209 protein-coding genes, 2 tRNA genes and 1 pseudogene (2 of these 212 running past the window's edge) are annotated in these 226,375 nt (G+C 74.4%); 64 read left to right on the forward strand and 148 right to left on the reverse strand.

Going from position 1 to position 226,375, the window contains the following annotated elements; all coding sequences use genetic code 11:
• The 4 genes from ABDB74_RS16790 to ABDB74_RS16805 form a co-directional block, all read right to left on the reverse strand.
• Positions 1-1,934, reverse strand: partial view of an FAD-linked oxidase C-terminal domain-containing protein gene (locus ABDB74_RS16790; RefSeq protein ID WP_346619903.1) — the 5' portion only. Its footprint begins 1,174 nt before the window's first position; the window shows 1,934 of its 3,108 coding nt (coding positions 1-1,934); the start codon lies at positions 1,932-1,934; its stop codon lies off the left edge, out of view.
• A gap of 3 nt (positions 1,935-1,937) precedes the next feature.
• On the reverse strand, positions 1,938-3,725 hold the full coding sequence (locus tag ABDB74_RS16795) for a thiamine pyrophosphate-requiring protein (protein WP_346619904.1): 1,788 nt from the start codon (positions 3,723-3,725) through the stop codon (positions 1,938-1,940).
• 185 nt (positions 3,726-3,910) lie between these two features.
• Positions 3,911-3,984 (reverse strand) — tRNA-Met (locus tag ABDB74_RS16800).
• Positions 3,985-4,067: 83 nt separating this feature from the next.
• Positions 4,068-5,657 carry a BCCT family transporter gene (locus tag ABDB74_RS16805; protein ID WP_346619905.1) on the reverse strand — a complete coding sequence of 530 codons (1,590 nt, stop codon included), beginning with the start codon at positions 5,655-5,657 and terminating at the stop codon, positions 4,068-4,070.
• A gap of 290 nt (positions 5,658-5,947) precedes the next feature.
• Here ABDB74_RS16805 and ABDB74_RS16810 point away from each other — a divergent pair, with 290 nt between their 5' ends.
• Positions 5,948-6,484, forward strand: coding sequence for a hypothetical protein (locus ABDB74_RS16810; RefSeq protein ID WP_346619906.1), 537 nt, complete (start codon positions 5,948-5,950; stop codon positions 6,482-6,484).
• 68 nt (positions 6,485-6,552) lie between these two features.
• On the opposite strand, the gene ABDB74_RS16815 is transcribed toward ABDB74_RS16810, so the two are convergent.
• The 3 genes from ABDB74_RS16815 to ABDB74_RS16825 all read right to left on the reverse strand — a co-directional run bounded on the left by ABDB74_RS16815 (position 6,553) and on the right by ABDB74_RS16825 (position 10,838).
• Positions 6,553-6,629, reverse strand: a tRNA-Met gene (locus ABDB74_RS16815).
• A gap of 65 nt (positions 6,630-6,694) precedes the next feature.
• Positions 6,695-9,646 (reverse strand): UPF0182 family protein, encoded by a 2,952-nt coding sequence (locus ABDB74_RS16820; protein WP_346623906.1) that lies wholly within the window; start codon positions 9,644-9,646, stop codon positions 6,695-6,697.
• A gap of 172 nt (positions 9,647-9,818) precedes the next feature.
• The gene (locus ABDB74_RS16825) at positions 9,819-10,838 is read right to left on the reverse strand and encodes a PDZ domain-containing protein (RefSeq protein ID WP_346619907.1); all 1,020 of its coding nucleotides are present in this window, start codon (positions 10,836-10,838) and stop codon (positions 9,819-9,821) included.
• 109 nt (positions 10,839-10,947) lie between these two features.
• Between ABDB74_RS16825 and ABDB74_RS16830 the strand changes: the two genes are divergently transcribed.
• On the forward strand, positions 10,948-12,348 hold the full coding sequence (locus ABDB74_RS16830) for a zinc-dependent metalloprotease (protein ID WP_346619908.1): 1,401 nt from the start codon (positions 10,948-10,950) through the stop codon (positions 12,346-12,348).
• A 7-nt stretch (positions 12,349-12,355) separates the two neighbouring features.
• Here ABDB74_RS16830 and ABDB74_RS16835 read toward each other — a convergent pair whose 3' ends face one another.
• Positions 12,356-12,946 (reverse strand): M48 family metallopeptidase, encoded by a 591-nt coding sequence (locus ABDB74_RS16835; protein ID WP_346619909.1) that lies wholly within the window; start codon positions 12,944-12,946, stop codon positions 12,356-12,358.
• 413 nt (positions 12,947-13,359) lie between these two features.
• Between ABDB74_RS16835 and ABDB74_RS16840 the strand changes: the two genes are divergently transcribed.
• The 3 genes from ABDB74_RS16840 to ABDB74_RS16850 all read left to right on the forward strand — a co-directional run bounded on the left by ABDB74_RS16840 (position 13,360) and on the right by ABDB74_RS16850 (position 16,142).
• Positions 13,360-13,512: a DUF5679 domain-containing protein gene (locus ABDB74_RS16840; RefSeq protein WP_012950213.1), complete on the forward strand. Its 153-nt coding sequence runs from the start codon at positions 13,360-13,362 to the stop codon at positions 13,510-13,512.
• A gap of 126 nt (positions 13,513-13,638) precedes the next feature.
• A complete protein-coding gene (locus ABDB74_RS16845) occupies positions 13,639-14,823 on the forward strand; it encodes a ThiF family adenylyltransferase (protein ID WP_346619910.1) in 1,185 nt (394 codons plus the stop codon).
• The gene (locus ABDB74_RS16850) at positions 14,820-16,142 is read left to right on the forward strand and encodes an AarF/ABC1/UbiB kinase family protein (protein ID WP_346619911.1); all 1,323 of its coding nucleotides are present in this window, start codon (positions 14,820-14,822) and stop codon (positions 16,140-16,142) included. The genes ABDB74_RS16845 and ABDB74_RS16850 overlap by 4 nt, the downstream gene beginning before the upstream one ends.
• A 61-nt stretch (positions 16,143-16,203) precedes the next feature.
• On the opposite strand, the gene ABDB74_RS16855 is transcribed toward ABDB74_RS16850, so the two are convergent.
• From ABDB74_RS16855 to ABDB74_RS16870, 4 genes are all read right to left on the reverse strand, one after another.
• Positions 16,204-16,368, reverse strand: coding sequence for a hypothetical protein (locus ABDB74_RS16855; RefSeq protein ID WP_346619912.1), 165 nt, complete (start codon positions 16,366-16,368; stop codon positions 16,204-16,206).
• Positions 16,369-16,448: 80 nt separating this feature from the next.
• Positions 16,449-16,664 (reverse strand): WhiB family transcriptional regulator, encoded by a 216-nt coding sequence (locus tag ABDB74_RS20750; protein WP_407062134.1) that lies wholly within the window; start codon positions 16,662-16,664, stop codon positions 16,449-16,451.
• 282 nt (positions 16,665-16,946) lie between these two features.
• Complete coding sequence (locus ABDB74_RS16865; protein WP_346619914.1) at positions 16,947-17,273, reverse strand: hypothetical protein; 327 nt, start codon at positions 17,271-17,273, stop codon at positions 16,947-16,949.
• 200 nt (positions 17,274-17,473) lie between these two features.
• Positions 17,474-19,468: an ATP-dependent DNA helicase UvrD2 gene (locus ABDB74_RS16870; RefSeq protein ID WP_346619915.1), complete on the reverse strand. Its 1,995-nt coding sequence runs from the start codon at positions 19,466-19,468 to the stop codon at positions 17,474-17,476.
• Positions 19,469-19,653: 185 nt separating this feature from the next.
• Between ABDB74_RS16870 and ABDB74_RS16875 the strand changes: the two genes are divergently transcribed.
• The 3 genes from ABDB74_RS16875 (at position 19,654) to ABDB74_RS16885 (ending at position 21,230) form a co-directional block, all read left to right on the forward strand.
• Positions 19,654-19,917: a mycoredoxin gene (locus tag ABDB74_RS16875; protein WP_346619916.1), complete on the forward strand. Its 264-nt coding sequence runs from the start codon at positions 19,654-19,656 to the stop codon at positions 19,915-19,917.
• A gap of 6 nt (positions 19,918-19,923) precedes the next feature.
• On the forward strand, positions 19,924-20,574 hold the full coding sequence (locus tag ABDB74_RS16880) for an ANTAR domain-containing protein (RefSeq protein WP_346619917.1): 651 nt from the start codon (positions 19,924-19,926) through the stop codon (positions 20,572-20,574).
• Positions 20,575-20,669: 95 nt separating this feature from the next.
• Entirely contained in the window at positions 20,670-21,230 is a 561-nt protein-coding gene (locus ABDB74_RS16885; protein ID WP_346619918.1) for a uridine kinase, read from the forward strand.
• A 63-nt stretch (positions 21,231-21,293) separates the two neighbouring features.
• On the opposite strand, the gene nudC is transcribed toward ABDB74_RS16885, so the two are convergent.
• From nudC to ABDB74_RS16905, 4 genes are all read right to left on the reverse strand, one after another.
• Complete coding sequence (gene nudC / locus ABDB74_RS16890) at positions 21,294-22,193, reverse strand: NAD(+) diphosphatase (protein ID WP_346619919.1); 900 nt, start codon at positions 22,191-22,193, stop codon at positions 21,294-21,296.
• Positions 22,190-23,554, reverse strand: coding sequence for a pitrilysin family protein (locus ABDB74_RS16895; RefSeq protein ID WP_346619920.1), 1,365 nt, complete (start codon positions 23,552-23,554; stop codon positions 22,190-22,192). The genes nudC and ABDB74_RS16895 overlap by 4 nt, the downstream gene beginning before the upstream one ends.
• On the reverse strand, positions 23,551-24,861 hold the full coding sequence (locus ABDB74_RS16900) for a pitrilysin family protein (protein WP_346619921.1): 1,311 nt from the start codon (positions 24,859-24,861) through the stop codon (positions 23,551-23,553). The genes ABDB74_RS16895 and ABDB74_RS16900 overlap by 4 nt, the downstream gene beginning before the upstream one ends.
• Positions 24,862-24,956: 95 nt before the next feature.
• Positions 24,957-25,835: a DUF2510 domain-containing protein gene (locus ABDB74_RS16905; RefSeq protein ID WP_346619922.1), complete on the reverse strand. Its 879-nt coding sequence runs from the start codon at positions 25,833-25,835 to the stop codon at positions 24,957-24,959.
• 64 nt (positions 25,836-25,899) lie between these two features.
• On the opposite strand from ABDB74_RS16905, the gene ABDB74_RS16910 reads away from it, so the two are divergent.
• Complete coding sequence (locus ABDB74_RS16910) at positions 25,900-26,667, forward strand: putative protein N(5)-glutamine methyltransferase (protein WP_346619923.1); 768 nt, start codon at positions 25,900-25,902, stop codon at positions 26,665-26,667.
• On the opposite strand, the gene ABDB74_RS16915 is transcribed toward ABDB74_RS16910, so the two are convergent.
• Genes ABDB74_RS16915 through ABDB74_RS16925 form a run of 3 tightly spaced genes read right to left on the reverse strand, consistent with a single transcriptional unit; the run spans position 26,664 to position 29,561 of the window.
• Positions 26,664-28,076, reverse strand: a complete 1,413-nt coding sequence (locus ABDB74_RS16915; RefSeq protein WP_346619924.1) for a dipeptidase — start codon at positions 28,074-28,076, stop codon at positions 26,664-26,666. The two genes, ABDB74_RS16910 and ABDB74_RS16915, sit on opposite strands and share 4 nt — an antisense overlap.
• Complete coding sequence (locus ABDB74_RS16920) at positions 28,057-28,599, reverse strand: hypothetical protein (protein ID WP_346619925.1); 543 nt, start codon at positions 28,597-28,599, stop codon at positions 28,057-28,059. The genes ABDB74_RS16915 and ABDB74_RS16920 overlap by 20 nt, the downstream gene beginning before the upstream one ends.
• Complete coding sequence (locus tag ABDB74_RS16925) at positions 28,596-29,561, reverse strand: metallophosphoesterase (RefSeq protein WP_346619926.1); 966 nt, start codon at positions 29,559-29,561, stop codon at positions 28,596-28,598. The genes ABDB74_RS16920 and ABDB74_RS16925 overlap by 4 nt, the downstream gene beginning before the upstream one ends.
• Positions 29,562-29,639: 78 nt before the next feature.
• Here ABDB74_RS16925 and ABDB74_RS16930 point away from each other — a divergent pair, with 78 nt between their 5' ends.
• Positions 29,640-30,491 (forward strand): alpha/beta hydrolase, encoded by an 852-nt coding sequence (locus tag ABDB74_RS16930; protein ID WP_346619927.1) that lies wholly within the window; start codon positions 29,640-29,642, stop codon positions 30,489-30,491.
• 285 nt (positions 30,492-30,776) lie between these two features.
• Here the strand turns inward: ABDB74_RS16930 and ABDB74_RS16935 are convergent, their stop codons facing one another.
• From ABDB74_RS16935 to ABDB74_RS16985, 11 genes are all read right to left on the reverse strand, one after another.
• Complete coding sequence (locus ABDB74_RS16935; RefSeq protein ID WP_346619928.1) at positions 30,777-31,196, reverse strand: hypothetical protein; 420 nt, start codon at positions 31,194-31,196, stop codon at positions 30,777-30,779.
• Positions 31,197-31,321: 125 nt separating this feature from the next.
• Positions 31,322-34,654 carry an ATP-dependent DNA helicase gene (locus ABDB74_RS16940; protein ID WP_346619929.1) on the reverse strand — a complete coding sequence of 1,111 codons (3,333 nt, stop codon included), beginning with the start codon at positions 34,652-34,654 and terminating at the stop codon, positions 31,322-31,324.
• Positions 34,651-37,833, reverse strand: coding sequence for an ATP-dependent DNA helicase (locus ABDB74_RS16945; protein ID WP_346619930.1), 3,183 nt, complete (start codon positions 37,831-37,833; stop codon positions 34,651-34,653). Before ABDB74_RS16945 ends, ABDB74_RS16940 begins: the two co-directional genes overlap by 4 nt.
• A 66-nt stretch (positions 37,834-37,899) precedes the next feature.
• Positions 37,900-38,052: a hypothetical protein gene (locus ABDB74_RS16950; RefSeq protein ID WP_346619931.1), complete on the reverse strand. Its 153-nt coding sequence runs from the start codon at positions 38,050-38,052 to the stop codon at positions 37,900-37,902.
• Positions 38,053-38,117: 65 nt separating this feature from the next.
• Positions 38,118-38,864 (reverse strand): biosynthetic peptidoglycan transglycosylase, encoded by a 747-nt coding sequence (locus ABDB74_RS16955; RefSeq protein WP_346619932.1) that lies wholly within the window; start codon positions 38,862-38,864, stop codon positions 38,118-38,120.
• A 21-nt stretch (positions 38,865-38,885) separates the two neighbouring features.
• Complete coding sequence (locus tag ABDB74_RS16960) at positions 38,886-39,329, reverse strand: MGMT family protein (RefSeq protein ID WP_346619933.1); 444 nt, start codon at positions 39,327-39,329, stop codon at positions 38,886-38,888.
• Positions 39,330-39,419: 90 nt separating this feature from the next.
• Complete coding sequence (locus ABDB74_RS16965) at positions 39,420-40,001, reverse strand: TIGR03086 family metal-binding protein (RefSeq protein WP_346619934.1); 582 nt, start codon at positions 39,999-40,001, stop codon at positions 39,420-39,422.
• A gap of 90 nt (positions 40,002-40,091) precedes the next feature.
• Positions 40,092-41,252: an adenylyltransferase/sulfurtransferase MoeZ gene (gene moeZ, locus ABDB74_RS16970; RefSeq protein WP_346619935.1), complete on the reverse strand. Its 1,161-nt coding sequence runs from the start codon at positions 41,250-41,252 to the stop codon at positions 40,092-40,094.
• Complete coding sequence (locus ABDB74_RS16975) at positions 41,249-42,853, reverse strand: hypothetical protein (RefSeq protein WP_346619936.1); 1,605 nt, start codon at positions 42,851-42,853, stop codon at positions 41,249-41,251. Before ABDB74_RS16975 ends, moeZ begins: the two co-directional genes overlap by 4 nt.
• A 43-nt stretch (positions 42,854-42,896) precedes the next feature.
• Positions 42,897-43,745 carry a DUF3152 domain-containing protein gene (locus tag ABDB74_RS16980; protein ID WP_346619937.1) on the reverse strand — a complete coding sequence of 283 codons (849 nt, stop codon included), beginning with the start codon at positions 43,743-43,745 and terminating at the stop codon, positions 42,897-42,899.
• Positions 43,746-43,835: 90 nt separating this feature from the next.
• Positions 43,836-44,891 carry an alpha/beta hydrolase gene (locus ABDB74_RS16985; RefSeq protein ID WP_346619938.1) on the reverse strand — a complete coding sequence of 352 codons (1,056 nt, stop codon included), beginning with the start codon at positions 44,889-44,891 and terminating at the stop codon, positions 43,836-43,838.
• Positions 44,892-44,962: 71 nt separating this feature from the next.
• Between ABDB74_RS16985 and ABDB74_RS16990 the strand changes: the two genes are divergently transcribed.
• Both ABDB74_RS16990 and ABDB74_RS16995 read left to right on the forward strand, forming a co-directional pair.
• On the forward strand, positions 44,963-45,607 hold the full coding sequence (locus ABDB74_RS16990) for a TetR/AcrR family transcriptional regulator (protein ID WP_346619939.1): 645 nt from the start codon (positions 44,963-44,965) through the stop codon (positions 45,605-45,607).
• A gap of 99 nt (positions 45,608-45,706) precedes the next feature.
• Positions 45,707-45,949: a DUF3107 domain-containing protein gene (locus ABDB74_RS16995; protein WP_346619940.1), complete on the forward strand. Its 243-nt coding sequence runs from the start codon at positions 45,707-45,709 to the stop codon at positions 45,947-45,949.
• Between the two features lie 253 nt (positions 45,950-46,202).
• Here ABDB74_RS16995 and ABDB74_RS17000 read toward each other — a convergent pair whose 3' ends face one another.
• A complete protein-coding gene (locus ABDB74_RS17000; protein WP_346619941.1) occupies positions 46,203-46,853 on the reverse strand; it encodes a ferritin-like fold-containing protein in 651 nt (216 codons plus the stop codon).
• Between the two features lie 206 nt (positions 46,854-47,059).
• Here ABDB74_RS17000 and ABDB74_RS17005 point away from each other — a divergent pair, with 206 nt between their 5' ends.
• The 4 genes from ABDB74_RS17005 (at position 47,060) to ABDB74_RS17020 (ending at position 51,885) form a co-directional block, all read left to right on the forward strand.
• Complete coding sequence (locus tag ABDB74_RS17005; RefSeq protein WP_346619942.1) at positions 47,060-48,889, forward strand: DEAD/DEAH box helicase; 1,830 nt, start codon at positions 47,060-47,062, stop codon at positions 48,887-48,889.
• An 8-nt stretch (positions 48,890-48,897) separates the two neighbouring features.
• On the forward strand, positions 48,898-50,040 hold the full coding sequence (locus ABDB74_RS17010) for a PQQ-binding-like beta-propeller repeat protein (protein WP_346619943.1): 1,143 nt from the start codon (positions 48,898-48,900) through the stop codon (positions 50,038-50,040).
• A gap of 85 nt (positions 50,041-50,125) precedes the next feature.
• Positions 50,126-51,013 (forward strand): alpha/beta hydrolase, encoded by an 888-nt coding sequence (locus ABDB74_RS17015; protein WP_346619944.1) that lies wholly within the window; start codon positions 50,126-50,128, stop codon positions 51,011-51,013.
• Positions 51,010-51,885 (forward strand): oxygenase MpaB family protein, encoded by an 876-nt coding sequence (locus ABDB74_RS17020; RefSeq protein ID WP_346619945.1) that lies wholly within the window; start codon positions 51,010-51,012, stop codon positions 51,883-51,885. The genes ABDB74_RS17015 and ABDB74_RS17020 overlap by 4 nt, the downstream gene beginning before the upstream one ends.
• Before the next feature lie 6 nt (positions 51,886-51,891).
• Here the strand turns inward: ABDB74_RS17020 and ABDB74_RS17025 are convergent, their stop codons facing one another.
• From ABDB74_RS17025 to ABDB74_RS17045, 5 genes are all read right to left on the reverse strand, one after another.
• Positions 51,892-52,734, reverse strand: coding sequence for a PD-(D/E)XK nuclease family protein (locus tag ABDB74_RS17025; RefSeq protein WP_346619946.1), 843 nt, complete (start codon positions 52,732-52,734; stop codon positions 51,892-51,894).
• A gap of 58 nt (positions 52,735-52,792) precedes the next feature.
• Positions 52,793-53,650 (reverse strand): PHP domain-containing protein, encoded by an 858-nt coding sequence (locus ABDB74_RS17030; protein ID WP_346619947.1) that lies wholly within the window; start codon positions 53,648-53,650, stop codon positions 52,793-52,795.
• 53 nt (positions 53,651-53,703) lie between these two features.
• Entirely contained in the window at positions 53,704-54,336 is a 633-nt protein-coding gene (locus tag ABDB74_RS17035; protein WP_346619948.1) for a PH domain-containing protein, read from the reverse strand.
• A gap of 6 nt (positions 54,337-54,342) precedes the next feature.
• Positions 54,343-54,501: a hypothetical protein gene (locus ABDB74_RS17040; RefSeq protein ID WP_346619949.1), complete on the reverse strand. Its 159-nt coding sequence runs from the start codon at positions 54,499-54,501 to the stop codon at positions 54,343-54,345.
• 171 nt (positions 54,502-54,672) lie between these two features.
• Positions 54,673-55,296 (reverse strand): DUF6758 family protein, encoded by a 624-nt coding sequence (locus tag ABDB74_RS17045; protein ID WP_346619950.1) that lies wholly within the window; start codon positions 55,294-55,296, stop codon positions 54,673-54,675.
• A 77-nt stretch (positions 55,297-55,373) separates the two neighbouring features.
• Between ABDB74_RS17045 and ABDB74_RS17050 the strand changes: the two genes are divergently transcribed.
• The gene (locus tag ABDB74_RS17050; RefSeq protein ID WP_346619951.1) at positions 55,374-55,802 is read left to right on the forward strand and encodes an NUDIX domain-containing protein; all 429 of its coding nucleotides are present in this window, start codon (positions 55,374-55,376) and stop codon (positions 55,800-55,802) included.
• A 26-nt stretch (positions 55,803-55,828) separates the two neighbouring features.
• Here the strand turns inward: ABDB74_RS17050 and ABDB74_RS17055 are convergent, their stop codons facing one another.
• The 5 genes from ABDB74_RS17055 to ABDB74_RS17075 all read right to left on the reverse strand — a co-directional run bounded on the left by ABDB74_RS17055 (position 55,829) and on the right by ABDB74_RS17075 (position 60,462).
• Entirely contained in the window at positions 55,829-56,338 is a 510-nt protein-coding gene (locus tag ABDB74_RS17055) for a MaoC family dehydratase (RefSeq protein WP_104524625.1), read from the reverse strand.
• 91 nt (positions 56,339-56,429) lie between these two features.
• Positions 56,430-56,942: a DUF6912 family protein gene (locus ABDB74_RS17060; protein WP_346619952.1), complete on the reverse strand. Its 513-nt coding sequence runs from the start codon at positions 56,940-56,942 to the stop codon at positions 56,430-56,432.
• A 62-nt stretch (positions 56,943-57,004) separates the two neighbouring features.
• Positions 57,005-58,384: a wax ester/triacylglycerol synthase family O-acyltransferase gene (locus ABDB74_RS17065; RefSeq protein WP_346619953.1), complete on the reverse strand. Its 1,380-nt coding sequence runs from the start codon at positions 58,382-58,384 to the stop codon at positions 57,005-57,007.
• Positions 58,385-58,447: 63 nt separating this feature from the next.
• Positions 58,448-59,743, reverse strand: coding sequence for a chromosome partitioning protein (locus ABDB74_RS17070; protein ID WP_346619954.1), 1,296 nt, complete (start codon positions 59,741-59,743; stop codon positions 58,448-58,450).
• Positions 59,743-60,462: an SAF domain-containing protein gene (locus ABDB74_RS17075; RefSeq protein WP_346619955.1), complete on the reverse strand. Its 720-nt coding sequence runs from the start codon at positions 60,460-60,462 to the stop codon at positions 59,743-59,745. The genes ABDB74_RS17070 and ABDB74_RS17075 overlap by 1 nt, the downstream gene beginning before the upstream one ends.
• 274 nt (positions 60,463-60,736) lie before the next feature.
• Between ABDB74_RS17075 and ABDB74_RS17080 the strand changes: the two genes are divergently transcribed.
• Positions 60,737-60,994 carry a helix-turn-helix domain-containing protein gene (locus ABDB74_RS17080; protein ID WP_346619956.1) on the forward strand — a complete coding sequence of 86 codons (258 nt, stop codon included), beginning with the start codon at positions 60,737-60,739 and terminating at the stop codon, positions 60,992-60,994.
• A gap of 3 nt (positions 60,995-60,997) precedes the next feature.
• Here ABDB74_RS17080 and ABDB74_RS17085 read toward each other — a convergent pair whose 3' ends face one another.
• Positions 60,998-61,567, reverse strand: coding sequence for a hypothetical protein (locus ABDB74_RS17085; RefSeq protein WP_346619957.1), 570 nt, complete (start codon positions 61,565-61,567; stop codon positions 60,998-61,000).
• A gap of 94 nt (positions 61,568-61,661) precedes the next feature.
• On the opposite strand from ABDB74_RS17085, the gene ABDB74_RS17090 reads away from it, so the two are divergent.
• Both ABDB74_RS17090 and ABDB74_RS17095 read left to right on the forward strand, forming a co-directional pair.
• The gene (locus tag ABDB74_RS17090) at positions 61,662-62,417 is read left to right on the forward strand and encodes a LysM domain-containing protein (protein WP_346619958.1); all 756 of its coding nucleotides are present in this window, start codon (positions 61,662-61,664) and stop codon (positions 62,415-62,417) included.
• A gap of 37 nt (positions 62,418-62,454) precedes the next feature.
• Positions 62,455-62,994: an Rv3235 family protein gene (locus tag ABDB74_RS17095; RefSeq protein ID WP_346619959.1), complete on the forward strand. Its 540-nt coding sequence runs from the start codon at positions 62,455-62,457 to the stop codon at positions 62,992-62,994.
• A 77-nt stretch (positions 62,995-63,071) separates the two neighbouring features.
• On the opposite strand, the gene secA is transcribed toward ABDB74_RS17095, so the two are convergent.
• A complete protein-coding gene (gene secA / locus ABDB74_RS17100) occupies positions 63,072-66,104 on the reverse strand; it encodes a preprotein translocase subunit SecA (RefSeq protein WP_346619960.1) in 3,033 nt (1,010 codons plus the stop codon).
• Between the two features lie 96 nt (positions 66,105-66,200).
• On the opposite strand from secA, the gene ABDB74_RS17105 reads away from it, so the two are divergent.
• Entirely contained in the window at positions 66,201-66,593 is a 393-nt protein-coding gene (locus tag ABDB74_RS17105) for a TIGR03618 family F420-dependent PPOX class oxidoreductase (RefSeq protein WP_346619961.1), read from the forward strand.
• Positions 66,594-66,603: 10 nt separating this feature from the next.
• Entirely contained in the window at positions 66,604-67,155 is a 552-nt protein-coding gene (locus ABDB74_RS17110) for a GNAT family N-acetyltransferase (RefSeq protein ID WP_346619962.1), read from the forward strand.
• A gap of 46 nt (positions 67,156-67,201) precedes the next feature.
• On the opposite strand, the gene hpf is transcribed toward ABDB74_RS17110, so the two are convergent.
• The 14 genes from hpf to ABDB74_RS17180 form a co-directional block, all read right to left on the reverse strand.
• Entirely contained in the window at positions 67,202-67,888 is a 687-nt protein-coding gene (hpf, locus tag ABDB74_RS17115) for a ribosome hibernation-promoting factor, HPF/YfiA family (protein ID WP_346619963.1), read from the reverse strand.
• 39 nt (positions 67,889-67,927) lie between these two features.
• Complete coding sequence (locus tag ABDB74_RS17120; RefSeq protein ID WP_346619964.1) at positions 67,928-68,656, reverse strand: ComF family protein; 729 nt, start codon at positions 68,654-68,656, stop codon at positions 67,928-67,930.
• A gap of 74 nt (positions 68,657-68,730) precedes the next feature.
• Positions 68,731-70,458: an LpqB family beta-propeller domain-containing protein gene (locus tag ABDB74_RS17125; RefSeq protein ID WP_346619965.1), complete on the reverse strand. Its 1,728-nt coding sequence runs from the start codon at positions 70,456-70,458 to the stop codon at positions 68,731-68,733.
• Positions 70,455-72,200, reverse strand: coding sequence for an MtrAB system histidine kinase MtrB (gene mtrB / locus ABDB74_RS17130; protein ID WP_346619966.1), 1,746 nt, complete (start codon positions 72,198-72,200; stop codon positions 70,455-70,457). The genes ABDB74_RS17125 and mtrB overlap by 4 nt, the downstream gene beginning before the upstream one ends.
• A gap of 165 nt (positions 72,201-72,365) precedes the next feature.
• The gene (gene mtrA, locus ABDB74_RS17135) at positions 72,366-73,082 is read right to left on the reverse strand and encodes an MtrAB system response regulator MtrA (protein WP_346619967.1); all 717 of its coding nucleotides are present in this window, start codon (positions 73,080-73,082) and stop codon (positions 72,366-72,368) included.
• A 72-nt stretch (positions 73,083-73,154) separates the two neighbouring features.
• Complete coding sequence (gene ahcY / locus ABDB74_RS17140; RefSeq protein ID WP_346619968.1) at positions 73,155-74,642, reverse strand: adenosylhomocysteinase; 1,488 nt, start codon at positions 74,640-74,642, stop codon at positions 73,155-73,157.
• 171 nt (positions 74,643-74,813) lie between these two features.
• Entirely contained in the window at positions 74,814-75,713 is a 900-nt protein-coding gene (locus ABDB74_RS17145) for a DUF1524 domain-containing protein (protein WP_346619969.1), read from the reverse strand.
• A gap of 91 nt (positions 75,714-75,804) precedes the next feature.
• Positions 75,805-76,980, reverse strand: coding sequence for a mannose-6-phosphate isomerase, class I (manA, locus tag ABDB74_RS17150; protein WP_346619970.1), 1,176 nt, complete (start codon positions 76,978-76,980; stop codon positions 75,805-75,807).
• A gap of 104 nt (positions 76,981-77,084) precedes the next feature.
• Complete coding sequence (locus tag ABDB74_RS17155; RefSeq protein ID WP_346619971.1) at positions 77,085-78,833, reverse strand: glycerol-3-phosphate dehydrogenase/oxidase; 1,749 nt, start codon at positions 78,831-78,833, stop codon at positions 77,085-77,087.
• Between the two features lie 26 nt (positions 78,834-78,859).
• Positions 78,860-79,804: a DUF808 domain-containing protein gene (locus ABDB74_RS17160; protein WP_346619972.1), complete on the reverse strand. Its 945-nt coding sequence runs from the start codon at positions 79,802-79,804 to the stop codon at positions 78,860-78,862.
• A gap of 94 nt (positions 79,805-79,898) precedes the next feature.
• Positions 79,899-81,041, reverse strand: a complete 1,143-nt coding sequence (locus tag ABDB74_RS17165) for an SIS domain-containing protein (protein ID WP_346619973.1) — start codon at positions 81,039-81,041, stop codon at positions 79,899-79,901.
• Positions 81,042-81,054: 13 nt separating this feature from the next.
• A complete protein-coding gene (locus ABDB74_RS17170; protein WP_407062135.1) occupies positions 81,055-81,264 on the reverse strand; it encodes a Trm112 family protein in 210 nt (69 codons plus the stop codon).
• On the reverse strand, positions 81,261-82,640 hold the full coding sequence (locus tag ABDB74_RS17175) for a phosphomannomutase/phosphoglucomutase (RefSeq protein ID WP_346619974.1): 1,380 nt from the start codon (positions 82,638-82,640) through the stop codon (positions 81,261-81,263). Before ABDB74_RS17175 ends, ABDB74_RS17170 begins: the two co-directional genes overlap by 4 nt.
• A gap of 96 nt (positions 82,641-82,736) precedes the next feature.
• Positions 82,737-83,087, reverse strand: coding sequence for a DUF3499 domain-containing protein (locus ABDB74_RS17180; protein WP_346619975.1), 351 nt, complete (start codon positions 83,085-83,087; stop codon positions 82,737-82,739).
• Positions 83,088-83,307: 220 nt separating this feature from the next.
• On the opposite strand from ABDB74_RS17180, the gene ABDB74_RS17185 reads away from it, so the two are divergent.
• Entirely contained in the window at positions 83,308-83,775 is a 468-nt protein-coding gene (locus tag ABDB74_RS17185; protein WP_346619976.1) for a metallopeptidase family protein, read from the forward strand.
• Between the two features lie 13 nt (positions 83,776-83,788).
• A complete protein-coding gene (locus ABDB74_RS17190) occupies positions 83,789-84,676 on the forward strand; it encodes a hypothetical protein (protein WP_346619977.1) in 888 nt (295 codons plus the stop codon).
• Between the two features lie 5 nt (positions 84,677-84,681).
• Here ABDB74_RS17190 and ABDB74_RS17195 read toward each other — a convergent pair whose 3' ends face one another.
• The gene (locus ABDB74_RS17195) at positions 84,682-85,494 is read right to left on the reverse strand and encodes a hypothetical protein (protein WP_346619978.1); all 813 of its coding nucleotides are present in this window, start codon (positions 85,492-85,494) and stop codon (positions 84,682-84,684) included.
• Positions 85,495-85,591: 97 nt separating this feature from the next.
• Positions 85,592-85,801: pseudogene (locus ABDB74_RS17200) on the reverse strand (WhiB family transcriptional regulator); the annotation flags it as partial.
• Positions 85,802-86,195: 394 nt separating this feature from the next.
• Between ABDB74_RS17200 and cofD the strand changes: the two are divergent.
• Genes cofD through rfbA form a run of 3 tightly spaced genes read left to right on the forward strand, consistent with a single transcriptional unit; the run spans position 86,196 to position 89,101 of the window.
• On the forward strand, positions 86,196-87,152 hold the full coding sequence (gene cofD / locus ABDB74_RS17205; protein ID WP_346619979.1) for a 2-phospho-L-lactate transferase: 957 nt from the start codon (positions 86,196-86,198) through the stop codon (positions 87,150-87,152).
• Positions 87,145-88,206 carry a coenzyme F420-0:L-glutamate ligase gene (locus tag ABDB74_RS17210; RefSeq protein ID WP_346619980.1) on the forward strand — a complete coding sequence of 354 codons (1,062 nt, stop codon included), beginning with the start codon at positions 87,145-87,147 and terminating at the stop codon, positions 88,204-88,206. Before cofD ends, ABDB74_RS17210 begins: the two co-directional genes overlap by 8 nt.
• Before the next feature lie 28 nt (positions 88,207-88,234).
• A complete protein-coding gene (gene rfbA / locus ABDB74_RS17215; RefSeq protein WP_346619981.1) occupies positions 88,235-89,101 on the forward strand; it encodes a glucose-1-phosphate thymidylyltransferase RfbA in 867 nt (288 codons plus the stop codon).
• 7 nt (positions 89,102-89,108) lie between these two features.
• Here the strand turns inward: rfbA and ABDB74_RS17220 are convergent, their stop codons facing one another.
• The 4 genes from ABDB74_RS17220 to ABDB74_RS17235 all read right to left on the reverse strand — a co-directional run bounded on the left by ABDB74_RS17220 (position 89,109) and on the right by ABDB74_RS17235 (position 92,909).
• Positions 89,109-89,999, reverse strand: a complete 891-nt coding sequence (locus ABDB74_RS17220) for a DNA-3-methyladenine glycosylase 2 family protein (protein ID WP_346619982.1) — start codon at positions 89,997-89,999, stop codon at positions 89,109-89,111.
• A 76-nt stretch (positions 90,000-90,075) separates the two neighbouring features.
• Positions 90,076-90,846, reverse strand: coding sequence for an SDR family NAD(P)-dependent oxidoreductase (locus ABDB74_RS17225; protein ID WP_346619983.1), 771 nt, complete (start codon positions 90,844-90,846; stop codon positions 90,076-90,078).
• A 22-nt stretch (positions 90,847-90,868) separates the two neighbouring features.
• Entirely contained in the window at positions 90,869-91,966 is a 1,098-nt protein-coding gene (locus tag ABDB74_RS17230) for a mannose-1-phosphate guanylyltransferase (protein ID WP_346619984.1), read from the reverse strand.
• Between the two features lies 1 nt (position 91,967).
• Positions 91,968-92,909 carry a glycosyltransferase family 2 protein gene (locus tag ABDB74_RS17235; RefSeq protein ID WP_346619985.1) on the reverse strand — a complete coding sequence of 314 codons (942 nt, stop codon included), beginning with the start codon at positions 92,907-92,909 and terminating at the stop codon, positions 91,968-91,970.
• A 126-nt stretch (positions 92,910-93,035) separates the two neighbouring features.
• Between ABDB74_RS17235 and glf the strand changes: the two genes are divergently transcribed.
• Positions 93,036-94,229 carry a UDP-galactopyranose mutase gene (glf, locus tag ABDB74_RS17240; protein WP_346619986.1) on the forward strand — a complete coding sequence of 398 codons (1,194 nt, stop codon included), beginning with the start codon at positions 93,036-93,038 and terminating at the stop codon, positions 94,227-94,229.
• Between the two features lie 22 nt (positions 94,230-94,251).
• On the forward strand, positions 94,252-96,198 hold the full coding sequence (locus ABDB74_RS17245) for a glycosyltransferase (RefSeq protein WP_346619987.1): 1,947 nt from the start codon (positions 94,252-94,254) through the stop codon (positions 96,196-96,198).
• 12 nt (positions 96,199-96,210) lie between these two features.
• Here the strand turns inward: ABDB74_RS17245 and ABDB74_RS17250 are convergent, their stop codons facing one another.
• The 6 genes from ABDB74_RS17250 to ABDB74_RS17275 all read right to left on the reverse strand — a co-directional run bounded on the left by ABDB74_RS17250 (position 96,211) and on the right by ABDB74_RS17275 (position 104,900).
• A complete protein-coding gene (locus ABDB74_RS17250; protein ID WP_346619988.1) occupies positions 96,211-97,113 on the reverse strand; it encodes a glycosyltransferase family 2 protein in 903 nt (300 codons plus the stop codon).
• Positions 97,110-97,874, reverse strand: coding sequence for an ABC transporter ATP-binding protein (locus tag ABDB74_RS17255; protein WP_346619989.1), 765 nt, complete (start codon positions 97,872-97,874; stop codon positions 97,110-97,112). The genes ABDB74_RS17250 and ABDB74_RS17255 overlap by 4 nt, the downstream gene beginning before the upstream one ends.
• A 2-nt stretch (positions 97,875-97,876) precedes the next feature.
• Entirely contained in the window at positions 97,877-98,710 is an 834-nt protein-coding gene (locus ABDB74_RS17260) for an ABC transporter permease (RefSeq protein WP_346619990.1), read from the reverse strand.
• 100 nt (positions 98,711-98,810) lie between these two features.
• Complete coding sequence (locus ABDB74_RS17265; protein ID WP_346619991.1) at positions 98,811-101,534, reverse strand: hypothetical protein; 2,724 nt, start codon at positions 101,532-101,534, stop codon at positions 98,811-98,813.
• Positions 101,531-102,106 (reverse strand): hypothetical protein, encoded by a 576-nt coding sequence (locus ABDB74_RS17270; protein WP_346619992.1) that lies wholly within the window; start codon positions 102,104-102,106, stop codon positions 101,531-101,533. The genes ABDB74_RS17265 and ABDB74_RS17270 overlap by 4 nt, the downstream gene beginning before the upstream one ends.
• 157 nt (positions 102,107-102,263) lie before the next feature.
• Positions 102,264-104,900: an N-acetylmuramoyl-L-alanine amidase gene (locus ABDB74_RS17275; RefSeq protein WP_346619993.1), complete on the reverse strand. Its 2,637-nt coding sequence runs from the start codon at positions 104,898-104,900 to the stop codon at positions 102,264-102,266.
• 346 nt (positions 104,901-105,246) lie between these two features.
• On the opposite strand from ABDB74_RS17275, the gene ABDB74_RS17280 reads away from it, so the two are divergent.
• Both ABDB74_RS17280 and ABDB74_RS17285 read left to right on the forward strand, forming a co-directional pair.
• Complete coding sequence (locus ABDB74_RS17280; protein WP_346619994.1) at positions 105,247-106,803, forward strand: LCP family protein; 1,557 nt, start codon at positions 105,247-105,249, stop codon at positions 106,801-106,803.
• Between the two features lie 65 nt (positions 106,804-106,868).
• The gene (locus ABDB74_RS17285) at positions 106,869-107,663 is read left to right on the forward strand and encodes a TIGR03089 family protein (protein ID WP_346619995.1); all 795 of its coding nucleotides are present in this window, start codon (positions 106,869-106,871) and stop codon (positions 107,661-107,663) included.
• Positions 107,664-107,733: 70 nt separating this feature from the next.
• On the opposite strand, the gene ABDB74_RS17290 is transcribed toward ABDB74_RS17285, so the two are convergent.
• The 4 genes from ABDB74_RS17290 to ABDB74_RS17305 all read right to left on the reverse strand — a co-directional run bounded on the left by ABDB74_RS17290 (position 107,734) and on the right by ABDB74_RS17305 (position 113,639).
• Entirely contained in the window at positions 107,734-108,999 is a 1,266-nt protein-coding gene (locus tag ABDB74_RS17290; RefSeq protein ID WP_346619996.1) for an NAD(P)/FAD-dependent oxidoreductase, read from the reverse strand.
• Positions 108,996-109,415, reverse strand: coding sequence for a GtrA family protein (locus ABDB74_RS17295; RefSeq protein ID WP_346619997.1), 420 nt, complete (start codon positions 109,413-109,415; stop codon positions 108,996-108,998). The genes ABDB74_RS17290 and ABDB74_RS17295 overlap by 4 nt, the downstream gene beginning before the upstream one ends.
• Positions 109,375-110,409: a glycosyltransferase family 2 protein gene (locus ABDB74_RS17300; protein ID WP_346619998.1), complete on the reverse strand. Its 1,035-nt coding sequence runs from the start codon at positions 110,407-110,409 to the stop codon at positions 109,375-109,377. Before ABDB74_RS17300 ends, ABDB74_RS17295 begins: the two co-directional genes overlap by 41 nt.
• 131 nt (positions 110,410-110,540) lie before the next feature.
• Positions 110,541-113,639, reverse strand: coding sequence for an arabinosyltransferase domain-containing protein (locus ABDB74_RS17305; protein WP_346619999.1), 3,099 nt, complete (start codon positions 113,637-113,639; stop codon positions 110,541-110,543).
• A 417-nt stretch (positions 113,640-114,056) separates the two neighbouring features.
• Between ABDB74_RS17305 and ABDB74_RS17310 the strand changes: the two genes are divergently transcribed.
• Entirely contained in the window at positions 114,057-114,878 is an 822-nt protein-coding gene (locus ABDB74_RS17310; RefSeq protein WP_346620000.1) for a DUF1028 domain-containing protein, read from the forward strand.
• A gap of 10 nt (positions 114,879-114,888) precedes the next feature.
• Here the strand turns inward: ABDB74_RS17310 and ABDB74_RS17315 are convergent, their stop codons facing one another.
• On the reverse strand, positions 114,889-115,242 hold the full coding sequence (locus tag ABDB74_RS17315) for a DUF6752 domain-containing protein (protein WP_346620001.1): 354 nt from the start codon (positions 115,240-115,242) through the stop codon (positions 114,889-114,891).
• Positions 115,239-116,876: a class I SAM-dependent methyltransferase gene (locus ABDB74_RS17320; RefSeq protein WP_346620002.1), complete on the reverse strand. Its 1,638-nt coding sequence runs from the start codon at positions 116,874-116,876 to the stop codon at positions 115,239-115,241. The genes ABDB74_RS17315 and ABDB74_RS17320 overlap by 4 nt, the downstream gene beginning before the upstream one ends.
• 195 nt (positions 116,877-117,071) lie before the next feature.
• Between ABDB74_RS17320 and ABDB74_RS17325 the strand changes: the two genes are divergently transcribed.
• Positions 117,072-117,800, forward strand: coding sequence for an SCO family protein (locus ABDB74_RS17325; protein WP_346620003.1), 729 nt, complete (start codon positions 117,072-117,074; stop codon positions 117,798-117,800).
• 32 nt (positions 117,801-117,832) lie between these two features.
• Here ABDB74_RS17325 and ABDB74_RS17330 read toward each other — a convergent pair whose 3' ends face one another.
• From ABDB74_RS17330 to ABDB74_RS17350, 5 genes are all read right to left on the reverse strand, one after another.
• The gene (locus ABDB74_RS17330; RefSeq protein WP_346620004.1) at positions 117,833-118,078 is read right to left on the reverse strand and encodes a hypothetical protein; all 246 of its coding nucleotides are present in this window, start codon (positions 118,076-118,078) and stop codon (positions 117,833-117,835) included.
• A 134-nt stretch (positions 118,079-118,212) separates the two neighbouring features.
• Positions 118,213-118,584, reverse strand: coding sequence for a TlpA disulfide reductase family protein (locus tag ABDB74_RS17335; RefSeq protein WP_346620005.1), 372 nt, complete (start codon positions 118,582-118,584; stop codon positions 118,213-118,215).
• 216 nt (positions 118,585-118,800) lie between these two features.
• Positions 118,801-119,703 (reverse strand): F510_1955 family glycosylhydrolase, encoded by a 903-nt coding sequence (locus ABDB74_RS17340; protein ID WP_346620006.1) that lies wholly within the window; start codon positions 119,701-119,703, stop codon positions 118,801-118,803.
• Positions 119,704-119,817: 114 nt separating this feature from the next.
• Positions 119,818-120,777: a M56 family metallopeptidase gene (locus ABDB74_RS17345; RefSeq protein WP_346620007.1), complete on the reverse strand. Its 960-nt coding sequence runs from the start codon at positions 120,775-120,777 to the stop codon at positions 119,818-119,820.
• A complete protein-coding gene (locus ABDB74_RS17350; RefSeq protein ID WP_346620008.1) occupies positions 120,774-121,142 on the reverse strand; it encodes a BlaI/MecI/CopY family transcriptional regulator in 369 nt (122 codons plus the stop codon). Before ABDB74_RS17350 ends, ABDB74_RS17345 begins: the two co-directional genes overlap by 4 nt.
• A 182-nt stretch (positions 121,143-121,324) precedes the next feature.
• Here ABDB74_RS17350 and ABDB74_RS17355 point away from each other — a divergent pair, with 182 nt between their 5' ends.
• Both ABDB74_RS17355 and ABDB74_RS17360 read left to right on the forward strand, forming a co-directional pair.
• Positions 121,325-121,918 carry a TlpA disulfide reductase family protein gene (locus tag ABDB74_RS17355; RefSeq protein WP_346620009.1) on the forward strand — a complete coding sequence of 198 codons (594 nt, stop codon included), beginning with the start codon at positions 121,325-121,327 and terminating at the stop codon, positions 121,916-121,918.
• Positions 121,915-122,790: a cytochrome c biogenesis protein CcdA gene (locus ABDB74_RS17360; RefSeq protein WP_346620010.1), complete on the forward strand. Its 876-nt coding sequence runs from the start codon at positions 121,915-121,917 to the stop codon at positions 122,788-122,790. The genes ABDB74_RS17355 and ABDB74_RS17360 overlap by 4 nt, the downstream gene beginning before the upstream one ends.
• 38 nt (positions 122,791-122,828) lie before the next feature.
• Here the strand turns inward: ABDB74_RS17360 and ABDB74_RS17365 are convergent, their stop codons facing one another.
• The 8 genes from ABDB74_RS17365 to ABDB74_RS17400 all read right to left on the reverse strand — a co-directional run bounded on the left by ABDB74_RS17365 (position 122,829) and on the right by ABDB74_RS17400 (position 132,289).
• Complete coding sequence (locus tag ABDB74_RS17365) at positions 122,829-123,983, reverse strand: acyl-CoA dehydrogenase family protein (protein WP_346620011.1); 1,155 nt, start codon at positions 123,981-123,983, stop codon at positions 122,829-122,831.
• 23 nt (positions 123,984-124,006) lie between these two features.
• Positions 124,007-124,522, reverse strand: coding sequence for a 5-(carboxyamino)imidazole ribonucleotide mutase (gene purE, locus ABDB74_RS17370; protein ID WP_346620012.1), 516 nt, complete (start codon positions 124,520-124,522; stop codon positions 124,007-124,009).
• 10 nt (positions 124,523-124,532) lie between these two features.
• Positions 124,533-125,738, reverse strand: coding sequence for a 5-(carboxyamino)imidazole ribonucleotide synthase (locus tag ABDB74_RS17375; RefSeq protein WP_346620013.1), 1,206 nt, complete (start codon positions 125,736-125,738; stop codon positions 124,533-124,535).
• Between the two features lie 70 nt (positions 125,739-125,808).
• Positions 125,809-126,444, reverse strand: coding sequence for a class I SAM-dependent methyltransferase (locus ABDB74_RS17380; protein ID WP_346620014.1), 636 nt, complete (start codon positions 126,442-126,444; stop codon positions 125,809-125,811).
• Between the two features lie 211 nt (positions 126,445-126,655).
• Positions 126,656-129,616, reverse strand: coding sequence for an SMC family ATPase (locus ABDB74_RS17385; RefSeq protein ID WP_346620015.1), 2,961 nt, complete (start codon positions 129,614-129,616; stop codon positions 126,656-126,658).
• Positions 129,613-130,761, reverse strand: coding sequence for an exonuclease SbcCD subunit D C-terminal domain-containing protein (locus ABDB74_RS17390; protein ID WP_346620016.1), 1,149 nt, complete (start codon positions 130,759-130,761; stop codon positions 129,613-129,615). Before ABDB74_RS17390 ends, ABDB74_RS17385 begins: the two co-directional genes overlap by 4 nt.
• Before the next feature lie 81 nt (positions 130,762-130,842).
• Positions 130,843-131,415 (reverse strand): PH domain-containing protein, encoded by a 573-nt coding sequence (locus ABDB74_RS17395; protein ID WP_346620017.1) that lies wholly within the window; start codon positions 131,413-131,415, stop codon positions 130,843-130,845.
• A gap of 31 nt (positions 131,416-131,446) precedes the next feature.
• The gene (locus ABDB74_RS17400) at positions 131,447-132,289 is read right to left on the reverse strand and encodes a biotin--[acetyl-CoA-carboxylase] ligase (protein ID WP_346620018.1); all 843 of its coding nucleotides are present in this window, start codon (positions 132,287-132,289) and stop codon (positions 131,447-131,449) included.
• Positions 132,290-132,389: 100 nt separating this feature from the next.
• Between ABDB74_RS17400 and ABDB74_RS17405 the strand changes: the two genes are divergently transcribed.
• The 5 genes from ABDB74_RS17405 to ABDB74_RS17425 all read left to right on the forward strand — a co-directional run bounded on the left by ABDB74_RS17405 (position 132,390) and on the right by ABDB74_RS17425 (position 138,071).
• Positions 132,390-134,018, forward strand: coding sequence for an acyl-CoA carboxylase subunit beta (locus tag ABDB74_RS17405; protein ID WP_346620019.1), 1,629 nt, complete (start codon positions 132,390-132,392; stop codon positions 134,016-134,018).
• Positions 134,015-134,230 carry an acyl-CoA carboxylase subunit epsilon gene (locus ABDB74_RS17410; protein ID WP_346620020.1) on the forward strand — a complete coding sequence of 72 codons (216 nt, stop codon included), beginning with the start codon at positions 134,015-134,017 and terminating at the stop codon, positions 134,228-134,230. Before ABDB74_RS17405 ends, ABDB74_RS17410 begins: the two co-directional genes overlap by 4 nt.
• Positions 134,227-134,835: a nucleoside triphosphate pyrophosphatase gene (locus tag ABDB74_RS17415; RefSeq protein ID WP_346620021.1), complete on the forward strand. Its 609-nt coding sequence runs from the start codon at positions 134,227-134,229 to the stop codon at positions 134,833-134,835. The genes ABDB74_RS17410 and ABDB74_RS17415 overlap by 4 nt, the downstream gene beginning before the upstream one ends.
• 82 nt (positions 134,836-134,917) lie before the next feature.
• Entirely contained in the window at positions 134,918-136,216 is a 1,299-nt protein-coding gene (locus ABDB74_RS17420) for a hypothetical protein (protein ID WP_346620022.1), read from the forward strand.
• A gap of 94 nt (positions 136,217-136,310) precedes the next feature.
• Positions 136,311-138,071 (forward strand): biotin carboxylase N-terminal domain-containing protein, encoded by a 1,761-nt coding sequence (locus ABDB74_RS17425; RefSeq protein ID WP_346620023.1) that lies wholly within the window; start codon positions 136,311-136,313, stop codon positions 138,069-138,071.
• A gap of 60 nt (positions 138,072-138,131) precedes the next feature.
• Here the strand turns inward: ABDB74_RS17425 and ABDB74_RS17430 are convergent, their stop codons facing one another.
• The 3 genes from ABDB74_RS17430 to ABDB74_RS17440 all read right to left on the reverse strand — a co-directional run bounded on the left by ABDB74_RS17430 (position 138,132) and on the right by ABDB74_RS17440 (position 144,161).
• Complete coding sequence (locus tag ABDB74_RS17430; RefSeq protein ID WP_346620024.1) at positions 138,132-140,654, reverse strand: reprolysin-like metallopeptidase; 2,523 nt, start codon at positions 140,652-140,654, stop codon at positions 138,132-138,134.
• A 168-nt stretch (positions 140,655-140,822) separates the two neighbouring features.
• Entirely contained in the window at positions 140,823-142,529 is a 1,707-nt protein-coding gene (locus ABDB74_RS17435) for a reprolysin-like metallopeptidase (RefSeq protein ID WP_346620025.1), read from the reverse strand.
• A gap of 225 nt (positions 142,530-142,754) precedes the next feature.
• Positions 142,755-144,161, reverse strand: coding sequence for an NAD(P)H-quinone dehydrogenase (locus ABDB74_RS17440; RefSeq protein WP_346620026.1), 1,407 nt, complete (start codon positions 144,159-144,161; stop codon positions 142,755-142,757).
• A 115-nt stretch (positions 144,162-144,276) separates the two neighbouring features.
• Here ABDB74_RS17440 and ABDB74_RS17445 point away from each other — a divergent pair, with 115 nt between their 5' ends.
• Positions 144,277-144,732 carry a gamma-glutamylcyclotransferase family protein gene (locus ABDB74_RS17445; RefSeq protein ID WP_346620027.1) on the forward strand — a complete coding sequence of 152 codons (456 nt, stop codon included), beginning with the start codon at positions 144,277-144,279 and terminating at the stop codon, positions 144,730-144,732.
• Here the strand turns inward: ABDB74_RS17445 and ABDB74_RS17450 are convergent.
• The 6 genes from ABDB74_RS17450 to ABDB74_RS17475 form a co-directional block, all read right to left on the reverse strand.
• Positions 144,622-145,968, reverse strand: a complete 1,347-nt coding sequence (locus tag ABDB74_RS17450) for an acyltransferase (RefSeq protein ID WP_346620028.1) — start codon at positions 145,966-145,968, stop codon at positions 144,622-144,624. The genes ABDB74_RS17445 and ABDB74_RS17450 overlap by 111 nt on opposite strands.
• Positions 145,969-146,110: 142 nt before the next feature.
• On the reverse strand, positions 146,111-147,115 hold the full coding sequence (gene meaB, locus ABDB74_RS17455) for a methylmalonyl Co-A mutase-associated GTPase MeaB (RefSeq protein ID WP_346620029.1): 1,005 nt from the start codon (positions 147,113-147,115) through the stop codon (positions 146,111-146,113).
• A 4-nt stretch (positions 147,116-147,119) separates the two neighbouring features.
• A complete protein-coding gene (gene scpA, locus ABDB74_RS17460; protein WP_346620030.1) occupies positions 147,120-149,327 on the reverse strand; it encodes a methylmalonyl-CoA mutase in 2,208 nt (735 codons plus the stop codon).
• On the reverse strand, positions 149,324-151,267 hold the full coding sequence (locus tag ABDB74_RS17465; RefSeq protein WP_346620031.1) for a methylmalonyl-CoA mutase subunit beta: 1,944 nt from the start codon (positions 151,265-151,267) through the stop codon (positions 149,324-149,326). The genes scpA and ABDB74_RS17465 overlap by 4 nt, the downstream gene beginning before the upstream one ends.
• Complete coding sequence (locus ABDB74_RS17470) at positions 151,230-152,558, reverse strand: amidohydrolase (RefSeq protein ID WP_346620032.1); 1,329 nt, start codon at positions 152,556-152,558, stop codon at positions 151,230-151,232. Before ABDB74_RS17470 ends, ABDB74_RS17465 begins: the two co-directional genes overlap by 38 nt.
• Complete coding sequence (locus ABDB74_RS17475) at positions 152,555-153,760, reverse strand: glutamate--cysteine ligase (RefSeq protein WP_346620033.1); 1,206 nt, start codon at positions 153,758-153,760, stop codon at positions 152,555-152,557. Before ABDB74_RS17475 ends, ABDB74_RS17470 begins: the two co-directional genes overlap by 4 nt.
• A gap of 136 nt (positions 153,761-153,896) precedes the next feature.
• On the opposite strand from ABDB74_RS17475, the gene ABDB74_RS17480 reads away from it, so the two are divergent.
• Entirely contained in the window at positions 153,897-154,706 is an 810-nt protein-coding gene (locus ABDB74_RS17480; protein WP_346620034.1) for a purine-nucleoside phosphorylase, read from the forward strand.
• 17 nt (positions 154,707-154,723) lie between these two features.
• Positions 154,724-156,364 carry a phospho-sugar mutase gene (locus ABDB74_RS17485; protein ID WP_346620035.1) on the forward strand — a complete coding sequence of 547 codons (1,641 nt, stop codon included), beginning with the start codon at positions 154,724-154,726 and terminating at the stop codon, positions 156,362-156,364.
• A gap of 23 nt (positions 156,365-156,387) precedes the next feature.
• On the opposite strand, the gene ABDB74_RS17490 is transcribed toward ABDB74_RS17485, so the two are convergent.
• The 5 genes from ABDB74_RS17490 to ABDB74_RS17510 all read right to left on the reverse strand — a co-directional run bounded on the left by ABDB74_RS17490 (position 156,388) and on the right by ABDB74_RS17510 (position 159,910).
• On the reverse strand, positions 156,388-156,813 hold the full coding sequence (locus ABDB74_RS17490) for a DUF805 domain-containing protein (protein WP_346620036.1): 426 nt from the start codon (positions 156,811-156,813) through the stop codon (positions 156,388-156,390).
• The gene (locus ABDB74_RS17495) at positions 156,810-157,700 is read right to left on the reverse strand and encodes a Gfo/Idh/MocA family oxidoreductase (RefSeq protein WP_346620037.1); all 891 of its coding nucleotides are present in this window, start codon (positions 157,698-157,700) and stop codon (positions 156,810-156,812) included. The genes ABDB74_RS17490 and ABDB74_RS17495 overlap by 4 nt, the downstream gene beginning before the upstream one ends.
• A 2-nt stretch (positions 157,701-157,702) precedes the next feature.
• Positions 157,703-158,326, reverse strand: coding sequence for a uracil phosphoribosyltransferase (gene upp / locus ABDB74_RS17500; RefSeq protein ID WP_346620038.1), 624 nt, complete (start codon positions 158,324-158,326; stop codon positions 157,703-157,705).
• Positions 158,327-158,390: 64 nt separating this feature from the next.
• Positions 158,391-158,915, reverse strand: coding sequence for an HNH endonuclease signature motif containing protein (locus ABDB74_RS17505; RefSeq protein WP_407062178.1), 525 nt, complete (start codon positions 158,913-158,915; stop codon positions 158,391-158,393).
• Complete coding sequence (locus tag ABDB74_RS17510) at positions 158,804-159,910, reverse strand: DUF222 domain-containing protein (protein WP_346620040.1); 1,107 nt, start codon at positions 159,908-159,910, stop codon at positions 158,804-158,806. The genes ABDB74_RS17505 and ABDB74_RS17510 overlap by 112 nt, the downstream gene beginning before the upstream one ends.
• 246 nt (positions 159,911-160,156) lie before the next feature.
• Here ABDB74_RS17510 and deoC point away from each other — a divergent pair, with 246 nt between their 5' ends.
• The 4 genes from deoC to ABDB74_RS17530 all read left to right on the forward strand — a co-directional run bounded on the left by deoC (position 160,157) and on the right by ABDB74_RS17530 (position 164,895).
• A complete protein-coding gene (deoC, locus tag ABDB74_RS17515) occupies positions 160,157-161,152 on the forward strand; it encodes a deoxyribose-phosphate aldolase (RefSeq protein ID WP_346620041.1) in 996 nt (331 codons plus the stop codon).
• Positions 161,153-161,157: 5 nt separating this feature from the next.
• Positions 161,158-162,603, forward strand: coding sequence for an aldehyde dehydrogenase family protein (locus ABDB74_RS17520; RefSeq protein ID WP_346620042.1), 1,446 nt, complete (start codon positions 161,158-161,160; stop codon positions 162,601-162,603).
• Positions 162,600-163,472 carry an aldehyde dehydrogenase family protein gene (locus tag ABDB74_RS17525; protein ID WP_346620043.1) on the forward strand — a complete coding sequence of 291 codons (873 nt, stop codon included), beginning with the start codon at positions 162,600-162,602 and terminating at the stop codon, positions 163,470-163,472. Before ABDB74_RS17520 ends, ABDB74_RS17525 begins: the two co-directional genes overlap by 4 nt.
• A gap of 67 nt (positions 163,473-163,539) precedes the next feature.
• Complete coding sequence (locus ABDB74_RS17530) at positions 163,540-164,895, forward strand: hypothetical protein (RefSeq protein ID WP_346620044.1); 1,356 nt, start codon at positions 163,540-163,542, stop codon at positions 164,893-164,895.
• A 71-nt stretch (positions 164,896-164,966) separates the two neighbouring features.
• Here ABDB74_RS17530 and ABDB74_RS17535 read toward each other — a convergent pair whose 3' ends face one another.
• The 11 genes from ABDB74_RS17535 to ABDB74_RS17585 all read right to left on the reverse strand — a co-directional run bounded on the left by ABDB74_RS17535 (position 164,967) and on the right by ABDB74_RS17585 (position 177,364).
• Complete coding sequence (locus ABDB74_RS17535; RefSeq protein WP_346620045.1) at positions 164,967-166,439, reverse strand: DEAD/DEAH box helicase; 1,473 nt, start codon at positions 166,437-166,439, stop codon at positions 164,967-164,969.
• A gap of 245 nt (positions 166,440-166,684) precedes the next feature.
• Positions 166,685-167,383 carry an MgtC/SapB family protein gene (locus ABDB74_RS17540; RefSeq protein ID WP_346620046.1) on the reverse strand — a complete coding sequence of 233 codons (699 nt, stop codon included), beginning with the start codon at positions 167,381-167,383 and terminating at the stop codon, positions 166,685-166,687.
• A 3-nt stretch (positions 167,384-167,386) separates the two neighbouring features.
• Positions 167,387-168,460 (reverse strand): adenosine deaminase, encoded by a 1,074-nt coding sequence (locus tag ABDB74_RS17545; protein WP_346620047.1) that lies wholly within the window; start codon positions 168,458-168,460, stop codon positions 167,387-167,389.
• A gap of 13 nt (positions 168,461-168,473) precedes the next feature.
• Positions 168,474-169,295 (reverse strand): ABC transporter permease, encoded by an 822-nt coding sequence (locus tag ABDB74_RS17550; protein WP_346620048.1) that lies wholly within the window; start codon positions 169,293-169,295, stop codon positions 168,474-168,476.
• A complete protein-coding gene (locus ABDB74_RS17555) occupies positions 169,292-170,191 on the reverse strand; it encodes an ABC transporter ATP-binding protein (RefSeq protein WP_346620049.1) in 900 nt (299 codons plus the stop codon). The genes ABDB74_RS17550 and ABDB74_RS17555 overlap by 4 nt, the downstream gene beginning before the upstream one ends.
• A 127-nt stretch (positions 170,192-170,318) precedes the next feature.
• Positions 170,319-171,596, reverse strand: coding sequence for a thymidine phosphorylase (locus ABDB74_RS17560; protein WP_346620050.1), 1,278 nt, complete (start codon positions 171,594-171,596; stop codon positions 170,319-170,321).
• Complete coding sequence (locus ABDB74_RS17565; RefSeq protein WP_407062179.1) at positions 171,596-172,012, reverse strand: cytidine deaminase; 417 nt, start codon at positions 172,010-172,012, stop codon at positions 171,596-171,598. Before ABDB74_RS17565 ends, ABDB74_RS17560 begins: the two co-directional genes overlap by 1 nt.
• A gap of 8 nt (positions 172,013-172,020) precedes the next feature.
• Positions 172,021-173,292 (reverse strand): ABC transporter permease, encoded by a 1,272-nt coding sequence (locus ABDB74_RS17570; protein WP_346620052.1) that lies wholly within the window; start codon positions 173,290-173,292, stop codon positions 172,021-172,023.
• A complete protein-coding gene (locus ABDB74_RS17575; RefSeq protein WP_346620053.1) occupies positions 173,289-174,512 on the reverse strand; it encodes an ABC transporter permease in 1,224 nt (407 codons plus the stop codon). The genes ABDB74_RS17570 and ABDB74_RS17575 overlap by 4 nt, the downstream gene beginning before the upstream one ends.
• Positions 174,509-176,092: an ABC transporter ATP-binding protein gene (locus ABDB74_RS17580; protein ID WP_346620054.1), complete on the reverse strand. Its 1,584-nt coding sequence runs from the start codon at positions 176,090-176,092 to the stop codon at positions 174,509-174,511. Before ABDB74_RS17580 ends, ABDB74_RS17575 begins: the two co-directional genes overlap by 4 nt.
• A gap of 234 nt (positions 176,093-176,326) precedes the next feature.
• A complete protein-coding gene (locus tag ABDB74_RS17585; protein WP_346620055.1) occupies positions 176,327-177,364 on the reverse strand; it encodes a BMP family ABC transporter substrate-binding protein in 1,038 nt (345 codons plus the stop codon).
• A 263-nt stretch (positions 177,365-177,627) separates the two neighbouring features.
• Between ABDB74_RS17585 and ABDB74_RS17590 the strand changes: the two genes are divergently transcribed.
• Positions 177,628-178,941 carry a serine hydrolase gene (locus tag ABDB74_RS17590; RefSeq protein WP_346620056.1) on the forward strand — a complete coding sequence of 438 codons (1,314 nt, stop codon included), beginning with the start codon at positions 177,628-177,630 and terminating at the stop codon, positions 178,939-178,941.
• Here ABDB74_RS17590 and ABDB74_RS17595 read toward each other — a convergent pair.
• The 4 genes from ABDB74_RS17595 to hisC all read right to left on the reverse strand — a co-directional run bounded on the left by ABDB74_RS17595 (position 178,832) and on the right by hisC (position 182,661).
• Positions 178,832-179,824 (reverse strand): YihY/virulence factor BrkB family protein, encoded by a 993-nt coding sequence (locus tag ABDB74_RS17595; protein ID WP_346620057.1) that lies wholly within the window; start codon positions 179,822-179,824, stop codon positions 178,832-178,834. The genes ABDB74_RS17590 and ABDB74_RS17595 overlap by 110 nt on opposite strands.
• Before the next feature lie 52 nt (positions 179,825-179,876).
• Positions 179,877-180,443, reverse strand: coding sequence for a 2'-5' RNA ligase family protein (locus ABDB74_RS17600; RefSeq protein ID WP_346620058.1), 567 nt, complete (start codon positions 180,441-180,443; stop codon positions 179,877-179,879).
• The gene (gene trpS / locus ABDB74_RS17605; RefSeq protein WP_346620059.1) at positions 180,440-181,468 is read right to left on the reverse strand and encodes a tryptophan--tRNA ligase; all 1,029 of its coding nucleotides are present in this window, start codon (positions 181,466-181,468) and stop codon (positions 180,440-180,442) included. The genes ABDB74_RS17600 and trpS overlap by 4 nt, the downstream gene beginning before the upstream one ends.
• An 83-nt stretch (positions 181,469-181,551) precedes the next feature.
• Positions 181,552-182,661 (reverse strand): histidinol-phosphate transaminase, encoded by a 1,110-nt coding sequence (gene hisC / locus ABDB74_RS17610; RefSeq protein ID WP_346620060.1) that lies wholly within the window; start codon positions 182,659-182,661, stop codon positions 181,552-181,554.
• Between the two features lie 42 nt (positions 182,662-182,703).
• Here hisC and galE point away from each other — a divergent pair, with 42 nt between their 5' ends.
• Entirely contained in the window at positions 182,704-183,657 is a 954-nt protein-coding gene (gene galE / locus ABDB74_RS17615; protein WP_346620061.1) for a UDP-glucose 4-epimerase GalE, read from the forward strand.
• A gap of 13 nt (positions 183,658-183,670) precedes the next feature.
• Here the strand turns inward: galE and ABDB74_RS17620 are convergent, their stop codons facing one another.
• Positions 183,671-185,002: a hemolysin family protein gene (locus tag ABDB74_RS17620; protein WP_346620062.1), complete on the reverse strand. Its 1,332-nt coding sequence runs from the start codon at positions 185,000-185,002 to the stop codon at positions 183,671-183,673.
• A 164-nt stretch (positions 185,003-185,166) separates the two neighbouring features.
• Positions 185,167-185,874, reverse strand: coding sequence for a hypothetical protein (locus ABDB74_RS17625; protein WP_346620063.1), 708 nt, complete (start codon positions 185,872-185,874; stop codon positions 185,167-185,169).
• On the opposite strand from ABDB74_RS17625, the gene ABDB74_RS17630 reads away from it, so the two are divergent.
• On the forward strand, positions 185,858-186,208 hold the full coding sequence (locus ABDB74_RS17630) for a CAP domain-containing protein (protein ID WP_346620064.1): 351 nt from the start codon (positions 185,858-185,860) through the stop codon (positions 186,206-186,208). The genes ABDB74_RS17625 and ABDB74_RS17630 overlap by 17 nt on opposite strands.
• A 102-nt stretch (positions 186,209-186,310) precedes the next feature.
• Here ABDB74_RS17630 and ABDB74_RS17635 read toward each other — a convergent pair whose 3' ends face one another.
• From ABDB74_RS17635 to ABDB74_RS17650, 4 genes are read right to left on the reverse strand one after another with little or no spacing between them, the layout of a single operon-like run.
• Positions 186,311-187,525, reverse strand: a complete 1,215-nt coding sequence (locus ABDB74_RS17635) for an NADP-dependent isocitrate dehydrogenase (protein ID WP_346620065.1) — start codon at positions 187,523-187,525, stop codon at positions 186,311-186,313.
• A gap of 38 nt (positions 187,526-187,563) precedes the next feature.
• Positions 187,564-188,517: a malate dehydrogenase gene (gene mdh, locus ABDB74_RS17640; protein ID WP_346620066.1), complete on the reverse strand. Its 954-nt coding sequence runs from the start codon at positions 188,515-188,517 to the stop codon at positions 187,564-187,566.
• Between the two features lie 45 nt (positions 188,518-188,562).
• Entirely contained in the window at positions 188,563-188,862 is a 300-nt protein-coding gene (locus tag ABDB74_RS17645; protein WP_346620067.1) for a DUF3017 domain-containing protein, read from the reverse strand.
• A 2-nt stretch (positions 188,863-188,864) separates the two neighbouring features.
• Positions 188,865-189,734, reverse strand: coding sequence for a bifunctional methylenetetrahydrofolate dehydrogenase/methenyltetrahydrofolate cyclohydrolase (locus tag ABDB74_RS17650; protein WP_346620068.1), 870 nt, complete (start codon positions 189,732-189,734; stop codon positions 188,865-188,867).
• A gap of 95 nt (positions 189,735-189,829) precedes the next feature.
• Between ABDB74_RS17650 and ABDB74_RS17655 the strand changes: the two genes are divergently transcribed.
• Positions 189,830-190,324 carry a hypothetical protein gene (locus tag ABDB74_RS17655; RefSeq protein WP_346620069.1) on the forward strand — a complete coding sequence of 165 codons (495 nt, stop codon included), beginning with the start codon at positions 189,830-189,832 and terminating at the stop codon, positions 190,322-190,324.
• A gap of 278 nt (positions 190,325-190,602) precedes the next feature.
• On the opposite strand, the gene ABDB74_RS17660 is transcribed toward ABDB74_RS17655, so the two are convergent.
• The 9 genes from ABDB74_RS17660 to ABDB74_RS17700 all read right to left on the reverse strand — a co-directional run bounded on the left by ABDB74_RS17660 (position 190,603) and on the right by ABDB74_RS17700 (position 199,777).
• Complete coding sequence (locus ABDB74_RS17660) at positions 190,603-191,232, reverse strand: pentapeptide repeat-containing protein (protein ID WP_346620070.1); 630 nt, start codon at positions 191,230-191,232, stop codon at positions 190,603-190,605.
• Between the two features lie 7 nt (positions 191,233-191,239).
• Complete coding sequence (gene purH, locus ABDB74_RS17665; RefSeq protein ID WP_346620071.1) at positions 191,240-192,790, reverse strand: bifunctional phosphoribosylaminoimidazolecarboxamide formyltransferase/IMP cyclohydrolase; 1,551 nt, start codon at positions 192,788-192,790, stop codon at positions 191,240-191,242.
• Positions 192,787-193,413, reverse strand: a complete 627-nt coding sequence (gene purN / locus ABDB74_RS17670) for a phosphoribosylglycinamide formyltransferase (RefSeq protein ID WP_346620072.1) — start codon at positions 193,411-193,413, stop codon at positions 192,787-192,789. The genes purH and purN overlap by 4 nt, the downstream gene beginning before the upstream one ends.
• Positions 193,414-193,463: 50 nt before the next feature.
• A complete protein-coding gene (locus tag ABDB74_RS17675; protein ID WP_346620073.1) occupies positions 193,464-194,660 on the reverse strand; it encodes a DUF6350 family protein in 1,197 nt (398 codons plus the stop codon).
• A gap of 86 nt (positions 194,661-194,746) precedes the next feature.
• Complete coding sequence (locus tag ABDB74_RS17680; protein WP_346620074.1) at positions 194,747-195,919, reverse strand: hypothetical protein; 1,173 nt, start codon at positions 195,917-195,919, stop codon at positions 194,747-194,749.
• 200 nt (positions 195,920-196,119) lie between these two features.
• Positions 196,120-196,998, reverse strand: coding sequence for a succinate--CoA ligase subunit alpha (gene sucD / locus ABDB74_RS17685; protein ID WP_346620075.1), 879 nt, complete (start codon positions 196,996-196,998; stop codon positions 196,120-196,122).
• Between the two features lie 31 nt (positions 196,999-197,029).
• On the reverse strand, positions 197,030-198,193 hold the full coding sequence (sucC, locus tag ABDB74_RS17690; protein WP_346620076.1) for an ADP-forming succinate--CoA ligase subunit beta: 1,164 nt from the start codon (positions 198,191-198,193) through the stop codon (positions 197,030-197,032).
• A gap of 87 nt (positions 198,194-198,280) precedes the next feature.
• On the reverse strand, positions 198,281-198,727 hold the full coding sequence (locus tag ABDB74_RS17695; RefSeq protein ID WP_346620077.1) for a cobalamin B12-binding domain-containing protein: 447 nt from the start codon (positions 198,725-198,727) through the stop codon (positions 198,281-198,283).
• Positions 198,728-198,769: 42 nt separating this feature from the next.
• Positions 198,770-199,777 (reverse strand): hypothetical protein, encoded by a 1,008-nt coding sequence (locus ABDB74_RS17700; protein ID WP_346620078.1) that lies wholly within the window; start codon positions 199,775-199,777, stop codon positions 198,770-198,772.
• 189 nt (positions 199,778-199,966) lie between these two features.
• Here ABDB74_RS17700 and ABDB74_RS17705 point away from each other — a divergent pair, with 189 nt between their 5' ends.
• The gene (locus tag ABDB74_RS17705) at positions 199,967-200,860 is read left to right on the forward strand and encodes an alpha/beta fold hydrolase (protein WP_346620079.1); all 894 of its coding nucleotides are present in this window, start codon (positions 199,967-199,969) and stop codon (positions 200,858-200,860) included.
• Positions 200,861-201,117: 257 nt separating this feature from the next.
• On the forward strand, positions 201,118-201,918 hold the full coding sequence (locus ABDB74_RS17710; protein ID WP_346620080.1) for a M23 family metallopeptidase: 801 nt from the start codon (positions 201,118-201,120) through the stop codon (positions 201,916-201,918).
• A gap of 52 nt (positions 201,919-201,970) precedes the next feature.
• Here ABDB74_RS17710 and pcrA read toward each other — a convergent pair whose 3' ends face one another.
• Positions 201,971-204,271 carry a DNA helicase PcrA gene (gene pcrA / locus ABDB74_RS17715; protein ID WP_346620081.1) on the reverse strand — a complete coding sequence of 767 codons (2,301 nt, stop codon included), beginning with the start codon at positions 204,269-204,271 and terminating at the stop codon, positions 201,971-201,973.
• Positions 204,272-204,540: 269 nt separating this feature from the next.
• Here pcrA and ABDB74_RS17720 point away from each other — a divergent pair, with 269 nt between their 5' ends.
• Positions 204,541-204,834: a chorismate mutase gene (locus ABDB74_RS17720; protein ID WP_346620082.1), complete on the forward strand. Its 294-nt coding sequence runs from the start codon at positions 204,541-204,543 to the stop codon at positions 204,832-204,834.
• Positions 204,835-204,840: 6 nt separating this feature from the next.
• Here ABDB74_RS17720 and ABDB74_RS17725 read toward each other — a convergent pair whose 3' ends face one another.
• Positions 204,841-205,134, reverse strand: coding sequence for a hypothetical protein (locus ABDB74_RS17725; RefSeq protein ID WP_346620083.1), 294 nt, complete (start codon positions 205,132-205,134; stop codon positions 204,841-204,843).
• Between the two features lie 41 nt (positions 205,135-205,175).
• On the opposite strand from ABDB74_RS17725, the gene ABDB74_RS17730 reads away from it, so the two are divergent.
• The 3 genes from ABDB74_RS17730 to ABDB74_RS17740 all read left to right on the forward strand — a co-directional run bounded on the left by ABDB74_RS17730 (position 205,176) and on the right by ABDB74_RS17740 (position 206,818).
• Positions 205,176-205,916 carry a PIG-L deacetylase family protein gene (locus tag ABDB74_RS17730; RefSeq protein ID WP_346620084.1) on the forward strand — a complete coding sequence of 247 codons (741 nt, stop codon included), beginning with the start codon at positions 205,176-205,178 and terminating at the stop codon, positions 205,914-205,916.
• 45 nt (positions 205,917-205,961) lie between these two features.
• Entirely contained in the window at positions 205,962-206,429 is a 468-nt protein-coding gene (locus tag ABDB74_RS17735; RefSeq protein WP_346620085.1) for a serine hydrolase, read from the forward strand.
• Between the two features lie 83 nt (positions 206,430-206,512).
• The gene (locus ABDB74_RS17740; RefSeq protein ID WP_346620086.1) at positions 206,513-206,818 is read left to right on the forward strand and encodes a TfoX/Sxy family protein; all 306 of its coding nucleotides are present in this window, start codon (positions 206,513-206,515) and stop codon (positions 206,816-206,818) included.
• 78 nt (positions 206,819-206,896) lie between these two features.
• Here the strand turns inward: ABDB74_RS17740 and ABDB74_RS17745 are convergent, their stop codons facing one another.
• Positions 206,897-207,793, reverse strand: a complete 897-nt coding sequence (locus ABDB74_RS17745; RefSeq protein WP_346620087.1) for an NADP-dependent oxidoreductase — start codon at positions 207,791-207,793, stop codon at positions 206,897-206,899.
• Positions 207,794-207,930: 137 nt separating this feature from the next.
• Here ABDB74_RS17745 and ABDB74_RS17750 point away from each other — a divergent pair, with 137 nt between their 5' ends.
• Positions 207,931-208,326 carry a helix-turn-helix domain-containing protein gene (locus ABDB74_RS17750; RefSeq protein WP_346620088.1) on the forward strand — a complete coding sequence of 132 codons (396 nt, stop codon included), beginning with the start codon at positions 207,931-207,933 and terminating at the stop codon, positions 208,324-208,326.
• A gap of 21 nt (positions 208,327-208,347) precedes the next feature.
• Here ABDB74_RS17750 and ABDB74_RS17755 read toward each other — a convergent pair whose 3' ends face one another.
• Together ABDB74_RS17755 and ABDB74_RS17760 are read right to left on the reverse strand one after the other, a co-directional pair.
• Positions 208,348-209,004: a response regulator transcription factor gene (locus ABDB74_RS17755; protein ID WP_346620089.1), complete on the reverse strand. Its 657-nt coding sequence runs from the start codon at positions 209,002-209,004 to the stop codon at positions 208,348-208,350.
• The gene (locus ABDB74_RS17760) at positions 209,001-210,350 is read right to left on the reverse strand and encodes a PspC domain-containing protein (protein WP_346620090.1); all 1,350 of its coding nucleotides are present in this window, start codon (positions 210,348-210,350) and stop codon (positions 209,001-209,003) included. Before ABDB74_RS17760 ends, ABDB74_RS17755 begins: the two co-directional genes overlap by 4 nt.
• A 124-nt stretch (positions 210,351-210,474) precedes the next feature.
• Between ABDB74_RS17760 and ABDB74_RS17765 the strand changes: the two genes are divergently transcribed.
• Both ABDB74_RS17765 and ABDB74_RS17770 read left to right on the forward strand, forming a co-directional pair.
• Complete coding sequence (locus ABDB74_RS17765; protein WP_346620091.1) at positions 210,475-211,398, forward strand: PspC domain-containing protein; 924 nt, start codon at positions 210,475-210,477, stop codon at positions 211,396-211,398.
• A complete protein-coding gene (locus ABDB74_RS17770) occupies positions 211,391-211,684 on the forward strand; it encodes a hypothetical protein (protein WP_346620092.1) in 294 nt (97 codons plus the stop codon). Before ABDB74_RS17765 ends, ABDB74_RS17770 begins: the two co-directional genes overlap by 8 nt.
• A 61-nt stretch (positions 211,685-211,745) precedes the next feature.
• Here ABDB74_RS17770 and ABDB74_RS17775 read toward each other — a convergent pair whose 3' ends face one another.
• Both ABDB74_RS17775 and ABDB74_RS17780 read right to left on the reverse strand, forming a co-directional pair.
• Positions 211,746-212,828: a sodium:calcium symporter gene (locus tag ABDB74_RS17775; RefSeq protein ID WP_346620093.1), complete on the reverse strand. Its 1,083-nt coding sequence runs from the start codon at positions 212,826-212,828 to the stop codon at positions 211,746-211,748.
• 81 nt (positions 212,829-212,909) lie between these two features.
• Positions 212,910-213,539: a dienelactone hydrolase family protein gene (locus tag ABDB74_RS17780; RefSeq protein ID WP_346620094.1), complete on the reverse strand. Its 630-nt coding sequence runs from the start codon at positions 213,537-213,539 to the stop codon at positions 212,910-212,912.
• Between the two features lie 63 nt (positions 213,540-213,602).
• On the opposite strand from ABDB74_RS17780, the gene ABDB74_RS17785 reads away from it, so the two are divergent.
• A complete protein-coding gene (locus ABDB74_RS17785; RefSeq protein ID WP_346620095.1) occupies positions 213,603-214,304 on the forward strand; it encodes a WYL domain-containing protein in 702 nt (233 codons plus the stop codon).
• Between the two features lie 23 nt (positions 214,305-214,327).
• On the opposite strand, the gene guaA is transcribed toward ABDB74_RS17785, so the two are convergent.
• From guaA to guaB, 3 genes are all read right to left on the reverse strand, one after another.
• Positions 214,328-215,890, reverse strand: coding sequence for a glutamine-hydrolyzing GMP synthase (gene guaA, locus ABDB74_RS17790; RefSeq protein ID WP_346620096.1), 1,563 nt, complete (start codon positions 215,888-215,890; stop codon positions 214,328-214,330).
• Between the two features lie 2 nt (positions 215,891-215,892).
• Positions 215,893-217,020: a GuaB3 family IMP dehydrogenase-related protein gene (locus tag ABDB74_RS17795; protein WP_346620097.1), complete on the reverse strand. Its 1,128-nt coding sequence runs from the start codon at positions 217,018-217,020 to the stop codon at positions 215,893-215,895.
• Between the two features lie 70 nt (positions 217,021-217,090).
• On the reverse strand, positions 217,091-218,605 hold the full coding sequence (gene guaB / locus ABDB74_RS17800; protein WP_346620098.1) for an IMP dehydrogenase: 1,515 nt from the start codon (positions 218,603-218,605) through the stop codon (positions 217,091-217,093).
• 135 nt (positions 218,606-218,740) lie between these two features.
• Between guaB and ABDB74_RS17805 the strand changes: the two genes are divergently transcribed.
• The gene (locus tag ABDB74_RS17805; RefSeq protein WP_346620099.1) at positions 218,741-219,139 is read left to right on the forward strand and encodes a DUF5319 family protein; all 399 of its coding nucleotides are present in this window, start codon (positions 218,741-218,743) and stop codon (positions 219,137-219,139) included.
• Between the two features lie 205 nt (positions 219,140-219,344).
• On the opposite strand, the gene ABDB74_RS17810 is transcribed toward ABDB74_RS17805, so the two are convergent.
• Positions 219,345-220,043: a response regulator transcription factor gene (locus ABDB74_RS17810; RefSeq protein ID WP_346623909.1), complete on the reverse strand. Its 699-nt coding sequence runs from the start codon at positions 220,041-220,043 to the stop codon at positions 219,345-219,347.
• A 384-nt stretch (positions 220,044-220,427) separates the two neighbouring features.
• Between ABDB74_RS17810 and ABDB74_RS17815 the strand changes: the two genes are divergently transcribed.
• A complete protein-coding gene (locus ABDB74_RS17815) occupies positions 220,428-220,727 on the forward strand; it encodes a WhiB family transcriptional regulator (protein ID WP_014377936.1) in 300 nt (99 codons plus the stop codon).
• A gap of 166 nt (positions 220,728-220,893) precedes the next feature.
• Here the strand turns inward: ABDB74_RS17815 and groL are convergent, their stop codons facing one another.
• Together groL and groES are read right to left on the reverse strand one after the other, a co-directional pair.
• Entirely contained in the window at positions 220,894-222,540 is a 1,647-nt protein-coding gene (gene groL, locus ABDB74_RS17820; RefSeq protein WP_346620100.1) for a chaperonin GroEL, read from the reverse strand.
• 132 nt (positions 222,541-222,672) lie between these two features.
• Positions 222,673-222,981, reverse strand: a complete 309-nt coding sequence (gene groES / locus ABDB74_RS17825; protein WP_346620101.1) for a co-chaperone GroES — start codon at positions 222,979-222,981, stop codon at positions 222,673-222,675.
• Positions 222,982-223,177: 196 nt separating this feature from the next.
• Here groES and ABDB74_RS17830 point away from each other — a divergent pair, with 196 nt between their 5' ends.
• Complete coding sequence (locus tag ABDB74_RS17830; RefSeq protein WP_346620102.1) at positions 223,178-224,413, forward strand: THUMP-like domain-containing protein; 1,236 nt, start codon at positions 223,178-223,180, stop codon at positions 224,411-224,413.
• Here ABDB74_RS17830 and tsaD read toward each other — a convergent pair.
• The 3 genes in view from tsaD to tsaB are tightly spaced (each overlapping or abutting the next) and all read right to left on the reverse strand, a layout consistent with a single transcriptional unit that may run on beyond the window.
• Positions 224,403-225,437, reverse strand: a complete 1,035-nt coding sequence (gene tsaD / locus ABDB74_RS17835) for a tRNA (adenosine(37)-N6)-threonylcarbamoyltransferase complex transferase subunit TsaD (protein ID WP_346623911.1) — start codon at positions 225,435-225,437, stop codon at positions 224,403-224,405. The two genes, ABDB74_RS17830 and tsaD, sit on opposite strands and share 11 nt — an antisense overlap.
• On the reverse strand, positions 225,437-225,916 hold the full coding sequence (rimI, locus tag ABDB74_RS17840) for a ribosomal protein S18-alanine N-acetyltransferase (RefSeq protein ID WP_346620103.1): 480 nt from the start codon (positions 225,914-225,916) through the stop codon (positions 225,437-225,439). The genes tsaD and rimI overlap by 1 nt, the downstream gene beginning before the upstream one ends.
• Positions 225,913-226,375, reverse strand: partial view of a tRNA (adenosine(37)-N6)-threonylcarbamoyltransferase complex dimerization subunit type 1 TsaB gene (tsaB, locus tag ABDB74_RS17845; RefSeq protein WP_346620104.1) — the 3' portion only. The gene runs 173 nt beyond the window's last position; the window shows 463 of its 636 coding nt (coding positions 174-636); the start codon falls outside the window, past its right edge; it ends in the stop codon at positions 225,913-225,915. The genes rimI and tsaB overlap by 4 nt, the downstream gene beginning before the upstream one ends.

Consider the following 226,375-nt stretch of genomic DNA (forward strand, 5'->3'; position numbering starts at 1 on the left):
CGGCAGCCCTTGCAGGCCAGGCACAGGTCGAGCGCGTCGCGGACGGCGGTCGAGCGCCAGCGGTCCCGGATGACGTCACCGCGCAGCATCTCGAACAGCAGGCGCGCGCGCCCGCGGGTGGAGTGCTTCTCGTCGCCCGTGGCCTGGTAGCTGGGGCACATCACCGCGCCGGGGGATGCCTCCAGCGACGCGCGGCACTTGCCGACGCCGACGCAGCGCGCCGCGGCGTGGGCGAAGGACCCCTCGTCCTCCGGGTAGGCGAAGGTGGCCTCGGGCTCCCACGCCGGGTAGTCCGCGGTGAGCCGGACGTGCTCGTCCAGCGCGTAGGGCGCGACGACCTTCCCCGGGTTCATCCGGTCCTCGGAGTCCAGCAGCGCCTTCATCCGGCCGAACGCCTCGATCAGCTCCGGCTCGAACATGCGCGGCAGCAGTTCGCCCCGCACCTGGCCGTCGCCGTGCTCGCCGGACATCGACCCGCCGTACCGCGTGACCAGTTCGGTGGCGTCCTCCAGGAACGACCGGTACGTCCCCTCTCCGCCGGGTGCGCCGAGCGGGAACGGGATGCGCAGGTGCACGCACCCGTGGCCGAAGTGGCCGTAGAGGGATGAGGGGGTGAGGCCGTGCCGGCCGAGCAGCTCCCGGAGGTCGGCGAGGTAGTCGCCCAGCTGCTCGGGCGCGACGGCGGAGTCCTCCCAGCCCGGCCAGGTGTCCGGGGCGTCGGGCGGGTGGGCGGTGGCGCCCAGTCCGGACTCGCGGAAGGACCACATGTCCGCCTGGTCGGTCGGATCGCTGAGCACCAGGACGTCGGGCGGCTCCGGCGCGGACCGGAGGTCCTCGACCAGCCGGTCCATCCGCTCGTCCAGCTCGTCCTCGTCCCCCGCCAGCTCGACCAGCAGCCAGCCGTGACCCTCCGGCAGCTTCTCCAGCGCCCGCGGGTTCATGCCGAGCTCGTCCTGGTTGCGGCGCAGCACCTCGTCGACGCCCTCGAGCCGGTGCGGCCGGTGCGGGAGCACCCGGGCGACCTCCCGGCCGGCGGCGACGACGTCGGGATAGCCGAGCACCGCCAGCCGCCGGGCCTGCGGCAGCTCGGAGAGCTGCAGCTCCGCACGCAGCACGGTCACCAGCGTGCCCTCGCTGCCCACCAGCGCGCGGGCCACGTCGAAGCCGTTCTCGGGCAGCAGCGCGTCGAGGTTGTAGCCGGACACGCGACGGGGGATCCGGGGGAAGCCGGTCCGGATGGCCCCCAGGTAGTGGTCCCGCAGCTCGCGCAGCCCGCGGTGGACCTCCGCCCGGCGGCCACCCGCCGTCACGATCCCGGCGTACTCCTCGTCGGTGGTCGGGCCGACCCACATCCGGGTGCCGTCGGCCAGCAGGACCTCCAGGCGGGACACCTTGTCCACCGCCTTGCCGTACACCTGCGCCGAGGAGCCGCACGCGTTGTTGCCGAGCATGCCTCCGACGGTGCAGGTCCAGTGGGTCGCCGGCTGCGGCCCCCAGGTGAGCCCGTGCTCGGCGAGCCGCGCGTCGAGGTGGTCGAGCACCATGCCCGGCTCCACGACGCAGGTCCGCCGGTCGGTGTCGACCGACACGAGGCGATTGCAGTACCGGCTCCAGTCGAGGACGACGGCGGCGTTGGTCGTCTGGCCGGCCAGGCTGGTGCCCCCGCCCCGCGACAGGAGCGGCACGCCGTGCTCGCGGCAGACCGCGGCCGCCTCAACGGCGGCCTCCACCGTGCGCGGCTCCACCACGCCCAGGGGCGGGATCCGGTAGTTCGACGCATCGGTGGAGTACGCGCCACGGGTGCCGGTGTCGAAGCGGACGCCGCCGTCGACCCGGCGGCGCAGGTCCGCCTCCAGGCCCGCGACGTCGACCCGGTCGGGCCCGGCCGGGTCCGGCGGCCTGCTGGTGGGCGGGGGGAGGTCGGTGACCGCCATCGGTCAGCTCCGACGCGGGAGGAACTCTTGGATCTTGGTCTTGGCCCCCGTCTTGACCACTCCCCAGGCGTCCTCGTCGCCCTTGAACAGCGACTTCGCGGTCTCGGTCATCTGCTCCAGGGTCGCGTGCGGCGGGATCGGCGGGACGTTCGCGTCGCAGTGCACGTCCAGGACCGCCGGCCGGCCCGCCGCCAGCGCCCGGTCCCACGCGGGACCGATCTGGTCGGGGTCGTCGACGGTGATCGCCTCGAACCCCAGCCCCGCCGCGAAGTTCGCGAAGGAGACGTCCGGCAGGGTCTGCGACTCGGCCAGCTTCGGGAAGCCGCCCATGGCCCGCATCTCCCAGGTGACCTGGTTGAGGTCGTTGTTGTGCAGGACGGCCACGACCAGCCGCGGATCGCTCCACTGCTGCCAGTAGCGGGAGACGGTGATGAGCTCCGCCATCCCGTTCATCTGCATCGCGCCGTCCCCGACGAAGGCGATGGCGGGCCGGTCCGGATGGGCGAACTTCGCCCCGATGGCATAGGGGACGCCCGGGCCCATGGTGGCCAGGGTGCCCGACAGCGAGCCGCGGTTGTCGGGGCCGAACCGCAGGTGCCGGGCGTACCAGTTGGCCGCCGACCCGGAGTCCGCGGTGATGATCGCGTTACCCGGCATCCGGTCGTTGAGCTCCCAGAACAGCCGCATCGGGTTGATCGGGTCCGCGTCGGTCATCGCGCGCATGTGGATGGTCTCCCACCAGCGCCGGACGCCGTCCTCGATGCCGTCGCGCCAGGAGCGGTCGGACTTGCGCTCCAGCAGGGGGATCAGCGCGCGGAGGGTGGTGGCGGCGTCGCCCACGAGGTTCAGCTCGTACGGGTACCGCATCCCGATGAACTTCGCGTCGTGGTCGATCTGGACGCCCCGGGCCTGGCCGTACTCGGGGAAGAACTCGCTGTAGGGCAGGTTCGATCCGACCGTCAGCAGCGTGTCGCAGTTCTCCATCATCTCCCAGGTCGGGCGGGTACCCAGCAGCCCGATCGACCCCGTCACGAACGGCAGGTCGTCGGGCAGCACGTCCTTCCCGAGCAGCGCCTTCGCGACGCCGGCACCGAGGAGGTCGGCGACCTCGATGACCTCGGCGCGGGCACCGCGCGCCCCCTGGCCCACCAGCATCGCGACCTTGCTCCCGCTGTTGAGCAGGTCGGCCGCCGCGCGGATCGACGGGTCGTCCGCGACGACCGTGGGAGTCGAGGTGTGCACGCTGCTGGAGGGCACCATCTTGTGCTCGTGCGTCGGCGGGCTGTACTCCAGCTCCTGCACGTCGGCCGGGATGATCACGGCGGTCGGCGCGTGCTCGGCGGCCGCGATCCGCATCGCGCGGTCGATCACGTTGGGGAGCTGCTCGGGGGTGTTCACCACGTGCACGTAGTGGTGCGCGACGTCCTTGAACAACGACAGCAGGTCGACCTCCTGCTGGTAGGAGCCGCCCATGGCGCTCCGATCGGTCTGCCCGACGATCGCGACCACGGGCACGTGGTCGAGCTTGGCGTCGTAGAGCCCGTTGAGCAGGTGGATCGCGCCCGGCCCGGACGTGGCCATGCAGACCCCCACCCGGCCGGTGAACTTCGCGTACCCCACCGCCTCGAACGCGGACATCTCCTCGTGGCGGGACTGGACGTACTGCAGGCCGTCCTGCTTCCCGAACGCTTCGAGGATGCCGTTGATCCCGTCGCCGGGATAGGAGAACACCTTCTCGACGTCCCACTCGCGGAGGCGGTCCAGCAGCACGTCGGCGACAGTCTGGCTCATGGGGAGACCCTCCCGTTGGTTGCACCGTCCCTCGTCGCGCTACCCCGTTCGACCTCGGGAAACCACGGGGCCGGGAAGAATCGGGCGGCACAGCCGTGCATGGCGGCCCACCGACGACAGAGGCCCCACCGGCCCGTTTCCGGGGCCGGTGAGGCCTCTGTGCTGCAGCGATGCGCTGCGGGTCGTAGCGGGGACAGGATTCGAACCTGCGACCTCTGGGTTATGAGCCCAGCGAGCTACCGAGCTGCTCCACCCCGCGTCGGTAGGCCCACGGTACCTCATCCGGGCGAGGGCCGCCGCCGCCCCGCGTGGCCGGCAGCGGCCACGCGGGACGGCCGTGGATCAGGACGGACTCGACGTGCCCGTCGTCGCGGGCGCCGCCACCGTGGACCCGGCGGCCGACCCGTCGCCCGACGGCGTCGCGACCGGCGCCGTCCCGACACCTCGGTCCGGGCGCGGAACCGTCGGCTCCTCGCGCAGGGCCTTGACCAGCGAGACCAGTACCAGCAGCAGCACGATCGCGAAGGGGAACGCGGCGACGATCGACGCGGTCTGGACCCCGCCCAGCCCACCGCTGACGAGCAGCACGGCGGCGGAGGCGGAGATGACCAGACCCCAGATCACGCTCACCACGCGCGCCGGGTCCTGCCCACCGCGGCTGCTGAGCGACCCGAGGACGAAGGTGGCGGAGTCGGCGCTGGTCACGAAGAAGGTGACGATGAGGATCATCGCCCCGATGCCGGCCACCAGCCCACCGGGCAGCGTGTCCAGCAGGGCGAACAGCTGCGACTCGGTCGGCTGGCCCGCGAGCTCCGCGCCGTCCTGCTCGGCGAGGATCCCGGCGCCACCGAACACGGAGAACCACAGGCCGCTCACCAGCGTGGGAACGGCCAGCACCCCGACCACGAACTCGCGGATGGTGCGCCCGCGGGAGATGCGGGCGATGAACGTCGCCACGAACGGCGACCAGGAGATCCACCACGCCCAGTAGAAGACGGTCCAGCCGTTGATCCACTCCGACCGCTGCACGTCGAACGGACCGGTCTGCAGGCTCATCGTGGGGAGCTCGGCGAGGTAGCTGCCGATGGTCGTGGTGAACGCGCCCACGAGCCGGCCGGACGACGCGGTGAACAGGACGAAGGCGAACAACGCCACGGCGAGGACGACGTTGGCGCTCGACAGCCACTTGATCCCACGGTTGATGCCGGAGAGCGCGGAGATCAGGAACAGGACCGTGACGACCGCGATGATCGTCAGCTGCACGGCGGGCCCGATGGCGATGCCGTCGTCGAGCGAGGTCAGGCCACCGTTGATCTGCGCGGCACCCAGGCCGAGCGACGTCGCGACACCGAACACGGTGGCGACCACGGCGATCGTGTCCACCGCGGCGCCCAGCGGCCCGTCGACGCGGTCGCCGAGGAGCGGCCGCAGCGCGCCGCTGATGGTCGCCTTCCAGCCGCGGCGGAACCGCGCGTAGGCGAGGGCCAGCGCCAGCACGGCGTAGATGCCCCAGGGGTGCAGTCCCCAGTGGAAGAAGGAGTACCGCAGCGCGTCCCGCGCCGCCTCCGTGGTCCCCGGCTCGGCCGTCGGCGGGGTGAGGAAGTGCGCCACCGGCTCCGCGACGCCCCAGAACACCAGCCCGATGCCCATCCCGGCGCTGAAGAGCATCGCGAACCAGGCCCGGGTGCTGTACTCGGGGCGGTCGTCGTCCCGGCCCAGCCGGACCCGCCCCCATCGGGAGGCCGCCACCACGATCACGGCGACGAGCACGATGGTCGCGGTCAGCAGGTAGAACCAGCCGAACCGGTCGACGACGAAGGCCCGTGCCGTCCCGGCCGCGGAGTCCAGCGCCTCCGGCGCGACCGCCCCCCACAGCACGACGGGCAGCACGACGGCCAGCGAGGCCCAGAAGACGACGGATGTTCTTCGCACGGGTGCGGATCCTCCTGCAGGGGCTGCCGGCGGTGGCCGGGCACACGAACGCCCGGGACGGACGGTCCCGGGCACGATCTACCAGCATGCAGGCTCACGCTCCGGCGTGCATGCCTCACGGCGTGAGAAGGCCCACGGCCCCCGACCGGCGCCGGCCCGGCATCGCGGGCCGACGGCGGATCCGGCCGGGGGCGGACGCCTGTGAACCGTGTGACGCACCGGTGCACCGGAGCCCCGTGCCGGAGCGCGCCTTCGCGGGCGGCTCCGGTCCCGCACCTAGAGTCCGGCTCGTGGCAGAGGACGTGGCGGCGAGCAGGTTCGTCGGCGACCCGCAGCCGGTGGAGATCCACCACCGCGGCATCTGGTACTCCGGCGAACTGCTGGGCTGGCGGCACACGACCGACGGCCGGGTGGCGGCCCGGGTGCGGTGCACCATCGACGGGCTGCGGCACTCGACGTGGAAGGACCTCGCGGAGCTCCGGCTCCCCGACCCGGCGCACCCGCCGCGCCGCGAGCCCTTCCCCGCGCCGCCGGCCCGGCCCCTCGCGGGCACACCCGGCGCCCCCGAGGAGGACCGGACGCGTCCGCACACCCTCCTCCCGGCGCTGACCAGCCGGCCGCGCGCGCCGGCGCACGCGCTCGCCCCGCCGCGGGCACGCACCGCCGCCGGCACGGCCGCGTCCGCGATGCCGCCGGCCCACCCGCTCGGCTCCGCGGCACCGACCCGCCCACGGCCGACGCCGTACCGGCGCACCGGGAGTGCCCGCCGGGCCGGCGACCGGGCCGACGCCCGCCCGGGCGTCGACGACCGGCTCAGCACGGTCTGACGCGGCGGCCGCCGGCCCGCACCCACCGACGACGAGAGCCCGGCCCCTGGGGGGCCGGGCTCTCGTGGTGGTAGCGGGGACAGGATTCGAACCTGCGACCTCTGGGTTATGAGCCCAGCGAGCTACCGAGCTGCTCCACCCCGCGTCGCAACTCCACGCTACCAGGCCGGTGGGGCCGGCGGTGGAACACCCACCGGCCCCACCGGGCGATCACTCCCCGGCAGCTGCCTGCTGCGCCGCCTGGTAGGCGTCCACCGCGGACTGGAGGTCCTCCAGGGCCTGGCCCTGGCCGGCGAAGTCGCCCGCGCGCTGCGCCTCGGCGAGCGCCGCCAGAGCCGCGTTGATGTCGCCCACGGCCTGTTCCATGTCGGGCGTGACCGGCAAGCCCTCCTCGCCATCCGGCGGGATCGGCACGTCGGTCGGATCCGCCGGCTGCTCCACGCCGGGGTTGTCCTCCCCCTCCTCCACCTCGGTCGGCACCCCGTCGGCGTCCGACGCGACCACCCCTGCGCCGTCGCCGAAGACCTGGTCCAGCGCCTCGGCGAGCGTGTTGGCGTAGCCGATCCGGTCACCGAAGTTGACCAGCACCCGCTGGAGCAGCGGGAAGCCGCTGTCCCCGGCGCCCTCCACGTAGAGCGGCTCGACGTACAGGAGCCCGGCGTCGCCGATCGGCAGGGTCAGCAGGTTGCCGAAGACCGCGTTCGAGTTCTCGCTCTCGAAGAGGGTGAGGTCGGGTCGCACCTGGTTGTTCGTCGTGAACGAGTTCTGCACCTGCTGCGGACCACGGAACGGCGTGTTGCCCGGTAGCTGCAGCACCTGGATCTCGCCGTAGGTGTCGGGCGCGCTGGACGCCGAGACGAACGCCGAGAGGTTGTCCCGCTGGAACGCGTTGAGCGCGCTGGTCAGCTGGAAGCTGGCCTCCTCGTCACCCGGCCGCTGCGCGAGGATGTAGTACGGCGGCTGGTCTTCCTCGATGTCCCGCGTCGGGTCGTCCGGGATCTGCCACCGATCGCTGCCCTCGTAGAACGTGATCGGGTCGTCGACGTGGTAGCGGGTGAGGATGTCCCGCTGCACCTTGAACAGGTCCTCCGGGTACCGGATGTGGCTGACCAGTTCCTCGCTCATCGCGCTGCGCGGCTCGACCACGCCGGGGAAGGCCTTCATGAACGTCTGGAGGACCGGATCCTCCTCGTCCCAGGCGTACAGCGTGATCGTGCCGTCGTAGGCGTCGACCGTGGCCTTCACCGAGTCGCGGATGTAGTTGAAGGTCTCGTTCGGCAGGGCGGTGGTGCCCGTCCCGGTCAGCGCGTCGGCCGCGGCCTCCCCCAGCTGCATCTGCTCGGCGTAGGGGTAGGAGTCCGACGTCGTGTAGCCGTCGAGGAGCCACAGGATCTGGCCGTCGACGACCGCGGGGTACGGGTCGCCGTCGATCTGGAGGAAAGGCGCCGCCTTCTCCACCCGGTCGCGCGGGTTGCGGACGTACAGCACCTTCGACTCGTCGTTGACGGCGCTGGACAGCAGGAAGTTCCGCTCCCGGTAGTAGATGGCGAACGTCAGCTGCCGGAAGAAGCTGCCGATCTCGACGCCGCCCTCGCCGTCGTAGGTGTTGTTGATCTGGCGGTCCTCGGAGCCGCCCTCGGGCAGGTCGAACTCCCGCGGCTCGGCTCCCTCGGGGGCGCCCACCACCGAGTAGTCCTCCATCAGCTCGCCGTAGTACACGCGCGGCTGCTCGACCTCGATGTCGCCGCGCACGGGCAGGTCCCGGGTGGTGAAGTTCGGCTCCCCACCCTCGGTTCCCGCGACCACCTCGTTGGCCGGCGCGGCCACGAAGCCGTTGCCGTGCGTGTACACGGTGTGCCGGTTGATCCAGCTGCTCTGGTTCTCCGACAGCCCGGCGCTGTTGAGCTCGCGGACGGCGACCACGTAGTCGCCGGTCTCGCCGTCGATCGTGTACCGGTCGATGTCCAGCTTCTCGGGGAAGCCGTACACGTTCCGGATCTGCTGGCGCGCGGTGAACGTGTCGGACAGGACGTTGGGGTCCAGCAGGCGGGCGTTGGGGATGGTCTCGGTGTCGTTGCGCAGCTCGGCCAGCGCGACCTCGGGGTCGACCTCGCTGCCGGTGGTCTCCTGCGCGTAGTCGACGTAGTCGACCTCGGAGAGCCCGTACGCATCGAGCGTGGAGTCGATGGCCCGCTCGATGTAGGGCGCCTCCCGCTCGTTGGCGCTCGGGTTGACGACGAACTGCTGGACGATGGCCGGGTAGGCCACGCCGATCACCAGGCTGGACACCAGGAGCAGCACCAGCGCCACGGCCGGGAGCAGGAAGTTGCGGAAGAAGACGTTGGCGAAGAAGGCCACCGCGCACACCGCGGCGATGAACACCAGGATCGTCTTCGGCACGAGCAGCGCGTTGACGTCGGTGTAGCTGGCGCCGGTGAACACCTCACCGCGGTTCGAGTAGACCAGCCCGTAGCGGTCCAGCCAGTAGGCCACCGCCTTGAGGGCCACGAACACTCCCAGCAGGACCGAGAGCTGCACCCGCGCCGCGGGGGTGAGCTTCTGGCCGGGGGTCTGCAGCCGGAGCCCGCCGAACACGTAGTGGGTGAGCAGCGACCCGATCAGCGCCAGGATGACGATCGCGAACCCGAACCCGAGGAGCAGCCGGTAGAAGGGGTACTCGAACACGAAGAACGACAGGTCGATGCCGAACTGCGGGTCGGTCCGGCCGAAGTCGGTGCTGTTGCGGAACGACAGCCAGGTCTCCCAGTTGGCCTGCGCGGTGAAACCCGCGAACAGGCCGAGCACCACGGCGACGCCGGTGAGCACCAGGCCGCGCCGCGGCTCCAGCGACTGCCGGTAGCGCTCGAGGTTCTGCTGCTCCAGCGACATGGGGCGGAACGTGGGCCGGAACCGGTAGGCCAGGTACATGGCCAGCGCGGTCAGGCCACCGGTCGCCACCCCGGCGACGGCGAACAGCAGGGCGCGGCTCTGCAGCTCGGTCCAGAAGACCTCGGTGTACCCGGTCTCCTCGAACCAGAGGAAGTCGACGTAGACGTTGGTGAGCGTCCCGACGACGGTGAACAGCACCAGCAGCACGGCGATGGCGCCGATGACCAGCTTCGCGCGCCGCGACAGGGTCGGTACCGGCACGGGGGGCCGCATGGCCACGAGCGGGCTCCTTCAGTTGCAGGTGTGGCCTTGCGGGCCACGGAACGATCGACCGCGGGGGCCGGGTGGTGCGCCACCGGATGTGTCCCGGCGTTCAGGACAACGCACCGGACGGCACGGGGTTCCCGACCGCCAGGTTCCGCCGGTCGGAGGGGTGTCGGTGGGGTCAGCAGCTCTCCGGGGTCCGACCGGCGCGCAGGTCGGCCAGCGCGTCCAGGGCGTCGTCGAGCGTCGCGACCCGCGCCGTCGGGACGCCGGTCCCGGCGGCCACGGCCTCGGCGCAGTTGGCGGCCGGGACGAGGAACAGCTCGGCGTCGATGTCGCGCGCGGACACCATCTTCAGGGCGATCCCGCCGATGGGCCCCACGTTCTCCTGGAGGTCGATCGTGCCGGTGCCCGCGACCACCGCGCCGCCGGTGAGGTCGTCGTCCCCCACCAGGTCGAGGATGCCGAGGGTCAGCATCAGGCCGGCCGAGGGCCCGCCCACGTCGGCCACGTTGATGTCCACGTCGAAGGGCGCCGCCGGCTGGTCCAGCACGGAGACGCCGAGGAGCGAGCCCTCGCGGTCCTCGGCGGCGCGGGTCGTGATCGTCGTGGTCCCCGGCTCCCCCAACCGCGTGTACCCGACGGTCACGGGGGTGCCGGGCGGGATGTCGGCCAGCACCTCGGCCAGCACGGCCGAGTCGGGCACCGGCTGCCCGTCGACCGTCTCGATCGCATCGCCCTCCTCGAGCTTCCCCTCCGACGGGGAGTCCTCGACCACGGCGCGCACGACCACCTTCTCGGGATAGCCCAGCTCCCCGAGCGCGACGCTCTCGGCGGCCTGCTCGGAGGTGACGAAGGCCTGCCGGTTGACCTCGCGGGTCTCCTCCTCGCTGCGGTCGGGCGGGTACACCGCCTCTTCGGGGACGACGCTCACCTCGTCGTCGAACCAGCCGCGCACCGCCTGCACCAGGCTCAGCCCGCGGCTGCTCACGCCGACCGTGGTCAGGGTGAGTTGGCCCTCGACGTCGTTCCGCTCCCGCCCCTGGAGCTCGATGATCGGCTCGCCGTCGACCTCGCCCAGGGTGTCGAAGGTCGGGCCGGGCACCTGCGCCACGTACGGCACGGGGACGCTCGTGCCGAGCACACCGAACACCAGCAGCAGCACGGCGCCCACGCTGAGGACGGCGATCCGACGGGTCACGAGGCGCGAGCTTAGGTCGCCGACCTGGGCGCCGCCGCACCGCGGCGGCGTCCGCTGTCGGCGCAGCGCCTGGCTCCCGGACCGAAGATCACGCGTCTACCGTGGACCCATGAGCGACGTCCCGTTCGGCTTCGGCCCTCCCGACCGTGACCCCGAGCGCCGTGAGCCCGGGCGCGCAGGCGACCAGGGAGGTGGCGACCCGTTCGGTCTCGGCGCGCTCTTCGGAGGGCTCGCCGGCGGCGGGTCGCCGGAGGACGTGCTCGGCAAGATGCCGCTGTTCGCCGAGCTGCAGAAGCTGATGAACTGGTCCGGTGGCCCGGTCAACTGGGACCTCGCCCGGCAGTCGGCGATCAGCCAGCTGGCCCCCGGGCACCAGCCGACGTCGGAGGCCGAGCGCACGGCGGCGGCCGAGGCGCTCCGGCTGGCCGATCTGTGGCTCGACCAGGTCACCGAAATGCCCTCGGGCATCGATCGGACCGCCGCGTGGTCGCGGGTGGAGTGGGTCGAGCAGACCCAGCCCGCCTGGGGCGCCCTGATCGATCCGCTGGCCGAGCGGGTGGTGGCGGCGATGACCAGCGCGCTCCCCCAGGAGGCGGCCATGTCGTTCGGGCCGGTCGCCGGGATCATGGGCCGCATGGGCGGGCTGATGTTCGGCGCCCAGGTCGGGCAGGCGCTGGGCAAGCTCGCCGAGGAGGTGCTCACCAGCACCGACGTCGGGCTGCCACTGGCCCCGGCCGGTACCGGCGTCCTCGTGCCCCAGAACCTGGCCGCGTTCGCCGAGGGGCTCGACCGCCCCGCCGACGAGGTGCGGTTGTTCGTGGCCCTGCGCGAGGCCGCCTCCCAGCGGCTGTTCGCGCACGTCCCCTGGCTGCGGCAGCAGCTGCAGGACGCCGTGCACGCCTACGCACGCGGCATCACCATCGACCGCGAGGCGATCGAGCGCGGCCTCACCGAGGCGATGTCCGGGATGGAGGGAGGCATCGACCCGAGCAACCCGGAGAGCATCCAGCAGCTCCTCGGCAGCGGCGTCCTGGAGCCGGAGGAGACCCCGGAGCAGCAGATGGCGCTGCGCCGGCTGGAGACGCTGCTGGCGCTGGTCGAGGGCTGGGTGGACACCGTCGTCGCTGCCGCGGCTGCCGACCGGCTGCCGGGCCACGCGGCGCTGGCCGAGACCATGCGCCGCCGACGCGCCTCGGGCGGCCCGGCGGAGCAGACCTTCGCCACGTTGGTGGGCCTCCAGCTGCGGCCCCGCCGGCTGCGTGACGCGGCCACCGTCTGGGGTGCCATGGGCCAGCAGCACGGCAGCACCGACCGCGACCGGCTGTGGTCGCACCCGGACCTGCTGCCGACGTCGGACGACCTGGACGAGCCGCTCGACTTCGTCGCCCGTCAAGGCATGGACCAGGAGTTGGCCGAGCTGAACGCCGACGACGCGGAGCCGTCGACGGGCGGGCAGGACTCCGACGGGTCCGACGGGCCCATCCGGCGCGAGGAGGGCGGGGAGGGCTGAGGGCCGCTCAGTCGTCGAGGTCGGACACCGGCTCCTCGCCGGCCGCGCCCGCGGTCGCGGCGAGCTCCACGCCCTCGAGGAAGCCCCGGGCCCGCTCGGCCCGGGGATAGCGCGCGACCAGCGCCCAGAACCGCTCGTCGTGCCCGGGCTCGAGCAGGTGCACCAGTTCGTGCACCAGCACGTAGTCCACGACGTACTCGGGCATCGACTGCAGCCGGCTCGACAGCCGGATGGTGCGGTCGGCCGGCGTGCACGAGCCCCAGCGCCGGTGCTGGTTGTCGACCCAGCGGACGCTCGCCGGCTCCGCCAGCCCGTCGAGGTGCGCCGCGGACAGGGCCCGCGCCCGTGCCATGAGCTCCGCGTCGCCACCGAGCGAGCGCTTGCGGCGTTCCTCGCGGATGCGCAGCTTGGCCACCATCTGGGCCACCCAGCGCTGCTCCTCGGCCGGGCTGAAGGCCGCCGGGATGAGCACCACCGTGCGCCCGGACTCCCGGTAGGCGGTCACGGTCCGTCGTCGGCGGGAGCTGCGCCGGACCTCCACGACGTCGCCGTCCCCCGGCTCAGGCAGGGCCGCTGCGTCGCGAGTCGTTCGGGGCACGGGGGAACCGTAGGACACGTTCCCGGCCTCGCGCCCGCGAGGAGGCACCCGCTCGGGTGGAGGTCGCACGGACGGTGGACATCGACGCCGCTCTCCCCGGTGACGAGAGCGTCGCGGGAGCCCGCCGTCCACACCCGGACGGAGGCATCCGCACTGCTCGGGGGCGCACCGGCGACCTCGTCGGGGGCCGCCGTCCCCGCTCCGTCCCCGGGTTCCGCACAGCGACACGCCTGGTCGTCCCCATCGCGTCCACAGGGTTGTCCACAGCTGTGGGGAACGCGGCGTCGCCACCCTGGCGCTGCGCGCACACGGGGGCCGCCTCGACGGGCGTCAGCAGCGCCCGGCACGGGTAGCGTTCTCGCGCAACGGCGCCCGGCGTGCGAGCCGCGGCGCCCCGGAGACGAGGAGAACCCGTGGCGGAGAGCTACAACGGCTACTGCGTGAAGTGCAAGGAGAAGCGCGACTTCGACGGCGAGGTCAAGGTCAGCGAGTCCGGCCGCCGGATGGCGCAGGGCACCTGCCCGGTCTGCGGCACCAAGATGAACCGGATCCTCGGCAAGGCCTGAACGAGCGCTCCGCCCTCCTCCCGAGGGCCGAGACGGCGGCGTCCCGCTGCGGGACGCCGCCGTTCGTCGTCGGGGAGCCTGTGGACGGCGGCCCGTGGGGCGCCGGGCGGGTGCCACCCTGCCGGGGTGAGCGACAGCGCCCATCCCCTGCTGCCCGCGGCGACGCCGCTGCTCGTCGCCGACGGCACCGTGCAGGTCGGTGGGGTCGACGGCACCGACGGGCTCCTCCTCCACCCGGGCGCGGCGCTGGCTCCGCTCCTGCGCGGGCTCGACGGCCGCCGGTCGCAGCGCGCCGTCCGGGCCGACGCCGCCCGGGAGGGCCTGGACCCCGGTCTCGTCGACGCGGCGCTCGACGCCCTGCGGACGGCCGGCCTGCTGACCGATCTGGCCGCCGCGGACCTGCTGGCCATCGGCACCGGTCCGGCGGCGGCCGCCCGGGCCGCGGTGGAGCTCCCGGCCGCCGCCCGGGCGCCGTCGCCCCCCCACGGCTCGGCCTGGCGGGCGCGCCGGCAGGCCACCGTGGTCGTCGAGGGGGCGACCCGGGTGGGCACCCCGCTGGCGGCGGTGCTGGCCGCCAGCGGGGTGGGCCGCGTGGTGGTGCGTGACTCCGGCGTGGTCACGGCCGCCGACGCGGTGGTGGGCGGGCTCACCGCTGCCGACGAGGGGCGCCCACGCGCATCGGCCGCGGCCGACGCGGTCCGCCGGGCGAGCCCCCTCACCGATCTCGGGCCGCTGCCCTCCGGGCTCGGGCCGGACCTCACGGTGCTCGCGCGGCCGTGGGCGGCGTCGGACCCGCTCGTCACGGGCACCGGTGGTGCGCACCTGGTGGCCACCGTGCGCGGCGAGACCGGCGTCGTGGGGCCACTGGTCGTGCCCGGGGCCACCGGCTGCCTGCACTGCGCGGACCTGCACCGCCGGGACGCGGACAGGCGCTGGCCCCGGCTCGCGGCCCAGCTGACGGCCACCGAGGCCCCGCCCAGCGGCGCGACGCTCACCTGCCTGCTGACCGCGCTGCTGGCCGCGGGCCAGGTGCTGGCGTACCTAGAGGACGGCGGCGCGCCCGTCACCCTCGAGGGCGCCGTGGAACTGCGCCCGCCGGACCTGCTCCCCAGCCTGCGCCGGTGGTCGGCCCACGCGGCCTGCGGGTGCGGGGTGGCGGCACGCGCCGCAGCGGGTCCGGACGGCCCCTTCCGGGCTTCTCCCGGCGCGACCCCCGCGGAGCAGGCCACAATGGCCGCTGAGCGAGCTCACGGGCTCACCGCACACGACACGGCGCGAGGATTCCCGGACGCCGGCGAGGAGGACGCGTGAGTGACGAGCGACCGGTGATGCCACGGGGGTCGGTCGCGCGGAGCGCGCGCCTGGCATCGCTGCCTCTGGGGGCCGCGGGCCGGGCCACCCTCGGTTTCGGCAAGCGGCTGTCGGGCCAGTCCGCGGACACGGTGAACGCCGAACTGCAGCAGCGCACCGCCGAGCAGCTGTTCGCCGTCCTCGGCCAGCTCAAGGGCGGCGCGATGAAGCTCGGGCAGACCCTGTCGGTGTTCGAGGCGGCGGTGCCCGAGGAGATGTCGGCTCCCTACCGCGAGGCGCTGACCAAGCTGCAGGCGGAGGCTCCACCGATGCCGGTGCGCACCGTGCACGGGGTGCTGGCCCAGCAGCTCGGCGGCACCTGGCGGCAGCGGTTCCGCGAGTTCGACGACGCGCCTGCGGCGGCGGCCAGCATCGGGCAGGTGCACCGGGCCACCTGGCGCGACGGCCGCGACGTCGCGGTGAAGATCCAGTACCCGGGCGCGGCGACGGCGCTGATGAGCGATCTCAACCAGCTGGCCGTGTTCGCCCGGTTGTTCACGTCGCTGTTCCCCGGGCTGGACATCAAGCCGCTGATCGCCGAGCTGAAGGCACGGGTCGTCGAGGAGCTCGACTACGGGCTGGAGGCCGACGCCCAGCGCGGGTTCGCCGCCGCCTACGCCGATGATCCGCAGATCGCCGTCCCGCGGGTGGTGGCGAGCGCACCGAAGGTCATCGTGTCGGAGTGGCAGGACGGCACGCCGCTCTCCCGCGTGATCGCCGACGGCAGCCGGGAGGACCGCGACCGCGCCGGCCGGCTGCTCGCGCTCCTGCACTTCTCCGCACCGCAGCGGGCGGGGCTGCTGCACGCCGATCCGCACCCCGGCAACTTCCGGCTGCTGCCCGACGGGCGGCTGGGTGTCATCGACTTCGGGGCCACCGCGCGACTGCCCGACGGGCATCCGGAGCCCATCGGCCGGCTGCTGCGCTGGGCGCTGGCCGGACGCGCGGCCGAGGTGCTGGAGGACCTGCGGGCGGAGGGTTTCGTCCGCCCCGGGATCGACGTCGACCCGGAGAGCGTCCTCGACTACCTGCGCCCGTTGCTGGAGCCGGTCGCCGTGGAGCGCTTCCGCTTCACCCGTGCCTGGATGCAGGAGCAGGCGGCCCGGATCGCCGATCCGCGCACCGACGCCAATCGGCTGGGGCGCCAGCTCAACCTGCCGCCGGCCTACCTGCTGATCCACCGGGTGACGATGGGCTCGATCGGCGTGCTGTGCCAGCTCGACGCGGCCGCCGACTGGCGGGCCGTCCTCGAGGAGTGGCTCCCCGGCTTCGCCGACTGAGCCGGGTCCTCCGGACCGCACCGCTCCGGGGGGCGGTGCGGTCCCGAGGACCGCGATGTGCTCAGTAGACGGCGGCGCTGGCGCGGGCGGCCCGCCGGACCGCGCGCTCGGCCCGGCGCGCGGCCCGTCGTGCCAGGTAGAGACGCCGGGCGCGGGACGCGGCCATCGCCTCGGTCTGCAGCTCGTGCAGGCGGCTGCTGGCCAGCTGGTGTTCGAGCATGTACATGACTGGTTCCCTCGATCGGTCGCCCGGCGGGAGCGCCGGGCTGCTGGATGCCTGACTACGTGCCGTCGATGGCCGCGGGCTCACGCGGCGACGACCTTGCGGGGACGGCCACGTGGCCGTTTGCGGGCGATGACGGCCCCCCGCTCGAAGATCTCCCCGCCCCAGACGCCCCACGGCTCGGCGCGGTCGATCGCCCCGGCCAGGCAGGACGTCCGGACCGGGCAGTCGGTGCAGAAGCTCTTGGCGAGCTCCAGCTGGGCCGGGCTCTCGGCGAACCACAGCTCGGGGTCCTCCACCCGGCAGGGCAGGGGGCGCCGGACCGGGGCCGGTGGCAGCGGGGTCCGCGGCCTCCGGGGGGTGCTGCTCCGCGGCGCGGCGCCGGTCCGGGGGAGCCCGGGTCGGCGATGGGACGTCGGGCGGTCGATCGTCTGCTGCACTGCCGCTCCTCCTCGTACTCGTCGGGTACGGCCGGCGGGGGTCCGCCGACCGAGGTCGGGGCCGGGTGCCGCGGAGGAAGAGAAAGAGGCCGCGGATCCCGGGATTCGGGTTCCGCGGCCTCGAGGAGGACCGGCGAGCAGCTAGCTCAGCGGTCTCCCCGGAGATCGGATCCCGAGGGTGGTGCCGTCGTTCTGGGGCAGGTAGGTGGGCGCGAGAAAGCGCTCGGCGATGCTCGGCGACTTCGGGCGCCGGTCGAGGGCGGAGGCGACGCGGGACGCGCCCGTGCCGACGGCTCCACCGACGACCCCGGTGGCCGAGCCGACGCCGGCGCACGCGGCGGTGGGCAGACCGGTGCCCTCGTGCTGAGCGGCGGGACCAGCCATGATCAGGCCACCCGTGCGCACGTCGACGCCGCCGGACACCAAGAGGTCGGTGGAGGCAGCAGAGGTCCAGGTCGTGCTGGTCATCGGGATGCCCCCTCCTTCCTGTCTCCGCGTCCCGGCCGGACGGCCGGGCTCGCGACGGGGTGCGTCGTTCGTGCGTCGGGACACTATGGCGACCGCCGAGAGCCGGTCAATCGAATTGATCGCGGTTCGTCCGCCCGGGGGTCCTGACCGGTCTCGCAACCGCCTGCCGTCGCCCTCGGCGACGGCCCGTTCACCGCCGATCAGCCGCTGACGGCGGCCAGGACGTCCGCGCCGTAGAGCTCCAGCTTCCGGGCACCGATCCCCGGCAGCCCGGAGAGCTCCCGCAGGCTGGCCGGCCGGCTCTCGGCGATGGCCTGCAACGTGGCGTCGGTGAAGACGACGTAGGCCGGCACCGACGCGGACTGGGCGGCCTGGCTCCGCCAGGCACGCAGCCGCTCGAACAACTCCCCCGCCTCGCCCTCGAGGACGACCTTGGGCCGCTTGGCCGGCCGACGCGCCGGTGGAGCCGTGGGACCGGAGTCCGGCGCCAGCCCCTCGAGGAACCGGCTGCGGGGCCGCGAGCGCCGGCCCCCCGGGCTGCGCGCCAGTGACCACGACAGCGTGAGCTGCTCGCGGGCCCGGGTGACCGCGACGTAGAGCAGGCGCCGCTCCTCGTCCACGGCGACCGGGCGGCTCAGCGACTGGGCGATCGGCAGCACGCCGTCGACCAGGCCGACGACGAACACGACGTCCCACTCCAGCCCCTTGGCGGCGTGCATCGACGCGAGGGTCACCCCCTGGACGGTCGGCGCGTGCTGGGCGTCGGCGCGCGCGGCGAGGTGGGTGACGAAGCCGGCGAGGTCCAGGGACGGGTCCTCCGCGACCAGGTCGACGGCGAGGTCGACCAGCGCGGCGAGCGACTGCCAGCGGTCCCGGGCCGCTCCCCCGGCCGGTGGCCGGTGCTCCACCCAGCCGGTGGACGCGAGCACGTCACGGACCGCCGGCACGAGCATCCCCGGCTCGTTGCCCCCGGCCGCCGCCCCGCGCAGCAGCAGCACGGCCTCGCGGACCTCGGGCCGCTCGAAGAACCGCTCACCGCCCTTGAGCACGTAGGGCACACCCACGTCGGCGAGCGCGGACTCGTAGACCTGCGACTGGGCGTTGATGCGGAACAGGACGGCGATCTCGGCGGCGGGCGTGCCGTCGTCGATCAGCGCCTTGCAACGGGCCGCGACCGCCGCGGCCTCGGCCGGCTCGTCGGGGTGCTCCACGAACGTCGGCTCGGGGCCCTGCGGCCGCTGGCCCAGCAGCCGCAGGCCCGACAACCCCTTGCGCGGCGGCGCCTGTCCGATCAGCCGGTTCGCCAGGCCCACGACCTGGGGCGTGGACCGGTAGTCGCGCTCGAGCTTCACGACGGCCGCGTCGGCGTAGCGGTCGGCGAACCCGAGCAGGTAGTCGGGGTCGGCACCGGTGAAGGAGTAGATCGTCTGGTTCGGGTCACCCACCACGCAGATCTCGGCGCGGCCGCCCAGCCACGCGTCGAGGAGCCGCTGCTGCAGCGGGTTGACGTCCTGGTACTCGTCGACGACGAAGTGCCGGTACTGCGCGCGCACCTGCCGGGCGACGTCCGGGTGCTCCTCGATCGCGTAGGCGGTGACCAGCAGCAGGTCCTCGAAGTCCAGCGCCCCGTCGCGCTGCTTGGCCGACTCGTAGCTGGCGTAGACGGCGGCGACCGCGGCCGGCTCGAACGGCACCTCCCGGCCGGCGGCCTTGGCGCGGGCCGGGTAGTCCTCCGGCGTGGCGAGGGTCGTCTTGGCCCACTCGATCTCGCTGGCGAGGTCGCGCAGGCTGGTGCGGTCGGTGGTCAGCCGGTTGCGCGTGGCCGCGGAGGACACCACGCGCAGCTTGTTCTCGATCAGCCCGGGCATCGGGCCGCCGAGGACCCGCGGCGCGAAGTAGCGCAGCTGCCGCATGGCCGCGGCGTGGAAGGTGCGCGCCTGCACCCCGCCGACGTCGAGCGCGGCCAGCCGGGTCCGCAGCTCACCGGCCGCGCGGGCGGTGAAGGTGACCGCCAGCACCTGCTCCGGGACGTAGGTGCCGGTGTGCACCCCGTAGGCGATGCGGTGGGTGATCGTGCGGGTCTTCCCGGTGCCGGCACCGGCGAGGATGCAGACCGGCCCGGCGACCGCCTGCGCCGCCGCGCGCTGCTCGTCGTCGAGGCCGCCGAGCACTGCCTCCGCGTCCGCGTGCCCCATCGCCGGCGTTCCTCCCCGTCGTCGGTCCTGCCGCTGGCCGAACCCTCGTGTCCGCGGCACGATCCTCCCAGCCGGGACCGACGGGCGCGGGAAGCATCCCCAGGAGACCGGTGTTGCGCACCACGCACCGTGCCACCCCGCCTCGGGACTGGACCCGCCCGGCACGAACAGGGAGACTGCCCGCGATGACCACCACCCCCGCCGCCGTCACCATGTACAGCACCACGTGGTGCGGCTACTGCCTCCGGCTGAAGAAGATGATGGAGCGCGAGGGCATCCCGTTCGCCGAGGTCGACATCGAGACCGACCCGCAGGCGGCCGACCTGGTCATGCAGGCCAACGGCGGCAACCGCACCGTGCCCACGCTGGTCTTCCCCGACGGCAGCGCGCTGACCAACCCGAGCATCGACCAGGTCAAGGCCCAGCTCGCACAGCTCCCGGAGGCGTGAGCACCCGTGGTCCCCGGTCCCCGGCCCTCCGACGAGGTCGACGGCTCCCTCTCCGCAGCCGCCGTCGTCCGGTCGGCCGGGCTCGGGGTGCCGGCCGCCGGACCGCGGCCGCAGATCGCCCTCACGCGCACGCCGCGCGGCTGGGTGGTCGTGCCGCTGCCGGGCGGGCCGGTCGACGGTGACTGCGTAGAGGGCCTCGTCGAGGGCATGACCCTGGCCGACCTGGTGGCCGACGAGGTCGGGTTGTCGCCTGAGCCCGACCGGAACGCCCGCCGGTCGGCGCGTGGCCGCTCCCCCGCGCCCGCCGACACCGACTGCGTCGACGCCCGCATCGCCGCGCTGCAGCACACCGTGGCCCAGCTCGAGCACGCGCTGGCGTCGCGGGTCTCCACGGAGCGGGCCATCGGCGTGCTCGCGGAGCGCCACGGTTCGAGCCTGCGCGCCGCCTTCGAGGGCCTGCGGCGGGACGCCCGCACGCAGGGGCGCGCTGTCGTCGACCTCGCGCGCGAGGTGCTCGCCGGGCTGGCGGGCGAGGCGGGCACGGCGCCCCTCCCCGATGCGTCACCCGCGGTGACGACCGGCGACGGCGCCGCACCGGCACCTCGCGCCCTGGCCCTGACCGAGGGCCTCGTCGCCAACGCGGACGGCCGGTCCTGACCCGTCCCGAACCGCTCTCCCCCGCCGCCCTCGCCGACCGCCTGGCCGCCCTGCTGGCGGTCACCGCCCCCGAACCCGGCGCCACGGCGCTGCGGGTGGCCGTGGACGGGCCGGAGCTCGCCGAACCGGAGCAGCTCGCCGCGGCCGTCGCGGAGCGGTTGCCGGCGCTGGGGCGGGGCACGGTCGTCGTCCCCGCCACGGGCTTCTACCGGCCGGCGTCGCTGCGGCTGGAGCACGGGCGCACCGATCCCGATGCCCGGTACACCGACTGGCTGGACGTCGGCGCGCTCAACCGCGAGGTCCTCGCGCCGGTCGGGCCGGGAGGCTCCGGGAAGTACCTCCCGTCGCTGTGGGACCTGGCGCGCGACCGGGCCACCCGCGCTGCCCCGCAGCCGGTGCCCGCCGGCGCGGTGCTCCTGGTCCCCGGGGCGCTCCTGCAGGGGGTGGGGCTGGCGCTGGACGTGGTGGTCCACCTGCGCGTGGCCCCTGCCGCGCGCCGCCGGAGGACGCCGCCGGAGGACGCCTGGGCGCTCCCGGCCTTCGACCGCTACGACGACGAGGTCGACCCGGTGGCGCTGGCCGACGCCGTCGTGCTGGCCGACCACCCGGACCGGCCGGCCCTGGTGCTGGGCGGGCGCCTGACGACAGCCCCGTGAGCATCGCAGCGAGGAACGAGTGAGGAGTGGAGCGGGGCGCGCAGTCAGGCCGAGGGCATGGCTTCAGCTGAGCTCGTCGTTCACCCAGCGGTCGAGGATGTGGCGGGCGATCGAGATCGACGGCGGCACCGCGAGCTGCCCGTCGGGGGTGCGCAGCTCCTCACGGGTGAACCAGCGCGCCTCCTCGATCTCGGTGGGATCGACCCGGATCTCCTGGTCGCCGTCGACCCGCGCGACGAACCCGAGCATCAGCGACTGCGGGAACGGCCAGGGCTGGCTGGCCACGTAGCGCACGTCGGTGACCCGCAGGCCAACCTCCTCCTCCACCTCGCGGGCGACGGCGGCCTCGGCCGACTCCCCCGGCTCCACGAAGCCGGCCAGGATGGAGAACCGCCCGGGCGGCCAGACCGCCTGCCGGCCGAGGACCACGCGATCGGCTCCGTCGTGGACCAGCATGATCACGGCGGGGTCGACACGCGGGAAGAACTCGGTGCCGGTCGTCGGATCGCGACGTGTCCACCCGGCGCGCTCGACCGTCGTGGCCGCACCGGTGAGCGGGCTGAAGCGGTGGCGCTCGTGCCACTCCAGGATGCCGATGGCCTCGGCCAGCAGCCCGGCGTCCAGGTCGTCCAGGTCCGCGCCGAGGTCGCGCAGCCCGGCCCACAGGTCCACGGCCCGGCCCGCGACGGTCAGCGACCGCTCCCCCCGCACCGTCGCGTACGGCACCCCGTCGGCCTCGCCCAGGAACACCGCCCCGGCCGGCAGGGCCGGTCGCTCTTCCCAGATCAGCCGCGGTCCGGACGGGCCCTCCTGCACCGGGACGGTCCCCGCGGCGTCGACCGTGAGCACCCGGACCGGTCGGCCTGCCGCTGGATCGGGCAGCAGGCGGGCGAGGTGGGCCCGGTCGTGGCCGGAGCGGGCGAGCAACGGCCGGTCGTCGTCGGCGCCGGGGAGGGCGGTCATCCCTGTCCGCCGCTCCCGGTGACCGTGACCGGGGCCAGCGTGGCGAGCTCCGCGGCGACCCGGCCGGCGTCCCCGACCACGACCGCGGTGAGCGCCTCGGGCGCCAGGTAGCGCGCGGCCGCGGCCTGCACCTGCTCGACCGTGACGGCGGTGAGGTCGCGCTGGTGGGTGGCCAGCCAGTCCGCAGGGAGCCCCGCGCCCAGGAGCGCCGTCAGCGTGCTGGCCAGTCCGGCGTGGGTGGACGTCGACAGCGCCATGCTGCCCAGGATGTAGCGGCGCGCGGCGTCCAGTTCCGCCTCGGTGACCGGGGTCAGCGCCATGCGGCCGAGCTCGTAGAGCGTCTCCAGCAGCGCGGGACCGGTGACCTCCGTGGCGACGTCGGCCTCCACGAGGAACGACGACGCGGCGCGCTGGTGGTCGATCGCGCTGCGGGGGCTGTAGCTGTAGCCCCGGCGTTCGCGGATGTTCTCGACGAGGCGGGAGGAGAAGTAGCCGCCGTAGACCATCGCGGCGAGCCGCACGGCCGGGATGTCCGCCTCGGTACGGCCGGGCGCCGGCCCACCCAGGCGCAGGTTGGACTGCACCGCACCCGGGCGGTCGACCAGCTCGATGCCGGCCGATCGCTGCTCGGTGACCGGCGGTGCCTCCACGGCCGTGCCGCTGCCGGTCCAGTCGTCCAGCGCGGCCGCCACGGTGTCGGCCGCGGCGCGCGGGTCGAGGTCGCCGACGAGCACGAGGGTGCTGCCGGCCGGCAGGATCCGCTCGCGGTGCAGCCGCCGCAGCGCGGGCGCCCGCACGGCCGCGACCAGCTCCGCGTCGGGCAGCTGGATGGCGTACGGGTGGCTGCCGTACCGGCGCGCGGCCAGCGCCGAGCGGGCGATCGTGCCGGGCTGGGAACGGGCGATCGCGATCCGCTCGGCCAGCCGGTCGCGCTCGCCGTCGACCTGGCGGGCCGGGTAGGCGGCCTCGGTGAGCAGCTCGGCCAGGAGCTCGAGCACGGGGCCGAGCCCGCCGGGGAGCAGCGTCGTGCCCACGAGCACCCGGTCGGCGTCGGTGCTCACCGCCAGCTCCGCGCCGTGGCTCTGCAGCAGTTGGGCGATCCCGGTCTGGTCGTGCCGGGCGGTGCCGAGCAGCATCGCCCCGGAGAGGACGGCGCCGCGCGCGGCGTGCACCCCGGCGTTGCGGGCGCTCGCGGCGGCGAACGGCACGCGCAGCCGCAGCTCCACCAGCGGCACACCCGGCCGCGGCACCACGACCACGCGCAGCCCGCTGGCCAGGGTGGTCTCCTCGACCACCGGGACCGGTTGCGGCCGCGGCTCACCCAGCGGCGGGATCAGGGGGCTCTCCTGCGTCGTGGTCATCGGGCACCTCCGGCCGGTCGCAGCTCGAGCACCGCGGCGGTACCCGGATCGAGCCCCCGGGCGGCTCCCCGGACGGCGTCCGGGGTCACCGCGGCGAGGCGGGCGGCCAGCTCGCCGGCCAGCTCCGCCCGTCCGTGGACCAGCTCGGCGGCGGCGAAGGCGAGGGTGCGGCCGAGCACGGAGTCCGCCTGCTGGAGCAGCTGGGCCTCCACGCGCGCCTGCACCCGGCGCAGCTCGTCGGCGTCGACGCCGTCCTCGGCGATGCGGCCGATCTCCTCGTGCACCGCGGCCATGACGCGCTCGGCCGGCACCGCGGCCGGGTGGTGCACCTGCGTGGTGAGCAGGGTGGCGTCGCGGACGTCGAACGGGTCGCCGAACAGGCCCACGTAGCTGCTCTGCGCGATCGCGATCCGGTCGTCGTGGACGAGCCGGCGTTCGAGCCGGGAGGCGTCGCCCTCGCTGAGCACCTCGGCGAGCAGGACGCTGCCCAGGTAGGTGTCGAAGTCGCCCACCGGGTCGGGCACCCGCCAGCCGATGGCCAGCGCCGGCGCGGGCGCCAGCGCGTCCTCCACGACGGCCGAGCGCACGGTCGTGGGCGAGGGCTCCCCCGTGTACGGCAGGGACGGGACCTCGCGGGCCGGGACCGGGCCGAACCAGCGGCGCACCAGCTTCTCGGTCTCGGCGACGTCGAGGTCGCCGCCGATGCAGAGGACGGCGTTGCCCGGGGCGTAGTACCGGGAGAAGAAGTCGGTGGCGTCGTCGACGGTCGAGGACTCCAGGTCGACGAACGAGCCGTAGCCGTCGTGGGTGTTGGCGAAGCTCTCGAACGCCACCTGCGGCAGCTGCAGCCAGGGGAAGGCGCCGTAGGGGCGGTTGAGCACGTTGACCCGGATCTCCTCCTTCACCACGTCGATCTGGTTGCGGAGGTTCTCCTCGGTGATCGCCGGCGCGGCCATCCGGTCGGCCTCGAGGAACAGCGCGCGCTCCAGCGCCTCGGCGGGCAGCGCCTCGAAGTAGTTCGTGTAGTCCTGGTGGGTCGAGCCGTTGAAGGTGCCACCCGCCGCCTGCACGAGCCGGGCGTGCTCCATCTTGGCGACGTTGGCCGACCCCTGGAACATCATGTGCTCGAAGAGGTGCGCGAAGCCGGTGCGCCCCTCGGGTTCGTTGCGCATCCCGACGTCGTAGTAGACGCTTACCGCCACCACCGGCACGCTCCGGTCGGGGGCGAGGACCACCCGCAGACCGTTGTCCAGCGTGAACCGTTCGATCGGGTGCCGCAGGATCAGGTCGGTGCCAGCTGCAGTCACGCACCCGACCCTACGACGACGTCACCGTCCGGGTGACACCGCGACCAGGTGCCGTCCCCACCCGTGGTGAGCCCTGCGACCGGAGTCCACCGGCGTCACAACACGTCGACGGAGTCGATGACCCGGTCGATGACCCCGTAGAGCTCGGCGTGGGTGTTCGGGATGGAGACGTAGAGCAGCGCCGGGGCCGGGCGGCCGACGTCGATCACCAGCAGCGCGGCGCGTTCCCCGGAGGCGTCGTAGCCCTCGACGTCCCAGGCCAACGTGAACTCGTAGAGGTGCGCGGCGTGCCCGTCGACGGTGCGGGGCTCGTCGCGCAGCACCTCCTGCTCGTTCGGCCCGGGGTAGTAGTTGGCCCGGACGCTGGTGGCCAGGGTGCGGGTGGTCGACGCCAGGGTCGAGGGGCCGGACCACCCGTACCCCGCGGCGACCGGGCCGGAGGTGCACTGGGAGATGAAGATCCCGCCGTCGGGAGTGGCCTCCTGGGTGGTGAAGTACTGGCCGGCGGTGGCAGTGGTCTCCAGTTGCAGCGGCAGGTCGAACTCCGACCAGCCCTCCCCCAGGTACGGATAGGAGATGCCGGCCGCGTCGTCGATGATCCGGACGGTGCCGGGCGGGAACGCCGGCCCGGCCGCCGGCGGCGCAGCGCCGGGTTCCAGCGCGACCGTGGTCCGGTCGGGACGTGCCTCCGGGCGCAGCGCGAGGACGGCGACGACGACGGCCACCACGAGCACGAGCACCGAGCCGACCGCGACCCACGGGCGGAACGACGACGCCCGCGGGGCGGGTCCGGACGGGGGTGCGGGCTCCGGCTCCGGCTGCGGCCGGAGCGGGGTGCTGCCCACGGCGACGCCGGGGCCGACGGGCATCATGACGTCGGACCAGCCTGCGCCGTCCCACCAGCGCACCATGCCCGGCATGCCGCTCGGGTCGGGATACCAGCCCGGCGCAGCGTTCTGCCCGGCTCCGGTCACGGGCCCCAGAGTAGGGCGTCATCGGCACCACCCCCTGTCCCCGTCGCCGTGTCCGGAGGTCGCCGTGCAGCCCGTCGACGCCGCCCTCGTGCTGCGCCTGCGGGCGGCGGGATGCGTGTTCGCCGAGGACGAGGCGCGGCTGCTCGCCGCGGCGGCCCGGGACGGCGCCGACCTGGCGGCACTGGTCGGCCGGCGGGTGGCGGGCGCGCCGCTGGAGCAGCTCCTGGGCTGGGCGGAGTTCTGCGGTCTGCGGATCGCCGTCGCGCCGGGCGTGTTCGTCCCGCGCCAGCGGACGGGGCTGATGGTCCGCGAGGCCGCCGCAGTGGCCCGTCCCGGAGCGGTCGTCGTCGACCTGTGCTGCGGCACCGGTGCGGTCGCCGCAGCGCTGGCCGCCGCCGTCCCGGGGATCGACCTGCACGCCGCCGACGTCGACCCGGCGGCGGTCCGCTGCGCCCGCCGCAACCTGCCCGGCCTCCCCGTGCACCAGGGGGATCTGTTCGCGGCGCTGCCGGGCGGGCTCGCCGGCCGGGTCGACGTCCTCACCGCGAACGTGCCGTACGTGCCCACCGCGGCGATCGCGCTGATGCCGCCGGAGGCGCGCGACCACGAACCACGCGTCGCCCTGGACGGCGGGGCCGACGGCCTCGCGCTGGTCCGCCGGGTGGCCGACGGCGCGTCCCGCTGGCTCGCGCCCGGCGGGTCCCTGCTCTTCGAGTGCGGCGAGGGTCAGGTGGCGACGGCGGTCGACGTCGTCACCGCCGGCGGCCTGGTGCCCCGGCTGGTGTCGGACGACGACCTCGGCGCGACCGTCGTCGTCGGGACGCGTCCCTAGCGCTGCCGCGCGGCGGCCAGCTCCCGCCACAGGTGCGCCGCGGCCTCCGCTCCGCGGTAGAGCATGGGCAGCAGCACCCGCTCGTTCGGGGAGTGGATGCGGTCGGTGGGCAGCCCGGCGCCGAGGAACAGCAGCGGGGCGCCGAGCGCCTCGACGATGGCCGCCTCGGGGCCGCTGCCGCCCTCCCGGGTGAACAGCACGTCCTCGGGTGCGGTGTCGAAGGCCTGGCCGATGGCCGACAGCAGCGCCGCCATCGCCGGGGAGTCCAGGTCGCTGGCGCAGGGCGAGACACCACCGGGCGGGGTGTGCACCTCGGCCTCGATGCCGGCCGGGACGTTCGCCGCCACCCAGTCGCGCAGCATCGGCCCGATGTCCTCCGGGCGCTGGTCGGCGACCAGCCGGAAGGTGATCTTGGCGTGCGCCTCGGCCGGGATGATCGTCTTGTGGCCGGGCCCGGTGTAGCCGCCCCACATGCCGTTGACCTCGGCGGTCGGGCGGGCGCCGGTCCGCTCCAGGGTGCTGAACCCGGCCTCGCCGTAGGTGGCCCGGGAGGCGGCGGGGCCGGCCAGCCAGGCCTCCTCGTCGAACGGCACCCGGCTCATCAGCTCGCGCTCGCGGTCGGACAGCGGCCGCACCCGGTCGTAGAAGCCGGGCAGGGTGACCCGGCCCTGGTCGTCGTGCAGCTTCGCGACCAGCTCGGCGAGGGCGTGCAGGGGGTTGGGGACGGCGCCGCCGAACGAACCGGAGTGGAGGTCGACGGCCGGGCCGCGCAGCGTGATCTCGGCGTCGGCCAGGCCGCGCATCGCGGTCACGGCGCTGGGCACGCCGGGCGCCGCCATGCCGGTGTCGCTGACCACGACGACGTCGCAGGCGAGCCGGTCCCGCTGCTCCGCCAGCAACGCGGGGAAGTGCGGCGACCCGGACTCCTCCTCGCCCTCGATCAGCAGCTTCACGGTGACGGCGGGGGTCTCGCGGCCGGTCGCGGCGAGGTGGGCGCGGATGCCGAGCAGGTGGAAGGCGACGTTGCCCTTGTCGTCGATCGCGCCGCGCGCGTGCAGCTCGGGGCCGTCGGGGCCCTCGACCCGGGTGGGCTCGAACGGCGGGTGCACCCAGAGCTCGAGCGGGTCGACCGGCTGGACGTCGTGGTGGCCGTAGACGAGCGCGACCGGGGCGCCGGGATCGGCCGACGGCCACTCGGCGAAGACGGCCGGCGCACCGGCGGTCGGCCAGATCTCCACGGTCGGGAAGCCGACCCGGCGCAGGGCGTCGGCCAGCCACGTGGCACTGGCGGCGACGTCGCGGGAGTGGGCGGGGTCCGCCGAGATCGACGGGATGCGCAGCCAGGCGTCGAGGTCGGCGTGCAGGTCGTCGAGGTGGTCGAGGACGAAGTCACGTTCGGCGCTGGTCACGGTCCCCGACCGTAGCCGCGGGAGCGGGCGGCCCGCTCGCCACTCCGGCAGCCGCCCGGCGCTCGGGCAGGGTCAGCCAGCGGAACACGCCCCGCTCGACCGCCTCGGCGACGAGGATCGCGACCAGCTGCAGCCCGCCCCACAGCAGCAGCAGGGTCCATTCCTGGCCGGCCAGGGGCGCCTGCAGCGACCCGAGCTCGTGCAGCACCACGGCGAGCAGCACGGAGGAGAGCAGCGCCAGGGCCACCAGCGCGTGAATGGCGGCGATCCAGGCGTTCGGCCGGGAGCGGGTCTCCGTCGACTGCCGGCGCAACCGGCGGTAGCAGACGGCCCCGTAGCCGATCCCGAGCACCGCGCTGACCGCGAGCAGGTCGAGCGCCTGCCAGGTCGGGGCCACCCCGCCGCCGGCGGCGGTCGAGTCGATGATCAGAGCGGGCGCGACGACGGCGGCGAGCGCGGCCAGCCCGTACACCACGGCCGCGCCCTCCCGTACCGCACGCGCGCCGCGGCGCCGGGTGCTCACCGGCCCTCGCGGGCGCGGAGGGTGAACCGGTCGGCGAAGGCGCCGTCGGGGCGGATGCACCGGCCGGTGAGCCGGTCGCCGTCGACCTCGACGTGCAGGTACTGCAGCACCGATGCCGCGGCCGCGGTGATGCGGCTCGGGCGCACCGGGGTGAGCTTGGCACCACCGCCGCTGACCACGTAGGTGATCCCGTTCAGCGGCACGGTGCGCTCGTAGTGGTGGTCGTGCCCGGTCAGCACCAGGTCCACGGCGTGCCGCTCGAGCACCGGCACGAGCAACTCCTCGGCGCCGGGGGTGGACCCGTGGCGGCCCGACGAGTACGGCGGGTGGTGCAGGCAGACGATCTTCCACTGGCTCGTGGAGGTGCTCAGCGCGTCGTCCAGCCAGTCGATCTGCTCGGTCGCCGTCGACCCGAACAGGCCGGGCCGGCTGGAGTCGAGGTAGAAGAAGTCGACCGGGCCGTGCGTGCTCCGGTAGTACCGCGCGGGCGTGCCGAGCAGCCGGAGCTCGGTCTCGATCTCCTCGAGCCGGGCGTCGCTGAAGTACACGTCCCCGTCGTGGTTGCCGATGGCCAGCTCGACGTCGACCCCGGCCTCGATGAGCGGCCCGTAGGGGCGGAGGAAGACGTCGTCGAACCGGTCCTCGATGCGGCCGTAGTAGCAGATGTCACCGAGGTGGGTGATCAGCCCGTAGGGGTTCTGCTCGTAGCCCTGCGCCATGCGGGTGGCGACGGCGATCGCCTGCCGGCCACCGGTGCCCGTGTCGCCGACGGCGGCGAAGGTGAGCCGGTCCGGGGTGGTGGTCCACGCCCGCGGGGGCAGGACGAGCTCGGGCGTCCGGCCGGGGACCAGGTCCTCCCTGCTCAGCAGCGGCCACACCTGGTCGGCGAGCACGCCGCCGGCGACCGCCGCCCCGCCGACGCCGGCCGCGGCCGCGAGGAACTGCCGTCGGGTCAGCGACATGTGGGGTCCAACGCCGCAGCGGCGCCCGGACGTTCCCGGGGGACGCGGTGCCCGCCCCGGACCGTTAGCGTGCGGGACATGCCCGGAGAGCTGCTGCGCACCGACGTCGGCGACCTGACCTTCGACGTGCGGGTCGACGGCCCCGAGGACGGACGGCCGGTGCTGCTGCTGCACGGCTTCCCGGAGACCTCGGCGTCCTGGGCGGCGGTGACGCCGCTGCTCACCCAGGCCGGGCTGCGCACCTACGCGCCCGACCAGCTGGGCTACTCCCCCGGCGCCCGCCCGGCGGAGGTCGAGGCCTACGCCATGCAGAACCTCGCCCAGGTGACGGCGGACCTCATGACGGCGCTGGAGATCCCGGTGGCCGACGTCGTGGGCCACGACTGGGGCGCGAACGTCGCCTGGACCCTGGCGGCCTGGCACGCCGACCGGGTGCGCTCGCTCACCGCCGTCTCGGTGCCCCACCCGGCCGCCTACACCGCGGCCTTCCGCATCGACCCGGAGCAGAAGGAACGCTCGGCCTACATCCGGCTGTTCTGGCAGCCGGGCAAGGCCGAGGAGGTGCTGCTGGCCGACGACGCGCGGCGGTTGCGCCGGATGCTGCTGGGCGCGGAGGGCGACACGGGGGTCTCCCCCGAGGCCGCCGACGAGTACGTCGCCGTGCTGTCGGCGCCCGGCGCGCTCACCGCGGCGCTGAACTGGTACCGGGCGATGAGCTCCGACATCCGGGTGGACAAGGTCGAGGTGCCGACGACGTACGTGTGGAGCGACGGTGACGTCGCGATCGGCCGGACAGCGGCGGAGGCGTGCGCGGAGTTCGTCACCGGCGACTACCGGTTCGTGGAGCTTCCCGGCGTCACGCACTGGATCCCCGAGCAGGCGCCCGAGCAGCTGGCCGCCGCGATCCTGGACCGAGTCTCCTCGACCTGACGCCCGGCCAGCTCTCAGCTGAGCCGTGGGGCGGTGCCGCAGCCCCTGGTCGCCGAGCAGGCCACGGCCCGGGTGCGCGCACCCTCAGCATGCCCGACTGCGATGACGCGATCCCGCGGGAACCCGCTCACGGCGGCCCGCTCGACGTTGCCGCGGGAACGTCTCGCGGCTCAAGGCGGACGCCATGAGAAGCGCGCACCTGTGCCGCTTCGTCACCCGGGGAACCCATCCCCGGCCCGGTGGCTGAACGGACCCGACGGGGTACCACTGCGGACCGCAGAACCGTCAGCGAGCGAGGAAGACGTCGTGCTCCGCACACCCGGCCGGGACGGTCACGCCCGCGACGTCGAAGGGGCCGGGCTCCACGTCCCGGGAGGAGTGTTCGAGGACGAAGCCGCCTGCGACCTCCACCTCGTCACCGAGGCCGTAGGTGCCCTGGCCGGGGATGTCGATCGTCAACGGGTCGTCGTTGACCACCTCGGTGCCGGAGGGCCAGACGATCACGTAGCCGCCGGCGCCGAGGCAGCCACCCACCACCTCCAGCCGACCACCACCGAGCGCATCCATGCCGGCGTCTGCCGGCTCGGAGACGAGAACGGTCACGTCGCCTGCCGAGACCGCCTCGCCACCACCGCACGCGACCAGGAGCGGCACGGCGCCCGATGCGACCAGGGTCCGCACGGTGCGATGCCGCGACAGGTCCATCGTGCCTCCCCGATTGCTCGTCCGGACGGTCCCGTTCCTCCCCCGCGTGACACCCGTATGGAAGCGCGGACGGGCCGCGCGCCGCAACGGCCGGGGGCCGAGATGCGAGCTCGTGCCTGGGCCGCTCAGCCCGACCCGGTGACCAGGGCGAGCAGGCCGGCCTCGTCGAGCAGGTCGACCGGGCGGATCGTCTCCTTGGCGGCCACGTGGTGGAAGCCGGCACTCACCCGCTCGACGGGCACCCCGGTGAGCCGTGACCAGCCCAGCCGGTAGGCGGCCAGCTGCACGCCCGCGGCGGCCAGCTCCCCGCCGGACGGCGGCGGTCCGGTCTTCCAGTCGATGACCTCGTAGCCCCCGTCCTCGCGCTGGAAGACGGCGTCGATCCGGCCGCGCAGGGTCAGCGGGCCGAGCGGGGTCTCGAACGGCACCTCGACCTCGACCGGCTGGCGGTCGGCCCACTCGCTGGCGAGGAAGGCCGCGCGCAGCTCCTCGAGCTGGTCGTCGGGGGCGGCGAACTCGTCGCCGGAGCCGGGCAGCTCGTCGAGGTCGACCAGCCGGGCCGCGCCGAACCGCTCCTCCAGCCAGGCGTGGAACGCCGTGCCGCGCCGCGCCTGCGGAGCGGGCGCCGCCGGCATCGGGCGGCGCAGCCGGCGGGCCAGCTCGGCCGGGTCGCGGCGCAGGGTGACCAGCGCCGACACCGACAGGTGCGAGGGCAGCGGCACGTCGACCGTGGGGCTGGCGGCGACGGCGCGCTCGCGCAGCAGCAGGTCGGCGTCGCGCACCCAGGCGGCGACGAGGTCGTCGGCCTCACCGAGCGAGATGTCGGGGCCCAGCGGGTGCGGCGCGGCGCCCTCGACCAGTTGGGCGGCGGCGGTGAGCGCGCGGCGCCGGCCGGCCGACAGCGGATCGGCCGGCCACACCCCCACCGGCCACTCCTCCAGCGCCGGGTTGCTCGCGCCGTCGTCGGGCTGCGGGGCCCAGTGGACGACGGTGCCGGCGCCGGCCTCCACCGCCTCCCGGGCGGTGAGCAGCAGGGAGGACGGCCCGCACGGCTTGACGCCGTCGCGCCACCAGCTGCCCGAGCACAGCAGCAGCCGCTTGGCCCGGGTGACGGCGACGTAGCCCAGCCGCACCTCCTCGTCGCGGCCGAAGTCCTTCCACTCCTCGACGTAGTCCTCGAGCGCGCCGCGGACGACCGCCTGGTCGCCGGAGCCGGGGACGGGCAGCCGCAGCCGGGGCAGCTCCTCGCGGTCGGTGAGCCGCAGGTCGACCGGGACGGCGCCAGGGTCCTTGATCCAGGAGTCGCTGGCGTTGGTGCGGGCGGGGAACTGGTCGGCGGTCATGCCGGGTACGGCGACCACGTCCCACTCCAGGCCCTTGGCGGAGTGCCCGGTGAGCAGCTGGACCGCCTCCGGGTTGACCGCCACCTCCCCCGGCTCGAGGCCGCGCTCGCGTTCCTCCGCGTCGCGCAGGTAGCCGAGGAACGCCGGCAGCGACGGCAGCTCGGCCAGCTCGGTGAACTCGGCGGCCACGCCGTGCAGGGCGTCGAGGTGGGCCCGCGCCCCGGCCGGCGTCACCCCCGGCGCGCTGGCCAGCTCCATCTCCAGCCCCAGGGCGCGCGCGACCTCGTCGACCAGGTCGGGCAGCGACTCCCCGATCCGGCCGCGCAGGTGCGCGAGCTCGCTCCCCAGCCGGCGCAGCCGGCGGTACCCGGCGGGCGAGTACTGCTCGGCGTCACCGAGGTCGTCCAGCGCCTCGACGATGCTCCCGCGCTCCTGCGGGGGCTCGGGTGCCGCGGGGTCGGCGCCCTCGCCGTCGGCCGGGCGCGCCGGCCGGCGGGAGTGCACGAGCGCCCGGGCCCGGGCCTCCAGCGCCGCGAGATCGCGGGGCCCGATCCGCCAGCGGGCGCCGGTGAGCAGCCGGCCGAGCGCGTCACCGGCGGTCGGGTCGACCAGCACGGTGAGCGTGGCGACGACGTCGGAGACCTCCGGCACCTCGAGCAACCCGCCGAGCCCGACCACCTCGACGGGCAGACCGCGTTCCCGGAGCGCGGCGGCGATGCCGGGCAGCTGCTTGCGGGTGCGCACGAGCACGGCCATCGAGGGGTGCTGGCCGCCGGGCAGCGGTGGCAGGCCGGCGTCCCGGCCCTCCCAGCAGGCCGCGAACCGGTCGGCCAGCGCCGCGGTCTCCTCGGCCACGGTCCCGTACAGCCCGACGGTGACCGAGCCGCGGCCCGCGGTGGGCGCGGGCGCGAGGTCGGGCAGCGGCTGCGCCGGCGCGGGCAGCATTCCCGAGACGGCGTTGGCGACGGCGAGCACGGCCTCGTCGTTGCGCCAGCTCGTGGCCAGGGTCAGCCGCTCGGCACGGCGTCCCGGCCGCCCGGGGAAGGTGCGGGCGAACCGCTCGATGGTGCCCGCCGACGCGCCGCGCCAGCCGTAGATGGACTGGCGCGGGTCGCCGACCGCGAGCACCGGGTGCCCGGTGTCGCCGCCGAAGAGCGCCTCGAGCATGCGCAGCTGCCCGACGCTGGTGTCCTGGTACTCGTCGAGCAGCACGATCTTCCACCGGCCCCGCTCCCGGCGGCCGACCTCGGCCGACGCGACGGCGATCCGGGCGGCGTAGGCGACCTGGTCGGCGTAGTCGATCGCCCCGGCCGCCCGCTTGCGGGCCTCGAAGGCCTCCACCAGCGGCAGCAGCGCCACCCGCGCCCGCTGCCGGGCCACCATCTCGGCGACCGCGGCGTACGGGCCCTTCTTGCGGGGCGCGTCGGGGTAGCCGGCGATCTGCGCCTCCAGCCGCGCGGTCCACGCGCGCAGCGCCGCCGGGGTGACGTCGTGCTCGCCCATCTCGGCGGCGAGCGCCAGCACGTCCTCGACCGTGGTGAGCAGGGTGAGCGGGACGTCGGACATGTCCCCGGTCCAGGCGGCCACCGCCGTCGCCGCCTGGCCCCAGCACATGGCCGGGCCCAGGACGCCGGCGCCGGGCTCGACGCCGATCCGCAGCCCGTGCTCGGCGACGAGGGCGGCGGCGTAGCCGTGGTAGGTCGACACGGTGGGCTGGGCGATCGCCAGCCGGTCCCGCAGGTCGCCGTCGGTCTGCGGGTGCCCGGCGAGCGCGCCGAGCCGCTTTCTGATCCGCTCGTTGAGCTCGCTGGCGGCCTTGCGGGTGAAGGTGAGACCGAGGATGGCCTCAGGCTCGACGATCCGGTTGGCCACCAGGTACGACACCCGGGCGGCCATCGTCTCGGTCTTGCCCGACCCCGCGCCGGCCACGACGACCAGCGGCCGGTCGGCCGGGGCGGAGACGACGCCGGCCTGCTCGCCCGACGGCGCGTAGGGCAGCCCGCACCGCGCGGCGACCTCGGCCGGGGTGAGCAGCCGGCGCGGTTCCGGCCGCGGCGCGGGGGCATCGGCGAGCAGGTCGTCGAAGGAGAGCTGGTCGTCGTGCATCCGGGTCATCCGGTCACCTGCCGTCCCCGCTCCTGGAGCGGGCAGCTGCGGCGGGCAGGACAGCGGGCGCAGTGGGTGCCGGTGCGCACCTCGAAGGTGCCCGCCCCCATCCCGTCGCCCACCTCGGCGACGAGCTCCCCGGCCCAGGTCTGCGCGAGCGGCACGTCGACGGGCAGCGGCTCCTGGTGCTGCTCCTTGGCCTTGGCCCCGGTGCCGATCTGCAGCAGCGCGGCACCGCCGGGCACCGTGCCGTGCTCGGCGAACCCGCCGGCCGCGATCGCGACCTGGTAGGCGGCCAGCTGCCCGTGCTCCTCGGTGTTCTTGGCGGTGGTCTTCCCGGTCTTGAGGTCGACCACGACCAGCCGGCCCTCGGTGTCCCGTTCCAGCCGGTCGACCTGCCCGCGGATGCGCGCCCGCCCGACCACCACGTCGACATTCCCCTCCGCCGTGAGGAGCTCGCGGCCGTTGGTGGCGTGCCACCGGAGGAAGCGGTCGAGCATCTCCTGGGCCTGGACGCGCTGCCGCTGGTCGGCCCAGCCGGGCCCGAGGTCCAGCTGGTCGAGCTCGACGTCGAGCGCCGCGCGCGCTTCGGCGTCCGACAGCCCCTCGGCCACCTGCTGGGCGACCTCGTGCACCGCCGTGCCGACGGTGCGGGTGGCATCGGGCGAGGCCTCGGCGCCGACCGCGCCGAGCACCCAGCGCAGCGGGCAGCGCTGGAAGGTCTCGATGGCCGAGGGCCGCACCCGCACGGGGTCCTCCTCGGGAACCAGGGGCGCGTCGTCGGACAGCGGCGCGAGCCCCCACCAGCGGGCCGGTGCCGCCCCGGGCACCCCCTCGTCGGCCAGCCGGCGCAGCACCGAGGCCGCCGCCGAGCGCCGGGCCGCCGGGGTGTGCGGATCGGTCAGGGCCCGCCGCAGCTCGGCGACCAGGGCGGGCAGGGTCAGGGCGCGCGGCAGCTCGGTGAGCGGCCGGCCGTCCTCCGGGGGTGGCTGCACCAGGTCGAGGAATCGTGACGCGGTCGCTCCGGCGTCGGCGCCGTCCAGCGCACCCTCGACGGCGGTGACCAGCAGCCGCCGCCGGGCGCGCGTGCAGGCGACGTAGAACAGCCGCCGCTCCTCGGCGAGGGCCAGCGTGCGCCGGTCGACCCGGGCGCCGTCGATGCCGGCGGCCTTCTCCACCAGCACCTCCGCACCGAGGAGGGAGGCCCGCTCGCGCAGGTCGGGCCACACCCCCTCCTGGACGCCGGAGACGCAGACGAGGTCCCACTCCAGGCCCTTGGCGGCGTGCGCGGTGAGCAGCCGGACCGTCTCGCCGGCGACCGCCCGCGCCGCCCCGGTGTCACCGGGCAGCTCCTGCGCGGACAGGTGGTCGACGAACGCCCGGACGTCGGCCGAGGGCAGCCGGTCGACGAAGCCGGCCGCGGCGTCGAAGAGCGCCACGACGGCGTCGAGATCGCGGTCGGCGACGGCACCGGACGGCCCGCCGGCGGCGCTGGTCCGCGCCCAGCGGCCGGCCAGCCCGCTGCGCTGCCACATCGCCCACAGCACGTCTTCGGCGGTGCCGTCGCCGGCCAGCGCCAGCCGCCCGGCAGCCAGGACGGCGGCGACCCGGGCCGCCGGCCGCACGACGTGCTCCGGCAGCGCCTCCAGCAGGGCGTCGTCGGCCAGGGCCAGCGCCAGCGGGGTGCCGCGCTCGGCGATGTCGACGCCCTGCCTGGCCAGGGCGACGCGGACGGCGCGGCGCAGCCGGCGCAGGTCGAGGACCGTCGCGCCGCCCAGCGGCGAGGCCAGCAACGCCTCGGCCGCCGGCTCGTCCAGCCCTGCGGGTGTGCCGTCGGGGCCGGGCAGCAACGCGGTGAGCGCGCTGAGGAACGGCGCGACGCCGGGCTGCGCGGCCAGCGGGAGGTCGTCGCTGGAGACGGCGACCGGCACGCCGGCCGACGCCAGGGCGCGCCGGAACGGGCCCAGCACCGCGGCGGTGCGCACGACGACGGCCATCTCGGACCACGGGACGCCCTCGAGCAGGTGGGCGCGGCGCAGCACGTCGGCGACGTACGCCGCCTCGACCGCGGCGGCGCCGAAGACGTGCACCTCCGCCTCCCCCGCCGACGTGCGCTCCCCCGCGGCCAGCCGGCGGTGCTCCCACGGGCCCGGCAGGCCCTCGGCGACCTTCCGGCTGACCCGCAGCAGCTCCTCGCCCGAGCGCCGGCAGACGCCGAGCGACACCCGGGCGGCCGGGCGCCCGCCGGTGTGCCGGAACCGCTCGGGGAACTCGACGATGCCGCGCGGCTCGGCCCCGCGGAAGGCGTAGATGGACTGGTCGGGGTCGCCGACGGCCACGAGGTTGCCCCCGCCCCCGGCGAGCAGTTCGAGCAGCTCGACCTGCGCGGGGTCGGTGTCCTGGTACTCGTCGACGAACAGCCAGCGGGCGCGCTCGCGCTCCTGGCGCAGCAGCTCGGGGTCGTCGGTCAGCTCGAGGATGGCCTGGCGGACCAGCTCCGCCGGGTCGTAGCCGGAGGAGTCGCCCCGCGCGGCCGTGTAGAAGGCGGTGACGCCCTCGTACTGCTCCTGGAACGCCGCGGCGTGCACCCAGTGCGCGTTGCCGGTCTCCCGCCCCCAGGCCGCCAGCGTGGCCGATCCGACGCCGCGCTCGGTGGCGCGCAGGAGCAGCTCGCGCAGCTCGGTGCGGAACCCGGCGGTGCCCAGCGCCGGGGCGAGGTCGTCCGGCCACCGGACGGCGCCCTCGCCCTCGACGTCGCCCTCCAGGAGCTGCGCCACCACGGCGTCCTGCTCGGCGGAGGTCAGCAGCCGCGGCGGCGCCTCGCCGCGCAGCACCGCGGCCCGACGGAGGACGCCGTAGGCGTAGGAGTGGAAGGTGCGGGCCAGGGGCTCGCGGATCGTGCGGGCCACGCGTGCGGTGATCCGGGTGCGCAGCTCCGCGGCCGCCTTGCGGCTGAAGGTGAGGACGAGCATCTGCTCGGGGTCGATCCCGGCGTCGATCCGGGTGGCGACCGCCTCGACGATCGTCGTCGTCTTGCCCGTGCCGGGGCCGGCGAGGACCAGCAGCGGCCCGCCGGGATGGTCGACCACGGCCTGCTGCGTCGGGTCCAGGACCGGTGCAGCGGTGCCCGGCTCCCGGCCGGGCAGCAGCCGGTAGACCGGCCCACCCTCACCCCCGCGCTGTGCCACCCCCCGATGGAAGCACGGGGGTACGACGATCCGGGGACGGGCGTGACGGGTGGGGAACCGACCGGGTCAGCGCAGCGAGTCGACCAGGGCGGCCTCGAGCATCAGGTCGGCCGCGGTGGTGAGCCAGCCCGCGACCAGGAGGAGGGGGAAGGCCCGCTCCTCGTCCAGCGACGCGGTGCCGGCGACCAGCCCCGCCTGGGCGACCGCCCTGCACGCCATGGTGTTCATGCCAGGGAGATCGGCACGACCGCGGAGGAACTGGAGCGGTTCGGCAGAGGCGCTCCTCACCCCGCCCCGACGAGGTCCCACGGCTGCGCCGCCACCTCGTCGGCCTCCGCCCGGTCCAGCGCACCCACCGCCACCAGCCGGTCGAGCACGTGCTCCTGCCGCGCCGCGGCCCGCTCCGGGTGCACCAGGGGGTCGTAGGCGCTCGGCGCCTGCACCAGCCCGACGAGCATCGTCGCCTGCGCCCAGGTCAGCTGCTCGGGAGCCCGCCCGAAGTAGCCCTCCGCGGCGGCGCGCACCCCGTAGAAGCCGTGCCCGAAGTAGGCGGTGTCGAGGTACATCCGCAGGATCTGCTCGTCGCTCCAGGCCCGGTCCAGCTTGACCGCCAGGACCACCGCCCGGGCCTTCGCGGCCGGATCGGTGGCGCCGTCCTCGTAGAGCGCCCGGGCCAGTTGCTGGTGCAGCGTCGAGCCGCCCTGGTCCACGCCGGTCACGAGCCCGAGCGGCGCGCGGAGCACGCCGCGCCAGTCGATGCCCGGGTGCGAGCGGAAGTGGCTGTCCTCGGTGGCCAGCAGCGCCGCGGCGATCCGTGGCGGCACGTCGGCGTCCAGCGGGGCACCGGCGTGCTCGGCCAGCCGGGCGGTCACCCGCTCCTCCGCGTCGGCGACTCCCGGCATCACCGCCCAGAGGACGGCGAAGGCGGCCGCCAGCAGGACCAGCACGCCGGCGAGCAGCTGCGCGACGCGGCGCGACCACCGGACGGCCCGCCGGCGTGGCGGGCGGGTGGATGCCGGGGCTGGGCGCACGCGATTCTCCGGGGCTCGGGATCAGGACGCCGTCAGTCCACCGCGCGACTGCGTCCGCCCGCATCGCCCCGGAGGACGATCGTGCTGGTCGCCGGCGTCACCCCCGGGTGGTACGCCGGGCCCCCGGACGTCCGGCCGGCGTGCCGGAGGTGGCCGGTCGGGCCAGCCGACGGCGGCGAGGTCCACCTTCCCGCCGCGCACGGGGACGCCCTCCGCGGCGAGCAGCTCGAGCTGGCGGGCCCGCACCGGCTCGGCAGCCGTGCCGTCGGCGCGCACGACGCGGTGCCAGGGCACCGCTCCCCCGCCCTGCGAGAGAGCCCGGGCGACGCGCCGCGGGCCGATCCCGACCAGCCGGCCGATGGCGCCGTACGTGCTCACCCGCCCCGGCGGGATCTCCTCGACGGCGTCGAACACGACCTCGTCGACGTCGAGCACGGCGTCGCTCGCGCGGGAAGGCCGGGGCACCCGCCGATCATGGCAAGCGATCGCGCTCCGGTGGGCCGCCCGGTCACCGCGATGTCCGGCGGCGACGGCGCCCGCACAGGCTGCTCGCGGTCAGACCGGCTTGCGGCCGAAGCGGGCGAGCAGCCGGAGCTGCGGCGGCGCGGCGGCGGAGACGTCCAGCGGCGGGTCGAACAGCCCGGGGACGCCGTCCTCGGGGAGCCGCTCGGCGTAGACCAGGGCCGCGGTCACCAGCTCGCCGTCGAGCTCGGTGTCCCCGCCGGTGGCGTGCGCGAGGTCCCAGGCGTGGACGGTGAGGTCCGTGGTCATCTCGACGATGTACTCGGCGCTGGGCGTGGGGCCCCGGGAGAGGTGCACCGTCCGGACCAGGCCCTCGTCCTCGGCGAACGCCGACAGCGCCGCATCGGCAGCCGACTCCCAGCCCAGCAGCGGGTCGGCACCGAGAAGGTCGGAGGTCCCGTCGGGGAAGCGACCTTCGGCGTACGGCTCGCCGGCCATCAGCGGTGGCACCCACAACTGCTCGCTCACCAGGTGCGCGACGAGATCGGACACCGTCCACCCGGGCAGCGCCTGGTCCTCCCAGCGGTCCGGTTCGACCGCGTCGACCCGGTCCGTGAACTGGTTCTGGGCGCGCTGGAAGAGCTCGAGGAGCTCGACGGGCGAGTAGTCGGACATGGGAGAAGTCAACATGCCGAGGGCCCGGCCCGCCTCTCCGGAGAGAGGCCGAACCGGGCCCTCGGGACGTCCGCGCAGGTCAGCTGCGGATCAGTAGGTCGGCAGCGCCTTGTCGATGCGCGTGGCCCACGCCGTGACGCCGCCCTGCACGTGCACGGCGTCCTTGAAGCCGGCGTTCTTGATCGCCGCCAGCGCCTCGGCGGAGCGCACCCCGGTCTTGCAGTGCAGGACGATCGGCTTGTCCTGCGGCAGCGAGGCCAGCGCCCGTCCGGAGAGGATCTCGTCCTTCGGGACGAGCTTCGCGCCCGGGATGGAGACGATCTCGTACTCGTTGGGCTCCCGGACGTCGATCAGCTCGAAGTCCTTGCCGGCGTCCATCATGTCCTTCAGCTCGTCGACGGTGATCGTCGCGCCTGCCGCCGCCTCGTGGGCCTCCTCGGACACGACGCCGCAGAAGGCCTCGTAGTCGATGAGCTCCGTGATCGGCTCGCCCTCCGGGTCCTTGCGGACCTTGATCTCCCGGAAGGTCATCTCCAGGGCGTCGTAGACCATCAGCCGGCCCAGCAGCGTCTCGCCGATGCCGGTGATGAGCTTGACCGCCTCGGTGGCCTGGATCGCCCCGATGGTGGCGCACAGGACGCCGAGCACGCCGCCCTCGGCGCACGAGGGCACCATGCCGGGCGGCGGCGGCACCGGGTAGAGGTCGCGGTAGTTCGGGCCGTGCTCGTTCCAGAAGACCGAGACCTGGCCGTCGAACCGGTAGATCGAGCCCCACACGTAGGGCTTGTCCAGCAGCACGCAGGCGTCGTTCACCAGGTAGCGCGTGGCGAAGTTGTCGGTGCCGTCGACGATGAGGTCGTACTCGCGGAAGATGTCGAGCACGTTCTCGCTGTCCAGCCGCGTCTCGTGCAGCCGGACGTCGATCAGCGGGTTGATCTCCTTGATGGAGTCCCGCGCGCTCTCGGCCTTCGACCGGCCGACGTCGGACTGCCCGTGGATGATCTGGCGCTGCAGGTTGGACTCGTCGACGGTGTCGAACTCGACGATGCCCAGCGTGCCGACTCCGGCCGCGGCCAGGTACATGAGCACGGGGGAACCGAGGCCGCCGGCGCCGACGGCGAGCACCTTGGCGTTCTTGAGCCGCTTCTGCCCGTCCATCCCGACGTCGGGGATGATCAGGTGGCGGCTGTACCGGCGGACCTCGTCGACGGACAGGTCGGCCGCGGGCTCCACCAGGGGTGGCAGGGTCACGCTTGCTCCTCTTGGTCGCGGACAGCGGCCCGCACCGGGGCCGACGTTCGTGGGCACAACAGCGTGCCAGGCCGCCCTGTTCCCGGCCGTCCCGGCCTTCCCGGCCGCAGGCCCCGCACCCGCCGCCGCACGCCGCCGGGCACCCGGCCGGCCAGCGCCCGGACGACGGCCCGCAGCGTCTCCCGCCAGGCCGGTGGGCGACCCGCCATCACCAGCAGGTCACCGTGCGTGCCGTAGCCGAAGACCTCCTCGTGCCAGGGCGTGCCGTCGAAGCTCACGAGCCACCACCGCCGACGGGGGCGACGCCCCGTGGCGAGGACCATGGGGTGCGGGATGTTGGAGCCGTAGGGCGCCCGCAACGCCCCCACGCGCCCCACCCCGAGGTCGTAGACCGGGTACTCGGCGGCGTCGCGGTCGCTGGCCAGCAGGTACCAGACCCGCCCGAACCGCTGCAGGATCGTGCCTTCCGCCTGCTGCAGCGCGGCGTCGGCTCCCACGCGCTCGAGCCCCGCGGTCGGTTCGGCACCGGCGGTCGTGGCCAGAGCCGGGTGGAAGACGTACCGCGGCGGACCGAACGACGTGCACTCGGTGAAGGCCAGGTACCAGCGGCCCCGCACCCGCGCGACCGACGGGTCCCAGGCGCTGGCGGTGGTCGGCAGCTCCAGCCGGTCGGTGCGCAGCACGTGCACACCGTTCAGCAGGTCGGTCCCGCGGACGGTCGCGTGCCGCACGTGCACTCCGCGCTCCTGGCTGTGGTCGCCCCAGGACGACACGAGGACGAGCCAGCGGTCGGCCTCCTCGTCGAGGACGAGGGCGCCCGCGTGGTCGCCCAGCAGCAGCCCGTCCCGCTCGCTGAACAGCGTGGCCACGTGCACCGGCCGGGCCGAGGGGTCGGCGACGTCGAGAGCCCACACCCCCCAGTGCGCCTGCTGGAAGAACCCGTGCCCGGCGTTCGTGGCGGTGACGAACAACCGCCCGTCCCGGAGCACCGGGCTGCCGTCCGGGCGCCGGACGACCTGGGGGTCGCGCAGACCGATCGCACCGGAGTACCCGGCCCGGACCCGGGAGATGACGGCTCCCGCGTCCACGCCGCCGCAGCCGTACTCCAGCGAGCCGAGCACCGCGGGGTCGCGCAGGTCGGTCAGGTCCGCGACCCGGTCGCGGACGGAGAGGTACGGGCGCCACCCCTCGCCGGCCCCCTCGGCCACCAGGACGCTCACCTGGTTCTCGTTGACCACGCAGGCCAGCCGGAACGGGGCTGCGACCTCGGCGGGCGCGGCCCCGACGACGACTGCGCCGGCGGGCCCGTCGACCTCCAGCGTGATCTCCTGGCGAGCCGCGCGGTACGTCGCGAGGACGCCCCCGGTCCCGGCCAGCCCGCAGCGCACGCCGCCGTCCCGGCCCACCTCGGCGACGTCGACGACGACCGCGCAGAACGGTGCCCTCGGCCCCGGGCCGAAGCGTGCGAGGGAACCGGGCGGGAGATCCAGGCCCTCGGTCCGGTCGTGCTGCACGAAGGGCGAGAGGAGGTCCACCGGCCGGTGGCGGGCGACCTCGTGGAAGGTGAGCCGGAAGGGGGCGCGCAGACGCCGGCTGGTCACCCGGCGAGGCTACCGAGGGCGACGCGGGTCACTGCGGCGACCGTCAGGGGTAGGGCCAGGCGTTCTTCGCGCAGCCCTGCAGCCCCAGCGTCTGCTGCTGCATCACCGGGGCGGGCTGGCCGGGGCCCGGGCACTGCAGGTGGCCGTTGCCGAGGACGTGCCCGACCTCGTGGTTGACCACGTAGTGCCGGTAGGTGGCGACGTCCCCCTCGTAGTGCGGGACGGCGGTGGCCCAGCGGGCGAGGTTGATGACCGCCCGCTCCCCGTAGCGGCAGGAGGTGTAGCCGCCGGTGCCGACGCCGGGGCAGTAGGTCTCCATGCTCCCGGGGCTGACCAGGCTCACCTTGAAGTCGTAGTCGGCTGCCGCGCCCACCCGCTGGAAGGACACCCGGCCGCCGTTCCCCCAGGACCGCGGATCGCCGAGGGTCGCCGTCACCGCATCGGCGAAGGCCGCGCCGTCGACGCCGATCCCGTCCTCCACCTCGACGACGAAGCGCTGGAGCGGACCGGTGCCCAGCACCTCGGAGCCGCCGTCGACGACCGACAGCGTGCCGGCGCCCTGCTCGACGTAGTCCTCGACCGTCGCCGGCGGTGCGGTGACCGTGGGGGCGGCGTCGATCTCCGCGGGAGCGGTCGGGGCGGCGACGGGCTCGGGCGGGACGGCCGACGGCGGCGACGCGACCGAGGTCGACGCCGCGGCATCCCCCGCGCCGGCGGGCGCGGAGCCGCGCGGGTTGAGCACCAGGTCGACGAGGACGGCGATCGTGGCGATGGCCAGCACGGGGATCGCGTACGCCCGCCAGCCGTGGCGGCGGGTGAACCGGCGCAGCCGGCCGCCGCCGGACCCGGGACGGCGGTCCACCGGGGCGACGCGCGGATCGGGTCGCGCCACGAGGGGGACCCGGCGTGACGCCGGGCGGCCGTCGGTCAGACGTCCTCCCACCGGCTCCCCTCCCGCGTCATCGCTCCTGCCCCAGGCGACTCAGCGTCTCACGCTGCGTGGCCTGGCGGCCACAGCCGCGGAGTTCGCCACGCTCGGTTCGGCGGGTCGGGTCTCGACCATCCCCAGGACCGCCCGGGCGGTCGGCTCGGGCGCCTCCAGCATGGCCACGTGGCCCACGCCGTCGAGCACGAGCAGCCGGCCGTCGGGCACGGTCGCCGCCAGGCGCGGTGCCAGGGCCGGGTCGACGAGGCGGTCGCGGCTGCCCCAGACGACGAGCGTGGGCATCCGCAGGCCCCGCGCGGCGCGCCAGGCGTTCGCCGGGCCCAGGCGCAGGTAGGAGCTGATCAGCCCGCGCATGCTCCGGGCCAGCGCCCGGTCGGCCCACGGCTGCTCGGCCCGCTCGCGCATCTCCCGGACCGCCTGCTCGATGCGCTCGGGCGGCACGGCCGACGGGTCGCCGAAGCACATCCGCACCATCGACCGGACGCTCTGCTCCGGGGAGACGCCGGCCAGCCGCCGCTCGGCGAGAGTGGGCACCCCCGGGACCAGGAGCAGCAGCATCGCCCGGCTGAACGCCGGCGGCACCCGGTACACCGGCATCGCCGGGGAGATCAGCGTCAGCGTGGCGACCAGGTCGGGCCGGAGGGCGGCCGCGAGGACGCTGACCAGCCCGCCGAGGGAGTTGCCGACCAGGTGCACCGGGCGGCCGCCGCCGTCGCCCGGCTGGGCGACGACGTGCTGGAGGACGTCGACGACGGCCCGCACGTGGCCGCGGATCGAGTAACGCGCGCGGGCGCTCGGCCGGGACCGGCCGAAGCCGGGCAGGTCCACCGACCAGCCGTCGAACCGGACCGCCAGCAGGGCGGCCAGATCGGTCCAGTTGGTCGACGCACCACCGAGGCCGTGGACGTAGAGGGCTCGTTCGCGCGGCGCGGAGCCGGGCGCATCGCCGTCCCCGGCGCCCAGCGGGCCGGTCCAGGGCGTGCGCCGGACGAACACCGTGCCGCCCCGGACGGGGATCTCGTCCCCCGGCCAGGGCGGGAGCGCCGCTCCGGGCGTCGGCAGCGGGGTCTCGGACAGCACGGCGTCGGACATCGCGCTCGACGGTAACGCTCCGTGGTGTGCGGCGTCAGCTGCGCGAACGCGCCGGTACGATCGCCCCTGCCATGCAGCCCTCACACCCCACCGCAGCCAACCGGCGGACCTCCCGACTGCCCCGGGGAGCGCGCCGCCTGCAGCTGCTGCGCGCGGCCCAGGACGTCTTCGTCGCGCACGGCTTCCACGCCGCGGCGATGGACGACATCGCCGACCGCGCCGGCGTCAGCAAGCCCGTGCTCTACCAGCACTTCCCGGGCAAGCGGGAGCTGTACCTCGCGCTGCTCGAGGAGCACGTCTCCGAGCTGGCCGACCGGGTGGGTGCGGCGATGGGCGGGACGGCCGACAACCGCGACCGCGTGAACGCCGCCGTCGGCGCCTACTTCGACTTCATCGACGCCGACGGCGAGGCGTTCCGGCTGGTCTTCGAGTCCGATCTGCGCAACGACGAGGACGTCCGGGCGATCGTCGACCGGGGCGCGGCGGTGTGCGTGGAGGCGATCGCCGGCGTCATCGCCGCCGACACCGGCGCCGATCCCGAGCGCGCGCTCCTCCTGGCCTCGGGCCTGGCCGGCCTCGCCGAGAGCAGCGCCCGGTGGTGGCTGCCGCGCAAGGGCACGGTCTCCCGCGACGAGGCGGTCGCGCTCATGGCGTCGCTGGCCTGGCGCGGCATCTCCGGCTTCCCACGCGTGGACGGCGAGCCGCTCCCCTCCTGAGGCCGGCGTTCGCTGACGGCGCACCCGCTCGACCGATCCCCGCACCGGCGGCTGGACTAGCGTGGGGACAGTCGCGCGAACCGAGGAGGCATCGCCTACGTGGAAGTCAAGATCGGCGTCCAGCACTCGCCCCGGGAGCTGGTCATCGACAGCCCCAAGACCCCTGACGAGATCGCGGCCGAGGTGGCCAAGGCCATGTCGGGCTCGACCAAGGACGGCCTGCTCACCCTGGTCGACGAGCGGGGCCGTCAGGTCCTCGTCCCCGTCGACCGCATCGCCTACGTGGAGATCGCGCAGGCCGACCAGCGCCGCGTCGGCTTCATCGCCGGCACCGGCAGCTGACCCCAGGCACGAAGCTCGATGAGAGGGGCGCTCCCGCACTGCGCGGGAGCGCCCCTCTCTGCATGGTCGCGCCGAGTGGGGCCCGGAGGGTCCCGCGCAGGCACGACGGACGCGCTCCAGCACCAGGGGGACGGCACCTGGCCGCGGTGTCGTGCCGAGTGGGCCCCGGAGGGGTCCGCGCAGGCACGACGGACGCGCTCCACCTGACAGGGGGACGACACCTGGCCGCGGTGTCGGCCGGAGGCCGACAGTGTTACGGATTCAGCCCGAGGGCCTTCATCCGCTCGGTGTGGGCCCGGGTGATCCGATCGATCAGCCGGCTGATGCCCGAGAGGTCCCCGGTGCCGGTCACGATGAGCTCGGCCAGCTGGTCGTGCTCGGCGATGACCGCCTGCGACCGGGTCATCGCCTCACCGACGAGCCGGCGCCCCCACAGCGCCAACCGGCCGGCCACCTTCCGGTCGGCGGCGATCGCCGCCCGCACCTCCCGGACGGCGAAGTCGGCGTGGCCGGTGTCGTCGAGCACCTCCAGCACGAGGCCCCGGTCGGGCTCGGGGAGGAAGCCGGCGATCTCGCGGTAGAAGTCGGTGGCCAGCCCGTCGCCCACGTAGGCCTTCACCAGGCCCTCCAGCCAGGTGGTGGGCCGGGTGCTCTCGTGGAAGGTGTCGAGCGCCCGGACGAACGGCGCCATGGCCCGGGCCGGGTCCACGCCCAGCTCCTCGAGCCGACCGGCGAGCCGGACGTGGTGGGCGATCTCGGCCGCGGCCATGCGGGCGAGCGCCGCTCGGCCGCTGAGCGTCGGGGCCATGCGGGCGTCCTCGGCGAGCCGGTCGAACGCGGTCAGCTCGGCGTAGGCGAGTGCACCCAGCAGGTCGGCGACGGCCGCGTTCTCGACCGGGGGCACGGCAGCTCCTGACGCTCGGCGGCGGGGTGGCGCGTGCCCCGGAGGAGTGATCGACCCGACACCGGGGAGCGCGGCGCGGGAAGGCTAACCGGTGATCGCGCTAGCATGGGAATCGGCGAGCCCTCGGGCACGCTCGTGTATCTGTGCGCTGACGACCGCTGGACGACGCCCCTGGGGCCGTCTCCCGGACGTGTTCACGCCCGGTCTTGCTGGCCGCGTCGGCGCTGGAACTCATCCCGCGACATCCGACCGCGGATGGGCACCAGGCGGCACAGCCGCCGGCCCCGTCCCCCAGCCGACCAGAGGCGAGACCACTGACCTCCACCGACACGAACACCACCACCGACACGACCCCGACCGCCGTCGATGCCCACGAGCTCGACCGGGCCGAGACCGGGGCGCCCGCGCCCGAGGAGCTCGAGCAGTCCGTCGAGGAGCTCGGCGGCGCCCCCGTCGCCCCCGACAGCCCGCTGTTCAGCGACTTCGACGTCCACCCCGACATCGTCGCCGCGCTGGCCGAGGTCGGCATCCACCGCACGTTCGCCATCCAGGAGCTCACCCTCCCGCTGGCGCTGGCCGGCAACGACCTCATCGGCCAGGCCCGCACCGGCACCGGCAAGACCCTCGGCTTCGGCGTCCCGCTGCTGCAGCGGGTCACCCCGCCGGCGGAGGGCGGCGACGGGGTGCCGCAGGCACTGGTCGTCGTCCCCACCCGTGAGCTGTGCGTGCAGGTCTCCCGGGACCTCGCCACCGCCGGCGCCAAGCGCGGCATCCGCGTGCAGGCCATCTACGGCGGCCGCGCCTTCGAGCCGCAGGTCTCCGCGCTGCAGGCCGGCGTCGAGGTCGTCGTCGGCACGCCCGGCCGGCTGCTCGACCTCGCCCAGCAGGGCCACCTGATCCTCGGCAAGGTCAGGGTCCTCGTCCTCGACGAGGCCGACGAGATGCTCGACCTCGGCTTCCTGCCCGACATCGAACGCATCCTGGCGATGGTCCCGGACAAGCGGCAGACGATGCTGTTCTCGGCCACGATGCCCGGCCCGATCGTGACGCTGTCGCGGTCGTTCATGACCCAGCCCACGCACATCCGCGCGCACGGCAACGACGAGGGCTCGACGGTCCCGCAGACCACGCAGTTCATCTACCGGGCGCACAACCTGGACAAGCCGGAGCTGCTCTCCCGCGTGCTGCAGAGCCGCGACCGCGGTCTGGTCATGGTCTTCTGCCGCACCAAGCGGACCGCGCAGAAGGTCGCCGACGAGCTCGTCGACCGCGGGTTCGCCGCGGCCGCCGTGCACGGTGACCTCGGTCAGGGGGCCCGCGAGCAGGCGCTGCGCGCGTTCCGCAGCGGAAAGGTCGACGTGCTGGTCGCCACCGACGTCGCCGCCCGCGGCATCGACGTGACCGGCGTCAGCCACGTCGTCAACTACCAGTGCCCCGAGGACGAGAAGACCTACGTGCACCGGATCGGCCGCACCGGCCGCGCCGGCAGCACCGGTGTCGCCGTCACGCTGGTCGACTGGGACGACATCCCCCGCTGGCAGCTGATCAACAAGGCGCTCGGCCTCGGCTTCGACGACCCGCCGGAGACCTACTCGACCTCCCCGTGGGTCTACAGCGATCTGGACGTCCCCGAGGGCGCCAAGGGCCGGCTGCCCCGCTCGCAGCGCACCCGCGAGGGCCTGGACGCCGAGACCCTCGAGGACCTCGGCGAGACCGGCAAGCGCAACCGCCCGGCCGGCCGCGGCGACTCGGGTGGGCGTGGCGACTCGGGTGGGCGCGGCGACTCGCGCGGCCCCGCCGACCGCCGGGAGGCTTCCGACGACGCGCCGGCCGGCGGCAGCAAGAGCCGTCCCCGGCGCCGCACCCGCAGCGGCTCCGGCTCAGCCGGGGCCGACGCACCGGCCGAGTCCTCGTCGGCCGACGCACCGGCGACCGCCGAGGGGTCGGCCGAGGGCGGCAGCGCCAAGCCCCGTCGCCGTCGTCGCCGCCGTGGTGGGGCGGGCCGCAGCGGCTCGGGCGCCGAGTCCGCTTCCTGACCCCGCCGGTGGCCGCGCTGCGCCCGGGGCGCCCGCCGTTGCGGGCCTGGATCTGGGCCGCGGCCACCGCCGTGCTCGCCGTCGTCGCCGTCCTGCTCTGGCGCGGCTCGGACGCGGCCGCCACCGACAGCACCACCGCACCACCGGCCGACGTCCCCCCGGGGACGCCGGCCGGTGCCGTCTCCGAGGTCTGGTCGGTTCCGGGCGACCCGCTGCCCGACGACGTGGTGGAGGACGGCCGGGTGCTGGTCGGGTCGGCGCACGGCGTCCGGGCGCTGGACCCGGTCACCGGCGAGCAGGCCTGGCACTACGTCCGCAGCAACGCCCGGCTGTGCGGGCTGACCGCCACCGACGGCATCGCGGTGGCGGTCTTCCGCACCGAGGACCGCTGCGACGAGGCGGTCGGCCTGGACGCCGGCACCGGGGTGCGTGCCTGGACCCGCAACGTGAACTTCCGGCCCGACGTGACGCTGCGCTCGACCGGGCGCGTCGTGCTGGCCCGGAGCCCGGGCGGGGTGGTGGCGCTCGACCCGACGGGCAACAACATCCGCTGGCGCTACCAGTCCCCGTCGGGATGCCGGCTGCTGGGCTCGGACGTGGGTGACGTCGGCGTCGTGGTGCTCGAGCGGTGCGACGCGGCGCCGGCCCGGGTCCGGGCGTTCGACGGCATCGCCGGCGACGTCCTCTGGACCCGCGACGTGCCGTCGTCCGAGGGCGGGCAGCCGCGGCTGCTGGGCGCCGATCTGCTCGTCGGGGTGCTCGCCGGCGACGACGTGCAGCTGCTGTCCGGCACGGACGGGGCCCTGCTGCGATCGATCCCCGCCGGCGAGGACCGGTCGGTGGCGCAGACGGCCGTCGACGGCGCGGTGCTGGTCCGGTCCGGCGACGTCCTCACCGCCTTCCACCCCACGTCGGCGCAGGAGCTGTGGGCGGCCCCGGCCACCGGCCTGCCCGGCGAACCGGTCGCGGGCAGCGACGGCCGGTCGGTGCTGACGGTGCCGGAGGCCGGCGGGTTCGTGCGCCGGGACGCCGGCACCGGGGAGGAGCTCGGCCGGTCGGAGGCGGCGGGCCTGCCCGCTGATGCCACCGCGACCGCCGTCGGCCCGGCCGTCGTGCTGCGCCTGGCCGACCGGGTCCTCGGTCACCGCTGAGCCCAGGACCCCGCTGCGGCACGGCCCGCCGCATCGAGGTTCACTGGGAACCATGGTCCTGCCCGGCGGCCGAGACGCCCCGTCCGTGAACCTCGCCATCGCGCCCGACGACCTGCGCCAGCTGGCCCACCACGACGCGGACGCGCGCACGTTCGCAGGCGGCGCCGGACCGCTGGCCGCCCTGGACACCGGCGGCGACGCCGTGGCCGGAACGGTCCTGATGGTCGCCGGCTACACCGGCAGCAAGGAGGACTTCGCACCCCTCCTGCGGCCGCTCTGCGAGCGGGGCTACCGCGTCGTGGCGCTGGACCAGCGCGGCCAGTACGAGTCGCCGGGGCCGGAGGACCCCGCGCAGTACTCGGTGGAGATCCTGGCCGGTGACGTCATCGCCGTCGCCCGGGCCCTGCACGAGGAGTCCGGCGAGCCGCTGCACCTGGTGGGCCACAGCTTCGGCGGGCTGGTGACCCGCGCCGCGGTGCTGGCCGAGCCCGCTCTCTTCCGGACGTTCACCCTGCTGGGGTCGGGCCCGTCCCGGCTCACCGGCCGCCGCGCCGAGCTGCTCGACCACCTGGGCCCGCTGCTGGATGCCGGTGGCGTCCCGCTCGTGCACGAGACCCTCGAGCAGGTGTCGATGACCGATCCGAAGGCGCAGGCCGTGCCCGCGCCGACCCGCGCCTTCTACACCCGCCGCTTCCTGCGGAACACCGACGCCGGCCTGCGCGGCATGGCCGAGGCCATGCTCACGGAACCCGACCGGGTGGCCGAGCTGAAGGCGACCGGGGTCCCCGTGCTCGTGGCGCACGGTGAGGCCGACGACGCCTGGCTGCCCCACGTGCAGGCGGACATGGCGCTGCGGCTGGGAGCCCGGCACCAGGTCATCAACAGCTCGATCCACTCCCCCGCCGTCGAGAACCCGCCACGCACCCTGGAGGTCCTCTGCGAGTTCTGGTCCGGCGCCTCGGTGCGGTCATGAGCCGCCTGGCGCCGCTGCCCGCGCCGGACGAGTGGACCGGCGACGAGGACCGGCTCGGGTTCTTCGGTCCCGGCAGCGTCACCTGGCGCATCCACACCGATCCCAGCTACGCGGTCGGCGGGTTGCGGGCGCTGATGCTCCAAGCGCTGCACCCGGTGGCGATGGACGGCGTCGCGCGCAACTCCGCCGGCTTCAAGGACGAGTGGTGGATGCGGATGACCCGCACCGGCCAGTACGTGGAGACGATCACTTTCGGCAGCCGCAGCGAGGCCCGGCGGATGGCGGCGCGGGTGCGCGGGTACCACCGCAAGCTCTCCGGCGTCGAGGAGACGACCGGCCGGGCCTACCGGGTCGACGACCCGGACCTGCTGCTGTGGGTGCACAACGGCGCGGTCGACTCGCTGCTGTCCACGGCCCGGCGCGCCGGGCTGCCGCTGTCCGACGCCGACGCCGACGCCTACGTGCTCGAGCAGACGGCGGCGGCCCGGCTGGTGGGGGTCCCCGAGGATCTCGTCCCGCGGACGGTGGCGGACCTGGCCGCGTACTTCGAGCGGATCCGGCCGGAGCTGGCCCTGACACCGGCCGCCTCGGAGGGCGTGCGCCGGCTGTTCGTGCCGCCGATGAAGGGCTGGGTGCAGGTGCTGACCCCGGCGCGGCCGGCGTGGGGCACGTTCGTGTCGCTGGGTTTCGCCACCATGCCCCCGTGGGCTCGGCAGCTGTACTCGATGCCGGGCCTCTCCCTCACCGACGCGGCGGCCACGGCTGCGTTGAGGGCGTTCCGGACGGCGCTGCTCGCGGTGCCCGAGCGGATGCGCTGGTCACCGATCGTGCGAGCGGGATTCGACCGGGTGGCCGGCGCGACGGCCGCCTGACGGTCGTCAGCCCTCGTCGTCGGCGAGGAAGCTCCACGGCTCCCGCGCGGGTGTCGCGGCCTGACCGGTCGGGCAGCTGGGCCGGAAGTCGCACCAGCCGCACTGCCTGCCGGGGACGGCGGGGAAGGCCTCGTCGGCACCCTGCCCGCCGGCCATCGCCTCGGTGGCCGCGGAGATGTCGACGGCGACGTCCTCGGCCCGGCGCACGTGGTTGGCCAGCGAGCGCTCGGTGTGCTCGAACGCCGCGACGGTGCCGCTGGGCAGGTGGTGCAGCTCGACCCGGCTGCACGGCCGCCGCAGCGTGCGCCGCACTCCCAGCACGTAGGCGGCCAGCGCCGGTGATCCGCGCGCCTCGTCATCGGTGCAGGCGGCCCGCCCGGTCTTGTAGTCGACGACCACCAGCTCGTCGCCGCGCTGGTCGATCCGGTCGATCCGGCCCGAGAGCGCCAGCCGGTCGGTGGTGGCCGCGACCGTGCGCTCGGTGCCCACCGGCTCGTCGGTGGGATCGAGTCCGGCGACGTACTCGGTGAGCCACGCGGCCGCGCGGGCGCGCCAGCGCGCGGCCTGCTCGTCGTCCCGGAACCCGGTCGGCGACCAGGCGCCGAACAGCAGCTGCCGGGCGGCAGCCGCGGTGCGCCGCGGTACCGGGAGCTCCCACCAGGAACGCAGCGCCGCGTGCACCGCCGACCCGACGGTGTTGTGCGCCCACGGCGGGCCCTTGGGCGGCTGCGGCCGGTCGACGTAGGCGAACCGGTAGCGCCGCGGGCAGTCGGCGAAGGTGGCCAGCTTCGTCGGCGTGGCCGGGAACAGCCGGCGGGGCATGCCCGGCATCTCGAGCTGGTCGCTCACCGCCGCGCCTCGCCGTCCACGACCGCCACGGTATCCGCCGGCACCGACGGTCCCGGGATCAGTCCCGCAGCGCGGCCGTGCCCGTCCCCGCCGCCAGCAGCCGCTCGAACTGCGCCGGATCGGTCGTGCAGGCGCCGATCGGCGTCCGCTTGTTGCTGCCGTGGTAGTCGCTGGACCCGGTGGTCAGGAGATCCAGGTCGGTGGCGAGCGAACGCAGGTGGGCGCGCTGCTCGTCGGTGTGGTCGGGGTGGTCGACCTCCAGCCCCAGCAACCCGGCGGCGGCCATCGCGGCGATCGCCTCGTCGCCGACCACCCGTCCCCGCGCGGTGGCGAGCCCGTGGGCGAACACCGGCACGCCGCCGGCGGCGCGGACCAGCGCGATGCCCTGGCGGACGTCGGTGTCGGCCTTCGCCACGTAGTACGGGCCGCGATGGTGCAGGAGGCTGCCGAACGCCTGCTCGACGGTGTCGACGACGCCGGCGCGGACGAGCGCCCCGGCCACGTGCGGCCGGCCGACCACCCCGCCCGCGGCGTGCGCGACGAGCTCCGCCCACATCACCGGGTAGCCGTCGGCGGCCAGCGCCTCGACCATCCGTTCCGCCCGGCTGAGCCGCTCCTCGCGGAGCCGGGCCCGCTCCGCGGCGAACACCGGGTGCAGCGGGTCGAACAGGTAGCCGAGCAGGTGCACGCTGATCGGCGACTGGTCGCCGGGGAACCAGCGGCAGGACAGCTCGATGCCGGGGACGACGGTCAGGCCGGGCGGGCGGGCGGCCTCCGCCGCGTCCCAGCCGGCGGTGGTGTCGTGGTCGGTGAGCGCGACGACGTCGAGCCCGGCCGCGCGCGCGGTGGCGAGCATCTCGGCGGGGCTGTCGGTGCCGTCGGACACCGCGGTGTGGGTGTGCAGGTCGATCCGCATCACCGGCCAGCCTGCCGCACGCCGTCGCCGCCCACCCGGTGACCCCGGCCCGGTCACTCCTGTCGCGGTGGGAGACCCGGGATCGGCTCGGTGTCGCGGCGTCCCCCGGTGGCGATCGGGCCCGCCGGTGGGGGCGCCTCCTGGTTGCCCTCGTCGTCGCCGGAGGAGGCACCCCAGTCGCTGGTGAACAGCAGGCCGCTCACCTGGCGGTACAGGGCGCCGGCGTGCGGCAGGAAGGTGATCTCCGACAGCCCCTGCTGCTGTCCCGCGGACTCGAAGCGGAACGTCCCGTAGCCCAGCAACTGGCCGAAGAACGTCTCCTTCCACGTCAGGTCGGTGATCCGCCGCAGCGGCAGCAGCGTGACGGTGCGGACGAACAGACCCGATGTGAGCAGCACCCGGCGCCGGCTGACGATGAAGTGCCGCATCCACCACTCGCCCACGCGCAGGCCGTAGGTCAGCAGCGCGGCGACCACCACCAGCAGCCCGACGGTGCTGGTGACCCGGTTGTCCGGATCGAGCACCAGCAGCCAGCCACCGGCGAGGAACACCGGCAGGAACTTGGCGGTCGGCACGACGAGCACCGCCCAGTGCCGGCGGGTGGCCACCACCGCGTCCTCGTCGTCGAGCAGGTACTTCTCGACGTCCTTCGCGGCGCGGGCCGGGATCCCGGCCGGGGCGGCCACGGCGGCTCAGACCAGCGAGCCGACGAACTCGGCCAGCGAGGACGCGGCCTCCCCGAGCGCCTCACCGGCGCCGCGCACGATGTCCGCCGAGGCGTTCGGCTCCTGGATGACGTAGAAGACGACGAAGGCGACGACCACCCAGGTGAGGACCTTCTTGAGGTTCACCGCCACCTCCGTGGTGTGAGAGCGAGGCAGTCCCCGGGTGCGGGGGCCTGCACGGACAGCCCACCACCGTGCGGCGGACGCGTTCGTCCCATGAGTAACACAGGCCCCACCGGCCACCCCGCCGACGCGCCGACCACGACGGGGCCCACCTCGTTCCGCCGGGCGCGGCGGTCACCGTCCCGGCAGGAGGTGCTCCCCGGGTGGGCCGAGCGGGAGATCGGGGTAGATGCGTTCACGCAGGTCCAGGAGCTCCAACTGCTCCACCAGCAGCCAGGCGGCGTTCATGGGCCACATGACCAGCCAGAGCCAGACGCCGTAGGCCTCCCCCACGAAGGCGGCGTGGTCGTCCGCCGTCGGGACCGCCCACAGGGGGGCGTGCTGCCCGGCGGCTTCGACCTCGACGGAGCTCGGCCCGGAGATCACGTCGCCCGGGTCCAGACCCGGCAGCCCGGCATACCCGCAGCCGACCCCCGTCCCCGGTTCCTCGGCGATCAGGACCAGCTCCGCCGACCCGCCCAGGGGCGCGGGACCGGCGCAGTCGACGACGATGGCCCGCGCGGCGGGCTCCCCGCCCCAGGCCAGCCCCGTGACCGCCCACCCGGGTGGCACCGGATCGGGCACCCAGGCCGGCACGCGGGCGTCGGCGGTGACGGCCGCGATCGCGTCGTGGGCCACCAGCGCGGTGTGGTGCAGCGGCGTGACCGCGCCGTGCAGGTAGCACCAGCCGTGCGCCTCCGACCCGTGGCGGACGGCCAGTGGCTCACCGCACCGGGGGCACACCGGCGACGCGCTCATCGGGACAACCGTCGCGGGAGTCGCCGCAATCGTCAAGCGCGGCGCATCCGGCCACCGCGCGTGCGTAGCCTCCGGACATGTCCACGGACCGGCGCGGGAGCGGGCGGCCGCTGGTCCCCTGCGTCGGCGCGATCGTGCACGACGCGCGGGGCCGGCTGCTGCTGGTGCGCCGGCGCAACGACCCCGGCCGGGGGCTGTGGTCGGTGCCCGGCGGGCGGGTCGAGGCCGGCGAGTCGGTCGCGGCCGCCGTCGAGCGGGAGGTGCTGGAGGAGACCGGACTGCGGGTGCGCTCCGGCGCCGTCGTCGGACGGCTGCGCATCGACGCCGGGGAGGTGGTCTACGCGGTGGAGGACCTCGCCTGCACCCTGCTCGACCCGGGCGCGCCACCGGTCGCCGGCGACGACGCCGACGACGTGACCTTCGCCGACGCCACCGCCCTCGCCGGTCTGTCGTGCACGCCGAGGCTGGTCGAGACGCTGCGCGGCTGGGGCGTGCTGCCGGGCTGACCGGTCAGCACGACCCACCGCCGGACTCAGCCGCGTGGGGTGGGCTCCGGACGGCCGGGCTGCTCCCCGCCGCGGGCCTCGCCGTAGGACCGCTTGGGCACCATGACCTTGCGGCGGAAGATGCAGACGATCGTGCCGTCCTGCTTGTAGCCGATGGTCTCCACGTACACGACGCCGCGGTCGTCCTTGGACTTCGAGGGCGTCTTGTCCAGCACGGTGGTCTCGCCGTAGATCGTGTCGCCGTGGAAGGTCGGCGCCACGTGCCGCAGCGACTCGATCTCCAGGTTCGCGATCGCCTTGCCGGAGACGTCCGGCACGCTCATCCCGAGCAGCAGCGAGTAGATGTAGTTGCCGACGACGACGTTCTTGCCGAAGTCGGTGGTCTTCTCCGCGTAGTTGACGTCCATGTGCAGCGGGTGGTGGTTCATCGTCAGCAGGCAGAACAGGTGGTCGTCGTACTCGGTGACGGTCTTCCCGGGCCAGTGCTTGTAGACGGCCCCGACCTCGAACTCCTCGTAGTACCGACCGAACTGCATGTGCTCGCTCCCGACGTCGACGCTGACAGACGGGTCGTGATCTTACGGATGCCGCGTGCTGCCGCATCCGCGGGCGGACCGCTCCCCGCCGTCAGAGCAGCTGGAGCGCCGGCCCGATCTCCTGGGTGGCGTACCAGCCCAGCTCGTGCCCCTCGGCCTGGTCCACGACGAACTGGGCGTCCTCGCTGCCGAGGTCGGCCTCGAGCACGACGGCGACCGCCGCGCGGACGTCCTCCTCCGCCTCGGCGTCGTCGACGTGGGCGCTCGCGACGTCCTCGAGCCCGATCTCGTGCTGCACCCGGGCCGCACCCCGTTCCACGTGCGGGTCGTCCATCGGGGTCACCGCGGCGTCGGGCACGTCGGCGGCGAGGACCACCCGCCGGCGGGCGGCGAACGGGTCGAGGTCGAGCAACCGCAGGCTCGCGCGGGCGGCGGCCAGCAGCGCGGCGTACTCGAGCTCCTCGGTGTCGGCCCCGGCGTCGCTGAGGGCGTAGAAGTCACGCAGCTGCGGGGTGACCGCGAAGACCGTCTGCGGTGCGGGCAGCCGCCCCCCGTCCACGAGCGTCCGCAGCACGGTCGTCGTCGCCGGCACGTACACGCGCACCCGGCTCACCCCCTTCGTCGATGGAAGGACGACCGTAGCCGCCCGCCCGGCGGCGGCAAGGCTCAGGCCGAGGCCTCGACCAGCTGCGCGACCTCCTGCTCGATGAGGTCGGCCAGCACATCGACGTCCGCGACGCTGTCCCGGTCGGCGTTCAGACCGAAGAACACCGTGCCGTCGTAGGAGGTCATCCCGATGGACAGGCCCTGACCGCGCGCCAGCGGCACGACCGGGAAGACCTGGAGCATGCGGCCACCGGCGGCGTACAGCGGCACCTGCGGCCCGGGCACGTTGGTGACCACCAGGTTGAACAGCCGCCGGGACAGCCCGCGGGCGGCACGGGCCCCCAGGGCGTGCAGCGTCGAGGGGGCGAACCCGCTCAGGGCGATGAGGCTGTCGGCGCCCACCGAGCGCCCGTGCTGGGTGATCCCGCGCATGGCGTAGGTGAGCCGGGCGAGCCGGACCCGCGGGTTGGGCTCGCCCACGGGGAGGTCGACCAGGTGGGAGGAGACCTCGCTGCCGGCCGAGCCCTCCTCGTGCTCCACCGAGACCGGTACCAGCGCACGCACCGACGTCCCGCCGACGACCGGCTCACCGCGCGAGAGCAGCCACTCCCGGAGCGCGCCGGTCACGACGGTCAGGAGCACGTCGTTGACCGTGCCGCCGTGCGCCTTGCGCACCCGCTTGAGGTCGTCGAGGTCGGCGCAGGCCACCGCCACCCGGCGCTGCCGCCCGATCGGGGCGTTGAGCGGGCTGTGCGGCGCGGGCACGATCGCCGAGCCGGCCGTCCGGAGCAGGCCGCCCGCCACCCCGCCGATCCGGACCGCCGTGGCCCGGGCGTCGGTCACCGCCGACCGGGCGATCCCCAGCAGCGACGAAGGCCGCTGCCGGTAGTCCTCGACGGCCGACCACACCAGCTCCGCCCCCGACGGCAGTGGACGCGGCCGCCACGCCACGGGCTCGGGCGCCGGGGCGTCGGGTGAGACGTCGAGCAGCACCTGCCCGAGGTCGACGGCGCCCAGGCCGTCGACGAGGGCCGGATGGGTCTTGGTCACCACGGCCACGCGGCCGCCGTGGAGGCCCTCGACGAGGTATGCCTCCCACAGCGGCCGGCGGCGGTCCAGCGGGCGGGAGGTCAACCGGGACACCAGGGACAGCAGCTGATCCTCGGTCCCCGGGCGGGGAAGCCCCGACCGCCGGAGGTGGTAGTCGATGTCGAACTCCGGGTCGTCCACCCACACCGGGTTGGCGAGGTGGCCCGGCACCTCGGCCACCCGCTGCCGGTACCGCGGGACCAGCGACAGCCGGGCCTCGATCAGGGCCGCCAGCGCATCGAGCCCGCCCGGGGGCTTCTCCAGGACGAGCACCCCGCCGACGTGCATGGGCGTGCCGGGTTCCTCGAGGTAGAGGAACGAGGCCTCCAGGGTGCTCAGCCGCGCGACCATCGTGCTCCTCCCGGGTGGAGCACCCACGCTAGACGGCCTCCCGGATCCCGGACAGTTCGGCGGTCACCCCGAACGGCGGGCGCGCAGCGCGCCCCGCCGGCCCGCCGCGGGCGGGCGCACCCCGGTCAGCTCGGCCGCCAGCGCCCGCAGCTCTCCCCGCAACGGCGAGCCGGCCGCCACCTCGGCCAGCGTGCGCCCCGCGGCCAGGGCGGCGTCGGTGGCCCGGCGGTCCGCCGGGAGGAAGCAGCGCGGCCGGCGCCCGGTGAAGCGCTCGAGGGCGTTCCCCACCTCCTGCCGGGGATCCCCTGGCACCGGGCCGCGGCGGACCTGGTTGACGACGACCACCGGCTCGACGGCGGGCAGCACCTCGCGCAGCTGGTCCAGCCCCCGCACGGAGCGCTGCAGGGCGACCGGGTCGGCCCCGGTCACGCACAGGACGGTGTCGGCCTCCTCCAGGACGGCGAGCGTGGCGCCGTTGCGGCGCGGCGCGGCGGTGTCGAAGGAGAGCTCCTCGTCGTCCTCGACGCTGAACCCGCAGTCCACGACGGTCAGGGCGGCCAGCCGGCGCGCCTCCTCCAGGACGGTGCCCACCGCGGACGGCCGCAGCTCGGGCCAGCGATCCGCCCGCGCCAGCCCGGTGAGCACACGCAGCTGCGGCCGCACCGACCACGCCAGCCCGACCAGGGCCTGGCCGTCCAGCGTGCCCGCACCGGCCTGCCGCGCCGCCCCGGCCAACCCGGGGGACTCGTCCAGCAGACCGAGCACCTGCGCCACCACCCCGCCGTAGACGTCGGCGTCCACGAGCAGGGTCTCCACCCCGAGCCGCGCCGCCTCGTCGGCCAGCCCGACCGCCACGGTCGTGCGCCCCGGGGCACCGGTCGGGCCCCACACCGCGACCACGCGACCGGCGCCTCCGGCAGGGGCCTCCGGCAGCTCCGGCCGGGCGGGGAGCGGCAGGGCCGCGCGCGGTTCGGCCACGTCGCGGCCGGCCACCGGCACCCCGGAGACGGCGTCCCGCAGCGCGCGGGCGATCTGCTCGGGATCGGCGTCGGCGGGCAGCACCTGGGACACACCCAGCTGGCGCAACCGCCGGGCCGCGTGCTCGTCACCGGGCTCGACCAGGCCGACCACCGCGACACCCGCGGCGTGCAGCCGGGCCACCGCGTCACCGTCCAGACGGCGCAGCTCCGCCGAGAGCAGGGCGGCCTGGCCGGTCCCTGTCGCCGCGGCCGCCAGCAGGTCGGAGACGTCCACGCAGCGTCGGACGACGGTCACCCCGTGGTCGGCGCGGTCCAGGGCGCCGACCAGGTCCGACTCCCACCCGGCGCCGGTGACGGCGGTGAAGACCTGCAGCGCCATCAGCCGGCGGGGGTCGGCGAGGGCGTCGGCGACGAGGGGGCCGACGACGAGGTCGCCGGACGCGCCGACGCGGTGGTGGCCCGACCCGGTGGCCGCTCCGCGACCGTGCTGCCCGCCGGGTGGGCGACCACCACGAGGGGACGCCCGGCGATGGCCGCCAGCACGTCGGCCGCCTCGTCCGCCGCCACGCCCACCACGACCTGCACGGTCGCCGACGGCGCCGAGAGGACGCCGTCGGCGCTCCCCGACAGGGCCTGGACGGGCGCCGCGCCGACGACGAGCGTGACGCTCCCGACCTCCGGGCCGGTGGCGCCCGCGGCCGGATCGGCGACCGCGTACACGTCGACGACCTGCCCCCGCTCCAGACCCGGGGGCACGAAGCCGGCCTGGACCGGCAGGGCCAGCTGCACGAGGTGGGCCGGCTCCTCCAGTGCCGCACGGGGCAGCAGCTCCCCCGCGCGCACGTCGCGGGCCAGCGTGCTGCCCTGCGGCCGGGTGCCCGCGGAGAGGTACGCCGTCGCGGCGTCGTCCAGCCGGACGTCCACCACCACGAGGTCCTCAGGGGTGAGCTCGGTACCGGCGGCCAGGTCCTGCGCGGCGCTCCAGACGGGCACGGTCGCGTCCGCGGCGCCGATCACGCGGGCTCCGAGCAGCACAGAGCCCAGCACGAGCAGCACCCCCAGCACCAGGCGGAGGTCCAGCCAGCCGGGGGCCTTCACTCGCCGGGGCGCCGGTCCGGCCGGCCTCTCGGCCGGTTCGGTAACGGAGCCCGGTGTGCGGACGGCGGTCACGCCACCTCATCTCGTCGGAGCACGACACGCGCCCGGCTGGACGCGGTGGCCCACCGTTGCGCGACGCCGACGGTGAACGGATGCAGATGATGCGGCACGAACGCGTTTCCCTGCACTGCCCATCCACACGTTCGTGTGTGGACGGTCGGCACGGACCACCGGCACGGCTGACAGACTGGACGGCGACCGGATGGAGACGCTGATGCCCACGCCCCGCTTCCTGACCCTCGACGACGTCGCCGAGACGCTCAACGTCTCGTGGTCGCAGGCCTATGCGCTGGTCCGCCGCAAGGAGCTGATCGCGATCCAGATCGGCGGCCGCGGCCAGTGGCGGGTCGAGGTCGACGAGCTCGAGCGGTTCATCCAGCAGAAGTACGCCGAGGCCCGCGCCGGCAGCGTTCCACCGGAGCCCGCCGCGGAGGCCGGCGCACCGGCGGAGGCCTCCGAGCAGCGCGCCTGATTCCTAGTCCCAGCCGGGCAGCAGCGTCCGGACGACGGCGATCCCGCCGATGACCACCGCGTGCACCTGCCGCACCGCGCCCGCGCGCCGGGGCAGGTCCGCGGCGTGCTCCGCCAGCTCGACGTAGTCGGCACCCACGCGGTCGACCGTCCCGGTCAGCACCGTCCCGTCGTCGAGCACGACCTGGACGGCGCTGCGGTCCCGCGCCAGCCCCCGCACAGCGTGACGTAGGTCGAGCCTGGCGCGCACGGGGCTGTCCTCCTGCGCCGGCGCGGTCCACCGCCCGAGTCCGGTGACCGCGCGCACGGCGGCGGCCGCGACCAGCTGGTCCCAGCCCCGCTCGTCGGCCAGGAGCAGCCAGTCGACCCCGACGTCGGCGAGCCTCCCCGTCACCCGCCCGGCACCCCGGCAGGTCACCGCGAGCTCCGAACCCACCGACCCGCCCAGTCGGTCGGCCAGCCGGACGGCCCCCATCTCCGCGCGGGCGCGCGAGGCCCACTCCGCCCGGGATCCGGCCTCCTCCGCGGCCTCGAACTGGGCCGTCAGATCGGCGAACAGCTGCTGCCAGCGCATGGCGCCACCTCCACGATCAGCGTAGTTGTACGCCGATACTTGCGTTTGCGCGCATTTGGTTGCTTTAGTGACGTTACGTCGACGAGGAGGAGCCATGTCAGGACGACGCCTGCTGGGCACGGCGCTCGGGATGGCGGCGATCGCCGTGGCCCTCACCGCGCTCGCTCCCCCCGTTCGCGAGACCGTCACCGCCCTGGCGGAACCGCAGGCGACCGCCGACTCGGCCGGGGCCGACGTCCTCGTCCTGCACGTCGCCGGCCTGCTCGCCCGGCTGGTCTGGGCCTGGGGATCGCTGGGGCTCGTGCTGACCGCGGCGACCGCGCTGCCGGGCCTCTCCGGCGCCGTCGCCCGCGGGATGCTGCACCGCGTCCTGCCGGCCGGGGCCCGTCGCGCCGCGGCGCTCACGCTGGGCATCGGCCTGTCGCTCGGCCCACCGGTGCTGGGCACCGCGGTCACCGTGGTCACGACGACGCCGGCCTCGGCGTCGACCGCCGCGGAGCCGGGACCACCGCTTGCCGGCACGGCGACGCCCGCGAGCACGGTCCCCGACTGGCCCGCACCGGCCACCCCTGCGGCGACCGGCCACGTGGCGGTCGGCGCCGGTCCGGAGCGTGCCGGACTCCCCGACTGGCCGCGGGCGCCTGCCGGCGGCGAACACGTCGTCGTCCGCGGCGACTGCCTCTGGGAGATCGCCGGACGCCGCCTGGCCGCCGGTACCGGGCGGCCGCCCACGCCTGCCGAGGTGGCCCGCGCGGTCGACGCCTGGTGGCGCGCCAACGCCGACGTCATCGGGCCCGATCCCGACCTTCTGCTGCCCGGTCAGGTCCTCCGCCCACCCACCGGCCCGTGACCCGTCCGCCACGTCCACCCCGCTCCCGGGAGTTCCGATGACCGCACCGTCCCGCCCCGCCCCACCCGCCGGCCGTTCCGCGCTGCGCCTGACGGTCGTGCCCACCCCGCAGCCGCCGCTCGACCCGAGGCCGGCCCTGCGGCTGGTGCAGCCGGGCCGGCCGGTGCCCCGTCCGGTCCCCCACCCGGGCCCCCGGCCGCGCACCTGGACCGGGCGTCCCGCCGACGAGTTCGGGCCGGTCCCCACCGGGCGGTCGGAGCTCCCGTCGGCCGGCGAGACCGGGCGGCGGCTGCTCACCACCGCGCTCGAGGCGCTGGCCGGACGGCGGCCGCTGGCCCAGGTGCGCCCCCTGACGTCCGCCGGCGTCTACGCCGCGCTGTCGGCCGGCCGCCGACCGGTCTGGTGCGCCGCGGGGCACGCGCCGGTCCTGCTCGGGCGGGTACGGGTGTGCGAACCGGTCGACGGGGTCGCGGAGATCAGCGCCGTCGCCTACCGCGACGGACGGGCGCACGCCGTGGCCGCCCGGCTGGAGGGCCTCGACGGCCGCTGGCGGTGCACCGCCCTCCAGATCGGCTGAGCCCGTTCCCACGGGCCCGCACAGCACGACGCCCCGCCGACCGGTCCGGTCGGCGGGGCGTCATCGCGTCCTGCGGGTCAGCTGCCGGCCGCCCCGTGGCACTGCTTGTACTTCCGGCCCGAGCCGCACGGGCAGGGCGCGTTGCGCGGGGTCTCCTTGGTGCCGGAGACCGTCGCGGTCTTGGCGGCCTTGGCCTTTCCGCCCTCGGCCGGGGAGGCGTCCAGGCTGGGCGCCGAGTAGGTGAGGTTCTCCGGCGCGCGGCGCGGCTCGTCGAGCCCCTTGACCGCCAGCACCGGCCCGGTGCCGGCGGTGGCCGCCTCCTCGGCCGGCTCGGCCGCCGGCGCGGGAGCTGCCGGAGCAGGAACCTCCGACGGAGGCGCCGGAGCAGGGGCATCCGCGACCGGGGCCGCCGGATCCGGGGCCTCCACCAGCGGGGCGTTCGGGGCCGCGGGAGCCGACGAGCGGCGGGCCGTCGCCGCCGCGGCGCCGCCGGAAGCCGCCTTCGCCGCCGCGGCCTGCCGGGCCAGCAGCTTCGCCGTGCCGGCCTGGGCGGCCGCCAGCGCCTTGGCCTCGGCCTCGGCCTGCTTGGCCCTGGCCTCGGCGTCCTGCTCCTCCTTGGTCTTGACCTCGAGGTTGAACAGGAACCCGACCGACTCCTCCTTGATGCCGTCGAGCATCGCGACGAACATGTCGTACCCCTCGCGCTGGTACTCCACGACCGGGTCGCGGTTGGCCATCGCGCGCAGGTGGATGCCGGCCCGCAGGTAGTCCATCTCGTACAGGTGCTCGCGCCACTTGCGGTCCAGCACCGAGAGCAGCACCCGCCGCTCGAGCTCGCGCATGACCTCCGAGCCCAGCGCCGTCTCGCGCTCCTCGTAGGCGCGGTGGACGTCGTCGAGCAGCGTGCGCTTGAGGTCGTCGGCGGAGAGGTCGGACTGCTCGCCGTCGGCCTCCCGGTCGATCAGCTCGTCGACGGTGACCCCGACCGGGTACAGCGCCTTCAGTCCGGTCCAGAGCTGGTCGAGGTCCCAGTCCTCGGCGTAGCCGGTCTCGGTGGCCCCGTCGACGTAGGCGCCGACCACGTCGTCGACCATGGTCCGCACCTGCTCGTGCAGATCGGCGCCCTCGAGCACCTTGCGCCGCTCGTCGTAGATGACGGTGCGCTGGCGGTTGAGGACCTCGTCGTACTTGAGGACGTTCTTGCGGACCTCGAAGTTCTGCTGCTCGACCTGCGTCTGCGCCGAGAGGATCGCCCGGCTGACCATCTTCGACTCGATCGGCTGGTCGTCGGGGACGCGCAGGGTGTTCATCATCGACTCGAGCATCGGGCCGTTGAACCGGCGCATCAGGTCGTCGCCGAGGGAGAGGTAGAACCGCGACTCCCCCGGGTCGCCCTGCCGGCCGGAGCGGCCGCGCAGCTGGTTGTCGATCCGGCGGCTCTCGTGCCGCTCGGTGCCCAGCACGTAGAGGCCGCCGGCCTCGGTGACCTCCTCGTGCTCGGCCTTCACCTGGGCCTTCGCGGCGTCCAGCGCCTCGTCCCACGCGGCCTCGTACTCGTCGGGGGTGTCGGTCGGGGTCAGCCCGCGGGCGCGCAGCGCCTCGTCAGCGATGAACTCGGCGTTGCCGCCGAGCTGGATGTCGGTGCCACGGCCGGCCATGTTGGTGGCCACGGTGACCGCTCCGGGCCGGCCGGCCTGGGCGATGATCGACGCCTCGCGCGCGTGGTTCTTGGCGTTGAGCACCTCGTGCCGGATGCCGCGCTTGAGCAGGTAGTTCGACAGCACCTCGGACTTCTCGACGCTGGCGGTGCCCACCAGCACCGGCTGACCGACCTCGTGCCGTTCGGCGATGTCCTCGACGACGGCGTCGAACTTGGCCTTCTCCGTCTTGTAGATGACGTCGGAGCGGTCCGCCCGCACCATCGGCCGGTTCGTGGGGATGGGGACGACGCCCAGCTTGTAGGTCTGGTTGAGCTCGGCGGCCTCGGTCTGGGCCGTACCGGTCATCCCGCTGAGCTTGTCGTAGAGCCGGAAGTAGTTCTGGAGGGTGATCGTGGCGAGCGTCTGGTTCTCGTCCTTGATCTTCACCCGCTCCTTGGCCTCGATGGCCTGGTGCATGCCCTCGTTGTAGCGGCGGCCCGCCAGCACGCGGCCGGTGAACTCGTCGACGATGAGCACCTCGCCGTTGCTGACGATGTACTGCTGGTCCTTCTTGAACAGCTCCTTGGCCTTGAGCGCGTTGTTCAGGTAGCCGATCAGCGGGGTGTTGACCGCCTCGTAGAGGTTGTCGATGCCGAGCTGATCCTCGACGTAGTCGACGCCCTCCTCGGTGACCGCGACGGTCCGCTTGTCCTCCTCCACCTCGTAGTGGAGGTCGCGCTTCATCTTCGGCACGATCCGGGCGAACTCGCCGTACCACTTGGCGCTGGACTCGGCCGGGCCACTGATGATCAGCGGCGTGCGGGCCTCGTCGATGAGGATCGAGTCCACCTCGTCGACGATCGCGTAGTGGTGCCCGCGCTGCACCAGATCGGCCTTGCTCCAGGCCATGTTGTCGCGCAGGTAGTCGAACCCGAACTCGTTGTTCGTGCCGTAGGTGATGTCGGCCGCGTACTGCTCGCGCCGCACCGTGGGTGGCTGCCCGGACACGATCGTCCCGACCGACAGGCCCAGGAACCGGTGCACCCGGCCCATCCACTCCGCGTCGCGCTTGGCGAGGTAGTCGTTGACCGTGATGACGTGGACGCCCTCGCCGGTCAGCGCGTTGAGGTAGGCCGGCAGGACGCCGGTCAGCGTCTTCCCCTCACCGGTGCGCATCTCGGCGATGTTGCCCAGGTGCAGGGCGGCGCCGCCCATGAGCTGCACGCGGAAGTGCCGCTGGCCCAGGGTGCGGGTCGCGGCCTCGCGGACCACCGCGAAGGCCTCCGGCAGGAGCGCGTCGAGGGACTCGCCGTCGGCGTGCCGCTCCTTGAACTCGTCGGTCTTCGCCCGGAGCTCCGCGTCGGTGAGGTCGGTGTAGTCGTCGGCGAGCGAGTCGACCGCGTCGGCGATCCTGCCCAGTCGTCGGACGAGCTTGCCCTCACCGGCACGGAGAATCTTCGAGAACACCACGACCCCAGCGTAGGCGGCGCCGCGGCAACTCCGGACCCCGCAGGCGCCACGACCGGTGACCGGAGGCCCCACCCGCACCATCCGTACGCTGCGGCGGTGGCACGCGACCTCTCCGACCCCGGGCAGAGCCTGCTCGAGTTCCTCACGGAGCGGCACCTGGCGACGCTCACCACGCTGCGCCGCAACGGCACCCCGCACGTCGTGCCGGTGGGCGTGACCTACGACGCCGGCACCCGCATCGCGCGGGTCATCACCTCCGGTGGCTCGGCCAAGGCCCGTCACGTGCGCGAGGGGCAGTCCCGCGTGGCCGTCTGCCAGGTGGACGGACGGCGGTGGCTCACCCTCGAGGGGGCCGCGGTGGTGCGCGAGGACGCCGTGTCCGTCGCCGACGCCGTCGCGCGCTACGCCCGGCGCTACCGGCAGCCGCGCGAGAACCCGGCGCGCGTGGTCCTCGAGATCTCGGTGGACCGGATCCTCGGCAACGCCTGAGGATCTGCCCGTGGATGTCACCGGCCTCGACCTGACCACCGAGACGCTGCACACCGATCGGCTGGTGCTGCGCCCGTACCGCTCCGACGACGTCGACGCGGTGCTGCGCGCCTCGCAGGACCCGGAGACCCAGCGCTGGATCTCGACCATCCCGGTGCCGTACACGCGCGCGGACGCCCGCCACTTCGTCGAGGAGGTGGCCATGCGCGAGCGCAGCGAGGGGACGGGCCTGCCGGTGGTCATCGAGGTCCGCGGCGGGCTGGCCGGGACGGGGGCGCTGCACTTCCGTCCCGGGCGGCTGGGGCCGGAGATCGGCTACGCGGTCGCCCCCTGGGCGCGCGGCCGGGGGTACGCCGCCGAGGCCGCGCACGCCCTGGCCGAGTGGGCGCTCGGGCTCGGCGCCCCCCGCGTGCACCTGTTCGTCGACGTCGGGAACCCGGCATCGCAGGCCGTGGCCCGACGGGCGGGCTTCCGTGAGGAGGGCGTCGTCCGGGCCTGCCTCGACCGGCGCGACGGCAGCCGGGCGGACGCGGTGCTCTTCGGGCGGGTCGCCGGCGACTGAGCCGGCGATCGGGCGGGGGCGCGGAATGCCGCGCCCCCGCCCGCGGTCAGGCCCCGGCCGGGGTGGCCACCGGCTGCCCGGCCGGTGTCGAGCCGTCCTGGGACACGGGCGCCAGCCGGATCAGCCCGTAGTCGTAGGCGTGCCGGCGGTAGACCACCGTCGGCTGACCGGTGTCCGCGCACTGGAAGAGGAAGAAGTCGTGGCCGACCAGCTCCATCTCGTGGAGCGCCTGGTCGACGGTCATGGGAGTGGCCGGATGGTGCTTCTCCCGCACGACCTGCCCGGGCAGGTGCTCGTCGAGATCGGTGACGTGCGGCCCGCTGGCCAGCTCCCGGTCCAGTTCGAGCTGGGCCTCGATCCCGAGCTCCGGGTGCCCGGCGTCCAGCGGGGCGCCGGAGAGCCGCACGCTGTCCGGGGTCCGGCGCCCGTGGTGCACGCGACGGCGGTCGGCGGCCCGGCGCAGCCGGTTGTCCAGCTTGCCGCTGGCCAGGTCGAGCGCGGCGTAGAAGTCGGGTCCGGCCGCTTCGGCGCGGACCACGGGGCCCTTGCCGCGGAGGGTGATCTCCACGCGCTGGCAGCTGGCCGACTGGCGGGGGTTCTTCTCGTGGAACAGCTCGACGTCGATGCGCGAGAGTTTCGCGTCGAACCGTTCGAGCTGACCGACCTTGTCCTCCACGTGTTGGCGGTAGTGCTCGGGGACCTCGACGTTGCGACCACGGACCACGATCTCCATGGGACCTCCCGGTTGGACGGGGCGTTGGTCGCTTCGACGCTAGTCGTTCCTCAGGGGCCGCGACAGTCGATCGAGGTCGTCGGGCGACCGGGGCGTGGCGGCAACGACGGCCGCGACGACCGGAGGTGCCGCCCGGCCCAGGCCGGCCGACAGCACCCCGGCCGCCTCGGTCAGCGTGGCGCCGGTGGTCACCACGTCGTCGACCAGCACCAGCAGGTCCGCGACCGGCAGGGGGCCGGCGACCGCGAAGGTGCCGGCCAGGTTGGCCCGTCGCTCCGCCGCCGTCAGGCCCGCCGAGTCACGGACCCGGCCACGCCGCCGCAGCAGCCGGCACTCCGCGGCGGTCACCCCGGCGGCCCGCAGCTCGGTCACGGCGCGGCCGGTGAGCTCCCGGACGTGGTCACGCCCGCGTGCACGCACCGCTGCCCGGGACGCCGGCATCGGCACGAGCAGCACCGCCCGCGGCGGTCCCGGCACCGCCAGCCGGACGGCGACGACGGCGAGGGCCAGCGCCGCGCCCAGCGGCCCGGCGAGCTCCGCGCGGCCCTGCTCCTTGAAGGCGTTGATCGCCGGCCGCACCGGGCCTGCGTAGGGCCCCGCGGCCACCGTCGGCGGGAAGCCGTCGGGGAAGCGACGGGGCTGCGCCGGCCGGGGCTCGGTCAGCAACCGGGCGCATCCCGGGCAGAGGACCCGGCCGGGCAGACCGCACCCGGCGCAGACCCGCGGGAGCACCAGGTCGGCCAGGGCAGGGAGCACCGGGACGGCCACCCGGCCAGCCTGCCCGGCCGGCCCACCGGACGGCGGCGGCCGTCCGGATCTGTGGACGGGCGGCGACGACCGGCTCAGAGCGGGTAGAAGGGCGCCGTTCCCGGGAGCGGCTCGGCGCCGCGGACGAGGGTCGCCCATGTGCCGCCGGCCAGTTGCCAGATGTAGCCACCGGCGCTCACCAGCGGCTGGCGCGTGGGGGCGACCGCCACCGCCGTCGGCTGGCTGGGCAGGCCCGACGTCGGCACCGGCGCCAGTCCGAAGCCGTCGACGCGCAGCGAGTACGGGACGATGCGGTCCTCCCCCTCGTCCCCGGCCAGCACCAGCAGGTTGCCGCTGTCCCGCCAGCCGACGTCGATGACCCCGGCGAGCGTGGGCGCGATGTTGCGCAGGTCGCGCAGCACCACCGCGCCGTCCTCCGAGCGGACCACCGTGCCCACGTAGAGGCGGCGACCGTCCGTCCCCTCGATCACCACGGCCGCCCGGACACCGTCCGGTGACAGCTGGAGCACGTCCGCCCGGCCCAGCCCGGCGAGGGTGGGGGCGGTGACCGCCTGCGGCGGGCCGCCGGCCGGTACCCGCACCACCTCGGTGCCGTCCCGCACCACCCACGCCTCCGTGCGCGTCGCCGCCACGGTGGGCGCGCTGAGGGTGCCCGCGGTCAGCGCCGGCGCCAGCTGCCCGCCGTAGTCACCGGCCAGCAACGTGTCCCCCGAGGGATCGCTGCGCACGCCGGTCAGGAACGACAGCCGGCCGCTGGCCGTGTCGGCCGCGACGGCCGCGCTGCCGAGCCCGTACTCACCGGTGCCGGCCGGGCCGGGCACCGGCTCACCTGCCGGGACGGTGCGCAGCGCCCCGCCCTCGAGGTAGTGGCCCACGCTGTCCACCGGCACGGCGTCGGGGGCGAACGAGGCCCAATCCTCGGTGGCCTGCCGGCGCGGCACCCCGTCCGGGGTCACCGGCTCCCCGTCGAGGAGCACGACGACGTTGCTGATCCGCGGCCGGCTCAGCTGCTGCAGGCTCCAGACGAGCTGCGCGCTGATCTCGTCCAGCAGCGCGGAGTCCGCCGGCAGGCCCGTCAGGTCGACCGTCGCCGTTTGCCCCTCGACGGTGACCGCCCGGGTCAGCTCCGCGCCGCCGAGCGGGTTCTGGACGCCGGCGGCCAGCGTGGTCGACGGCCCGGCGATCAGCCGCTCGACGAGCACGGTCGGCTGGGCCGCCCCGCTGATCAGGTAGCGCGGATCCGGGACCACCCGCTCCCCCGTCGGATCGAGGAAGTAGGCGTCGACCTGGTCGTAGAGCCGCCGGAAGTCCGGCTCCAGCATGATCAGCCCGTCGGGCGGGTCGATGATCCGCCACTGACCGTCGATCTGCTCCAGCCGGAAGGTGCGGGTGAACACGCCCCGGTCGGCCACGGTGAAGATCCCGCGCGGGTCGATCGTCCCGATCAGGTTCGCGGTCACCGTGACGACGCCGGGGGCGGTGGTCACCGCGGCGAAGTCCGTGCCGATCACGCTGATCCCGCTCGCGTCGTCCCAGGTCTCCGCCGCGGTCGGCGCCAGGTACTGCCGGGCCACCGGGTGGGTGCGGACCGTGCTCGCCGCCGCGTCGATGAAGTCGCGCACGATCTCCTCGGCGCTGGCCCCTGCTGCCGGCGGCAGCGGCTCGATGCCGACCGACTCCTGGGCCCGGGCCGGCGCCTGGGTGATCACCACCGCGGGCGAGGCGGTGGGGACCGTGGAGCAGGAGGCCAGGAACAGCGCGGCGACCAGGAGGGCGACCACCGACGTCCAGCGGCGGGTCATCGCGGCACCTCCGGACGGCGCAGGCGGACCGGCCGCAGCGGCAGCGGCGAGCTGGTGAGGTCGGTGCCGGCGACGAGCGGCAGGGTGAGCCGGAACTGCGCGCCGGCGCCGGGCTGCCCCCACACCTGGAGCCAGCCACCGTGCAGGCGGGCGTCCTCGATGCTGATGGACAGCCCGAGGCCGCTGCCGCCCACCGTGCGCACGCGCGAGGGATCGGCCCGCCAGAACCGGTCGAACACGTGCTGCGCCTCCCCGGCGCTCAACCCCACACCGTGGTCGCGCACGGTGATCGCGGCCGCCGACCGGTTGGCCGCGAGGGTGATCTCGACCGGGTGCCCCGACCCGTGCTCGACGGCGTTCCCGACGAGGTTGCGCAGGATCCGCTCGACCCGGCGGGCGTCCACCTCGGCCAGGACCCCGTCGGGCGGGGCGGCGAGCTGCAGCTCGCAGTCGTGCCGTTCGGCCAGCGACGCCATCCCGTCCACCACCCGCGTCACCAGCGCCCGCAGGTCGGTCGGCGCCGGGTCGAGCTCGGCCGCGCCGGCGTCGTAGCGGCTGATCTCCAGCAGGTCGCTCAGCAATGCCTCGAAGCGGTCCAGCTCCGCGCGCAGCAGCTCCGCGGACCGGGCGACGTGCGGCGGGAAGTCACTGCGCGTCTCGTAGAGGACGTCGGCGGCCATCTGGACGGTGGTCAGCGGCGTGCGCAGCTCGTGCGACACGTCGGAGGTGAACCGCTGCTGGAGCTGGGAGAGCCCCTCCAGCTGGGTGATCTGCCGCTGCAGGCTGTCGGCCATCGCGTTGAAGCTCGTGGCCAGCCGGGCGAGGTCGTCCTCGCCCCGGACGGCCATCCGTTCCTCGAGCTGCCCCTCCGCCAGCCGCTGGGCGGTACCGGCGGCCTGCCGCACCGGGTCGACGACCAGCCGGGTCACGAGCACGCCGATGCCCACCACCAGCAGGGTCAGCGCGACCCCGCTGATGACCACCGTGTTCCGGATCAGCGACAGGCTCTCCTGCTCCTGCTGCAGCGGGAAGGCGTAGTAGAGCTCGAGCCGGTCGGGGCCCTGGGCGTCACCGGTGACGGGCGCGCCCACGAGCAGGGTCGGCTGCAGCTCACCGGTCTCGTCGGGCACCGGGTGGTACTGGAACGCCTGGCTGCCGGAGTTGACGAGGGCACGCAGTTCCGGCGGGACGGCGTCGAGGGTGAACCGGCGGCTGGACGCCGGCGTCTCGCGCGTGCTGGCCGCCGGGGTCTCGCCCGCGCCGGTGCGGTACACCATGACGACCCCGAAGTCGCCGGCCGCGCCGCCCCGGTCGAGCAGCTGGTTCACGGTGCGCGCCAGGGTGGCCCGGATGCTGGCGGCGTCACCGGTCGCGATGCCGGCCGCCTCGCTCTGCGCGTAGACCACGCCGGCCTGGACCTGGTCGACGGCGGCCTGCCGCTTGACGTCGAGCAGCTGGTCGCGGATCTGCGAGAACAGCACCATGCTCACGATCACCACGACCGTGCCGGCCAGCAGCATGGTGATCGCGCCGATGCGCACCTGCAGCGAGGACCGCCAGGCCGACACGGCGCGCTCGGCCAGCCGGCGACCGTCCCGCCGCAGCCGGCGCCGGACCGCGCCGGCCCGGCGGCGCAGCCGGCGCCCGACGTCGCCCGGCCCGGATCCCGGCGTGCGGGCGCCCGGGGCCACCGGGGACTGCGCCGTCCCGGCCCCCGCCTCGGGAGTCCGGGTGGCGGTCACCGGCCCAGTGTCCCCGATCCGGGCGCCGAGCCGGGGACATCGAACCGTCCGGTCACGGTTCCGACTGGTCCGCTCACGGTGCACACTGGTTCGCTGCCGCGGCCCGCTCCGCTCCTCGCTCCCGTGTCCAGGCCGCCTCGCTGCGATGCTCACGGGCCTGTCCGCTCACGGGGGCCCGGCCTTGTAGCCCACCCCGCGCACCGTCAGCACGACCTCCGGCTTCTCCGGGTCGCGCTCGACCTTGGCCCGCAGCCGCTGGACGTGGACGTTGACCAGCCGGGTGTCGGCGGCGTGCCGGTAGCCCCAGACCTGCTCGAGCAGCAGCTCCCGGGTGAACACCTGGCGCGGCTTGCGGGCCAGCGCCACCAGCAGGTCGAACTCGAGCGGGGTGAGCGCGATGGGCACGCCGTCGCGGCTCACCTGGTGCGCCGGGACGTCGATCTGCACGTCGCCGATGCTGAGGTTCTCCGCCTGTCCCGTCTCGCCCCGGCGCAGCTGGGCCCGAACGCGGGCCACCAGCTCGACGGGCTTGAACGGCTTGGTGACGTAGTCGTCGGCGCCGGCCTCCAGTCCCTGGACGACGTCGATCGTGTCGCCCTTGGCGGTGAGCATGACGATCGGCACGGTCGACTGGGTGCGGATGTCCTGGCAGATCTGCAGGCCGTTGCGGCCGGGCAGCATCAGGTCGAGGAGCACCAGGTCGGGCCGGGTCTGCTGGAAGACGCCGACTGCGCGGTTCCCGTCGGAGACGAAGGCCGGCTCGTACCCCTCGCGCCGCAGCACGATGCCGAGCATCTCGGCGAGGGCGGCGTCGTCGTCGACGACGAGGACGCGGCCGCGACTGGGGCCGTTCTGGGGAGCGGTGGGTGCCACGACGACCATTCTGCGCTGGTCGGGGGCGAAGACGCCCGTCCCCCACCCGCCCGGGTGGGGCGGATGGGGGACGGGGCGCTCTCAGTAGCGGTAGTGGTCGCTCTTGAAGGGACCCTCGACCGGCACGCCGATGTAGTCGGCCTGCACCTTGGACAGCTCCGTGAGCTTCACCCCGAGGGCGTCGAGGTGCAGCCGCGCCACGTGCTCGTCGAGCTTCTTCGGCAGCACCGTGACGCCGGGGGTCTGCCCCTCGTAGGCGGCGCGGTTGGTCCACAGCTCGATCTGCGCCAGCACCTGGTTCGAGAACGACGCGCTCATCACGAAACTGGGGTGGCCGGTGGCGTTGCCCAGGTTCAGCAGCCGGCCCTCCGACAGCAGGATGATCGTGTGGCCGTCGGCGAACCGCCACTCGTCGACCTGCGGCTTGATCGTCGTCCGCTCGATGCCGGGGGTGCGGGCCAGGCCGGCCACGTCGATCTCGTTGTCGAAGTGCCCGATGTTGCCGATGATCGCCTGGTGCTTGGTCCGCCCGAGCTGCTCGGCGGAGATGATGTCCTTGTTGCCGGTCGCGGTGATGATGATGTCGGCCTTGCCGATGACCTCGTCGAGCGTGGTCACCTCGTAGCCGTGCATCGCCGCCTGCAGCGCGCAGATCGGGTCGATCTCGGTGACGATCACCCGGGCGCCCTGGCCGCGCAGCGAGTCCGCGCAGCCCTTGCCGACGTCGCCGTAGCCGCAGACCACGGCCACCTTGCCGCCGATCATCACGTCGGTGGCGCGGTTGATGCCGTCGATCAGCGAGTGCCGGCAGCCGTACAGGTTGTCGAACTTGCTCTTGGTCACCGAGTCGTTGACGTTGATCGCCGGGAACAGCAGCCGCCCCTCGCGGGCCAGCTCGTACAGGCGCATGACGCCGGTGGTGGTCTCCTCGGTGACGCCCTTGAGGCCCTGGCCGATGCGGGTCCAGTACTGCCCGTCCTGGGCCAGCGTGCCGCGCAGGACGTCGAGGATGACGCCGTACTCCTCCGAGTCGGCCCCGGTGGTGTCGGGCACGACGCCGTCGGCCTCCGAGCGGGTGCCCAGGTGCACCAGCAGGGTGGCGTCGCCGCCGTCGTCCAGCAGCATGTTCGGGCCGACGACGGCGCCGTCCTCGTCGCGGAACTCGAACAGGCGCTGGGTGCACCACCAGTACTCCTCCAGCGTCTCGCCCTTCCAGGCGAACACCGGGACGCCGGCGGGCTGCTCGGGGGTGCCGTCGCCGACGACGATCGCCGCGGCGGCGTGGTCCTGGGTGGAGAAGATGTTGCAGCTGACCCAGCGGACGTCGGCGCCGAGCGCGACCAGCGTCTCGATGAGGACGGCCGTCTGCACGGTCATGTGCAGGGAGCCGGCGATGCGGGCGCCGGCCAGCGGCTGGGCGTCGCCGTACTCGGCGCGCAGCGCCATGAGGCCGGGCATCTCGTGCTCGGCGAGGCGGATCTCCTTGCGGCCGAAGCCGTGCAGGGAGAGGTCGGCGACCTTGAAGTCGCCGTCGGTCAGGGTGGTGGGGGTGCCGGTGCTGGTGGTCATGAAAGCTCCAGGTGTGCCCGGCGCGGCGGCCGGGCGGTGCGGTCGGATGCAGGGTCGCTTCGATCCCCGGTACCGGGGAGAGCGAGCATGCCGAGGCTTCGGCGGGGCTCGTGCCGTTCTCCAGGATAGGCGGCGGCCGCAAGCCCGTCGCCCGTCGACCGGCCGAGCGGGTCAGCCCTCGCAGCCGATCCCGTCGCCGTCGCCGTCGAAGGACGGCCGCCAGCCGGGGTCGCCGACGTGGATCGGGGCGGCGCCGGCGGCCCGGACGGCGCCGCAGTCCGCGTAGGACGCCCCGTCCGAGGGAGCCGTCTCGGGCTGGTCGGCGACGGCGGTCGCCGCGGGCAGCGGCTCGTCCGGGCACCGTGCGAGGACGCCGGACATGGCGTCCCGCTCCGCCGGCGTCGCCCACAACCCGTAGGCGACCTTGACCGCGACCTGCCGCGCCACGTACGCACAGCGGTAGCCGGTGTCCGGCGGCAGCCAGGTGGCGGCGTCGCCGTCGCCCTTCTGCATGTTGAGCGGCCCGTCGACGGCCAGCAGGTTCAGCGGGTCGTTGGCGAAGGCGGTCCTGGTCGCGCCGTCCCATTGCTGGGCGCCCTTCTGCCAGGCGTCGGAGAGCGCGACGACGTGGTCGACCTGCACGTCGTCGCTGGTGTCCTGACCCCGCTGGAAGCTGATCGTCCGGCCCGAGTACGGATCGGCGAGCGTGCCGGTGAGCACCACGCAGTTCCGGGTGCCGGGCCGGAACGTCTCGCCGGTGAGGTCACGGGCCAGGACGTCGTTGCGGGTGTCGCAGCCGTTGCGGTCGGTGTCCACCCAGCCGGAGCCGAACAGGTCGCGGTCGTAACCGGTGCGCGGCGCGCGCCCCTTGACCTCGAGCTCGTCGAGCGCTTCCAGCGCGGAGCCGCGTCCCGCCTGGACACCGTCGGCCGGGACACCGCTGGTGGCCCCGGCGCGCCCGCCGCTCCCGGCCGGGTCGTCGTCGACGCAGCCGGCCAGCGTGGACGCCAGGCCGAACGCCAGGACGGCGGAGGCGAGCCGGCGCGGCCGGGATGCGGGTCGGACGTGCACGGGACTCCCCACCGGCCGGAACTGCTTGCCGCCCGACGCTAGGCCGGGTCAGAGCCCGTTCGACGGCGCAACGCCGGGCGCCCCGGAGGTCTCAGCTCAGGTTCGTCGTCGTCCGGTAGAGGACGGCGGGACCGCGGGCGCTGACCGGCGCGCCGGCCGGGACGAACGCCGACCGGCCCTTCTCCAGCGTCAGCTCACCGTCGGCGGAGGCGAGCACCGCGGTGCCCTCGGTGCACAGCAGCAGCTGCGGGCCCCGGGTGGTGAGCGTGCCCGACTGTTCGTCGAGCTGGCACCGGGTGAGGTCGAAGTCGGCGACCGGCACCGGGTAGCGCAGGCCGCCGGGGCCCAGCACCGGGTGCAGGACCGGCACCCGCCCGTCGCTGAAGTCGAGCACCTCGATCAGCGCCGCGAGGTCGACGTGCTTGGCGGTGAGGCCGCCGCGCAGGACGTTGTCCGAGCTCGCCATCACCTCCACGCCGGCACCGGAGAGGTAGGCGTGCAGGTTGCCCGCGGGCAGGAACACCGCCTCCCCGGGGGCGAGCTTCAGGTGGTTGCACATCAGCGAGATGACCACGCCCGGATCGCCGGGGTAGGTCTCCGCGAGCGTCGCCGCCCACCGGTAGGTGTTGATGAACTCCGGGTCGTGCGCGGCGACGAAGCGGGCCGCCGCGGTCGAGACGGCGGCCACCAGCTCGGTCCGCCGCTCCCCCGGGAGCGCCAGCAGCTGCGGGATCGCCGCCCGGAGCCCGCCCCGGGCCAGCGCGGCGATCGTCGGCTTGAGTTCGGGCACCTGCAGCTTGGCCAGGCAGTGCAGCGACTCCTCCACCGGACGGAACCCGCACAGCGCCTCGAAGGTGGTGAGCGCGAGCAGCAGCTCCGGCTTGTGGCACGGGTCCTTGAACGTGCGCGTCGGGTCATCGTGCGGGATCCCCGCGGCCTCCTCGGCGGCGAACCCGGCCTGCGCCTGCTCCGGAGTGGGGTGCGCCTGCAGCGAGAGCGGGGTGTCGGCGGCGAGCACCTTCATCAGGAAGGGCAACCGCGCCCCGAAGCGCTCGACGACGGCGGCGCCCAGCAGCGCCTCCGGGTCGCCGGCGATCGCCTTGTCCAGGGGGCGGCCGTCGGCAAGGACGCTCGGCTCGTCGGGATGCGCGCCCACCCACAGCTCGGCGTGCGGCCGGTCGGCGGGCACGGGTTCACCCAGGAGGTCGGGGATGACGGTCCGGCTGCCCCATGGATAGAACCGCACACCGTTGCTCAGCTGCCACATCGTCTGCGCAGGTTACGTCCCTCGCCCGCGCCCCGGAACGGACGTTCACCCCGTGGGGCTGGTCGGCTCCGCTCCGGGGGGCCCTCCTGCCCGGCGGAGCCCGGTCACACGGCGGCGCGCACGTCCGGCGCGCCGAGCCGGGCGGCGTCGGCGGTGTGGTCGTCGGGCATCCGCTGCGACTCCCGCTCGGCCTCGACCCGCGCGCCGTAGTGGGCGACCTCGCGGGCGGTGCGCTCCTCGTCCCAGCCGAGCACCTGCGCCATGCGGGCCGCCACCTCGGGCGCGGACTCCACACCCCGGTGCGGGGTCTCGATCGAGATCCGCGTGCGCCGGGTGAGCACGTCGTCGACGTGCAGGGCGCCCTCGGCCGTGACCGCGTGCACCACCTCCGCGGCCAGGTGGTGGGGAGCACCGGCCAGGGGGCGGCCCAGTGCGGGGTCCTGCCGCACCAGGTCCAGCACGGCGGTCACCTGGTCGCCGTGGCGCTCGAGCAACCGCGCCACGGCGTCCTCCGCGACCCCGTACTCGGCGGCCAGCCCGGCCGCACGGTCCCGGACGCCGGCCCAGCCGCGAGCGCCGACCAGCGGGAGCTCCGCGGTGCGCGACCGCGGCGCGCCCGGCAGCCCCTCGACAGCAGCGTCGACGGCGTCGGCGGCCATCACCCGGTAGGTCGTGTACTTGCCGCCGGCCACGAGCACCAGCCCCGGCACCGGCATGACGACGGCGTGCTCCCGGGAGAGCCGGCTGGTGTCGTCGGACTCCCCCGCCAGCAGCGGTCGCAGGCCGGCGTACACCCCGACGACGTCGTCGGCCGTGAGGGGACGGGCGAGGACCCGGTTCACCTGGTCGAGCAGGTAACCGATGTCGGCGCTGCTCGCGGCGGGGTGGTCGCGGTCCAGCCGCCAGGGGGTGTCGGTGGTGCCGACGATCCAGTGCTCGTGCCACGGGATCACGAACAGCACGCTGGTGGGAGTCCGCAGGATCAGCCCGCTCGGGTCGAGGTCGCCGCCGTCGATGGCCGCGCGCGGCACGACCAGGTGCACGCCCTTCGAGGCCCGGACCTTCAGGCTGGGGGCCGAGGTCCCGAGCATCTCCCCCACGTCGTCGCTCCACACCCCGGTGGCGGCGACGACGCTGCGGGCCCGGACGGTGAACGAGGAGCCGTCGGTGAGGTCGGCGACCCGCACCCCCACGACGGCGGCGTCCGGGCCGTCCCCGTCGCGCAGCAACCCGACCACGCGGGCGCTGGACAGCACGGCGGCGCCGTACCCGGCCGCGGTACGGACCACCGCGAGGGTGTGCCGGGCGTCGTCGACCTGGGCGTCCCAGTAGCGGATGGCCCCCCGGACGGCGTCGCGCCGCAACGCCGGGAAGGTCGCCAGCACGGCCCGCCGGGACAGGTGCCGGTGGCGTGGGATCACCCGGTCGCGGGTGAAGGCGGCGCCGAGCACGTCGTAGAGCGCGACACCCGCCCCGTAGTAGGCCCGCTGCCAGACCGGGGCGGTCAGCGGCAGCAGGAACGGCAGCGGCCGCACCAGGTGGGGCGCGATCGTGCCGACCAGCCGGGACCGCTCCTTGAGCGCCTCGCGCACCAGCGGGAAGGCCAACTGCTCGAGGTAGCGCAGGCCGCCGTGGATCAGCTTGCTCGACCGGCTCGACGTGCCGGCGGCCCAGTCACGGGCCTCCAGCAGCCCCACCGACAGCCCCCGGCTGGCGGCGTCCAGGGCGGCGCCCGCACCGGTGACCCCACCGCCGATCACGAGGACGTCGACGACGCCGTCGGCCAGCCGGGCGCGGTCGGCCCGCCGGCGCTCCGGTGACAGCAGCGTGCGGTCGGTCTCCCCCGGGTGCATGGCCCCCACTGTCCCCTATCGGGTGCTCAGTGCGACGCGGCACCGGCCTTGCGGCGGTGCACCGTCAGGTTCATCACCAGCACGATCAGCGCCCCGACGACGAGGCCCAGGATCGCGCTGGCCACCGTGTTGACCAGCCAGCCCACGACCCCGCCGAGCGCACCCGTGGCGTCGTGCGCGGCCTCCTCCAGGTGGTGCACGAACTCGTAGAGCGGGTGGAAGCCGAGCTCGTCGGTGCCCAGCAGGATGATGTGCCCGCCGACCCACAGCATCGCGGCCGTCCCGACCACGGTGAGGGCGGTGAGCAGGCGGGGCATTCCCTTCACCAGCGCGCGGCCGAACGAGGCCAGGCCCTGCCCGGGGCGCTGGGACAACCGCAGCCCGACGTCGTCCATCTTCACGATGACGCCGACGACGCCGTACACGAGGACGGTGATGCCCACGGCGACGACGACGAGGATGATCGCCCGGGTCCAGAACGCCTCCGCGGCGACCTCGTTCAGCGAGATCACCATGATCTCCGCCGACAGGATGAAGTCGGTGCGCACGGCTCCGGCCACGATCGTCTTCTCGTCCGGGAGCGCGTCCTCGACCGTCGCGTGGACCTCGTGGTGGCCACTGACCTTGTGCCACACCTTCTCGGCGCCCTCGTAGCAGAGGTACGCGCCGCCGATCATGAGGATCGGGGTGAGGAGGAACGGCAGGAACTGGCTGAGCAGCAGGATGGCGGGCAGGATGACCAGCAGCTTGTTGCGCAGCGAGCCGACGGCGATCTTCCGGATGATCGGCAGCTCGCGCTCGGCGTTCAGGCCGTGCACGTACTGCGGCGTGACGGCGGTGTCGTCCACCACGACGCCGGCCGCCTTCATGCTGGCCCGCCCAGCGGCGGCCCCGATGTCGTCGATCGACGCGGCGGCGGCCCGCGCGAGCACCGCGACGTCGTCGAACAGGGCTACGAGTCCACCCGCCACGGGAAGTCCTTCCGGTCGGTCGGCACCCGCTGTGCCGCCCCAGTGATGGTGAGGTGTCCGGTCGCTCCCCGCACGGGGGGGCGACCCGGAGGGGTCAGGAGCCCGCGGCCCGCTCGCGGTCGAGCGCCAGTGCCAGGTAGACCGCGCTGAAGTCGGCGACGGCGAGCTGACGGGCCAGCCGCGGCAGCCGCGGGTACCGATCGGGATCGCCGTGCTCGGCCAGCCCGCTGACCGGTACGCCGTGGGTGGCCGCGGTCCGCAGCACCTGCTGCATCGCCTCGGCCGCCGACCGGGGTTCGCGCTCCCCCGCGCCGTCGTGCCCACCGGCGTCGCTGTCCCGGATGGTGAGCAGCCGCATCCGCCGGCCGGCGTCGTCGGCCCGGTCCCGGAAGAAGTCGTCGCCGTCCTGCGGCGCCAGCGGCCCCCCGAGCACGGCGCAGGCCGCGACGCGCTGGTCGGGCAACCGGAAGCCGGTGACCGGCAGGCCGGCGAGCGTGGCCAGCTGATCGGCGATCCGGCCGGCGGCCGCGCCGGCGAGCGGGCCCTCGGCGGCGATCACCGGCAGGGCGTCGAGCAGCTCCAGGGCGAGGGTCTTCGCCGGGTTCACGAAGGACTCCCGCGTCGGACCGCACTCCTGGGCGATCTCGTCGAGAGCGGTGGCCACCGCCTCGGGATCGGCCACGCCGTCGGGCAGCAGCCGGAGGTCGGTGGCCAGCCGCAGCATGGGGGTGAGCAGCGACCACAGCGTGGTGTGCTGCACCCGGGAGCGGGGCAGCGCCACGTACGGCGCCCGTGCCGCGGAGCAGACCGAGCGCAACGGCGCGTCGTCGGCGCCGATGCCGACCAGCGACACGCCCCTCCGGGCGGCCTCGTAGGCCGGGCCCACCGCGTACGTGCCGGCCCCGGTGCGGGTCGCCATCACCGCGATGTCGCTCGGGCCCGCCCACACCGGCAGCGCCGGGCCGGGCACGACCTCCACCGTCACCGGGCTGGACGGCCCGAGCAGCGCCCGGAGCACGGACGCCGCGACGGCGCCCTCCCGCCGGGCGACGACGATCAGCCCGCGTGGGCGGCCGCCCCCGGTGACCCGGTCGAGCGCGGCCTCCTCGGTGAGCCGCGCCGTCTCGCGCACCTGCGCTCCGGCTCCGGCCACCGCCGGCAGCAGGCCCCGCGGATCGCGGGCGCGCAGCAGACCGAGGTCGTCGAGGACCTCCTCGGCGAGCTCGGGCGAGGTCATGGCGTGCCCGTCCTCACCCGCGCTGCCGCGCCTCGTCGAGGAGCAGCACGGGGATGCCGTCACGAACGGGGAACGCCCGGTGGCAGGTGCCGCAGACCAGCTCACCGGCCGCCTCGTCGACGGTCAGCGGCGTGTGGTGGCTGTCGGGGCAGGCCAGGATCGACAGCAGGTCCGGGTCCAGGCCCAACGGGCCGCCGGTCGGACTGCTCTGGGTTCCGCTCATCCCTGCTCCTGTCCCTCGCGCACCGTCGCCAGCACCTGGTCGCGCAGCTCGGTCATCCGCGCCACGTCCGGCGCCTCCACGTTCAGCCGCAGCAGCGGCTCGGTGTTGCTGGCCCGCAGGTTGAACCACGCACCGTCGGGCAGCTCGACGGTCAGCCCGTCGAGCTCGTCGACCGTGACGCCATCCTGCTCCTCGTAGACGGCGCGCACGGCGGCCGTCCGCTCCGCCGCGTCGGCCACCGTGGAGTTGATCTCCCCCGACGCCGCGTACCGCGAGTAGGCCGCGGTCAGCTCCGACAGCGACCGCCCCTGCTCCCCGAGCGCGGCGAGGACGTGCATGGCCGCGAGCATGCCGGTGTCGGCCCGCCAGAAGTCGCGGAAGTAGTAGTGCGCGGAGTGCTCGCCGCCGAAGACGGCGTCGGTGCGGGCCATCTCGGCCTTGATGAACGAGTGGCCCACGCGCGTGCGCACCGGCTCGCCGCCGTGCTCGCGCACGATCTCGGGGACCGCCTTCGAGGTGATCAGGTTGTGGATGATCGTCGTCCCGCGGCCCTTGGCCAACTCGCGGACCGCGACCAGCGCGGTGATCGCCGACGGGCTGACCGGCTCGCCCCGCTCGTCCACGACGAACACCCGGTCGGCGTCCCCGTCGAACGCCAGGCCGATGTCGGCCCCGTGCTCGACGACGGCCCGCTGCAGGTCGACCAGGTTCGCCGGGTCCAGCGGGTTCGCCTCGTGGTTGGGGAACGAGCCGTCCAGCTCGAAGTACAGCGGGACGACGTCGAGCGGCAGCCCCTCGAGGACCACCGGGACGGTGTGTCCGCCCATGCCGTTGCCCGCGTCGACGACGACCCGCAGCCGGCGGATGGTGGAGAGGTCGACCAGGGCGCGCAGGTGCGCGGCGTACTCGTGCAGCACGTCCCGCGAGGTGACCTCGCCGATCCGGTCGGGGGTGCGGTCGTAGGAGTCCCGCTCGGCCCACTCGCGGATGGTGACCAGCCCGGAGTCCTGCCCGATGGGGGCCGCCCCGGCGCGGCACATCTTGATGCCGTTGTACTGCGCGGGGTTGTGGCTGGCCGTGAACATCGCCCCGGGGATGCCGAGCGACCCGGCGGCGAAGTACAGCAGGTCGGTGGACCCGAGGCCGGCCTCGACCACGTCGACGCCCCGGGCGATGACGCCCTCGGCGAAGGCGCGGGAGAGCGGGACGGAGGACTCGCGCATGTCGTGCGCGGTCACCACGGCCGTCGCGCCGCTGTCGGCGACGACGAACTCGGCGAACGCCGCGCCGATCGCGCGGGCGACGTCCTCGTCCCACTGGTCGGGGACGACACCGCGGACGTCGTAGGCCTTGATCAGCACCGAGAGATCGGACAACCCAGCCCATCCTCGCTGTCGGAACGGCCGCGACCGGGCGGCCGGCGGCGTCGCCGACCCTAGTGGCGCGACCTCCCGCTCAGCGCGAGGGGCGTCTCAGGGCAGGTCGGGCAGGACCCGCAGGTGACCGCGGCGGATGCCGCTGCCGTCGTCGGCCGGGGCGCGCACCGGCTCGGGCCGGGCGGCCTCGCGGACGGCGTCGGCCAGGGCCAGCAGGTCGTCGCCGGTCGGGCCGACGTCGTCGAGGTCGATCTCGTGGCGGACGACCTCCCAGCCACGCGGCACGGTCAGCCGCTCGGCGTGGAACTCGCACAGGTCGTAGCTGTGCGGTTCGGAGTACGTCGCCAACGGGCCGACAACGGCCATCGACTCCGCGTACACGTAGGTCAACGTCGCCGCTGCCGGTTGCGCGCAGCCGCTGCGCGAGCAGCGACGTGACTGCCTCACCACCGGTTCCTCACGCAAGGCACACTAATCCCGCCCGGCGGTGCGCGACAGCAGGCACACCGGGAATCCCGCCGCGACGCACCATCCTGCACGATGACCCCGTGGGCATCGTCACCGGTGGGACGCCGGGCGGGAGCGGCCCGGGCGCGGGCGGGGCAACGGCCCGGCGGGCCGATCGGGCGCCCGGCGTGTCCTGCCCCGCCGTACCCTTCGACCCGTCATGAGCCACCCACCCCGCCGCCCCGGCCGTTCCCGCCGCGACCGCCACGGCCGCGGCCTGCGCAGCCGGCTGGTGCCCGCCGAGGCACCGCTGGCGCGCAGCCGCGCCGAGCAGTTCGACGACCTGGTGCTCGACGCGGTCGAGGACCTGGAGCGCCGCTGGGAGCGGGAGCTGGCCGGCGTGGAGTTCGCCGTCGAGGACGTGCCCTGGGTGGAGCGCACCGATCCCGACGAGGCGCTGCTGGACTCGGACGTCCTCGACGACGGCGGCGTCCCGCTCTCCCGGCTGCTGCCCGCCCGCAGGGAGCAGGGGCAGGACGTCCCGCCGCGGATCGTCGTCTACCGGCGGCCGCTCGAGCTGCGCGCCCACGACCGCGAGGACCTGGCCGACCTGGTCCGCGACGTCGTCGTCGACCAGGTGGCGACCCTGCTTGGACGCGACCCCGAGGAGATCGACCCGACCGGCTGAGATGCTGGGCGCGATGGACGCCGCCACCGCAGCCGCCTGGCTGGTCCTGGGCGTGGCCCTGGGGGTGCTGGCGGTGATCGCCGCGGTCGCCGGCGGGACGGCCGCCCGCCGCCGGGACCGCACCGGCGGCCGGTCGCCCGGAGCGCGGGACGAGCGGGTCGACGACCTGGCCGACTTCCTGGAGCACCCGCCCGGCTCGCGCCCGGAGGCGCCGCCGTCCGCCACCGGCTGGGTGGCGCTCGCCCCGGCGCCCCCGGCGGCTCCCCCGCCGCGCGAGGAGAGCCGCCGGCGCGCGTCGCTCCCGCTGGCCGTCGCCTGCGTCGCCGCCCTGGTGCTGGTCGGCACCGCCGCGGCCGTCGCGGCCGGCAGCCGATCCGGGACCGGGGTCCCCCGGGCCGCGCCGGGGACGCCCGATCCGGCCGCCCCCGCGGTCGACGCCTCCCTCGTCGCCGACCTGGCCGTCGGCGGGCTCGTCCTCGAGCCACGGGCGGTGGGCGTGACCGCCGCCTACCCCGATCTGCGGCTGACCGCGGACGACGGCGCCGCGCGGCTGGAACTGCGGCTGCCCACCTACAACTGCCTCACCGCCGACGCCCCGGCCGACCCGGTCGCGGCCGGGTGCGCCGCCTCCCTCGTCGAGCACGCGACGGTCGAGCCGGCGGACCTGCGGCTCGACCGGGACGGGGACCGGCTGGTGCTGCGCGGGCAGGCCGCCACCTGGACACGGCCGGCGGGGTCGGGCGCCGAACCGACCGGCCGGGTCTACGAGTTCGAGCTCACCGTGGCGCCGGACGGGGCCCGCGCCCCGGACGGCAGCCGGTGCGCCGTCGGCGAGCTGCGGCTCGGCGGCGACAGCGCCCCGGTGCTGACCGACCGCAGCCGGATCCGCGGGACGGGCTGACCACCTCAGCCGGGCCGGCGCCACCCCGCTCCGGACAGGGTGACGACGGGGGCACCCATCTCGGTGCGCAGGCCGCCCTCACCCGCGATCCCCCACCACGGCCAGCGGTCCTCGCCGTCGACCAGGGTGAGCAGGCCGGCGCGCAGCCGGTCGCCGTCGGCGACCACGGCCACCTCCAGCCGGCCGATCGCCGCGTGCAGGCGGGCGGCGGCGCGCACGAAGGCACGCTGCCGGCGCTGCGGCACGGCGGCCAGCAGCTCCGGCAGCCAGCGCTCGAGCAGCCGGGGGTCGCAGCCGCGCTCGACCGGGCCGATGTCGTCGAGCGCGTCGACCAGGCGGGTGCTGCGCGCGTTGGCCGTCACGGAGGTGGGCAGCCGTGCCGCCAGGGCCCGGACGGTCGGGTCGCCGAGCGGGAGCCCGGACAGCCGCAGCGACCAAGGGCCGTGCTGCGCGCCCAGCAGGCCGAGCACGCCGTCGGCCAGCTGCCCGGCGGCGTCGTCGTCGCGGGCGAGCAGTCGTGCGGGGGGCCGCCCGCCGGGCAGCGGCAGGAGCTCCTGCCCGAGGACGGAGACGACGGTGCGCGCGGCCCGGCGGCGCAGCGAGAGGAACGCGGCCGCCCGGGGCGGCCCGTCGCCGCTCCCGTCGACGACGACGGCGACCGGGCGGGCGAGGGTGCGGCGCGCGGCGTCCTCGTTCAGCACGGCGGTCAGCCACGGCGCGCGGGCGGTCACCGGAGCCCTGAGCGCGTCGGCCAGCGACTCGGCGGCGCGGACCTCGCGCGCCACCGGGGCGCGACCGACGGCGACGCGGGCGACCATGCCTGAACAGAACCACAGCCGCCGACGGAGGCCGTCGGCGGCTGCGGGGAGGACGACCCCCTCCTGCAGGAGGGGGAAGGGCGGGAGGGTCCTGCGGTCAGATGGCGCGGCGGCGCAGCCGGCGACGCTCGCGCTCGGAGAGCCCGCCCCAGATGCCGAAGCGCTCGTCGTTGGACAGCGCGTACTCGAGGCACTCGGCCTTGACCTCGCAGCCGGTGCAGATCTTCTTGGCCTCGCGGGTCGAGCCGCCCTTCTCGGGGAAGAACGCCTCGGGGTCGGTCTCCGCGCAGAGGGCGCGCTCCTGCCAGGACTGCGCGTCGGCCTCGAGGCCGAAGCCGCCGAAGCCGACGAATCCCCCCGCGCCGTGCCCGCCGGCCTGCGCGACGCCCTGGCCGGCGGCGGACCCCAGCCGGTCGGCCAACCGCTCGGTCCCGTTCACGTAGTCGCTCAACCACGACACCTCAGCCATGACGGTGCGTCCCCTCTCGCTTCTCGTCCCGGTGCGCGGCCGGCGAGACGTTCCCGGGCCGATCAGCACTCGTTGACACCGCGGGAATTACACGCGTGTCGTTGCCCGGTCGTCAACTTCGCCCGGTGTAAGCGACACGCCACACCAGCCCCACCGGTCACAGGGCCTTCGTCACATCTCGTGCCACACCTCGACACGCCCGGCGAACAGTCGACAACTGCCATCGGGCACGATGCGTTTCGTGCAGATCGTCGTGCTGGCAGGTGGCACCGGAGGGGCTCGATTCCTGCGCGGGGTGCGCGCGGCGGCCCCCGAGGCGGAGATCACCGCGGTGGTCAACACCGGGGACGACGTGACGCTGCACGGCCTGCGGATCTGCCCCGACCTGGACACCGTCGTCTACACGCTGGGCGGCGGCATCGACGAGGAGCGCGGCTGGGGCCGGGCCGGTGAGAGCTGGACCGTCAAGGAGGAGCTGGCCGCCTACGGCGCCGACCCCGCGTGGTTCGGACTCGGCGACCGCGATCTGGCGACCCACCTGATCCGCACCCGGATGCTCGACGCGGGCTATCCGCTCTCGGCGGTCACGGCCGCGCTGGCCGACCGGTGGCAGCCGGGCGTCACCGTGCTGCCGATGAGCGACCAGCGGGTCGAGACGCACGTCGTCGTCATCGACCCCGAGGAGGGCCGCCCGCGGGCGATCCACTTCCAGGAGTGGTGGGTGCGCCACCGGGCCGCGCTGGAGGCCTCGGCCTTCGTGCAGGTGGGCGTGGACGCCGCGCGCCCCGCCCCGGGCGTGGCCGAGGCGTTCGCCGCGGCCGACGCCGTGCTGCTGGCGCCGTCCAACCCGGTGGTCTCGATCGGCACGATCCTCGGCGTCCCCGGGCTGCGCGACGCGCTGCTGGCCTCCCCAGCGCGGATCGCCGGGGTGTCCCCCGTCGTCGGCGGTGCGGTGGTGCGCGGGATGGCCGACCGCTGCCTGCCCGTGCTCGGCATCGAGGTGAGCGCAGAGGGCGTGGGCCGGCACTACGGCGCACGCGGTGACGGCGGCCTGCTCGACGCCTGGCTGGTGGCCGAGGACGACGCCGCGGAACTCCCCGGGGTCGAGGTGCACCGGCTGCCGCTGCTGATGTCCTCCCCGGAGGCCACGGCCGCGCTGGCCCGCGCCACGCTCGACGCCTGTGCCTGAGCTCCCCGCCGGCCTGTCCGTGCTCCCGGTCGCGGGGCTGCCGGAGTTCGCGCCCGGCGACGACCTGGCCGCGGCCGTGGTGGCCGCCGCGCCCTGGCTGGCCGACGGCGACGTCGTGGTCGTCACCTCCAAGGTCGTCTCCAAGGTGGAGGGCCGGCTGGTGCGGGTGGAGCCCGGCACCGACCGGGAGGCCGCCCGGCAGCGGGCCATCGACGGCGAGACCGTGCGCACGGTGGCCCGCCGGGGCCCGCTGAAGATCGTGCAGACGCCGCAGGGCTGGGTCGTCGCCGCCGCCGGCATCGACGCCTCCAACGTCGCCCCCGACACCCTCGTCCTCCTGCCGGAGGACGGCGACGCCTCCGCCCGGCGGCTGCGGGCGCGGGTGCGCGAACTGGCCGGGGTGGACGTCGCCGTGGTGGTCAGCGACACCTTCGGGCGCACCTGGCGCGAGGGCCTCACCGACGTGGCCGTGGGCGCCGCCGGGATCGTCGCGCTCGACGACCACCGCGGCGCCGTCGACGCCCACGGCAACCGGCTGGAGACCACCCGGGTGGCGGTGGTCGACGAGCTCGCCGCCGCCGCGGACCTGGTGAAGGGCAAGCTCGCCGACGTCCCGGTGGCGGTCGTGCGGGGCCTTCCGCTGCAGCGCCCCGGCGAGGACGCCGACGAGGGCACCCGGCCGCTCGTGCGCCTCCCGGCCGACGACCTGTTCCCCTACGGCTCCCGGGACGTCGTGGGCTCGCGCGGGCCCGTCGCCGACCTGGTCCCCCGGTCCGGTGAGCGCGAGGCGGCCGCCGCGGCGTTCCGGGTGGCCAGCGCCGCGCTGCCGGAGTTCCCGGTGGTGCTCCGGCACGGCGGCGAGGGCGACGGCGTAGTCGACGTCCACCTCCCCGACGCCCTCACCACGACGTCGGCGCTCAACGCCGGAGCGCTGGTCGGCGCGGCGATCGTCCAGCTCCACGCGGAGGGCTGGGCCACCCGCTGGGAGCCGGCAGCCACCGCCGGTGGCACCTCACTCGTCGGGAGGCTGTGGCTGGGCAGCCCGGCGCCGTGAGCCGCACCGATCAGTAGGGTCGCCGACCATGCGCGGGATCATCCTGGCCGGGGGCACCGGGAGCCGTCTGTTCCCCATCACGCAGGCGGTGAGCAAGCAGCTCATGCCGGTCTACGACAAGCCGATGATCTACTACCCGCTCTCCACGCTGATGATGGCCGGGATCCGCGAGGTGCTGGTCATCACCACGCCCGCTGACCAGGAGGCCTTCCGGCACCTGCTCGGCGACGGCAGCCGCCTGGGGATGCGCATCGACTACGCCGAGCAGCCGCGCCCGGAGGGGCTGGCGCAGGCGTTCCTGATCGGCGCTGAGTTCCTCGGCGGCGAGGCCGCGGCCCTGGTGCTCGGCGACAACATCTTCTACGGAGCGGGGCTCGGCACCGCCCTGTCGCGGCTGCCGGAGCCCGACGGCGGGCACGTCTTCGCGTACCACGTGGCCAACCCCCGCGACTACGGCGTCGTGGAGTTCGACGGCGCCGGCCGGGTCCTCTCCATCGAGGAGAAACCGGCCACCCCGAAGAGCTCCTACGCGGTACCCGGCCTGTACTTCTACGCCGGCGACGTCGTCGACGTGGCCCGGGGCATCACGCCCAGCGCGCGCGGCGAGCTGGAGATCACCGCGGTCAACGAGCACTACCTGCGCGCCGGCCGGCTGACGGTCACCGCCCTGGACCGGGGCACCGCCTGGCTCGACACCGGCACGTTCGCCTCGCTGCGGCAGGCCACCGAGTTCGTCTCCGTGGTCGAGGAGCGGCAGGGGCTGAAGATCGGCTGCATCGAGGAGGTCGCCTGGCGCAACGGCTGGCTGGACGACGACGGCCTCGTGCGCGCCGCCGGACCGCTGGGCAGGAGCGGCTACGGCGACTACCTGCTGGGGCTGCTCACCGACCGCTGAGCGCCCCTCAGATCCGCCGGTTGTCGATCGGCGCGAAGCGCGGTCCGCGGCGCGGCCGGCGCGGCCCGCCGGCGAGGATCAGCCGGACGACCCGCTGGCGGTGGCCCCGCCACGGCTCGAGCAGGGCCAGCATCTCCTCGTCCTCGGCGTTCCGGCGCCCGGCCAGCGCGAACCCCACGGTGTTCTTCAGGTGATAGTCCCCGACGCTCACCGTGTCGGGGCAGCCGAGCGCCCGCTGCACGACCTCGGCCGCCGTCCACACGCCGATGCCGGGCACGATCCGCAGGCGGCGCTGGAGCTCCGCCGAGTCGCACCCGGTCTCCGGTTCCATCCGGTGCGCGACCCCGGCGACCGCCCGCAGCGCGCGGCGCCGGGCGCCGTCGAGGCCGCAACGGTGCCACTCCCAGTCGGTCACCTCCAGCAGCCGCCGGGCCGAGGGGACCACCCGCATGCCGTCGGGCGCCGGGCCGGGCGCGGGCTCCCCGGCCAGCCGGCAGAGCTCGCGGAAGACCCGGTAGGCCTCCGCCGTCGTCACCTTCTGCTCCAGGACGGCGGGCAGCAACGCGTCCCACGTGCGACCCGTGCGGCCCAGCCGCAGGTGCGGATGGGTGCGGTGCAGCTCGGTCACGAGCGGGTGGGCGTTCCCCGGCCGGAAGTCCTCGGGCCGGTCGTCGGCACCCAGCCAGCCGGGCACCGCGGAGCCGGCCCGCTCGGCGCCGGGCCCCCACGCCTGGATCCGCACCTCGCCGGCTCGCCGGGAGATCCGCACGGTCGCCGGCCCGTCCGGGGTGCTGGTGGTCCGCCACAGGCCGCCGTCGGCGACCTGCATCGTCGGGTCGGCCGCACCCCGCCGATGCGGGGACAGCGCCCGGACGACGTCCAGCGGCCAGTCGGGCACCCAGGCCGCCGAGAAGTCGGCGGCCCGGGTGCCCGGTGTGGTCGTGCTCGTGCTCAGGAGGTGCTCCCGGAGAAGGTCAGCGGGGTGCCATGCGCAGCGCGCCGTCCATCCGGATGACCTCGCCGTTGAGGTAGCCGTGCTCGACGATGGCGAGGGCCAGCTGGGCGAAGTCGTCGGGACGGCCGAGCCGCTTGGGGAAGGGTATGCCCGCCGACAGCGCCTGCCGCGCCTCCTCGGGCAACCCGCCCAGCAGGGGCGTGTCCACGAGGCCCGGCGCAATGGTGCAGACCCGCACGCCGACGCTGGAGAGGTCGCGGGCGGCCGGCAGCGTCAGGCCCACGATCCCGCCCTTGGAGGCCGCGTAGGCGACCTGGCCGATCTGCCCGTCGTAGGCCGCGATCGAGGCGGTGTTCACCACCACGCCGCGCTCGCCGTCCTCGTCCGGCTCGGTGGCCGCCATCGCCGCGGCGGCGAGCCGGAGCACGTTGAACGTGCCCACGAGGTTGACCGTCACCGTGCGGGTGAAGGCCCCCAGGTCGTGCGGCTGCCCGTCCCGGCCGACCGTGCGCTGGGCCCAGCCGATGCCGGCGCAGTTGATGGCCACCCGCAGCGGGCGCTCCTTGCCGGCCGCCTCGGCGATCGCGGCCTGCACCGACGCCTCGTCGGTGACGTCGGTGCGCACGAACGTGGTGTGCCCGCCGAGTTCGGCGGCGAGCGCCTGCCCGCGCTCCTCGTTCAGGTCCATGATCGTGACCGCGGCCCCCCGGGCGGCCAGCGCCCGGGTCGTGGCCTCCCCGAGACCGGAGGCTCCCCCGCTGACCACGGCTGCGACGTCGAAGTTCTTCATGCCCGGAGGCTAACCAGCCCGCTCACCCGAAACGTGACCCGTGTCGCTCCTCCACCGCGGCGAGCAGCTGCTTGACCCGTTCGGCCTCGCCCACCGGGCACACCATCGTGACGTCAGCGGTGTGCACCACGACGCTGTCCCGGACGCCCACGAGCGCGACCAGGTGGTCGGGGTCGTCGCTGAACACGATGTTGCCCGAGCCGTCGAGCACGAGGGCGAGCCCGCGGACGGCGTTGCCCGCGTCGTCGTCGCCCAGGGTGTGGGCCAGCGCCGGCCAGGAGCCGACGTCCAGCCAGTCCACGTCCAGGTCGACGACGAGCACCCGGCCGGGCTCGGCGGCGGCCGGTTCCAGGACGGCGTAGTCGACGCTGATCTTCGGCAGGGTCGGGAACACCTCCGCCAGGACGGCGTCCCGCCGCGGCCCGGCGGGGACGGCGGTGATGCGGGCCAGCCCCTCGGCCGACGCGGGCAGGTGGTCGGCGAGGGCGTCCAGCACGGTGCGGGCCCGCCACACGAACATCCCGGAGTTCCACAGGTACTGCCCCGACGCCAGGTACCGCTCCGCGGTCGCCCGGTCGGGCTTCTCCCGGAACGAGGCGGCCTCGGCCACGCCCGGCCGGCCGGCCGGCGCGCCGCGCTGCACGTAACCGAACCCGGTGGCCGGCGAGGTGGGGGTGATGCCCAGGGTGATCAGCGAGCGCGGGCGGTCGGACAGGGCGTCGTAGGCGGCGCGCAGCGCGTCGGCGAAGCGCTCGACCGGCCGGATGACGTGGTCGGCGCTGACCACGGCCAGCTCGGCGTCGGGGTCGACGTCGGCGACCAGCGCCGCGGCCAGCCCGACGGCGTTGGCGGTGTCGCGGGCCACCGGCTCGAGCACCAGCCGGTCGGCGCGCAGCTCCGGCAGCGCCGCCCGCACCTGGTCGGCGTAGCGGGCCGCCGTGCAGACCCAGATGTTCTCCGCGGGCAGCACGGCGCGCAGCCGGTCCCAGGCCTCCGCCAGCAGGCTGCGCGGGCCGGCCTCCCCGGCGACGACGTCGAGCAGCTGCTTGGGCCGGTCACCCCGCGACAGCGGCCACAGCCGCGTGCCGGAGCCGCCCGCCATGATCACCGCGTGCCGCACGTCAGCCCTCCCGCCCGGTGCCGGCCGGCTCGGGCGCCGCGGCCAGCTCTCCGGCCCGGCGCTGGAACCGGGCGCCGGCCGCGACCCGCCCGCTGACGTAGGAGACCAGCATCCGTCCGCCGAGCCCGGCGCGGAACGCGGTCCGCAGCGGAGCGTTCCGGCGCCCCGGGTACTGGCCGGAGAGGTACCGCAGCGCACTGGTGTGGTGCACCCGCTGCATCCGGTGCGGCTCGCGCCTGGTGGCGTGGCCACCCTCGTGCTCGACGACGGCGCTGGGCACGTAGACGTGCAGGAATCCGCGGCGGGTCAGCCGCTCGGCGAGGTCCACGTCCTCGAAGTACATGAAGTACCCCGGGTCGAAGCCCCCGACCGACCAGTAGGCCTCGAGGTCCACCAGCAGGCAGGAGCCGCTGAGCCAGCCGGCCGGGCGCTCGCGCGGCGCCTCGCGCTCCCGCCGGTAGCGCGCCGTCCACGGGTTGCCCGGCCACGCCCAGCCCAGCAGTGCGTGCCCGGCGCCGGTCGAGAGCCGGGGCAGGTCGCGGGCCGAGGGGTAGAGGTCGCCCGCCGGCGTCATGATCGCCGGCCCGAGGGTGGCGGCGCGGGGCCAGCGGCCGGCCGCGGCGAGGAGCTCGTCGACGGACCCCGGCTCGAACCGCAGATCGGGGTTGGCGATCAGCGCGTGCCCCGTCCGCCGGTCGGCCAGGCCGGCGTTCGCCGCCGCGCCGTAGCCGATGTTGCCGCCGGTGCGCAGCACCCGCACGTGCGGGTGCCGGGCCGCGGCGCGCTCGGGGGCGCCGTCGGTGGAGCCGTTGTCGGCGAGCACGACCTCCAGGGGCCGGGCCGTGGCCTGCGCCAGCGAGTCGACGAAGCCCTCGAGCGCCGCACCCGGGGAGTAGGTGACGGCGACGACGCGCAGGGGCCGGGCATCGGTCGCGGTGTCCACGCGAGAACCCTAGGCGTCCCGGCATCGCAGCTCCGCGCTCCCGGTGACCGATGAGGCGGGTGTGACGGAACGGGCCCCCACGCGCCGTGGCGTGGTCGTGCGGCCCACTGGTGGCAGGTACCGTCGATGCCCGTGACTGACACCGCACCTGATCTCGTCGTCGTCGGCTCCGGGTTCTTCGGGCTGACGGTGGCCGAGCGCGTCGCCACCCAGCTCGACAAGCGCGTGCTGGTGATCGACCGCCGGGACCACATCGGCGGCAACGCGTACTCCGCCCCGGAGCCGGAGACCGGGATCGAGGTGCACGTCTACGGCGCCCACCTGTTCCACACGTCCAACGAACGGGTGTGGCAGTACGTCAACCGGTTCACCGAGTTCACGAACTACCAGCACAAGGTCTACTCGATCTACCAGGGCCAGACCTACTCGCTGCCGATCAACCTGGCCACCATCTGCCAGTACTTCGACAAGAGCTTCTCCCCCGACGAGGCCCGCGCGCTCGTCGCCGAGCAGGCCGGCGAGTTCGACACCGCCGAGGCCGCCAACCTCGAGGAGAAGGCGATCTCGCTGATCGGCCGCCCGCTCTACGAGGCGTTCATCCGCGGCTACACGAAGAAGCAGTGGCAGACCGACCCGACCGAGCTGCCCGCCGCCGTCATCGCCCGGCTGCCGGTGCGGTACACGTTCGACAACCGGTACTTCAACGACACCTACGAGGGTCTGCCGAAGGACGGCTACACCGCCTGGCTGCAGCGGATGGCCGACCACCCGAACATCGAGGTCCGGCTGAACACCGACTACTTCGACGTCCGTGACGAGCTCCCCGCCGACGTCCCGACCGTGTTCACCGGGCCGATCGACAAGTACTTCGACTACGAGGCCGGCGAGCTCGGCTGGCGGACGTTGGACTTCGAGACCGAGGTCCTGCCGATCGGCGACTTCCAGGGCACCTCGGTCATGAACTACGCCGACGAGGACGTCCCCTACACGCGGATCCACGAGTTCCGGCACTTCCACCCCGAGCGGAAGTACCCCGAGGACAAGACGGTCGTCGTGCGCGAGTACTCCCGGTTCGCCGAGAGCGGTGACGAGCCGTACTACCCGATCAACACCCCCGAGGACCGGGCCAAGCTCGAGCGCTACCGGGAGCTCGCCGCCAAGGAGGCCGCCGAGAAGCGCGTTCTCTTCGGCGGCCGGCTGGGCACGTACAAGTACCTCGACATGCACATGGCGATCGGTTCGGCCCTGAGCATGTTCGACAACCGCATCCGACCCTTCTTCGACGAGGGTGGCTCGCTCGACGGCCGCCTCGACGACTGAACAACGAGGACCGAGCAACCACATGACGACGACAGCGCACACGGTCTCCCCCGAGCGGGTCAGCGAACCGACCGCCGACGACCTCGCGGCGGGCAAGGCGGTGACGCTGCTGCAGCGCGTGATCATGCCCCGCCCGGGTGACCCGCTGAAGGTCCGCAGCCTCTACGTCGACGAGGAGCGGACCAAGCGGGTCAAGTCCGCCAGCCGGTCCGACGCCACCGTCGCCGCCGGCAACGAGGTCTCCTTCGCCACCTACTTCAACGCCTTCCCGGCCAGCTACTGGCGCCGCTGGACGGTGCTGGAGCGGGTCATCCTGCGCATGCGCGTCTCCGGCCCCGGCCGCATCGACGTGTACCGCTCCAAGGCCGACGGCAGCATCATCCACGTCACCGGCACCACCACCACCGGGGAGAACCGGGCGCTGGAGTTCGACCTGGACCTGACCCCGTTCGAGGACGGTGGCTGGTACTGGTTCGACGTCACCGCCGACGACGCCCCCCTCACGGTGCACGCGGCCGACTGGTCAGCGGCCCGGGAGCCGGCCCAGGACGCCCGGCTGTCGATCGGCATCTGCACGTTCAACCGCCCCGACGACTGCGTCTCGGCGCTCTCGGCGCTCGCCGGCGATCCCGTCGTCGACGGGCTCATCTCCCGCGTGATCGTGGCCGACCAGGGCAACAAGAAGGTCCGCGACGCGGGCGGCTACGCCGACGCCGCGGCCGCGCTGGGCGACCGGCTGCTGCTGGTCGAGCAGCCGAACCTGGGCGGCAGCGGCGGCTTCTCCCGCACGATGCACGAGGCGCTGAACTCCACGGACGCCACCCACCACATCCTGCTCGACGACGACGTCCAGCTCGAGCCCGACAGCATCGCGCGGTTGTTCGCCTTCGCCCGCTTCACCAAGAAGCCGATGCTGGTGGGCGGCCAGATGCTGGCCCTGCAGGACCGCTCGGTGCTGCACACCATGGGCGAGGTCATCGCGCCGGACAAGTTCTTCTGGCGGGCCGCGCCGAACACCGAGTACGCACACGACTTCGCGGAGGATCCCCTCCGGAAGACCCCGCGGCTGCACCGCCGGATCGACGTCGACTACACCGGCTGGTGGATGTGCCTGGTCCCCCGCGAGGCCATGGAGCAGCTCGGTTTCGCACTGCCTGTCTTCATCAAGTGGGACGACGCCGAGTACGGGATCCGGGCCGGTGAGAACGGCTTCCCGACCGCGACCCTGCCGGGCGCGGCGGTGTGGCACCTGTCCTGGAGCGACAAGGACGACACGGCGGGGTGGCAGGCCTACTTCCACACCCGCAACCGGCTGGTCGCGGCCGCGCTGCACACCCAGCACAAGCGGGGTGGCACGCTGCTGCGGGACACCTTCAAGTTCGACCTGAAGTTCCTGATCATGCTGCAGTACGCCACCGCCGCGCTGCACCACCGGGCCTACGACGACTTCCTCGCCGGCCCGGAGCGGCTGTTCCCGCTGCTCCCGACGGCGCTCCCCACCGCGCTGGAGCACCAGGGCGACTACCCCGACGGCCAGGTCATCGGATCCTCGTCGGACCTGCCTCTGCCGTCGATGAGCCCGACGAAGGCGGAGCGCTTCATGAAGCCGCCGACGACGCCGGTCACCATCGGCCGGACGCTCGGCGCCGCGCTGGTGCACAACCTGCGCAAGCCGAAGCCGGACACCGCGGAACGCCCGCAGATGAACATCTCGGCCCAGGACGCCCGCTGGTTCCTGCTCTCGCGCCTGGACAGCGCCACCGTCGGCACCGCCGACGGCCGCGGCGTCACGTTCCGCCGCCGCGAACCGGACACCTTCTGGCGGATGCTGCGGCACTCCGTGACAGTGCACGCGAAGCTCTACCGCGAGTTCCCGCGCCTGGCCAAGCAGTACCGGGCGCACCTGGACGAGCTGACCTCGCAGGAGAGCTGGGAGCGCGCCTTCACCGAGAGCACCACCGGGAAGTGACGCGGGAGGAGCTCACGCCGGGCGCGTGAGCTCCTCCCGTCGCCCGGCCCGGGTGAGGCGGCGCCACTCGCGCCATCCACCCGGGTCGCGACGGGACACCAGGAAGAACCAGCCGAAGCGCACCGTCTCGAGCGGGCGCAGCCACCGCATGCCCGGCTGCGCCATCAGGTAGCCCCGGTTGCGGTAGGTGAAGTACCGCTTCACCTCGTTGGCCGGGTACTGCGCGGAGAGCTTCCCGCCCAGGATCGGCAGGAACTCGGTCGTCCCCTCCGGGTGGAGGTAGGCCGCGGCGGTGCAGGTGCCGAAGGGGAGCCCGGCGCGCACCAGCCGGCGGTGGATCTCGGTCTCGTCGCCGCGGAAGAACAACCGGTAGTCCGGCACGCCCACGACGTCGAGCGCCTCCGCACGGAAGAGCGCCCCGTTGAAGAGCGAGGCGTACCTCGGCAGCAGGTCGATCCCGGCGAAGTCGCTGCGCCGCCGGCGCCAGCGGATGCCCCGGCGCAGCGGGAAGGCCAGCCGGTCGGGGTCGGCCATGTCGGTGACCAGCGGCGACACCTCGGCCAGCCCGTGCTCTCGCGCGCTGGCCAGCAGCGTCGCGAGGACCGTGCCGTCGGCAGGCCGGCCATCGTCGTCGGCGCACCAGACCCAGTCGGCCCCGAGGGCCAGGGCTTGCAGCATGCCGAGTGCGAAGCCGCCGGCGCCGCCGAGGTTGCGCTCGCTGGGCAGGTAGGTGGCCGGCAACCCGCTGGCGAGCACGACGTCCTCGACCGGCTGATCGGGGCCGTTGTCGACGACGACGACGTGGTCGACCGGCCGGTCCTGCGCGGCGAGCGCCGCCAGGCTGTGCCGCAGCAGCTCGCGCCGGTGCCGGGTGACGACGACCGCGACGACCTTCTCGGGGGTGCCGGCGGTCATGCCGGCAGGCCCTTGTAGGCGCGGAGCACCTCGTCGAGGTCACCCTGCTGCTTGATCTGCCCGTGCTCCATCCAGATGGCGGTGTCGCACAGCTCACGCAGGAACTCGTCGGAGTGCGAGGCGAACACCAGCAGCCCCGAGCGCCCGACCAGCTCGACGAGCCGCTGCTTGCTCTTCTCGAGGAAGGCCGCGTCGACCGCGCCGATGCCCTCGTCGAGCAGCAGGATCTCGGGATCGATGCTGGTGACGACGCCGAGGGCCAGGCGCACCCGCATACCGGTGGAGTACGTCCGCAGCGGCATGCGGAGGAAGTCGCCGAGCTCGGTGAAGTCGGCGATGTCGTCGACCCGGGCCTCCATCTGCTTGCGGGTCATGCCCAGGAACAGCCCGCGGACCATGATGTTCTCGAGGCCGGAGATCTCCGGGTCCATGCCGACGCCGAGGTCGAAGACCGGCGCGACGCGGCCGCGCACGTGCGCGACGCCTCGGGTGGGCTCGTAGATGCCCGACAACAGCCGTAGCAGCGTGGACTTGCCGGCGCCGTTGTGGCCGACCAGACCGACGCGGGCGCCGTGCGACAGGTCGACGGTGATGTCCCGCAGCGCCTCGATGACCGGGACCTTGGCCGCGCTGTCGATGTTGCCGCCGACGAGACCCATGACCGTCTTCTTGAGGGATCGGCTCTTGGCGTCGAAGATCGGGAAGTCGACGCAGGCGTCCTTCGTGACGATGCTGACCGGGCCGGGGCTGCTCTGAGACACGCTCACACCCAATAGGAGACGCGGGACCGGTAACGGCGCAGGACGAACAGCGTCAGCGCCCATCCGACCACGGTGATGACGAGGACGACCACCCAGTACCGCAGCTCCTGGTCCTGACCCAGGAGCGGACGGCGGATGATCTCCAGGAAGTGCAGGAACGGGTTGAACTCGGCCAGCCGGGCACGCTCGGCGATCGCCGGGTTCGGGCTGTTCACCAGCTCGTCGTAGATCCACACGATCGGGGTGAGGAAGAAGGCCAGCTGCACGATGCTCTGCGTGATCGGCAGGATGTCGCGGAACCGGGCCGTGATGACCCCGACGCCGAGCGCGACCCACGCCCCGTTCAGGGCGAGCAGGACGAAGGCCGGCAGGACGGTGATCACCGTCCAGCTCAGCGGCTGCGGGAAGACCAGCAGCATGACCAGGTAGACGATCAGGTTGTGGGCGAAGAACAACGCCTGCCGCCACACCAGCCGGTAGACGTGCGTCGACAGGGGCGCCGGCAGGTGCTTGATCAGGCCCTCGTTGGCGATGAACACCTCGGAGCCCTCGGTGATGCACCCGCTGATGAAGGCCCAGACGATGAAACCCACGAGGACGTGCGGCAGCAGCCGCTCGAGCTCGATGTCGAACAGCCCCGAGTACAGGATGCCCAGCGCGATGGCGGTGACCGCCATGCTGATGGTGATCCAGACCGGGCCCAGGACCGAGCGGCGGTAGCGCTGACGGATGTCCTGCCAGCCGAGGTGCCCCCACAGCGGCCGCTGTTCCCACCCCCGACGGAGGTCCGCCACGGCGGCCTCGAGGGTCCGCCCGGTCGGTTGTGCCACTGTCACGAGCAGTTACGGTACCTGCGCGCCGTCGGGGAGCTGCCCCGGCTCGCGTGGCCGACGGGACCCGTTCGTCACACCCGCCCCGTCGGCCTCGCGCCCCGCGCTACGGGGCGGTGAGGGTGCCGTTCTGGAAGTCGGCCCGCTGCTGCGCCCCGGCGACGACGGTGTCGGTGATCGGGTACCCCAGCGGCCCGGTGGTGCCTCCCTGCGCGAGGTAGGCCGCGTTCAGCTCGGACCGGAGCACCCGCGCCTGGGTGGCGGCCGACCAGTAGATGGCGCCTCCCTGGAACGAGGTCGTGTACCCCTGGCCACCCGGCGCCGGGGCGTCGCTGGTCGTCGGGAACCCGAGGTAGCCACCCGATCCGCCGGCCTGCTTCCAGGTGTACAGGATCGCGCCCCGCACGATCTGCGCGCCGGTCGCGGACGACCAGTGGATCTCCCCACCCTGGAACGGCGTCATGTACCCGCGCCGGTCGGCCGTCGGCTGGTCGGAACCGGTCGGGTACCCCAGCGCCGCCGGACCACCGGCGGCCTTGTACGCAGCCAGGATCGCCCCCCGCACCACCTTCGTGCCCGTGGTCGGCCCCCAGTACAACGCGCCGTTCTGGAACTCCACGACGTACCCGCCGCCCCCGGCCGGGGCGTCGCTGGTCGTCGGGAACCCGAGGTAGCCACCGGAGCCGCCGGCCTGCTTCCAGGTGTGCAGGATGGCGCCGCGCACGATCTGCGCCCCGGTCGCCGACGACCAGTGGATCTCCCCGCCCTGGAACGGCGTCATGTACCCGCGCCGGTCGGCCGTCGGCTGGTCGGAACCGGTCGGGTACCCCAGTGCGGCCGGACCACCGGCAGCCTTGTAGGCAGCCAGGATCGCCCCCCGCACCGCCTTCGTGCCCGTGGTCGGCCCCCAGTACAACGCGCCGTTCTGGAACTCCACGACGTACCCGCCCCTACCGGCAGCCGCGTCGCTGGTCGTCGGGAACCCGAGGTAGCCACCCGATCCGCCGGCCTTCTTCCACGCGTCGAGGATCGCGCCGCGCACGATCTGCGCCCCGGTCGCCGACGACCAGTAGATGTCCCCACCCTGGAAGGTGGTCAGGTACCCGCGCCGGTCGGCCGTCGGCTGGTCGGAACCGGTCGGGTACCCCAGCGCCGCCGGACCGCCGGCGGCCTTGTACGCAGCCAGGATCGCCCCCCGCACCACCTTCGTGCCGGTGCTGGGACCCCAGTAGAGGGCGCCGTTCTGGAACTCCACCACGTAGCCACCGTTGCCGGCCGCCGCGTCGCTCGTGGTCGGGAAGCCCAGGTACCCCCCCGGGCCCCCGGCCTGCTTCCAGGTGTGCAGGATCGCCCCGCGCACCACCTGCGCCTCGGTCGCCGACGACCAGTAGATGTCCCCACCCTGGAAGGTGGTCAGGTACCCCCGCCGGTCCGCCGTGGCGGTGTCGTCGCCGGTCGGGTAGCCGAGCGCCCGGGGCCCGCCGAGCTCCAGGTACCGGTCCTTGATCGCACCGCGCACGACGTGCGCACCGGTCGCCGCCGACCAGTACACCTGCCCGCCCTGGAAGTCGGTCATGAACCCCCCACCGGGCGCGGGGGTGTCACCGCCCGTCGGGTAGCCGAGCGCGCTGGCCTGGCCACCGTAGGCGCGCCACTTGTCGAGGATGGCGCCCCGCACCTCCTGTGCCTCGGTCGCGGCGGACCAGTAGATCGAGCCGCCCTGGAAGTCGGTGAAGAACCCGGTCCCGAACGGCGCAGCCGTGTCATCACCCGTCGGGTAGCCGAGGCCCCCGGGTCCGCCGAGCCTCAGGTACCGGTCGAGGATGGTGCCCCGCACCACGTGCGCACCGGTGCCCCGGGACCAGTAGATGTGACCGCCCGCGTACGTGCGCCGGCAGCCGCCGTACGGCTGGTCGCAGGTGACCTCGGAGGTCGGGCCCCCGATGTCGATGCCCGCGGCCAGCAGCGCCTCGTGCTTGCCGAGGACCGCGGAGCCACCCGAGCTCTGCGTGCTGCCGAACCAGTCGGTGAAGTAGTTGAAGAAGTTCCGGTTGCCGTAGGCGGAGCACCGGTCCCCGGTGCCGTAGCCGGCGTTCAGCGCGGCCTGGTTCGGCACGTACGGGGTGTAGTTGTACAGGCCCGCGGTGGCCTGGTTCTGGATGTAGACCGAGGCCTTGCCGCAGTCGCGGCTCTGGTAGTTGAACGTCGTGTCGTCGATGCCGACGACCTGGTAGTTGATGCTGTTGGTCATGCCGGACCGATAGCCGAAGCGCCCCGGGTTGAGCCGGTAGCTCCGGAACTGCCAGGCAGCGTTGTAGACCTGGTTGAAGAAGCCGAAGAAGCGCGGGTCGCAGCCGGAGGGCGTGTCGGGGCAGCGGTACCCCATGGCCCGGTCGAGCCTGCTGGTGGCCGGGCCGGTCGAGGTGATCAGCCCCTGCTCCTTCTGCAGGATCACCAGGATCGCCTGCGGGTTGATGCCGCACGCCTGGGCGACCCGATAGACGATGGTCGCCGCGGACTCCTGCGCCGCGCCCGAGTATCCCCGGCAGCGGTCGTCGGCCGGCTGGTTGCCGGTGTCCTGCCGGTAGTTCTTCAGGCAGGTGCTCCCGGAGCAGTTCTGCCCCTTGGCCTGCAGGAAGTCCTGGATCTGGCCGGCATTCATCGTCGCGTAGTCGTAGAAGACGTCGTCGTTGATGATGTTGCCGGGGTTGAAGAGGGCCAGGTTCGCCGACTCGCGCAGGTCCGGCGAGGGCAGCGAGCCGACTCCGAGGAGGCCGGTCAGGGCGACCGCGACGGCACCACCCAGGACGAGCTTCAGCCGCTTCTTCACGGGACCACCACCGAGAAGACGCGGGACTCGCCGACGGACAGGGGCGACTCGTACGCGAGCACCGCGTCCCAGGTCCCCGAGGTGAGGTCGGAGCCGCCGGCGCGCACGTCCCCGCAGCTGGTCGTGGTCGCGTCCGGGGTCGCCTCGGCCGACCCGCTGACGACGACGCCGTCCCGCGTCAGGGTGAGGGTGCACGTGCCACCGGACTCGATGACCTCGCTGATGGAGCCTCCGGCGACGACGTCCCCCGGCCCGGGATCCCAGCCGGAATAGGTGGGGTCCACCGTCACCGGGCGGAGCGCGGCCGGTGCCGGCGACGGGCCCGGGAGCACCTGGCTGTCACCGGGGGGCGGATCGACCGGGGCGGGAGGTGGTCCGTCGAGGACGTCGTCCCGGACCGGGGCCTCGGCATCCTGATCGCCGGACGGGCCGGACGCGCTCGTCGCACCGCTCGCCGGCGTCACGTCCCCCAGGAACCGGGAGGCGAGGAGGACGAGACCGGCGCCGGCCAGCACGAGGAGCGCGAGCACGCCGAACAGGGCCTTCCTGCGGCGGGTGGCGGAACGGGACATCGGCACAACTCCCAGACGGACTGGCGGGTGGCGCCGGACGTCGGCGCCGGGACGTCGACGGAGCACGGGTATCGACACCGTGACTCCGCCGTGTACGCGAGAGACTACTTTCAGTTGCGACGCGGGTGTGGGAGCGACGCGACGTCGAATGCCCCCGTCAGGGCAGCACGGTCACCGCGCCGGTCGCCGTCGTGAAGGTCAGCGCTCCGCGTTCGAAGTCCGTGCGCTCTCCCCCGGAGATCGCATAGGTGCTGCGGGTCGGGAAGCCGAGCGTCGAGGCCGGGCCACCCTGCTGGACGTAGGCGTTCGCGAGCGGCCCGGTCACCGCCTGCACCCCCGTGGGCGGCGACCAGTACACGTCCCCGCCCTGGAACCGCACGAAGAACCCGCGCCCGTCGGCGGTGCGCGCGTCACTCGTGGTCGGGAAGCCCAGCGGCCCGCTCGAGCCGCCGGTCCGCAGCCAGGTGTCGAGGATCCCGCCGCGCACCACCTGCACCCCCGTCGGCGGCGACCAGTACACGTCACCACCCTGGAACCGCACGAACGCCCCGCGACCGTCGCTGGTCCACGCATCACTCGTCGTCGGGAAGCCCAGCGGCCCGGCCGAGCCACCGGTCCGCAGCCAGGTGTCGAGGATCCCGCCACGCACCACCTGCACCCCCGTCGGCGGCGACCAGTACACGTCACCACCCTGGAACCGCACGAAGAACCCACGCCCGTCGGCGGTGCGCGCGTCACTCGTCGTCGGGAAACCCAGCGACCCGCTCGAGCCGCCGGCCTTCAGCCAGGTGTCGAGGATCCCGCCACGCACCACCTGCACCCCCGTCGGCGGCGACCAGTACACGTCGCCACCCTGGAACCGCACGAACGCCCCGCGACCGTCGCTGGTCCACGCATCACTCGTCGTCGGGAAACCCAGCGACCCGGCCGAGCCGCCGGCCTTCAGCCAGGTGTCGAGGATCCCGCCCCGCACCACCTGCACCCCCGTCGGCGGCGACCAGTACACGTCACCACCCTGGAACCGCACGAAGAACCCACGCCCGTCGGCGGTGGCCGCGTCACTCGTGGTCGGGAAACCCAGCGGCCCGGGTGCGCCACCGGTCTCCAGCCAGGTGTCGAGGATCCCGCCGCGCACCACCTGGGTCCCGGTCGGCGGCGACCAGTACACGTCGCCACCCTGGAACCGCACGAACGCCCCGCGACCGTCGCTGGTCCACGCATCGCTCGTCGTCGGGAAGCCCAGCGGCCCGGCGGTGCCGCCCCGGGCACGCCAGATGGACAGGATGGAACCGCGGACGACCTGGGTCTCGGTGGCGGGCGACCAGAAGATGCTGCCGCGCTGGAAGTCGACGAAGAAGCCGGCCCCCTCAGGCGTGCGGGCGTCGTCGGAGATCGGTGCGCCGAGGACCGCAGGACCACCCGCCGCCAGGTACGTGGACAGGATCGATCCGCGCACCACCCGCACGCCACCGGAGGCGGAGGAGTACAGCCGGGCGCCGCTGCGGTACTCCTGCCACGAGACGCCGTCGACCGACTGCTCGGCCCCGATGGGGACCCCCAGCGAGTCGCGCAGCGCGGCATCCGCCTCGTACCGGGCACTGATGCTGCTGTGCGCCGACCCCAGCCGGAAGGCGACCAGGTCCCTGATCTCGGGCATCCGGGCGTAGCCGGCATCGCCCGGGCAGGTCGTGTAGTTCGTGTCGCGGTGGCCGAAGACGGTGGGCACGGTCACCTTGACGCCGCGGGCGTACCGGGCCGTGCCTCCCCCACCGGAGGTCAGCGTCGCCGAACCCCGCGGGTCGACGCCGTGCAGCGAGAACTTCCAGGCGACGGCCGCGGCAACGGCGTCGAGCGTCGTCTGGGACGGGCGCGCGGTCGTGTGGCTGCCCAGCATCGCGACCCCGAACGTGCCGGTGTTGAACCCGCCGGCATGGGCACCGACGACAGGCCGCGCCAGGCCGCCGTACCGCCCCTCCCACGCCCGGCCGAAGCGGTCGACCAGCACGTTGTAGCCGATGTCGCCCCACCCGAGGCTCTGCGCGTGGTAGGAGTAGATCGACCGGATGATCCCGGGGACCTGGTCGGCCGTGTAGGTGTTCGCCGTGTCCGTGTGGTGCACGGTCGACGCCTTGATCGTCGTCGCGTACTGCGGCGTCCAGCCCATGATCGCCTCGTCCGCGCCCCACTGCGCCCGCGAGTGGATCGGCGGCATGGCCGTCGCCGCGTGCGCGGTGTCACCGAGCTCCGGTTCGTCGACCGCCACGTCGGCCGGGCTGCTGCCCGGGTCGATCAGTTCCAGGGCGACGTCGGTGGGCTGCGCCCCGGACCGCGTGACGAGCTCGGCCTCCACCCCCGTGCTCGGGCCGGTCCACAGCGGCGCCGTGCCACCCCTGCGTCCGTCCCCGGAGCCGGCGCCGGGGGTCTGGCCGTCCTCGACCCCCACCTCCGTCCAGCCACTCCAGACCCCGGCGGTGTCGCGTGCCCGGACCTGCACGACCGTGTCGGTCACGGCCGGGTCCGGCGTCCACGTCACCCCGACCAGGGAGAAGCCCGCCACGTGCTCCCGGGTCAGCCGGAGCACCAGCTGGTCGGCGGGCACGTCGGCCATCGGGGCCGTGGGCCCCTGGCGGACCTCGGCGTCACCGGCCGGGTCGGTGACCGACCCCATCAGCAGCACGTCGGTCGTGGTCTCGACCGGCACCGGCGCGGGACGCGAGGGGCCGACCACGGGCAGGACGAGCACTGCCCCGGTCAGCGCGGCGCAGGTCGCCAGGACGGCCAGGAGTCGGCGCACGGTGCTGGTTCCTCTCGCATCGACGCGCGCACCCCGCCGGCGGCGGACGACACGTCCTCCTCGTTACATCGCCCACCACCCCCCTCCTCTTGAGCCGGGGCCGCATTTCCGTCGGCGACCGCCGCCACGAGGGCGTGTGACGGGTGCGGCTGGTGCTCACCACGAGGCGAGGTGGGCGGAACGCGCCGTGGAGATGGCACTTCTTGCGTGTCGGAGGGGTCCGCTCCCCACTGAGCACACCTACCGTTGCCAACGTCGACGCACAAAGCGTCACAAAGTGACCAACCTGGCGTCGGTGGACGCCCGCGCCCCCGGACCGCCGCACAACACCCGCTGTGAGGACCACGTGAGCCGAGACCGGAACGAGCAGGGCCGACCAGCAGGCCGGCCGCTGCCCCCGCGCCTCGACCCGCGCGCGGGTCAGCCACGCCGTCCGCGGGCGGCCGCGGCCCCGGGTGACTCCGGGGCCGACGCCCCGCCCCTCCGACGCGGCGGCCGCCGTGCCGCGGTCGCCGCGCGCGCCGTCGCCGGGGTCCTCGCAGCCAGTCTCCTCGCCGGGTCCGGCTGGGGCTGGTACCTCGGCCAGGTGGCGTCCGCGACGGTGAACCGCACCGACGCCATCCCGAGCGAGGGCAACGAGGGCAGCGGCGGCGGGGAGGCCATGAACCTGCTGCTGGTCGGCAACGACAGCCGGGCCGCGCTGACCGAGCAGCAGCTGGCGGACCTCAACGCCGGCACCGACTCCGGTTCCAACACCGACACGATGATCCTGGTCCACGTGCCGGCCGACGGGTCCCGCGCCTCGTTCGTCTCCTTCCCCCGCGACTCGTACGTGAAGATCCCCGGCTACGGCTGGGACCGGCTGAACGCCGCGTACGCCTACGGACGGATGAACGCCCCCGAGAGCGCCTCCGAGGAGGCCAGGTCCGCGCAGGGCTCCCAGCTGCTGGTGCAGACGATCAGCGGGCTCACCGGTCTGCAGATCGACCACTACGCCGAGGTCGACCTGCTGGGCTTCTTCGAGCTGTCCAACGTCGTCGGCGGCGTCGAGATCAACCTGTGCCGGGCCGTCGACGACCGGGACTGGTCGGGGGCCTACTTCCCCGCCGGGGTGCAGACGATCAGCGGCGCGGACGCGTTGAAGTTCGTCCGCCAGCGGCACGGCTACGGGCCCCAGGGCCGTGGTGACTTCGACCGGATCGTCCGCCAGCAGGTCTTCATCGGCGGGGTGCTGCGCAAGATGCTGTCCGAGGAGGTCCTGCTGGACCTGGGCAAGCAGCGTGCCCTCGTGCAGGCCGCAGCCGACGCGTTGACCGTCGACCAGGACCTGGACCTGATGCAGCTGGCCCAGCAGATGCAGTCGGTGACCGCGGACAGCATCGAGTTCCAGACCGTGCCGAACCGCGGGACCGGCGAGGAGGACGGCAAGTCGATCGTCCGGCTGGAGGACGAGGACGCGCTGCAGGCCTTCTTCGCCGCGCTCTCGGCCGAGCCCGAGCCCGAGGCCCCCGCCACTCCCGTCGCCCCGCAGACGGTGGCGCCGGCCACGGTGACGGTCGACGTCTACAACGGGTCGGGCACCTCGGGGCTGGCGGCGAAGGCCGCCTCGGCCCTGGCCGCGGCCGGCTTCCCGGTGGGTACGACCGGCAACGCCTCGTCGATGGATCACGAGCAGACCGAGATCCGGTTCGCCGCCGGTGACGAGGCCCTCGCCAACACCGTCGCCGCCGCGATCCCGGGTGCGGTGAGCAAGGAGAGCGACGACGCGACCAGCGGCACCGTGCAGCTGGTCCTCGGCAGCGACTTCAACGGCGTGGGCCAGGCGGTCACCCCACCGGCCCCCACCCCGGTGGTCGAGGGCGAGGACGCGCGGACCGCGGCGGACACCACCTGCATCAACTGAGGCCGCCACCGTGGCGCCCCCACCGGGAGCGCGCGGCACGACGGGTCCGGTGACAGGCTGGGACGGTGCCCGCGACCCTGCCTGCTGACCTGCTCACCGCCGTCGTCCGACGGGACGGCGCCGCTCCCCTGCTGACGCAGTACGACGACGCCACCGGGGAGCGGGTCGAACTCTCGGCGGTCACCCTCGCGAACTGGGTGGCCAAGACCGCCAACCTCCTCCAGGAGGAGTTCGACGTCGGGCCCGGCAGCAGGGTGGCGGTGGCCCTGCCGGTGCACTGGCAGACCGCGGCCGTGCTGCTCGCCGTCTGGAGCTGCGGTGCGACCGTCGTCGAGACCGCGGCGGAGGACGACGGCCGGTTGGACGACGCCGACGTCGTCCTGGCCGCGCAGGACCGGCTGCCGGCCCTGGAGGAGCTCGACCTGCCCGAGCTCTTGGGTCTGTCGCTGCACCCGCTCGGCATGGGCATGACCGGCTACGCCGGGCCGGCCCGGGACTTCGCCCTCGAGGTGCGGGCGCACGGCGACGTCTTCAGCCCCTGGCAGGCGCCGGACCCGGCGGCGGCGGGGCTGCACGCGGGCGGGCTCGAGTTGCGCCTCGGCGGGCTGGTGGACGCCGCCCGGGAGCTCGCCGGCCGGCTGGACGTCGTCCCCGGCGACCGGGTGCTCGTGGACGAGCAGACGGCCACGGAGGCCGGGCCGGTCGCCTGGCTCCTGGCCCCGCTCGCGGCGGGCGCGTCGATCGTGCTGGTGCGCTCCGCCGACCCCGCGCTCCTGCCGGGTCGTGCCGCGACCGAGCGGGTCACCGCATCGCTGGGCCGACGGGTGGAGGGCGTGCGCGAGCTGGGCCGCCCGGCCTGACACCCGGGAGCCCGACGGCCACGGAGCCGGGAAGGCTCCGTGGCCGTCGAAGGTCAGCCGGGGTCGGCGGTCAGCGGAAGTACTGCTCCACGACCCGCCGGGCCATGGCGACCGCGTAGCTCTGGCCACGGTCCTGCGGGTAGATCTGCGACATCGTGGCGAGCACGACGCCGGGCATCGACGTCTCGTGCGGCGGGATGGACGGCTTGTAGTCCGGGGTGACGACCGGCTGCGCGAAGGCGGCACGGGAGAAGTGCCAGTCCTTGACCCACGACAGGTCGAAGTCCGGGTTCAGGCGACGTAGCCACGGCTCGTACTGCTTCAGCAGCTCGGCGGGGTCGGTGGTGTACCGCCAGTCGTCGCGCGGCACGTAGTTGCCGACGTAGACCACGTGCCGGCCGCCGTAGTCCGACGTCGGGACCATGTTGGTGTGCTCCACGACCGCGAGGAAGGGGAACGTCGAGTCGTTGACGTTCAGCCAGTAGTACGGGATCACGCTGCGGTCGCACTCCAGCACGAAGCAGGTGGCACCGAGGTACTCGGCGCGCTGGAGGGCGTCCCCCGGAGCGGCGCCCGCTGCCTGGGCGAACACCGGCTGCGGCACGGTGACGAGCACCTTGTCGTACTCGTACCTGGCGCCGTCCTCGGTCCGCACCTCGACGGGGCCGGCCGGGTCCGGCTGCGCGATGTGCGCCAGCCGCTTGCCCATCTCGACCTTGCCGCCGCGCTCCTCCACGGCGCGCAGCAGCCCGTCGTAGACCTGGTGGAAGCCACCGTCCATGTAGCCCAGCTTGAACGTGCGGTAGTGGATGCGTGCCCACAGCCAGGCCATGGAGATCTCCGACGCCCGCGACCCGAACTTGCCGGTGAGCAGGGGCTCCCAGATCACCTCGGCTGCCCGGGGGCCGGCCCACCGGCGCACCCAGTCGAGCGCGCGACGGTCGTTGAGGCGCTCACCGTTCCGGATGACCTTCAACATCGCGGACGAGCCGCCGAAGCGGACGCGGTCGAGCAGGCCCAGCGGCGGGAACTTGAGCATCTCCACGGGGGTGGAGAAGTCGTGCAGCTCGCCGTCGTAGTAGATGCCGGTGGTGGTCGAGTGGAACTGCAGCTTGGGTCCGAGCCCGAGCTCCTCGATCAGGTCGATGATGGCGCGGTCGGTCTCGAAGATGTGGTGGTAGTAGCGCTCCAGGGGCGTGCCCTGGACCTCGAGCGAGCCGGCCAGCCCGCCGATCTCGTCCGCGCCCTCCAGGACGGTGACGTCGTGACCGTCCTTGACGAGGTCGTACGCCGCGGTCAGACCCGTGGCGCCGGCGCCGATGATGCCGATCTTCATCCGAAACTCCATCTCTTGTTCAGGACAAACTGGAAGACCGCGACGATCGGCATCGAGACGACCTTGACGACGTTCGCGTCCACCCCGAGCCAGGTGTGGAACACCAGGAGCAGCACCGCGACCAGCGCGATGCCGAGGAGACCCACGGAGTAGAACCGGGCGAACCGGCGCAGCATCCCGTCCCGCTTGCGGAAGTTGAGGTAGCTGTTGAGCAGGAAGTTGTTTGTGATCCCCGCCGAGGTGCTGATCGCCGTCGCGATCTGCTCGTGCAGCCCGACCACGTTGTAGAGGACGAGGAAGAGGACCAGGTCGAGCAGGACGCCCGAGACGCCGATCAGCTGGTACAGGAAGAAGTGCCGGTGACGCACCCAGAGGTCACGCGCCGGTGCGCGCAGCTTGCTGTCCGCCGTCGCCATGGTCCACCACCTTCTCCACGATGTAGAGCGGGCGGGCCTGGACCTCGGTGTAGATCCGGCCGACGTAGGAGCCGATGACGCCCAGCGACAGCATCTGCACGCCACCCAGGAACAGCACCATGATCATGAGCAGCGTCCAGCCGGGGACGGAGACGTCGGGGAAGAACAGCCGCAGCCCGAGGGCGTAGAGGATGCCGAGCACGGCGAGCACCACCGTGAGCAGCCCCAGCCGGGTGATCATCTTCAGCGGGACCGTGGAGAAGCTGGTCACGCCGTCGGCGGCGAGCCGGAGCATCTTCGGCAGCGGGTAGTTGGTCTCCCCCGAGGTCCGCTCGTCCCGGTCGAACGGGACGGCGGCCTGCTTGAACCCGAGCGAGGCGACGAGTCCGCGCACGAACCGGTTGCGTTCGCGGTGCGAGCGCAGCAGGTCGGTGGTGGCCCGGTCCATCAGGCGGAAGTCGCCGGTGTCCACGGGGATCTCGATGTCGGCGAACCGGTGCAGCAGCCGGTAGTAGGCGTGCGCCGTGAACCGCTTCATCGGCGTGTCCTTGCGGCTGCGCCGCTGCGCGTACACGATCTGGGCGCCGCCCTCCCACGCCTCGATGAGCTCCAGGCTCACCTCGGGCGGGTCCTGCAGGTCGGTGTCCATGACGATGACGGCGTCACCACGGGCGTAGTCGAGCCCGGCCGTGATCGCCATCTGGTGCCCGAAGTTGCGGGAGAAGTTGACGACCCGGACCCCGTCGCAGGACTCCGCGATCTTCTCCAGGATCTCCAGCGACCGGTCCCGGGAGCCGTCGTTCACGTAGACGAACTCGAACTCCAGGTCCGGGCGCTTGCGGGTCGCCTGGAAGAGGCGGTCGTGGAAGTTCTCGATGCCGTCCGCCTCGTTGTAGACGGGGAGGACGTAGGAGACGATCCGCCGCTGGGACGCGCCCGGCACCGGAGCCGGCGCCTCAGCGGTGTCGTTGGATCGGATGACAGGGGTCGCCATAGCGGCCTTCCGTGGTCTCGGCGTGACCGGCACCGCCGGTCGTCAGCTTCGTCGTGCTGGGCAGGGGCCGATCGGGCGATCGGCAGTGTCCGTGCGGGCGGTGGTCGACCTCCGGTCGGGGCACCGCCGCGTCAACGATCCCCCTCCCAGCCCCAGAGCATGGTCTGGTCCGTCGATCGGTCGTACTGGTCCCGGGCGAGAGGGTAGTCAAGCCGGATCACGTGCCCCCACTCCTCCTGAGGGGCACCCTCCAGGCGGCTCGGCACCTCCTGGCGGTCGGCCTGCGACACACCGGCGAAGCTGCCCCCCTCGCTGGGGATGTACGCGATCCGCGCCCCGCCGTGCCAGTTCGGTGCGCCGACGATGACAGCGGGGGTCTCCGCCAGGCCGTCGGACACCACGGGGAAGTCCGAGACGCACGGCAGGTGCCACGCCAGCGGCCAGTCCGGCAGCACCGGGCCGGTGCCGTCGAGGTAGTCCTGCAGGCTCTCGACGGTGCGGACCCGCGGGCCGGTGACCGCCACCCAGCCGCCGACGTCGGTCGTCGCATCGGCGGCGACCACGCGGACGCGGTCGGCGGTCGCCGGCACGTCGGCCGCGGCGAGGGACAGCGGCCGCCAGGCCGGCTGGCCGACCGGGCCGTCGCCGACCGTCCGGCGGGCCAGCGCGGTGACGCCGTCCTCCTCCCCCTCGGCGCGTCCGAACTCCAGCTCGACGAGATTGGCACCCCCGGTGCGACCGGCCGCGCTGATGGCGAGCTCCTCGTCGGCGGACAGCTCGGGCAGCTCGAACCACGGGGTCACCAGCGCCCCGACGGTCCGCTCCCCGCCCTCCAGGCTCCCCCAGAGGTAGGTGGCCGCACCCGAACCGGGCGCCGTCGGCGGCTGCTCGCCGTCCAGGAAGCCGTCTCCGACGACGAAGCCGTCGGCGATCGGGGCCTCCTCGTCGGCCGCCGGCACGAGGGGACCGCCGGGCGCGTCGAGCAGCACGTCGACCGACTCGGGGATCCCGCAACTGGTGCCGGTCAGGGTCTCGACGTTCTCGAGGGCCAGCGCGTAGCCCCCCGCGTCCGCCTGGCGCAGCGGGGCGACGCTGAACGTTCCCAGCAGCGCGGCCACCGACATGGCGCCCGCGACGGCGGCGACCACGGCCGGCCCCGCGGCGAGCAGCGCCGGGCCCGACTCCTGCCCCCGCCGGGAGCGCATCCACCACGCGACCGCCACGGTGCCGGCGGCGAGCACCAGCCACAGCGCCGGGTTCCCGAGCGGTACACCGAGCGGTGCCACCGGGGCGTCCCGGTACGGCAGGCCGTAGACCGAGTACATGAACCAGGAGTGCGACCCCGAGAACGCCAGCCCGGCGGCGAGGGCCACCACGCCGGTGCCGGCGGCGGCGATCACCAGCGCTGCCCGATCGCGGGACCGGGACCGGGCCACCTCCAGGACGAGCACGCAGCCCAGGGCGAGGAAGGGTGCGCCCAGCCCGGCCAGCGAGCCGAAGTGGTGCGACCACTTCGACGGCGTGACGAACAGGAGCGCGAACGCCAGCGCGACCGAGGCCGCCAGGAGGTGTGCCTCCCGGAACCGGCGCAGTTCCGGGAGCCTCCGGGCCAGCAGGAGGGCAACGACGAGGAGCAGGCCGAGGGTGAGGAGGACCGCCAGGCGCTTCGTGGCCGTGCCCTGGGACCCGCCACCGAGGAGGAACGCGTAGCGGGTGGCCTCCTCGTACCACTCGAGGTTGGGCCCGATCTCCGTGTGCAGCTGCGTGGCCTTCGCGACGCCGTGCAGGGACTGGTCGGCGAACATGACCACCAGCCCGCTGCCGGCGAGCGCCGACAGCAGCGCCGCGATGCCGACCGTGCTCCACCAGGACGACCCCGCCCCTCCACCGGCGGCGCGCACGGTCCGCCAGATGCGCGGCAGCAGCACGAACACCGGAGCGAGCGCCACGACGGAGGACGGGGTCACGGACAGGCAGAGCCCCGCGGTCAGGGCCGCGCCACCGATGAGGAGCAGCGGACGGCGGGCCGTCGGCGCGGTGCCCCGCACGAGCAGCGCGAAGACGACGGCCGCACCGAGCGCCACGAACGGCTCGGGCCGCACCCCGATGTTGAACGGCAGCCACCACGCCAGGAAGAAGACGGCCGACAGCACCGCGACCAGCGTCCCGCGCGACGACCGCGGCAGCACCGCCCCGAGCACCCCGCGGCTGACCACGAACCACGTCGCCAGCCCCACCAGGTAGCTGGGGAGCCGCAGCCACAGCGGCGCGGCGGAGACGGCGGCCAAGGGCTGCACGATGTGCTGCACCAGGGTGAACGGCGCCTCGGAGGCGTTGAACCAGTGGTAGTAGTTCCCGATGTCGCCGCTGGCCAGGCCGTTCCGGATGGTCATCGTGGCGTAGCCGTCGTCGTCGGTCTGCGGCGCGATGATCGCCCAGAGGGACAGCGCCGCCACCACGGCCGCGTCGCAGGCCAGCCGGACCCGCCGCCCGGCGACGCGCCCGGCCCGTCGCGCCTCGCCGCTCCGGGACGCCGGCGCGACCATCCACCGCGCCAGCATCGCCAGGGCCACCGCGGCCACGAGGACGTAACCGGCGATCATCGCGAGCTTGGCGGCGCTCGGGGTGCTCTCGAACCAGGTCCGCGTCCGGGCGGTGACGGTGGTGCCGTCGGCGTCCTCCGGCCCGAGGTCGGTGGTGAAGGCGAAGACCTCGGGGACCGGCTCGGCGTCCAGCACCGTCGGGGGGCCGTCGCCGACCGCGACGGTGGTCGCCGTGTCGTCGGAGTCCACCCGGACGTCGCAGCCGGCGGCATCCGGCGTGCCGGAGTGCACCAGCCGGCCGTTGACCAGGACCCGCAGCCGCCCGTCCTCCGTGTCGACCACCAGCCCTGACGCCGGGCCCCCGTCACGGATGAGCGAGGTGGCCAGCAGGGTCGTCCGCTCCCCCGTGCCCAGCCCGGCCTGCACCACGTCGCAGGGCACGGTCGCCTGGATCTCGGCCGGGCGGTAGGGCACGAAGAACGCGGTGGTGGAGGTCGGCTGCTCGCCCTGCGAGGGCCAGGTCACCTCGGTGCGGTCGGCGACGACCGGGGCGAGGGGCAGCGCCACCGCCAGGCCGATCCCCAGCAGGCCGACCAGCAGCGCCACGACGGCCCGCAGCGGTCCGCTCCGGCGGGTCGGGACGGGCGCGGCGGGGACCGGTGCAGCCGGCAAGAGCGTCGTCGACACGTGGCGCCTCTCGATTGCCCGGGGCCTCGGTGCCGCAACGAGCTTGATGGTGCGAATGACCAGGGGGAGGGCGGCCAGGCGAGCGCGGACACGGTGGGGACCTGTCGTACAGGCCCAGGAGCATCCCCCGAAAACCGAGCGTAACGCAGATCCGGACCCCGCCAGGGGCGTCTGGGACGGCCGGGCACTCCTGTGCGGCGCGTCGCGGGTGTGACTGGTGGTGCTGGGCCGGTGCGCGCGCGTGACGGCTATCCTCGGCCCCCGGGTGGCGCACGTACCGACCCCGGAACGCGGCACCCGGTGACCGTGGCGGTCACCGCCGGGCGGCGAGGATGGAGCACCCGGTCTCGTGCTCGACGATGGCGGAGCGACGCGGCAGCGAGCTGCCGGACGCCCCCCGCACCGGGCACGGGCGCGGTGACGTTCTCGGTCCTCGCCCACGATCCTGGCACCGGCGATCTCGGTGTCGCCGTCGCCTCCTGCATCCTGGCCGTGGGTCGCGCCGTGCCCAGCGCCCGTCCCGGCGTGGGCGTGGTCGCCGCGCAGGCCCGCAGCCGGCGTGGCCTGGGCCGGTCACTGCTCGACGGCCTGGCCGCCGGCGGCGCACCCGCGGCGCTCGTGCGCCAGGCGGCGCACTCCGCCGAGGACGCCGACCGGCAGGTCGCCGTCCTGGACGCCACCGGGCGGGTGGCCGCCGACACCGGCCGAGGTTGCTTCCCCGTGAGCGGCCACCTGCTGGGCGAGGGGTTCAGCGTGCAGGGCAACATGCTGGCCTCCACGGCGGTGCTGCCGGCTATGGCCGAGGCGTTCACCGCCGCACCCGGTGACCTCGCCGACCGCCTGCTGGCCGCCCTGACCGCAGGGCAGGACGCCGGCGGCGACCTGCGCGGGCGCCAGTCGGCCGCGCTCCTGGTGATCAGCGGAGCCGCGCCGACCGAGGACGACGACGGCGTGCGCACCGATCTGCGGGTGGACGACTCCGGCGACCCGGTCGCCCAACTGCGGATGCTGCGCAACCTGCAGCGGGCCTACGACGAACGCGACTACGAGCACCTCGCGCTGTTCGCGCCGGAAGGCGCCCGCGACCTCTACGCCGCTCTCGCCGCCTCCCGGCGCGGGAACCGCGAAGACGCGCGGCGGGCGCTGGAGGCGATGCGCGCCCGACCGGGGTGGGCGGCATGGCTGAACGCCATGGCCGGTGACGCGCGGCTGTCGGCGGTGTCCCGGCTGATCGGCTGACCTCCCGTGCTCAGACGGTGTCCGGACGCAGCCGGGCCAGCACGGCCGGATCGATCTCGCGGTCGTGCAGCGGCAGCACCAGCTCGGTCACGAGGTCGGTCAGCTCGGCGATCCGCAGGTTCAGCCGGCGGGACTCGTGCAGCCCTTCGCGCAGCTCGGCGACCTGGCGTTCGAACTCGGCGAGGCGCCCCTCGGCGTCACGCAGCCGTCCCCGCAGGTCGTCGGCCTGCTCGCTCAGCCGGGCGTTCTCCTCGCTCAGCCGGTCGACCTGCTCGGGCAGCTCCAGCGCCGCGGGGGCCAGGGCCCGCCGGACGGCCCGGACCGCGCGGTTGGACTGCGGACGCGGCTGCGGGTGCTGGCTCATCGGGGCCTCCGTCGGAAGGTCAGGCGGTACATGGGGACGATCTGCTCCTCGGCGGCGCCGAACCAGCGCAGCGGCTCGAGCCGGGACTCGACCTCCTCGAGGACGAGCCGGTGCCGGCCGGCCTCGGCCGCCACCTGCTCGACGGCGAGGTGGCGGTAGGGCGGGATGCCCGCGTAGCCGTGGTCGGCGACGAGGTCGAAGAAGGCCCGGCCGGAGGGGCGCAGCAGCATCCAGCAGAGGCGGAACAGGTTGTCCCGCCCGCGGTCCTCGACCGCGTTGAGCAGCCGCCGGCCCATGACCGTCCAGCTCTCCGGGGCCGCGGCGAGCTCCGCCCCGAGCCGGACGACCGTGCGCACGTCCAGCAGGTTCTGCACCTCGAAGGTGACCGGCAGGTCGGCACCGGCCAGGCGGGACCGTGCTTCTGCGACGGCGTACCGGGAGAAGTCGTAGGCGCGGACGGTGCGGCCGAGGGAGGCCAGCGCGAGGGCGTCCGTCCCGACACCGCTGCCCAGCTCCAGGACGGCGCTGTCGGCCGGCGTGCGCTCGTGCACGCAGCGAGCGAAGGCGCTCGGCTCCCGGTCGTGCCCGAACTCACCGGGCGGTGCGAGCAGGACCAGGTCGTCCCACTGCTCGCGCTCGACGTTGTAGTCGGCGAACCAGCCGTAGAACCGCTCCCCGGTGCTCTCGGGCACCCGGAAGGCGAAGGCGGGGTCCGGCGTCCGCCAGCCCTCGCCGTACACCGCCCGCAGCACCAACTCCTGGTCCCGGGGCGCCGGCTCCTGCCGGCCGGCCACCTCCACCGTGCTCGGCGGCAGCAGGTCCTCCCGGCGGGCCGGGGTGCGGACCATGAAGTGCTGCAACCAGTGCTCACCGAGCACGAACCCGGGGAAGACGTCGACGTAGTGGTCGGGCCGGCCCTCGTGGGAGAAGACGACCTGGAGGTGCCCGACGGACAGCCGGACCACCTCGTAGCCGGCGGCGCTGAGCAGCCGACCGACGGCGAAGCTCTCCAGCGCGACGTCCGCGGGGTGCTCGTGGCGGCTGAGGTAGGCCAGGTCCGCGTCGTCGTCGTGCGGGAGCAGACGCCCCTCGCGGACCGGACCGAGGAGCGTGCCGCAGGTGACGTAGACGACCGGCCCGAGCTCGGACTCCAGCAGCTCGCGGATGGCGGTCATGTGGTCGAGCATCCGGTCGACCATCCCGGGGGCGGCGTCGGCGAAGGCCTGCCCGAGGCGGCCCCACTTGTTGACCACCAGCGGGCGGCCGTAGTGGTCGACCAGCTCCAGCGGCCCGCGCCCGCCGTCCAGGCTCACGGTCGCCTCCGGCCCGTCCTCCGCGCCGCTGACCCGCAGCTGCACGCGGAAGGTGCCCTGGAGCCGGGGACGCAGGGCCGGCGGCCACGGCTCGAAGCGCAGGTCACCCGGCCCGTGCCCGGAGTACCGCAGCTCGGCCGGCACGTCGTCGGGCACGTCCCCGGCAGGCGCTGCCCGGAAGGAGAAGACGCGCCGGCCGTCGAGATCGACGTCGAGCACCTCGGCGCCGGGCCCGTCGATGCGGTAGAAGAGGCCGGACGGAGTGGGCCACAGCTGGAGGATCGGTCTCTCCTCGTCGGTTCCGGGGACGTCCGCGGGCACCCGTCGCCAGGTCCCCTCGGCCCCGGACGGGCACGGACCGAGGCTGGACGCCGAGTCTAGGGGCGGGCGACCTCGGTCGGGACCCTGCTCACCGACCGCGCCCTGGGGAGATCGGCCGGATCGGCACGAGCCTACGATGACCGATAGGAGATCGTGGCGATGCCGAACCCGGCCGGCCGGTGCCCAGGAGGTCCCATGCGAGCAGTTCCAGGCCAAGCAGCCCTCGGGTCCGCCATCCTGGTCGGCGGGTTGCTGCTGACGGGATGCGGCCAGGACGCCACCGCACCGGCCGACGCGGGCGGAGTCCGCGTCGCGACGCAGGACGACGGCTTCCACGGCACGCTGATGCAGCGGCCCCAGCCCCGTCCGGACCTGACGCTGCCGACCACCACCGGAGACCCGTTCGACCTCGGGAACCGCCCCGAGGACGAGATCACGCTGCTCTTCTTCGGCTACACCCACTGCCCGGACCTGTGCCCGACCACGATGGCCGACCTCGCGCTGGCGCGGGACGTGCTCGCCCCCGGGATCCGTGACCGGGTGCAGGTGGTGTTCGTGACCGAGGACCCGGCGCGGGACACCCCGGAGGCGCTGCGGGAGTGGCTGGACCGGTTCGACCCGGAGTTCACCGGGCTCATCGGCGGCACCGAGGCCACCGCGGCGGCGCTGCGGGAGCTGTACCTGCCCGAGAGCGCCCAGGTGGCCGACCCGTCGACAGCGATCGTCCACCCGCACGAGGGCGGCGCGCACGCCGCGGAGGGCGACGGGCAGCACGGGAACGGGCACAGCCACGGCGACTACGGGGTCGACCACGCGGGAACGGTCTACGCCTGGGGTCCCGGGGGCCGGGCGGTGATCTACACCGGCGGAACCACCCCGGACCAGTACGCCGAGGACCTCACCCGGCTGGCCACCGCCGGCTGAGCGGGGCCACCCCTCCCTCGGGCCGGTCGCCGTCAGCCTCCGGACAGGTCGCGCTGCATCCGGACGTACTCGTCGCGATCGATCTCGCCGGCGGCGTATCGGCGGCGCAGCACCTCCTGCGCACCGGCGGCCTCGTCCGGCCGGGCCGTCGGGCGGCGCCTGACCAGCCGGATGGCCGCAAGGACCGCGATCACCAGCAGGGCGACGCCGACCAGGGCCCAGAACAGCATCCAGCCGCCCATCATCCCGCCGTCCATCATCCCGCCGTCGTGGCCCATCAGTTGCTCCTTCGTCCGGTCGGCGGGGCACCCTCGGCTGCCCTGCCGCGCGTCCCCCACCGGCTGTCGGCGGGGCGGTCAGTCGTGGGGCGCGCTCCCCGAAGAGGTCACGCTCCGGCCGGGCCGGGGCACGCTCATGCACCCCCCGAGCGGAGGAGGGCGTCGATCAGGCGCTGCAGCTCCGCGGAGGTCAGCTGACCGACCACCCGGTCGACGACGCGGCCGTCGGCGTCGAGGGCGAGGGTCACCGGCAGTCCCCGGACGCCCAGCAGGCGCAGCAGCTCGCCGTCGGCGTCGACGGCGTGCGGGTAGTCGACGCCGTGCTCGTCGAGGAACCAGCGGGCAGCGTCGGGGGCGTCCTGCACGTCCACACCCAGGAACCGGACCTGCTCGCCGTGGTGGGCGTAGGCCTCCTGCAGCAGCGGCATCTCCTCCCGGCACGGGCCGCACCAGGTCGCCCACAGGTTGACCAGGGTCGGACGGCCGGTCAGCCGGTCCAGCGCCACGTCCGGGCCCGGCCCCAGGCAGGGCAGGGTGAGCGGCGGCAGGGCGTCCGCGCCGGCCGGCGCGACGTCCTCGGGCAGCTGCTCGCAGGCCGGCGCGGGGGGGAGCCGCCTCGGCGGCCACCGGTCCGGTCCCTGCCGTGGACGCGGTCGGCTCGGTGGCCGCACAGCCGGCCAGCAGGGCGACCGTGAGGAGCCCGGCTGCCAGCCGCGCCGGCATCAGGACTCCCGGTACAGCTCGGTGAAGGTCCGCCCGCCGTCGGTGGAAGCCAGGACCGCACCGTCGACGGCGACGTAGACCTCCTCCCCGTCCACGGTCAGCGCCTCCGGAGCTCCACCTGCGCTGCCGCGCTCGGCCCAGGTCCGCCCGCCGTCGGTGCTCACGAACACCGTCCCGTCCGGAGCGACCCCGGCTGCCGTGCCACCGTCGGCGGCGATGTCCACCAGCACCAGCAGCGGGGCGCCGGCGACGGCGCTGACGTTCCTCCCGGCGTCCTCGCTGACCACCAGGCCGGCCTCCGTGGTGGCCAGGACCCGCTGCGGCTCGGTCGGATCCGCGGCCAGGTCGGCGATTCGCATCTGGCCGCGATCGGCCCACTCGACGCCGTCCTCGCTGACCATGAGCCGGCCCCCGCTGTAGCCGTAGATCATGCCGCTCGCGGCGTCCAGGGCGTGGAAGTCGGCCTCCCCGGCCAGTGACAGCGTCTCCCAGGTCTCCCCACCGTCGGTGCTCTCGAGCAGGCCCAGGTTGCCCGGGCCCTCCTGGCCGGCGCCGGGATGGCCGCTGGCCAGGTAGTGCCCGGGGCCGACGACGGTGAAGCCCATGAAGTCCTGCACCCGGTCGGCGATGCGGGTCAGCTCCCCGCCCGGCGTGATGCGCACCAGCCCGTAGTGGGTGCCGGCGTACAGGGCGTCGTCGGCCGGGTCGACGCCCAGCCCGTGCACGTGCTCGAGGGTCACGTCGTCCGGGTGGGCGCGGGTGCCGTCGTCGTGGCTGTGGGTCTCGCCGTCAGCGGCGGCCTGGTCGCCGCCGGCTGCGTCGGCGCCGCACCCGGCGAGCAGCAGCGCTCCCGACGCGGCGGCGCCGACCAGCACCCGACGTCGCCGCGGACGACCGGCCACCCCGCGAACGGGCCGGGCGGATCGGGACGGCAGGACGGACGCTGACATGAGCTCCCCACAGAGACCGGACGGACGTACTACGACGAATAGTAGACCGTCCGGCGGAGTCGGAGCTCAGCTCCAGTCGGCTCCGGGGAGGACGCACAGCCCGCTGGAGACCGCGGACACCAGCGGCCAGGCGGCCAGTGCCACCGGCCCGGCCACCACCAGCACCGCCGCCGCCGACGCGGCGATCCGGTGCACGGGCCTCAGAGGGGCGACCGGCCGGAGCAGCCGTGTCACCCGGTGCACGCCGGCTCCCTGCGCGGCGGCCAGCGCCGGGGCGGGGGCGCGCATCCCGGCGAGGGTGACCAGCGCGGAGGCGACCTCGACGCGGCTCACCCGCCGGGCGGCGGCGTCGTCGGCCAGCAGCTCGACGAGCCGCTCGGTCTCCACCCGGCCCCGGGAGAAGAGGGGCACCCGGGGGAAGGCCCGGTCCAGGACCCGGGCGGCGCCGACGGCCAGGTGATGACGGCCGCGCAGATGGGCCCGCTCGTGGGCCAGCACGGCGGCGAGCTCCTGGACGGAGAGCGTGCGGAGGGCCGCGGTGGTCACCACGACGGATCGGCGCCGCCCCGGCAGGCAGAAGGCGGCGGCGTGGTCGGAGTCCAGCACCACCGCCCCCAGCGACCGTTCGCGGCGGGCACCGACCAGGAGGCTCGCCCGCAGTCGGCGCCGCTCCCGCTGGTCGCGCAGCCGGCTGCGGGCGGCGACCCAGCCCAGCCGCAGGGACACCCCGCCCGACAGCAGGACGCCGGCGAGCACGGCGGCCAGCTGCCCGGGCGACCGGTAGACGGCGGCGATGGTCGCCGCGCAGGCGTCGAGGACCGATGCCAGGCCGTCGGCGACCGCACCGGCCGGCACCAGCAGCGCCAGGCCGGCGAGCACCACGGACACGAGCGCACCGGCCGACGCCGCCTGCCAGGCGGCGACCGCCAGCCGCGGGGACCGGTCGGCCCAGCCGGCACCGAGCGCCCGCGGAGCCAGCGCCACCAGCGTCGCGGCGAACCCCAGCAGCGCGACGGTGGTGGTCACGACGTCTGCGCCTGCCGGGCCGCCTCCACCGCGGTCCGCAGGCTGGCCACCGCGTCGGCGTCGAGGTCGGCGACGAAGTGCATGAGCACCTCGTCGCGATCCCCGGCCGCGCTCAGCACGTCCTGCAGCATCGCCGCGGAGTGCTCCGCGCGGGTCCGGGTGGGGCGGTACCGCCAGGCCCGGCCTTCCATCTCCCGGCTGAGGGCACCCTTGCGGTGCAGGTTGTCCATCACCGTCATCACGGTGGTGTAGGCGAGTACGCGGGACGCGGTCAGCTCGGCGAGCACCTCGCGGACGGTCGCCGCCGCCCCGCGGCGCCACAGCACGTCCATCACGACGGCTTCCAGCTCACCGAACGGGCGCACCCGCCACCTCCTCGTCCCCTCCGTGCCACAGTACTAGCGGCGGTAGTGGAGGACGCCACGACGGAGCACTACACCCGATAGTAGACCACCACTCCTACCTGTCATAGTAGGGCGGTGGCGAGGAAGCAGCTCAGTCGTACAGCCGGCCGCCGCCGTCCGGGCCGCACCGCGGCGGTACGTCGATGAGCCGGCCGTTCAGCCGCCGGACCCTGCTGCTCGCCGCCGGCGCAGCCGCCGGGGCGCTGGCCGGCTGCTCCACCGGCGGGAACGAGGCCGCCGGCGGCCGCCTGGAGTACGAGTTCACGGAACCCACGCCGACGGCGACGGTGCTCGCCGAGGACCAGCGGGCACCGGCGCCGGCCTTCTCCGGCGAGCTGCTCGACGGCACTCCGTTCGACTCCTCCTCCCTGGCCGGGGACGTCGCCGTGATCAACTTCTGGGGGTCCTGGTGCGTGCCGTGCCGGGTGGAGACCCCGGAGTTCCAGGCCGTGCACGGCGACGTCGCCGACCGCGGGGTGCAGTTCCTCGGCATCGACGTCAAGGATCAGCGCCAACTCGCCGTCGCCTTCGCCGAGCAGCTCGGGGCGGCGTACCCGTCGGTGTTCGATCCCCGCGGTGAGGTCGCGATGGCCTTCCGCGGATTCCCGGCCAACGTGGTCCCCTCCACCATCCTGCTCGACCGCGACGGCAGGGTCGCCGCCGTCCACACCGGTCAGGTCCACGGGGAGGACCTGCGCACCGCCGTCGAGCTGCTGCTGGCCGAGGACCGGGCGTGAGCGAGCTCGCGGCGACCTTCGCCGGCATCGTCACCGACGGCTCGCTGCTGCTGGCCGTCGCCGTGGCCGCGCTGGTCGGGCTGATCAGCTTCGCCTCGCCCTGCTGCCTGCCGCTGATCCCCGGCTACGTCAGCTACGTCGCCGGGCTCGCCGGCTCGCAGGTCACCGCCGGTGCGGCCCGGGTTCCGCAGGCTGCCGGTGGCGGCCCCGCCGGTACGACGTCGGCCGGTTGCCCCGCCGAGGCCGGCACCGCTCCCTCACCGCCGGCGGCGTCGGCAACTGCCGGTCGCGGCCGGGTGCTGGCCGGGTCCCTGCTGTTCATCGCCGGGTTCAGCGCGGTCTTCGTCTCCTTCGGCGCGCTCTTCGGCGGCCTGGGCCGGCTGCTGCTGGAGTGGTCCCCGGTGCTCACCCGGGTCGCCGGCGTCGTCGTGATCGCGATGGGGCTGTCGTTCCTCGGCGCGATCCCGTGGCTGATGCGCGAACGCCGCATCCACCACCGGCCCCCGGCCGGCCTGGCCGGCGCCCCCGTCCTCGGCGTCGTGTTCGGTCTCGGCTGGACGCCCTGCCTGGGCCCGACGCTGGCCGCGGTGAACACCCTGGCCTACACCCAGGCCTCGGCCGGCCGCGGCGCCGTCCTCGCCCTCGCCTACTGCCTCGGGCTCGGGGTCCCGTTCGTCCTCGTGGCCCTCGGCGCCCGGCGCGCCCTGGCCTTCTCCGCACTGGCCCGCCGGCACGCTCCCACGGTCATGCGGATCGGCGGGGGCCTGATGATCGCCCTGGGGATCCTGCTGCTGACCGGCTGGTGGGACGCACTGATGATCTGGCTGCGGGCCTGGCTGGGCGCCACCGGACTGGGCACGTCGATCCTGTAGCCGCCGCCGCACGAAGGGTGGAGACGCGGGTCGACGGACTACTTCAGCAGGCTGCGGGCGATCACCATGCGCTGGACCTGGTTGGTGCCCTCGTAGATCTGGGTGATCTTGGCGTCGCGCATCATCCGCTCGACCGGGAAGTCCTGCGTGTAGCCCGCCCCGCCGAACAGCTGGACGGCGTCGGTGGTCACCTGCATCGCCACGTCGGAGGCGAAGGCCTTGGCCGAGGCCGACACGCGGGTGACGTCGGGGCGGCCCTGCTCGCCGGCGGCCGCGGCCACGTAGACGAGGTGGCGGGCCGCCTCGATCTTCATGTCCATGTCGGCGAGCATGAACTGCACGCCCTGGAACGAACCGATCGACGTCCCGAACTGCGTGCGTTCCTTGACGTAGGCCACGGCGGCGTCGAGCGCACCCTGGGCGATGCCGACGGCCTGGGCTCCGATGGTCGGGCGGGTGAAGTCCAGGGTGCGCAGCGCCGTCTTGAAGCCCGTACCGGGCGCACCGATGATCCGGTCGGCCGGGATGGTGCAGTCGGTGAGGTACAGCTCGCAGGTCGGCGAGCCCTTGATGCCCATCTTCCGTTCCTTCGGGCCGACGGCGAAGCCCGGGTCGTCGCGGTGGACGGCGAACGCGGAGATGCCGTTGGCACCCTTCTCCGGGTCGGTGACGGCCATGACCGTGTACCACTCGGACACACCGGAGTTGGTGATCCAGGCCTTGGTGCCGTTGAGCACCCAGGTCTCGCCCTCGAGGCGGGCGCGGGTCTTCATCGCGGCGGCGTCGGAGCCGGCCTCGCGCTCGGACAGCCCGTAGCTGATCATCGCCTCACCGGAGGCGATCGACGGCAGCACCGCGCGCTTCACGCCCTCGGACCCGGACAGGATGATCGGCATCGAGCCGAGCTTGTTGACCGCCGGGATGAGCGAGGCGCTCGCATCGACCCGCGCGACCTCCTCGATGACGATGCAGGTGGCGATGGCGTCCGCGCCCTCGCCCCCGTACTCCTCGGGGATGTGCGTGGCGTGGAAGCCGGCCGCGGTGAGGGCCTTCTGGGCCTCGATCGGGTAGCGCGAGTCGGCGTCCACCTCGGCGGCGTAGGGGGCGATCTCCCGCTCGGCGATGTCGCGCACCGCCGCCCGGATCGCCTCGTGCTCCTCGGTCAAGGCGTACAGCCCGCTGTTCGTACCCACGCCCCCGATCGTAGGACGTCCGACTACCCGCCGGTAGCGAGGCGCTCCTGGAGGGTGAGGTCGCGGGCCACCACGCTCTCGGCGAGCTCGGCCTGGAAGCGTTCGACCCGGCCGCGGAGCTCCGGGTCCGCCGCGGCGAGGATCCGCACGGCCAGCAGCCCGGCGTTCCGGCCGCCGCCGATGCCGACCGTGGCCACCGGCACCCCGGCCGGCATCTGCACGATCGACAGCAGGCTGTCGAGCCCGTCCAGCCGGTCCAGCGGCCGCGGCACGCCGATGACCGGCAGCGGGGTGGCGGCGGCGACCATGCCGGGCAGGTGCGCCGCTCCCCCGGCCCCCGCGATGATGACCCGCAGGCCCCGGGCGGCGGCGCCCTCGGCGTAGTCGAGCATGCGGCGCGGGGTGCGGTGGGCCGAGACGACGTGCGCCTCGTAGCCGATGCCGAACTCGGCCAGCGCCTCGGCGGCCGGCTGCATCATCGGCCAGTCCGAGTCGCTGCCCATCACGACGCCGACGACGGGGTGGCTCGGGACGCTCATGCCGTGCTCCTCAGTGGTCGTGGTCGAAGGCGAACGCCGGGTCCACGACGCCGTCGGCCAGGTAGCGGGCCGCGGCCACCGCCCGCGCCCGGACCTCGGCCAGGTCGTCCCCGAGCGCGGTGACGTGTCCGAGCTTGCGGCCGGGCCGCTGGCCCTTGCCGTACCAGTGCAGCTTCACGTCGGGCCAGTGCGCCATGAGGTGGTGCATGCGCTCGTCGAGGGGCGGCCCCTGCCACCCCTCCGCCGCGGCCGCCCCGCCGAGGACGTTGGCCATCACCACCACCGGGGCGGTCATCGCCGTGGAGCCGAGCGGGTAGTCGAGGACGGCCCGCAGGTGCTGCTCGAACTGGCTGGTGCGCGCGCCCTCGATCGTCCAGTGCCCCGAGTTGTGCGGGCGCATGGCCAGCTCGTTGACCAGCACGCCGTCCGCGGTCTGGAACAGCTCGACGGCGAGCATGCCGACGACACCGAGCCGGTCGGCGATGCGGACGGCGAGCTCCTGAGCCGCGGTGGCCAGCTCGTCGGGCAGCCCGGGGGCGGGGGCGAACACCTCGGCGCAGACGCCGTCGCGCTGCACCGTCTCCACCACCGGCCACACCGCCACCTGGCCGAACGGCGACCGGGCGACCTGCGCCGAGAGCTCGCGGACCATCGCCACCCGCTCCTCGGCCAGTAGCGTGCCGTGCCGCCCCACCAGCTCGGCCGCCTCCTCGGCGTCCCGGACGACGAAGACGCCCTTGCCGTCGTAGCCACCGCGCGGGGTCTTGAGCACCACGGGCCAGCCGTGCGCCCCGGCGAAGGCGGCGACGTCGGCCGCCGTCCGGACCTCCGCCCAGGCCGGCTGCGGCTCCCCGGCCTCCGCGAGCGCGCGGCGCAGCACCAGCTTGTCCTGCGCGTGGACGAGTGCCTCCGGGCCGGGGGCGACGCGGGTGCCCTCCTCGACCAGTGTGCGCAGGTGCTCGGTGGGCACGTGCTCGTGGTCGAAGGTGACCACCGTGGCGCCGTCGGCCAGCGTCCGCAGGGCGTCCAGGTCGCGGTGGTCGCCGATCCGGACGTCGGCGGTCACGAGGGCCGCCGATTCGTCGGGACCGGCGGACAGCACCCGCAGCGACTGCCCCAGCGCGACCGCGGCCTGGTGGGTCATGCGGGCGAGCTGGCCACCTCCGACCACGGCGACGACGGGCAGACCGGTTCGCGGATCCAGGGCGGCAGGCACGATGTCGAAGGCTAGCCGGACGCCCGGGCGTGGTGCCCCGCCGGCATCGGCAGCGCGGGGCAGCGAGCCATCAGGCGGCGGAGCCGATCCGCAGGCGGGCCACCCACGGGTCCTCGCCCTTGTGCGGGGCCAGGCCCTGGCTCTCGATCTGCTCGAGCACCGACAGCCCGCGATCGGCCAGCTCATCGGCGACCAGAGCCACCGGGAGGTACTGCCGGTAGTGCTCCCCGAAGACCTTGTCGGCGGCCGCGTCCTTGTCGGTGCGGAACTCGAGCCAGCCCTGGCCGCCGGCCGAGACGACCCGGGCCAGGAGCGTCCAGAGGTTGCCGCGCGCCTCGTCGGTGATGGCGTGCACCAGGAAGCGCGCGTAGAGGTTCCACCCGCGGCTCCAGTCGAGGCCGGCGGCGAAGCCGGCCACCGACCGCTCGTCGGACAGGTCGACGACGTGGAACCGCGCGCCCCAGCCCTCCTCCTCGGACCGCCGGCCGGCGGCTTCCACGGCGGCGGCGGCGTAGTCGATCCCGACGACCTCGTGGTCCTTCATGGCGAAGAAGCGGGCATCCCGGGCGGTACCGAAGCCGACGTCGATGATCGGCAGCTGGCCGTCCGTGCGCTCGGTGACCCAGCGGGCGAAGGTCGACTCCTCCAGGGGGACCCGCTCCGACGCGGGGCCGCTGTAGAAGGACTGCCAGTGGTCGTTGCGCATCGGTGCACTCTCCGCATCAGCTTTCGTGCCGCCACCCGCGAGATCGGGTACGGCGGGCGAGAGGCGTGGCGCTCCCTGGCCTCACCCTCCGGACACCGGGTGGGAGTTCTCCTTCACCGCGGCTACCCGCAACGTTACGTCACCGGACACCTGTAGGACGCCTTTTCGACCGTCTGCGTGTCGACTTGTCTACTCAGCGTGATCGCGAGGGTCAGCCGGCGAGTCGGGAACCGTTCCTGCCGGCGATGACCTCGAGCCGCGTGGGAATGCGGGTGCGCAGCTCCTCGAGGTGGCTGATCACACCCACCGTGCGCCCGCCGCGGCGGAGTTCGTCCAGCACCGTCATCACCGCATCCAGCGCCTGCGCGTCGAGGGTGCCGAACCCCTCGTCGACGAACAGCGTGTCGATCCGGACGCCGCCGGTCTCCGCGGTGACCACATCGGCGAGCCCCAGCGCCAGTGCCAGCGACGCCATGAAGCTCTCACCCCCCGAGAGCGTCTTGGTCGGGCGCCGCATGCCCGTGTACTCGTCGAAGACGTCGAGCCCCAAGCCACCGCGGGCGCCGTGGCGGCCCTGGGCGTCGCTGTGCAGGAAGGTGTAGCGGCCCCCGGACATGTCCAGCAGCCGCCGGCTGGCCACCTCGGCCACCTGCTCCAGACGGGCGGCGAGGACGAAGGACTGCAGCCGCATGCGGCGCGCGTTCGCACCGCGGCCGTGAGCCAGGTCGGCGAGCGCGGTGACCTGGTCGGTCCAGTCGCGCAGCTCGGCCAGCTGCAGCTCCGCGGCGGTGACCCGCCCCACGAGATCGGCCAGCGCGGCCGTGCAGCGGCGCGCCTGCTGCAGCGCGGCGACCGCATCCTCCCGCCGGCGGGTCCCGCCCGCGCAGCGGTCCTCCAGCGCGGCGATGTCGGGCCGGGGGGGCAGGTCGGCCAGCTCCGGGTCGGCCAGCCGGTCGCGCAGGAGCGCCCGGCGCTGGTCGTGCTCGTCGAGCTCCCGGTCCAGCCGGGCCAGCCGGCCGGGCTCGAGCAGGGCGTCCGCCGCGGCGAGGACGTCGTCGAAGCCGGCGGCCTCCGCCCGTTCCTCGGCCACCCGGCGGGCGCTGTCGGCGAGCGCGCGGGCGCGCAGCTCGTCGGTCTCCGCGGTGACGACGAGCTCGCACGCGTCCGCCACCGCGGTCAGCCGGGCGACCCGGTCGGCGAGCGCTGCATCCTCGCCCCGTGCGGTCGCCAGCCGAGCGGTCAGCTCCGCCAGCCCGGCCGCCCGGGCGTCGCGCTCGGCGCCCCGGGCGCGCCGGTCCTCGCGGTCGGCGGCCAGCCGGGTGACGGCCGCCTCCCGCTCGTCGGCCAGCCGCTGCAGCTCCGCCTCGGCGGCCGCCAGCCCGGCGGCCGGCTCCCCGGTGTCCCGGACCCGGGCGGTGAGCTCGGCGACCCGCTCCGCCTGCGCGGCCACGTCCAGGTCACCGGCGCGGGCACGCAGCCCGGCGAGCTCCCGCTCGGCCGCCTCGACCCGTGCGGCTGCTCCGGCGTGCGCGGCCTCCTCCGCGTCGGCGCGCGCCCGGGCGGCGTCCTCGTCGGCCGCCGTCACGCGTGCCCCGACGTGCGCCGCGGGACGGGGGTGCTCGGTCGCGCCGCAGACCGGGCAGTCCTCGCCGTCGGCGAGCCCGGCCGCGAGCTCGGCGGCCATCCCGTCGAGCCGCCGGCCGCGCAGGTCGAGCCAGTGCTCGCGGGCGTCCGCCCAGGCCTCCCGACGCGACCTCGCGTCCTCCCGCAACCCGGTCAGCTGCCCGTCCAGCGCCTCGGCCGCCCGTCCGGCCGCCAGTGCGGCCGCCGCGGCGTCGAGGGCGGCACGCAGCGCCGGCAGCTCGGCGGCGGCGGCGCGCGCCCGCGCGACGCGGTCCTCCTGCTCGGCCAGCCGGCCGGGGAACCCGGCCACCGCCCGCTCCCCCGCCGCGCACCGCTCGGTCAGCTCGTCGACGTCCCGGTCCAGCGCGGCCAGCGACCGTTCGAGCGCAGCGGCGCGCTCGACCTCCGGCAGCAGCGCGCGGGCCTCGGCCGCCTGGTCGCGCAGCTCGCGGGCGACCGTCGTGCTCGCGTCCCGCCCCCCGGACACCGGCGTCCAGCCGGCGACCGCCGCCGTCAGCGCATCCGACGCCCGCTCGGCGGCCAGCGCGGCCGCCCCGGCGGACCGGAGGACGTCGCGCAGTGGTTCGGCCCGCCGGCCGGCGTCCCGCTCGGCGCGCACCGGTGTGAGGTCCGACTCCCGCTGCTCCAGGGCGGTCAGCCCGCGCACGGCCTGGTCGCGGCGGGTGTGCCGCTCCTCCAGGGCGCGGGCGGCGGCCAGCGCGGCGTCGACCGTGGCCACCTCCGCCGCGGCGTCGTCGGCCTGCGTGGTCGCGGCCGCCAGCCGGCGGGCCGCCGTCGCGCGGACCTCCTCGACCCACGGGACCACGCGTGCGCCCGGCGCCGCCCCGGCCAGCTCGGGAGCCAGCTCCTCGGGGACCTCCACCTCGGCGATCTGGGCCACCCGCGCCAGCAGGGTGCTCAGCTGCGCCCGGTGGGCGGCCGTCCGCTCCCGGGCCGCGGCGCGCTCCTCGGCCAGCCAGTCCTCGGCGCGGGCGAACCGGTCGACGTCGAAGAGGGTGCGCAGGAGCTCCGCGCGGTGCTCCGGCTCGGCCCGCAGGAAGCGCGCGAAGTCGCCCTGTGGCAGCAGGACCACCTGGCAGAACTGGTGGACGTCGAGCCCGAGCCGGGTGCGCAGGTGCTCGGACCCCTCGTCGATGCGCGTGCTGACCGGCTCCCAGCCGCCGTCGGTGAGGCGGGAGAGCACCAGCTTCGCCTGCTCGGTCGCCCAGCCCTCGCCGCGCTTCTTCGGCCGCTGCTGCTCCGGCCGGCGGACGACGCGCAGCCGCTCGTCGCCGAGGGTGAGCTCGCAGGTGACCTCGGTCCGGGTGGCGGCGTCGGCGTGGTCGCTGCGCAGCCGTTTCTCCTCGCCGCGGGCACCGGGCACCCGCCCGTAGAGGGCGAAGACCACCGCGTCGAGCAGGGTGGTCTTGCCCGCGCCGGTCGGGCCCCACAACAGGAAGAGCCCGTCCCGGCCGACCTCGTCCAGGTCGACCGCCACGGTGTCGGCGAAGGGCCCGAAGGCGGTGACCGACAGGTGGTGCAGCCTCATCGCGCCGCCTCGGCGCGATCGGCGGCACCGAGGGCCCGGGCGAGCAGTTCCCGTTCGGCCGGGCTGGCCGGCACCCCGCGCACGTGGCTGACGAACTCCCCCGCGACGTCCAGGGCGCTGCGCCCCCGCATGCGTTCCTGGTAGCTCCCCGCCTCGGCCGTCGCCCCGGCACCGGCCCAGTCCAGGTGCACGCAGAAGGGGAACCGGGCCTGCAGCCGGCGCATGGGATCGGCCGGGCGGACCGGATCGGTGAGCCGCGCGGAGACGAAGTGCTCCTCGGCCGCGGCGTGGGCGGGGTCGGCGAGCAGTTCGTCGAGGGTGCCGGTGAGCACGCTGAGCGCACGCGGGGTGGGCAGCGGCAGGGCGCGCACCCCGGCCAGTCCGCCGGCGTCCAGATCGACCAGCCAGGCCTGCTTCTGCTGGCCCGCCTCGCCGAAGGAGTAGGCCAGCGGCGACCCGCTGTAGCGCAACCGCGGGCTGAGCGTCTGGGGACGGTGCAGGTGCCCGAGCGCCACGTAGTCGACGCCGTCGAAGATCCGGCCGGGCACCAGGTCGACCCCGCCGACGCAGATGTCGCGCTCGCTGTCGCTGGCCACCCCGCCGCCGACGAAGGCGTGCGCCAGCACCACCGAGCGCGCCCCCGGCCGGAGGAAGAGGTCGGCCCGTACCCGGTCCATCGCCTCCTGCAGCACCGCCTCGTGCCCGCGCGCCCCGGGGACGGCGAGCTCGTGCCGGGCCACCTCGGGCTCCAGGAACGGGATGCCGTAGATCGCCACCTCGCCGTGCTCGTCGGCCAGCAGCACGGGCTCGTCCAGACGCGCGGTCACCGCCCGGACGTGCAGCCCGGCGGCGCTGAGCAGGCCCGAGAAGGTGCCCAGCCGGCGGGCGGAGTCGTGGTTGCCCGGCGTGAGGACGACGCGGGCGCCGGTGGCCAGCAGCCGCCCGATCACCCGGTCGAGGACGCCGGTCGCGTCCGCGGACGGGACCGCCCGGTCGTAGACGTCGCCGGCCACGACCACGACGTCGACCCGTTCCTCGGCGACCACCGCGGCCAGCCCGCCGAGCACCGCCTCCTGCTCGGCCAGCAGGTCGGTGCCGTGCAGGGTGCGGCCGATGTGCCAGTCGGAGGTGTGCAGCAGCCGCATGAGCGCAGAACGTAGGGAGGGGGTACGACAGAACCGCTCAGGCGCGCCGTGACGGACCCGTCACATGCGGTCCCGCGACGGTCAGAGGACCGCCGTCGAGTACCAGCCGCCGGGCGCGGAGCCGTCGTCGCCGCGCATGTAGCCGGCGTTCTCCTGCGCCCGCCGGTCGGCGTCCTCCTCGATCATGTGGTTGAGCAGCTGCTGCACGCCGTCGCTGTCGGGGATCCGCCGCAGCACGGTCGCGCCGCTGTCGCCGGCGGTCTCGATCGTGACCGTGCCCGACCCGACGACCCGCTCCCACAGCGTCTGGGTGTAGGAGACGTCGGTGATCCGCGACAGCCCGAGGTCGCGGCCCCGGCGGGCGAGGATCCCCTCGCGGAAGAGCAGCCGGTGGGTGGTGACGACGTAGTGCGTCGACCGCCAGCGCAGCAGCGGGACGACGACGAGCACCAGCAGCACCAGCGCCGCCACCAGGACGAGCCCGAGCCGGATCATCCCCTGCTGCGGGCCGGCCGGCACGAGGGCGGCCCCGAAGGAGACGCCACCCACGACCAGCAGGAGGACGACGACCGGTCGCAGGACCGTCAGCCAGTGCGGGTGCAGGTGGCGTACGACCTCTTCGTCATCGGCGAGCAGCTTGTCCGGGTAGGGCACCCCGCCAGGATGACGCAGGCGACCTGCTCCGTCAGCGCTCCCCGGCGCGTGTCCGGACGTGTCGGACGTCGCCGCTGGCCAGCTCCACGGTCCCCTCCGGCCCGTCGACGACCAGCCGGCCGTCCCAGTCGATCGCCCGCGCCGTCCCCACCAGCGCCGAGCCGTCGGGGAGCGTCACCTCCACGGTGCTGCCGATCGTCGACGACCAGGCCAGGTAGTCCCGCGCGAGCCGGGAGACCACCGGGTCACCCATCGCCTCGACCCAGCCCCGGTACCGCCGCTCGACCGCCCGCAGGAAGGCCAGCAGCACCGGGCCCCGGTCGACCGTCGCGCCGGTGACGACCGACAGCGAGGTGCCGGTGTCCGGCAGCTCGGCGGCCGTCGTCGACACGTTGAGCCCGACCCCCACGACGACAGCGCCGCCGGCGCTCTGGGCCAGGATCCCGGCCAGCTTGCGCCCGTCCCGGGCCAGCAGGTCGTTGGGCCACTTCACGGAGGCCAGGACGCCGGTGACCTCGCGCACCGACTCGGCCAGCGCCACCCCGGTCAGCAGCGGCAGCCATCCGCGCCGGGCGGAGGGCACGTCGGGACGGAGCAGGAACGACACCGTGATCCCGGCCCGCGGCGGGGACGTCCAGACCCGGTCCAGCCGCCCGCGCCCGGTCACCTGGTGCTCGGCCACCAGCACCGTGCCCTCCGGGGCGTCGTCGCGGCCGGCCCGCTCCACCAGCTCGGCGTTCGTGGAACCGAGCTCGGGCGCCACCTCCACCGACCGCCACAGGTCGCTGTCGCGGGTGAGCGCCGCCTCCAGGGCGGCGGCGTCGAGTCGGGGACGGTCCAGATCCGACCATCGGGACGAGGGCGTGTCGGGCACTCCTTTACGCTACGGCCCGTGACCGGGTCCCCGGGTCACGCCTGAGCGCAGCCGTGCCGCACCGCCGCGGCCGACCAGCCCCACCGAGGAGACCGCCCGCGTGAGCGCCGCCGAACTCGAGAACGCCGGGGAGCACGTCCCCGACGACGTCGACATCCACACGACCGCCGGGAAGCTCGCCGACTTCCGGCGGCGCGTCGAGGAAGCCGTCCACGCCGGCTCGGAGCGTGCCGTCGAGAAGCAGCACGCCGCGGGGAAGATGACCGCCCGCGAGCGGATCGAGGCCCTGCTCGACCCGGGCTCGTTCACCGAGTTCGACGAGTTCGCCCGGCACCGCTCCACCAACTTCGGCATGGCCGCCAAGCGCCCCTTCGGGGACGGCGTCGTCACCGGGTACGGCACGGTCGACGGCCGGCCGATCGCGATCTTCTCCCAGGACGTCACCGTCTTCGGCGGCAGCCTCGGAGAGGTGTACGGCGAGAAGATCGTCAAGGTCCAGGACTTCGCCATCGCGAACGGCTGCCCCCTCGTCGGCATCAACGAAGGTGGCGGCGCGCGGATCCAGGAGGGCGTGGTCTCCCTCGGCCTGTACGGGGAGATCTTCCGGCGCAACGTGCACGCCTCCGGCGTGATCCCGCAGATCTCCCTGGTCATGGGGGCGGCCGCGGGCGGACACGTCTACTCCCCCGCCCTCACCGACTTCATCGTGATGGTCGACAAGACCAGCCAGATGTTCATCACCGGACCCGACGTCGTGAAGACGGTCACCGGCGAGGACGTCACGCTCGAGGAGCTCGGCGGCGCACGGACGCACAACACCAAGTCCGGGGTCGCGCACTACCTGGCCGAGGACGAGACCGACGCGCTCGACTACGTCAAGGCGCTGCTGTCCTACCTGCCGAGCAACAACCTGGACCCGCTGCCGGCGCTCGACGTGCCCCCGGCCGACGTCGTGCTGCCCGGCGCCCTCACCGACTCCGACCTCGAGCTCGACACGTTCATCCCCGACTCGCCGAACACGCCCTACGACATGCACGCCGTCATCGAGCACGTGCTCGACGACGGCGAGTTCCTCGAGGTGCAGCCGCTGTTCGCGCCGAACATCCTGATCGGCTACGGCCGCGTCGAGGGGCGGCCGGTCGGCGTCGTGGCCAACCAGCCGACCCAGTTCGCCGGCACGCTGGACATCGACGCCAGCGAGAAGGCCGCCCGGTTCGTGCGCACCTGCGACGCCTTCAACATCCCGGTGCTCACGTTCGTCGACGTCCCCGGCTTCCTCCCGGGCACCTCCCAGGAGTGGGAGGGCATCATCCGCCGCGGCGCCAAGCTCATCTACGCCTACGCCGAGGCCACCGTCCCGAAGGTCACCGTCATCACCCGCAAGGCCTACGGCGGCGCCTACGACGTCATGGGCTCCAAGCACCTGGGCGCGGACGTGAACCTGGCCTGGCCGACCGCGCAGATCGCCGTCGTCGGGGCGCAGGGCGCGGTCGGCATCCTCTACCGCAAGGAGCTCGCCGCCGCCGACGACCCGGAGGCCCGCCGGGCGGAGCTGATCGCGGAGTACGAGGACACCCTCGCCAACCCCTACATCGCCGCCGACCGCGGGTACGTCGACGCGGTCATCCCGCCGTCGCAGACCCGCGTGCAGGTGACCAAGGCGCTGCGGGTGCTGGCGAACAAGCGCCAGACCCTGCCGCCCAAGAAGCACGGGAACATCCCGCTGTGAGCGAGGACGTCCGTCCGCTGCTGCGCGTCGTCAGGGGCGAGCCGACGGCCGAGGAGCTCGCGGCGCTGACCGTCGTCGTCGCCACGATGTCGCAGCGCCGCACCCGCCGCCGCCCCACGCCGGTCGGCGCCTGGGCGTCCTACGGCGACGCGCACCGGGGTGCCCTCCGCACCGGCCCCGGTGGCTGGCGGGCCGCGGGGCGGTTCGCGTGACCGCGCACCGCCGGCTGGTGCTGGCCTCGGCGTCGCCGGCCCGGCTCTCCCTGCTCCGCCAGGCCGGCCTCTCGCCCGAGGTCGTGGTCAGCGACGTGGACGAGTCGGCCCACTCCGCACCGCGCGTCGCCGAGACGGTCGCCCTGCTGGCCGCCGCCAAGGCCGCGGACGTCGCCAAGCGGGAGACCGACGCCCTGGTCATCGGCGCGGACTCGCTGCTGGAGTTCGGCGGGAAGCCGCAGGGCAAGCCGGCCGACGCCGCCGAGGCCCGCGATCGATGGCGTCGGATGGCCGGGCGCTCGGGCGTCCTGCACACCGGGCAGGCGCTGTTCGACGTCCGGGACGGCGCGGTGGTCAGCCGGGACATCGCGGTGGCCTCCACCGTCGTCTACTTCGCCACGCCCACACCGCCGGAGGTGGAGGCCTACCTCGCCACGGGTGAGCCGCTGGCCGTGGCGGGCGCGTTCACCCTCGACGGGCTCGGTGCGCCCTTCGTGCGCCGCGTCGAGGGCGACCCGGCCGCCGTGGTGGGGCTCTCGCTGACGGTCCTCCGGACCCAGCTGGGCAAGCGCGGGCTCGCCATCACCGAGCTCTGGCGCCGCTGAACGACGGGGCGCCCGGGACCGCTGTGACTGCTGAGCCGTCCCGGGTGGCCTGCACGGCCAAAGCCAGGTACTCATAGTAGCCATGAGCACACAGAAGGTGATCTTCCACGTCGGTACGCCCAAGTCCGGGACGACCTACCTGCAGGATCTCCTGTGGCACTCCCGGGAGGCCCTGGCCGAGGCCGGGGTCCGCTACCCCGGCGAGGTGCCGGAAGCCCACTTCCACGCCACGCGCGACCTCGCCCAGAACGACTTCAACGGCTGGCCCGACCCCGCGGTGCAGGGCGCCTGGAGCCGGCTGGTCGAGGCGGCCCGGGCGCACGAGGGCACCACGGTCATCTCGCACGAGCTCTTCGGCGACCTCCCCCCCGAGGCGATCGCCCGGGCGCTCGGCGACCTCGACTTCGCCGAGGTCCACGTGGTCGTCACCGCCCGGGACCTGGCCCGGCAGCTCCCCGCCGTCTGGCAGGAGGACGTGAAGAACCGGCACTTCGTGCCGTTCGACGAGTTCCTCCGGGTGGTGCGGTCCGATGCCTGGAGCGAGGCCTGGTACGGCCGGGCGCTGTGGCTGCGCCAGGACGTGCCCGCGGTCGTGCGGCGCTGGGCCGCCGAGCTGCCCCCGGCCCAGGTCCACCTGGTGACCGTCCCCCCGCGGGGTGCGGACCCGGCCACGCTCTGGGAGCGCTTCGCCGCGGTGGTCGGGGTCGACCCCGGGCTGGCCACCCCGCCGGACGGCCGCCGCAACAAGTCCCTCGGCCGCGCTGAGGCCGAGTTGCTGCGCCGGCTCAACGAACGCCTCGACTACGGCATCGACTGGCCGACGTACGCCAGCCGCATCACCCACCACGTGGCCGCCTCCGTCCTCGCCGAGCGCCCGTCGTCGGGTTCCCTGACCGTCCCCGCGGGCGACCGGCCGTGGGTGGTGGCCCGCGCGGCGGCCATGGTGGCCGAGCTGCGCGCGACCGGCTGCCAGGTCGTCGGCGACCTGGCCGAGCTCGAGGTCACGTCCGAGGGGCCCGCCCGCGAGGTCCCGGAGCCCAGCGCCGAGGAACTCCTCGACGCCGCGCTGGACGCGTTGGTCGCGCTCATCCCGACGCACGCCGCCCGGGCCCCCGAGGAGGCCCCCGAGGGCGCCACCGAGGAGACCACCGAGGCCGGGACGCCGGAAGACGCCGTGCTCGACGGGGACCTCCCGGGCCAGGACGCGCTCGTCCCGACCCCCCGGGACGGGGACCCGCTCCTCGCGGCTCCCGCCGAGCTGCCCGGCGTGGCCGCGCACGTCGCCGCCGCCCCGGCGCGACGCCTGCCCGTGCATCGGGTGGACCGCTGGCTGCGCCGGCTCTCCGTGGCCCGCCGAACCGGTTCCCTCACCTCCGTCTGACCCGGGCGGAGGCCGGTGGGGCGCAGCCCTGCTGCGGACGCCGCCCGGCCTGCTGGCTACAGTCCGAGCGGTCCGAACGAGAGGGAGAGCACCGGTGCAGAAGGTCCTCATCGCCAACCGCGGCGAGATCGCGGTCCGCGTGGCGCGTGCCTGCAGGGACGCGGGTCTGACCAGCGTGGCCGTGTACGCCGAGCCCGACCGCGACGCCCTGCACGTCCGCGTCGCCGACGAGGCGTTCGCCCTGGGCGGCAGCACGCCGGGCGACTCCTACCTCGTCATCGAGAAGATCCTGGACGCCGCGGCGCGGTCCGGGGCCGACGCGGTCCACCCGGGCTACGGCTTCCTGTCGGAGAACGCCGACTTCGCACAGGCCGTGCTCGACGCCGGGCTCACCTGGATCGGCCCGTCGCCGCAGGCGATCATCGACCTCGGGGACAAGGTCGCCGCCCGGCACATCGCCACGAAGGCCGGCGCTCCGCTGGTGCCGGGCACCAGGGACCCGGTCGGCGGCGCCGACGAGGTCGTCGCCTTCGCGCGGGAGCACGGGCTGCCGGTGGCCATCAAGGCGGCCTTCGGCGGTGGCGGGCGCGGGCTCAAGGTGGCGCGCACCCTCGAGGAGATCCCGGAGCTGTTCGACTCCGCCGTCCGCGAGGCGGTCTCCGCCTTCGGCCGCGGGGAGTGCTTCGTCGAGCGCTTCCTGGACAAGCCGCGGCACGTCGAGGCGCAGGTGCTGGCCGACACCCACGGCAACGTGATCGTGGTCGGCACCCGCGACTGCTCGCTGCAGCGGCGCAACCAGAAGCTGGTCGAGGAGGCGCCCGCGCCGTTCCTCACCCACGAGCAGCGCGCCCGCATCCACTCCTCGGCCAAGGCCATCTGCAAGGAGGCCGGTTACCACGGCGCCGGGACGGTCGAGTACCTCGTGGGCGTCGACGGCTCGATCTCCTTCCTCGAGGTCAACACCCGGCTGCAGGTCGAGCACCCGGTCTCCGAGGAGACCTCGGGCATCGACCTGGTGCGCCAGCAGTTCCGCATCGCCGACGGCCTCCCCCTCGAGATCACCGAGGACCCGGAGCCGCGGGGCCACAGCATCGAGTTCCGGATCAACGCCGAGGACGCCGGCCGCAACTTCATGCCGGCCCCCGGTCCGGTGGACCGCCTGGAGATCCCGCAGGGGCCGGGTGTGCGCTGGGACTCCGGCGTGGAGACCGGCGGCGAGGTGGCCGGCGCGTTCGACTCGATGCTGGCCAAGCTGATCGTCACCGGCGCCACCCGCGAGGAGGCGCTGCAGCGGGCCCGCCGCGCGCTGGACGAGCTGATCGTCGAGGGGATGCCCACGGTCATCCCGTTCCACCGGGCCGTCGTCCGTGACGAGGCGTTCACCAGCGAGCCGTTCACGGTGCACACGCGCTGGATCGAGACCGAGTGGGACAACCAGGTCCAGCCCTACGACGCCGCCCCGGCCGGGCAGGACGAGGACGCACCTCGGCAGACGGTCGTCGTCGAGGTCGGTGGCCGCCGGCTCGAGGTCTCCCTGCCCGCCGGGCTCGCCGCCGGTGGCGGCGGCGCGGCGCCGGGCGCCGCGGCCAAGCCCCGCAAGCGCGGCGGCGGCGGTGGCGGTTCGGCCGCCTCCGGTGACTCCCTCACCTCGCCCATGCAGGGCACCATCGTCAAGGTGGCCGTCGAGGACGGCGCCACCGTCGAGGCCGGCGACCTGGTCGTCGTCCTCGAGGCGATGAAGATGGAGCAGCCGATCACCGCGCACAAGGCGGGTGTCGTCTCGGGCCTCGCCGCGGAGGTCGGCGCGACCGTCACCAGCGGTGCGGTCCTCTGCACCATCGCCGACGCGGGTTAGTCGCGATGACGTGATCGGGGCCCCTCACCAGCTGGTGAGGGGCCCAGATCCGCACCCGCGTCAGTAGGCGCGGACCAGCCCCGTCCGGGCCGACCAGTGCAGCGTCCCGCCCTGGAAGCGTTGCGACGCGTCGCCGTCGGGCAGCCTGACGGCGCCCTGCACCGGGTAGCCCAGGTAGCCGTTCTCCCAGCCCAGCTGGCCCCAGCGGGAGCGGATGGCGCCGTCGACGGCCTGGGCACCGGTCGACTGGGTCCAGTAGATCGACCCGCCCTGGAACTGCTGCAGGCACCCACCGCCGCGGAGGCCGCAGCGGGCATCGGTCACCGGGTAGCCGAAGTAGCCGAGCTCCCAGCCCAGCGCCCCCCACCGGGCACGGATGTCACCGTCGACCGCCCGGGCACCGGCGAACGGCGTCCAGTAGATCGACCCACCCTGGAAGTGCTGCAGACACCCACCGTCCCGCAGACCGCAGCGGGCATCGGTCACCGGAAAGCCGTACCGACCCAGCTCCCAGCCCAGCGCCCCCCACCGGGCACGGATGTCACCGTCGACCGCCCGGGCACCGGCGAACGGCGTCCAGTAGATCGACCCACCCTGGAAGTGCTGCAGACACCCACCGTCCCGCAGACCGCAGCGGGCATCGGTCACCGGAAAGCCGTACCGACCCAGCTCCCAGCCCAGCGCCCCCCACCGGGCACGGATGTCACCGTCGACCGCCCGGGCACCGGCGAACGGCGTCCAGTAGATCGACCCACCCTGGAAGTGCTGCAGACACCCACCGTCCCGCAGACCGCAGCGGGCATCGGTCACCGGAAAGCCGTACCGACCCAGCTCCCAGCCCAGCGCCCCCCACCGGGCACGGATGTCACCGTCGACCGCCCGGGCACCGGCGAACGGCGTCCAGTAGATCGACCCACCCTGGAAGTGCTGCAGACACCCACCGTCCCGCAGACCGCAGCGCGCATCGGTCACCGGATAGCCGTACCGACCCGGCTCCCAGCCCAACGCCCCCCACCGGGCACGGATGTCACCGTCCACGAGACGCGCACCCGTCGCCGGCGACCAGTAGATCGACCCCCGGTCGTAGTGGGTGAAACAGCCACCGTCCCGCAGGCCGCAGGTGCGGCCCGCGACCGGCTGACCCAGCGCCGCTGCCCCACCGAGCCGCTCGTACGCGAGGTCGATCGGGTGGATGACCGCGATCCGGACCCGGGCCGCGGTCGAGTCGGCCCCGAGCACGGTGATCGCGAAGGCTGCGTGGCCGACGACCACGCGCGTCCCGGCGGGGAGCGCGACGGACAGGTCACTCGGCCAACCCGAGCGCGCCGACGGGGACCCGTCGAGCAGCAGCGAGGTGTCGGACCCGGTGGACGACCGTCGCAGGGTCACTCCCTGCTGGAGGCCGAAGACGTTGCGCCCGTCCCCCAGCCAGGAGTCCTGCCCACTGGCCTGCCGGTACTCCAGCCAGTACCGGGTGCCGTCGATGTCCGCTAGGTCGACCACCCGGTGTGCGCCGTCGACGGGAGTGGCCGACGCGGGGACGATGCTGACCTCGGTGACGCCCTCGGCCGGCCCGATCCGGCTCACCTCACCGTCGACCAGCAGACCCAGATGCGCGGCCTGTGCCGCGTTGAGCGTGCCGATCTCCTGCCACGACAGGCCCATGACGTCGTACAGGTCGAGGTACTGCGCCGTCCGACAGGTACCCGAGTCGACGGTGCCGTCGCACTGGATCTCCGACGAGTGCCCCAGGCCGAGATTGTGGCCGAACTCGTGAGCGGTGACCGACGGCGCGATCGCCGTGACGTAGGAGAGCCCGCCGTCGCTCATGGTCCCGCCCACCGTCCCCAGGCCCGCGGAGCACCCGGGCGCGTCGGCGGGCACGTAGACCAGCAGGTGCGCGTTGTCGGTCCAGGACCAGCCCGCGCGCCTCGCGGCCTCGTTCCACAGCTCGAGCGGCTTGTCGCAGCCGACGGTCGCGGGCTCCCCCCAGTCGACGGAGGAGACGACGCCGAACCGGACGGCGCCCCGGGTCTGCTGGTCCCAGAAGTCGGCGACCACGCCGTCCACGACGGTGGTCATCTGGGTCAGCGTGGTGGCGTCCCGGGCGACCCCGGCCGGCTGCAGCATCACCACGGTCACGGGGTGGTTCACCGGCGCCGTGGCCGACGCCGTGACCGGCTCGTCCGGTCCGGCGAGCACCTCGGCCCCCAGCACCTCGAGCGCCGGCTCCAGGCCCTGCTCGGATGCCTCGTCGACGACCGCGTCACCGACGGTCACCTCGATCGTGGAGCCGACCTCCACCGCCGGGAGGGCGTCGGTCGGGACGCGCACCGCGTCGCCGGCGTCGGTACGGATCCAGCTGAGCAGGCCCGTCTCGGCCTCGTGCGCATGGTCGTCCGCGCCCGCCAGGGTCGGGGCCGGGTCGGCATACCCCTGCACCAGTCGTCCCACGACGGTCCCAGGGACGGCCCGCTCCTCTGCGACCGCCGGCCCGACGGACACGAGGAGCGGCAGCAGCGCAGCAGCCGAGACGGCGAGCGCGGACAACCGCAGCACGGAGGGACGGCGACGAACGGACACATTGACTCCCGGGGCGGAACGGATCACCACGTCATCGGCACGGCACCGCGAGAACTGGAGTCGGGTGGGCGCGACTGCGCGACGACGTCCCGGGGGGCACTCCGGCAGCAGGAGCCCCGCGCCCATGAGCACGGCTCCCCCACCGGCCGTGGCCCGGCGGAACACGTCTCATCGACGGATCAGGCGGGCCCTGCGGAGATGCCGCACGAGCAGCAGCGTGGCGCCGGCCAGCGCGGTGGCGGCGACCGGCACGAGCAGTCCGCCCAGCGAGCTGGTGCTGTCGGCGACGGGCTCGAGCAGCATCGGGCGGCGCGGCGCGGACACCGCGATGTCGGGTGCCCAGAAGGCCTGCGGCGCCGCCGCGGCCACGGCGACCTCGGGCTCGGCCCCCCGGTCCGCGGCGATCGTCCCGCCGCGGGCCGGGCTCGCGGGCCGGGCCGCGGGTGCGGCCGCCGGCGCCCGCACGGCCGGGACCACGCGGACCACCGCGCCGGCCTGGTCCATGCGCTGCACGGTCACGGTGAAGTCCCCGCCGGAGAGGGGCACGGCCACCCCGACCGGGAGTGCGGCCTGCAGGTCGGCGTCCCAGCCCGCCGCGGCGCTCGGGCTGCCGTCGAGCAGCAGGGACGTGTCGGGGAACTGCCCGGACCGGTGCAGCAGCACGCCGGTGTCGAGTCGGTAGACGTTGTCCCGGGTGCCCAGCCACGCGTCCTGGCCGACGGCGGACCGCAGCTCCAGCCAGTAGGCCAGGCCCTCGGCGCCGACGAGCCGCAGGGCTCGCACCCCTTCGGTCCCGGCCAGCGGCGCGAGGGTCACCTCGGTCGCCCCCTCACCGACCGAGACGGTCCGCTCCGCGTCGCCGGGCAGCACCCGGAGCGCCGAGGCCTGGGCGGCGTTGAGCGAGCCGAGCTGCGCCCAGGAAGCGCCCATCACGTCGTAGTAGTCGCGGTACCCCGTGACCCGGCACGCACCGGTCTCGACGGCGCCGTCGCACTGCGCCGACGAGGAGTGGCCCAGACCGAAGTTGTGCCCGAACTCGTGGGCGATGACGGACGTCGACGTGTCCCGCACGTAGAGCCGCCCACCGGACGCCGGGCCGGCGCCCACCTCGGCGAGGGCGTAGGAGCAGGCCGGCTGGTTGGCGGTCTCACCGCTCAGGCGCAGCATCAGGTGCTTCCCCGCCCCGGGGACGAAACCGACGGCCGCCGCCGCCTCGTCCCACATCGCCGCGGGGTCGCCGCAGCCGGCCGCCGTGGACAGCCAGTCGCGGGAGTCGGTGACCCCGAGGGTGATCGCGCCACCGGTCTGCTCCGCCCAGAAGCGGGCGACCGAGCCGTCCACCGCGGCGACGACGTCGCGCAGGCGGGTGCCGTCGGGGGTGGTGCCCGCCGGGGCCACCAGGACGACGGTCACCTCGTTGGTCAGGCCGCCACGGGGTGCGGGCGCCGGCTCCGGGGCCGTCGACGGCGGGGGCGCGAGGACGTCGCTGTCCAGCACCTCGCGGGCCTCGTCGTACCCGTCCTCGCTCGCCTCGTCCTCGACCGGCGCCCCGACCGTCAGCTCGACCGTGGCGCCCGTCGGCAGTCCGGCGACCTGCTCGGCGGGGACGCGGACGGCGCCCTCCTCGGTCTGCACCCAGCTGAGCCGGCTGCCGTCGGCATCCGCGTGCCCGGCCGCGTGGGCAGCGCCACCGGCCTCGCCCTCGGTGACGACGTGGACGAGCTCACCCACCACGGTGGTGCCCGCGTCCGCCGCCGCCACCGCAGGGGCTACCAGGGAACCGGCGGCGGAAGTGACGAGGGCACCCGTCAGCGCGAGGGAGCGCAGCAGTCGACGGTGGCCGCGGGGACGACGGGGGTCGCGGTCAGTAGGCATCGACTCCTGAATCGGCGGCCGTGGTGCCTGTCGGCACCGCCACCGCGGAGTTGAGCCGAACCGTCCGTCACATCCGCCGCACGCACCCCGGCCCCCTCACGGGCCGCGGCGAGCCCGCGAACGGTGAGGGCCGAGGGGCCGCTGGTTCAGGCGATGCCCTCGGCCCACTCCGCGCCCCGGTCCGCTCCTCGCTCGTTCCTCACTGCGATGCTCCCGGGGCTGTCGTCAGGCGAGGTGGTCGGCGCCCATCAGCCGGCGACCGACCTCGGTGATCGACCCCGACAGCGACGGGTAGATCGCGAAGGTCTGCGCCAGGTCGTCCACGGTCAGCCGCTGGGTGACGGCGAGCGCGATCGGGAGGATCAGCTCGGACGCCCCCGGCGCCACGACGACGCCACCGACGATGACCCCGGTGGAGCGCCGGGCGAACATCTTGACGAAGCCGTCGTGCAGGTCGCTCATCTTCGCCCGGGCATTGGTCGCCAGCGGCAGGAGGACCGTTTCGACGTCGGGGTAGTCCGGCAGGCTCTTCTGCTGGACCCCGACGGTGGCGATCTCGGGGTGGGTGAAGACGTTGGCCGCGACCGTCTTGAGCCTGATCGGCGCCACCGCCTCGCCGAGCGCGTGCCACATGGCGATCCGGCCCTGCATGGCGGCCACGGAGGCCAGCTGGAACACGCCGGTGACGTCACCCGCGGCGTAGATGCCGGGGACCGAGGTGCGGGACACGCGGTCGACCACGATGTGCCCGGACTCGGTGGTCTGCACCCCGCACTGCTCGAGGTTCAGGCCCGACGTGTTCGGGATGGTGCCGACCGTCATGAGCGCGTGGGACCCGTCGACCGTGCGGCCGTCGGTGAGCTCGACCTGCACGCCCGCCCCGGTGCGTCGCACCGCGGCCGCCCGTCCCTTCTCGGCGATCCTCCCGCCTCGGGACCGGAACACCTCCTCGACGACAGCGGCGGCGTCGGAGTCCTCGCCCGGCAGCACCTGGTCACGGGAGGAGACGAGGGTGACCGGGACCCCCGCCTCGAGGTAGCCGGACGCGAACTCGGCGCCGGTCACGCCGGAACCGACCACCACCAGGTGGTCGGGCATCTCCTGCAGGTCGTAGACGTCGCGCCAGTCGAGGATGCGCTCGCCGTCGGGTTCGGCGCCGGGCAGTACGCGCGGGTCGGCGCCGGTGGCGATGAGGACGACGTCGCTCTCGAGTTCCTCGGTCACCCGCCCCTCGGCGTTCACCACCTCGACGGTGTGGGCGGCCAGTCCCGGCGTCTCGTCGGACAGCCGCCCCTGGCCGGCGACGATGCGCACGCCCTCGGCGGTCAGCCGGGCGTGGATGTCGGCCGACTGCGCCACGGCCAGGCCCTTGACCCGCTGGTTCACCGACGCGAGGTCGAGGGTCACGGTCGCGAGCTCCGCCCCCTGCAGGCCGAGGACGGCGGAGTCGCGCACCGACGTCATGGCGCCGGCCGCGGCGATGAAGGTCTTGGAGGGCACGCAGTCGGTGAGCACGCTGGCCCCGCCGATGCCGTCGCGCTCGATCACGGTGACCTCCGCACCGAGCTGTGCGGCGACCAGGGCGGCCTCGTAGCCGGCCGGGCCACCACCGATGATCACGATGCGGGTCATGGGTCCATCTTTCGTCGCCGGTCGGTCCGTCGGGGCCATTGTCCCCGGTCGGGAGTCGGCCGCGCGGCACCGCCCGTCGCCGGACCCGCCGGGATCGCTGGTTAGTCTCGCCCCGATGGGCCTCTACGCCGCCTACGGGTCGAACATGGATCCCGCTCAGATGCTGCGCCGCTGTCCGTCGTCCCCGCACACCGGCACCGGCTGGATCCGCGGCTGGCGGCTGACTTTCGGTGGCGAGGACCTCGGCTGGGAGGGGGCGCTGGCCACCCTGGTCCCGGCGGAGGACGACTCACCCGGCGTCTTCGTCGCCCTCTACGACCTCAACGAAGCCGACGAACGGGCGCTCGACGCCTGGGAGGGCGCCGACTCCGGCCTGTACCGCCGCGTGCACCTGCGGGTGCACACGCTGGGCGGCGACGTCGTCGGCTACGTCTACGTGCTCGACGCGTTCGAGGGCGGCCTACCGTCGGCCCGCCACCTCGGCGCGATCGCCGACGCCGCCGACGCGGCCGGCGCCCCGGCCGACTACGTGCGCGAGATCCGCCGCCGGGACTGCCGCTCCGCCTTCTGAGACCTGCGCGCTCTCCCGGGAGTGGGACGCCCGGCTGGTGGGCAGCGGCACCTCGTCCCGCCACGACCGGTCGCGGGACCCGTGGAGCAGGTGGTTGATCGACTGGCCGCTGCGGAACGACGTCGAGGCTGCGGCCGGCGTCTCCGCCACGGGCGTCGGCGCGGCGATCCGGGCGAGGTCGCGCTCCACGGCCCGGCGCAGCCGGGGACCGAAGGGGACCTCGACGAGGCGGTAGATCGCATACGCCGCGACGAGGACGATGGACGTGACGACGGCGAGCGTGGCGTACGCCGGCAGCACCGGCGAGATCTGCTGGATGAGGACCCATCCCGGGATCTCGTGCACCAGGTACAGGGGGTAGGTCAGCGCACCGGCGGTGGTGAGCCAGCGCCAGTCGAGGCGGGCGACCGGGGTCAGCGTGGCCAGCACCACCGCGCCGACGCAGCCGAGCATCACGAGGGTCAGGGTCCCCATCGTCACCTCGACACCGGCGACCCGCTCCGACCAGGGGATGTAGTGCTCCTTGCAGATCCACAGTGCGGTGACGATGTTGACCCCCAGGATCAGCCCGGTCGGCAGGTCCCAGCCGAACCGGCGGGCCAGGTAGAGCACGATCCCGATGCAGAAGAACGGCGCGTACGTCGGCTCGAGGAAGGCGATCCCCAGGGGGGTGCGGCCGACCATCGCCCCGAGCAGCGGCCACGCGAGGCAGAACAGCAGCATCCGGCCACGGGTGAAGCCGCCGGCGAGGCCGACCAGGGCGAGGAGCACGTAGAACTTCAGCTCGATCCACAGCGTCCAGAAGACGCCGTCGACGTGCTCGACCCCGAAGGCGGTCTGGAACATCGTGAGGTTGACGAGCACGCCCTCCAGGCCGAGGCCCTCCCAGTGCTTCATGATCGGGAAGATCCAGAGCACGATCGCGATGATCACGACCGCCGCCCAGTAGGCGGGGTAGAGGCGCCCGATGCGCGAGGCGATGAAGCTGGGCATCGAGCGACCCCAGGCGCTCATCAGGATCACGAAACCGCTGATCATGAAGAACAGGTAGGGGCCGAACCCGCCGTAGACGGTGATCGCGCTCAGTCGCGGGAAGACCTCGCTGACGCTCTCGTCCCAGCCCGGGCTGTCCCGGCCGGTGAAGTGGAAGGCCACGACGGCGAACGCCGCGATGAAGCGCAGGCCATCGAGCGCCCGCAGGCGAAGTCCGTCCGTAGCCGCATCGGCGTTGCGCATCTGAACCTCTGTTCCACGACTGGCATCTCCGGTCGACAAATCGACGTTAAGCCGAGACCGGTACCAATCTGTGGCGACTCACCTACCGACAGTCAGGACAGTGACGGGTGTGACGACTGCGTCCGGATGGACCGGTCCGACGTCAGGTCTCGCCGCGACCGGCACCGGCGAGGAAGGTCTGCAGGATCTGCTGCGCGGCCAGCGCGGGGGTGAGCTCGCCGGCCAGTACCGCCTTCTCCAGGTCGGGGACGGCGGCGCGCACGCCGGGGTGGGCCCGGAGCGAGTGCTCCAGCCCGTCGCGCACGAGCTGCCAGGTCCAGCGGACCTGCTGGGCGCGGCGGCGCTCGTCGAACGCCCCGGACGCCTTGGCGCGCTCCTGGTGCTCGACCAGCTTCGCCCAGACCTCGTCCAGCCCCTCCCCGGTGAGCCCGGCGCAGGTGAGCACCGGCACGTCCCACGGCTCGTCGCGACCGCGCAGCATCCGGATCGCCGAGGACAGCTCGCGGGCGGCCTTCCGGGCGTCGGCCGCCGCCGGGCCGTCGGCCTTGTTGACGGCGATGACGTCGGCGATCTCGAGGATGCCGCGCTTGATCCCCTGCAGCTGGTCGCCGGTGCGGGCGATGGTCAGGAAGAGGAACGAGTCGACCATCTCGGCGACGGTGATCTCCGACTGCCCGACGCCGACGGTCTCCACCAGCACGACGTCGTGCCCGGCCGCCTCCACCACGACCATCGACTCGCGGGTCGCCTGCGCGACGCCGCCGAGCGTCCCGGAGGTCGGCGAGGGTCGGATGAACGCGTTCTCGTCGACCGCCAGCCGGGCCATGCGGGTCTTGTCGCCGAGGATCGAGCCACCGGAGCGCGCCGACGACGGGTCGACGGCCAGCACCGCGACCCGGCGACCCGCACCCGTCAGGTCCACCCCGAGCTGGTCGATGAAGGTGGACTTCCCGACGCCGGGGACGCCGCTGATGCCGATCCGCCGCGCTCCCCCGGCGTGCGGCAGCAGCTCGACCAGCAGCTCCTGCGCGCGCTCGCGGTGGTCGGCCCGCCGCGACTCGACCAGGGTGATGGCGCGCGCCACCACCCGCCGGTCGCCGGCCAGCACCCCGTCGACGAGCGCCGGGACGTCGATCTCCCTCGGCATGCGCTCAGTGACCGAGGCGCTCGGACAGCGTGCGCAGCAGCTCCTGGGCCGCCTCGGCGATGACGGTGCCCGGCGGGAAGACCGCGGCGGCGCCCATCTCCTTGAGCGTCGGCACGTCGTCGGGCGGGATCACCCCGCCGACGACGATCAGCACGTCGTCGGCCCCGAGCCCGGCCAGCGCGTCGCGGAGCGCCGGCACCAGGGTGAGGTGGCCGGCGGCCAGCGAGGAGACGCCGACGACGTGCACGTCGGCCTCGACCGCCTGCCGGGCGACCTCGTCGGGCGTCTGGAACAGCGGGCCCACGTCGACGTCGAAGCCGAGGTCGGCGAACGCGGTGGCGATGACCTTCTGCCCGCGGTCGTGCCCGTCCTGGCCCATCTTGGCCACCAGGATGCGGGGGCGCCGGCCCTCGGCCTCGGCGAACTCCTCGGCCAGCCGACGGGTCTCCTCCATGGGCCCGGATGCTCCTGCCTCGTCGCGGTAGACACCGGAGATGGTGCGCACCTGGCCGGCGTGCCGGCCGTAGACGACCTCCAGCGCGTCGGAGATCTCGCCGACGGAGGCCTTGGCCCGCGCGGCGTCGACGGCGAGCTTCAGCAGGTTGGCGTCGAGGTCGTTGCCGCGGCGCCCCTCGGCGGCGGCCCGGGCGGCGTCGGTGAGCCGGCCCAGCGCCTCGGTCACCGCGCGGCCGTCGCGGTCGGCGCGCAGCTGCTCGAGCTTGGCCTTCTGCTGGGCGAGCACGTCGGCGTTGTCGACCTTGAGCACGTCGATGGCCTCGTCGGCGTCGACCCGGTACTTGTTCACGCCGATCACCGGCTGGCGGCCGGAGTCGATCCGGGCCTGGGTGCGGGCCGCGGCCTCCTCGATGCGCAGCTTGGGGATGCCGTCGTCGATCGCCTGGGCCATGCCGCCGTGCTCGGCGACCTCCTGGATGTGCGCCCAGGCGCGGCGGGCGAGGTCGTAGGTGAGCTTCTCGACGTAGGCCGAGCCGCCCCACGGGTCGACGACGCGCGTGGTGCCCGACTCCTGCTGCAGCAGCAGCTGGGTGTTGCGGGCGATCCGCGCGGAGAAGTCGGTGGGCAGCGCGAGCGCCTCGTCGAGGGCGTTGGTGTGCAGCGACTGGGTGTGCCCCTGCGTCGCGGCCATCGCCTCCAGGCAGGTGCGGACGACGTTGTTGTAGACGTCCTGCGCGGTCAGCGACCAGCCGGAGGTCTGCGAGTGGGTGCGCAGCGACAGCGACTTCGGGTTCTGCGCGCCGGCCTCCTTCACGAGCTTCGCCCACAGCAGGCGCCCGGCCCGCAGCTTCGCGACCTCCATGAAGAAGTTCATGCCGATGGCCCAGAAGAACGAGAGCCGGGGTGCGAAGGCGTCGACGTCCATCCCGGCGGCCTGGCCGGCCTTCAGGTACTCGACGCCGTCGGCGAGGGTGTAGGCCAGCTCGAGGTCGGCGGTCGCCCCCGCCTCCTGGATGTGGTAGCCGGAGATCGAGATCGAGTTGAACCGCGGCATCTTCTGCGAGGTGTACGCGAAGATGTCGCTGATGATCTGCATCGAGGGCTTGGGCGGATAGATGTAGGTGTTCCGCACCATGAACTCTTTGAGGATGTCGTTCTGGATGGTCCCGGTGAGCTGCTCCGGGGCCACGCCCTGCTCCTCGGCCGCGACGATGTAGAGCGCGAGCACGGGCAGCACGGCGCCGTTCATCGTCATGGACACCGACATCCTGTCCAGCGGGATGCCGTCGAACAGCTGCCGCATGTCCAGGATCGAGTCGATCGCCACGCCCGCCATGCCGACGTCGCCGGGCACCCGCGGGTGGTCGGAGTCGTAGCCGCGGTGGGTGGGCAGGTCGAAGGCGATCGACAGGCCCTTCTGGCCGGCGGCGAGGTTGCGCCGGTAGAAGGCGTTGGACTCCGCGGCGGTGGAGAAGCCCGCGTACTGGCGGACCGTCCACGGCTGCGTCGTGTACATCGTCGGGTAGGGGCCGCGCAGGAACGGCGGCAGCCCGGGCAGGGTGTCGAGGAAGTCGAGGTCCGCCAGGTCGGCCGGGGTGTACAGCGGCGGGACGGCGATGCCCTCGGGGGTCTCCCAGGTCGCCTCCTCGACGCCGCGCCCGGTGGCCTCCTCGAACGCCTTGGCCCAGTCGCCGGCCGAGGCCCCGGCCGCGGGGCGGCCCAGCTCGACGGAACCGAAGTCGGGGATCGCACTCATGCCTGAACTCCTTCGAGACCCAGCTCGGCGTGCACCGTGCGCAGCGCCGCGAGGGCGTCGCACCCGGCGAAGACGTACCCGTCGACGCCGTCGACGGCGAGGTCCGGCTTGCCGGCCAGCAACACCTGCGTGGCGCCGGCGGCCCTGAGCTCCGCGGCGAGCGCGGCGGCGTCGGACGCGTAGTCCTTGTCGGTGCCGCAGATGCAGGCCACCGTCGTCCCGGCGTCACCGAAACCGACGGCACCGTCGCCGGCCGGCGTCGCGAGCCCGCCGGCCTGGAACAGGTTGCCGGCGAAGGTGGCTCGCGCGGTGTGCCGGGCGATCGGGCCGATCGTGGCCAGGTAGACGGCCGGCCGCGTCGCCGCGGCGTCGGCGGCGTCGCGCAGGGCCTCGAACTCCTGGGCCGCCCGCACCCGGGGCAGTCCACCGCCCGGCAGCACGTCGGCGGCGGGCCGGCGCTCGGGCAGCTTCTCGGTGAGGTTCGGGAACTCGCTGACGCCGGTGATCGCGTCGGCGCGGGTGGCCAGCCGCTCGGCGCGGGCGTCCCACGCCTGCGCGATCCGGTCGCGCACCAGGCCCGATGCCAGCGCCGCCGGCAGCCCACCGGCCCGCTCGATCTCGGTGAACCAGTCCCAGGCGGCCCGCGCGAGGGAGTCGGTGAGCGACTCGACGTACCAGGAGCCGCCCGCCGGGTCGAGGACGCGGGCCAGGTGCCCCTCCTCCACCAGCAGGTTCTGGGTGTTGCGGGCGATCCGGCGGGAGAAGGAGTCGGGCAGGCCCAGCGCGGCGTCGAACGGCTGCACCGTGACGGTGTCCGCGCCGCCGACACCGGCGGCGAAGCAGGCCACGGTCGTCCGCAGCATGTTGACCCAGGGGTCGCGCTTCGTCGTCATCACCGACGAGGTGACGGCGTGCTGGCGCTGGGCCCGCACCTCCGGCGCCGCACCGCTGACCTCACCGACCCGGTCCCACAGCCGGCGGGCGGCGCGCAGCGCGGCGATCGTCGTGAACTGGTCGGCGCTCGCCGAGTAGCGGAACTCCAGCGCGGCGACGGCCTCGTCGACGGTCAACCCGCCGTCGGTGAGCGCGCGCAGATAGGCCACCCCGGCCGCCAGCGAGCAGCCGAGCTCCTCGACCACCGACGCCCCGGCGTCGTGGAAGACGGTCCCGTCGACGACGACGGTCCGCAGGCCGGGGTGCGCCGCGGCGCGGCGGGCGACCCCGGCGAGGCCGGAGAGGTCCTGCCGCTCCCCCGAGGCCGCCGCCACGCCCAGCGGGTCGAGCCCGAGGGAGCCGCCGGACGCGAGGTCGGTGCGGCCCTCGACCAGGTCGAGGAACGCCTCGGCCGCTCCGACTCCCCCGCCCGCCCCCACGCCCTGCACGGTCACGGGCGCGAGGTCGAGGTAGACGTCGGCGAGCACGTCACCGAGGGAGTCGACGGGGATCGCGCCCTCGCCGAGCACCAGCCACAGCGAGGTGACGCCGTTCTCCAGGTCGACGGCGATGGCCTCCCTGGTGACGGCGACGTCGGGGTGCGCGTGCCGCTGCCGGATGTCCCACCCGCCGGACGCACCGCCCTCGGCGCCCCCGGACGCGGTCACTTCGGCCGAGCCGGCCGGGCCGCCGGCGGGGCGGGCACCGCGCACGAACGGGGGCACGCCGGGGACGCCGACCCCGACCGGGAGGTCGCCGGCGTCCTCGGCCGTGTAGAGCGGCGCGACGGTGACCCCGGGTGCGACCGGGCGGCGCAGCGCGTCCTCGACCGGGTCGGGCAGGTTCTCGCGGCCGGCCTTGCGGAGCACTCCCGCGACGAGGGCGCGCCACTCGTCGCGGGTCACGGGGTCGAACTCGCCGGCGAGCGAGAGGTCCTCGGGGACCTCGTGCTCGGCCGGCACGTCGGCGTCAGCCGCCGCTGGGGCCTGCTGGTCGGTGGAACTCATCGTCGGGTCCCCGCCTCTCGTCCACGGCTCGTCGGGCAGAAGTGTCTCCGGGCGCCGGCCGGCGCGTGCGAGGGGGTGGGGGCGGGCTGCTCAGCGGCGGCTCGGCGTCGGCCTCCAGGGCCAGCAGCGCGGTGCGCGCCAGCAGGCGGACACCGACCCCGATGGCGCGCTCGTCGATGTCGAAGGTGCCGCGGTGCAGGTCGAGGGGAGCGCCGCCGCCGTGGGTACCCAGACGGGCCAGCGCGATCGGCATGACCTCGGCGAACCAGCCGAAGTCCTCACCGCCCATGCTCTGCGGGGAGAGGACGAGGTTGTCGCCCCCCACGGCGTCCAGCGCCGCCGACCGCAGCAGGGCCACGGCGCGCGGGTCGTTGACCACCGGGGGCACGCCCCGGATGTAGTCGACGCCGACCTCGGCGCCCGTGGTCGCCACCACCCGCTCGACCAGCGAGCGCAGCAGGTCCTCGGCGTCCCGCCAGGCATCCCGGTCGAGCACCCGCACGGTCCCGCGCAGGGTGCCGCGCTGCGGGATGGCGTTCGCGGCCACGCCGGCGTTCACCGCGCCCCACACGACCGACATCCCCGCGCGCGGATCGACCTGCCGCGACAGCAGGCCCGGGAGGTCGGTGATCAGCCGTCCCAGCGCGTCGACCAGGTCGACGGTCAGCTGCGGGCGGGCGGTGTGCCCGCCGGGTCCGGTGAGCGTGACGTCCATCCGGTCGCAGGCCGCGGTGATGGCGCCGGTGCGCAACCCGACCTTCCCTGCCGCGAGTGAGGGGTCGCAGTGCAGCGCGAACGCCCGGGACGCCCCGTCGAGGACGCCGGAGGCGACCACCTCCGTCGCGCCGCCGGGCACCGTCTCCTCCGCGGGCTGGAAGACGCAGCGGACCGTGCCGGGCAACCCGTCCAGCGAGGCGAGCGCGACGGCCACGCCGAGCACCACCGTGGTGTGCACGTCGTGCCCGCAGGCGTGGGCCAGGCCCTCCCGGGTGGAGGCGTACGGGACGTCCTTGAGGTCCGTGAGGGGCAGCGCGTCGATGTCGGCCCGCAGCACGACGATCGGTCCCCCGCCCGCCCCGACGTCGACGGTGAGCCCGGTACCGGTGGGCAGCCGGCGGGGCGTGAGCCCGTGGTGGCGGAGCCGCTCCTCGAGGAAGGAGGTCGTCTCGAACTCCGCGTAGCCGAGCTCGGGATGGGCGTGCAGGTGCCGCCGCGTGGCCGACAGCGCGGATCCGTTGGCGGCGACCCACTCGTCGACCGCCGAGGCCAGCTTCTCGACGACCGGGGTCATGCCGCGTGGCCTCCTGCGCACTCGGCCGGGCCGGGGACCGGGCCGTCGGGCCGCCCGGCCGGGCCGCGTTCCGGCAGGCCGTCCCGCAGCTCGGCGAGCAGGCTGTCCACGACCGGGCCGAGCTCGCCGTCGTGCTGCAGGGCCACGGCCCGCTGCCGCTGGTAGGACGCGCCGACCTCCAGGATGCGCAGCACGTCGGACAGCTCCTCCTCGCAGTGCAGGCGCCTGGCGGTCGGCATGAGCTCGTCGACCAGCTCCGCGATCGCCTCCCGGACGGGGCGGACGGCGAAGTGCTCGTCGACGATGATCTCGGCGTCCAGCCCGTAGCGGGCCGCCCGCCACTTGTTCTCCCGGACCACCCACTCCTCGGGACGGGGCAGGGTGTAGCCGCGGTCGAGCTGGGTGTCGAACTGCTCCACCATGCACTGCGCGAGGGCGGCGACCCCGCCGATCTCGTCCAGGGTGGGCAGGCCGTCGCAGATGCGCAGCTCGACGGTGCCGAAGTCGGGGTGCGGGCGGATGTCCCACCAGACCTCCCGCACGCTCTCGATGCTCTTGGTCGAGATCAGCGTCTCCATGTACTCCTCGAACTCGTCCCAGTCGGTGAGCTGGAAGGGCAGCCCGGCCGTGGGCATGCCCTCGAAGATCTTGGTGCGGGCCGAGGCCAGGCCGGTGTCGCAGCCGACCCAGAACGGCGAGGACGACGACAGCGCCAGGAAGTGCGGCACGTACTGGCACAGCGCGTTGACGATCGGGATGACCTTCTCCGGTGCCCGGACGCCGACGTGCACGTGGACGCCGAAGATCTGCATGCGCCGGGCCAGCCACTGCATGCGATCGACCAGCTCGCGGTAGCGGTCCTTGGGCGAGATCTCCTGGGTCTGCCAGTCGGTGAACGGGTGCGTGCCGGCGCACAGCACCCCGAGCCCCCGCTGCTCGGCCCGGGCGACGACGTCGGCGAGCGTGCCGGCGAGGTCGGCCTTGGCCTCGCTCACCGTGGTGCAGATGCCGGTGATGATCTCGATCGTCGACTGCAGCAGCTCGTGCTTGGCCTTGGGGTGCTCGTCGGCGCCCTCGGGACGCATCGACTCGAGGATCTCGACGGCGCCGGACGACAGCTCCCGGGTCCCCCGGTCGACGAGCTGCAGCTCCCACTCCACGCCGAGGCTGGCGCGCTCCGAGCTACGGAAAGGGATCTCCACCTCCGGAAGTCTAGGGACGATGACCGCTCCCCACCCGGCGGCCGGACGAGATCACCCGTCCAGGCGGACCGGCGACCGCGGATGGCCCGGCGCCGGTGGCGCCACCTCCGTCGCCCGGCTGCGCTAGCGTCCCCGCGTGAGCGAGCTCCCCCGAACCGACCCCACCGTCCTGTCCGAGCAGGCCGCGCAGACCCTGACCGCCGCGCTCGGCGGGCCGCACGACGTCGCCGTCGTCATGGGGTCCGGCTGGGCACCCGCCGCCGACGCCTTCGGCGAGCCGGCCGGGTCCGTGGCGATCGGCGACCTGCCGGGCTTCGCCGCCCCGACGGCGGTCGGCCACGGGGGCGAGGTCCGCTCGGTGCGCGTGGGCGACCGTTCCGTGCTCCTCTTCCTCGGCCGGACCCACTTCTACGAGGGCCGCGGTGTGGAGCCGGTCGTGCACGGGGTGCGGACCGCGGCCGCCGCCGGCGCGAGGACGGTGATCCTCACCAACGCCGCCGGTGGGCTGGCTCCCGACCACCGCGTGGGCCAGGCGGTGGTCATCTCCGACCACCTGAACCTGACCGCCCGCTCGCCGCTGGTCGGCGCGACGTTCGTCGACCTGACCGACCTGTACTCCGCGCGGCTGCGCGAGCTGGCACACGAGCTCGACCCGTCGCTGGCCGAGGGCGTCTACGCGCAACTGCCCGGCCCGCACTACGAGACGCCGGCCGAGATCCGGATGCTGCGCACCCTGGGCGCCGACCTCGTGGGCATGTCGACGGCCCTGGAGGCGATCGCGGCCCGGGCGGCCGGCGCCGAGGTGTTCGGCTTGTCGATGGTCACCAACGCGGCGGCCGGGATCACCGGGGAGAAGCTGGACCACGCGGAGGTGCTCGCGGCGGGCAGGGAGGCCGCCGGGCGCCTCGGGGAGTTCCTGGTCGAGTTCATCGGGCGGCTGCCGTGAGCGGACAGGGGGCTGCCGTGAGCGAGCCGGCCGGCGACCTGCTCAGCACGGCCCGTGCCTGGGCCGACGCCGACCCGCACGAGGGTGACCGGACGGAGATCGAAGCCCTGATCGAGTCGGGGAACACCACCGAGCTCGCCCGCCGGTTCGCCGGGCCGCTCACCTTCGGGACGGCGGGGCTGCGCGGGCCCCTGCGAGCGGGGCCGGCGGGGATGAACGCCGCCGTCGTCACGCGGGCGGCCGCGGGGCTGGCCGGGTGGCTGTCGGCCGGGGGGCACGCCGGTGCCGGCGTGGTGATCGGGTTCGACGCACGCCGCCGGTCGGACGAGTTCGCCCGCGTCTCCGCCGAGGTGCTGGCCGGGGCAGGCTTCGCCGTCCAGGTGATGCCGCGACCGCTGCCGACACCGGTGCTCGCCTTCGCCGTCCGCCACCTGGGGTGCGCCGCCGGGATCATGGTGACCGCCAGCCACAACCCGCCCGACGACAACGGCTACAAGGTGTACCTGGGCGACGGCGCGCAGCTGGTGCCACCGGCCGACCGGGAGATCGAGGCCGCCATCGCCGCGGTGGGGCCGGCGAGCGAGGTCCTCCGGTCCGACGACTGGCTGACCCTGGGCGACGACATCGAGTCCGACTACGTGGACGCCGTGGTGGCGGCCGTGGATCCTGGGCGGGTGCCGGCGTCGGCGCGGTCGGCGCTGACCGTGGCGTACACGGCGATGCACGGGGTGGGTGCCGGGACGACGCGTGCGGTGTTCGCCGCGGCAGGGCTGGCCGAGCCGGTGAGCGTGCCGGAGCAGGACGCTCCCGACCCGGCCTTCCCGACCGTGGCCTTCCCCAACCCGGAGGAGCCCGGCGCCGTCGACCTGCTGCTCGCCCTGGCCGAGCGGGTCGGCGCGGACGTCGCGATCGCCGAGGACCCCGACGCCGACCGGTGCTCGGTGGTCTGCGGCGGCCGGCAGCTGACCGGCGACGAGGTGGGCGCGCTGCTGGCCGACTGGCTGCTCCGCCGGGGGGTGCGCGGGACGTACGCGTCGTCGCTGGTGAGCGGCTCGCTCATGCACGTGATCGCCGAGGCCCACGGCGCCCCGTCGGAGGAGACGCCGACCGGGTTCAAGTGGATCATGCGCGCGGGCTCGGACTCGGCGCCGCTGGTGTACGGCTACGAGGAGGCGCTGGGCTACTCGGTGGCGCCGTCGGTCGTCCGGGACAAGGACGGCATCTCCGCCGCGCTGGCCGTGGCGCTCATGGCCGCCGAGCTCGAGGCAGCCGGCCGGACGGTGCTCGACCGGCTGGACGAGCTGGCCGACGAGCACGGCCTCTTCGTCACCGGGCAGCTCTCGGCGCGGGTCGAGGACCTCTCGCTCATCGCCGACGCCATGGCCCGGCTGCGCGCGCAGCCGCCGGCCGCGCTGCTGGGACGACCCGTGGAGTCCACCGACCTCGCGCTCGAGGACCCCCCGGTCGACGCGGTGCGGCTGCTCGGCGAGGGGGTGCGGGTGATCGTGCGGCCCAGCGGTACCGAGCCGAAGCTCAAGGCCTACCTGGAGACGGTCGTCCCGGTGCACGAGGACGCCGGCCTGATCGCCGCGCGCGGGCGGGGCGCCGACGAGCTGGACCAGCTCCGCGCCGAGATGTCGGCGGCCCTGGGGCTGTAGCCCCGCCTCCGCCGCGCCCTCGCTCAGCGCGGCGGCGGGCCGTACCGGTTCGGCCCCGGCTGGGTGCCGAGGAAGCCGACGGTCACCAGCAGGACCAGCCAGCCGATGCCGGGCACCAGGTGCCACAGCAGCCACCAGGCGGAGTGGTCCCGGTCGTGCAGCCGGGTGACCATCGCGGCGACGTTCGGCACGAGGAGCACCAGCGCCGAGATCGCCGTCACCGGTCCGCCCTGGTCCGGGAACGGCCAGAGCAGGTCGAACCCCTCATCGCGGCTGATGCGGGGGTAGCTGTCGGGGAACCAGGTCGCGTCGATCGAGGTGGCGACCACCCCGAGCACGGCGAACACCAGCACGTAGCGCAGCCACCAGTCCCGCCGCCGGATCCGCCCGGTGGGCAGGTACCAGTCCACCGGTGTCCACGACCGCTGCTCCGGCGCGGCGGTGGTCATCCGCCGACCGGCTCCCGGCAGCCGGAGTCCAGCGCCCGCGCCGCCGCGGCCAGGACGGCGACGACGTCCCGCCCGAAGCCGACGTCGCACGGGTGGATGCCGCCGGCGACCGCGGCCTGCATCAGCTCGTCGACCGCCACCGCGAAGGCCTCCGGCGCCACCCGGTCCTCCGGCAGCAGCACCAGCCGCCCGGCGTCCCCGTGGACGAAGAACTCGTTGCCCACCGACATCGGCGCCACGGTGTGCGACAGCGTGACCGTCGACGCCACACCCGACTCGTGCGTGAGCACCAGGTGGACGGTGTCGCCGAGCCCGGCACCCGCCTGCACGGCGACGACCGGCCCGAGCGCGGGCACGAGCAGCGAGAGGGCGTGCGGGCCGATGTCCCACAGCGCGCCCTGCTCCTTGCGCCAGGGCGAGGCGTCGAACGGCGAGCCCGCGAGCGACGACAGCCAGGACCCGTGCCCGCCGGCCACGGTCGTCCGGGCCACCTGCTCGAGCCAGGTCGCCGTCGCCGGGCGGAACCGGAAGGTGAAGAACACGACCGACGCGACGCCGGCGTCCCGGACAGCGGCGACCACCCGGTCGGCGCCCGCCACGTCGAGCGCGATCGGTTTCTCCAGCAGCAGGTGCTTGCCCGCCGCGGCGGCGCGCTCGGCCAGCGGCGCCTGCACGTCCGGCGGCAGCGCGATCGTGACGGCGTCGACCTGGCCCAGCAGCTCGTCGACGTCGGTGAACCCCGGCACGTCGAACTCCGCACCGACCGCCTTCGCCTTCGCGAGATCCCGGCCCCACACGCCGACCAGTTCCGCGGTGGGATGCGCCGCCAGCGCCGCCGCGTGGATCTCCTTGGCCCAGAAACCGGTGCCCAGGACGCCGAAGCGCATGATCAGACCGCGCCGAACTGGCGGTCGCCGGCGTCGCCCAGCCCCGGGACGATGTAGGCCTTGTCGTCGAGCCCCTCGTCGATGCTCGCGGTGAACACTCGCAGCGGCAGGCCGCTCTCCTCCAGCCGCCGGATGCCGTCCGGCGCGGCGAGGGCGCAGAGCACCGTGATCGACGTGGTGCCCCGGTCGGTGAGCAGCCGGCAGCAGTGCACCAGCGAGCCGCCGGTGGCCAGCATCGGGTCCAGGACGAAGACGTCGCGGCCGACCAGCGACTCCGGCAAGGAGGCCATGTAGGCCTCGGGCTGGAAGGTCTCCTCGTTGCGGGCGAGCCCGACGAAGCCCATCTGCGACTCCGGCAGCATCCCGTGCGCGGTGTCGGCCATGCCGAGACCGGCCCGGAGCACCGGCACGATCAGCGGCGGCGCGGCCAGCCGGTAGCCCGTCGTGGCCGTGACCGGCGTCCTGATCTGCTCCTCGGCGATCGCCAGGTCGCGGGTGGCCTCGTAGACCAGCATCTGGGTGAGCTCGCGCAGGGCGGCCCGGAACATGGCGTTGTCCGTGCGCTCGTCCCGCATGCGGGTGAGGCGGGCACGGGCCAACGGGTGGTCGACGACGGTGAGCTGCACGGGCAGCACGGTAGCGGCCGTGCCGCGCGCGCGGCTCGCCGCCGCCCGGCCGCAGGCCGACCGCTCAGGCGGCGACGGGCACGTCTCCCCTCGCCTCGGCCTCCAGGCGACGCCGCAGATCGCGGTTCCCCATCAGCACGCCCACCGCGTAGGCCAGGTCCATGCGCTCACCGTTGACGTGCATGGCGTCGAGCAGCCGGGGTGGTCCGTCGGGGAACAGCACCGCGGTCAGCCGATCGCCCGTCGACCCCTCCCCCGCGGCCCGGCCATGCAGTCCCGCCACGCCACCGGACGACGGCGCGACCGGACGACGCCCGGCGAGCTCGTCGATCGGCTGGACACCGCTGAAGGCGACCCGCTGAGCGTCGCCGCGATCGGTGATGCCGTCGAGGCCGGCGGCGAAGGCCGCGTCGGCGGCGCCCCACACGCGCCGGCCGTCCGGGGCGACGACGACCAGCCGGCCGTTCCGCCGGGTCATCACCAGGTCCAGCTCGTGCACCAGTCCGTGGTCGACGTCGCACAGGAGCACCAGGTTGTCCACGTCGGTGCCGCCGCCCAACAGCCAGTGCCGCAGGTGGTGCGCGTGCAGCCGCTCGATCCGGGTCTCGGTGCAGCCGGGACGGGCGCAGCCACCGTCCCGCCGGAGCAGGGCGCGACGCTGGGCCGAGGTGGCGCGCCGGCGCCGGCGCCCGACGCCGAGCACCTCACGGCCGCGCTCCAGCATCGTGACGACGGTCGCCTCGCGAGCATCCGCCGGACCTGGGCGGGGTGCAGGGCGGGGCCGCCGTCGAGGTAGGCCTGCCCGGCTGCCGTGTCGTCGGCGAGCACGTCGGCGTCGACGTGCACGACCACCTCACGGCGGGGCGGGTCACCCGGTCGGCGGTCGAGGTGGTGGGCCGCTCCGGCGAGCCGGGCGACCGCCGCGCAGCGCCGGGCGGCTGTGCGCTCCCGGGCGCACGCGACCTCGTCCCGCTCGAGCTCGTCCGGCCCGGTCGGCGCCTGTGGGTCGGCAGCCACCCGCCTGGCTGCGGCACGGTCGCGCCGGACCTCGCGTTCGGCGATCGACTCGACCGCCGTGAGGAACTGCGCGCCCTCCTCGGCGTCCATGCGCATCCGGATGACGAGCATGCCGTCGTCGTCCCACCAGTGCTGGAATTGCCGTTTCAGCGCCACGGTGCCCGGATCCGCCGGCTCGGCCCGCCGCCAGGAGCGCACCAGCCGCTCGGTCTGGGACGCCGTCGCCTCGATCGCCAGCTCCAGCAGCGCCTGCTCGGTGCCCGGCTCCGCGATCCGGGTCAGCGCCCGGACCTTGGAGCAGGACAGCCGCCCCTCGGCGAACGCGGCGGCCAGCAGCGGCAGCCCGGTGAGCGCCCGGGCCACCCGGACGTGCTCGCGGGCGGTGCCCGGGCTCATCCCGCACTGCCAGGCCAGGCAGTGGGCGCACGAGGCGATGCCGATCCCCTGCCACCCACCCCGGCGGTCGAACTCCGCGATCAGCCGCAGCCAGGCCGCCGTGGCGGCGGCGATCCGCACCGCGCCGGACGTGATCTCGCGTGCCAGCTCCGGCAGGGACCTCTCCGCCACGACGGACTCGTTCGAATGATGTTCGAGAGCTAGCGGGGCCGGCTGACAGTTCCGCACGGTGCACAGGACGTTCCCGCGGGAAAGCCCGAGACGACGTCGCGGCATCGTCGCGCCCCGCGCGGACGTGCAGCGGGAGACGTTCCCGCGGGAACGCCGGGGTGGAACGGCGGGGCGGCGCGCACGGGGAGCCGCCCCCGCGGGTGAGCAGTGTCGGGCATCGGCGCACCGCAGGGGAGAATGGTCGGCATGACCCACGTCATCGACCCCGACGCGCTCTCCGGGGCGACCCCCGCGGTGCGCGCGCCGCTGGCCCCGTACGACGACGTCACGCGCTCGGGCGCCTCCCTCCGCACCTTCCTGCACGGCCTCCCCGGCGTGGACCAGGTGGGTGCCGAGGCGCGGGTGGCGCAGCTGGGCACCCGGTCGATCAAGACGACGTCGAAGGCCTGGGCCATCGACACCGCCATCTCGATGGTCGACCTCACGACCCTGGAGGGCGCCGACACCCCCGGCAAGGTGCGCAGCCTGGCCGCGAAGGCCCGGCAGCCCGACCCGTCCGACCCGACGACGCCGCGGGTCGCCGCGGTCTGCGTCTACGGCGACCTCGCCGGCGTCGCGCGCGAGGCGCTCGGCGACAGCGGCATCCACGTCGCCGCCGTCGCGACCGCCTTCCCCAGCGGCCGCGCGAGCCGCGCGGTGAAGCTCGCCGACGTCCGGGACGCCGTCGAGAACGGCGCCGACGAGATCGACATGGTCATCGACCGGGGCGCCTTCCTGGCCGGCCGCTACCTCGACGTCTACGAGGAGATCGTGGCGGTGAAGGAGACCTGCGGGGAGGCCCACCTCAAGGTCATCCTGGAGACCGGTGAGCTGGTCACCCTCGACAACGTCCGCCGCGCCAGCTGGATCGCGATGCTGGCCGGGGGCGACTTCATCAAGACCTCCACCGGCAAGGTGTCCCCCGCCGCGACGCTGCCGGTCTCCCTGGTGATGCTGGAGGCCGCGCGCGACTTCCGCGCCGCCACCGGCCGCCAGGTGGGCTTCAAGCCGGCCGGCGGGATCCGGACGACCAAGGACGCGATCAAGCACCTGGTGCTGATCAACGAGACCGCCGGCCCGGACTGGCTGGACCCCGACTGGTTCCGCTTCGGCGCCTCCAGCCTGCTCAACGACCTGCTCCTGCAGCGGCAGAAGCTGCGCACCGGCCACTACTCCGGCCCCGACTACGTCACGGTGGACTGACAGCGATGACCAGCGTTTTCGAGTACGCCCCCGCGCCCGAGTCGCGGTCCATCGTCGACATCGCGCCGTCCTACGGGCTCTTCGTCGACGGCGAGTTCGTCGACGGCTCCGGTGAGCCAATGACGACGGTGAACCCGGCCACCGAGGAGGTGCTCACCGAGGTCGCCACCGGCACCACCGCCGACGTCGACCGCGCGGTGCGCGCCGCCCGCAAGGCGTTCGAGAAGACCTGGGGGCCCATGCGCCCCGCCGACCGCGGCAAGTACCTGTTCCGCATCGCGCGGCTGCTGCAGGAGCGCGCCCGCGAGTTCGCCGTGCTGGAGTCGCTGGACAACGGCAAGCCGATCCGGGAGTCCCGCGACGTCGACGTCCCCCTCGCCGCGGCGCACTTCTTCTACCACGCCGGCTGGGCCGACAAGCTGGACTGGGCGGGCCTCGGGCCCGGGCCCAAGCCGCTCGGCGTGGCCGGCCAGGTCATCCCGTGGAACTTCCCGCTGCTCATGCTCGCGTGGAAGGTCGCCCCCGCCCTGGCCACCGGCAACACCGTCGTCCTCAAGCCGGCCGAGACCACCCCGCTGACCGCGCTGCTGTTCGCGGAGGTCTGCCGCCAGGCCGACCTGCCGCCCGGCGTGGTGAACATCGTGACCGGCGCCGGCGACACCGGCCGCGCGGTCGTCGAGCACGACGACGTCGACAAGGTGGCGTTCACCGGCTCCACCGACGTCGGCCGCCAGATCGCCCGCACGGTGGCCGGCACCCGGAAGAAGCTGACCCTGGAGCTCGGCGGCAAGGCGGCCAACATCGTCTTCGACGACGCCCCGATCGACCAGGCCGTCGAGGGCATCGTGCAGGGCATCTTCTTCAACCAGGGCCACGTCTGCTGCGCGGGCAGCCGGCTGCTGGTGCAGGAGTCGATCCACGACGAGGTCATCGCCTCGCTGCAGCGCCGCATCGGCACCTTGCGCGTCGGCGACCCGCTGGACAAGAACACCGACATCGGGGCGATCAACAGCGCCGAGCAGCTCGCCCGCATCCGCGAGCTCTCCGACATCGGCGAGGCCGAGGGCGCGCAGCGCTGGCAGCCGGCCTGCGAGCTGCCCGACCGCGGCTACTGGTTCCCGCCGACGGTCTTCACCGACGTCTCCCCCGCCCACCGGATCGCCCGCGACGAGGTGTTCGGCCCGGTGCTGTCCGTGCTCACCTTCCGCACGCCCGACGAGGCGGTGGCCAAGGCGAACAACACCACCTACGGCCTCTCGGCCGGCATCTGGTCGGAGAAGGGCTCGCGGATCCTGAAGATCGCGAACCAGCTCCGCGCCGGCGTGGTGTGGGCCAACACGTTCAACAAGTTCGACCCGACGTCGCCCTTCGGCGGCTACAAGCAGTCCGGCTACGGGCGCGAGGGCGGCCGGCACGGCCTGGCCGCGTACCTGGAGGGTGCAGACCAGTGATCGGGAACGACCGGCTCGCCGTCCGCAAGACCTGCAAGCTGTACGTGAACGGCGCCTTCCCGCGCTCGGAGTCCGGGCGCACCTACGAGGTCACCGACGCCAAGGGGCACTTCCTCGCCAACGCCTCCTGGGCCTCCCGGAAGGACGCCAGGGACGCCGTCGTCGCCGCGCGCGCAGCCTTCCCGAAGTGGTCGGGCGTGACCGCCTACAACCGCGGCCAGGTGCTCTACCGCGTGGCCGAGGTGATGGAGGGCCGGCACGTCCAGTTCTGCGAGGAGGTCGCCACGGCCGAGGGCCTGTCGGCGTCCAAGGCGCGGGCCGCCGTCGACGCCGCCGTCGACCGCTGGGTCTGGTACGCCGGCTGGACCGACAAGCTGGCCGCCGTCCTCGGTGGGGCCAACCCCGTCGCCGGGCCGTACTTCGACTTCTCCATGCCCGAGCCGACCGGCGTCGTCGCCGTCCTCGCGCCGCAGCAGTCGAGCCTCCTCGGCCTGGTCAGCGTGCTCGCCCCGGTGCTCGCGACGGGCTGCACCGCCGTCGTCGTCACCTCCCGGGAGCGCCCGATCCCGGCCGTCACCCTCGGCGAGGTGCTCGCGACCAGCGACGTCCCCGGCGGTGTGGTCAACCTGCTCACCGGCGACGCCGAGGAGCTGGGCCCGTGGCTGGCCGAGCACGCGGACGTCGACGCCATCGACCTCACCGGCGCCCCGGCGTCCAGGGCGATGGAGTTCGAGCGGGAGGCCGCCGGCACCGTCAAGCGCGTCGTCCGGCCGCCGGTCACCGAGCCCGACTGGACCGCCGACCCCGGCCTGTCCCGCATGACGCCGTTCCTGGAGACGAAGACGGTCTGGCACCCCATCGGGGTCTGATCCCACCCCGCCGGGGCCCTGCGCCACCCCGAGGTGCGCCGCTTGCCCGGCAGGGCAGGATGGTCGGGTGGCCAGGCCGAGCATCGTCCCGATCTCCCTCACCGTCGACGACCGCACGGGGTACACCCTGTGGGCTCCGCCCTGGGAGGAGGACGGCGAGGAGTGGCAGGCGTTCCTCGGCACGACCGAGGGCGACGTCGCGACCGTGCACCTCTTCCCGACCCCGGCGAAGCTCGCCGCCTTCTGCCGGACGAGCACCGACCACGACCTCGCCGACCACCCGGTGTGGCCGGTCGTCGCGGGTCTCGGCGCCCCGGACCTGACCCCCGACGACGACCACCGGTACGACCTCGACGGCGTGTACGACATCGCCGCCGAAGACCCCGACCGGTGGGCCGTGGAGGAGCTCGCGGCGACCGTCGACATCGTGACCCGGCTCGCCGAGTGCCTGGACACCACCGACGAGGACGACGACGACGAGCAGTTCGAGGCCGTCGCCGAGCTCGCCGGCAAGCCCGAGATCGGCTCGCTGGGCCTGGGGGTGGAGGCCTTCGCCGGTCGCTCCGGCGAGGACGCGTGGATCGGTGTCGGCAGCGTCCTCGACGAGCTGTGGGAGGACGTCGTCGAGGAGCTGTCGGAGCACTTCGACTGGACCGGCGCCGGCACCGCCACGATCGAGGAGTACCCGCCCGCCTCCGAGGCCGGCGAGGACACCGGCGACGTCGACGAGGACGACGCCACCCCCGAGCCGCTGGACGTCGCCGTCACCGAGCCGGGCGGCGCGACCGCCGCGGCGGTGGCCACGGGCGCCGGGGTGCGCGCCATCGCGCGTGGCAGCCGGGTGACCGCCTCGCCCGCCGCGGTCGCCGCGGCCGCGGAGTTCTGGGAGGCCGTCGGCATCCTGCCCGTCGAGATCGTCGTACCGGAGGGCGCCGGGGTGACCCTCCGGTGCTACGTCGAGGACGTCGCCCGCTTCCTCGGCCGCGACGGCGAGGTCTTCCTCTTCGACACCCCCGCCGACCTCGCCCGGTTCTGCGCCGGCAACGAGCAGCACGACCTCACCGAGATCGCCTCGTGGCCGGAGGTGGCCGACACCGACACGCTGCCGCTGCCGGCCGAGCAGGACCGCTACGACCTCACCGAACTGTCGGAGGTGCTCACCGAGGTCGCCGACGGCGCCGCCGGGCTGGTGCCGCACCGGGCGCTGGTGCAGCCGGTGGAGGGCGTGCGCGACCTCGCGGAGTACGCCGACCTGACCCGCGTGGAGGAGCTGCTGGCCCCCGGGATGCCCCTGGGCCGGGCGGTCGCACGGGCCGACCGCGAGCCGGGCACCCCGCTCGACGCCGCCGAGGCCGCCCAGCTGCGCCCGCTGTGGGACGACGCGGTCGTCGCCGTCAGCGGCGCCCTGGTCTTCCGCGACTGAGCGGGACCGACGACGACGGCGGCCCGCCCCGGAATTCCGGGACGGGCCGCCGTCGTGCGTGGTGCGGGTGATCAGCCCTGGCGCGGGGGACGCACCGAGCGCTCGCCGGTGAAGCGACGCTCGCCACCGGGCCGGCCCGACCGCTCGCCACCGCCGGAGCGGTTGCGGTCGCCGTAGGAGCGGCGCGGACCGCCGGGGCGGTCACCGTCGCGGCGCGGACGGCCACCGGGGCCACCGCCACCGCGGCGCATGTCGCGCTGCGTGCGCTCCTTGGGCTCCACCGGGATGCCGGCGGCGACCAGGTCCAGGATCGGCTTGTCGCCGGGCCGGGTGCGGTCCAGGGGCGGGTCCACCTTGGCCGTGCGGAACCGGCGCTTGGCCTGCCCCACCTGGTCCGGGAGGAGCAGCGAGACGACCACACCGGCGGCACCGGCGCGGGCCGTGCGGCCGGAGCGGTGCAGGTAGGTCTTGGCGTCCGTCGGCGGGTCGTAGTGCAGCACCAGCGAGACGTCGTCGACGTGGATGCCGCGGGCGGCGACGTCGGTGGCGACCAGGACCGGCGAGCGGGCGTCGGTGAACTCCTCCAGCGCACGCTTGCGGGCCGACTGCGGCAGACCGCCGTGGATGGCCTCGGCCTTGATCCCGGCGGCCTTCAGGTTCTCGGCCAGCCGGTCCACGCCCAGCTGGGTGCGGGCGAAGATGATCGTGCGGCCGGGGCGGCCGGCGAGCTCGGTGGCCACCTGCAGCTTGTCGCGGAAGGCGAGGGTGAAGGCCAGGTGCTCGGCCGGCGGGGCCTCGCCGCCGGGGCGGACGACCTCGTGCCGGGCCGGGTCCTTGAGGTAGCGGCGGACCAGCGAGTCGACCTCACCGTCCAGCGTCGCCGAGAACAGCAGCCGCTGGGCGTTGCGGTCGGTCTGGTCGAGCAGCTCCTTGACGACCGGGAGGAAGCCCAGGTCGGCCATGAAGTCGGCCTCGTCCAGCACGGTGACGACGACGTCGGCGAGGGTGCACTCGCCCTGGCTGATCAGGTCCTGCAGCCGCCCGGGAGTGGCGATGACGACGTCGACGCCGCGGCGCAGCTGCTGGATCTGGCGGTACATGGGGGCGCCGCCGTAGACGGTGGCCAGCACGACGCCCGTGGCCTGGCCCAGGGGTGCCAGGTTGTCGTGCACCTGCTGGGCCAGCTCGCGGGTCGGCACGAGGACCAGGCCACGCGGGGCGCGGCGGCCGTTCTTGACCTCGGCACCGATGCGGGCGAGCAGCGGCAGCCCGAAGGCCAGCGTCTTGCCCGAGCCGGTGGCGGCCTTGCCCAGCACGTCGCGCCCGGCGAGGGCGTCCGGCAGGGCCGAGGTCTGGATGGCGAAGGGGCGGTGGATGCCACGCCGCTCGAGCGCGGTCACCAGCGGCTGGGGCAGGCCCAGCTGGCCGAAGGTGGGGCCGGTCGGCGCCTCGACGGCGATCTCCGGGGTGGTGCTCTCAGGGGTGTTCTGAACTGCGGTGTCGGTCGTGTTCGACTCGAACGAGACAGGGTGGACCAAAGTCATGCGGGGTGGGGCTCCGATACTGCTCGGAGCGCGTCCCGTGAAAGAGGAGGAGCACCGTCAGGTACCGGCGTCCTCACTTGGCGATCGTCTGCGCCCAGGGATGGAACGCGGGATCTGCACGGATGCGCTCGTGCCCGGACAAACCGTCCGGGAGGATGACCGGCCTTGTGCCGGTACGCCTACGGTAGCAGCGAAGATCGCGGCGCTGTTCCCCCGACCGGGAGTGACGCCCCCCACCCGGCCGGTCAGTCGGGGTCCAGGTCGGAGTCGTCGACCCGGACCGCGAGCACGCCGTCCAGGTCGGCGAGCCAGACCGCGAGGGCCGTGACCGGCCCGGTCCCCTCGACCGAGAGCCGCACGGTCGCCTGCCGCACGGCGGCGGCGCTCGTCCCGCCCTCGTCGGTCGTCGTGGCGAGGTCGCGCACGGTGAAGCCGCGCTGCGTGCACTCGGCCAGCGCCCGCCGCAGCACCCCCTCGCCGTCCCGGTAGGTCAGCACCAGGGAGTGCACCCGGGTCACCCGGCCCGACAGCCGGCGGGCGAGCGGGGTGAAGCCGTAGGAGACGGCGAAGTGCGCGGCGGTCGCCACGACCGCGAACAGCCACAGCCCCGCGCCGGCCGCCATCCCGACGGCGGCGGTGAGCCAGACGATCGCCGCCGTGGTCAGCCCGCGGACCGCGTCCCGGCGGACGAAGATCAGGCCGCCCCCGATGAACCCCAGCCCGGAGACCACCTGGGCCGCCACGCGGGAGTCGCCGAACTGCGCCTGGCTGATCACCATGAACAGCGCCGCGGCGAACCCGACGACGGTGAGGGTGCGCAGCCCCGCCGCCTTGTGGCGCAGTTCCCGCTCCAGCCCGATGAGCGCCGACAGCACGAACGCGATCCCGAGGTCACCGACCTGGGACCACGTCTGCCCGGTGGGCTCGGCGAGGAGGAGGGACACGGCTCAGCCGCGCAGGGCGGCGTACCCGGGCCGGACGACGTCGTCGCGCAGCCGCCGCCGCTCGTCGTCGGGCAGGAACGCCCCGGCCAGCGCCCGCTCGGTGACCGTCTGCACGTCGTCCCACGTCCAGCCGAACGTCGTCGCGACGTCGGTGATCTCGCTGGTGGCCGAGACGCCGCTCATCAGCCGGTTGTCGGTGTTCAGCGTGACCGCGAAGCCCAGCCGGTGCAGCCGGTCGACCGGGTGCGCGCCGAGTGACGGGTAGGCGCCGGTCTGCACGTTCGACGACGGCGCGACCTCGAGGGTCACCTGCCGGTCGCGCACCCGCTCCGCCACCGGGCCCAGCGTGCCGTCCGCGCCGACCTCGTCGGCGATCCGCACGCCGTGGCCGAGACGCTCGGCGCCGGCGCCGTCGAGCGCCGCCACGATGCTGTCGATCCCGGCGGCCTCGCCGGCGTGGATGGTCCGGTGGGCGTGCCCGCGGTCGAGGATCGCGAGGGCCGAGGGGATCCGGTCCGGCGGGAAGCCGATCTCCGGGCCGGCCAGGTCGAACCCGACCGCTCCGGCGTCGCGGTAGCGCACCACCAGGCCGGCGACCTCGTCCCAGCGGTCGTCCTGCCGCATCGCGCACAGGAGGGTGCCGATCCGGATGGGCGTGCCGGCCCCGGCGGCGTCGCGGCTGCCCTGCGCGTACCCGTCGAGCATGGCCTCGACGGCCGCCTCGATCGGCATCCCCGCGGTGAGCAGCTCGGGGGCCATGCGCACCTCGGCGTAGACGACGCCGTCCGCGGCCAGGTCCAGGGCGCACTCGCGGGCCACCCGGTGGACGGCCTCGGGGGTCTGCATCACGCCGACGGTGTGCGCGAACGTCTCGAGGTACTGCACCAGCGAACCGGAGTCGGCGGCCTCCCGGAACCAGCGGCCCAGGCTCGCGGCGTCCGACGCCGGCAGCGCGCGGTAACCGGCCGCGTCGGCCAGCTCGAGCACGGTCTGCGGCCGCAAACCGCCGTCCAGGTGGTCGTGCAGCAGGACCTTCGGGGCACGGCGGACGTTCTCGGCGTTCAGCGGTGCGGACACACGAGAAAACTACCTAGCCACCGTCCCGGTCCTGCCAGCGGAAGGTACGGATGCAGAGCAGCAGCCCGACGACGCACCAGATGCCGAGCACGATGGCGACGGTGCCGAGCTCCCAGGAGCCGGCCGGTTCCCGGGCGGCCAGGGAGTCGGGCAGGAACACCGAGCGCAGCCCCTGCGCCAGCCACTTGACCGGGAAGACCGCGGCGACGTCCTGCAGCCAGCCGGGCACCTGGTCGAACGGCATGAAGACCCCGGAGATGAATTCCAGCACCAGCGCGATCGGGGTGATCGTGGCCGAGGCCGACCGCGCGTTGCGGGCCAGCGACGAGACGGCGATGCCCAGCAGCGTGCAGGCGGCCGCACCGAGCAGGGTCACCCAGGTGAAGGTCAGCCAGTCGGTGCCCGACGGCAGGTCCACACCGAAGACGAGGACGCCCACCAGCAGCAGGATCGCGATGGTCGCGACGGTGACCGCGACGACCTGGACGACCTTGCCGACGAAGTAGGCGGTCTTCGGCATCGGGCTGCCGGCCAGCGCCTTCAGCGTGCCGTCGGACCGCTCTCCGGCGATGTGGATCGCCATGTTCTGCAGGCTGGCGCCGACGATCCCGGCGGCGATCACCCCGGCCATGAAGTACTGCGGGAAGTCGACGCCGGAGCCGAGGTCGTAGTCGAGCACCGCGCCGAGGCCGAGCAGCAGGATCACCGGGAACAGCAGCGTGAAGACCACCGACTCGCGCTGCCGGAAGAACTCCTTGAGCTCCACCCCGGCCCGCGTGCGGGAGACCCGGCCGACCGAGGGCAGGGGGGTGCGCCCGGGCGCGACGGTGCTCACGAGTGCTCCCCGATCATCTTCAGGTAGACGTCCTCGAGCGTCGGCCGGTTCACCGCGAGGTCGGGCACCTCACCCGGGAAACGGGCGGCGAGCTGCGCGACGAACGCCGTCGGGGTGCCGGTCTCGGCGGTGCGCCGGGCGCCGTCCTCGGTCCAGCTGACGACGGCGGGCGCGGTGCCGCGGCCGCCGAGCGCGGTGGGGACGGCGACCTCGGCCAGCTGCCCCCGGGCGATCACCCCCACCCGGTCGGCCAGCTCCTCGGCCTCGTCGAGGTAGTGGGTGGTCAGCAGCATCGTGGTGCCGAGCTCGCGCAGCGACCGGATGAGCGACCAGAACTGGCGGCGCGCCTCCGGGTCGAAGCCGGTGGTGGGCTCGTCGAGGAACAGCAGCCGCGGCCGGCCCACGATCCCCAGGGCCACGTCCAGCCGACGGCGCTGGCCACCGGACAGGGTCCTGCCTCGGGCGCCGGCCTTCTCGGTGAGGCCGACGAGCTCCAGCACCTCGTCGGGGTCGCGGGGGTCGGCGAAGTAGGAGGCCTGCGCCGCGAGGAGCTCCCGCACCGACAGCTGGCTGTCACCGGCCCCGGACTGCAGCACGATGCCCAGGTCGGCCTTCCACCGGCGGCCGCCCTTCGCGGGGTCGACGCCCAGCACGCGCACCTCGCCGCCGTCGCGGCCGCGGTAGCCCTCGCAGATCTCGACCGTCGTCGTCTTCCCCGCTCCGTTGGGCCCCAGCAGCGCGAAGATCTCGCCCCGGCGGATGTCGAGGTCCAGCCCGTCGACGGCGGCGCGCTCGCCGTACCGCTTGACCAGGCCCCGGATGGAGATGGCGGCCTCGGGGTCGAGCGGGGACGTCAGCTGCTGCGGCGGCGCCGCCGTCGCGGTCGAACGGGTCACGAATAGATAGTCTCCCTGCCGTGTCCCGCCGCGTGGGCCCCGGAGGGGTCCGGGCAGGCGCGACGCCGCGGCTCCACATCCGCGGGGGACGGCTCCTGGCCGCGGTGCGGCCCGGAGGGTCGCAGTGTCATGTGATGCGGTCGAGCACCAGGGGCAGCGGCCGGTCGTCGGTGTCGACGCCGACGGCCCCCTCCAGCGCCTCGAGCGCCCGCGGGATGCGCGCGGCGTCGTCGGTCTGCAGCTCGAGCAGCGGCTGCCCGGCGGTCACCCGCTCCCCCACCGTCGCCGTCCACGTGATGCCGGCCGCCGCCGACACCGGGTCCTCCTTGCGCGCCCGCCCGGCGCCCAGCCGCCACGCCGCCACCCCGAGCGCGTAGGCGTCCAGCCGGGTCAGGGTGCCGGTGGCCGGGGCGGTGACGACGTGCCGCTCGGCCGGCTGCGGGAGCGGCGCGTCGGGGTCGGCGCCCTGGGCGGCGATCATCCGCCGCCACACGTCCATGGCCCGGCCGTCGGCCAGGGCCTCGGCGGGGTCGACGTCGCCACGGCCGGCGCCGGCCAGCATCTCCCGGGCCAGCGCCAGCGTGAGCTCGACGACGTCGGCGGGGCCGCCGCCGGCCAGCACCTCCACCGACTCCGCGACCTCCACGGCGTTGCCCGCCGACCGGCCCAGCGGCCGGTCCATCGCCGTCACCAGGGCGACGGTGCGCACGCCGGCCGCCTCGCCCAGGCCGACCATGGTCCGGGCCAGCTCGCGGGAGAGCTCGGGATCCTTCATGAAGGCGCCGGAGCCGGTCTTCACGTCCAGCACCAGCGCGTCGGCGCCCTCGGCGATCTTCTTGCTCATGATCGAGCTGGCGATCAGCGGGATCGACTCGACGGTGCCGGTGACATCGCGCAGCGCGTAGAGCTTCTTGTCCGCCGGAGCCAGGTCGTGCCCGGCCGCGCAGACGACCGCGCCGACGTCGCGCAGCTGCGCCAGGTACGCCTCCTCGTGCACGTCCGCCCGCCAGCCGGGGATCGACTCGAGCTTGTCCAGCGTCCCGCCGGTGTGCCCGAGCCCCCGCCCCGACAGCTGCGGCACGGCCACCCCGCAGGCGGCGACCAGCGGGGCGAGCGGCAGGGTGATCTTGTCGCCGACGCCGCCGGTGGAGTGCTTGTCGGCGGTCGGCCGGCCGAGCGAGGAGAGGTCCTTGCGCTGGCCGCTGTCGATCATCGCCTGGGTCCAGACGGCGAGTTCGTCGGCCGACATGCCGCGGAAGAACAGCGCCATGAGCAGCGCGCTCATCTGCTCGTCGGGCACGCTGCCGTCGGTGTACGCGCCGATGACCCAGCGGATCTGCTCCGCCGTCAGCACCCCGCCGTCCCGCTTGGCCCGGATGACGTCGATCGCGTCGTGCCCCGCCATCAGCCCTGCCCCCGCTCGGCCGCGGCGACCAGGTCCTCGGGCCCGAACGCGTCGGGCAGCACCTCGCGCATCGGCACGATGCCGAGCGAGACCGTCTCGATGAGCATGTCCGCTCCCCCGTGCTCCCACAGCAGCTGCCGGCACCGGCCGCACGGCATGAGCGGCTGCCCGTCCCCGCCGACGCAGGCGACCGCCACCAGCCGGCCGCCGCCGGTGCGCGCGAGGTCGCTGACCATCCCGCACTCGGCGCACAGCCCCAGCCCGTACGAGGCGTTCTCGACGTTGCAGCCGGTGACGACGCGGCCGTCGTCCACCAGGCCGGCGACCCCGACGGGGAACCGCGAGTACGGGGCGTAGGCGTGCGTCATGGCCTCGCGGGCCGCGGCCCGCAGGGCGTCCCAGTCCGGCTCGGGCAGGGCGGGCACTAGTGCTCCCCTCGTCGGTAGACCAGTCCGTCGGCCTTGGGCATCCGCAACCGCTGGGAGGCCAGCGAGAGCACCAGCAGGGTGGTGAGGTGGGGGGTGAAGAAGACGATGCCGTCGGGCAGCTCCTCGATGGTGAGGAAGCCGATGAGCGCCGCCGCCGCGAACACCCCGGCGAACACGGCCGGGATCCACCGGCGACGCATCGCCTGGTGGACGGCCACCCCGACCAGCAGCAGCGCCACCAGCAGCAGCAGCGCGACGACCGCCGTCCGGCTGCGCAGCTGCAGGGCGTCCGCGAAGCCGAACAGACCGGCGCCCGCGGCCAGCCCACCCGGTCGCCAGTTGCCGAAGATGAGCGCGGCCAGCCCGATGAAGCCACGGCCACCGGTCTGCCCCTCGCGGTAGATGCCGGCGACGAAGACGAGGAAGACGCCACCGAGGCCGGCCAGCGCGCCGGAGATGATCACGGCGATGTACTTCATCCGGTAGACCGGCACGCCCAGCGAGTCGGCCGCCGCCGGGTTCTCACCGCACGACCGCAACCGCAGCCCGAACGCCGTCCGCCACAGGATGAGGTAGGAGATCGGGATCAGCAGCAGCGCGACCACCGTCACCACGCCGATCCCGCTGGTGACCCCGCGGAGGATCCCGGCCAGGTCGCCGAGCAGGAACCACCCGGTGTTCTCCAGGTCGCCGAGCAGGTCCGGTCCGGAGGACAGCACCGGGACGGAGATCTCCGGAGGGCCGCCCCGCAGGGACGGCGACTGGGTCGGCCCTCCCCCGGTCCCCTCGACGTAGACGAGCTCCGAGAGGAAGCGCACGAGGCCGGCGGCCAGGATGTTGATCGCCACGCCCGAGATGACGTGGTCGACGCCGAAGGTCACCGTCGCGATGGCGTGCAGGAGGCCGCCGACCGCGCCGAGCACGATGCCGCCGACGACGGCGCCCTGCCAGCCCCAGTGCCAGCCGGCCCACCCGGCACCCCAGGTCCCGAGGATGAGCATCCCCTCGAGGCCGATGTTCACGACGCCGGCCCGCTCGGAGTAGAGCCCGCCGAGCGCGGCCAGCCCGATCGGCACCGCGAGCAGCAGCGCCGCGCGCAGCGTCGAGGACGAGGTCAGCGCCTCCTCCCCGGAGACCGCCCGGGTGAAGGAGAAGACGAACAGCAGGCCGACGACCAGCCACAGGATCCGCCGACCCCGGCCACCGCCGGTCAGCAGATCGGTGAGCGGGCCGCGGCTGGGCCGGGTGGTCGTGGAAGCGGTGCTCATGCTCGCGCCTCCTCGGGCGTGCCGGGGGTGCCGGTGCGGACCCGGTGCCCGCCGTCGGGGCCGATGTCGGGGCCGGTGCCGCCCGGCCCGCCACCGCCGCCGCCGGCGTCCGGCGGCTCACCGGTCACCGCGGCACCGGCCCGTTCGGCCGAGCGCAGGGTCAGCCGGCGGACGATCTCGTTCGCGATCACGACGGCGAGCACGATCGTGCCCTGGATGATCGTGACGACCGAGGCGGGGATGTCGGCGAACTGGAGCGGCAGCGCCGCGCGGTCGAGGAACGCGAACAGCAGTGCGGCCAGGGCGACGCCCAGCACGTTGTTGCGGCCGAGCAGGGCGACGGCGATGCCCAGGAAGCCCAGGCCGGCGGTGAACTCGGTCCCGAAGGAGCGGGTGTCCCCCAGCAGGTCCGGCAGGCCGATCAGGCCGGCCACCGCGCCCGAGAGCAGCATGGTGGTGACGACCATCCGGCGGGCGTCGACGCCGCTGGCCGTGGCCGCGGACGCCGACATGCCGGTCGCCCGCAGGTCGAAGCCGAACCGGGTCCGCTGGACGAGCACCGCGATCACGACGCCGACGACGACCGAGACCACGAGGAACCCGAACAGCTCGGTGCGCGGCTCGGCCAGGCCGAAGGCGGCCAGCACCCCGTTCAGACCCGGGAACCAGGCCGACTCGGGCAGCGGCGCCGTCGTGATGATCGACGCCCCCTCGGGGCTGCCCCGCAGCGGCCCGGTGAGCAGGAAGGACGCCAACCCCAGCGCGATGAAGTTGAGCATGATCGAGCTGATGACCTCGCTCACGCCGCGGGTCACCTTCAGCACCCCGACGATGCCGGCCCAGAAGGCGCCGACGACCATCGCGACCACGATCACCAGCAGGATGTGCAGCGGGCCCGGCAGCACCACCGCGGCACCCACCGCGGCGCTGATGATGGTGGCGATCCGGTACTGGCCCTCGACGCCGATGTTGAACAGGCCCATCCGGAAGGCGATCGACACGGCGAGCCCGGCGAGGAACAGCGGGACGGCGCGGTTGAGGATCACCACGATCGACTGGACCTGCTGGGACGGCGCGTCGCCCAGATCGACCATGACCTGCAGCGCCCGCAGCGGGTCCTCGCCGATGAGCGCGATCACCCCGCCGGAGATGACCAGGGCCACGAGGATGGCGAGCACGGGGCCGAGCAGCGCCAGGCCGGTCTGACGGAGCCTGTTCATGCGGCACCCGCCGCGGTCCGGGCGCCGGTCATGTACCCGCCGAGTTCCTCGGGGGTGACCTGACGGGGGTCCACGGTGGCGACCAGCCGGCCCCGGAGCATGACGTGCAGGGTGTCGGAGAGCCCGATCAGCTCGTCCAGGTCGGCCGAGATCAGCACGATGCCCATCCCTTCGGCGCGGGCGTCCTTGAGCAGCTCCCAGATGACCGCCTGGGCGCCGACGTCGACGCCGCGGGTCGGGTGCGCGGCGACGAGCAACCGCGGGGCGGCGCTCATCTCGCGGCCGACGATCAGCTTCTGCTGGTTGCCGCCGGAGAGCGCGGCGGCGAGCGAGTCGGGACCGGGGGCGCGGACGTCGTACTCGCGCATGATCCGTGCTGTGTCGGTGCGCGCGCGGCCGCGGTCGATGAAGGGTCCGCGGGCCGCCGGTGGCCGGGTCTGGTGCCCGAGGATCCGGTTCTCCCACAGCGGCGCGTCCAGCAGCATCCCCTGGCGGTGGCGGTCCTCGGGGATGAAGCCCATGCCGGCCTCGCGCCGGGCCCGGGTGCTCCACCCGGTGATGTCCTCGTCCCCCAGCCGGACGGTGCCGGCCGCCAGCGTGCGCAGGCCCATGATCGCGTCGACGAGCTCGGCCTGCCCGTTGCCCTCCACGCCGGCGATGCCGACGACCTCGCCCTCGCGGACGGTCAGGTCCACGGCATCGACCAGGGGCCGGCCGGTCCCGTTGGCGACCGTCGCCCCGGCCAGCCGCAGCACCGGCACCTCGCGGACGGTCGAGCTGCGCTTCCCGGGGGTGGGGAGCTCCGAGCCGACCATCATCTGGGCCAGCTCCTTGGCCGTCGTCGTCCGCGGGTCGGCCTCGCCGACCGTGGTCCCGCGGCGGATGACGGTGATCGAGTCGGCCACCCGGCGGACCTCGTCGAGCTTGTGCGAGATGAAGATGACCGCCAGACCCTCGCGCTTGAGCTCGGCGAGGTTGCCGAACAGCTCGTCGACCTCCTGGGGCACGAGGACGGCGGTCGGCTCGTCGAGGATCAGCGTGCGGGCCCCGCGGTAGAGGACCTTGGCGATCTCGACCCGCTGCCGGTCACCGACCCCCAGGTCCTCGACGAGCACGTCGGGGTCCAGCCCCAGCTGGTAGCGCTCGGAGATCTCGGTGATCCGCCGCCGGGCCTCCGCCCGGTCCAGCCGCCCGGCCCTGGTCGGCTCGCTGCCGAGCACGACGTTCTCCAGCACCGTGAAGTTGTCGGCGAGCATGAAGTGCTGGTGCACCATGCCGATGCCCGCCTCGATGGCGTCCGCGGGGCTGCGGAAGTGGACCTCGCGCCCTTCGAGGAGGATCTGCCCCTCGTCCGGCCGGTGCATCCCGTAGAGGGTCTTCATCAGGGTGGACTTGCCGGCCCCGTTCTCCCCCACGACGGCGTGCACCTCGCCCCGGCGGACCCGCAGCTCGATGTCCTTGTTCGCCACCACGCCGGGGAAGCGCTTGGTGATGCCGCGCAGCTCGACGGCGTACGGAGCGCCGGCGGCCGGCCCGTCACCGGCCGGCGGGGTACCGCCGGCCGATCCTGCTGCGGCCATGGGGGCCTCTCTCTCGCGGTGCGGCCGCGGGTACGCGGCGCACGTCCACTCGTCTGCGCCGGCAGGGACGGGATCGCTCCGTCCCCGCCGGGCCCTACCGGAAGCGGTGGGACCGGCCGCACGAACCGGCACGGGCATGATGCCGCACCCCGTGGCGGTGCCGGAGCCCGCCCCGGCGCCCGCCGTGGACCGCACCGTGGTACGGGCCCGCCCGGAGACGGGCCCGCACCGGGATCACGGGGTCGCCGGGACCTCGATCTCGCCGTCGATGATCTGCTGGCGGTACTCCTCGATCTGGCCCTCGATGTCGTCGATCTGGCCGCCGGACCTGGCCAGGCCGACGCCGTCGCTCTCCAGGTCGTTGAGGATGTCGACGCCGCCCTGGACGTTGCCCTCGGAGTAGTCGGTGATGAACGACTCCACGGCGTTGTCGACCCGCTTGAGCATCGAGGTCATGATCACGGCCTGGAGCGCCGGGTCGTCGACCGCCAGGTACTGGTCGGAGTCGACGCCGATCGCGCGGTTGCCGGTCTCGGCCGCCGCCTGGAAGACGCCGGTGCCCGAGCCGCCCGCCGCGTGGTAGACGATGTCGGCGCCGGCGTCGTACATGCTGCGGGCGAGGATCTGCCCGCGCGCCGGGTCGCCGAAGCCGGAGAAGTCACCGGCCGGCGAGATGTACTCGACGTCGACCTGGATGTCCGGGTTGACGTGCTGGGCGCCGGCGACGTAGCCCGCCTCGAACTTCTGGATCAGCGGCATCTCGACGCCACCGACGAAGCCGACGTGGTCGGTCTCGCTCTTCAGCGCCGCGGCGGCACCGGCGAGGAACGACCCCTCCTCCTCGGCGAACAGCAGCCCGGTCACGTTGTCGACGTCCAGCTCGGCGACCGACGAGTCGACGATCGCGAAGGTGGTGTCGGGGAACTCAGCGGCCACCTCGCCGATCGACTCGCCGTAGGCGAAGCCGACCGCGATGACCGGGTCGTAACCGGCCTCGGCGAGATTGGCGAGGCCCTCGACACGGTCGGACCCGTCCTCGTTGGGGCTGAACTCCTGGATGTCGCCGCCGAGTTCCCCGACGGCGGCCTCGACGCCGGCGTAGGCCGAGTCGTTGAACGACTGGTCGCCGCGGCCACCGACGTCGTAGGCGAGGCCGACCTGGAGGTCCTCCCCGGCCGCGCCGGCGCTCCCGCCCGCCTGGGGCTCCTCGTCGCTGGCGCAGGCCGCCAGGCCCAGGCTGCCGGCCAGCAGCAGCGCCGCGGCCTTCGTCATCCGCGCTCGGCGCACAACGGTCTCCTCTCTGGGGGGAGGCGTCCGCGACCGGCGGGGCCTCCCGGGGTGGGTGGTGCACGCGCCCCGGACCGCACCGGCGGCGCGTCGATGGGGGCACGACACCGGGGACGCTAACCGCGCGGACGGAGCGGGTTACCACCTCCGCCGCGGACTGAGACCCGATCGTTGCGAAGGCCCGGCCGAACGTGGTGATCGACTCCCGGAGGCCGTGGTCCACGTCACCGCCCCTAGCCTGTGCGGACATGGGACGACGACCACGCGCGGCACTCCTCGCGGCCGCCGCCCTCCTCGCGGTCGCGGTCGCACCCGTCGTCCCGGCGCACGCCGAACCGGCTCGGGGAACGGCGCCGGCGCCGGCGGCCCGGCCGACCGTCGACCACACCGCGCCCACCCCGAGCGCCCCTCGCACCGGCTTGCCACCGCGGGGCAGCGCGCCCGACGGGACCACCGTGGGCGGCGAGCGGCTGCGTGCCCGGGGGATCGTGGTCGCCGGCGACGCTCCCCCGCTGCCCGCCGGGGTCGCCGCCTCCGGCTGGCTGGTGGCCGACGCCGGCACCGGCGCGGTGCTGGCCGCCCGCGACGCGCACGGCCGGTACTACCCCGCGAGCACGCTCAAGGTGCTCACCGTGCTGGCGCTGCTGCCCCGGCTCGACCCGGCCCAGGTGGTGGAGGGGACGGTCGAGGACGAGCAGGTGGAGGGCAGCCGGGTCGGCCTGGTGGCGGGCGGCCGGTACCCGGTCCCGCTGCTGTTCACCGCGCTCGTGCTGCAGTCGGGCAACGACGCGGCCTCCGCGCTGGCCCGCGCTGGCGGTGGGGAGGCGGCCACGCTGGCGGCCATGAACCGGACCGCCGCGGAGCTCGGGGCCTTCGACACCGTCGCCGGTTCGCCCTCCGGGCTCGACGTCGCCGGCCAGTCGTCCTCGCCCTACGACCTGGCGCTGCTCTTCCGCGCCCTCGTGGAGGATCCCGTCGCGGCGGCCCTGCTGCGCACCCGGACCGCGGACATGCCCGCGGTCGAGGGGCGCGGGCCGGGGTTCCAGATCCAGAACCAGAACCCGTTGCTGACCCGCTACCCGGGGAACCTCGGCGGCAAGACCGGGTTCACCGACGCCGCCCGGCACACCTTCGTCACCGCGGCCGAGCGGGACGGCCGACGGCTGGTCGTGAGCGTGATGGACACCGAGCCCACCCCGCTCCGCGCGGCCGACCAGGCCGCCCTGCTGCTCGACTGGGGTTTCGCCGTCCCCGCCGACAGCCCGGGCGTGGGCCGGCTCGTCCGCCCCGCCGACCTGGTGACGCCGACGCCGAGCCCGACCGCTGCGCCCACCCCGACGTCGATCCCGGTGACCGCCGCCGGTGCGTCGCCGGAGGCCCTCCCCGGACCGGCGGCGGAGTCGGGGATCCCGTGGGCCGCGGTGGTGCTGTCCGTGGCCGGCGCCGGGGCGCTCAGCGCGACGGTGACCGTTCGTGCACGGGCGCGTCGGACTGCGGGCGCGGCGCCCGCTCCGCCGCCGCGATCTCCAGCGCCGGGATCGTCGCCGTCCAGGCGGCGGTGAAGAAGGCGAAGCGGAACACGATGTTGATCCACACCAGGATGCCCACGGCACCGCCGAACGCCGAGGCCGTCACGCTCCCGGAGATCAGCGAGAGGTAGAGGTTGCCGATCAGCTTCAGCGCCTCGAACCCGGCGGCCCCGAAGAGCGCCCCGCGCAGCAGCCGGCGCAGCGGGTGCGCGGTCGCGGGCACGACCTTGAGCAGCCACAGGAACACGACGACGTCGCCGGCGAAGGCCAGCGCCAGGCTGACCACCGTGGTGAGCACGAAGAGCCCGGGAGCATCCTCGAGGCCGAGCAGCTCGAGCAGCCAGGAGGTCGCCCAGGTGGCGACGCCGGTCAGCCCCAGGCTCGACAGCCCCACCACGCCGAGGATGAGCAGGGCCATGACGTCCTGGACGTTGTCGCGCAGGAACTCCGGCTCCTCGGGGCGGCCCTTCCAGATGCGCTCCATGCCGATCCGCAGCTTGTCCATCGCCCGCAGGCCGGCGTAGATGAAGCCGGCCAGGCCGATGACGCCCACGACCCCCGCCGAGCCGACCGCGCCGTCGAGCTCGGCGACGATCTCCTCGCCCGTGGCGCCCGGGAACGCCTCCCGGATGGCGGCGTAGAGCTCGCGCTGCAACAGTTCGTCGCCCGCGATCACCAGGCCGATGACCGAGGCGACCAGCAGCAGCATCGGGAACAGCCCGAGGAAGACGAAGTAGGTGACGCCGGCGGCCATCAGGTCGCCCTGCGTGCGGCGGTAGCGGCCCCCCGCCCGGGCCAGGTGGTCGAACCACGGCGATCGCCGGCGGGCAGCGCCGATCGCGGCTTCGACGCGGTCCCACGTGCGGGCCGGCAACCCCTTGGCGGGCGGGGCGTCGCCGGAGCGGCTCGAACTCACCGCCCGAGTCTGGGCGATCGGCTCCCGCGCCGCCCTCCGGCCCCCGCCCCGCTCAGCGCCAGGCGCCGGTGAGGGGGTACTCGCGGGCGACCGACCAGGCGCCGCCGGCCGTCTGCTCGAACTCGGTGAAGTGCTCCACGCGGAACTCCGCGGACAGCTCCTGCAGGCCGCAGTAGGCCAGCTCCAGCATGTCGGACGGCACGTCGTGGGCCACGGTGACGTGCGGGTGGTACGGGAAGGACAGCGACCGGGCCAGCGGCCCCTGGCGGACGTCGTGGGCCAGCATCTCGCAGTTGCCGATCCCCCGGGCCACCGCGACGAACACCACGTCGGAGACCGGGGTGAAGGTGCCGGTGCCCGCCAGGTGCATGTCGAACGGCGGATGTCCGGCCGCGACGGCGGCCAGGTGGTCGGTGATGGCCGGCCGGTCGGACACCGGCACCTCGGTGGGCGGCAGCAGCGTCACGTGCGGGGGGACGAGCCTCGCCTGCGGATCACCGACCTTCGTCCGCCAGTCGACCAGCAGCTGCGCCCACGGCTCCGGGACGGGGACGATGACACCGAGCACCGCCGTCTCCGGGGGCGTCGGCCGCCGGGCCACGAAGGTGTCGTCGTTCATGCGCCCGTGTCCGCCGCGGACGCCGGCAGGAAGCCGACCCGGTCGTGGACCGTGGCGATGGTCGTCGAGGCCACGTCGTGGGCACGCGCCGCGCCACGGGCGAGGACGCGCTCGAGCTCGGCGCGGTCGTCGAGCAGCTCCAAGGTGCGCTCCCGGACCGGCGTCACGAAGTCGACGACGACCTCGGCGAGCTCCTTCTTCAGGTCGCCGTAGCCACGCCCGGCGAAGTGCTGCTCGAGCGCGGCGACGCTCTGCCCCGACAGCGCGCTGTGGATGGTCAGCAGGTTGGTGACGCCCGGCTTGTTCTCGGCGTCGGCGACGACCTCGCGGCCGGTGTCGGTGACCGCGGACCGGATCTTCTTGGCGGTGGTCTTCGGGTCGTCGAGCAGGAGGACGCAGCCGGCCGGCGGGAGGCTCTTGCTCATCTTCTTGTCGGGCGACTGCAGGTCCATGATCCGCGCGCCGCCCTCGGGGATGAGCCCCGCAGGCACGGTGAAAGTCGGGCCGAAGCGGCCGTTGAACCGGGTGGCGAGGTCCCGGGTGAGCTCCAGGTGCTGGCGCTGGTCGTCACCGACGGGCACCTGGTCGGTCTGGTAGAGCAGGATGTCGGCGGCCATGAGCACCGGGTAGGTGAACAGCCCCACGGAGGACCCGGCGGCGCCCTCCTTCTGGCTCTTGTCCTTGAACTGGGTCATCCGGCTGGCCTCGCCGAAGCGGGCGATGCCCTCGAGCACCCAGGACAGCCGCACGTGCTCGGGGACGTGGCTCTGCACGAACAGGGTGCTGCGCTCGGGGTCGACCCCCAGCGCCAGCAGCTGCGCCGCCGAGACGAGGGTGTTGCGCCGCAGCTCCTCGGGATCCCAGTCCATGGTGATCGCGTGCAGGTCGACGACGCAGTAGAACGCCTCGGCCGTCTCCTGCAGGGCCACCCACTGGCGCAGGGCGCCGAGGTGGTTGCCGAGGTGGAACGAGCCCGCCGTCGGCTGGATGCCGGAGAAGACACGGGGAAGAGGCACGTCGGTCATCAAACCAGCCCGACCTGCCCGTCGTTCCGGCCTCCCCCGTTCCGTCGGCAGCATGATCATCTGGAGACCCCGGTCGGCGCAGGTCAGGAGGCCACGGCGGCGAGTGCGTCGTCCAGCGCGGCGAGGAAGACGTCGTCCTCCTCGGGAGTGCCGACCGTGACGCGGATGCCCTCCCCGGCGAACGGGCGGGTGATGACCGCCCGCGCCTCCAGCGCGGCGGCCAGCTCGGTCGTCCGCTCCCCCACCGGCAGCCACACGAAGTTGGCCTGGCTCTCGGCGACCTCCAGACCGCGCTCGCGCAGCGCCACGGTCAGCCGCTCGCGCTCGGCGACGACGGCGGCGCAGCGGAACCGGACCTCCTCCTCGCTGGCCAGGGCCGCGACCGCCGCGGCCTGGGCCACCATGCCGACGCTGAACGGCAGATGGGTCTTGCGCACCGCCTCGGCGACCGTGGGGTCCTCGGCCAGCAGGTAGCCCACCCGCAGCCCCGCCAGGCCCCACGCCTTGGAGAAGGTCCGGAGGACGGCGACGTTCGGCCGCCCGCGCATGAGCTCTACCCCGTCGGGGACCTCGGGGTCGGTGACGAACTCGCGGTAGGCCTCGTCGAGGACGACGAGCGTGCCGGCCGGCACCGCGTCGAGGAAGCGCTCGAGCTCGCCCCGTCGCACCGCCGTACCGGTGGGGTTGTTGGGGTTGCAGACGAAGACCAGCCGGGTGGTGGCGTCCAGCGCGGCGGCGAGCCCGGTCAGGTCGTGGGTGTCGGGCGCCCCCCCGGGGCGGCCGGGCACCAGGGGGACCTGGACGGCACGGGCGCCGGCCACCCGGGCCAGCAACGGGTACATCTCGAAGGACCGCCAGGCGAAGGCGATGCCCGTCCCCGGGTCGTTGTAGGCCTGGGCGAGCTCCTGGCAGATCGCGACCGCCCCGCAGCCGGTGGCCACCTGCGCGGGGTCGACGTCGTACCGCTCGGCGAGTGCCCGGGTGAGCACCACGGCACCGTTGTCGGGGTACCGGTTGGTCTCGGTGACCGCTGCCGTCACGGCCTGCACGACGGCGGGCAGCGGCGGGAAGGCGACCTCGTTGCTGGCCAGCTTCACGGCCCGCTCGACGCCGATCTCGCGAGCCAGGTCGGCGGGGTTGCGGCCCGGCTTGTACGCCGGGAGCGACTGCACCGCAGGGCGGGCACTGACCACGGGACTCCTCCACCTCCGGCCCGCCCTCATAGGGTGGGCCCCATGCGCGTACTCGTCGCCGGCGGCGCCGGCTACATCGGCAGCGTAGTGACGGCGGCCCTGCTCGCCGACGGTCACGACGTCACCGTGCTCGACGACCTCTCGACCGGGCATGCGGACGCGGTGCCCGACGGCGCCACGCTGGCCGAGGTGTCCCTGCACGACTCGGCGCCGGTGCTGGCGGAGGTGCGCCCCGACGCGGTGCTGCACTTCGCCGCGAAGAGCCTCGTGGGGGTCTCCCAGCAGCGCCCCGAGGACTACTGGGACACCAACGTCGGCGGGTCGCTCGCCCTGCTCGAGGCCATGCGGGCGGCCGACTGCCGCCGGATCGTGTTCTCCTCCACGGCGGCCACCTACGGCGAGCCGGACACGGTGCCCATCCGGGAGGACGCTCCGACCCGGCCGACCAACACCTACGGCGCCTCGAAGCTCGCCGTCGACCACATGCTGACCTCCTACGCCGTCGCGCACGGGTTCGCGGCGGTGAGCCTGCGCTACTTCAACGTCGCCGGCGCGGCGTACGGGCTGGGCGAGCGGCACGCCACCGAGACCCACCTCATCCCGATCGCGCTGCAGGTGGCGGCCGGACAGCGGGGCTCGCTCACCGTCTACGGCCAGGACTACCCGACCCCCGACGGCACCTGCATCCGCGACTACGTGCACGTCGAGGACCTCTCCGACGCCCACCTGCTGGCGCTGCCCGCCCCCGCGGCCGGGGAGCACCGGATCTACAACCTCGGCAACGGCACCGGCTTCTCGGTGCAGGAGGTCGTCGAGGCCGCCCGCGAGGTCACCGGTCACCCGATCCCCGTCACCGTGGGGGAACGACGGGCCGGCGACCCCGCCCAGCTGGTCGCCTCCAGCGACCGGATCCGGGCGGACCTGGGCTGGTCGCCGAAGCACACCGACCTCGTGGGCATCGTCCGCGACGCGTGGGACGTCGCCCGGACCCGCTGAGCGGAGTTCTCGCTCAGCCGGCCGGGGCCTCGCTGCTCTCCTCGCCCTCCGGCGCCGCGGCCGGCGGCGGGCTGACCTCGAGGCGGGCGATCCGCCGGCCGTCGAGCTCCAGCACCGCCAGCTGCCGGCCCTCGACCTCGACCGTGTCGCCGACCTCGGGCAGCCGCCCGAGGTCGGCCAGCACGTAGCCGGCGACCGTCTCGTACGGCCCTTCCGGCAGCCGCAGCCCGGTGGCCTCGGCGAAGTCGTCGAGGTTGAGCAGGCCGTCGACCTCGCGAGGGGCGTCGGGTGACTGCCCCGCCTCGGGGGCGACCTCCTCGTCGTACTCGTCGTAGATCTCCCCGATGACCTCCTCGATGAGGTCCTCGAGGGTGACGATGCCGTCGGTCCCGCCGTACTCGTCGACCACGATGGCGAGGTGCTGGTTCTCCCGGCGCATCTCGCTGAGCACGGTGAGCACGGCCGCCGTCCCCGGGAGCCGGGTGACCTCCCGGGCGAGGTCACCCACGGTCGCCGCCCGGCCGGCCGGGTGGTTGGGCAGGAACAGGTCGCGGACGTGCACGAAACCCACGACGTCGTCCTCGTCCCGCCCGACGACCGGGAACCGCGACCAGTTCGACTCGGCGACGAGCTTGGCCGCCCGGCTGGCGGTCATGGACGCGTCGAGGAACTGCACCTCGGTGCGCGGCGTCATGACCTCGCGGACCTCGCGCTCCCCGGCGCGGAACACCTCGTCGATGAGCCGCCGCTCGTCGCTGCTGAGCGACTCGTGCGCCGCCACCAGGTCGCGCAGCTCCTCCTGGCTGATCGACTCGCCGCTGGCCTTCGGATCGGCGCCGACCAGCCGGACGAGGCCGTTCGTCGACTTCGACAGCAACCAGATGACGGGCCGGGACAGCTTGGCGATCGCGTTGAGCGGCGCCGCGACCAGCAGCGCGAAGCCCTCGGCCCGCTGCAGCGCCAGCCGCTTGGGGGTCAGCTCGCCCAGGACCAGCGACACGTAGCTGATCGCGATGGTGACCAGCACGAGCGCGAGCGTGCCGGCCAGCCCCTCGCTCATCCCCCTGCCCTGCAGCCAGTCGGCCAGCGGGGCCGACAGCGTGCTCGCGCCGAACGCGGCGGAGAAGAAGCCGGCGAGCGTGACCCCGACCTGGACGGCGGCCAGGAACTGGTTCGGGTCCTTCAGCAGCTTCTGCACCGCCTGACCGCGGCGGCCACCCTGCTCGGCCATCGCGCGGACCTGCGACTCCCGAAGGGAGACCAGGGCGATCTCGGCGCCGGCGAAGACACCGCCGATCATGACGAAGGCGACGACCATGACGATGTTGAGCCAGACGTCGCTCACCGGCGGCGTGCTCCTCGGGGTTGTGGCGGGGACGGACCGTTCCATGGTGCCCGGTCCATGCTGCCCGGCGGGGCCTCGCCCATGCCCGGTCGCCCTCCGGCCGGAGGGTGACCCCGGCCACCGCACGGGGCTACCGCCGACGCTGAAACACGGTTAGTCTCCACTCAGTAACAGATCGTGATCTTCCTGAGGATCCCCATGCGCCACCGGCCACCCGGTTCCCCGTTGCCCGCCCGACTGCGCGCCGCCGTCCTCCGGCCGGGACTGCTCCCCTTCCACCGGCCGGGCAACCGCGTCCGGCGCCTCGCCTTCGCCGTGGTCGTCACGGCGGTGATGACGGCCGTGCTCGTCGCAGTGCCGGTCGTGTCGGGAACCTCCGGCTCACCGCCGGTGTCCCTGGACGCCTCGTCGTCGCGTTCGTCAGCCCACGGCTCGTCGGCCGGATCACCGCACGAGTCCTCCACCTCGGCGTTCCCCGGCACCTCGCCGGAGGCCACGGCCGGACCCGGGACCGGCCTGCACCCGGCCGCACCGCCGTCCACGGGCGGCTCGGTGCCGCCCGCCTCGGTGGCGCCCGGGCCGCCCCCGCGGGTGACCGGGCCGACGACGGGGGCTGTGACCGGGCCGGCACCGGCCGACCCGCCGTCGGCCGGTGCTGCGGCCGGCTCCCCGGCCGCGCGGTCCTCGTCGCAGGCCCCGTCCTCGTCGTCGGCACCGTCGTCCTCGAGGGCGCCGTCGTCGTCGGCAGGCTCCTCGTCGTCCCCGGTGGCCCCCGCCCCGTCGTCCGCCGGCTCCCGCCCCTCCGCGCCCGTCGCGGCGGCGGCCACCCCGGCCGCGCCCGGGGACGAGGCGCAGGTGCTCGCCCTGGTCAACGAGCAGCGGGCCCTCGCCGGCTGTGGCGCGGTCACCGCGGACCCGGCGCTGGCCGGCGTGGCGCGCGCACACAGTGCGGACATGCGCGACCGGGGGTTCTTCGACCACGTGAACCCGTCCGGGGTCGACCCGTTCGAGCGAGCCAGGCAGGTCGGCATCACGGCGCGGGCGGAGAACATCGCCCGCGGCCAGCGGGACGCCGCGGCCGTCATGGAGGCGTGGATGAACAGCCCGGGGCACCGGAAGAACATCCTCGACTGCCGGCTGCGGACGCTCGGCGTCGGCGTGGCCACCGGCGCCGGCGGCCCCTGGTGGACCCAGCTCTTCGGCTGAGGCCTATCTCCCCGGCCCGGCGCCGCGGGGCGCACCGTCCCGGGAACGCACGCGGGCCCCTCGACCCGGAGGTCGAGGGGCCCGCGCCGACGAGGTCCTACGTCAGGCCATGGCCTTCTGCAGGTTGGCGTCGATGGCCGCCAGGAAGTCCTGGGTGTTCAGCCACGGCTGGTCCTTGGAGATCAGCAGCGCGAGGTCCTTGGTCATCTGGCCGCTCTCGACGGTGTCGACGCAGACCTTCTCCAGGGTCTCGGCGAAGCGGGTCACCTCGGGGGTGTTGTCCAGCTTGCCGCGGTGGGCCAGGCCCCGGGTCCAGGCGAAGATCGACGCGATCGGGTTCGTCGACGTCTGCTCGCCCTTCTGGTGCTGCCGGAAGTGGCGGGTCACCGTGCCGTGGGCGGCCTCGGCCTCGACGGTGCGGCCGTCGGGGCTCATCAGCACCGAGGTCATGAGGCCGAGCGAGCCGAAGCCCTGGGCCACGGTGTCGGACTGCACGTCACCGTCGTAGTTCTTGCAGGCCCAGACGTAGCCGCCCTCCCACTTGAGGGAGGCGGCGACCATGTCGTCGATCAGCCGGTGCTCGTAGGTGATGCCGGCCGCGTCGAACTTCTCCTTGAACTCGGCCTGGAAGACCTCCTCGAACAGGTCCTTGAACCGGCCGTCGTAGGCCTTGAGGATCGTGTTCTTGGTGGAGAGGTAGACCGGGTACTCGCGCTGGAGCCCGTAGTTCAGCGAGGCGCGCGCGAAGTCGCGGATCGACTCGTCGAGGTTGTACATCGCCATCGCGACGCCGCCACCGGGCGACTGGAAGACCTCGTGCTCGATGGGCGCCGAGCCGTCCTTCGGGGTGAAGGTGATGGTCAGCGTCCCCTCGCCGGGGAACTTGAAGTCGGTGGCGCGGTACTGGTCACCGAAGGCGTGGCGGCCGACGACGATCGGCTTCGTCCAGCCCGGCACCAGCCGCGGGACGTTCTCCATGATGATCGGCTCGCGGAAGATGACGCCGCCGAGGATGTTGCGGATCGTCCCGTTGGGCGAGCGGTACATCCGCTTGAGCCCGAACTCCTCGACCCGCGCCTCGTCGGGCGTGATGGTCGCGCACTTGACGCCGACGCCGTGCTTCTTGATCGCGTTGGCGGAGTCGACCGTCACCTGGTCGTCGGTGGCGTCGCGGTACTCGATGCCGAGGTCGTAGTACTCGAGGTTGACGTCGAGGTACGGGAGGATCAGCTGGTCCTTGATGAACTGCCAGATGATCCGGGTCATCTCGTCGCCGTCGAGCTCGACGACGGTGCCCTCGACCTTGATCTTGCTCACGTGGTTGATTTCCCTCTCTGCAGCTCTGACCGGTCCGGTCAGAGGTCGGCTACGTCGGCCTGCTTGGCGCGCACTGCTTCGGCCGCCTCGCGCAGCCCCGCCACTTCGCTGTCGGTCAGGTCGCTCTCGACGACGCGCTTCACGCCCTCGCGGCCGATCTCGGCCTCCACCCCCAGGTAGACCCCGGAGATGCCGTACTCCCCGTCGACCCAGGCGCACACCGGCATGACGGCACCGGAGTCCTCCATCACCGCGCGGGCCATGCGGGCAGCGGCGGCGGACGGAGCGTAGTAGGCGGACCCGGTCTTCAGGAGCGCGACCACCTCCGCACCACCGTTCCGGGTGCGCTGGACCAGGTGCTCGATGCGGTCGGCCGCCATGACGTCGGCCAGCGGCTTGCCGTCGACGGTGCACCGCGAGGGCACCGGCACCATCGTGTCGCCGTGCGACCCGAGGGTCAGCGTGCGCACCGAGCCGACCGGGACGCCGAGCTCCTCGGCGACGTTGTCGGTGAAGCGGGCGGTGTCGAGCATGCCCGCCTGGCCCATGACCCGGTGCTTCGGGAAGCCGGTGGCGAGCTGCGCCAGCGCGGTCATCTCGTCGAGCGGGTTGGAGACGACGATGACCACCGCGTCGGGCGAGGTGCGCGCGATGTTCTCGGCGACCTGCCGGACGATCCCGGCGTTGGTCTCGATGAGATCCATCCGGCTCATGCCCGGCTTGCGGGGCAGGCCCGCGGTGATCACGACGACGTCGGATCCCTCGGTGCCCTCGTAGGAGCCGCCGCCGACGCCGACGACCTTCGTCTCGAAGCCCTCGACCGGGCGCGACTGGTTCATGTCCAGCGCGAGCCCCTCGGGCTTGCCCTCCACGATGTCGGTGAGCACGACGGTCTCGAAGATGTCGTACTCGGCCAGCCGGAGTGCGGTGGTGGAGCCGTAGAAGCCGGCACCGACCACGGTGACCTTGCCGTTCCTGGGCTGCTTCGCCATGGTCGCCAACCTAGCCCTGCTCGCGGGGTCGCGCCGCTGGGGGCCTCACGTGCCGGGGATGGTCAGCGCGACGACGGTCAGTGCGATCCCGCAGCCGGCCATGAGCACGACGTCGACCGGACGGGTGCGGACGGCGAGGAAGCCGACCCGGCGAACGGGCAGGAAGACCCGCAGCAGCGCCGCCCCCACCATGGCCAGCCCGACGACGCCCAGCCCCCACCGCCAGTGCCCGAAGGCGACCAGCAGCAGCCCCGCGGCCACCACGACGAGGACCGCCAGCAGCGGGAGCTGCCGCACCAGCCCGGCGAGGAACGGGCGGCGGACGTAGAGAGGCGGGCGGGTCATGCTCAGGCGGAGAGCGCCTCGCGCGCCGCCGCCTGCTCGGCCGCGAGCACCACGTTCTGCAGCAGCATCGCCCGGGTCATCGGGCCGACGCCGCCGGGGTTGGGGGCCACGAACCCGGCGACGGCCGCCACGTCGGGGGCGACGTCGCCGGCGATCTTCCCGTCGACCCGGCTCACGCCCACGTCGAGGACGGCGGCGCCCGGTTTGACCATGCCGGCGGTGATCAGCCCGGGAACACCGGCCGCGGCCACCACGACGTCGGCGGACCGGACGTGCGCGGCGAGGTCGCGGGTGCCGGTGTGGCACAGGGTGACCGTGGCGTTCTCCGACCGGCGGGTGAGCAGCAGGCCGAGGGGCCGGCCGACGGTGATGCCGCGGCCGATGACGACGACCTCGGCGCCGGCGATCGGCACCTCGAAGCGGCGCAGCAGCTCCACGATGCCCACCGGGGTGCAGGGCAGCGGGCCCGGCACGTTCAGCACCAGCCGCCCGAGGTTCACCGGGTGCAGCCCGTCGGCGTCCTTCGCCGGATCCATGGCCTCCAGGATCGTGCTCTCCTCGATCCCCGTCGGCAGCGGCAGCTGCACGATGTAGCCGGTGCAGGCGGGGTCGGCGTTGAGCTCCGCGACCACGGCCAGCACGTCGTCCTGGGAGGCCGTGGCGGGCAGCTCGCGCTGGATGCTGGCGATGCCGACCTGGGCGCAGTCGGAGTGCTTGGCGTTGACGTACCAGCGGCTGCCGGGATCGTCACCCACCAGGAGCGTGCCGAGACCGGGCCGGTGACCGGCTGCGGCGAGCGCGGCCACCCGCTCGGTCAGCTCGGTGCGGATCGCTGCGGCGGTGGCCTTGCCGTCCAGAATCGTCGCGGGCACGCCGACAGTCTGCCGGAGAGGGTGCGCCAGGTGTCGCTGCGGCCCTAGGGTCGCGGTGGCGGGGGCCCTGCCCCGCGGACATGCGGAGGTGCGCGATGACCGGGCGCGACCAGACCCCGACCGGCGCCACGACGCCGGTCTACTCCGACCGGCCGGTGGCCTTCCGCGGCCCGGAGAGCCTCGGCGGGTTGCTGCTGATCCTGGCCGGGCTCGCGGCCGCGATCAGCCTCCTCCTGGACTGGGTGCGCGATCCCGGGTCCACCGGCTGGACGCTCACCCGGGAGGGCTTCGCCGATCTCGGCGGGATTTTCGACGAGGGCCTCTGGCAGCCCGTGGCCGTCGTGGTCGGCGGTGGCGTGCTGCTCGTGCTGGGCGTGCTGATGTGGCTCCCCGCCCGGACGCACCGGCTCCTCGGGCTGCTGGGGCTGGTGGTCAGCGGGGTCGTCGCGGCCGCCGTGGTCGTCCCGCTCGCGGACGCGGGCTGGGACGTCGATCCCTTCGGCCCCGGGTTCTGGTGCGGGGTCGCCGTCGCCGTCCTCGGCCTGCTGGGCTCGGTCAAGGCGCTGCTGACCGGCCCCCGGTACCTCTGACATCGCAGTCCTCCGGACCGCACCGCGGCCAGGTGCCGTCCCCTGTCGGACGAGCCGTTCCGGCGCTCGATCGCGGGACCCTCCGGGCCCCACTCCTCACGACACGAACGCACCGCGGCCAGGTGCCGTCCCCTGTCGCACGAGCCGTTCCGTCGCTCGATCGCGGGACCCTGCGGACCCCACTCCTCACGACACGAACGCACCGCGGCCAGGTGCCGTCCCCTGTCGAACGAGCCGTTCCGTCGCTCGATCGCGGGACCCTCCGGGCCCCACTCTCCTCACGACACGAACGCACCGTGCGCGGAGGCGAACTGGACGGCCTGCGCCAGGTCCAGCCGCACGCCGGTGAGCTCGAACGCCCGCCAGTTGATCTCCTCGGTGGAGGCGCCGCGCAGGTCGGTGCCGCGGAGCTTGACCCCCTGGAGCCGCGCGCGGTCGAGGACCGCCCCGGTGAGGTCGCACTCCCGCAGATCGGCGTCGGTGAGGTCGGCCTCGCGGAACCGCTGGCCGGACAGGTCCAGCCCCGACAGGTCGGCCCCGCGCAGCGCCGCGTAGCTCCAGTCGCACTCGGTCGCCGTCATCGGCCGCAGGGCGGCACCGGGGAACTGCGAGCCGGTGAGCTTGCAGCCGTCCCAGGCGACGTCGATCAGCCGCGCCCGGTCGAACCGGCAGGACAGGAAGGCCGAGCCGTGGTGCCGCGCCCCGGCCATGCGCACGCCGGTGAGGACGCACTGGTCGAACACGCACCGCCGGGTGACGAGCTCCTCCAGGCCGGCGTCGTCGAACCGGCAGCGGGTGAACGTGACGCCGTCCAGCTGCGCGCCCCACCAGTCGACCCGGGCGAAGTCCGCGTCCTCGACGACGGCGCCGGCCTCCGGCGGCCCGACGTGCGGCCGTGGGCTGATCACCGCGGCCTCAGTGGGCGAAGTGGCGGGTGCCGGTCAGGTACAGCGGCACGCCGGCGGCAGCCGCGGCGGCGACGACCTCCTCGTCGCGCACCGATCCGCCGGGCTGGACGACGGCGCGCACGCCGGCGTCGAGCAGCACCTGCAGGCCGTCGGCGAACGGGAAGAACGCGTCGGAGGCGGCGACCGCACCGGCGGCCCGCTCCCCCGCCCGCGCGACCGCGAGGCGCGCGGAGTCGACCCGGTTGACCTGGCCCATGCCGACGCCGACGGTGGCGCGGTCGTGGGCCAGCAGGATCGCGTTGCTCTTGACCGCGCGCACCGCCCGCCAGGCGAAGACCAGGTCGTCCAGGCCCGCGGCGTCCAGCGGTTCGCCGGTCGCGAGGGTCCAGGTGGTGGGGTCGTCACCCACGGCGTCGATGCGGTCGCGGGTCTGCAGGAGCAGGCCGCCGCTGATGGGGCGCAGCTCCACGCCGGCCTCGGGCAGGTGGGGCAACCGGAGCAGCCGGATGTTCTTCTTCCCGGTGAGCACCGCGACGGCGTCGTCGGTGAACGAGGGGGCGACGACCACCTCGGTGAACACCTCGGCCACCTGCTCGGCCATGGTCAGGTCCACCTCGCGGTTGGCGGCGATCACCCCGCCGAAGGCCGACACCGGGTCGCAGGCGTGCGCCTTGCGGTGCGCGGCGGCGATGTCGGCCCCGACGGCGATCCCGCACGGGTTGGCGTGCTTGATGATCGCCACGCACGGCTGGTCGTGGTCGTGGGCCGCCCGCCAGGCGGCGTCGGTGTCGACGTAGTTGTTGTAGGACATCTGCTTGCCGTGCAGCTGCTCGGCGTGCGCGAGCCCCGGCCGCCCGGCGAGGTACAGCGCCGCCGCCTGGTGCGGGTTCTCGCCGTAGCGCAGGACGTCCGCGCGCTCCCAGTTGCCGCCCACCCAGGCCGGGAAGCCGCTCTCGTCGTCGGGCGCCAGCACGTTGCCCATCCAGGAGGCGACGGCGATGTCGTAGGAGGCCGTGTGCCGGAACGCCGCGGCGGCCAGCCGCTGCCGCTCGGCTAGGGAGAACCCGCCCGCGGACACGGCGGCGAGGACGTCGTCGTACCGGGCGGGGTCGACGACGACGGCGACCGACGGGTGGTTCTTGGCCGCGGCCCGCACCATCGCCGGGCCGCCGATGTCGATCTGCTCGACGCACTCGTCGGGGGCGGCGCCGGAGGCGACGGTCTCGGTGAAGGGGTAGAGGTTGACCACCACCAGGTCGAACGCGGCGATGCCGAGCTCCTGCAGCTGGGCGACGTGCTCGTCCTTGCGGCGGTCGGCCAGGATCCCGGCGTGCACCGCGGGGTGCAGCGTCTTCACCCGGCCGTCGAGGCACTCGGGGAAGCCGGTGACCTGCTCGACCGGCGTCACCGGCACCCCGGCGTCGGCGATCCGCCGGGCGGTCGCACCGGTGCTCACCAGCTCGACTCCGGCCGCGGCCAGGCCGCGGGCCAGCTCCTCGATGCCGGTCTTGTCGTAGACGCCGAGCAGGGCGCGGCGGATCGGGGTGCGGTCGCTCATCTGGGGCTCTTCCTCGTCCGGTGCGGGCTGGTCGGGGGTGGGGTGACGAACTCCGCCACCGTCTCCACCAGGAGCTCGCGCTCCACGTCCTTGATCCGTTGGTGCAGGCGCGGTTCGTCGTCACCCGGCAGCACGGGCACCTGCCGCTGGGCCAGCACCGGCCCGGTGTCGACGCCGGCGTCGACCAGGTGCACCGTCGCGCCGGTGACCGTGGCCCCGGCCGCGAGGGCGTCGCGCACGGCGTGGGCACCCGGGAACGCCGGCAGCAGGGCCGGGTGGGTGTTGACCAGCCGGCCCTCGAACCCGGCGAGGACCGCCGGACCGACGATCTTCATGAAGCCGGCCGAGACGACGAGGTCGGGCGCGAAACCGGCGATCCGGTCGGCCAGCGCACGGTCCCAGGCGGCGCGGTCGGGGTGGTCGCCGAGCGCGCAGACGAACGTGGGCAGCCCGCGCCGGCGGGCGTGCTCCAGACCGGGGGCCTCGCGGTCGGCACCGACGGCGACGACGGTGGCCGGGTAGGCCGGGTCGTCGGTGGCGTCCAGCAGGGCGGCGCACAGCGATCCGGTGCCCGACAGCAGGACGACGACCCGTGCCCGGGCAGGAGGCTCGTCGGCGGGCACGGCGTCGACCCTAGCCGGGCCGCCGGAGCCGACCGGCGGGCCGGTCCCGGTCAGCCCAGCGCCCGCCAGCGGGCCACCGCGCCGCCCAGCGCCGCGGCGATCCCGGCCTGGGCGGCGATCGCGATCCCGGTGGCCACCGGTGGCGCGCCCACGACGGCCAGCGCGGCGTCCCCGAGGGAGCCCCCGGCGATCCACGCCAGCACCCCGGCGACCACGCCCAGCAGGCCCCCGGCCAGCAGCCCGGCGAGCCCGGCGACGACCGACCCGCCGTCCCCGTCGGCGAACCACCGGCCGACGGTCACACCGGCCACCAGGCCCGCCACGGCCGGGATCACCTGGGAGGCGAAGGCGATCAGGGGCACGGCCTGGGTGTCGGGCAGCGCCGCCAGCAGCGGCAGCGCGGGCACCGCGCCGAGCGTCACGCCGTGGACCGACACCAGCGTGCCGGTGCCGACGGAGAACCCGGGCCCGGCGGCGAGGCCGAGGACGGCGACGGCGGCGTTGGGGAGCAGCAGCGCGCTCAGCCCGAGGAGGCCGACCGCGCCCGCACCGGCCCCGCCCAGCGAGGAGGCCAGCGTCGCGTACCCGTCGGCATCGCTGATCAGGGCCACCGCGACGACACCCGTGGCCAGCGCCAGCGCGGTGAGCAGGCCGGCCAGCAGCCCGCGCAGCACGGGCCGGACGGCGCCGGGCAACCGGTCGAGCAGGGCGTCGACCGCGCCCGACTCCCGTCCCGCGCCCCAGCCGACGGCGACCCCCGCGAGCACGAGCGCGCCGAGCAGGGTGCGCAGCCAGCCGATGCGCGCCGCCTCCCCGTCCGCCACGAGGGCCAGCAGGGCGGTGAGGAGCAGGTGCACCACCACCGCCAGCGCGCTCACGCGGACGACGTCCCGGCCCGATGCGCCGTCGTCCAGGCCCCGGACGGCGACCCGTCCGGCCCAGGACAGCCCACGGGCGACGAGCAGGGTCAGCAGCAGCGGCGCCAGCACCAGCGGGCCGGAGGGCAGGACCAGCTCGGCTCCGTGCGCGAGCAGCCACAACCGGGCGGCGAGGACCGCCGACCCGCCGGCGGACATGCCGCCGACGGGATCGAGCGTCTGGACGACGAGGAGCGCCAGCCCCAGACCGGCGAGCCCGACGACCGTGACGGCGACCGCGGCGGCGGCGGCCAGGACGGCGGGCGGCGCGGACCGTGCGACCGCCCCGTCGTCCCGCCGGAAGGGCAGGCGTGCGAGCAGGGGGACCACCCCTCCACTGTCGCAAGCCGGCCGAGGAGATGCGTGGCGCACGCGCCGGGGCGGCCCGGTCGGCTGGCTCCGCCTCCGGGGTGGGGTCAGGTGTCCGTGCGTGGACGCTCGCTGTCCGTAGCGTCCGGCCCCTCACCCGAGGCGGTGGAGCCGCCGCCCCCGGTTCCGCCGGCACCCGGCTCCCCTGCCGGCGGGCCGCCGGGCGCGGGCCACGGGGGCGTCCCCGGCTGGGGGTGGGACGGCCCGGGCGGAGGGCCCCAGGCGTAGGGCTGGCCGGGACCGGCGGGGCCGGGCCAGTAGCCGCCCCCCTGCGGCGGGACCGGTCGCGGCGGGCGTTCCCGCAGCTCCCGGCGGAGGGCGACCACGGCGGCGGCGGTCACGGCCACGGCCGTGAGGAGGCCGAGCAGCGCCCAGAAGGAGAACGCGTAGCGCAGCGTGTCCATCCAGGCGAACAGCGTCAGGATCGTGGCCAACGCGGAGAGGGTGACGGTCACCGACGACCGCGGGAAGGTCACCACCGACCGGACGAACGCCGGCATCAGCGCCCAGCCCGTGGCGAGCAGGAGCAGCACGAACGCCGAGACGACCAGGCCGTCCTCGAACCCGCTGAAACTGATGCCGAAGGTCGCGTCACCGAACCGCCACCACGGCAGGAAACCGAGCAGCAGGAACAGCAGGGTGCCCCCGGCGACGACGTAGTCGGTGGCCGTGAGCCGCTTCGGGTCGAAGGAGAACTCGGCGCCCGGAGGCCGGCCCTGGGAAGCCGGGCCACCGTAGGGCGCCTGCCCGTACGGCTGCCCGTACTGCGGCGGCCCGTACGGCTGCCCGTACGGGGACTGCCCGTACTGCTGCCCGTACGGCTGCCCGTACGGCTGCCCGTACGGCTGCCCGTACGGCGGCCGCCCGTACGGCGGCTGCCCGTACGGGGGCGGGCCGTAGCCCGGCTGGGCATGGGGCGGCTGGCCGTAGGGCGGCTGACCCCACGGCCGCTGCCCGTACTGCCCACCGGACCCGGGGTACCCGTAGCCGGGCTCGCCGGAGGGTTGCTGGCCGTAGGGCTGCTGGCCGTAGGACTGCTGGCCGTAGGACTGCTGCTCCCCGGGCGGCGGGACGGACTGCTGCCCGTGCCCCGGCTGACCGGCCGGCGCGGAACCCGCCCCGGGCTGGTCCGCGGGCCGTCGCCCCGGGCCCGGTTCCGGCTGCGCGCCGACGGGCCGCTGAGCGTCCTCGGGCGGCTGCGGGGGCTGGCTGGCGGTCACAGGCTCTCCTCCGGATGGAACAGGTGCTCGTTGATCGTGACGGTCGCGGTCACGGACCCGCAATGGCGGACCGGTCCGCGATCCACGCCGGGAACACCGCTGCCCGGCGGCCGCTGTGTGCGGCCGCCGGGCAGGCGACGGGGACGGCTCCGGCCCCGGAGGACGGGCCCCCGTTCAGGAACCGAGCCTTCGCGGCACCGTCAGGAGCCGACGATCTCCCGCATCAGCTTCGCGGTCTCCGACGGGGTCTTGCCCACCCGGACACCGGCGGCCTCGAGGGCCTCCTGCTTCGCCTGGGCCGTGCCGGCCGAGCCCGACACGATGGCGCCCGCGTGGCCCATCGTCTTGCCCTCGGGGGCGGTGAACCCGGCGACGTAGCCGACGACGGGCTTGGTGACGTTGGCCTTGATGAAGTCGGCGGCCCGCTCCTCGGCGTCGCCACCGATCTCACCGATCATCACGATGGCCTCGGTCTCCGGGTCCTCCTGGAAGGCCTGGAGGGCGTCGATGTGCGTGGTGCCGATGACCGGGTCGCCACCGATGCCGATCGCGGTGGAGAAACCGATGTCCCGCAGCTCGTACATCATCTGGTAGGTCAGCGTGCCCGACTTCGACACCAGGCCGATCTTGCCCTGCTTGGTGATGTTGGCCGGGATGATGCCGGCGTTGCTGCGCCCGGGGCTGATCAGGCCGGGGCAGTTCGGCCCGATGATGCGGGTGGCCCCACCCTGGGCGTGCGCCCAGAAGTAGGTCGAGTCGTGCACCGGGATGCCCTCGGTGATGACGACGGCCAGCCCGATCTGGGCGTCCACGGCCTCGATGACGGCGGCCTTGGCGAAGGGCGGCGGCACGAAGATGACGCTGACGTCGGCGCCGGTCTCCTTCATGGCCTCGGCGACGCCGCCGAAGACCGGGACGCTGGTGCCGTCGAAGTCGACCGACTGGCCGGCCTTGCGCGGGTTGACGCCCCCGACGATGGCGGTGCCGGAGGCGAGCATGCGCGACGTGTGCTTCATGCCCTCCGAGCCGGTCATGCCCTGGACGATGACCTTGCTGTTCTCGTTGAGGAAGATCGACATCTGAGTGGTGTCCTGTCCGGAGTCGGGGCGATCAGGCGGCGGCGAGCTCGGCGGCCCGGCGCGCGGCGCCGTCCATCGTGTCCTCGAGGCTGACCAGCGGGTGGTTGGCCTCGGCGAGGATCCGCCGGCCCTCCTCCACGTTGTTGCCGTCGAGGCGGACCACCAGCGGCTTGGTGGCCTGGTCGCCCAGCTGCTGCAGGGCGGCGACGATGCCGTTGGCGACGGCGTCGCAGGCGGTGATCCCGCCGAAGACGTTGACGAAGACGCTCTTCACGGCCGGGTCGGAGAGGATGATCCCGAGACCGTTGGCCATGACCTCGGCCGAGGCGCCGCCACCGATGTCCAGGAAGTTCGCCGGCTTGACGCCGCCGAAGTCCTCACCCGCGTAGGCGACGACGTCGAGGGTGCTCATGACCAGGCCGGCACCGTTGCCGATGATCCCGACCTCGCCCTCGAGCTTGACGTAGTTGAGGTCCTTCTCCTTGGCCGCGGCCTCGAGCGGGTCGGCGGCGGCGGCATCCTCGAGAGCCGCGTGCTCGGCGTGCCGGAAGCCGGCGTTCTCGTCGAGGGTCACCTTGGCGTCGAGCGCCAGGACGGTGCCGTCGGGGGCCTTGGCCAAGGGGTTGACCTCGACCAGGGTGGCGTCCTCCTTGCTGAAGACGTCCCACAGCTGCACGGCGATGGCGATGACCTGGTCGCGGACCTCGGGGGCGAACCCGGCGGCGTCCACGATCTCGGCGGCCTTGGCGGTGTCGACGCCGACGCTGGCGTCGATCGGGATGCGGGCCAGCGCCTCCGGGCGCTCGACGGCGAGCTGCTCGATCTCCACGCCGCCCTCGACGCTGGCCATGGCCAGGAAGGTGCGGTTGGAGCGGTCGAGGAGGTAGGAGAAGTAGTACTCCTCGGCGATGTCGCTGGCCTGGGCCACCATCACGCGGTGCGTGATGTGGCCCTTGATGTCCAGCCCGAGGATGTCCTGGGCGCGCGCCTTGGCGTCCTCGGGGTTGTCGGCGAGCTTGACGCCACCGGCCTTGCCGCGGCCACCGGTCTTCACCTGCGCCTTGACGACGACGGTCTGCCCGATCTCCCGGGCGATCGCCTCCGCCTGCTCAGGAGTCTCGGCGACGCCGCCGGGGAGCACGGGGACACCGTGCGAGGCCAACAGGTCACGGGCCTGGTACTCGAAGAGATCCACGAACAGGGACCGTAGCCCGCCCGAAACCACACCGCTGCCCCGGGCGTACCCCGGACCGCCCCGGCGTGGGGCGCGTCACATCCCGCCTCACCCGTCGGCAGCAGGAACGCGCTGGTCCGGCGCTCGGGCGCCGGCCGGCTCGCCCACGTGGTCGCGCACCCACTCCACGATGTCGGTGGTCGTGGCCCCGGGGGTGAAGATGCCGGTGACGCCGATGCGCCGCAGCTCCGGCACGTCCTCCTCCGGGATGATCCCGCCCCCGAAGACGACGACGTCGTCGACCCCGCGCTCGCGCATCAGCTCGGTGAGCCGGGCGAAGAGCGTCATGTGCGCACCGGACAGGACCGACAGCCCGACGGCGTCGGCGTCCTCCTGCACGACCGTGTCCACGATCTGCTCGGGCGTCTGGTGCAGGCCGGTGTAGACGACCTCCATGCCCGCGTCGCGCAGCGCCCGCGCGACCACCTTGGCGCCCCGGTCGTGCCCGTCCAGGCCTGGCTTGGCGATGACCACCCGGATCCGTTCGTCCACCATGGCGCGCAGCCTAGGGGCAACCGGCCCGTCGAGTGGCGCCGGTCACGCCGGCGTCCGCCGCGCCCGCCAGGTGACCAGCGTCAGCCCGAGCATGGCCAGGCCGACGACGACGAGCCCCATGCCCGGAACGGTCCACACCAGCTCGTCGGAGGAGACCGCGTCCCGCAGGCCGGCCAGGCCCGCCCCGAGCACGGTGACGGCGATCGCCAGGAGCCCGCCGACGGCGGCCAGCCGCGGGCGCAGCGACGGCGCCACCGCCGAGCAGAGCACGATCGCGCCGGCGAGCAGGAGGCCACCGAGCAGGGCGAGGCCGGGCCGCTCGAGCAGTGCCTGCGGCCCCTCGCGGGTCACCACGACCTCCAGCCCCGTCGCCGGATCCGCCCGGATCTCGTCGGGCACGTCGGCCGCGGGCAGGGCCAGGGCGAGGACCGCGGCGACGCCGAGGAGCACGGCCGCGCCGGCCAGCACGGAGCGCAGCGGATCCAGCGCGCCGCGGTCCTCCATCACCGTCCGGCCCCAGGCCACCATGCCGACGACGCCGGCCAGCACGGTGAGCGCCAGGGCGACCACCCCGAGCACCCAGCCGGCACCCACGTCGACGCTGCTGGTGAGCACCCGCTCCCCCGCCAGCACCTCCACCCCGGGACGCGCCGTGGAGCTGCTGCCGCGGTAGATCTCGATGAGCAGCTGGCCGACCGCCAGAGCGCCGGCGACGGCGGCGTAGGCCAGGCCCAGCTTGGGCACCGCGCGGCGGACCAGCGTCACGCCCACGCCGAGGTGGACCGCAGGCACCAGCAGCGCCACCGGGGCGTCACCGAACCCGCGCACCAGACGCAGCTCGTCGCCTCCGACCTGCAGGTAGGGCAGGAAGGGCGCCACGCCGCCGGCCAGCCCGGCGAGGAGGAGCAGCACACCGCAGACGCGCACCGCCGGAGGGACGGTCCCGACCACCACCGCGTCCCCGGGCGGCGCCGGGTCCGGCGCGGTCGGGGCGCCGGCCTTCCGGCGGGCGGTGGCTCGTGCACGGTCGGTCCCGGGACGGGCGGACACGGTTGTTCCCCTTCGCAGCTTCGGTCACGAACCGGCCTCGATCGGCCGGTCGTCGATGACACTTCTGTGACGACCGCCACACATCGGCATTACCGTCGCGTGAACGGAGCACATATCCGTGCGCCGCCGCTGGCGGAAACGACCCGAGCCCGGTACCGCCGGCGGGTTCCACACGGGGAGGGACAGGTCATGGGCTCGTCGAGCGATCCGGACTCCCGCCCAGGGTGGCACACGGGCGCGACCGTCGACGGCACGCCACGAGGCCTGCGCGCACTCTGCTCCCCGACGACGCTGACCGGCGGGCTGACCGAGCTCGCCTGGGTCGGCGCCCACGTCCTCATGTACCCGCTGGGCACGCGGATGGAGCAGCTGCGGCCGGACCCTCGCCAGCGCACCGCCGATCAGCCGGCCACCGTCCGGGCGCTGTTCGCCACCGATCCGCTGGCCGCCCGCACGCCCGTCCTGCTGGTGCACGGGCTGATCGACAACCGGTCGGTGTTCGCCGTGATGCGGCGGAGCCTCCGCAGGCGCGGCTTCGCCCACGTGTGCTCCTGGAACTACAGCCCGTTCCTCACCGACATCGCGCGGGGCGCCGCCGACCTCGGCCGGCACATCGAGCGGATCTGCGAGCAGACCGGTCACGACCGGGTGCACGTCGTCGGCCACAGCCTGGGCGGGCTCATCGCGCGGTACCACGTGCAGCGACAGGGCGGCGACCGCCGGGTGGACTCCCTGGTGACCCTGGGGACGCCCCACCAGGGCTCCATCCTGGCCCACGTGGTGCCCACGCCGCTCGTGCGGCAGCTCCGGCCGGGCTCACCGGTGCTGCAGGAACTCACCGAGCCGGCTCCGGACTGCCGCACCAGGGTCACCGCCGTCTACAGCGACCTCGACCAGATGGTGCTGCCGACGCAGTCCGGGCGGTGCGAGCACCCCGATCTCGACGCCCGCAACGTGCTCGTCCACGGCGTCGGGCACATGTCGCTGCCGATGCACCGGGGGGTCCTGGACGAGGTCGCCGCGACGCTGGCCGGTGTCCGGGACGCGGTGGAGGAACCCGCCCCCGTGGCCGCGGTCGCCTGACCCGGCGGACCTGATCGGCGGTCTGCAGCGGCGGTCCGAGGCGGCGGCGCCCGGCCGGGTCGACAGAGCGTCTTCACGATTCGTGCACATCGCGACACGCACCGTTCGGTGCTTGGACGGTTCCTGACGGATCGTTACGGTCCGATCACGGCGCCGGGCCTCCGGCGGACACCGCACCGCGGACGTCCTCGCCGTCGTCGCTCCCCCGACGAACGCTCCCGAGCGCTCGCCGGAAACGTCGCCCGGGAAGGTCCGCCGTGTCTCTCAGCAGTGCACAGGTGCTCGAGAAGCCGGCTCCGCCCGTCGCGCAGCTGCCGAGGCCCCGGCGCTCCCCGGAGCTCGGCGCAGCGGCACCGGCGCTCGAGACCGGCCCCGCGCCCGTCGCGGAGGCCCCCCGTCGCCGTCGCCGCCTGCCGCACCCGCCGGGCCGCCGGGCGCCCCTGTGGTTCGCCGCCCTGGTGGCCGGCGCCGTCGTCGCCGGGCTGCCCGCCGTCATCGGCGAGGACCGGGACGTCTCCGTGACCGCGTCCGACTACGGGCTCGGTGTGAGCACCGAGGTCAGCTTCAGCGGCGGGCCCGAGGACGCCGAGGCCCGCCGCGGCATCACCGAGGCCGAGGCCCAGGCCCGCCTCAGCGAGCTCGCCGCCTCCCGCGCGGCCCGCCAGCCGCGCACCGTGGCGCCAACCCAGGGCAGGCTCACCACCTGCTTCTGCATGCGCTGGGGCACCATGCACTACGGCCTGGACCTGGCCGCTCCGCTGGGCACCCCCATCCTCGCCGCGACCGACGGCGTGGTGGTCCGGGCCGGCCGGGCGTCCGGTTACGGCAACGCCGTCTACATCCAGGACACCGACGGCAACGTCCACATCTACGGCCACATGCGCTACTACAGCGTCTCCGCCGGCGACGTCGTCACCGCCGGGGACCAGATCGCGAAGGTCGGCAACGAGGGCCAGTCCACCGGTCCCCACCTGCACTACGAGATCCACCGCGGCGGCATGGACGGCCGTCCGATCGACCCGGCCAAGTGGCTCGGCGAGCGCGGCGTGGGGATCTGATCCGCACCGGCGGGTCAGACGACGGTCATCCGCTGGTCGCGGGACACGCCCCTCAGAGCTTCACCAGCGGGGCGTAGCGGAGGACGAGGCGCTTCGTGCCGCCGGAGCCGAAGTCGACCGTGGCCTGGGCCTTGTCCCCCACGCCGGTCACCTCCACCACGGTCCCCAGCCCGAACGCGTCGTGGCTGACCCGGTCGCCGACCTCCACGGAGACGACCTGGCGGTTGCCGGCGCCGCCGCGCAGCCCACCGGTGGACAGCCCCGTGGCCGCCACCCGCGACTGCGCCGACGAGTACCCGGTCGACGGCGCCGGGGGCGGGTCCATGCGCGCCCAGTGGACGGTGTCGGCCGGCAGCTCGTCCAGGAAGCGGGACGGCGGGTTGTAGGCCGGCTGCCCCCAGTTCGTCCGCACCGTCGCGCGGGACAGGAACAGCCGCTGCCGCGCCCGGGTGATGCCGACGTAGGCCAGCCGGCGCTCCTCCTCCAGCTCCCGCGGGTCGCCGAGCGCGCGCAGGTGCGGGAAGACGCCGTCCTCCAGGCCGGTCAGGAACACGACCGGGAACTCCAGGCCCTTCGCGGTGTGCAGGGTCATCAGCGTGACCACGCCGGCCTCGTCGCCCGACACGGGGATCTGGTCGGCATCGGCCACGAGCGAGACCTGCTCGAGGAAGTCGGTGACCGTGCCACCGGGGTTCGCCGCCTCGAACTCCGCGGCGACCGAGATCAGCTCGTTGAGGTTGTCGACGCGGCCCTCGTCCTGGGGATCGGTGCTCGCCTGCAGCTCGGCGAGGTAGCCGGTGCGGTCGAGGATGCTCTCCAGCAGCGCCGCCGGGCCGGACCCGGTCTCGACCAGCTGCTCGAACTCCTCGAGCAGCGCGACGAACTCCTGCAGCGCCTTGAGCGAGCGGGTGGCGAGGTCGGGGACCTCGGCGCACCGCCGCAGCGCCGTGCCGAAGGCGATCCGCTCGCGGTCGGCGAAGGACTCGACGCAGGACTCGGCCTTGTCGCCGATCCCCCGCTTGGGCACGTTGATGATCCGGCGCAGGCTCACCACGTCGGCCGGGTTGGCCACCAGCTTCAGGTAGGCCAGCGCGTCGCGGACCTCCTTGCGCTCGTAGAACCGGACCCCGCCGACGACCTTGTAGGGCATGCCGACCCGGATGAAGACCTCTTCGAACACGCGCGAGGCGTTGTTGGTCCGGTAGAAGACCGCGATGTCCTTCGGCTGCGCCTGGCCCTCGTCGACCAGCGCGTCGATCTGCTCGGCCACCCAGGCGGCCTCGTCGTGCTCGTTGTCGGCGACGTAGCCCTCGATCAGCTCGCCGTCACCGGAGTCGGTCCACAGGCTCTTGGGCCGGCGGCCGGTGTTCCTGGAGATGACCTGGTTGGCCGCCTTCAGGATCCGCTGGGTGGAGCGGTAGTTCTGCTCGAGCAGGATCGTGGTGGCCTGCGGGTAGTCGCGCTCGAACTCGTCGATGTTGCGGATCGTGGCGCCCCGGAACGCGTAGATCGACTGGTCGGCGTCACCGACGACGCACAGCTCCGCCTGCGGGACCGGACCCTCGCCGGTGCCGGTCAGCTCGCGCACCAGCATGTACTGGGCGTGGTTGGTGTCCTGGTACTCGTCGACCAGCACGTGCCGGAACCGGCGGCGGTAGTGCTCCGCGACCTCGGGGAAGGCCTGGAGCAGGTGGACCGTCGTCATGATCAGGTCGTCGAAGTCCATGGCGTGCGCCTCGCGCAGCCGCCGCTGGTAGAGGGTGTACGCCTCCTTGAGCACCTTCTCCGGTGCCGTCTGGGGGCTGAACGCCTCCTCGTCGACCAGCTCGTTCTTCAGGTTGGACACCTGGTTGGCCAGGCTGCGCCCGGGGTAGCGCTTGGCGTCGAGGTCCAGGTCGCGGGCGACCATCGTCATCAGGCGCACCGAGTCGCCCTGGTCGTAGATCGTGAACGACGACTTCATGCCCAGCTTGGCGGCCTCGGCCCGCAGGATGCGCACGCACATCGAGTGGAAGGTCGACACCCACATCGACCGGGCGCGCGGCCCGACCAGCGCGGCCACCCGATCCTTCATCTCGCCGGCGGCCTTGTTGGTGAAGGTGATCGCCAGGATCTCCCCCGGCTGCACCCCCCGGGCGCCGAGCAGGTAGGCGACCCGGTGGGTGAGCACCCGGGTCTTGCCCGACCCGGCGCCGGCGACGATGAGCAGCGGGCTGCCCTCGTGGACGACGGCGTCGCGCTGCGGGCCGTTCAGGCCGGCCAGCATCCGGTCCAGCTCGCGACCGACCGAGCCGGGAGCGGAGCGCGGCAGGGCGGCGGTGCCGGGAAGGGACTGCTGGAGGCTGCTGCTCATGACCCCGCCACTGTAAGCCGGACGGGTGACGCTGCCCTCGGGCCCGCGACCCCCCCTCCGTCCCAGGGCCGCCACCGATGGCGGCGCCGACCGCACGTGTGGCACACTTCCCGACGTGCTCGCCACGGTCAGCTTTTACTACGGTCACCGGGATCCGGTGTCCGTCACCGCTGGCTGAGCACACGCCGCAACAGACGCCCCGGGCCCGAGGAGCCCGGGGCGTTTCTCGTTCTCGGGGTTCCGGGTCCACGAATCAGCGAGGACATCCGATGAGCACCCTCACCGCCCCACCCGCCGCCGGCCCGACCGCCCCCGAGGACCCGACCGAGCGGATCGGCGACCTGCGCGGCGCGATCGACGCCTGCGACGCCGAGATCATCGAGCTCGTGCGGCGCCGGCTGGAGATCTCCCAGGAGATCGGCGCCCTGCGCGCCGCATCCGGAGGCACCCGCCTGTCCCTCTCCCGCGAGCAGCAGGTGCTGGCCCGCTTCCGGGCCGAGCTCGGGCCCGACGGCGCCGCGCTGGGGATGATGCTGCTGCGCCAGGGTCGCGGCCGGCTCTGAGCGCGGTCAGGGACCGCTGCGCCAGACCAGCGAGTCGTCGTCGTCCATCGCCGCGACCTCGAACACGCGGCCGGGGCAGGCGGCGTTCGCCTCGTCGGCCAGGTCCCTGCCCAGCTCCAGCGCGGCCGCCAGGTCGTCGGCGGTGCACTCCGTGACGACGCGCAGCACCGCCCGGTCCGGCTCGCGCCACAGCCGCAGCTCGACGTCGTCGGGACGCAGGACGTCGCGCAGGGCGTCGACCGCGGCGTCGTCCAGCGGAGCCGACGAGCGCAGCGCGAGGGAGAGGGTGTAGTCGGGCACGACCCGAGTCTGCGCGAGCGGGCCGCCCTAGGCTCGGCCGGGTGACCTTCCCCCCGCCCCAGCCGCCGGCCGCCCACGTCGAGCGGGCGCTGTGCGTGCTCGCCCACCCCGACGACGTCGACTTCGGCAGCGCCGGGACGGTGGCCTGCTGGACCGCGGCCGGCACCGAGGTCACCTACCTGATCGTCACCGACGGCGACGCCGGCGGCTTCGACGACACCCCCCGGCAGGAGATGGGGCCGCTGCGCCAGGCCGAGCAGCGGGCGGCCGCGGCGGCGGTGGGCGTCACCGACGTGCGCTTCCTCGGCCACCCGGACGGCCGGCTGGAGCTGACCCTCGACCTGCGCCGCGACATCAGCCGGGTGATCCGGCAGGTCCGGCCGCAGCGGGTGCTCACCAGCTCCCCGGAACGCTTCTGGGACCGGATCGGCGCGAGCCACCCCGACCACATGACCGTGGGCGAGTCGACGCTCCGGGCGGTCTACCCGGACGCCCGCAATCCGTTCGCCTTCCCCGAGCTGCTGGCCGACGAGGGCCTGGAGGCCTGGACGGTGTCCGAGGTGTGGCTCGGCGCCAGCCCGCGCGCCGACCACTGCGTCGACGTCACCGACGTGGTCGACCGCAAGTTCGCCGCCCTGATGAACCACGTCACCCAGGTCAGCCATCTGCCCGAGGGGCAGCTCGAGGAGTTCGTGACCGGGTGGATGCGGCAGACCGCGCGCACCCACGGCCTCCCCGACGGCCGGCTGGCCGAGGCCTTCCACGTCGTCCACACGGCGTGACGTCCGGGGGCCGCCGATGACTTCCCGGCGTCCCGGCGGTCCTCGATGCATGGGAGCGAGCAGCACGACGCAGGCGGCGCAGGTCGAGGCGACGGTCGCCGGTGCGGTCGCCTCCGGGCAGGTGCCGGGCGCCGCGTGGTGGGTGGGCCGGAACGGCGAGCTCGTCACCCGGGGCGCTGGGCCGCCTTCGCCCGGATGCTGCAGGACCGCGGCCGTGGCCCCGCCGGCACCCGGGTGCTGACCGAGGAGGCGGTCCGGGCCATGACCACGGAGCAGGCCGGCCCGGTGGACGACGAGGGCGGTGGGTGGGGTCTGGGCATCGGCGTCCGCCGGACCGACGAGCCGGGCGGCCGGCACACCGGCTCCTACGGGTGGGACGGCGGCCTGGGCAGCTCCTGGTGGACCGATCCGGTCACCGGGGTGACGGCCGTCCTGCTCACCAACCAGATGTGGGCGTCCCCGCAGCCACCGCCGCTGTTCGACGCCTTCCGTTCAGCGGCCTTCGGCGCCTGAGGAGACGACCGCGGTCACGCCGACGGTGCAGTCGACGACCACCGCCTCCCACGGGACGCGGTCCACGGGCAAGATCTGCGGGCATGAGGGAGGACGACTGGGCGGACCTCGTCGAGCGGTTCACCGACGGCGAGGTCACGCGCGGCCACATGTTCGGTTGCCCGGGGCTGCGGACCGGCCGGAGGTTCTTCACGATCCGGTGGGAGGAGCAGCTGGTGCTCAAGCTCCCGGCCGCCCGCATCGCCGATCTCGTGCAGGCGGGGGGCGGCACCCCGTTCGAGCCCATGGAGGGGCGCCGGATGAACGGCTGGATTCTGCTGACCGGCGCCGCCGACACGACCTCGCTGGTCGAGCAGGCCCGCGCGTACGTCACGGAGCAGCACGCCTGACGTTCAGGGCAGCCGGTCGGTGGCCGCCCAGCGGGTGAGCTCCGGCTCCACCTCGGCTCCGCTCCCGGAGCTGATCGCTCACACGGTGAGCACGATCCGGCCCCGCAGGCCGCCGCCTTCCATGGTCCGGTGCGCCTGCGCGGCCTCCGACAGCTCCGCGATCGAGTGGACGCGAGCCGGCAGGGAACCGTCGGTCGTTCGGCGGACCGCCTCGGCGAGCTGCTTCGCGTCCGGCGTCACCAGGACAGCGGTGGTGGTGATCGACCTGACCGGGTCAGGCACCGCAGGGGGGACGACGCCGACGTAGGAGCCACCGTCCGCCACGGCGTCGAGCGCCGCCACCCCGAGCGCGGCCGCGTCGAGCACCACGTCGAAGGCGGCCGGGCGAACCGTGACGGCATGCCCGGAACCCAGGTCAGCGAGGAATGCCTCGTCCGTGGGGCGGGCCAGACCGGTGACCGTGAAGCCGCGCTCCGCCGCCAGCTGGGTGGCGTACCCGCCGACGGCGCCGGCCGCCCCGGTGATCAGCAGGCTCCGCCCGGCGGCCGGTCCCATCAGGTCCAGTGCCTGCATAGCGGTCAGCGAGTTCAGCGGCACGGTGGCCGCCACGACCGGGTCCAGGGCGGGATCGATCTCGGTCACGCAGTCCGCCGGCAGGACCAGGAACTCCGCGTAGGCGCCGAGCGGCTTGTCGACGCCCGGTGACAGCGCCGCGACCGGCGTTCCCTCAGCCAGCGGGACCCCTGCCCCGACGGCGTCCACGGCGCCTGCCAGGTCCCAGCCCAGACCGACCGGGCTCACGGAGACCCAGCCCAGGCGGTGGTACACGCCCGAGCGCGTCTGCAGGTCGACCGGGTTGACCCCGGCTGCAGCCACCCGGACGCGCACCTCGCCGGGGCCGGGCCCGGGGAGGTGCACCTCGTCGAGCAGGAGGGCGTCGGGGCCACCGGGTCGGTGGAGGGTGATGGCGCGCATGGTGGTGCTCCGTCCTGTCTGGGTGGTGTCCGCCGCGGCGGCTGCCTGTCCGGGTGTCATCCGCGGACACCACGAACCCTCACAGCGGCGCTACCCTCTGGGAAGTAGGTACCTCAAAGTGCGTAAGGGGCATGACGGTGGCGACGTCAACGGCGACACAGCGGCGCGCGGCGGACAAGCAGGCCTTCGACACCTACATGGCCGGCTGCCCCAGCCGTCTGCTCCTGGACCGGTTGGCGAACAAGTGGGTGGTCCTGGTGCTGACCGCGTTGGCGCAGGGGCCGTTGCGCACTGCGGCCCTGAGCCGACGCATCGCCGGGGTCAGCCCCAAGATGCTCACGCAGACTCTGAGGTCGCTCGAGGGCGACGGACTGCTCACCCGGACGATCGAACCCACCGTGCCCGTGTCGGTGACCTACGAACTGACCGCTTTGGGACTGTCCCTGCTGCAGGCTGTCTCCCCGCTCAAGGCGTGGGCGGAGGACCACATGTCCGACGTCCTGGCCGCTCGGGACCGGGCAGGGGCCACGTGACCCGGCGCGCGGACGCCCAGGTCACAGCAGGCGGTTCGACGCCGCCCAGCGGGTGAGCTCGTTGCGGTTGGACAGCTGGAGCTTGCGCAGCACGTTCGACGCGTGGGACTCCACCGTCTTGACCGAGATGAACAGCCGCGACCCGATCTCCCGGTAGGTGTAGCCGCGGGCCAGCAGCTGCATCACCTCCCGCTCGCGGGCCGACAGCAGGTCCAGCCCGGGGTCGGTGGCCGGGTCGTCGGCGGGCACGGGGGCGGCGGGGCCGGCGGAGAAGGCGTCGAGCACGAAGCCGGCGAGCCGGGGGCTGAAGACCACGTCGTCCTCGGCGACCCGGCGGACGGCGTCGACCAGGTCGGGGCCGGAGATCGTCTTCGTGACGTAGCCGCGCGCACCGGCGCGGATGACGGCGATGACGTCCTCGGCGGCGTCCGACACCGACAGCGCCAGCCACCGGACGTCGGGCAGCTCGGTGCGCAGGGTCTCCAGCACGGCCCGGCCCCCGCCCCCGGGCATGTGGACGTCGAGCAGGACGACGTCGGGCCGGGTCGCGCGGATGCCGTCGACGGCGGAGGCGACGTCGGCGGCCTCACCGACGACGGTCACCTCGTCCCCGAGCTCCGCCCGCACGCCGGTGCGCACCATCGCGTGGTCGTCGACCACGAACACCCGCGGGGTCACGCGGTGGTCCTCCGCTCGCTCGCACGTCCCTGTCCGCTCGCGGTGCTCCCGCGGGGCGCTCGCCTCCTCGCCCTGGAGCCGAGCCCGCCTCCGCGGTCGGGGCGCTCCTCGCTCGTTCCTCGCTGCGGTGCTTCCGCCCTCTCGGCGACCGCCTCGCCGCGATGCTCACGGGGCCTGACGGGCAGGATCAGCTCCACCTCGGTCCCCTCCCCCGGCCTGGACCGGACCTGGGCCGTACCGCCCAGGTGGACGAGCCGGCCGTGCACCGAGTCGCGCAGTCCGCGCCGGTCGTCGGGAACCGTAGCCGGATCGAAGCCCGCGCCACGGTCGCGCACGAACACCGACACCTGCGCGGGCGTCACCTCGGTGTAGAGGTCCGCGCTCGTGGCACCGGAGTGCTTCGCCGCGTTGACGAGGGCCTCGCGGGTGGCGGCGCCCAGCGCGGCCAGCGCCTCGTCGACGGGGGCGTCGCCGACGACGACGGGGTCGACGGTCAGCGCGTGATCGGCCTCCACCTCCGCGACCATCCCGGCGACCAGGCCGGCCCAGGTGCCGCCCTCGCGCACCGCGGCCGGGTCGTAGAGCCACGCCCGGAGCTCGCGCTCCTGGCTGCGGGCCAGTCGGCTGACCGCCTGCGGCTCCTCGGCGTTGCGCTGGATGAGCGCGAGGGTCTGCAGCACCGAATCGTGCAGGTGCGCGGCGACGGCGGCCCGCTCCTCCGACCGGACGCGGGCCGCGCGCTCGTCGGCACGGGAGTCGAGGAGCCGACGCCACAGCGGCGCCGTCGCCAGCACCACGCCGGTGAGGATCAGCAGGGTCGCGGCGAACCCGTTCCGGGCGTTGGCCAGCTGCCCCGTGGTGGCGAGCAGGAACACCAGCCCGATCCCGGCGACGGCGACCCCACCGGCCAGGGCCCAGCGCACCCCGGGGACGGCGAGCGTGCGGTCGGTGTCCAGCTGCCGCCAGATGACCGCCAGGCCCCCGGCCAGCAGGACCAGCGGGAGCACGACGTCGCTGCTGGTCCATGCGCTGAGCTGGCCGAGCAGGCTGACGGCGACGAGCCCGAGGACGACCAGCACGAACCACTGCCGGAACCCGGCCGGCCGCCAGCCGGCGGCGATCTGGTCCGGGTCCTCGCCGGGAGCGGCCACCGGCATGGTCATCCAGAGCAGGGCGTAGGCGATGACCCCGAGCCCGGTCGTGGCCAGCAGCACGAACGCCACCCGCACGACCAGCGGGTCCTGCCGCAGGTGTGCCGCGGTGCCCGCCGCGACGCCGGCCAGCACCCGCCCGTCCCGCGGGCGCGCCAGCGGTGGGCGCGGCGGAGCTGCGGCGGGCGTGGTCACGATGTCGATCGTCGCACCGTCCGCGGCCCGGCCGACACGGGGAATCACCCCGGAAGAGGAACCAGGGTCGGGTCGGGGGGTTCCCTGATGGTCAGGGGGCGACGCGGTCGGCAGGCTCTGTGGCATGACATCTCCACCTCCTCCTGCGCCACCCGCCGTGGAGGCGCCCGGCTGGGAGCCCCCGCCGGCCCGTCCGCAGCTGCGCCGCAACCGCACCGACAAGGTCATCGGCGGCGTCAACGGCGGCCTGGCCGAGTACACCGGCATCGATCCGCTGCTGTGGCGCGTCGGCTTCGTCGCCCTCGCGCTCGCCGGCGGCACCGGCGTCCTGGTCTACCTGCTGCTGTGGCTGCTCATGCCGGCCGGACCCGAGGCGAGCGGCGTCCCGTCCCCCGGGCAGCCGGCCGCCGCTCCGGGGACCCGTGGGCCCGTGGCCCCCCGATCCCCGGTCCCCGGCCTGACGCTGGCCGTGCTGCTCATCGCGCTGGGCGTGCTGGCGCTGATCGCGCAGCTCACCGGCTGGGACGTCGGCGCCGTCGGATACCTCGGCACGGCGCTGCTGGTGGTGGGTGCCGGTCTGGTGGCCGCCGCCTTCACCGGCGGCCGGCGGGCACGCGGCGGGCTGATCACCGTCGGGGTGATCCTGGCGCTGGCGCTGGCCATCGCGGAAGGCGCTCCCTCGGACAGCGGCGTGGGCGACCGCACGTACCGCCCGCAGACGGTGGTGGACCTGCGCGACGTCTACCGGGGCGGTGTCGGTGACCTGACCCTCGACCTGTCCGACATCCCGGTGGCCGGCCTCGACGAGGCCCTCGACGTCGGCGTCGAGAACGGCGTCGGCGACGTCGCGGTGATCCTGCCGCGCTCCGCCGATGTCCGCGTCCGGGTCGACCAGGGCCTCGGTGAGGTGACGGTCTTCGGTGGCCGCGAGAACGCGACCCGGTACTACCCGGGCGAGGGGCCGGCGTCCTGGACGGACGACGGCGAGCCGGAGTTCGAGCTGAGCATCGACGGCGGTATCGGAGAGGTGGAGGTGTCCCGTGGCTGACTACAGCGAGTTCCCGACCACGCCGACCAGGTGGCAGGAGCAGGAGTGGCAGGCGGTGATGCCCCTGTCGACGGAGGACCCGCCCCAGCCGGAGCCCCGCCGGAAGGCCGATCTGGTCGCGCTGGTGCCCGGAGTTCTCTTCATCGTCCTGGCGATCTCGACGATGGCCGGCCTGAGCCTGCCCCTCGGGCTGTTCGACGACGGCGGTCTGCTCTGGCTGGCGCTGGTGGGCGTCGGGGCCGCGCTCCTGGCGAAGGAGCTGCGCAAGACACGCAACCGCGGCTGACCGGCCGGGAGAGGTGGACCGCGAGGGCCCGGGAGCGAACGCTCCCGGGCCCTCGGCGCGCTCACCCCACGAGAGCGAGGACGACCGTTCCCACGTAGATCAGCGGGATGGAGACACCCTCGAAGCCGACCCACTTCCGGTCGCGCATGAGCAGACCGGCGGCCAGCACCGCGGCCATGACCAGCGTGCCGCCGACGAGGACCAGGCTGGTCGGGCCGGCGTCCCGGTAGATCGGTCCCTCGAGGTAGCCCACGTCGGCCACGGAGATCATCAGGATGTCGTAGACGTTGCCGCCGACGATGTTGCCGACGCCGAGCGTGAGCTGGCCCATCCGCACGGCGGTCAGCAGGACCACCAGCTCGGGCAGCGAGCTGACCGCCGTGGTGAGGGTGAAGCCCACGACGCCGCTGTCGAGCCCGGCCCGGGCGATCACGCTCAGCCCGGCCCGGCCCACGAGCCAGCCGGCGACACCGGTCACCAGCCCGAGCGCCGCGAGCAGGCCCCACAACCGGGCGGTGGGGCGCTCGTCGCCGTTGCCGTTCCGCTCGCCGCCGTCCTCGTCCTCGCCGTCCCCGTTTCCGTTGCCGTTGCCGTCGCCGGCGCCCTCGTCGTCGTCGGCGGTCTGGTCGGTGTGCACCGGCACCCACATGGGCTGCTGCTTCATCCGCCGGAGCAGCGTCAACCCGTAGGCGTAGAGGGCGGGGATCAGCAGCGTCATCGGGTGGATCCAGCCCAGCTGGAGATCGGGCGTGGCGTAGGCGACGACCGGGACCGCGAGCATCGCGATGAGCAGGACCGACTGGAGCACGTTCTGCAGGGAGGCGGCCGCGTGCTCGAGGTTGACCCGGCGGTAGAGCAGGTCGGCGATCGCCAGCCAGACGGTCTGGAGCGCGATGCCGCCGATCGGGTTCGCCAGGGCGAACCCGGCGTCGCCCTCCAGGGCACCGGTGAGCACGGTGACGTTGCCCGGCAGCGAGGTGACCGCACCCAGCAGCAGGGCACCGCCGATGGCGTCACCGAGGCCGGTGCGTTCGGCGAGGGAGTCGGCGACGCGGGTCAGCCGGACCCCAGCGATCACGATGACGACCGCCATCGCGGCGAGGACGCCCAGGCTCGGCAGAAGTGGCCAGGGCGAGGAGGTCACTCGTTCCTCCGGTGGTCCTCGACGGTGTGGCCGGCGTCGAGAAGATCACAACCGCCGGGATCCGGCTCGTCGAGGCCTCGATCAGGTGACCGGAGGTCCCGTCCTCGTGGATGTCCGCGCCGATCCCGGGGCGGCCACGCGCGCGCAGAAGTCGAGTGCCCGCTCCCACAGCACCTCGGTGGCCGCCGCGTCGTACTCGGCGGGCAGGCTCGGGTCGGTGAACAGGTGGCCGGTCCCCGGGTGGTCGTGGACCTCGATCCCGGCGCCCGCGCGGCGGGCATCGGCGACCACCGAGTCGATCCACTCCTGCTGCCGGAACGGATCGCCCTCGGTGTAGTGCAGCTGGGCCGGCAGCCCCTGCGGCCAGCGATCGACGCCCAGCATCTGCAGCGGCAGCGCGCCGGAGAACAGCAGCAGGCCGGCGCACCGCCGCTGCGTGGCGACGAACTCCGCCATCCCCGCACCGTTGGAGAAGCCGGCGGCGACGAAGCCCTCCGGCAGGCCGGCCACGGCATCGAGGGCCGCGCTCATGAGCACCGGGTAGCCGATCTTCCCGGCGTGTGCGCCGGCCGTCTCGTAGTCGTCGAACACCAGGCCGTCGTACTGGTCGACGACCAGGACGTCGTGCCCGGCGCTGCGCAGCCGTTCGGCCGCCGCCGTGATCCCGGGCCGGACGCCGAGGACGGAGTGGAAGAGCGCGATGTCGGTCATGGGAACACCGTGCCGCGCACCTGGTGACACCGTCCTGTCACCGTTTCTGCCACGATCCGGCGCATGAACCGGACGGACCGGATGCACGCCGTATCCGAGGAACTCCGCCGCGCCGGGGCGCGGGGGCGGACGGCGCAGCGGCTGGCCGACTGGCTGGAGGTCTCGCCCCGCACGATCAAGCGGGACGTCGCCGCGCTGCAGCAGGCCGGGGTGCCGATCTGGGCGACCGCCGGCCCCGGTGGCGGTTACGTGCTCGACGCCGCCGCGACGCTGCCGCCGGTCAACCTCACGCCCGCGCAGGCGGTGGCGCTGGCGGTCGCGCTGGCCGGGGCGTCGGAGGCCCCGTTCGCCGCGGACGGCCGGGCCGCGCTGGAGAAGGTCCTCGACGTCATGGGCCCGGGCGCACGGGAGGCCGCCCAGGACCTCGGCGGCCGGGTCTGGGTGCGCGGTGGCGACCGGCGGCGGCCGGGTCCGGCGTCCGTCGTCGAGGAGGCGCTCCTGCGACGGCGCGTGGTCGCCATCCGCTACCGGGACGACGCCGGCACCCTGTCCCGCCGCCGGGTGGAGCCGCACCTGCTCGCCCGCACCGGTGACCGGTGGTACCTGGTCGCGTGGTGCCGGCTGCGGGAGGCCCCGCGGTGGTTCCGCTGGGACCGGATCGAGGCCGCCGATCTCACCACCGAGGCGGCTCCGGAACGGGACCCCGGCGTGTACGGGACACCCCCGCCCGACGCGCACGCGGTACGGGTCCCGAGCACCCCCTAGTCACCCCGGCGGGAGGACGGGGTCTACTCCCACTCGATGGTGCCCGGCGGCTTGCTCGTCACGTCGAGGGTGACCCGGTTGATCTCCTCGACCTCGTTGGTGATCCGCGTGGAGATCCGCGCGAGCACGTCGTAGGGCAGGCGGGTCCAGTCGGCGGTCATGGCGTCCTCGCTGGACACCGGGCGCAGCACCACCGGGTGGCCGTAGGTGCGGCCGTCGCCCTGGACCCCCACCGACCGGACGTCGGCCAGCAGCACCACGGGGCACTGCCAGATCTCGCGGTCCAGGCCGGCGGCGGTGAGCTCCGCGCGCACGATCGAGTCGGCCTGGCGGAGGATGTCCAGCCGTTCCTGGGTCACCTCGCCGATGATGCGGATGCCGAGGCCCGGGCCGGGGAACGGCTGCCGCCACACCAGCGTCTCGGGCAGGCCCAGCTGCAGCCCCACCTCGCGCACCTCGTCCTTGAACAGCGTCCGCAGCGGTTCGACGAGGGTGAAGGTGAGGTCCTCGGGCAGGCCGCCGACGTTGTGGTGGCTCTTGATGTTCGCGGTCCCGCTGCCGCCGCCGGACTCGACGACGTCGGGGTAGAGCGTGCCCTGCACCAGGAAGTCGACCGTCTCGCCGTGGGCCTTCGCGTCGGAGACGACGTCGAGCGCCGCCTGCTCGAACACCCGGATGAACTCGCGGCCGATGATCTTCCGCTTCTCCTCGGGGTCGCTGACCCCGGCGAGCGCGGAGAGAAACTGCTCCCGGGCGTCCACCACCCGCAGGTCGGCACCGGTGACGGCGACGAAGTCGCGCTCGATCTGCTCGGTCTCGCCCTCGCGCATCAGCCCGTGGTCGACGTAGACGCAGGTCAGCCGGTCCCCGATCGCCCGCTGCACCAGCGCCGCCGCGACGGCGGAGTCGACGCCGCCCGAGAGCGCGCACAGCGCCCGGCGGTCGCCGACCTGGGTGCGGATCCGCTCGACCTGCTCCTCGACGACGTTGGCCATCGTCCAGGTGGGCTCGAGCCCCGCGATGTCGAACAGGAAGTGCTCGAGCACCGTCTGCCCGTGCGCGGTGTGCCGCACCTCGGGGTGGAACTGCACCCCGGCGAGGCGGCGGTCGACGTCCTCGAACGCGGCGACCGGCGCACCGGTCGACGTGGCGGTGACGGTGAACCCGGGCGGGGCCGCGCTGACGGCGTCGCCGTGGCTCATCCAGACGTTCTGCTCGACCGGCAGGTCGCCGAACAGCCGCGCCTGCGTGGTCACGGTCAGCGGCGTGCCGCCGTACTCGCGGTCGCCGGTGCGGGCGACGGTGCCGCCGAGCGAGGCGGCCATCGCCTGGAAGCCGTAGCAGATGCCGAAGGCCGGCACGCCCGACTCGAACAGCGTCGGGTCGACCTTCGGCGCCTCCGGGGCGTACACGCTCGACGGACCACCGGAGAGCACGATCGCGGCCGGCTTGCGGGCCACGATCTCCTCGGCCGGGACCTCCGACGAGACGATCTCGGAGTAGACCCCGGCCTCACGGATGCGCCGGGCGATCAGCTGCGCGTACTGGGCGCCGAAGTCGACCACCAGGACGGTCGGGAAGTCCACGCTCAGCCGCCGATCACGAGGTCGACGCGCTGGAACTCCTTGAGGTCCCGGTAACCGGTCTTGGCCATCGTGCGGGCCAGCGCGCCGAAGAGGTTGGTGCGGCCGTCGGCGGACCCGGCCGGGCCCAGCAGCACCTGCTCCAGCGAGCCGGCGGGCTCGATCGGCGCGGAGGTGGCGCCGCGGGGCAGCCGCGGGTGCGCCGCCACGGAGTCCCACCAGACCCCACCGGCGGGGGCCTCGGCGGCGACCCGCAGCGGCTCCCCGAGCTGGACGGCGTCGGCGCCGCAGGCCAGCGCGCGGGCGATCGCGCCGCTGGTCTCGATCCGGCCGTTGGCGATGACGTGCACGTACCGGCCACCGGTCTCGTCGAGGTAGTCCCGGCGGGCCGCGGCGGCGTCGGCGATCGCGCTCGCCAGCGGGACGCGGATGCCCATCACCGAGTCGGTCGTGGAGTAGGTGTCGGCACCGACGCCGACGATGACGCCGGCCGCGCCCGTGCGCATCAGGTGCAGCGCGGTCGTGTAGTTCGCCGCCCCGCCCACGATCACCGGGACGTCGAGGTCGGCGATGAACTCCTTGAGGTTGAGCGCGTCGCCCTGGGAGGTCACGTGCTCGGCGGAGACGATCGTGCCCTGGATGACCAGCAGGTCGACCCCGGCCGAGAGCGCGGTCGGGGCGAGCTGCTCGGTGTGCTGCGGCGAGATCCGGATCGCCGTCGTCACCCCCGCGTCGCGCATCTCCTTGATGCGGGCGGCGATCAGGTCGGCCTTCACCGGCTCGGCGTAGACCTCCTGGAGCAGCGCCACCGGCGGGGCGCCGGCCGCGGCCGCCTCGGCGATCCGGCGGTACACCCGTGCGGGGTCGTCGTACCGGGCCCACAGGCCCTCACCGTTGAGCACGCCGAGGCCGCCGGCCTGACCGACCGCGATGGCGGTCGCCGGGCTGACGACGGCGTCGCTCGGGCTGGTGACGAGCGGGATGTCGAAGCGGAAGGCGTCGATCTGCCAGGCAGTCGAGACGTCGTCGACGTCACGGGTGCGCCGGGACGGGACGATCGAGACCTCGTCCAGGTCGTAGCCCCGGCGGGCGAAGCGGTTCAGGCCGATCTCCACGGTGTCGCGCACGCTCATGCTCAGCGCCCCCGGTAGTTCGGTGCCTCGACGGTCTGGCTGGATGACATGTGCCGAATGCTCATCTCGGTCACCGGCCCCGGTAGTTGGGGGCTTCGACGGTCATTTGAATATCGTGCGGGTGGCTCTCGACCAGCCCGGCGGACGTGATGCGGGTCAGCTGTCCGCGCTCCTTGAGATCGGCGATGGTGGCCGCTCCGGCGTAGCCCATGGAGGCCTGCAGGCCGCCCACGAGCTGGTGGGCGACGCCGGCCAGCGCCCCGCGGTAGGGCACCTGGCCCTCGATGCCCTCGGGAACGAGCTTGTCGTCGGAGAGGACGTCGTCGGCGAAGTACCGGTCGCGGCTGAACGACTGGTTCCCGCGCTTCTGCATGGCGCCCAGCGAGCCCATGCCGCGGTAGGTCTTGTACTGCTTCCCGTTCATGAACACCAGCTCGCCCGGCGCCTCCTCGACACCGGCGAACAGCCCACCGATCATCACCGTGTCGGCGCCGGCGACGAGCGCCTTGGCGATGTCACCGGAGTACTGCAGCCCGCCGTCGGCGATGACCGGCACACCGGCCGGACCGGCGGCCAGCCACGCCTCGTAGATGGCGCTGATCTGCGGCACCCCGACGCCCGCGACCACGCGGGTGGTGCAGATGGAGCCGGGCCCGACCCCCACCTTGACCGCGTCGACACCGGCCTCGACCAGCGCCTGGGCGCCGGCGCGGGTGGCGACGTTGCCGCCGACGACCTCCACGCCGTTCTCGCCGCCGAAGTCCTTCTTCACCCGCGCGACCATCTCCAGCACCGCCCGCTGGTGGCCGTGCGCGGTGTCGACGACGAGCACGTCGACTCCCGCGTCGACCAGCAGGCCGGCCCGCTTGTAGGCGTCCTCGCCCACGCCGAGCGCGGCACCCACGACCAGCCGGCCGTCGGCGTCCTTGGTGCTCAGCGGGAACTGGTCGCGCTTGACGAAGTCCTTGACGGTGATCAGCCCGCGCAGCCGGCCGGCGTCGTCGACCAGCGGCAGCTTCTCGATCTTGTGCTTGGACAGCAGGCCCAGCGCCGTGTCGGCGTCCACACCCACCGGGGCGGTGACCAGCGGCATCGGCGTCATGACGTCGCGCACGAGCCGGTTCTGGTCGGTCTCGAAGCGCATGTCGCGGTTGGTCACGATGCCGACCAGGACGCCGTCGGCGTCGACCACGGGGGCGCCGGAGATCCGATAGCGGGCCGACAGGGCGTCGACCTCGGCCAGGGTGCTGTCCGGGGAGCAGGTGACCGGGTTGGTGACCATGCCGGCCTCCGACCGCTTGACCAGGTCGGCCTGGCCGGCCTGCTCCTCGGCCGAGAGGTTGCGGTGCAGCACGCCCATGCCACCGACGCGGGCCATGGCGATGGCCATGCGCGCCTCGGTGACGGTGTCCATCGCGCTGGACAGCAGCGGGACGGCGAGGGTGATCCGGCGGGTCACCCGGCTGCTGGTGTCCACCTCGGCGGGGACGACGTCGGAGGCTCCCGGGACGAGGAGGACGTCGTCGTAGGTGAGCCCGAGGCGGGCGAACTTCGCCGGCAGCTCGGGCACGGAGTCGGGCTGCATGTGCGCGGCCACCCTTCGGGGCAGATCGGGTCGGAGACCGGTCGGCGCGCCTCGCGGACGCGGGAGACCAGCCTGATCGTAGGCGGCGGCACGGACGGGGCGGTGCTCCGCCTGTTCGACGGCTACCGTGTGACCGTGTCTCCGTTCGATGACGCCTTCGGGCCGGACTTCGGCCCGACCGACGGTTCCGGTCCCCCGCCGCTCACGATGGAGGAGCGCGCCGGGGTTCTCGACGACCTCGCCGAGCTGGAGGTCTTCCGCACCCTGCTCGAGCCCACCGGCATCAAGGGCATCGTCGTGGACTGCCCCGACTGCGAGGAGGAGCACCACGTCGACTGGGCGCTGATGCAGGCCAACCTGCGCCAGCTCCTCGACGAGGGCCAGACCGGGCGGCACGAGCCGCCGTTCGAGCCCGACCCCGACGACTACGTCAGCTGGGACTACGCCAGCGGCTACGCCGACGGCGTCGCGGCGCTCGCCGAGCGCGACGAGCCGAGCGGCCGGCGCACCGGCCGGCACGCCCGCGACGACTGAGCTATGACATCGCGGTCCTCCGGACCGCACCGGGGCCAGGTGCCGTCCCCGGCGCCGCTGAGCCCCGCCGTCGTCCCTGCGCGGACCCCTCCGCGGCCCACTCGGGCCGACCGAGCGGGTGGTCTTCCCGTCGAGAACCCGTCGAGGGCCCTCACCCGGTCCGAGAGAGGGCCCTCAGCGTGCGCTCGTCGGTCGGGATGGCCGCTCAGGTCATGATGCCGCGGCGGAATCCCGTCGCGACCGCCTCGGCGCGGTCCTTGGCGCCCAGCTTGCGGAACAGCCGCCGTGCGTGGGTCTTGATGGTGTCCTCGGACAGGTAGAGCTCCCGGCCGATCTGCGCGTTGCTCTTGCCCTGGCTCATGCCGGTGAGCACCTGCATCTCGCGCATGGACAGGGCGGCGACCGGGGCGGCGTCGCGGACCGTGGAGCGCACGGTGGTGGGCGCGGAGCCGGCCAGCGGTGCGGCTCCGCTCCACGCCGGCGTCGGCATCGGCGCCGACTGCTGCGGGATGCGCCCGTCGGCGCGCAGGCCCACCCGGGACAGCCCCAGCCCCATCTCGATGGGCGTGGCGTCCCAGCGCAGGTATCCGCGGGCACCGAAGGCGACGGCGGCGCGGACGCTCTCGGCGTCGTCGGGCGCACCGAGCACCAGGACCGCGAGGCCGGGGAAGCTGCGCAGCGCCTGCGTGGCGGCGGTGAGACCCGTGTCCACGGCCCGCTGGGTGCCGACGACCAGGACGTCGGGCGTGCGGGTGGCCAGCCGGGACATCAGCGACTGCGCGTCGCCGATGACCTCGACCCGGCCGACGAAGGGCAGGGCGACCAGCCGCGAGGCGACGTCGTCACGGACCCGCCGCCGCTCGTCGTAGACCCACACGGTCGCGCCCTGCACGGGCGCACGCATCCTGTCGTCGATCACACCTGCTCCTCGCTCCTCCCGGCCGGGATGCGGCCGGGTCCCCCCGCCGGCCGGGATGCGCCCGGTCGGGTGTCGCTCGGCTCGGGTGGAGGGCTCCCAGCGGGGGCCCTCCACCTCTGCGCAGGTCACACGCCGGATCCGGGGTCTCCCCCTCCCCGCGTCCGGGCATCACCTGCAGCCACCTTGATCGACCTGCAGCCACCACGACAGACGCCCTCACCCCGGGGGGTGACCGCCCTCGAGCGGTGGTGACAGAGCGCACACCGGCAAAAAGTTGCGAATCGGAGGTGTTTGACGGCGGGACGGCGAGGGCACCGGCCCCTTGCAGCCGGACAGCCCCCTCCGGCTCGATCGAGTCCTGGAGGAGACATGGCCGACATCCGCAGACTCCCGACGCCCGTCGCGGAGGTCTGGGACTGGCAACTCCATGGCGCATGCCGTGGCGAGAACACGTCCCTCTTCTTCCACCCGGACGGCGAGCGCGGTCCGGCGCGGGCTCGGCGGCAGACCGCGGCCAAGGCCGTCTGCGCCCGGTGTCCGGTCGTCGATGCCTGCCTCAAGCACGCCCTGGCCGTCCGCGAGCCGTACGGCGTGTGGGGCGGCATGAGCGAGGAGGAGCGGGCCCGGCTGATCGCCGCCGAGCCGGCCGCCGTCGCCGCGGGGGTCTGACCTCGCAGTAGAGACGCCGAAGAGGGCGGGTCCGGAGATCTCCGGACCCGCTCTCTTCGTTCGTCCGCGCCGACGTCCTCCCTCACCAGGACGGGTCCTCCCTCACCGTCGACGGCGAGGGAGGACCCGCGATGATCAGGTCAACTGATCATCGACGTCGAGGCGGTCAGTGGCTGTGCCCGTGACCGCCGTGCGAGTGCCCGTGCGTGTGGTGCCCGGCACCGTCGTGGTCGTGCTCCTCCTCGGGAGCCTCGACGACAGCGGAGTCGGTGGTCAGCACCATCGCCGCGATCGAGACGGCGTTGCCCAGCGCGGCCTTGGTGACCTTCACCGGGTCGATGACGCCCTGCGCGGCGAGGTCGCCGTACTCACCGGTCGCGGCGTTGAAGCCGTTCCCGTCGCCCAGGTCCCGGACCTTGGCGACGACGACGCGGCCCTCGAACCCGGCGTTGTCGGCGATCTGCACCATCGGGGCCTCCAGGGCCGTGCGCACGGCACGGGCACCGGTCAGCTCGTCACCCTCGAGCGACAGGGCATCGATCGCGGCGGCGGCGTGCACCAGCGCGGAGCCACCGCCGGGGATGACGCCCTCCTCCACCGCGGCGCGGGTGGCGGCGATGGCGTCCTCGATGCGGTGCTTGCGCTCCTTGAGCTCCACCTCGGTGGCCGCGCCGACCCGGATGACGCCGATGCCGCCGGCCAGCTTGGCCAGCCGCTCCTGCAGCTTCTCGCGGTCCCAGTCGGAGTCGGTGGCGTCGATCTCGCGGCGGATCTGCGCGACCCGGTCACCGATCCCCTCGGAGGTGCCGCCACCGTCGACGATCGTGGTGGTGTCCTTGGTGACCGTGACCCGGCGGGCGGTGCCGAGCACCTCGAGGCCGACCGAGTCCAGGGACAGGCCCACGTCCTCGGTGACGACCTGCCCGCCGGTGACGACGGCGAGGTCGGCCATGAAGGCCTTGCGGCGGTCGCCGAAGTAGGGCGACTTCACCGCGACGACCTTGACCGTCTTGCGGATCGAGTTGACGACCAGGGTGGACAGCGCCTCGCCCTCGACGTCCTCGGCGACGATCAGCAGCGGCCGGGCACCGGTCGACAGGACCTTCTCCAGCAGCGGCAGCAGGTCGGCCAGCGCGCTGATCTTGCCGCTGACCAGCAGGACGAGGGCGTCGTCCAGGACGGCCTCCATGGCCTCCTGGTCGGTGACGAAGTACGGCGAGAGGTAGCCCTTGTCGAACTGGACGCCCTCGGTGACGTCGAGCTCGGTGCTCAGGGTGTTGCTCTCCTCGACGGTGATGACGCCGTCCTTGCCGACCCGCTCCATCGCCTCGCCGATCAGGTCGCCGACCTCGGCGTCCTGGGCGGAGATGGTGGCCACGCCCGCGATGGCGTCGCGCTTCTCGACCGGGATGGCGGCGGCGTCGAGCGCGGCGTGCACCGCGTCGACGGCGGCGCGCATGCCGCGGCCCAGCGCCATCGGGTTGGCGCCGGCGGCGACGTTGCGCATGCCCTCGTGGACCAGAGCCTGGGCGAGCACGGTGGCGGTGGTGGTGCCGTCACCGGCGACGTCGTTGGTCTTGGTGGCGACGTTCTTCGCCAGCTGCGCGCCGAGGTTCTCGAAGGGGTCCTCGAGGTCGATCTCGCGGGCGATGGTGACGCCGTCGTTGGTGATGGTCGGGGCGCCGAACTTCTTGTCGATGACGACGTTGCGACCGCGGGGGCCGATCGTCACCCGCACCGCATCGGCGAGCTTGTCGACGCCGCGCTCGAGGCCGCGCCGGGCGTCCTCGTTGAACTTGATGATCTTTGCCATGCCAGACCTCTCGTAGAGGGAAGTGCAGGGGGTGGGCTGGGCGGGTGAGGCCCAACGGAGACCGCCCCGGGACCCGGTGTTCGGGTCGCCGGGGCGGTCGGGTGAGCGCGAGGGCTCAGTGCTGAGGAGAGGTCACTTCTCCACGACGGCGAGCAGGTCGCGGGCGGAGAGCACGAGGTACTCCTCGCCGGCGTACTTGACCTCGGTGCCGCCGTACTTGGAGTAGATGACCACGTCGCCGACGCTCACGTCGAGCGGGACGCGGTTGCCGTTGTCGTCGATGCGGCCGGGGCCGACGGCGACGACGGTGCCCTCCTGGGGCTTCTCCTTGGCGGTGTCCGGGATGACCAGACCGGAGGCGGTGGTGGTCTCGGCCTCGTTGGCCTGGACCACGACGCGGTCCTCCAGCGGCTTGATGCTGACCTTGGTAGCGGTCGTCACGTCGGTGACGCCCCCTTCGGTGTAGGACGGCAGGGATAGTTCGATGCTGTGGCACGGGATCCGGGCACCCGCCGTCGCGGGGGTCGGGTGCCAGCCCGTGTCGTTGGCACTCTACCCAGGAGAGTGCCAGCCGCTCAACCCGGTCCCCGAGGTGGGTGACGTCGGGACGGACCGGCCCGTACGCCACGCTGTCCCGGTGGACCGGCCATCCGAGGAGCAGACCGCCGAGACGGTGCGCCAGCTGCGCGCGCTGACGACCCCGGAGGGCGCGGCGGCGCTGGCGCGCGCGGCGGCGCTGCTGGCCGAGGGGGTCGATGCGGTGGCCGCGCTGACGCGGCTGCGCGCCGAGGTGGGCGCGGACCTCGCCGGCCCGGCGTGGGGCATCGCCCGCCAGCGGCAGAAGGCACGGGCGACGTTCGGGGCCGATGCGGACCGCTTGCTGTTCACCGGCGACACCCTCGAGCAGGCCGGTCGTCCCGAGCTCGCCGCCCGGCGCGCGGCCCGGCTGCTCGCCGGGGGCGCCGACTCCGTCGCCGACCTCGGGTGCGCCGCGGGCACCGACACGATCGCGCTCGCCCGCGCCGGTGCGCGGGTGCTCGCCGTCGACCTCGACCCGGTCGCCCGCGAGCTGACCGCCGCCAACGTCGAGGCGCTCGGGGTCTCCGACGACGTCTGGGTCGTCGCCGGGGACGCGGTCGAGCTCGTGGCGGCCGCCCGCGGTGGCGAGGTGGCCGGCTGCGGCGCCGCCGTCCTGGACCCCGCCCGCCGCGCCGGCGGGCAGCGGCTGATGGACCCCGACCGCTGGTCGCCCCCGTGGTCGACCGTCGCACTGCTGCTCGACCGGGTGCCGACGTGCGTGGTGAAGGTGGCCCCGGGGCTCGACCACGACCGCGTGCCCGAGGGCGTCGAGGCGGAGTGGGTGTCGGTCGGCGGGTCGATCGTCGAGGCGCTGCTGTGGGGCCGCGCGGTGTCCTCGACGTGGCGGCGGGCGACCCTGGTCGGCGACGGCGAGGTGCACGAGCTGACCGCCGACGCCGACCCCGGCCCGGCCCCCACCGGGCCGGTGCGCGGATGGCTGCACGAGCCCGATCCGGCGGCCATCCGGTCGGGACTGATGTCACTGGTGGCCGCGGACCTGGGCGCGACGCTGATCGACCCGACGATCGCCTACCTGAGCTCCGACGCCCGTGCCGGATCGCCCTGGGTCAGCTCCTACCGGGTCGACGAGGTCCTGCCGTTCAACCTCAAGAAGCTCAAGGCGCTGCTGCGCGAGCGCGGGGTCGGCCGCGTGGTGGTGAAGAAGCGCGGCTCGGCGATCGAGCCGGAGACGCTCGCCCGCCAGGTGCGCACCGACGCCCCCGGGACGGCGACCGTCGTCGTCACCCGCGTCGCCGGGAACCCGACCGCACTGGTGTGCGACGTCAGCGGCTGACGACGTCGATCGGCAGCGAGCTGTCCGCGCCCAGGTCGGGGGCCGACGGCGCGACGCCGGCGGCGACCAGCCGCGACCCCAGCGCCGCCACCATCGCGCCGTTGTCGGTGCACAGCTTGGGGCTGGGCACGCGCAGCACGATGCCGGCCTTCGCGCAGCGCTCCTCGGCGAGCGCACGGAGCCGGGAGTTGGCCGCCACTCCCCCGCCGAGCACCAGGTGGTCGACCCCGTGGTCGCGGCAGGCGCGCACCGCCTTGGCGGTGAGCACGTCGGCCACCGCCTCCTGGAACGACGCCGCGACGTCGGCGACCGGCACCGACTCCCCGGCGCGCTCCCGGGCCTCCACCCACCGCGCGACGGCGGTCTTGAGGCCGGAGAACGAGAAGTCGTAGACCGGGTCCCGGGGGCCGGTGAGCCCGCGGGGGAACGCGATCGCCGCCCGGTCGCCCTCGCGGGCCGCCCGGTCGATCGGCGGGCCGCCGGGGAACGGGAGGCCCAGCACGCGGGCGACCTTGTCGAACGCCTCGCCGGCCGCGTCGTCGATGGTGCGGCCGAGCGACTGCACCTCCTGCGCCAGGTCCGGCACGAGCAGCAGCGAGCTGTGGCCGCCGGAGACGAGCATCGCGATCGATGGCTCGGCCAGCGGCCCGTGCTGCAGCTCGTCGACGGCGACGTGCGCGGCCAGGTGGTTGACCCCGTACAGCGGCTTGCCCAGCGCCAGCGCGTAGGCCTTCGCGGCGGCGACGCCCACGAGCAGGGCCCCGGTCAGCCCCGGGCCGCTCGTGACCGCCACCGCGTCGACGTCGGAGGCCCGGAGGCCGGCGTCGGCCAGGGCGCGGTGCACGGTGGGCACCATCGCCTCCAGGTGCGCGCGGGAGGCGATCTCCGGGACGACGCCCCCGAAGCGCTCGTGCTCGGCCACCGAGGTCGCCAGCGCGTCGGCGAGCAGCGTGTGCCCGCGGACGATGCCCACGCCCGTCTCGTCGCACGAGGTCTCGAAGCCGAGCACGACCGGTTCCTGCATCACGGCTTCTCTCCGTCCCGGGTCGCTCCCGCGGGGCGCTCCCGCCTCATCACCACGGCATCGGTGCCGCTCGGTTGGTAGTACTTCGGGCGCCGGCCGATCTCGGTGAACCCGCGCCGCCGGTAGAGCCCCTGGGCGACGTCGTTGTCGGCGCGGACCTCCAGCAGCACCACGGGGCTGCGCCGCCGGTCGGCCTCGGCCAGGAGGGCGTCGAGCAGCAGGGCACCGAGGCCCCGGCCCTGCCGCGCCCCCGTGACGCCGATCGTGGCGACGTGCGCCTCGTCGTCGTAGGCGATCAGCCCGGCGTAGCCCACGACGGCGCCGTCGTCGTCGTCGGCCACGAGGTAGTGGCGGGTGTCGGTCTGCGCCAGCTCGTCGCGGTACATCGCCGCCGTCCAGGTGTCGGGGGCGAAGAGCTCCTCCTCGAGCGCCATCACCGCCGGCAGGTCGGCCAGCCGCATCGGCCGGAGCCGGGTCACTGCGTCACCGGCTTGATCGACGTCGGCGGCACCGCGTCCGGACGGCGCAGGTACAGCGGCACCAGGGGCGCGGCCGACGACGGGTCGGCCAGCTGGGGACCGGCGGCGCGCAGCAGCCCCTCGGTGGTCACGTCCGCCGCGCGCACGTCGGCGCCCAGCCGCGCGGCGAACGCCGGGTCGCCGACGAACGGCCCCGGCAGCCCGAGCTCCTCCGGCCGGACGACGGCCGGCCCCTCGGTGCGCGCCCCGCTCGCGTCGTAGGCGGCCCAGTAGACCTCCTTGCGCCGGGCGTCGGTGACGACCGTGCGGGCGCCGGACCCCACGGCGTCCAGGGAGCACACCCCGACCACCGGGAGGCCCCGGGCGTCGGCGAGTGCGGCGGCGGTGACGACACCGACCCGGAGCCCCGTGAACGGCCCGGGCCCGAGACCGGTGACGACCGCCTCGAGGTCGGCGAGC

Origin of the sequence: Blastococcus sp. HT6-4 (genome assembly GCF_039679125.1) — a bacterium.
GTDB lineage: Bacteria > Actinomycetota > Actinomycetes > Mycobacteriales > Geodermatophilaceae > Blastococcus > Blastococcus montanus.

Excerpts from the sequence above, each read along its gene's own strand:
- ABDB74_RS17705 (WP_346620079.1), top strand. The coding sequence starts at position 199,967 with ATGGGCTCGTCGAGCGATCCGGACTCCCGCCCAGGGTGGCACACGGGC.
- ABDB74_RS17095 (WP_346619959.1), top strand. The coding sequence starts at position 62,455 with ATGACCGCACCGTCCCGCCCCGCCCCACCCGCCGGCCGTTCCGCGCTG.
- ABDB74_RS17585 (WP_346620055.1), bottom strand. The coding sequence starts at position 177,364 with ATGACGAAGGCCGCGGCGCTGCTGCTGGCCGGCAGCCTGGGCCTGGCG.
- ABDB74_RS17450 (WP_346620028.1), bottom strand. The coding sequence starts at position 145,968 with ATGCGCAACGCCGATGCGGCTACGGACGGACTTCGCCTGCGGGCGCTC.
- sucD (WP_346620075.1), bottom strand. The coding sequence starts at position 196,998 with ATGTCGATCTTCCTCAACGAGAACAGCAAGGTCATCGTCCAGGGCATG.
- ABDB74_RS17720 (WP_346620082.1), top strand. The coding sequence starts at position 204,541 with ATGAGCACCCTCACCGCCCCACCCGCCGCCGGCCCGACCGCCCCCGAG.
- hpf (WP_346619963.1), bottom strand. The coding sequence starts at position 67,888 with ATGGAGATCGTGGTCCGTGGTCGCAACGTCGAGGTCCCCGAGCACTAC.
- purH (WP_346620071.1), bottom strand. The coding sequence starts at position 192,790 with ATGAGCGACCGCACCCCGATCCGCCGCGCCCTGCTCGGCGTCTACGAC.
- ahcY (WP_346619968.1), bottom strand. The coding sequence starts at position 74,642 with ATGACCACCAGCACCGGCACCCCCACCACCCTGACCGACGGCGACTTC.
- ABDB74_RS17440 (WP_346620026.1), bottom strand. The coding sequence starts at position 144,161 with ATGACCCGCATCGTGATCATCGGTGGTGGCCCGGCCGGCTACGAGGCC.
- ABDB74_RS17785 (WP_346620095.1), top strand. The coding sequence starts at position 213,603 with ATGAACCGGACGGACCGGATGCACGCCGTATCCGAGGAACTCCGCCGC.
- ABDB74_RS17245 (WP_346619987.1), top strand. The coding sequence starts at position 94,252 with ATGACGACGACAGCGCACACGGTCTCCCCCGAGCGGGTCAGCGAACCG.
- ABDB74_RS17020 (WP_346619945.1), top strand. The coding sequence starts at position 51,010 with ATGAGCCGCCTGGCGCCGCTGCCCGCGCCGGACGAGTGGACCGGCGAC.
- ABDB74_RS17055 (WP_104524625.1), bottom strand. The coding sequence starts at position 56,338 with ATGCAGTTCGGTCGGTACTACGAGGAGTTCGAGGTCGGGGCCGTCTAC.
- purE (WP_346620012.1), bottom strand. The coding sequence starts at position 124,522 with ATGAGCGTCCCGAGCCACCCCGTCGTCGGCGTCGTGATGGGCAGCGAC.
- ABDB74_RS17065 (WP_346619953.1), bottom strand. The coding sequence starts at position 58,384 with ATGGTCGCGCGGCTGAGCACCCTGGAGGCCTCGTTCCTCTACCTCGAG.
- ABDB74_RS17735 (WP_346620085.1), top strand. The coding sequence starts at position 205,962 with ATGCATGGGAGCGAGCAGCACGACGCAGGCGGCGCAGGTCGAGGCGAC.
- ABDB74_RS17740 (WP_346620086.1), top strand. The coding sequence starts at position 206,513 with ATGAGGGAGGACGACTGGGCGGACCTCGTCGAGCGGTTCACCGACGGC.
- ABDB74_RS16935 (WP_346619928.1), bottom strand. The coding sequence starts at position 31,196 with ATGGACCTGTCGCGGCATCGCACCGTGCGGACCCTGGTCGCATCGGGC.
- ABDB74_RS17745 (WP_346620087.1), bottom strand. The coding sequence starts at position 207,793 with ATGCGCGCCATCACCCTCCACCGACCCGGTGGCCCCGACGCCCTCCTG.
- ABDB74_RS16940 (WP_346619929.1), bottom strand. The coding sequence starts at position 34,654 with ATGACCCGGATGCACGACGACCAGCTCTCCTTCGACGACCTGCTCGCC.
- ABDB74_RS17575 (WP_346620053.1), bottom strand. The coding sequence starts at position 174,512 with ATGAACAGGCTCCGTCAGACCGGCCTGGCGCTGCTCGGCCCCGTGCTC.
- ABDB74_RS17645 (WP_346620067.1), bottom strand. The coding sequence starts at position 188,862 with ATGACCCGCCCGCCTCTCTACGTCCGCCGCCCGTTCCTCGCCGGGCTG.
- ABDB74_RS17290 (WP_346619996.1), bottom strand. The coding sequence starts at position 108,999 with ATGAAGATCGGCATCATCGGCGCCGGCGCCACGGGTCTGACCGCGGCG.
- manA (WP_346619970.1), bottom strand. The coding sequence starts at position 76,980 with ATGTGGCAGCTGAGCAACGGTGTGCGGTTCTATCCATGGGGCAGCCGG.
- ABDB74_RS17125 (WP_346619965.1), bottom strand. The coding sequence starts at position 70,458 with ATGACCCGCCGCTGGACGTCGGTGGTCGCCCTCCTGGTCGCCGCGCTG.
- ABDB74_RS17810 (WP_346623909.1), bottom strand. The coding sequence starts at position 220,043 with ATGCGTGCGCCCGTGCAGGGCGCGACCGTGTGGGTCTACGACGAGCGG.
- ABDB74_RS17815 (WP_014377936.1), top strand. The coding sequence starts at position 220,428 with ATGGCCGACATCCGCAGACTCCCGACGCCCGTCGCGGAGGTCTGGGAC.
- ABDB74_RS17170 (WP_407062135.1), bottom strand. The coding sequence starts at position 81,264 with ATGAGCGGAACCCAGAGCAGTCCGACCGGCGGCCCGTTGGGCCTGGAC.
- ABDB74_RS17030 (WP_346619947.1), bottom strand. The coding sequence starts at position 53,650 with ATGCGGATCGACCTGCACACCCACACCGCGGTGTCCGACGGCACCGAC.
- ABDB74_RS17780 (WP_346620094.1), bottom strand. The coding sequence starts at position 213,539 with ATGACCGACATCGCGCTCTTCCACTCCGTCCTCGGCGTCCGGCCCGGG.
- ABDB74_RS16870 (WP_346619915.1), bottom strand. The coding sequence starts at position 19,468 with ATGGGGCACGCGGACGCGGAGGCAGTGCTCGGCGGCCTCGACGACGAG.
- ABDB74_RS17465 (WP_346620031.1), bottom strand. The coding sequence starts at position 151,267 with ATGAGTTCCACCGACCAGCAGGCCCCAGCGGCGGCTGACGCCGACGTG.
- ABDB74_RS16830 (WP_346619908.1), top strand. The coding sequence starts at position 10,948 with ATGAGCGACGTCCCGTTCGGCTTCGGCCCTCCCGACCGTGACCCCGAG.
- ABDB74_RS16855 (WP_346619912.1), bottom strand. The coding sequence starts at position 16,368 with ATGTACATGCTCGAACACCAGCTGGCCAGCAGCCGCCTGCACGAGCTG.
- ABDB74_RS17520 (WP_346620042.1), top strand. The coding sequence starts at position 161,158 with ATGACCAGCGTTTTCGAGTACGCCCCCGCGCCCGAGTCGCGGTCCATC.
- ABDB74_RS17085 (WP_346619957.1), bottom strand. The coding sequence starts at position 61,567 with ATGCGCTGGCAGCAGCTGTTCGCCGATCTGACGGCCCAGTTCGAGGCC.
- ABDB74_RS16820 (WP_346623906.1), bottom strand. The coding sequence starts at position 9,646 with ATGCGGCCCCCCGTGCCGGTACCGACCCTGTCGCGGCGCGCGAAGCTG.
- ABDB74_RS17315 (WP_346620001.1), bottom strand. The coding sequence starts at position 115,242 with ATGAGCCAGCACCCGCAGCCGCGTCCGCAGTCCAACCGCGCGGTCCGG.
- ABDB74_RS17165 (WP_346619973.1), bottom strand. The coding sequence starts at position 81,041 with ATGACCTCGCCCGAGCTCGCCGAGGAGGTCCTCGACGACCTCGGTCTG.
- ABDB74_RS17470 (WP_346620032.1), bottom strand. The coding sequence starts at position 152,558 with ATGACCCCGGTCGTCGAGAAGCTGGCCTCGGCGGTCGACGAGTGGGTC.
- ABDB74_RS17380 (WP_346620014.1), bottom strand. The coding sequence starts at position 126,444 with ATGCGCAACGACCACTGGCAGTCCTTCTACAGCGGCCCCGCGTCGGAG.
- ABDB74_RS16795 (WP_346619904.1), bottom strand. The coding sequence starts at position 3,725 with ATGAGCCAGACTGTCGCCGACGTGCTGCTGGACCGCCTCCGCGAGTGG.
- ABDB74_RS17250 (WP_346619988.1), bottom strand. The coding sequence starts at position 97,113 with ATGACCGCCGGCACCCCCGAGAAGGTCGTCGCGGTCGTCGTCACCCGG.
- ABDB74_RS16875 (WP_346619916.1), top strand. The coding sequence starts at position 19,654 with ATGACCACCACCCCCGCCGCCGTCACCATGTACAGCACCACGTGGTGC.
- ABDB74_RS17390 (WP_346620016.1), bottom strand. The coding sequence starts at position 130,761 with ATGCGGCTGCTGCACACCTCCGACTGGCACATCGGCCGCACCCTGCAC.
- ABDB74_RS16895 (WP_346619920.1), bottom strand. The coding sequence starts at position 23,554 with ATGACCACGACGCAGGAGAGCCCCCTGATCCCGCCGCTGGGTGAGCCG.
- ABDB74_RS16930 (WP_346619927.1), top strand. The coding sequence starts at position 29,640 with ATGCCCGGAGAGCTGCTGCGCACCGACGTCGGCGACCTGACCTTCGAC.
- ABDB74_RS16925 (WP_346619926.1), bottom strand. The coding sequence starts at position 29,561 with ATGTCGCTGACCCGACGGCAGTTCCTCGCGGCCGCGGCCGGCGTCGGC.
- mdh (WP_346620066.1), bottom strand. The coding sequence starts at position 188,517 with ATGGCGAAGCAGCCCAGGAACGGCAAGGTCACCGTGGTCGGTGCCGGC.
- ABDB74_RS17355 (WP_346620009.1), top strand. The coding sequence starts at position 121,325 with ATGAGCCGGCCGTTCAGCCGCCGGACCCTGCTGCTCGCCGCCGGCGCA.
- ABDB74_RS17270 (WP_346619992.1), bottom strand. The coding sequence starts at position 102,106 with ATGTCCCGTTCCGCCACCCGCCGCAGGAAGGCCCTGTTCGGCGTGCTC.
- ABDB74_RS17535 (WP_346620045.1), bottom strand. The coding sequence starts at position 166,439 with ATGACTTTGGTCCACCCTGTCTCGTTCGAGTCGAACACGACCGACACC.
- trpS (WP_346620059.1), bottom strand. The coding sequence starts at position 181,468 with ATGACCGACGTGCCTCTTCCCCGTGTCTTCTCCGGCATCCAGCCGACG.
- ABDB74_RS17420 (WP_346620022.1), top strand. The coding sequence starts at position 134,918 with ATGAGCACACAGAAGGTGATCTTCCACGTCGGTACGCCCAAGTCCGGG.
- ABDB74_RS16985 (WP_346619938.1), bottom strand. The coding sequence starts at position 44,891 with ATGTCCGACGCCGTGCTGTCCGAGACCCCGCTGCCGACGCCCGGAGCG.
- ABDB74_RS17295 (WP_346619997.1), bottom strand. The coding sequence starts at position 109,415 with ATGGCGACGGCGGACAGCAAGCTGCGCGCACCGGCGCGTGACCTCTGG.
- scpA (WP_346620030.1), bottom strand. The coding sequence starts at position 149,327 with ATGAGTGCGATCCCCGACTTCGGTTCCGTCGAGCTGGGCCGCCCCGCG.
- ABDB74_RS17600 (WP_346620058.1), bottom strand. The coding sequence starts at position 180,443 with ATGAACGACGACACCTTCGTGGCCCGGCGGCCGACGCCCCCGGAGACG.
- ABDB74_RS17050 (WP_346619951.1), top strand. The coding sequence starts at position 55,374 with ATGTCCACGGACCGGCGCGGGAGCGGGCGGCCGCTGGTCCCCTGCGTC.
- ABDB74_RS17695 (WP_346620077.1), bottom strand. The coding sequence starts at position 198,727 with ATGGTGGACGAACGGATCCGGGTGGTCATCGCCAAGCCAGGCCTGGAC.
- pcrA (WP_346620081.1), bottom strand. The coding sequence starts at position 204,271 with ATGAGCAGCAGCCTCCAGCAGTCCCTTCCCGGCACCGCCGCCCTGCCG.
- glf (WP_346619986.1), top strand. The coding sequence starts at position 93,036 with ATGCCCGTGACTGACACCGCACCTGATCTCGTCGTCGTCGGCTCCGGG.
- ABDB74_RS17560 (WP_346620050.1), bottom strand. The coding sequence starts at position 171,596 with ATGGCGGGGCACGACGCGATCGACGTCATCCGGGCCAAGCGGGACGGC.
- ABDB74_RS17570 (WP_346620052.1), bottom strand. The coding sequence starts at position 173,292 with ATGAGCACCGCTTCCACGACCACCCGGCCCAGCCGCGGCCCGCTCACC.
- ABDB74_RS17655 (WP_346620069.1), top strand. The coding sequence starts at position 189,830 with ATGACCGGGCGCGACCAGACCCCGACCGGCGCCACGACGCCGGTCTAC.
- ABDB74_RS17495 (WP_346620037.1), bottom strand. The coding sequence starts at position 157,700 with ATGCGCTTCGGCGTCCTGGGCACCGGTTTCTGGGCCAAGGAGATCCAC.
- ABDB74_RS17325 (WP_346620003.1), top strand. The coding sequence starts at position 117,072 with ATGCGAGCAGTTCCAGGCCAAGCAGCCCTCGGGTCCGCCATCCTGGTC.
- ABDB74_RS16950 (WP_346619931.1), bottom strand. The coding sequence starts at position 38,052 with ATGGCGTGCAGGGCGGTCGCCCAGGCGGGGCTGGTCGCCGGCACCGCG.
- rfbA (WP_346619981.1), top strand. The coding sequence starts at position 88,235 with ATGCGCGGGATCATCCTGGCCGGGGGCACCGGGAGCCGTCTGTTCCCC.
- ABDB74_RS17445 (WP_346620027.1), top strand. The coding sequence starts at position 144,277 with ATGGGCCTCTACGCCGCCTACGGGTCGAACATGGATCCCGCTCAGATG.
- ABDB74_RS17190 (WP_346619977.1), top strand. The coding sequence starts at position 83,789 with ATGGACGCCGCCACCGCAGCCGCCTGGCTGGTCCTGGGCGTGGCCCTG.
- ABDB74_RS17385 (WP_346620015.1), bottom strand. The coding sequence starts at position 129,616 with ATGAGGCTGCACCACCTGTCGGTCACCGCCTTCGGGCCCTTCGCCGAC.
- ABDB74_RS17330 (WP_346620004.1), bottom strand. The coding sequence starts at position 118,078 with ATGGGCCACGACGGCGGGATGATGGACGGCGGGATGATGGGCGGCTGG.
- ABDB74_RS17300 (WP_346619998.1), bottom strand. The coding sequence starts at position 110,409 with ATGGCGACCCCTGTCATCCGATCCAACGACACCGCTGAGGCGCCGGCT.
- ABDB74_RS17080 (WP_346619956.1), top strand. The coding sequence starts at position 60,737 with ATGCCCACGCCCCGCTTCCTGACCCTCGACGACGTCGCCGAGACGCTC.
- ABDB74_RS17490 (WP_346620036.1), bottom strand. The coding sequence starts at position 156,813 with ATGACCACCGCCGCGCCGGAGCAGCGGTCGTGGACACCGGTGGACTGG.
- ABDB74_RS17185 (WP_346619976.1), top strand. The coding sequence starts at position 83,308 with ATGAGCCACCCACCCCGCCGCCCCGGCCGTTCCCGCCGCGACCGCCAC.
- ABDB74_RS16865 (WP_346619914.1), bottom strand. The coding sequence starts at position 17,273 with ATGACCAGCACGACCTGGACCTCTGCTGCCTCCACCGACCTCTTGGTG.
- ABDB74_RS17765 (WP_346620091.1), top strand. The coding sequence starts at position 210,475 with ATGACATCTCCACCTCCTCCTGCGCCACCCGCCGTGGAGGCGCCCGGC.
- ABDB74_RS16965 (WP_346619934.1), bottom strand. The coding sequence starts at position 40,001 with ATGTCCGACTACTCGCCCGTCGAGCTCCTCGAGCTCTTCCAGCGCGCC.
- ABDB74_RS17580 (WP_346620054.1), bottom strand. The coding sequence starts at position 176,092 with ATGGCCGCAGCAGGATCGGCCGGCGGTACCCCGCCGGCCGGTGACGGG.
- ABDB74_RS17090 (WP_346619958.1), top strand. The coding sequence starts at position 61,662 with ATGTCAGGACGACGCCTGCTGGGCACGGCGCTCGGGATGGCGGCGATC.
- ABDB74_RS17045 (WP_346619950.1), bottom strand. The coding sequence starts at position 55,296 with ATGAGCGCGTCGCCGGTGTGCCCCCGGTGCGGTGAGCCACTGGCCGTC.
- tsaD (WP_346623911.1), bottom strand. The coding sequence starts at position 225,437 with ATGCAGGAACCGGTCGTGCTCGGCTTCGAGACCTCGTGCGACGAGACG.
- ABDB74_RS16990 (WP_346619939.1), top strand. The coding sequence starts at position 44,963 with ATGCAGCCCTCACACCCCACCGCAGCCAACCGGCGGACCTCCCGACTG.
- ABDB74_RS17590 (WP_346620056.1), top strand. The coding sequence starts at position 177,628 with ATGGGACGACGACCACGCGCGGCACTCCTCGCGGCCGCCGCCCTCCTC.
- guaB (WP_346620098.1), bottom strand. The coding sequence starts at position 218,605 with ATGCAGCCCGACTCCGTGCCCGAGCTGCCGGCGAAGTTCGCCCGCCTC.
- deoC (WP_346620041.1), top strand. The coding sequence starts at position 160,157 with ATGACCCACGTCATCGACCCCGACGCGCTCTCCGGGGCGACCCCCGCG.
- meaB (WP_346620029.1), bottom strand. The coding sequence starts at position 147,115 with ATGCCGAGGGAGATCGACGTCCCGGCGCTCGTCGACGGGGTGCTGGCC.
- ABDB74_RS17195 (WP_346619978.1), bottom strand. The coding sequence starts at position 85,494 with ATGGTCGCCCGCGTCGCCGTCGGTCGCGCCCCGGTGGCGCGCGAGGTC.
- mtrA (WP_346619967.1), bottom strand. The coding sequence starts at position 73,082 with ATGGTCGTCGTGGCACCCACCGCTCCCCAGAACGGCCCCAGTCGCGGC.
- ABDB74_RS17070 (WP_346619954.1), bottom strand. The coding sequence starts at position 59,743 with ATGGCGCTGCAGGTCTTCACCGCCGTCACCGGCGCCGGGTGGGAGTCG.
- nudC (WP_346619919.1), bottom strand. The coding sequence starts at position 22,193 with ATGACCGCCCTCCCCGGCGCCGACGACGACCGGCCGTTGCTCGCCCGC.
- cofD (WP_346619979.1), top strand. The coding sequence starts at position 86,196 with ATGCGTTTCGTGCAGATCGTCGTGCTGGCAGGTGGCACCGGAGGGGCT.
- groL (WP_346620100.1), bottom strand. The coding sequence starts at position 222,540 with ATGGCAAAGATCATCAAGTTCAACGAGGACGCCCGGCGCGGCCTCGAG.
- ABDB74_RS17155 (WP_346619971.1), bottom strand. The coding sequence starts at position 78,833 with ATGCACCCGGGGGAGACCGACCGCACGCTGCTGTCACCGGAGCGCCGG.
- ABDB74_RS17225 (WP_346619983.1), bottom strand. The coding sequence starts at position 90,846 with ATGAAGAACTTCGACGTCGCAGCCGTGGTCAGCGGGGGAGCCTCCGGT.
- ABDB74_RS17435 (WP_346620025.1), bottom strand. The coding sequence starts at position 142,529 with ATGCCTACTGACCGCGACCCCCGTCGTCCCCGCGGCCACCGTCGACTG.
- ABDB74_RS17795 (WP_346620097.1), bottom strand. The coding sequence starts at position 217,020 with ATGAGCGTGCGCGACACCGTGGAGATCGGCCTGAACCGCTTCGCCCGC.
- galE (WP_346620061.1), top strand. The coding sequence starts at position 182,704 with ATGCGCGTACTCGTCGCCGGCGGCGCCGGCTACATCGGCAGCGTAGTG.